General features: G+C 69.7%; 204 protein-coding genes, 1 pseudogene and 3 riboswitches (1 of these 208 only partly in view). Of the genes and pseudogenes, 91 read left to right on the top strand and 114 right to left on the bottom strand.

Going from position 1 to position 226,479, the window contains the following annotated elements; all coding sequences use genetic code 11:
- Positions 1-190: 190 nt before the first annotated feature.
- The 6 genes from groL to J3S89_RS21515 all read right to left on the bottom strand — a co-directional run bounded on the left by groL (position 191) and on the right by J3S89_RS21515 (position 5,884).
- Positions 191-1,834: a chaperonin GroEL gene (gene groL, locus J3S89_RS21490; protein WP_217931373.1), complete on the bottom strand. Its 1,644-nt coding sequence runs from the start codon at positions 1,832-1,834 to the stop codon at positions 191-193.
- Between the two features lie 84 nt (positions 1,835-1,918).
- A complete protein-coding gene (groES, locus tag J3S89_RS21495) occupies positions 1,919-2,212 on the bottom strand; it encodes a co-chaperone GroES (RefSeq protein WP_217931375.1) in 294 nt (97 codons plus the stop codon).
- 363 nt (positions 2,213-2,575) lie between these two features.
- Positions 2,576-3,076, bottom strand: coding sequence for a cupin domain-containing protein (locus J3S89_RS21500; protein WP_217931376.1), 501 nt, complete (start codon positions 3,074-3,076; stop codon positions 2,576-2,578).
- A gap of 166 nt (positions 3,077-3,242) precedes the next feature.
- A complete protein-coding gene (locus tag J3S89_RS21505; protein ID WP_217931378.1) occupies positions 3,243-3,488 on the bottom strand; it encodes a hypothetical protein in 246 nt (81 codons plus the stop codon).
- A gap of 343 nt (positions 3,489-3,831) precedes the next feature.
- Positions 3,832-5,586 (bottom strand): glucan ABC transporter ATP-binding protein/ permease, encoded by a 1,755-nt coding sequence (locus tag J3S89_RS21510; protein ID WP_217931380.1) that lies wholly within the window; start codon positions 5,584-5,586, stop codon positions 3,832-3,834.
- Between the two features lie 103 nt (positions 5,587-5,689).
- Positions 5,690-5,884 carry a heavy-metal-associated domain-containing protein gene (locus J3S89_RS21515; RefSeq protein WP_230488908.1) on the bottom strand — a complete coding sequence of 65 codons (195 nt, stop codon included), beginning with the start codon at positions 5,882-5,884 and terminating at the stop codon, positions 5,690-5,692.
- Positions 5,885-6,130: 246 nt separating this feature from the next.
- Between J3S89_RS21515 and J3S89_RS21520 the strand changes: the two genes are divergently transcribed.
- Positions 6,131-7,741 carry an EAL domain-containing protein gene (locus J3S89_RS21520; RefSeq protein WP_217931383.1) on the top strand — a complete coding sequence of 537 codons (1,611 nt, stop codon included), beginning with the start codon at positions 6,131-6,133 and terminating at the stop codon, positions 7,739-7,741.
- A 24-nt stretch (positions 7,742-7,765) separates the two neighbouring features.
- Here J3S89_RS21520 and J3S89_RS21525 read toward each other — a convergent pair whose 3' ends face one another.
- Positions 7,766-8,218 (bottom strand): MarR family winged helix-turn-helix transcriptional regulator, encoded by a 453-nt coding sequence (locus tag J3S89_RS21525; protein ID WP_217931385.1) that lies wholly within the window; start codon positions 8,216-8,218, stop codon positions 7,766-7,768.
- 114 nt (positions 8,219-8,332) lie between these two features.
- Between J3S89_RS21525 and J3S89_RS21530 the strand changes: the two genes are divergently transcribed.
- Complete coding sequence (locus J3S89_RS21530) at positions 8,333-9,094, top strand: VOC family protein (RefSeq protein ID WP_217931387.1); 762 nt, start codon at positions 8,333-8,335, stop codon at positions 9,092-9,094.
- A 74-nt stretch (positions 9,095-9,168) separates the two neighbouring features.
- Here J3S89_RS21530 and J3S89_RS21535 read toward each other — a convergent pair whose 3' ends face one another.
- Positions 9,169-9,837, bottom strand: a complete 669-nt coding sequence (locus tag J3S89_RS21535) for a protein phosphatase CheZ (protein WP_217931389.1) — start codon at positions 9,835-9,837, stop codon at positions 9,169-9,171.
- Positions 9,838-9,905: 68 nt separating this feature from the next.
- Complete coding sequence (locus J3S89_RS21540; protein WP_217931391.1) at positions 9,906-10,289, bottom strand: response regulator; 384 nt, start codon at positions 10,287-10,289, stop codon at positions 9,906-9,908.
- A gap of 438 nt (positions 10,290-10,727) precedes the next feature.
- Here J3S89_RS21540 and J3S89_RS21545 point away from each other — a divergent pair, with 438 nt between their 5' ends.
- Positions 10,728-11,756 carry a bifunctional riboflavin kinase/FAD synthetase gene (locus J3S89_RS21545; protein WP_217931392.1) on the top strand — a complete coding sequence of 343 codons (1,029 nt, stop codon included), beginning with the start codon at positions 10,728-10,730 and terminating at the stop codon, positions 11,754-11,756.
- Entirely contained in the window at positions 11,753-12,685 is a 933-nt protein-coding gene (locus J3S89_RS21550) for a DMT family transporter (protein ID WP_230489021.1), read from the top strand. The genes J3S89_RS21545 and J3S89_RS21550 overlap by 4 nt, the downstream gene beginning before the upstream one ends.
- A 40-nt stretch (positions 12,686-12,725) precedes the next feature.
- On the opposite strand, the gene mgrA is transcribed toward J3S89_RS21550, so the two are convergent.
- Positions 12,726-13,769, bottom strand: a complete 1,044-nt coding sequence (gene mgrA / locus J3S89_RS21555) for an L-glyceraldehyde 3-phosphate reductase (protein WP_217931394.1) — start codon at positions 13,767-13,769, stop codon at positions 12,726-12,728.
- A gap of 124 nt (positions 13,770-13,893) precedes the next feature.
- Positions 13,894-14,178: a hypothetical protein gene (locus J3S89_RS21560; RefSeq protein WP_217931395.1), complete on the bottom strand. Its 285-nt coding sequence runs from the start codon at positions 14,176-14,178 to the stop codon at positions 13,894-13,896.
- Positions 14,179-14,621: 443 nt separating this feature from the next.
- On the opposite strand from J3S89_RS21560, the gene ileS reads away from it, so the two are divergent.
- The 5 genes and pseudogenes from ileS (at position 14,622) to J3S89_RS21585 (ending at position 21,857) form a co-directional block, all read left to right on the top strand.
- Positions 14,622-17,570: an isoleucine--tRNA ligase gene (ileS, locus tag J3S89_RS21565; RefSeq protein WP_217931397.1), complete on the top strand. Its 2,949-nt coding sequence runs from the start codon at positions 14,622-14,624 to the stop codon at positions 17,568-17,570.
- Positions 17,567-18,083, top strand: a pseudogene (gene lspA / locus J3S89_RS21570) (signal peptidase II); the annotation flags it as partial. The gene ileS and the pseudogene lspA, both read left to right, overlap by 4 nt.
- Positions 18,084-18,208: 125 nt before the next feature.
- Positions 18,209-18,835 carry a hypothetical protein gene (locus J3S89_RS21575; protein WP_217931399.1) on the top strand — a complete coding sequence of 209 codons (627 nt, stop codon included), beginning with the start codon at positions 18,209-18,211 and terminating at the stop codon, positions 18,833-18,835.
- Positions 18,836-18,927: 92 nt separating this feature from the next.
- Positions 18,928-20,469: a M16 family metallopeptidase gene (locus J3S89_RS21580; RefSeq protein ID WP_217931402.1), complete on the top strand. Its 1,542-nt coding sequence runs from the start codon at positions 18,928-18,930 to the stop codon at positions 20,467-20,469.
- Between the two features lie 20 nt (positions 20,470-20,489).
- Positions 20,490-21,857, top strand: coding sequence for a M16 family metallopeptidase (locus tag J3S89_RS21585; protein ID WP_217931403.1), 1,368 nt, complete (start codon positions 20,490-20,492; stop codon positions 21,855-21,857).
- A gap of 54 nt (positions 21,858-21,911) precedes the next feature.
- Here the strand turns inward: J3S89_RS21585 and J3S89_RS21590 are convergent, their stop codons facing one another.
- On the bottom strand, positions 21,912-22,781 hold the full coding sequence (locus J3S89_RS21590) for a TIGR01459 family HAD-type hydrolase (protein WP_217931406.1): 870 nt from the start codon (positions 22,779-22,781) through the stop codon (positions 21,912-21,914).
- Positions 22,782-22,941: 160 nt separating this feature from the next.
- Here J3S89_RS21590 and mutL point away from each other — a divergent pair, with 160 nt between their 5' ends.
- Entirely contained in the window at positions 22,942-24,825 is a 1,884-nt protein-coding gene (gene mutL, locus J3S89_RS21595) for a DNA mismatch repair endonuclease MutL (protein WP_217931408.1), read from the top strand.
- A 67-nt stretch (positions 24,826-24,892) separates the two neighbouring features.
- Here the strand turns inward: mutL and J3S89_RS21600 are convergent, their stop codons facing one another.
- The 3 genes from J3S89_RS21600 to J3S89_RS21610 all read right to left on the bottom strand — a co-directional run bounded on the left by J3S89_RS21600 (position 24,893) and on the right by J3S89_RS21610 (position 29,174).
- Positions 24,893-26,569 carry a methyl-accepting chemotaxis protein gene (locus J3S89_RS21600; protein ID WP_217931410.1) on the bottom strand — a complete coding sequence of 559 codons (1,677 nt, stop codon included), beginning with the start codon at positions 26,567-26,569 and terminating at the stop codon, positions 24,893-24,895.
- A 218-nt stretch (positions 26,570-26,787) separates the two neighbouring features.
- Positions 26,788-27,351: a 16S rRNA (guanine(966)-N(2))-methyltransferase RsmD gene (gene rsmD / locus J3S89_RS21605; RefSeq protein ID WP_217931412.1), complete on the bottom strand. Its 564-nt coding sequence runs from the start codon at positions 27,349-27,351 to the stop codon at positions 26,788-26,790.
- On the bottom strand, positions 27,348-29,174 hold the full coding sequence (locus J3S89_RS21610; RefSeq protein WP_217931413.1) for a pseudouridine synthase: 1,827 nt from the start codon (positions 29,172-29,174) through the stop codon (positions 27,348-27,350). The genes rsmD and J3S89_RS21610 overlap by 4 nt, the downstream gene beginning before the upstream one ends.
- A gap of 128 nt (positions 29,175-29,302) precedes the next feature.
- Between J3S89_RS21610 and J3S89_RS21615 the strand changes: the two genes are divergently transcribed.
- Entirely contained in the window at positions 29,303-29,731 is a 429-nt protein-coding gene (locus J3S89_RS21615) for a nucleoside deaminase (protein WP_217931902.1), read from the top strand.
- 170 nt (positions 29,732-29,901) lie between these two features.
- Positions 29,902-31,227, top strand: coding sequence for a pilus assembly protein TadG-related protein (locus J3S89_RS21620; RefSeq protein ID WP_217931415.1), 1,326 nt, complete (start codon positions 29,902-29,904; stop codon positions 31,225-31,227).
- A 43-nt stretch (positions 31,228-31,270) separates the two neighbouring features.
- Here J3S89_RS21620 and J3S89_RS21625 read toward each other — a convergent pair whose 3' ends face one another.
- From J3S89_RS21625 to purD, 3 genes are all read right to left on the bottom strand, one after another.
- Positions 31,271-32,116 (bottom strand): patatin-like phospholipase family protein, encoded by an 846-nt coding sequence (locus J3S89_RS21625; RefSeq protein ID WP_217931417.1) that lies wholly within the window; start codon positions 32,114-32,116, stop codon positions 31,271-31,273.
- A gap of 53 nt (positions 32,117-32,169) precedes the next feature.
- Positions 32,170-33,087: an alpha/beta fold hydrolase gene (locus J3S89_RS21630; RefSeq protein WP_217931419.1), complete on the bottom strand. Its 918-nt coding sequence runs from the start codon at positions 33,085-33,087 to the stop codon at positions 32,170-32,172.
- Between the two features lie 93 nt (positions 33,088-33,180).
- The gene (gene purD, locus J3S89_RS21635) at positions 33,181-34,461 is read right to left on the bottom strand and encodes a phosphoribosylamine--glycine ligase (protein WP_217931421.1); all 1,281 of its coding nucleotides are present in this window, start codon (positions 34,459-34,461) and stop codon (positions 33,181-33,183) included.
- A gap of 172 nt (positions 34,462-34,633) precedes the next feature.
- On the opposite strand from purD, the gene ubiA reads away from it, so the two are divergent.
- Positions 34,634-35,587: a 4-hydroxybenzoate octaprenyltransferase gene (ubiA, locus tag J3S89_RS21640; protein WP_217931423.1), complete on the top strand. Its 954-nt coding sequence runs from the start codon at positions 34,634-34,636 to the stop codon at positions 35,585-35,587.
- A gap of 84 nt (positions 35,588-35,671) precedes the next feature.
- Here the strand turns inward: ubiA and J3S89_RS21645 are convergent, their stop codons facing one another.
- Positions 35,672-36,271, bottom strand: coding sequence for a DUF6101 family protein (locus J3S89_RS21645; protein WP_217931425.1), 600 nt, complete (start codon positions 36,269-36,271; stop codon positions 35,672-35,674).
- A gap of 278 nt (positions 36,272-36,549) precedes the next feature.
- On the opposite strand from J3S89_RS21645, the gene J3S89_RS21650 reads away from it, so the two are divergent.
- The 6 genes from J3S89_RS21650 to lpxK all read left to right on the top strand — a co-directional run bounded on the left by J3S89_RS21650 (position 36,550) and on the right by lpxK (position 42,303).
- Complete coding sequence (locus tag J3S89_RS21650; protein ID WP_217931433.1) at positions 36,550-37,893, top strand: TldD/PmbA family protein; 1,344 nt, start codon at positions 36,550-36,552, stop codon at positions 37,891-37,893.
- Positions 37,880-38,677, top strand: a complete 798-nt coding sequence (locus J3S89_RS21655; RefSeq protein WP_230489019.1) for a 3'(2'),5'-bisphosphate nucleotidase CysQ — start codon at positions 37,880-37,882, stop codon at positions 38,675-38,677. The genes J3S89_RS21650 and J3S89_RS21655 overlap by 14 nt, the downstream gene beginning before the upstream one ends.
- Before the next feature lie 61 nt (positions 38,678-38,738).
- Positions 38,739-38,981 carry a DUF4170 domain-containing protein gene (locus tag J3S89_RS21660; protein WP_217931435.1) on the top strand — a complete coding sequence of 81 codons (243 nt, stop codon included), beginning with the start codon at positions 38,739-38,741 and terminating at the stop codon, positions 38,979-38,981.
- A gap of 298 nt (positions 38,982-39,279) precedes the next feature.
- Positions 39,280-39,981: a lysophospholipid acyltransferase family protein gene (locus J3S89_RS21665; RefSeq protein WP_217931437.1), complete on the top strand. Its 702-nt coding sequence runs from the start codon at positions 39,280-39,282 to the stop codon at positions 39,979-39,981.
- Positions 39,974-41,275, top strand: coding sequence for a 3-deoxy-D-manno-octulosonic acid transferase (locus J3S89_RS21670; protein ID WP_217931439.1), 1,302 nt, complete (start codon positions 39,974-39,976; stop codon positions 41,273-41,275). The genes J3S89_RS21665 and J3S89_RS21670 overlap by 8 nt, the downstream gene beginning before the upstream one ends.
- On the top strand, positions 41,272-42,303 hold the full coding sequence (gene lpxK, locus J3S89_RS21675) for a tetraacyldisaccharide 4'-kinase (protein WP_217931441.1): 1,032 nt from the start codon (positions 41,272-41,274) through the stop codon (positions 42,301-42,303). Before J3S89_RS21670 ends, lpxK begins: the two co-directional genes overlap by 4 nt.
- 36 nt (positions 42,304-42,339) lie before the next feature.
- Here the strand turns inward: lpxK and J3S89_RS21680 are convergent, their stop codons facing one another.
- The 6 genes from J3S89_RS21680 to J3S89_RS21705 form a co-directional block, all read right to left on the bottom strand.
- Positions 42,340-42,561 (bottom strand): DUF2093 domain-containing protein, encoded by a 222-nt coding sequence (locus J3S89_RS21680; RefSeq protein WP_217931442.1) that lies wholly within the window; start codon positions 42,559-42,561, stop codon positions 42,340-42,342.
- 432 nt (positions 42,562-42,993) lie between these two features.
- Complete coding sequence (locus J3S89_RS21685; RefSeq protein WP_217931444.1) at positions 42,994-44,856, bottom strand: monovalent cation:proton antiporter-2 (CPA2) family protein; 1,863 nt, start codon at positions 44,854-44,856, stop codon at positions 42,994-42,996.
- A 167-nt stretch (positions 44,857-45,023) separates the two neighbouring features.
- Positions 45,024-46,451 carry a metalloprotease TldD gene (gene tldD / locus J3S89_RS21690; RefSeq protein WP_217931446.1) on the bottom strand — a complete coding sequence of 476 codons (1,428 nt, stop codon included), beginning with the start codon at positions 46,449-46,451 and terminating at the stop codon, positions 45,024-45,026.
- A gap of 111 nt (positions 46,452-46,562) precedes the next feature.
- The gene (locus J3S89_RS21695; protein ID WP_217931447.1) at positions 46,563-46,862 is read right to left on the bottom strand and encodes a hypothetical protein; all 300 of its coding nucleotides are present in this window, start codon (positions 46,860-46,862) and stop codon (positions 46,563-46,565) included.
- Positions 46,859-47,632 carry a hypothetical protein gene (locus J3S89_RS21700; protein WP_217931448.1) on the bottom strand — a complete coding sequence of 258 codons (774 nt, stop codon included), beginning with the start codon at positions 47,630-47,632 and terminating at the stop codon, positions 46,859-46,861. Before J3S89_RS21700 ends, J3S89_RS21695 begins: the two co-directional genes overlap by 4 nt.
- A 164-nt stretch (positions 47,633-47,796) precedes the next feature.
- Positions 47,797-48,339, bottom strand: a complete 543-nt coding sequence (locus J3S89_RS21705) for an invasion associated locus B family protein (protein WP_217931450.1) — start codon at positions 48,337-48,339, stop codon at positions 47,797-47,799.
- A 409-nt stretch (positions 48,340-48,748) separates the two neighbouring features.
- Between J3S89_RS21705 and coxB the strand changes: the two genes are divergently transcribed.
- The 8 genes from coxB (at position 48,749) to J3S89_RS21745 (ending at position 55,282) form a co-directional block, all read left to right on the top strand.
- Entirely contained in the window at positions 48,749-49,648 is a 900-nt protein-coding gene (gene coxB, locus J3S89_RS21710; RefSeq protein WP_217931452.1) for a cytochrome c oxidase subunit II, read from the top strand.
- A gap of 33 nt (positions 49,649-49,681) precedes the next feature.
- Positions 49,682-51,343 carry a cytochrome c oxidase subunit I gene (gene ctaD / locus J3S89_RS21715; protein WP_217931454.1) on the top strand — a complete coding sequence of 554 codons (1,662 nt, stop codon included), beginning with the start codon at positions 49,682-49,684 and terminating at the stop codon, positions 51,341-51,343.
- A gap of 74 nt (positions 51,344-51,417) precedes the next feature.
- On the top strand, positions 51,418-52,326 hold the full coding sequence (locus tag J3S89_RS21720; protein ID WP_217931455.1) for a heme o synthase: 909 nt from the start codon (positions 51,418-51,420) through the stop codon (positions 52,324-52,326).
- 12 nt (positions 52,327-52,338) lie between these two features.
- Complete coding sequence (locus J3S89_RS21725) at positions 52,339-52,503, top strand: hypothetical protein (protein ID WP_217931457.1); 165 nt, start codon at positions 52,339-52,341, stop codon at positions 52,501-52,503.
- Complete coding sequence (locus J3S89_RS21730; protein WP_217931459.1) at positions 52,500-53,114, top strand: cytochrome c oxidase assembly protein; 615 nt, start codon at positions 52,500-52,502, stop codon at positions 53,112-53,114. Before J3S89_RS21725 ends, J3S89_RS21730 begins: the two co-directional genes overlap by 4 nt.
- Positions 53,115-53,134: 20 nt before the next feature.
- Entirely contained in the window at positions 53,135-54,007 is an 873-nt protein-coding gene (locus J3S89_RS21735; RefSeq protein WP_217931461.1) for a cytochrome c oxidase subunit 3, read from the top strand.
- A gap of 172 nt (positions 54,008-54,179) precedes the next feature.
- Positions 54,180-54,485: a DUF983 domain-containing protein gene (locus J3S89_RS21740; protein ID WP_420801583.1), complete on the top strand. Its 306-nt coding sequence runs from the start codon at positions 54,180-54,182 to the stop codon at positions 54,483-54,485.
- Entirely contained in the window at positions 54,482-55,282 is an 801-nt protein-coding gene (locus J3S89_RS21745; RefSeq protein WP_217931463.1) for an SURF1 family protein, read from the top strand. Before J3S89_RS21740 ends, J3S89_RS21745 begins: the two co-directional genes overlap by 4 nt.
- Positions 55,283-55,474: 192 nt before the next feature.
- On the opposite strand, the gene J3S89_RS21750 is transcribed toward J3S89_RS21745, so the two are convergent.
- From J3S89_RS21750 to J3S89_RS21770, 5 genes are all read right to left on the bottom strand, one after another.
- The gene (locus tag J3S89_RS21750; RefSeq protein ID WP_217931908.1) at positions 55,475-58,315 is read right to left on the bottom strand and encodes an EAL domain-containing protein; all 2,841 of its coding nucleotides are present in this window, start codon (positions 58,313-58,315) and stop codon (positions 55,475-55,477) included.
- A gap of 95 nt (positions 58,316-58,410) precedes the next feature.
- Positions 58,411-59,085, bottom strand: a complete 675-nt coding sequence (locus J3S89_RS21755) for a GNAT family N-acetyltransferase (protein WP_217931464.1) — start codon at positions 59,083-59,085, stop codon at positions 58,411-58,413.
- Positions 59,086-59,103: 18 nt separating this feature from the next.
- Positions 59,104-60,372, bottom strand: coding sequence for a M16 family metallopeptidase (locus tag J3S89_RS21760; protein ID WP_217931466.1), 1,269 nt, complete (start codon positions 60,370-60,372; stop codon positions 59,104-59,106).
- A 61-nt stretch (positions 60,373-60,433) separates the two neighbouring features.
- Positions 60,434-61,834, bottom strand: a complete 1,401-nt coding sequence (thrC, locus tag J3S89_RS21765) for a threonine synthase (protein WP_217931468.1) — start codon at positions 61,832-61,834, stop codon at positions 60,434-60,436.
- Positions 61,835-62,009: 175 nt separating this feature from the next.
- Positions 62,010-62,603, bottom strand: coding sequence for a YqgE/AlgH family protein (locus J3S89_RS21770; protein ID WP_217931470.1), 594 nt, complete (start codon positions 62,601-62,603; stop codon positions 62,010-62,012).
- A 260-nt stretch (positions 62,604-62,863) separates the two neighbouring features.
- On the opposite strand from J3S89_RS21770, the gene J3S89_RS21775 reads away from it, so the two are divergent.
- Both J3S89_RS21775 and J3S89_RS21780 read left to right on the top strand, forming a co-directional pair.
- On the top strand, positions 62,864-63,703 hold the full coding sequence (locus J3S89_RS21775; protein WP_217931472.1) for a protein-disulfide reductase DsbD domain-containing protein: 840 nt from the start codon (positions 62,864-62,866) through the stop codon (positions 63,701-63,703).
- Between the two features lie 50 nt (positions 63,704-63,753).
- Positions 63,754-64,239: a peroxiredoxin gene (locus J3S89_RS21780; protein ID WP_217931474.1), complete on the top strand. Its 486-nt coding sequence runs from the start codon at positions 63,754-63,756 to the stop codon at positions 64,237-64,239.
- Between the two features lie 130 nt (positions 64,240-64,369).
- On the opposite strand, the gene J3S89_RS21785 is transcribed toward J3S89_RS21780, so the two are convergent.
- From J3S89_RS21785 to ispH, 4 genes are read right to left on the bottom strand one after another with little or no spacing between them, the layout of a single operon-like run.
- Positions 64,370-65,287, bottom strand: a complete 918-nt coding sequence (locus J3S89_RS21785; protein WP_217931476.1) for a diacylglycerol/lipid kinase family protein — start codon at positions 65,285-65,287, stop codon at positions 64,370-64,372.
- Positions 65,284-65,775: a ribonuclease HI gene (rnhA, locus tag J3S89_RS21790; protein WP_217931478.1), complete on the bottom strand. Its 492-nt coding sequence runs from the start codon at positions 65,773-65,775 to the stop codon at positions 65,284-65,286. The genes J3S89_RS21785 and rnhA overlap by 4 nt, the downstream gene beginning before the upstream one ends.
- Positions 65,772-66,746 carry a homoserine kinase gene (locus J3S89_RS21795; RefSeq protein ID WP_217931480.1) on the bottom strand — a complete coding sequence of 325 codons (975 nt, stop codon included), beginning with the start codon at positions 66,744-66,746 and terminating at the stop codon, positions 65,772-65,774. Before J3S89_RS21795 ends, rnhA begins: the two co-directional genes overlap by 4 nt.
- Before the next feature lie 4 nt (positions 66,747-66,750).
- A complete protein-coding gene (gene ispH / locus J3S89_RS21800; RefSeq protein ID WP_217931482.1) occupies positions 66,751-67,719 on the bottom strand; it encodes a 4-hydroxy-3-methylbut-2-enyl diphosphate reductase in 969 nt (322 codons plus the stop codon).
- A gap of 173 nt (positions 67,720-67,892) precedes the next feature.
- Between ispH and J3S89_RS21805 the strand changes: the two genes are divergently transcribed.
- The 6 genes from J3S89_RS21805 to J3S89_RS23550 all read left to right on the top strand — a co-directional run bounded on the left by J3S89_RS21805 (position 67,893) and on the right by J3S89_RS23550 (position 75,236).
- On the top strand, positions 67,893-68,528 hold the full coding sequence (locus J3S89_RS21805; RefSeq protein WP_217931484.1) for a hypothetical protein: 636 nt from the start codon (positions 67,893-67,895) through the stop codon (positions 68,526-68,528).
- Between the two features lie 139 nt (positions 68,529-68,667).
- Positions 68,668-68,768: riboswitch (glycine riboswitch) on the top strand.
- A riboswitch (glycine riboswitch) is annotated at positions 68,769-68,884 on the top strand. It begins immediately after the preceding riboswitch.
- Between the two features lie 55 nt (positions 68,885-68,939).
- The gene (gene gcvT / locus J3S89_RS21810) at positions 68,940-70,067 is read left to right on the top strand and encodes a glycine cleavage system aminomethyltransferase GcvT (RefSeq protein WP_217931486.1); all 1,128 of its coding nucleotides are present in this window, start codon (positions 68,940-68,942) and stop codon (positions 70,065-70,067) included.
- 32 nt (positions 70,068-70,099) lie between these two features.
- Positions 70,100-70,468, top strand: a complete 369-nt coding sequence (gene gcvH / locus J3S89_RS21815; RefSeq protein ID WP_217931488.1) for a glycine cleavage system protein GcvH — start codon at positions 70,100-70,102, stop codon at positions 70,466-70,468.
- A 274-nt stretch (positions 70,469-70,742) separates the two neighbouring features.
- Entirely contained in the window at positions 70,743-72,086 is a 1,344-nt protein-coding gene (gcvPA, locus tag J3S89_RS21820; protein ID WP_217931490.1) for an aminomethyl-transferring glycine dehydrogenase subunit GcvPA, read from the top strand.
- Positions 72,087-72,100: 14 nt separating this feature from the next.
- The gene (gcvPB, locus tag J3S89_RS21825; protein WP_217931492.1) at positions 72,101-73,663 is read left to right on the top strand and encodes an aminomethyl-transferring glycine dehydrogenase subunit GcvPB; all 1,563 of its coding nucleotides are present in this window, start codon (positions 72,101-72,103) and stop codon (positions 73,661-73,663) included.
- Between the two features lie 187 nt (positions 73,664-73,850).
- Entirely contained in the window at positions 73,851-75,236 is a 1,386-nt protein-coding gene (locus J3S89_RS23550) for a bacteriohemerythrin (RefSeq protein WP_217931494.1), read from the top strand.
- 46 nt (positions 75,237-75,282) lie between these two features.
- On the opposite strand, the gene hisG is transcribed toward J3S89_RS23550, so the two are convergent.
- From hisG to hisS, 3 genes are read right to left on the bottom strand one after another with little or no spacing between them, the layout of a single operon-like run.
- The gene (gene hisG, locus J3S89_RS21835) at positions 75,283-76,254 is read right to left on the bottom strand and encodes an ATP phosphoribosyltransferase (protein ID WP_217931496.1); all 972 of its coding nucleotides are present in this window, start codon (positions 76,252-76,254) and stop codon (positions 75,283-75,285) included.
- Positions 76,251-77,564: an ATP phosphoribosyltransferase regulatory subunit gene (locus J3S89_RS21840; RefSeq protein ID WP_230489018.1), complete on the bottom strand. Its 1,314-nt coding sequence runs from the start codon at positions 77,562-77,564 to the stop codon at positions 76,251-76,253. The genes hisG and J3S89_RS21840 overlap by 4 nt, the downstream gene beginning before the upstream one ends.
- A gap of 18 nt (positions 77,565-77,582) precedes the next feature.
- Complete coding sequence (hisS, locus tag J3S89_RS21845) at positions 77,583-79,064, bottom strand: histidine--tRNA ligase (protein ID WP_217931499.1); 1,482 nt, start codon at positions 79,062-79,064, stop codon at positions 77,583-77,585.
- A 305-nt stretch (positions 79,065-79,369) separates the two neighbouring features.
- Here hisS and J3S89_RS21850 point away from each other — a divergent pair, with 305 nt between their 5' ends.
- The gene (locus J3S89_RS21850) at positions 79,370-80,494 is read left to right on the top strand and encodes a glycosyltransferase (RefSeq protein WP_217931501.1); all 1,125 of its coding nucleotides are present in this window, start codon (positions 79,370-79,372) and stop codon (positions 80,492-80,494) included.
- Positions 80,495-80,498: 4 nt separating this feature from the next.
- Positions 80,499-81,989 (top strand): glycosyltransferase family 39 protein, encoded by a 1,491-nt coding sequence (locus J3S89_RS21855; RefSeq protein ID WP_217931503.1) that lies wholly within the window; start codon positions 80,499-80,501, stop codon positions 81,987-81,989.
- Here J3S89_RS21855 and J3S89_RS21860 read toward each other — a convergent pair whose 3' ends face one another.
- From J3S89_RS21860 to J3S89_RS21870, 3 genes are all read right to left on the bottom strand, one after another.
- Positions 81,990-82,793, bottom strand: a complete 804-nt coding sequence (locus tag J3S89_RS21860; RefSeq protein ID WP_217931505.1) for a dienelactone hydrolase family protein — start codon at positions 82,791-82,793, stop codon at positions 81,990-81,992. It lies immediately after the preceding gene.
- Between the two features lie 232 nt (positions 82,794-83,025).
- Positions 83,026-83,676 carry a DNA-3-methyladenine glycosylase I gene (locus tag J3S89_RS21865; RefSeq protein ID WP_217931507.1) on the bottom strand — a complete coding sequence of 217 codons (651 nt, stop codon included), beginning with the start codon at positions 83,674-83,676 and terminating at the stop codon, positions 83,026-83,028.
- A 104-nt stretch (positions 83,677-83,780) separates the two neighbouring features.
- Positions 83,781-84,488 carry a protein phosphatase CheZ gene (locus J3S89_RS21870; protein WP_217931509.1) on the bottom strand — a complete coding sequence of 236 codons (708 nt, stop codon included), beginning with the start codon at positions 84,486-84,488 and terminating at the stop codon, positions 83,781-83,783.
- 290 nt (positions 84,489-84,778) lie between these two features.
- On the opposite strand from J3S89_RS21870, the gene J3S89_RS21875 reads away from it, so the two are divergent.
- The gene (locus tag J3S89_RS21875; RefSeq protein ID WP_217931511.1) at positions 84,779-85,522 is read left to right on the top strand and encodes a L,D-transpeptidase; all 744 of its coding nucleotides are present in this window, start codon (positions 84,779-84,781) and stop codon (positions 85,520-85,522) included.
- Between the two features lie 90 nt (positions 85,523-85,612).
- Here the strand turns inward: J3S89_RS21875 and J3S89_RS21880 are convergent, their stop codons facing one another.
- Positions 85,613-86,380: a DUF2189 domain-containing protein gene (locus J3S89_RS21880; protein ID WP_217931513.1), complete on the bottom strand. Its 768-nt coding sequence runs from the start codon at positions 86,378-86,380 to the stop codon at positions 85,613-85,615.
- Between the two features lie 392 nt (positions 86,381-86,772).
- On the opposite strand from J3S89_RS21880, the gene J3S89_RS21885 reads away from it, so the two are divergent.
- Positions 86,773-87,171 (top strand): c-type cytochrome, encoded by a 399-nt coding sequence (locus J3S89_RS21885; RefSeq protein WP_217931515.1) that lies wholly within the window; start codon positions 86,773-86,775, stop codon positions 87,169-87,171.
- Positions 87,172-87,282: 111 nt separating this feature from the next.
- On the opposite strand, the gene J3S89_RS21890 is transcribed toward J3S89_RS21885, so the two are convergent.
- Positions 87,283-88,593, bottom strand: coding sequence for a DUF3422 family protein (locus J3S89_RS21890; protein ID WP_217931518.1), 1,311 nt, complete (start codon positions 88,591-88,593; stop codon positions 87,283-87,285).
- Between the two features lie 277 nt (positions 88,594-88,870).
- Between J3S89_RS21890 and J3S89_RS21895 the strand changes: the two genes are divergently transcribed.
- From J3S89_RS21895 to J3S89_RS21925, 7 genes are all read left to right on the top strand, one after another.
- On the top strand, positions 88,871-89,710 hold the full coding sequence (locus J3S89_RS21895) for a FadR/GntR family transcriptional regulator (protein ID WP_217931520.1): 840 nt from the start codon (positions 88,871-88,873) through the stop codon (positions 89,708-89,710).
- On the top strand, positions 89,707-90,492 hold the full coding sequence (locus J3S89_RS21900; protein WP_217931522.1) for a (Fe-S)-binding protein: 786 nt from the start codon (positions 89,707-89,709) through the stop codon (positions 90,490-90,492). Before J3S89_RS21895 ends, J3S89_RS21900 begins: the two co-directional genes overlap by 4 nt.
- A gap of 4 nt (positions 90,493-90,496) precedes the next feature.
- Positions 90,497-91,915: a LutB/LldF family L-lactate oxidation iron-sulfur protein gene (locus tag J3S89_RS21905; protein WP_217931524.1), complete on the top strand. Its 1,419-nt coding sequence runs from the start codon at positions 90,497-90,499 to the stop codon at positions 91,913-91,915.
- A gap of 40 nt (positions 91,916-91,955) precedes the next feature.
- Positions 91,956-92,630: a LutC/YkgG family protein gene (locus J3S89_RS21910; protein ID WP_217931526.1), complete on the top strand. Its 675-nt coding sequence runs from the start codon at positions 91,956-91,958 to the stop codon at positions 92,628-92,630.
- A gap of 40 nt (positions 92,631-92,670) precedes the next feature.
- Positions 92,671-93,105: a hypothetical protein gene (locus J3S89_RS21915; RefSeq protein ID WP_217931528.1), complete on the top strand. Its 435-nt coding sequence runs from the start codon at positions 92,671-92,673 to the stop codon at positions 93,103-93,105.
- A gap of 132 nt (positions 93,106-93,237) precedes the next feature.
- On the top strand, positions 93,238-94,182 hold the full coding sequence (locus J3S89_RS21920; RefSeq protein WP_217931530.1) for a DMT family transporter: 945 nt from the start codon (positions 93,238-93,240) through the stop codon (positions 94,180-94,182).
- 119 nt (positions 94,183-94,301) lie between these two features.
- On the top strand, positions 94,302-94,793 hold the full coding sequence (locus J3S89_RS21925) for a hypothetical protein (RefSeq protein ID WP_217931532.1): 492 nt from the start codon (positions 94,302-94,304) through the stop codon (positions 94,791-94,793).
- A gap of 24 nt (positions 94,794-94,817) precedes the next feature.
- Here J3S89_RS21925 and J3S89_RS21930 read toward each other — a convergent pair whose 3' ends face one another.
- Positions 94,818-95,702, bottom strand: a complete 885-nt coding sequence (locus J3S89_RS21930) for a LysR substrate-binding domain-containing protein (RefSeq protein WP_217931534.1) — start codon at positions 95,700-95,702, stop codon at positions 94,818-94,820.
- A gap of 187 nt (positions 95,703-95,889) precedes the next feature.
- Between J3S89_RS21930 and J3S89_RS21935 the strand changes: the two genes are divergently transcribed.
- A complete protein-coding gene (locus tag J3S89_RS21935) occupies positions 95,890-96,246 on the top strand; it encodes a DUF1127 domain-containing protein (protein ID WP_217931536.1) in 357 nt (118 codons plus the stop codon).
- 37 nt (positions 96,247-96,283) lie between these two features.
- Here J3S89_RS21935 and J3S89_RS21940 read toward each other — a convergent pair whose 3' ends face one another.
- Positions 96,284-97,063 (bottom strand): DUF937 domain-containing protein, encoded by a 780-nt coding sequence (locus J3S89_RS21940; RefSeq protein ID WP_217931539.1) that lies wholly within the window; start codon positions 97,061-97,063, stop codon positions 96,284-96,286.
- A 181-nt stretch (positions 97,064-97,244) separates the two neighbouring features.
- Here J3S89_RS21940 and J3S89_RS21945 point away from each other — a divergent pair, with 181 nt between their 5' ends.
- On the top strand, positions 97,245-98,615 hold the full coding sequence (locus J3S89_RS21945) for a glutamate--cysteine ligase (protein ID WP_217931541.1): 1,371 nt from the start codon (positions 97,245-97,247) through the stop codon (positions 98,613-98,615).
- Here J3S89_RS21945 and J3S89_RS21950 read toward each other — a convergent pair whose 3' ends face one another.
- A complete protein-coding gene (locus tag J3S89_RS21950; protein WP_217931912.1) occupies positions 98,616-99,362 on the bottom strand; it encodes a 16S rRNA (uracil(1498)-N(3))-methyltransferase in 747 nt (248 codons plus the stop codon).
- A gap of 174 nt (positions 99,363-99,536) precedes the next feature.
- Positions 99,537-100,022 carry a hypothetical protein gene (locus J3S89_RS23280; RefSeq protein ID WP_230489015.1) on the bottom strand — a complete coding sequence of 162 codons (486 nt, stop codon included), beginning with the start codon at positions 100,020-100,022 and terminating at the stop codon, positions 99,537-99,539.
- 426 nt (positions 100,023-100,448) lie between these two features.
- Between J3S89_RS23280 and xseA the strand changes: the two genes are divergently transcribed.
- The 3 genes from xseA (at position 100,449) to J3S89_RS21970 (ending at position 106,036) form a co-directional block, all read left to right on the top strand.
- Positions 100,449-101,903, top strand: coding sequence for an exodeoxyribonuclease VII large subunit (gene xseA / locus J3S89_RS21960; RefSeq protein ID WP_230489014.1), 1,455 nt, complete (start codon positions 100,449-100,451; stop codon positions 101,901-101,903).
- Positions 101,904-102,254: 351 nt separating this feature from the next.
- Positions 102,255-103,121 (top strand): universal stress protein, encoded by an 867-nt coding sequence (locus tag J3S89_RS21965; RefSeq protein ID WP_217931547.1) that lies wholly within the window; start codon positions 102,255-102,257, stop codon positions 103,119-103,121.
- A gap of 188 nt (positions 103,122-103,309) precedes the next feature.
- The gene (locus J3S89_RS21970) at positions 103,310-106,036 is read left to right on the top strand and encodes a bifunctional acetate--CoA ligase family protein/GNAT family N-acetyltransferase (protein ID WP_217931549.1); all 2,727 of its coding nucleotides are present in this window, start codon (positions 103,310-103,312) and stop codon (positions 106,034-106,036) included.
- A gap of 181 nt (positions 106,037-106,217) precedes the next feature.
- Here J3S89_RS21970 and J3S89_RS21975 read toward each other — a convergent pair whose 3' ends face one another.
- A complete protein-coding gene (locus J3S89_RS21975) occupies positions 106,218-107,861 on the bottom strand; it encodes a bifunctional aminoglycoside phosphotransferase/ATP-binding protein (RefSeq protein WP_217931551.1) in 1,644 nt (547 codons plus the stop codon).
- A gap of 132 nt (positions 107,862-107,993) precedes the next feature.
- Between J3S89_RS21975 and J3S89_RS21980 the strand changes: the two genes are divergently transcribed.
- The 3 genes from J3S89_RS21980 to J3S89_RS21990 all read left to right on the top strand — a co-directional run bounded on the left by J3S89_RS21980 (position 107,994) and on the right by J3S89_RS21990 (position 111,744).
- A complete protein-coding gene (locus J3S89_RS21980) occupies positions 107,994-108,371 on the top strand; it encodes a hypothetical protein (protein WP_217931553.1) in 378 nt (125 codons plus the stop codon).
- Positions 108,372-108,448: 77 nt separating this feature from the next.
- Entirely contained in the window at positions 108,449-110,044 is a 1,596-nt protein-coding gene (locus tag J3S89_RS21985) for a thiamine pyrophosphate-binding protein (protein WP_217931555.1), read from the top strand.
- 152 nt (positions 110,045-110,196) lie between these two features.
- Positions 110,197-111,744, top strand: a complete 1,548-nt coding sequence (locus J3S89_RS21990; protein ID WP_217931557.1) for an MDR family MFS transporter — start codon at positions 110,197-110,199, stop codon at positions 111,742-111,744.
- Between the two features lie 199 nt (positions 111,745-111,943).
- On the opposite strand, the gene J3S89_RS21995 is transcribed toward J3S89_RS21990, so the two are convergent.
- From J3S89_RS21995 to J3S89_RS22070, 16 genes are all read right to left on the bottom strand, one after another.
- Positions 111,944-113,176, bottom strand: a complete 1,233-nt coding sequence (locus J3S89_RS21995) for a M20/M25/M40 family metallo-hydrolase (RefSeq protein ID WP_217931559.1) — start codon at positions 113,174-113,176, stop codon at positions 111,944-111,946.
- Entirely contained in the window at positions 113,173-114,495 is a 1,323-nt protein-coding gene (gene guaD, locus J3S89_RS22000; RefSeq protein WP_217931561.1) for a guanine deaminase, read from the bottom strand. The genes J3S89_RS21995 and guaD overlap by 4 nt, the downstream gene beginning before the upstream one ends.
- The gene (locus J3S89_RS22005; RefSeq protein WP_217931563.1) at positions 114,492-115,757 is read right to left on the bottom strand and encodes an allantoate amidohydrolase; all 1,266 of its coding nucleotides are present in this window, start codon (positions 115,755-115,757) and stop codon (positions 114,492-114,494) included. The genes guaD and J3S89_RS22005 overlap by 4 nt, the downstream gene beginning before the upstream one ends.
- Positions 115,754-116,266, bottom strand: coding sequence for a 2-oxo-4-hydroxy-4-carboxy-5-ureidoimidazoline decarboxylase (uraD, locus tag J3S89_RS22010; protein ID WP_217931565.1), 513 nt, complete (start codon positions 116,264-116,266; stop codon positions 115,754-115,756). The genes J3S89_RS22005 and uraD overlap by 4 nt, the downstream gene beginning before the upstream one ends.
- 11 nt (positions 116,267-116,277) lie before the next feature.
- On the bottom strand, positions 116,278-117,456 hold the full coding sequence (locus J3S89_RS22015; protein WP_217931567.1) for a urate hydroxylase PuuD: 1,179 nt from the start codon (positions 117,454-117,456) through the stop codon (positions 116,278-116,280).
- A gap of 185 nt (positions 117,457-117,641) precedes the next feature.
- Positions 117,642-118,694 (bottom strand): BMP family ABC transporter substrate-binding protein, encoded by a 1,053-nt coding sequence (locus tag J3S89_RS22020; RefSeq protein WP_217931914.1) that lies wholly within the window; start codon positions 118,692-118,694, stop codon positions 117,642-117,644.
- Positions 118,695-118,813: 119 nt separating this feature from the next.
- The gene (locus J3S89_RS22025; RefSeq protein WP_217931569.1) at positions 118,814-119,740 is read right to left on the bottom strand and encodes an ABC transporter permease; all 927 of its coding nucleotides are present in this window, start codon (positions 119,738-119,740) and stop codon (positions 118,814-118,816) included.
- Positions 119,737-120,816 (bottom strand): ABC transporter permease, encoded by a 1,080-nt coding sequence (locus J3S89_RS22030; RefSeq protein ID WP_217931571.1) that lies wholly within the window; start codon positions 120,814-120,816, stop codon positions 119,737-119,739. The genes J3S89_RS22025 and J3S89_RS22030 overlap by 4 nt, the downstream gene beginning before the upstream one ends.
- On the bottom strand, positions 120,806-122,422 hold the full coding sequence (locus tag J3S89_RS22035; RefSeq protein ID WP_217931573.1) for an ABC transporter ATP-binding protein: 1,617 nt from the start codon (positions 122,420-122,422) through the stop codon (positions 120,806-120,808). Before J3S89_RS22035 ends, J3S89_RS22030 begins: the two co-directional genes overlap by 11 nt.
- Positions 122,419-123,420 (bottom strand): xanthine dehydrogenase accessory protein XdhC, encoded by a 1,002-nt coding sequence (gene xdhC, locus J3S89_RS22040; RefSeq protein WP_217931575.1) that lies wholly within the window; start codon positions 123,418-123,420, stop codon positions 122,419-122,421. The genes J3S89_RS22035 and xdhC overlap by 4 nt, the downstream gene beginning before the upstream one ends.
- Positions 123,417-125,735, bottom strand: a complete 2,319-nt coding sequence (gene xdhB / locus J3S89_RS22045) for a xanthine dehydrogenase molybdopterin binding subunit (protein WP_217931577.1) — start codon at positions 125,733-125,735, stop codon at positions 123,417-123,419. Before xdhB ends, xdhC begins: the two co-directional genes overlap by 4 nt.
- On the bottom strand, positions 125,728-127,239 hold the full coding sequence (gene xdhA / locus J3S89_RS22050; RefSeq protein ID WP_338020057.1) for a xanthine dehydrogenase small subunit: 1,512 nt from the start codon (positions 127,237-127,239) through the stop codon (positions 125,728-125,730). Before xdhA ends, xdhB begins: the two co-directional genes overlap by 8 nt.
- Positions 127,217-127,573, bottom strand: a complete 357-nt coding sequence (gene uraH / locus J3S89_RS22055) for a hydroxyisourate hydrolase (protein WP_217931582.1) — start codon at positions 127,571-127,573, stop codon at positions 127,217-127,219. Before uraH ends, xdhA begins: the two co-directional genes overlap by 23 nt.
- Before the next feature lie 177 nt (positions 127,574-127,750).
- Entirely contained in the window at positions 127,751-128,674 is a 924-nt protein-coding gene (locus J3S89_RS22060) for a LysR family transcriptional regulator (protein ID WP_217931584.1), read from the bottom strand.
- 145 nt (positions 128,675-128,819) lie between these two features.
- Positions 128,820-130,178: a murein biosynthesis integral membrane protein MurJ gene (gene murJ / locus J3S89_RS22065; RefSeq protein ID WP_217931586.1), complete on the bottom strand. Its 1,359-nt coding sequence runs from the start codon at positions 130,176-130,178 to the stop codon at positions 128,820-128,822.
- Positions 130,179-130,283: 105 nt separating this feature from the next.
- Positions 130,284-130,784 (bottom strand): response regulator, encoded by a 501-nt coding sequence (locus J3S89_RS22070; RefSeq protein WP_217931589.1) that lies wholly within the window; start codon positions 130,782-130,784, stop codon positions 130,284-130,286.
- 340 nt (positions 130,785-131,124) lie between these two features.
- Here J3S89_RS22070 and hemA point away from each other — a divergent pair, with 340 nt between their 5' ends.
- Positions 131,125-132,405, top strand: coding sequence for a 5-aminolevulinate synthase (hemA, locus tag J3S89_RS22075; RefSeq protein ID WP_217931591.1), 1,281 nt, complete (start codon positions 131,125-131,127; stop codon positions 132,403-132,405).
- Between the two features lie 217 nt (positions 132,406-132,622).
- On the opposite strand, the gene ccoS is transcribed toward hemA, so the two are convergent.
- From ccoS to ccoN, 8 genes are all read right to left on the bottom strand, one after another.
- On the bottom strand, positions 132,623-132,811 hold the full coding sequence (gene ccoS, locus J3S89_RS22080) for a cbb3-type cytochrome oxidase assembly protein CcoS (RefSeq protein ID WP_217931593.1): 189 nt from the start codon (positions 132,809-132,811) through the stop codon (positions 132,623-132,625).
- A gap of 24 nt (positions 132,812-132,835) precedes the next feature.
- A complete protein-coding gene (locus J3S89_RS22085; protein WP_217931595.1) occupies positions 132,836-135,064 on the bottom strand; it encodes a heavy metal translocating P-type ATPase in 2,229 nt (742 codons plus the stop codon).
- Positions 135,065-135,142: 78 nt separating this feature from the next.
- Entirely contained in the window at positions 135,143-135,670 is a 528-nt protein-coding gene (locus J3S89_RS22090; protein WP_217931597.1) for a FixH family protein, read from the bottom strand.
- A 96-nt stretch (positions 135,671-135,766) separates the two neighbouring features.
- Positions 135,767-137,212: a cytochrome c oxidase accessory protein CcoG gene (ccoG, locus tag J3S89_RS22095; RefSeq protein WP_217931599.1), complete on the bottom strand. Its 1,446-nt coding sequence runs from the start codon at positions 137,210-137,212 to the stop codon at positions 135,767-135,769.
- A gap of 277 nt (positions 137,213-137,489) precedes the next feature.
- Positions 137,490-138,350 (bottom strand): cytochrome-c oxidase, cbb3-type subunit III, encoded by an 861-nt coding sequence (ccoP, locus tag J3S89_RS22100; RefSeq protein ID WP_217931601.1) that lies wholly within the window; start codon positions 138,348-138,350, stop codon positions 137,490-137,492.
- A gap of 3 nt (positions 138,351-138,353) precedes the next feature.
- Entirely contained in the window at positions 138,354-138,506 is a 153-nt protein-coding gene (locus J3S89_RS22105) for a cbb3-type cytochrome c oxidase subunit 3 (protein ID WP_217931602.1), read from the bottom strand.
- A gap of 14 nt (positions 138,507-138,520) precedes the next feature.
- On the bottom strand, positions 138,521-139,246 hold the full coding sequence (gene ccoO, locus J3S89_RS22110; protein ID WP_217931604.1) for a cytochrome-c oxidase, cbb3-type subunit II: 726 nt from the start codon (positions 139,244-139,246) through the stop codon (positions 138,521-138,523).
- A gap of 13 nt (positions 139,247-139,259) precedes the next feature.
- Positions 139,260-140,915 (bottom strand): cytochrome-c oxidase, cbb3-type subunit I, encoded by a 1,656-nt coding sequence (ccoN, locus tag J3S89_RS22115; protein ID WP_217931606.1) that lies wholly within the window; start codon positions 140,913-140,915, stop codon positions 139,260-139,262.
- A gap of 886 nt (positions 140,916-141,801) precedes the next feature.
- Here ccoN and hemN point away from each other — a divergent pair.
- Positions 141,802-143,154: an oxygen-independent coproporphyrinogen III oxidase gene (gene hemN / locus J3S89_RS22120; RefSeq protein WP_217931608.1), complete on the top strand. Its 1,353-nt coding sequence runs from the start codon at positions 141,802-141,804 to the stop codon at positions 143,152-143,154.
- A 77-nt stretch (positions 143,155-143,231) separates the two neighbouring features.
- Positions 143,232-144,131: a hypothetical protein gene (locus J3S89_RS22125; protein ID WP_217931610.1), complete on the top strand. Its 900-nt coding sequence runs from the start codon at positions 143,232-143,234 to the stop codon at positions 144,129-144,131.
- A 7-nt stretch (positions 144,132-144,138) separates the two neighbouring features.
- Here J3S89_RS22125 and J3S89_RS22130 read toward each other — a convergent pair whose 3' ends face one another.
- The gene (locus J3S89_RS22130) at positions 144,139-144,615 is read right to left on the bottom strand and encodes an aminoacyl-tRNA deacylase (protein ID WP_217931612.1); all 477 of its coding nucleotides are present in this window, start codon (positions 144,613-144,615) and stop codon (positions 144,139-144,141) included.
- 170 nt (positions 144,616-144,785) lie between these two features.
- Here J3S89_RS22130 and J3S89_RS22135 point away from each other — a divergent pair, with 170 nt between their 5' ends.
- Positions 144,786-145,229 (top strand): hypothetical protein, encoded by a 444-nt coding sequence (locus J3S89_RS22135; protein ID WP_217931614.1) that lies wholly within the window; start codon positions 144,786-144,788, stop codon positions 145,227-145,229.
- A 21-nt stretch (positions 145,230-145,250) separates the two neighbouring features.
- Here J3S89_RS22135 and J3S89_RS22140 read toward each other — a convergent pair whose 3' ends face one another.
- The 6 genes from J3S89_RS22140 to mscL form a co-directional block, all read right to left on the bottom strand.
- Entirely contained in the window at positions 145,251-145,955 is a 705-nt protein-coding gene (locus J3S89_RS22140; protein ID WP_217931616.1) for a helix-turn-helix domain-containing protein, read from the bottom strand.
- Between the two features lie 287 nt (positions 145,956-146,242).
- Positions 146,243-146,620, bottom strand: a complete 378-nt coding sequence (locus tag J3S89_RS22145; protein ID WP_230489013.1) for a response regulator — start codon at positions 146,618-146,620, stop codon at positions 146,243-146,245.
- 118 nt (positions 146,621-146,738) lie between these two features.
- Positions 146,739-147,374, bottom strand: a complete 636-nt coding sequence (locus J3S89_RS22150) for a response regulator transcription factor (protein WP_230489012.1) — start codon at positions 147,372-147,374, stop codon at positions 146,739-146,741.
- Between the two features lie 63 nt (positions 147,375-147,437).
- Positions 147,438-148,580 (bottom strand): two-component system sensor histidine kinase NtrB, encoded by a 1,143-nt coding sequence (locus J3S89_RS23555; protein ID WP_217931618.1) that lies wholly within the window; start codon positions 148,578-148,580, stop codon positions 147,438-147,440.
- A 103-nt stretch (positions 148,581-148,683) separates the two neighbouring features.
- Positions 148,684-149,868 carry a pyridoxal phosphate-dependent aminotransferase gene (locus tag J3S89_RS22160; protein WP_217931620.1) on the bottom strand — a complete coding sequence of 395 codons (1,185 nt, stop codon included), beginning with the start codon at positions 149,866-149,868 and terminating at the stop codon, positions 148,684-148,686.
- Between the two features lie 170 nt (positions 149,869-150,038).
- Positions 150,039-150,464, bottom strand: coding sequence for a large conductance mechanosensitive channel protein MscL (gene mscL / locus J3S89_RS22165; protein ID WP_217931622.1), 426 nt, complete (start codon positions 150,462-150,464; stop codon positions 150,039-150,041).
- Between the two features lie 271 nt (positions 150,465-150,735).
- Between mscL and J3S89_RS22170 the strand changes: the two genes are divergently transcribed.
- Positions 150,736-154,260: a hybrid sensor histidine kinase/response regulator gene (locus J3S89_RS22170; RefSeq protein ID WP_217931624.1), complete on the top strand. Its 3,525-nt coding sequence runs from the start codon at positions 150,736-150,738 to the stop codon at positions 154,258-154,260.
- Positions 154,261-154,273: 13 nt separating this feature from the next.
- Here J3S89_RS22170 and J3S89_RS22175 read toward each other — a convergent pair whose 3' ends face one another.
- Both J3S89_RS22175 and J3S89_RS22180 read right to left on the bottom strand, forming a co-directional pair.
- Positions 154,274-154,801 (bottom strand): GNAT family N-acetyltransferase, encoded by a 528-nt coding sequence (locus J3S89_RS22175; RefSeq protein ID WP_217931626.1) that lies wholly within the window; start codon positions 154,799-154,801, stop codon positions 154,274-154,276.
- Between the two features lie 94 nt (positions 154,802-154,895).
- Complete coding sequence (locus J3S89_RS22180; RefSeq protein ID WP_230489011.1) at positions 154,896-155,537, bottom strand: response regulator transcription factor; 642 nt, start codon at positions 155,535-155,537, stop codon at positions 154,896-154,898.
- Positions 155,538-155,954: 417 nt separating this feature from the next.
- Here J3S89_RS22180 and pip point away from each other — a divergent pair, with 417 nt between their 5' ends.
- Positions 155,955-156,920, top strand: a complete 966-nt coding sequence (pip, locus tag J3S89_RS22185) for a prolyl aminopeptidase (protein WP_217931629.1) — start codon at positions 155,955-155,957, stop codon at positions 156,918-156,920.
- Between the two features lie 25 nt (positions 156,921-156,945).
- On the opposite strand, the gene J3S89_RS22190 is transcribed toward pip, so the two are convergent.
- Positions 156,946-157,404, bottom strand: a complete 459-nt coding sequence (locus tag J3S89_RS22190; protein WP_217931631.1) for a secondary thiamine-phosphate synthase enzyme YjbQ — start codon at positions 157,402-157,404, stop codon at positions 156,946-156,948.
- A gap of 305 nt (positions 157,405-157,709) precedes the next feature.
- Here J3S89_RS22190 and J3S89_RS22195 point away from each other — a divergent pair, with 305 nt between their 5' ends.
- A complete protein-coding gene (locus J3S89_RS22195; protein ID WP_217931633.1) occupies positions 157,710-158,354 on the top strand; it encodes an invasion associated locus B family protein in 645 nt (214 codons plus the stop codon).
- A 78-nt stretch (positions 158,355-158,432) separates the two neighbouring features.
- On the opposite strand, the gene J3S89_RS22200 is transcribed toward J3S89_RS22195, so the two are convergent.
- Positions 158,433-158,849, bottom strand: a complete 417-nt coding sequence (locus J3S89_RS22200) for a MerR family transcriptional regulator (protein WP_230489010.1) — start codon at positions 158,847-158,849, stop codon at positions 158,433-158,435.
- Positions 158,850-159,361: 512 nt separating this feature from the next.
- Between J3S89_RS22200 and J3S89_RS22205 the strand changes: the two genes are divergently transcribed.
- Positions 159,362-163,351 (top strand): peptidoglycan-binding protein, encoded by a 3,990-nt coding sequence (locus tag J3S89_RS22205; protein WP_217931637.1) that lies wholly within the window; start codon positions 159,362-159,364, stop codon positions 163,349-163,351.
- Between the two features lie 28 nt (positions 163,352-163,379).
- Here the strand turns inward: J3S89_RS22205 and J3S89_RS22210 are convergent, their stop codons facing one another.
- Together J3S89_RS22210 and J3S89_RS22215 are read right to left on the bottom strand one after the other, a co-directional pair.
- Positions 163,380-164,708 (bottom strand): MATE family efflux transporter, encoded by a 1,329-nt coding sequence (locus J3S89_RS22210; protein ID WP_230489009.1) that lies wholly within the window; start codon positions 164,706-164,708, stop codon positions 163,380-163,382.
- Positions 164,705-164,986 carry a DUF6460 domain-containing protein gene (locus tag J3S89_RS22215; RefSeq protein WP_217931639.1) on the bottom strand — a complete coding sequence of 94 codons (282 nt, stop codon included), beginning with the start codon at positions 164,984-164,986 and terminating at the stop codon, positions 164,705-164,707. Before J3S89_RS22215 ends, J3S89_RS22210 begins: the two co-directional genes overlap by 4 nt.
- A 172-nt stretch (positions 164,987-165,158) precedes the next feature.
- On the opposite strand from J3S89_RS22215, the gene J3S89_RS22220 reads away from it, so the two are divergent.
- The 5 genes from J3S89_RS22220 (at position 165,159) to pdeM (ending at position 170,527) form a co-directional block, all read left to right on the top strand.
- Positions 165,159-166,094, top strand: a complete 936-nt coding sequence (locus tag J3S89_RS22220) for a class I SAM-dependent DNA methyltransferase (protein WP_217931641.1) — start codon at positions 165,159-165,161, stop codon at positions 166,092-166,094.
- Between the two features lie 138 nt (positions 166,095-166,232).
- On the top strand, positions 166,233-166,619 hold the full coding sequence (locus J3S89_RS22225; RefSeq protein WP_217931643.1) for a hypothetical protein: 387 nt from the start codon (positions 166,233-166,235) through the stop codon (positions 166,617-166,619).
- Between the two features lie 105 nt (positions 166,620-166,724).
- The gene (locus J3S89_RS22230; protein WP_217931645.1) at positions 166,725-167,114 is read left to right on the top strand and encodes a hypothetical protein; all 390 of its coding nucleotides are present in this window, start codon (positions 166,725-166,727) and stop codon (positions 167,112-167,114) included.
- A 123-nt stretch (positions 167,115-167,237) separates the two neighbouring features.
- Positions 167,238-169,775, top strand: coding sequence for a ligase-associated DNA damage response DEXH box helicase (locus J3S89_RS22235; protein ID WP_217931647.1), 2,538 nt, complete (start codon positions 167,238-167,240; stop codon positions 169,773-169,775).
- Positions 169,772-170,527, top strand: coding sequence for a ligase-associated DNA damage response endonuclease PdeM (gene pdeM, locus J3S89_RS22240; protein ID WP_230489008.1), 756 nt, complete (start codon positions 169,772-169,774; stop codon positions 170,525-170,527). Before J3S89_RS22235 ends, pdeM begins: the two co-directional genes overlap by 4 nt.
- Here the strand turns inward: pdeM and J3S89_RS22245 are convergent.
- The 4 genes from J3S89_RS22245 to J3S89_RS22260 form a co-directional block, all read right to left on the bottom strand.
- Positions 170,487-171,281: a TIGR02186 family protein gene (locus J3S89_RS22245; protein ID WP_217931649.1), complete on the bottom strand. Its 795-nt coding sequence runs from the start codon at positions 171,279-171,281 to the stop codon at positions 170,487-170,489. The two genes, pdeM and J3S89_RS22245, sit on opposite strands and share 41 nt — an antisense overlap.
- Positions 171,281-172,213, bottom strand: a complete 933-nt coding sequence (locus J3S89_RS22250; protein WP_217931651.1) for a sulfite exporter TauE/SafE family protein — start codon at positions 172,211-172,213, stop codon at positions 171,281-171,283. The genes J3S89_RS22245 and J3S89_RS22250 overlap by 1 nt, the downstream gene beginning before the upstream one ends.
- A 107-nt stretch (positions 172,214-172,320) precedes the next feature.
- Entirely contained in the window at positions 172,321-173,421 is a 1,101-nt protein-coding gene (locus J3S89_RS22255; protein WP_217931653.1) for a quinone-dependent dihydroorotate dehydrogenase, read from the bottom strand.
- Entirely contained in the window at positions 173,418-173,762 is a 345-nt protein-coding gene (locus J3S89_RS22260) for a DUF952 domain-containing protein (RefSeq protein ID WP_217931654.1), read from the bottom strand. Before J3S89_RS22260 ends, J3S89_RS22255 begins: the two co-directional genes overlap by 4 nt.
- 397 nt (positions 173,763-174,159) lie before the next feature.
- On the opposite strand from J3S89_RS22260, the gene J3S89_RS22265 reads away from it, so the two are divergent.
- The gene (locus tag J3S89_RS22265; protein WP_217931656.1) at positions 174,160-174,777 is read left to right on the top strand and encodes a S24 family peptidase; all 618 of its coding nucleotides are present in this window, start codon (positions 174,160-174,162) and stop codon (positions 174,775-174,777) included.
- A complete protein-coding gene (locus J3S89_RS22270; protein WP_217931661.1) occupies positions 174,774-175,484 on the top strand; it encodes a hypothetical protein in 711 nt (236 codons plus the stop codon). Before J3S89_RS22265 ends, J3S89_RS22270 begins: the two co-directional genes overlap by 4 nt.
- Positions 175,485-175,511: 27 nt before the next feature.
- Here J3S89_RS22270 and J3S89_RS22275 read toward each other — a convergent pair whose 3' ends face one another.
- Entirely contained in the window at positions 175,512-177,164 is a 1,653-nt protein-coding gene (locus tag J3S89_RS22275; protein ID WP_217931662.1) for a lysine--tRNA ligase, read from the bottom strand.
- Between the two features lie 167 nt (positions 177,165-177,331).
- Here J3S89_RS22275 and J3S89_RS22280 point away from each other — a divergent pair, with 167 nt between their 5' ends.
- A complete protein-coding gene (locus J3S89_RS22280) occupies positions 177,332-177,745 on the top strand; it encodes a tellurite resistance TerB family protein (RefSeq protein WP_217931663.1) in 414 nt (137 codons plus the stop codon).
- A gap of 132 nt (positions 177,746-177,877) precedes the next feature.
- Here the strand turns inward: J3S89_RS22280 and apaG are convergent, their stop codons facing one another.
- Both apaG and J3S89_RS22290 read right to left on the bottom strand, forming a co-directional pair.
- Complete coding sequence (gene apaG, locus J3S89_RS22285) at positions 177,878-178,270, bottom strand: Co2+/Mg2+ efflux protein ApaG (protein WP_217931667.1); 393 nt, start codon at positions 178,268-178,270, stop codon at positions 177,878-177,880.
- Between the two features lie 182 nt (positions 178,271-178,452).
- Positions 178,453-179,652 (bottom strand): O-succinylhomoserine sulfhydrylase, encoded by a 1,200-nt coding sequence (locus J3S89_RS22290; RefSeq protein WP_217931669.1) that lies wholly within the window; start codon positions 179,650-179,652, stop codon positions 178,453-178,455.
- 81 nt (positions 179,653-179,733) lie between these two features.
- Positions 179,734-179,814: riboswitch (SAM riboswitch) on the bottom strand.
- Positions 179,815-179,973: 159 nt separating this feature from the next.
- Between J3S89_RS22290 and J3S89_RS22295 the strand changes: the two genes are divergently transcribed.
- Together J3S89_RS22295 and J3S89_RS22300 are read left to right on the top strand one after the other, a co-directional pair.
- Positions 179,974-181,083 (top strand): 2'-deoxycytidine 5'-triphosphate deaminase, encoded by a 1,110-nt coding sequence (locus J3S89_RS22295; protein ID WP_217931672.1) that lies wholly within the window; start codon positions 179,974-179,976, stop codon positions 181,081-181,083.
- 137 nt (positions 181,084-181,220) lie between these two features.
- Positions 181,221-181,919, top strand: a complete 699-nt coding sequence (locus J3S89_RS22300) for a DUF2076 domain-containing protein (RefSeq protein ID WP_217931674.1) — start codon at positions 181,221-181,223, stop codon at positions 181,917-181,919.
- 248 nt (positions 181,920-182,167) lie between these two features.
- On the opposite strand, the gene J3S89_RS22305 is transcribed toward J3S89_RS22300, so the two are convergent.
- The 4 genes from J3S89_RS22305 to J3S89_RS22320 form a co-directional block, all read right to left on the bottom strand.
- Positions 182,168-182,665: a GNAT family acetyltransferase gene (locus J3S89_RS22305; protein ID WP_217931676.1), complete on the bottom strand. Its 498-nt coding sequence runs from the start codon at positions 182,663-182,665 to the stop codon at positions 182,168-182,170.
- Between the two features lie 143 nt (positions 182,666-182,808).
- Positions 182,809-184,134 (bottom strand): TRAP transporter large permease, encoded by a 1,326-nt coding sequence (locus J3S89_RS22310; RefSeq protein ID WP_217931678.1) that lies wholly within the window; start codon positions 184,132-184,134, stop codon positions 182,809-182,811.
- Positions 184,131-184,742 (bottom strand): TRAP transporter small permease, encoded by a 612-nt coding sequence (locus J3S89_RS22315; RefSeq protein WP_217931680.1) that lies wholly within the window; start codon positions 184,740-184,742, stop codon positions 184,131-184,133. Before J3S89_RS22315 ends, J3S89_RS22310 begins: the two co-directional genes overlap by 4 nt.
- A 112-nt stretch (positions 184,743-184,854) precedes the next feature.
- On the bottom strand, positions 184,855-185,841 hold the full coding sequence (locus J3S89_RS22320) for a TRAP transporter substrate-binding protein (RefSeq protein WP_217931682.1): 987 nt from the start codon (positions 185,839-185,841) through the stop codon (positions 184,855-184,857).
- Between the two features lie 146 nt (positions 185,842-185,987).
- Between J3S89_RS22320 and J3S89_RS23560 the strand changes: the two genes are divergently transcribed.
- Positions 185,988-187,982 (top strand): sensor histidine kinase, encoded by a 1,995-nt coding sequence (locus J3S89_RS23560; RefSeq protein ID WP_217931684.1) that lies wholly within the window; start codon positions 185,988-185,990, stop codon positions 187,980-187,982.
- Entirely contained in the window at positions 187,979-188,626 is a 648-nt protein-coding gene (locus tag J3S89_RS22330) for a response regulator transcription factor (protein ID WP_217931686.1), read from the top strand. Before J3S89_RS23560 ends, J3S89_RS22330 begins: the two co-directional genes overlap by 4 nt.
- Before the next feature lie 323 nt (positions 188,627-188,949).
- Here J3S89_RS22330 and J3S89_RS22335 read toward each other — a convergent pair whose 3' ends face one another.
- From J3S89_RS22335 to J3S89_RS22345, 3 genes are all read right to left on the bottom strand, one after another.
- Positions 188,950-189,777 carry an ABC transporter permease gene (locus tag J3S89_RS22335; RefSeq protein ID WP_230489007.1) on the bottom strand — a complete coding sequence of 276 codons (828 nt, stop codon included), beginning with the start codon at positions 189,775-189,777 and terminating at the stop codon, positions 188,950-188,952.
- On the bottom strand, positions 189,774-190,607 hold the full coding sequence (locus J3S89_RS22340) for an ABC transporter ATP-binding protein (RefSeq protein ID WP_217931687.1): 834 nt from the start codon (positions 190,605-190,607) through the stop codon (positions 189,774-189,776). The genes J3S89_RS22335 and J3S89_RS22340 overlap by 4 nt, the downstream gene beginning before the upstream one ends.
- 87 nt (positions 190,608-190,694) lie before the next feature.
- The gene (locus tag J3S89_RS22345) at positions 190,695-191,768 is read right to left on the bottom strand and encodes a glucokinase (RefSeq protein ID WP_217931689.1); all 1,074 of its coding nucleotides are present in this window, start codon (positions 191,766-191,768) and stop codon (positions 190,695-190,697) included.
- A 255-nt stretch (positions 191,769-192,023) separates the two neighbouring features.
- Here J3S89_RS22345 and J3S89_RS22350 point away from each other — a divergent pair, with 255 nt between their 5' ends.
- The 9 genes from J3S89_RS22350 to J3S89_RS22390 all read left to right on the top strand — a co-directional run bounded on the left by J3S89_RS22350 (position 192,024) and on the right by J3S89_RS22390 (position 201,363).
- Entirely contained in the window at positions 192,024-193,019 is a 996-nt protein-coding gene (locus J3S89_RS22350) for a BMP family lipoprotein (RefSeq protein ID WP_217931691.1), read from the top strand.
- 92 nt (positions 193,020-193,111) lie between these two features.
- The gene (locus tag J3S89_RS22355; RefSeq protein ID WP_217931692.1) at positions 193,112-194,647 is read left to right on the top strand and encodes an ABC transporter ATP-binding protein; all 1,536 of its coding nucleotides are present in this window, start codon (positions 193,112-193,114) and stop codon (positions 194,645-194,647) included.
- A complete protein-coding gene (locus J3S89_RS22360; RefSeq protein WP_217931694.1) occupies positions 194,644-195,765 on the top strand; it encodes an ABC transporter permease in 1,122 nt (373 codons plus the stop codon). Before J3S89_RS22355 ends, J3S89_RS22360 begins: the two co-directional genes overlap by 4 nt.
- Entirely contained in the window at positions 195,765-196,751 is a 987-nt protein-coding gene (locus tag J3S89_RS22365; RefSeq protein ID WP_217931696.1) for an ABC transporter permease, read from the top strand. The genes J3S89_RS22360 and J3S89_RS22365 overlap by 1 nt, the downstream gene beginning before the upstream one ends.
- A 17-nt stretch (positions 196,752-196,768) precedes the next feature.
- Positions 196,769-197,188: a cytidine deaminase gene (locus tag J3S89_RS22370; protein WP_217931698.1), complete on the top strand. Its 420-nt coding sequence runs from the start codon at positions 196,769-196,771 to the stop codon at positions 197,186-197,188.
- Positions 197,189-197,206: 18 nt separating this feature from the next.
- A complete protein-coding gene (locus J3S89_RS22375) occupies positions 197,207-198,019 on the top strand; it encodes a purine-nucleoside phosphorylase (RefSeq protein ID WP_217931700.1) in 813 nt (270 codons plus the stop codon).
- On the top strand, positions 198,016-198,783 hold the full coding sequence (deoC, locus tag J3S89_RS22380) for a deoxyribose-phosphate aldolase (protein ID WP_217931702.1): 768 nt from the start codon (positions 198,016-198,018) through the stop codon (positions 198,781-198,783). The genes J3S89_RS22375 and deoC overlap by 4 nt, the downstream gene beginning before the upstream one ends.
- Positions 198,784-198,805: 22 nt before the next feature.
- The gene (deoA, locus tag J3S89_RS22385; RefSeq protein ID WP_217931704.1) at positions 198,806-200,116 is read left to right on the top strand and encodes a thymidine phosphorylase; all 1,311 of its coding nucleotides are present in this window, start codon (positions 198,806-198,808) and stop codon (positions 200,114-200,116) included.
- Positions 200,117-200,145: 29 nt separating this feature from the next.
- Positions 200,146-201,363: a phosphopentomutase gene (locus tag J3S89_RS22390; RefSeq protein ID WP_217931706.1), complete on the top strand. Its 1,218-nt coding sequence runs from the start codon at positions 200,146-200,148 to the stop codon at positions 201,361-201,363.
- Between the two features lie 22 nt (positions 201,364-201,385).
- On the opposite strand, the gene J3S89_RS22395 is transcribed toward J3S89_RS22390, so the two are convergent.
- On the bottom strand, positions 201,386-202,777 hold the full coding sequence (locus J3S89_RS22395; protein ID WP_238481881.1) for a leucyl aminopeptidase family protein: 1,392 nt from the start codon (positions 202,775-202,777) through the stop codon (positions 201,386-201,388).
- 240 nt (positions 202,778-203,017) lie between these two features.
- On the opposite strand from J3S89_RS22395, the gene J3S89_RS22400 reads away from it, so the two are divergent.
- On the top strand, positions 203,018-203,812 hold the full coding sequence (locus tag J3S89_RS22400; RefSeq protein ID WP_217931710.1) for a tetratricopeptide repeat protein: 795 nt from the start codon (positions 203,018-203,020) through the stop codon (positions 203,810-203,812).
- An 86-nt stretch (positions 203,813-203,898) separates the two neighbouring features.
- On the opposite strand, the gene J3S89_RS22405 is transcribed toward J3S89_RS22400, so the two are convergent.
- The 10 genes from J3S89_RS22405 to J3S89_RS22450 form a co-directional block, all read right to left on the bottom strand.
- Positions 203,899-204,255, bottom strand: a complete 357-nt coding sequence (locus tag J3S89_RS22405) for a carboxymuconolactone decarboxylase family protein (protein WP_217931712.1) — start codon at positions 204,253-204,255, stop codon at positions 203,899-203,901.
- Positions 204,256-204,393: 138 nt separating this feature from the next.
- Positions 204,394-205,365: a type II secretion system F family protein gene (locus J3S89_RS22410; protein WP_217931714.1), complete on the bottom strand. Its 972-nt coding sequence runs from the start codon at positions 205,363-205,365 to the stop codon at positions 204,394-204,396.
- 10 nt (positions 205,366-205,375) lie between these two features.
- Complete coding sequence (locus J3S89_RS22415; RefSeq protein ID WP_338019786.1) at positions 205,376-206,380, bottom strand: type II secretion system F family protein; 1,005 nt, start codon at positions 206,378-206,380, stop codon at positions 205,376-205,378.
- A 29-nt stretch (positions 206,381-206,409) separates the two neighbouring features.
- The gene (locus tag J3S89_RS22420) at positions 206,410-207,882 is read right to left on the bottom strand and encodes a TadA family conjugal transfer-associated ATPase (RefSeq protein WP_217931715.1); all 1,473 of its coding nucleotides are present in this window, start codon (positions 207,880-207,882) and stop codon (positions 206,410-206,412) included.
- A gap of 26 nt (positions 207,883-207,908) precedes the next feature.
- Positions 207,909-209,171 carry a CpaE/TadZ family protein gene (locus J3S89_RS22425; RefSeq protein WP_217931716.1) on the bottom strand — a complete coding sequence of 421 codons (1,263 nt, stop codon included), beginning with the start codon at positions 209,169-209,171 and terminating at the stop codon, positions 207,909-207,911.
- Positions 209,168-209,905: a CpaD family pilus assembly protein gene (locus J3S89_RS22430; protein WP_217931718.1), complete on the bottom strand. Its 738-nt coding sequence runs from the start codon at positions 209,903-209,905 to the stop codon at positions 209,168-209,170. Before J3S89_RS22430 ends, J3S89_RS22425 begins: the two co-directional genes overlap by 4 nt.
- Positions 209,906-209,918: 13 nt before the next feature.
- A complete protein-coding gene (locus J3S89_RS22435; RefSeq protein ID WP_217931721.1) occupies positions 209,919-211,445 on the bottom strand; it encodes a type II and III secretion system protein family protein in 1,527 nt (508 codons plus the stop codon).
- 31 nt (positions 211,446-211,476) lie between these two features.
- Complete coding sequence (cpaB, locus tag J3S89_RS22440; protein WP_217931723.1) at positions 211,477-212,283, bottom strand: Flp pilus assembly protein CpaB; 807 nt, start codon at positions 212,281-212,283, stop codon at positions 211,477-211,479.
- 146 nt (positions 212,284-212,429) lie between these two features.
- Positions 212,430-212,939 carry an A24 family peptidase gene (locus J3S89_RS22445; RefSeq protein ID WP_217931724.1) on the bottom strand — a complete coding sequence of 170 codons (510 nt, stop codon included), beginning with the start codon at positions 212,937-212,939 and terminating at the stop codon, positions 212,430-212,432.
- Positions 212,940-213,121: 182 nt separating this feature from the next.
- Positions 213,122-213,292 carry a Flp family type IVb pilin gene (locus tag J3S89_RS22450; protein ID WP_217931726.1) on the bottom strand — a complete coding sequence of 57 codons (171 nt, stop codon included), beginning with the start codon at positions 213,290-213,292 and terminating at the stop codon, positions 213,122-213,124.
- A gap of 340 nt (positions 213,293-213,632) precedes the next feature.
- Between J3S89_RS22450 and J3S89_RS23455 the strand changes: the two genes are divergently transcribed.
- From J3S89_RS23455 to J3S89_RS22475, 5 genes are all read left to right on the top strand, one after another.
- On the top strand, positions 213,633-214,100 hold the full coding sequence (locus J3S89_RS23455) for a pilus assembly protein N-terminal domain-containing protein (RefSeq protein ID WP_217931728.1): 468 nt from the start codon (positions 213,633-213,635) through the stop codon (positions 214,098-214,100).
- Between the two features lie 229 nt (positions 214,101-214,329).
- Entirely contained in the window at positions 214,330-214,869 is a 540-nt protein-coding gene (locus J3S89_RS22460; protein WP_217931730.1) for a TadE/TadG family type IV pilus assembly protein, read from the top strand.
- Positions 214,866-215,462 carry a TadE/TadG family type IV pilus assembly protein gene (locus J3S89_RS22465; RefSeq protein WP_217931732.1) on the top strand — a complete coding sequence of 199 codons (597 nt, stop codon included), beginning with the start codon at positions 214,866-214,868 and terminating at the stop codon, positions 215,460-215,462. The genes J3S89_RS22460 and J3S89_RS22465 overlap by 4 nt, the downstream gene beginning before the upstream one ends.
- Positions 215,463-215,672: 210 nt before the next feature.
- A complete protein-coding gene (locus J3S89_RS22470) occupies positions 215,673-217,091 on the top strand; it encodes a bifunctional enoyl-CoA hydratase/phosphate acetyltransferase (protein WP_217931734.1) in 1,419 nt (472 codons plus the stop codon).
- On the top strand, positions 217,088-218,272 hold the full coding sequence (locus J3S89_RS22475; RefSeq protein ID WP_217931736.1) for an acetate/propionate family kinase: 1,185 nt from the start codon (positions 217,088-217,090) through the stop codon (positions 218,270-218,272). Before J3S89_RS22470 ends, J3S89_RS22475 begins: the two co-directional genes overlap by 4 nt.
- 33 nt (positions 218,273-218,305) lie before the next feature.
- Here J3S89_RS22475 and J3S89_RS22480 read toward each other — a convergent pair whose 3' ends face one another.
- The 4 genes from J3S89_RS22480 to upp form a co-directional block, all read right to left on the bottom strand.
- Positions 218,306-219,304, bottom strand: a complete 999-nt coding sequence (locus tag J3S89_RS22480) for a phosphate/phosphite/phosphonate ABC transporter substrate-binding protein (RefSeq protein ID WP_217931738.1) — start codon at positions 219,302-219,304, stop codon at positions 218,306-218,308.
- A gap of 98 nt (positions 219,305-219,402) precedes the next feature.
- Positions 219,403-219,993: a retropepsin-like aspartic protease family protein gene (locus J3S89_RS22485; protein ID WP_217931740.1), complete on the bottom strand. Its 591-nt coding sequence runs from the start codon at positions 219,991-219,993 to the stop codon at positions 219,403-219,405.
- Positions 219,994-220,145: 152 nt separating this feature from the next.
- Positions 220,146-221,075, bottom strand: coding sequence for a PfkB family carbohydrate kinase (locus J3S89_RS22490; protein WP_217931742.1), 930 nt, complete (start codon positions 221,073-221,075; stop codon positions 220,146-220,148).
- A gap of 61 nt (positions 221,076-221,136) precedes the next feature.
- The gene (gene upp / locus J3S89_RS22495; RefSeq protein ID WP_217931743.1) at positions 221,137-221,772 is read right to left on the bottom strand and encodes a uracil phosphoribosyltransferase; all 636 of its coding nucleotides are present in this window, start codon (positions 221,770-221,772) and stop codon (positions 221,137-221,139) included.
- A 201-nt stretch (positions 221,773-221,973) separates the two neighbouring features.
- Between upp and J3S89_RS22500 the strand changes: the two genes are divergently transcribed.
- On the top strand, positions 221,974-223,233 hold the full coding sequence (locus J3S89_RS22500) for a GTP cyclohydrolase II (RefSeq protein WP_217931746.1): 1,260 nt from the start codon (positions 221,974-221,976) through the stop codon (positions 223,231-223,233).
- 84 nt (positions 223,234-223,317) lie between these two features.
- Positions 223,318-224,577 (top strand): URC4/urg3 family protein, encoded by a 1,260-nt coding sequence (locus tag J3S89_RS22505; protein WP_217931747.1) that lies wholly within the window; start codon positions 223,318-223,320, stop codon positions 224,575-224,577.
- Positions 224,578-224,644: 67 nt separating this feature from the next.
- Here the strand turns inward: J3S89_RS22505 and putA are convergent, their stop codons facing one another.
- Positions 224,645-226,479: the 3' portion of a bifunctional proline dehydrogenase/L-glutamate gamma-semialdehyde dehydrogenase PutA gene (gene putA / locus J3S89_RS22510; protein WP_217931749.1), read on the bottom strand. It continues 1,279 nt past the right edge of the window; the window shows 1,835 of its 3,114 coding nt (coding positions 1,280-3,114); its start codon lies off the right edge, out of view; it ends in the stop codon at positions 224,645-224,647.

Here is a 226,479-nt window from a genome sequence, read left to right on the forward strand (position 1 = left end):
AGGGAGTCTTGAACGACTTGCCGATCGCCCATCATCGACTTCACTCCTGCCGCCGTGACACGAGTGAATCAGTGATCGACGCTCGGCGCAACGCCTGAGTTTTTCAACAGAATCCGCCGAAAGCGGACGCGAAACGAAAGAGGCGGCCTTTCGGCCGCCTCTCGTCGCAACTGTCCGTCGTCGGACTTCCTCAGAAGTCCATGCCGCCCATGCCGCCCATGCCGCCGCCGGGCATCGCCGGAGCGGCGTCCTTGCGGGGCTTCTCGGCGATCATCGCCTCGGTGGTGATCAGCAGGCCGGCGACCGAGGCCGCGTCCTGCAGCGCCGTGCGCACGACCTTGGTCGGGTCGATGATGCCGGCGGTCACCATGTTGACGAACTGCTCGGTCTGGGCGTCGAAGCCCATGTCGTCGTCGTTGGACTCGAGCAGCTTGCCGACCACGATCGACCCCTCGACGCCGGCGTTCTCGGCGATCTGACGGATCGGGGCCTCGAGCGCCTTGACGACGATGTTGATGCCGGCCTGGACGTCGGCGACGTCGGAGGAGAGCGCCGACACGGCCTTCTTGGCGCGCAGCAGGGCGACGCCGCCGCCCGGGACGATGCCTTCCTCGACCGCGGCGCGGGTGGCGTTGAGCGCGTCGTCGACGCGATCCTTGCGCTCCTTGACCTCGGTCTCGGTGGCGCCACCGACGCGGATCACCGCGACGCCGCCGGCCAGCTTGGCGAGACGCTCCTGGAGCTTCTCACGGTCGTAGTCGGAGGTGGTCTCCTCGACCTGGGCCTTGATCTGGGCGACGCGCGCCTCGATCTCGGACTTGGCGCCGGCACCGTCGACGATGGTGGTGTTCTCCTTGGAGATCGCCACCTTCTTGGCGCGGCCGAGCATGTCGAGGGTCACGGTCTCGAGCTTGATGCCGAGATCTTCCGAGATCACCTGGCCGTTGGTCAGGATCGCGATGTCCTCGAGCATGGCCTTGCGGCGATCACCGAAGCCCGGCGCCTTGACGGCGGCGATCTTCAGGCCGCCACGCAGCTTGTTGACCACCAGGGTCGCGAGCGCCTCGCCCTCGACGTCCTCGGCGATGATGAGGAGCGGCTTGGAGGTCTGGACGACGGCTTCCAGGATCGGCAGCATCGCCTGGAGGTTCGACAGCTTCTTCTCGTGGATGAGGATGTAGGGGTCCTCGAGATCCGCGATCATCTTGTCGGGGTTGGTGATGAAGTAGGGCGAGAGGTAGCCGCGGTCGAACTGCATGCCCTCGACGACGTCGAGTTCGGTCTCGGCGGTCTTGGCCTCCTCGACGGTGATGACACCCTCGTTGCCGACCTTCTGCATCGCCTCGGCGATCATCTCGCCGATCGCCTTCTCGCCGTTCGCGGAGATGGTGCCGACCTGGGCGACCTCGGCCGAGGTCTTGATCTTCTTGGAGCGACCCTCGAGATCCTTGACGGCGGCGGCGGCGGCCAACTCGATGCCGCGCTTCAGATCCATCGGGTTCATGCCGGCGGCGACCGACTTGGCGCCTTCACGGACGATCGCCTGGGCGAGCACAGTGGCGGTGGTGGTGCCGTCACCGGCGAGGTCGGCGGTCTTGGAGGCCACCTCGCGCAGGAGCTGGGCGCCCATGTTCTCGAACTTGTCCTCGAGCTCGATCTCCTTGGCGACGGACACGCCGTCCTTGGTGATGCGGGGCGAGCCGAACGACTTGTCGATGACGACGTTGCGGCCCTTGGGGCCGAGGGTCACCTTGACGGCATTGGCGAGGATGTCGACGCCGCGCAGCATGCGGTCGCGCGCGTCGGCGGAAAACTTCACGTCCTTGGCAGCCATTGGGGCCTACTCCGGAATGAGAAAGGGAAGAGAGTGGAGCGTGGGACCGCCGGCCGAAGCCGCCGCCCCCCCGGGCGGGTGGCGTCAGCCGACGATGCCCAGAATGTCGCTCTCCTTCATGATCAGGAGATCCTGACCGTCGATCTTGACCTCGGTGCCGGACCACTTGCCGAACAGCACCTTGTCGCCGGCCTTGACGTCGAGGGGAACCAGCTTGCCGCTCTCGTCGCGGGCGCCGGGGCCGACGGCCACGACTTCGCCCTCCTGGGGCTTCTCCTTGGCGGTGTCGGGGATGATGATTCCGCCGGCGGTCTTCTGCTCGGCTTCGATGCGCTTGACGACGACGCGGTCGGCGAGCGGACGGAAGGTGGTGGCCATGGGATCTGATCCTTCGAGGGGCGAATAGAGTCGTACGGCTCCGGCCCCTCGGGTCGGTGCCGGTGTCGACACCCCTCGGGACCCGGAGCGATCCGGAGAAATCGTGGCGGGTAGCACTCCCCATGGGAGAGTGCCAACCCGGCCGGAACGGAGATAGGAAGCGCCGAGGCGCAAGTCAAGGCGCGGCGCAGCATCGAAGCGCGATGCGCCGCCGCGCGGACGCGGCCGGGAGGCTCGCGGCGGCGGCACGGCACGTCCGCCGGTTCGAAGCGTCGCGCGCGAAGGCGCGCCCGAACGGGCGTCGGCCGGTCGGGCCGCACCCCCCGTGAATTCCCGCCGTGCCGGGCTATCACGAGAGGGATGTCAGACGAAACCGAGCAGGCGCCGGATGCGGCCGAGGCGGCTCCGGAGACGGCCGAAGCGGCTCAGCGTGCGCGCGAAGACGGGAGAGAAGGCCCGGCGGCAGATCGCCAGCTTGCGGATCCGGCCGACCACGCGCCACTCGGCCTCGGATCCGGCCGGGAAGAAGGCGATCGACCCCACCTCGAGCATGTGGAGGCGGCCGCTCTCGTCGGTCACCTCGACCCGCCCCTCGAGAATGTGGACGGTCTCGTCCCAATCGAAGCGCCAGCGGAAGGTGCCCTCGGTGCAGTCCCACAGCGTGGTCACCGCGAAGTCGTCGCGACCGCGCGCCAGCACGATCGAGCGGGCGCGCGGGTCGCCGTCGAGAATCCAGGAGGGTTCGATCGGTGTGTCGGCCCAATCGTTGCGATGCTCGTGCGTGAAGACCGTGCGGCCGAGCGGCACATGGGTCGGCACCGAGAAGGGACGAGAGGCGGACGGAAGGGCGATCGACAGGGCCATCTGGACAAGTACTCCGAAAGAGGTGCCGGCAAACCGGCGAAGGAACGCCCCCTCTCTAACGAGGGGGGTGGGAAGGGCCGGTTGTCGCGATCGTTCGAATTGGATCGATCGTGGACCGGCCCGAGGATGTGGTTTCTTCTTCCTCTACGCCGCGCGGCCCCTCGCCTCAGAAGAAGACCGCGCGGATCACCACCACCCAGAAGCCGAGCGAAAAGGCGAGGAGGCCGAGGCGCGCCCAGCGTTCCCACCCCTGCCGGGGTTCGGCATCGATCGCGGCCTCGACCTCCTCGAGTTCAGGAGGCGCCTCGGCGACGACGAAGCGTTCGATGAAGGAAATTCCATCGAGACAGCATCGCGGGTCCCCGTAGGTCGTAATCGGATTTGGCTCGCATGTATCTTTCCCGTCGCCCATCGCATCCCACCTCGATGAATCGTGAACAAAAAGAAATACAAAAACGTCAGCCGCCGTTCGTATTTCTTAAATGAAGGTACGACGGGAGCACATGGTCAAACAAATCGCTTTGTTTCGATTTATACGTTAAATGTTTAAGTAACGTGGCGTAATTATCAATTCATCAATCATGAATCGGACGTAACCGCCGACACATACGGCGTATGTCGAAGTGACCCATTCCAGATACGCAATGCTGGTATGAACATAACGCATCACGGAACGCTGTGGACGGAATCCAGCGGTCCGATCGACCCGGCGACGGCGTGACGGCCGCCGGCGGGAGACGGCGCGAGCGTGCCGCTCAGCCGGGCGACTGGGCGGCGTCCGCCTCCTCGTCCTGCAACTCGCCCGCCTCGACCAGGGCGGCGAAACGGCCCTTCGCGGCGACGAGATCGTCGAAACGGCCGCGCTCCAGGATACGCCCGGCCTCCATGTAGAGGATCTGGTCGGCGGAGCGGACGGTCGAGAGGCGGTGGGCGATGACGAAGGTGGTGCGGTTCTTCGAGAGCGTCTCGAGCGCGCGTTTGATCTTCAGCTCGGTCTCGTTGTCGAGGGCCGAGGTCGCCTCGTCGAGGATCAGGACGGGGGCGTTCTTCAGGACCGCGCGGGCGATGGCGAGGCGCTGACGCTCGCCGCCGGACAGGCCCCGGCCGCGCTCGCCGGCGCGGGTGTCGTAGCCGCCCTGCTTGCCCTCGATGAAACCGGAGGCCTCGGCGAGACGGGCGGCGGCGCGGATTTCGTCGTCGGTGGCGTCGGGCTTGCCGATGCGGAGGTTCTCGGCGATCGAGCGATCGAAGAGGCCCGGGTCCTGGAAGACGACGCCGATGGCGCGGCGGATGCTGTCGAGGGTGACGTCGCGCAAATCCTGACCGTCGATGGTGATCCTCCCCTCGTCGGGATCGCGGACGCGCTGGAGGAGGGCGAGCGCGGTCGACTTGCCGGAGCCGGTCGGGCCGACGATCGCCAGCGTCTCGCCCGGTTCGGCGACGAAGGAGACGTCGAAGATGCCCGAAGTCGAGCGCGGGTAGCGGAAGGTGACGCGGTCGAAGACGACGCGGCCGCCGGTGACGACGAGGGCCGGAGCGTTCGGCTCTTCCGCCAGGGTCGAGGTCCGGTCGAGCACCTCGAAGAACTGGCGCATGCCCGCCGCCTCGAACACCAGGGTCGAGAGAAACTGGGTCAACTGATCGAGCCGGCCGATCAGCATGGTCGCGAAGCCGACGAAGGAGACGATCTCACCGACCGTGATCTCGCCCTTCGCGTGGAGCGCGGTGCCGAGCGCGAAGAGGGAGACGATGGTGATGGTCGCCGCCGCCCGGGTCAGGACCGAGGCGAGCGCCCACCAGTTCAGCACCGGAAACTGGGCGGCGATCAGGTTGCCCATGATCGACTGGAGCGCCCTCGCCTCGTCCTGCAGGCGGGTGAAGCTCTGCACCACCGAGACGTTGCCGATGACGTCGACGACGCGGCCGGAGAGCTGGGCGTGATAGGATTCGGCGCGTTCCTGGCCGAAGCGGGTCTTGCGGACGACGATCACCGAGAGGGTGCCGTAGACGACCATCAGCGCGACCAGGAGCAGGCCCATGCGCCAGTTCATCCAGATCGACACCGGGATCAGCGCCACCAGCATCACCACCGCCGTCAGATGTTCGCGGAAGACCGAGAGCAACAGCGAGAAGAGGTGATCGGTGCCGCGCAGCATCACCGCGATCAGACGACCCGACTGCTCGTCGGAATGGAACGAGGCCGGGAGTTGGATGACGTGCTCGAAGAAGGACTTCATCACCTCGAGCCGGCGGCGGTGGGCGAGCCTGTCGGCGTGGAGCGAGACGAAGATGCCGGCGGCGATGCCGAGAAAGCCGAGCCCGGCCCACAGCGCCACCAGGGTCATCGCCGGCCGATCGTGGGTCAGCGCGTCGACGACGCGGCCGAACAGGATCGGCTCGGCGAAGCCGAGGAAGGCGAGCACGATACCGGCGACGGCGAGGCCGGCGGCGAGCCCCTTGTCGGGACCGACCAGGGCGACGGCGCGGAAATAGAGACGGAAGAAGCTCATCGGCGCGAGGGTCCGAGGTACGAGGCGGGACCTCGTCATGCACCGGCGAAGGGCCGGTTGCAATGGGCTCGCGCCGGTCGGGACCGGCGATGCGGACCTAGCGTCAGTTCTTGACGTCGAAGCCGGTCGCCTCGATCGCCGCCTTGGCGGCGTCGGGGGTCAGCGCGCCCTTCAGCTCGACGCGGCCGCTGGCGAGGTCGACGGCAACCTCGGCGGTCGGATCGGCCTTCTTCAGCGCCCGTTCGACCGACTGGACGCAGCCCTGGCAGGTCATGCCTTCGACTTCGAGAGTGATCATGGCCATCCCTTTCGTCACGCGCCCGAGGGGCGCGGCACACGGATTTGTCACTCTCATTTGGCGACCGTGCCCCCGGCGGGTCAAGCCGGCCGCGATCACGGTCGCGAGACCGCGCCGCGACCGTGGAAAACCACCGGCGCCGGGCCGTCCAGGCGGGTCGGCGATTGGCCACGCCATGGTGAATCAGGCATGGTGGCGCGAACAGTCTCACGTGGCCCCCTTCGGCGCCGCGCCGGATCCCCTCGCATGCGCCGTTTCGCCGATCTCTTCGTCGCGATCTGCATCCCGATCGTCTCGGTCTCGGCCGGCGCGGTCGCGCATTGGCAGTTCGCGACCTCGGCGACGACGACGGTGGCGATCGCGGCCGGCGTGCTGCTGGTTCTCGCCGCCCTGCAATGGGGGCTGAGACGGCGGGCGCGGCGTGACGCCGATCGGGAGAGCCTCGAGTTCCTCAGCCGGCGTCTGGCGCAACTCGCCGGCGACAACGAGGCGATGGAGCGGCGCCTGCGCGCCCTCGAGGACGGCGGCGGACGCCGCCATCGCGAGGAGCTCGATCAGGTCGTGGCCGAGATCGAGGTGATCGGCACGCTCACCCGGCAGGTGATCGAGGCCGTCGCCGATCTCGAGGTGCAGTTCACCGAGGCCCGCAGCGCGGTCATTCGCGGCGGCGGGGCGACGACGGCGATCGAGGCCACGGCGGCCGAGCCGGCCCGGGCGGCGCCGCGCGCGGGTCCGCGTTCGCCCTTGGTGCCGGAGCGCTTCGCCCATCTCGACGAGGACGGGTTCCTGGCGCTGGTCAGGCGGGCGGTCGACGCCGAGCGCATCGACGTCCATCTCCAGCCGATCGTCAGCCTGCCGCAGCGCAAGGTGCGCTTCTACGAGGCGCTGACCCGGCTGCGCGGCGAGGACGGCGAGCCGATCCATCCGTCCGACTACATCCCGATCGCCGAATCGCGCGGCTACATGGCGGCGATCGACGAGCAGATCCTCCTGAAGTCGGTGGCGATCCTGCGGCGTCTGGCCGAACGCTCGCGCGAGGTCGGGGTGTTCCTCAACCTCTCCGCCGCGAGCCTCGGTCATCCCGGCTTCTTCCGCGAGTTCCTCCAGTTCATGGAGACCAACCGCGATCTCGCGGACATGCTGGTGCTCGAATTCCCGCAAGGGGCGGTCCGGGCGATGGGGCCGATCGAGAACGAGGGCATGCGGGCGCTGAAGGAGCTCGGTTTCCGCTTCTCGATCGATCAGATGAGCGATCTGAAGATCAGCTTCCAGAACCTCGCCGATCGCGGCTTCCGCTGGGCCAAGATCTCGGCCGACCGTCTCCTCAATCGTTCCGAGGAGCTCGGGACCGACATTCACCCGGTCGATCTCACCGACTACTTCCGCCGCTTCGGCATGGAACTGATCGCCGATCACATCGAGCGCGAGACGGAAGTGGTCGACGTGCTCGACTACGGGGTGCGGCTCGGTCAGGGCTTCCTGTTCGCGCCGCCGCGCCCGGTCCGGATCGATTCCTCCAACATCGAGCGCCCGTCCGGCGCGCTGGCACAGGCCGCCGCCGCAGCCCGGACGGCGGCGGCCGCACGTCCCGCCGCCGAGGCCCGCACCGTCACAGAGACCCGGCCCGCCGCCGAAGCACGGCCCGCGCCCGAGCCGCGCCCGGCCGTGGAGCCCGCCGCCGCGCCGATGCCGCGCCCGCAGCCGGCGGTGCCCGCCCGTCCGGCGACGGCGGCTCGTCCCGCGCCGGCGCCGGCGCCGGCGCCGCGTAAGCCGGCCCCGCGCGCCGAGGCCGACGAGGCGCCGCGCCCGGGCATCCGCATCATCCCCGCCACCGGAACCGGCCCCACCCGGAGCTGAGAGCGGCGACGCCCCCTCCCCCTTTCAGTCCGCGCGCGTCGACAGGGCGCGGAACATCGCGCGTGCCTCGTCCGCGCGGAGGCCCGGCGTCGCCGCCTCGAGGTCGCGATGCGCGACACGCCACAGCGGTACCGCCTCGGCGAGGCGGCGGCGGCCCGCCTCGGTCAGGATCAGGCGGCGGGCGCGACGATCCCGTTCGGCGACGGCGGTCGCGACCAGTCCCTGCCGCTGGAGCGGCTTCAACGCCGCGATCAGGGTGGTGCGGTCCATGGCGAGAAGCTCGGCGACCGATCCCGGCGACGGCGGCTCCGGCCGGTTCAGCGCCATCAGCAGCGAGAACTGACCGTTGGTGAGGCCGACCGGCCGCAACACCTCGTCGAAGCGGCGCGCCAGCGCCCTTGCCGCCCGCTGGGCATGGAGACAGAGGCAGGTGTCGCGAACCTCGATCGTGGTCTCGTAGGGGAGAAGATTCGACATGCCCTAGATATGTTGATATCAACAGTCGACGTCAAGCCGCCCGCGCGGCGCTTCGACCGTCCCGGCGCGACCGCGCGGCGGTGCGGGCGATCGTCGGATGGAGGAAAACGACCGATGACGGTGATCCGCGACTTCGTCTGGTACGAACTCACCACGCCCGACAAGGCGGCGGCCGAGGCCTTCTATGCCGCCGTGTGCGGTTGGACTCTGGTCGATTCCGGAATGCCCGGCGGCAGCTATGCCCTGGCGCGGATCGGCGAGCGGCCGATCGCCGGCCTGATGGGCCCGATGCCGGGATGCGACATGAGCGGCCGCTTCGGCTGGATGGGCTACGTCGGCGTCGACGACCTGCCGGCCACCGTCGCGCGGGTCGAGAGTCTGGGCGGGCGCCTGCTGTTCGGGCCGATGGAGGTCCCGGAGGTCGGCCCCTTCGCGGTCGTCGCCGATCCGCAAGGGGCGGTGCTCGGCCTCTTCGCTCCGGTCATGGCGATGGCCCCGCTCGCGCCGATGACGCCGGGCGCGTTCGCCTGGCACGAACTCATGACCGGCGACCCCGGCGCCGCCATGGCCTTCCACGCGGAGATGTTCGGCTGGAGGGCCGATCAGGTCTTTCCCATGGGCGCGATGGGCGACTACCGGCTCTTCGCCGGCGAGGCCGGCGCGATCGGCGGCATGGCGCCGGCGCCCCAGGGGGTGGCGCCGGGCTGGCTCTATTACGTCGCGGTCGACGACATCGACACGGCGATCGAGCGGATCGGCACGGCCGGCGGGCGGCTCGTGCTCGGCCCGATGGAGGTGCCGGGCGGCGCCTTCGTGGTGCAGGCGAGCGACCCGCAGGGGATCCGTTTCGCCCTGGTCGGCCCGAGGCATAGATAGGCCCCGAGACGGCTGAAGCCGCGAGGGCGGCCTCGAGACCCGCCTCGCGGCTTTCGAAACGCCGGGTCGGCGCCTCAGCGGAACAGGGCGTCGATGTCGGCCTGATCGTTGGTGGAGAAGACGTCGTCGACGAAATCCTGGCTGACGCCTTCGCCGACGTGCTGCGGCCCGTGCAGGATCTGCTCGCGCATGCGCCGCTCCTCCTCCGTCTCCTCGTGCGCCTCTCCGTCGTCCTCGACGATCTTGAGCGATTTGACGAGCGAGGCGAGACGGACGTCGATCCAATCGAGCGTGCGCACGACCTTGCGGATGCGTTGGCCGGTGATGTCCTGAAACGAGCAGGCCTCGAAGATCACCATGACCTTGTCGTCGACCAGCGCCTTGTAGGCGTCGGGGTCGGTCGCGTCGGCGGCCATGATGCTCTCGGACGCTTCCATGATGGCGTTGGTCGCGACCTCCGTCGCCTCGACGACGGCGTCGAGCTCCCGCCCGGCCTCCGGAATCTTCTCGAAGCGCATGTGACCGGGCCGCACGGCCCCGATCTCGCGGCGCAGAGCGGCGATCTCACCGACGATCGCCTTGAATTCGTCATGGAGCAGCCCATCGACCCGCGCGACGGTCTCGTCGAGGGTCTCGGCCATGCGTTCGGCGAGCACCATGACGTCGTCGAGCGACAGATCCCGGCGTTCCCTCGTGAGAAAGTCGACGATCTTGGCCAGCTGCTCCGGATGTGCCGGAGCCATGTCCCAATCCCCTTTGTCCCAGGTCGTTGCCGGCGTCGCGTCCCCTGCGGCACCGGACGTTCGAACGGTCAGTCGGAGAAGACCGCCTCGATCTTGCCCTTCAGCGTCTGCGCGTTGAACGGCTTGACGATGTAGTTGTTCACGCCGGCCTTCTTGGCGGCGATGACGTTCTCGGTCTTGGACTCGGCGGTGACCATGATGAACGGGGTCTTGGTCAGACCGGAGTCGGCGCGCACGTGCTTCAACAGCTCGTAGCCGGTCATCGGCTCCATGTTCCAGTCGGAGATGACCAGACCATAGCGACGCTCCTTCATCTTGCCGAGCGCCTCGGTGCCGTCGGACGCCTCGTCGACGTCGTCGAAGCCGAGCTGCTTGAGGAGATTGCGAATGATCCGGATCATGGTCTTGTAGTCGTCGACCACGAGAACCGGCATCGAAAGGTCCAGCGCCATGTTGGTACTCCGAAACAGGCTGCGACGTCCCTGGCCGAGACGTTCCGTTCTTCTGACACCGGGGGCCCCCACGTCGCCTTCTCGGCGGCGCCGTTCCCCGGCCTTCGATGCAATCTAATCGGCAGCTTCAAACATTCGGTTAATGAGGAAAACCCACCATCTCCCCGAAATACCGCTCTTCTCGGGAGCGGTCGGCGACTGACCTGCACACCGTGCATCTTTTCTGCGCTCTTCTCCGGAATTACGCTCGCCCGACGCCATTTCGGCGGAAAGATACGATTAACCCTGTTCCTCATCGCGTGCAGAGCCGGCTCGCGTACGCGCGCTCTTGACCCGATCGGCGCCCCACGGCAGGTTCGTCCGCCGGCGAGCGCGCGCTCCCCGACCCCATCGCGGTCCGACCCCGGGCCGGGTTTCAGCGAATCGAGCGTATTTCCGATGTCCGATCTGCCGCGACACCGCCCCGATCCGGCGTCCTCCACGTTCGACCTCTCCCGCCCGCTGCCGGCACGGCTTCTCGGCGCCCATGTGGCGATCGGCAATTTCGACGGGGTCCACCGCGGCCATCAGAGCGTGCTCGCCGCCACTCTGGACCGTGCGCGCGCGGAAGGCCGGCCGGCACTGGCGCTGACCTTCGAGCCGCATCCGCGCACCCTCTTCACCCCCGACCGGCCGGTGTTCCGCCTGACGCCGCCGGAGGCCAAGGCGCGCCTCGTCGCGGCGCTCGGCCTCGACGGTCTGGTGGTGGCGACCTTCGATCAGGCCCTCGCCTCGCTCTCGGCCGACGCCTTCGTCGAGGAGGTTCTCGTCGGCCGGCTCGGCCTCGTCGGGGCGACGATCGGCTGGGACTTCCATTTCGGGCGCGGGCGCCAGGGTTCGCCCGCGTTCCTCGACGCGGCCGGGCGGCGGCACGGGTTCACCGTCGACGTGGTCGATCCCTTCGGCTGCGAGGGCGGCGCGCCGGTCTCGTCGAGCCGGATCCGCTCGGCGCTCGAGGCGGGCGATCTCGCCGAGGCGGCCGGGCTCCTCGGCTATCGCTGGTTCGTCGAGGGCACGATCGTCGGCGGCGACCGGCGTGGCCGCGACCTCGGCTTCCCCACCGCCAACATGCATCTCGCCCCCGACTGCCGGCTGCGGCACGGGGTCTACGCGGTGACGATCACCATCGACGGGGAGCGGCGGCTCGGGGTCGCCAACTGGGGCCGGCGGCCGCAGTTCGACGACGGCGCGCCGGTGCTCGAGACCCATCTGTTCGACTTCTCCGGCGACCTCTACGGCCGCCACGCCGAGGTGACCTTCGTCTCCTATCTCCGGCCGGAGGCGAAATTCGCCAGTGTCGCCGCGCTGATCGAGCAGATGCATCTCGACGGCGCCGAGGCGCGCGCGGTGCTCTCGACGATCGGCTCGGGCAGCGCGCTCGACCGGGCGCTGGCCGCCACCGAGGGCGTCGGCGAGGCCTCGTCGTGACCCCTCCCGCCGCGCCGGGTGCCGCCTCGATCCTGCGCGGCATCGTCATCATGACCGCCGCCATGCTGATCGTGCCGTCGATGGACGTCATGGCGAAGGTGCTGACGCAGTCGATGCCGGCGATGGAGGTCGCCTTCGTCCGCTTCGTCGGTCAGTTGCTGGTGGCGGGCGTGGTCGGCTTGGTGATCGGCGAGGGACGCCGGTTGATCCCCCCGCGTCCACTCGGCCACGTGCTGCGCGGCCTCTTCCTGGCGGCGACGTCGCTGCTCTTCTTCTCGGCGCTGGCGGCGATGCCGCTCACCGACGCGCTCGCCATCGCCTTCGCCGAGCCGATGATCCTCACCGCGCTGTCGCCGATCTTCCTCGGCGAAACGATCGGCTGGCGGCGTTGGGCGGCCTGCGGCGTCGGCTTTCTCGGCACGCTGATCATCATTCGGCCGAGCTTCGAGCAGTTCGGCCACGTGGCGCTGCTGCCGCTCGGCTCGGCGCTCACCTTCGCCGGCTATCACATCATGACGCGCAAGCTGTCGGGCCAGGGCAGCCTGACGGCGGTGCAGTTCACCACGGGTCTCGTCGGCACGGTGGCGCTCGGGATCGTCCTGGCGGCGTCGGCCGGGGCCGGCGTCCTGTCGGCGCCGGTGGTGTGGCCGCAGGGGATGGGCTGGGTGATCTTCCTGTCGATCGGCGTGCTGAGCTTCGTCACGCACGGGATGATCGTCACGGCCTTCGGCCATGCGCCGGCGGCGGTGCTGGCGCCGTTCGGCTATCTCGAGATCGTCTCGGCGACCGGCCTCAGCCTGCTCGTCTTCGGCGACTTCCCCGATCCGCCGACCTGGGCCGGCATCGGGCTGATCGTCGCCTCCGGCCTCTACATCGTGCATCGCGAACGGGTGCGCGGGCGCTCGCGGGCGCTGCCGCCGAGCGCGTGAGGCGCACGGGCGGCGTGGCGGGATCGCTCCGGTCGGCCGATCACACCGGCTGATCGTGCTCCGGCTTCGACCACAGACTGACGCCGGATTCGACCGCATGGAGATCGATCTCGGCCAGTTCCTCGGGCGAGAAGTCGAGGCGATCGAGCGCCTCCAGGTTCTCCTCGAGCTGGCGCACCGAGGAGACGCCGACCAGCGCGGAGGTGACGCGCGGGTCCCGCAGAACCCAGGCCAGCGCCATCTGGGTCAGGCTCTGACCGCGCCGGGCGGCGATTTCGGCGAGGGCGCGGACGCGGGCGAGATTGGTCTCGGACAGGTGCTCGGGCCTCAGCGTGCCACCACCCGGACGATTGACGCGGGCATCCTCGGGGATCCCGCCGAGATATTTGCCGGTCAAGAGGCCCTGCGCCAACGGCGTGAAGGCGATGATGCCGGCGCCGAGACGGCCGGCGGTCTCCATCAGACCGCCTTCGATCCAACGGCTCAGCATGTTGTAGGAGGGCTGGTGGATGGCGAGCGGCACGCCGCGCTCGGCGAGGCAGGCGGCCATCGCCTCGGTCTTGCCGGCCGAATAGGAGGAGATGCCCACATAGAGCGCCTTGCCGGCGCGCACGATGTCGGCGAGCGCGGAGGCGGTCTCCTCGAGCGGCGTGGTGGCGTCGAAGCGGTGCGAATAGAAGATGTCGACATAGTCGACGCCGAGGCGCCTCAGGCTCTGATCACAGCTGGCGATCACGTATTTCCGGCCGCCGCCGCCCTTGCCGTAGGGCCCCGGCCACATGTCCCATCCGGCCTTCGAGGAGATCACCAGCTCGTCGCGATGGGCGGCGAAGTCCTCGCGCAGGATGCGGCCGAAGTTCACCTCCGCCGAGCCGTACGGGGGGCCGTAGTTGTTGGCGAGGTCGAAATGGGTGATGCCGAGATCGAAGGCGCGGCGCAGCATGGCGCGCTGGGTCGCGATCGGCATCGTGTCGCCGAAATTGTGCCAGAGGCCGAGCGACAGCATCGGCAGATCGAGGCCGGTTCGGCCGCAGCGACGGAACCGCGCCGTCTCGTAACGATCGGCGGCAGGGGACCAGGTCATCGTCTTCTCCGTTGCCCACGTCTCGGGGAGGCGAGCATGACGGAGGGCGGCACGCCCGTCCATGCGCACGCGCCGCCGCCGACGCATGGGTGACCTGCGGCGGCGGGACGGGTCGCAGACGTCGTCAGCCGCGACGCGCCTGGGCGTCGATGCCGAAGAGTGCCGCCTCGAACCCGTCGACGAGGGCGTCGACGTCGCGGCGCAGCTCGAGCGCGGCGGCGCCGGCGAGATTGCCGGTGGCGACGAGGCTCTCCATGCGCGCCTCGAGGTTGGTGCGCCGCGCCTCGACGTCGGCGAAGGCGGCGGCGTGGACGTCGCGGAATTCACCGCTCTGCTTCATGTCGGCGATGCGGGCTTCGATCCGCGCGCCGAGATCGGCCAGTTCCTTGGAGAGTTCACGATCGGCCATGGTGTTTCCTCCGGTTCGGACGAACGCCCCGACGGGGGCCGCCGTCTTCATGTCGGACCGTTCGGCCGCTTCGGCAATCCGTCGCGCTACCGATTTCGCTCAGACCTTCGTCCCGACCGGCGTTCCCGCCTCCGATGGAGGTCACGGACGACGATCGATGCGAGGGGAACGCCCGTCGGCCTCTTTCGGTTCCCGCCGTCACCTGTTAGAACCGGCGCCATGACCCAGCGGCGATCCGATCCGGCGGTTTCTTCCGCCCGCCGCGCCTCCACGGCGCGAATTATCGGCCCGGCTCCGCGCGAGCGCGCCTGACGGCGCCGCCTTCGCGGATCCGGGGACTTTCGTCGTGGGCGCTCTCCCCCGCGATGCGCACTTCTTCCTGCGGCCCCCTCGCGACGAGGCGCGTGGCCGCTCACCCGACAGATCGTTCCCTCGAGGACACCATGACCGAGAAGACCGCCGACACGAGCGTCGATTATTCCAAGACGCTCTATCTGCCCCAGACCGATTTCCCGATGCGCGCCGGCCTGCCCGACAAGGAGCCGAAGATCCTGGAGCGCTGGACTTCGGAGAACCTCTACGGCGCGCTGCGCGAGAAGGCGAAGGGGCGGCCGAAGTTCGTCCTCCACGACGGCCCTCCCTATGCCAACGGCCATCTCCACATCGGCCACGCGCTCAACAAGATCCTCAAGGACGTGATCACCCGCCAGAAGCAGATGGAAGGGTTCGATTCGAACTACGTTCCGGGTTGGGACTGCCACGGCCTGCCGATCGAGTGGAAGATCGAGGAGAAGTATCGCGCCGCCGGCAAGAACAAGGACGAGGTGCCGAAGGTCGAGTTCCGCGCCGAATGCCGCGCCTTCGCCGAACATTGGGTCGGCGTGCAGTCGGCCGAGTTCCAGCGCCTCGGCGTGATCGGCGACTTCGAGCGGCCCTATCTGACGATGGACTACGAGGCGGAAGCCGTCATCGCCGGCGAGATCCAGAAATTCGCGCTCAACGGCCAGCTCTATCGCGGCTCCAAGCCGGTGATGTGGTCGGTCGTCGAGAAGACCGCGCTCGCCGAGGCCGAGGTCGAGTATCAGGACTACACGTCCGACACGATCTTCGTGAAGTTCCCGGTCGTCGACGGTGATCTCGTCGGCGCCTCCGTCGTCATCTGGACGACGACGCCCTGGACCATCCCGGGCAACCGCGCGGTCTCGTTCTCGAACCGCATCGCCTATGGCCTCTACGAGGTGACCGCCTCGCCGGAGGGCAATTGGGCCTCGGTCGGCGACAAGCTCGTCCTCGCCGACAAGCTCGCCGAGGAGGTGATGAAGGCCGCCAAGGTCGAAGACTTCACGAGGCTCCGCGACGTGACGGCGGCCGAACTCCTCGCGCTCACCCTCGCCCATCCGCTCGCCGATCTCGGCTACGGCTTCCAGGTGCCGCTCCTCGACGGTGACCACGTCACCGACGACTCCGGCACCGGCTTCGTCCACACCGCGCCCGGGCACGGCCGCGAGGACTTCGAGATCTGGATGGCGAACGCCCGCGCGCTCGATCTGCGCGGCATCGACACCGCCATCCCCTTCACCGTCGACGACGGCGGCTTCCTCACCGAGGACGCGCCGGGCTTCGTCGGCCGCACCGTCATCACGTCGGACGGCGACAAGGGCGACGCCAACAAGGCGGTCATCGACGCGCTGGTGGCGGCGGGCGCGCTGCTGGCCCGTGGCCGGCTCAAGCACCAGTATCCGCATTCCTGGCGCTCCAAGAAGCCGGTGATCTTCCGCAACACGCCGCAGTGGTTCATCCACATGGACCGCGACTTCGTCGGCGCGGGGAAGAACGAGCCGGACACGCTGCGCACCCGCGCGCTGAAGGCGATCGCCGAGACCACCTTCTATCCGCCGGCCGGGCAGAACCGGCTCAACGGCATGATCGCCAACCGGCCCGACTGGGTGGTGTCGCGTCAGCGCGCCTGGGGCGTGCCGATCGCGGTGTTCCGCAACGCCGAGACCGGCCAGCTGGCGCCGGGGCCGACCTTCGCCAAGAGTGAGGAGCTGCGTGCCCGCATCTTCACCGCCTTCGTCAGCGAAGGGGCGGACGCCTGGTACGAAGAGGGCGCCAAGGAGCGCTTCCTCGGCGGTCTCGTCGAGGATCTCGACCAGTGGGATCAGGTGCAGGACATTCTCGACGTGTGGTTCGACTCGGGGTCGACGCATGCCTTCTGCCTGCGCCGCCGTCCGGATCTGAAGTGGCCGGCCGACATGTATCTCGAGGGCTCGGACCAGCATCGCGGCTGGTTCCATTCCTCGCTCCTCGAAAGCTGCGGCACCAACGGCCGCGCGCCCTACGACAGCGTCCTCACCCATGGCTTCGTCATGGCCGAGGACGGGCGCAAGATGTCGAAGTCGCTCGGCAATCAGGTGTTCCCGCAGGACGTGATCAAGCAGTCCGGCGCCGACATCCTGCGCCTCTGGGTGATGACCTCCGACTATGCCGACGACCTGCGCATCGGCAAGGAGATCCTGCAGACCAACGTCGAGAGCTATCGCAAGCTGCGCAACACCCTGCGCTGGATGCTCGGCACGCTCACGCATCACGAACCGGAGCTCGATCCGGAGTTCGCCGAGCTGCCGGAGCTGGAGCGGCTGATGCTGCACCGGCTGCGCGAGGTCGGCGACGTGGTCGAGGCGGGTTACGCAGCGTACGACTTCAAGAAGGTCGTGGGCGCGATCCTGAACTTCATGGTGATCGATCTCTCCGCCTTCTATTTCGACGTCCGCAAGGACGCGCTCTATTGCGAGGCGCGGTCTTCGGTGAAGCGCCGCGCGGCGCTGGCGGTGGTCGATCAGCTCTTCGGCACCATCGTCAAGTGGCTGGCGCCGATGCTGCCCTTCACCACGGAAGAGGCCTGGGGCCATCGCTTCCCCGGCGCGGGATCGATCCACCTGGAACTCTTCCCGGTCCTGCCGGATCTGTGGCGTGACGAGGCGCTCGCGGCCAAGTGGGCCAAGGTGCGCGAGGTGCGCCGGGTCGTCACCGGGGCGCTCGAGATCGAACGCGCCGCCAAGCGAATCGGCTCGAGCCTCGAGGCGGCGCCGATCGTCCACGTGAGCGACGCCGATCTCGCCGCCGCCCTCGACGGCGTCGATCTCGCCGAGGTGGCGATCACCTCGTCGATCTCGGTCGTCGCCACGCCGGCACCGGAGGGGGCGTTCACGCTTCCCGACGTCGCCGGTGTCGCGGTGGTTCCGGTCAAGCTCACCGGCAAGCGTTGCGCCCGGTCGTGGCGGATCGTCGCCGACGTCGGCTCGGACCCGGAACTCCCCGACCTCTCGGCCCGCGACGCCGCCGCCTATCGCGAGTGGCTGGCGGGGCAGGCGGAGAAGGCGCCCGCATGAGCGTCTCCTCCCCGCGCGCGCTCGGCCTCACGGTGGCGGGGGTCTCCCTCGCCGCCGATCAGGCCTCCAAACTCGGCCTGTTGTTCGGGGCGCGGCTCGCCGAAACCGGCCCGATCCCGGTCGCGCCCTTCGCCGAATTCCGGCTGATCTGGAACTACGGCATCTCCTACGGTCTGTTCCAACAGGACAATCCGTGGGGGCGGTGGCTCCTGGTGGCGCTGGCGCTCGGCGCGGCGATCCTGATGACGCGGTGGCTGTGGAAGACCGGCTCGGTCTGGCTCGCCGTCTCGCTCGGGCTCATCGTCGGCGGGGCGATCGGCAACGCGATCGACCGGGCCTGGGCCGGCGCGGTGATCGATTTCGTGCATCTCTTCCTGCCCGATCGATCGCGGTCGTGGTACGTATTCAATCTGGCGGATCTCTGGATCGTCGTCGGCGTCGTCGGCCTGTTGGTTGACTCGCTGCGGTCCGGCCCCGAGGATGCCACAAAGTCCGGTTCTTCCTGACGCCGGACGAGACGACGGGTCGTATCGATCGACCCACGAAGAATTCGGACCGCGACGGACGGGGTCGCGCGGAGCGAGAGCGTGACGAACGAGACGGGCGTCGGGCGCCGACGGCCGGGGAGATGGACCTCAGTGGCGACGAAGATGCAGACCGGGACGCGTTTGGCGGCCCTTTTCGTGATCCTGGGGCCGCTGCTCGCCGGATGCGCCAGTTCCTCCGACGGTTTCGTCGAGGAAGGCAACAAGGACGACACGCTCGAGCAGAACGCCGTCAAGGCGGTGATGCAGGGGCTCGGCGCGATCGATCCGAACGAACGGCCGATCGAATACAAGCCCCGCGCGCCGCTGGTGGTGCCGCCGTCGCGCACGCTTCCCGCGCCGCAGGACGGAAAGGTCGCCGACCCGCGCTTCCCGCGCAACCCGGAGGACGTCGCCGACGAGCAGCGCCGCGCGGCGCTCAAGGGTGGCGATCGCGGCGCCGACGGACGCATCATGACCCCGGACGAACTCGCCAAATATTCGATCCCCGGCGCCGGCAAGATCGATCGCTACGACCCCAATCCGGGCCGCCGCCTCACCCCCGACGAATTGAAGGGCCAGGGCGCGACCCAGGCGGAAGCGGTCAAGCGGGCCGCCAACCCGACCGGGCGCAAGTCGCTGATCGAGCCGCCGGACCAGTATCGCCAACCCTCGCCCAACGCGCCGGTCGCGGCGCCGGAGGAGAAGTCCACCTGGAAGCCCGGCTGGTGGCCGCTGTGACCGTCGCCGCCTGACCCCTCGTTCCGCCACGCGCGGTCGGCGCCGTCCCGAGCTCGATCCGCGCGGCCCACCGACAACCGGAGGCCCCGCCCGTGTCGCGCCCGATCCCTCGTCTCGCCGCCGCCCTGCTGCTCGCCGCCGCCCTGGCGAGCCCGGCCCTCGCCGAAGGGCCGGCCGCCAAGCCGGTCGCCAAGCCGCCGGTGGCGGCGCCGGTCCCCGAGGCGGCGGCCGCGGTCCTCGGCGCCCCGGTGATCGGGGCCGGCGTGACCTCGTTCCAGCTGCCCAACGGATTGCAGGTGGTGGTGGTCCCGGACCATCGCGCGGCGGTCGTCACCCACATGGTCTGGTACAAGGCCGGTTCCGCCGACGAGGCGCCGGGCAAGTCGGGCGTCGCCCACTATCTCGAACACCTGATGTTCAAGGGCACCAAGACCAATCCGGACGGCGCCTTCTCCAAGAAGGTGGCGGCGATCGGCGGCCAGGAGAACGCCTTCACCTCGTGGGACTACACCGCCTATTACCAGCGCGTCGCCAAGGAACACCTCGGCATGGTGATGGGCCTCGAGGCCGATCGGATGCAGAACCTGCAGTTCGATCCGGCGGCGGCGGCGCCCGAGCTCAAGGTGGTGCTCGAGGAGCGCTCGATGCGCACCGACAACGACCCCGGCGCGCGTCTCGGCGAGGCGGTCGACGCGGCGCTCCATCCCAATCATCCCTATCGGATCCCCGTGATCGGCTGGCGCGGCGAGGTCGAGAAGCTGACCGTCGAGGACGCCAAGGCCTTCTACGATCGCTGGTACACGCCCAACAACGCGGTGCTGGTGGTGGCCGGCGACGTCGACGAGGTGACCGTGCGCGATCTGGCGCTCAGCCATTACGGCCGGGTGCAGAAGCGCGCCGATCCGGGCAAGCGGATGCGGCCGCAGGATCCGACCAGCGACGTCGTCCAGACCGTGGCGCTCGCCGACGAGCGGGTCAATCAGCCGTCGTGGCGGCGGGTGTGGCGGGTTCCGTCGAGCCACACCGCCGAGGCGGGCGTCAGCGAGGCGCTGGAACTGCTCGCCGACACGCTCGGTGGCGGCGCGACCAGCCGGCTCTATCGGACGCTGGTGGTGGAGAAGGGGCTGGCGGCGCAGGTCGGCACCTACTACCAGTCCGACGCGCTCGACGACGGCCGTTTCGTGATCTACGCGGTGCCGCGCGACGGCGTCTCCTTCGAGACGCTCGCCAAGGTGGTCGACGCGGTGGTCGCCGACGTCGCCAAGACCGGCATTCCGGCCGCCGAGATCGATCGGTCGAAGACCAAGGTCTATGCCGAGGCGATCAAGGTCCAGGACAATCAGGCCTCGCTCGCGCGTCTCTTCGGCGCCGAGCTGGCGGTCGGCGGCAGCATCGACCGGGTCCGCTCCTGGCCGTCGCGGATCCGCGCGGTGACCGCCGACGAGGTCGAGAAGGCGGCCGCGAAATGGCTGACGCCGCAAGGATCGGTGACTGGCGAGCTGAAGAGCGCGCCGCCGTCGGGCAAGGCCCCGATCGCCGGCGCCGGCGCGATGGGGGCCGGCGCGATGACCGGACCGATCCGCATGATCGAAGCGCCGGCGAGCCTCGCCGGGCGTGACCGCTCCCGCCCGTGAACCGGCAGAGGATCGTTTCCATGACGTCTCATCCGTTCCGAAGCCGCCCCCGCCTCGGGCGCGCGCTCGCCGTCGCCGCCGTGCTGGTGGCGGGACTCCTCGCCGCCGCCCCGGCTTCGGCCGGCCGCATCCAGCGCGTCGTCAGTCCCTCGGGCATCGAGGCGTGGCTGGTGGAGGAACACGCGGTTCCGCTGATCGCGCTCGAGTTCTCCTTCGCCGGCGGCTCGACCCAGGATCCGGCCGGCAAGGAGGGTCTCGCCAATCTGATGTCGACCCTGCTCGACGAAGGCGCGGGCGACATGACCTCGCAGGCGTTCCAGACCCGGCTCGAGGATCTCGCCGTCGACCTCTCCTTCTCCGAGGATCCCGACCGCTTCTCCGGCGAGATGAAGACCCTCTCCGAAAATCGCGACGCGGCCTTCGATCTGCTCGCCCTGGCGCTCGCCAAGCCGCGCTTCGACAAGGAGGCGGTGGAGCGGATGCGCGTGCAGGCGATCGCCGCCTTGCGCCGGTCCGAGCGCAATCCGGAAGTGGTGGCGTCGCGGGCCTGGGCCAAGGCGGTCTTCGGCACCCACCCCTACGCCCGTCCCGGCCGGGGCACCGAGGCCTCGGTCTCGGCGATCGAGCCGGCCGATCTCAAGGCGCTGCACGCCCGTCTCTTCGCCCGCAAGGATCTGAAGATCGCCGTGGTCGGCGACATCGACGCGGCGACGCTCGGTCCGGCGCTCGACCGCATCTTCGGCGCGCTGCCGGCGGAGGGCAAGCTCGTGCCGGTGGCCGAGGTCCAGCCACTCGGCGGGGTTCGCGCCCGCGAGGTTCTGGCGGTGCCGCAGGCGACGATCCGCTTCGGCGGACCGGGGCTGAAGCGCGCCGATCCCGACTTCATCGCCGCCTATGTGATGAACCATATTCTCGGCGGCGGCAGCTTCTCGTCCTGGCTCTACACGGAGGTGCGCGAGAAGCGCGGCCTCGCCTATTCGATCGCCACGGGCCTCGCCCCGCTCGTCCATTCCGGCCAGTTCCTCGGCGCGGTCGGCACCTCGGCCGATCGGGTCGACGAGACCATCGGGCTCGTGCGCACGCAGATCGAGCGGATGCGCGATCAGGGGCCGACGGCGGCCGAGCTCGCCGCCGCCAAGGCCTATCTGACCGGCTCCTATCCGCTGCGTTTCGATACGTCGGACAAGATCGCCGCCTCGCTCCTGGGGATCCAGATCGAGAATCTCGGTATCGACTACATCGACAAGCGCAACGCGATGATCGAGGCGGTGACCCTCGACGACGTCAAGCGGGTCGCGAAGCGGCTGTTCGTCGGCGATCTCAGTCTGGTGGTGGTCGGCCCGGACGTGCCGCAGGCGGCGCCGACGCCCGAACCGGCCAAGAAGTGACCGAGATCGGCCGCGAGCCCGCCCCGTCTCGGGAGCGGATCGCGACCGCGGCCGTCACCAGACGAGGCGCGGCACCAAGGCGGTGACGGCGAGATCCTCGTCCATCAGGCGGATCTCGACGCGCTTCAGATCGGGCGCGTCGAGCGGGCCGAATTCGGCGCCGTGGATGCCGGCGGTGACGAGCAGAACATCCAGCTTCTGACTGCAGGCGCCGCGAATGTCGGTGGCGAGGCCGTCGCCGATCGCCAGGACGCGCAGATGGTCGAAGGGGCGCCCGGTCACCGCCGAGAGGCGCAGACGCGCCTCCTCGTAGACCGGCGGATAGGGCTTGCCGATCAGGGCGATCTCGCCGCCGAATTCCTCGTAGACCCGCGCCAGGGCACCGGCGCACCAGACCCGCTGGACGCCGCGCTGGACGACGATGTCCGGGTTGGCGCAGATCAGCGGCAGACGGCGCTCGGCGAGCGCGGCGAGGCGCTCGCGATAGTCCTCGGGCGTCTCGTGGGTATCGTCGGCGAGGCCGGTGACGACGATCGCCTCGGCATGGGCGTCGTCGACCAGCTCGATCGGCAGATCCTCGTAGAGGGAGAGGTCGCGATCGGGGCCGAGATGGAGGATCGCCCGTTCGGGCCGCGCCATCAGCATCTCGCGGGTGACGTCGCCGGAGGTCAGGAGGTCGTCATAGGCCTCGCGCGGCACGCCGAGGCGGGCGAGCTGCTCGTGGATCGGGCCGGCCGGGCGCGGCGCGTTCGTCAGGAGCACGACCCTGCCGCCGCCCTCGCGCCATTTCACCAGCGCCTCGCAGGCCTTGGGAAAGGCGGCGACGCCGTTGTGGAGCACACCCCAGACGTCGCAGAGAACCGCATCGTAATCGGCGGCGAGGGCCGACAGACCGGAGATACGCGACGGCGACAGAGTGAGCATCGAAGAAACCTCTCGTGACGGAAGTGGGAGCCATTCTTAACGTTCCGTCTTTTGCACTGCAACAAGTCGTTGAGGACGAGACGAAGGGATCGGCTTCGATCGTGACGCGCGTCCGCGAATCCACGACAATGGCGGTTCGCGTCCACGAGGGTCTCGGCTCATGATCGTTCGTCAGTTGTCGGAGACCACCGTCAATCGCATCGCCGCCGGCGAAGTGATCGAGCGGCCGGCGAGCGTCGTCAAGGAGCTCGTCGAGAACGCGCTCGACGCCGGCGCGACCCGGATCGAGGTGGTGACGGCGGGCGGCGGCAAGACGCTGCTCAGGGTCAGCGACGACGGTTTCGGCATGGGGCCGGACGATCTGACGCTGGCGGTGCAGCGCCACTGCACCTCCAAGCTCGCCGAGGACGATCTCTTCCGCATCGAGCATCTCGGCTTTCGCGGCGAGGCGCTGCCGTCGATCGGCGCGGTGGCGCGGATGGTGATCGCCACCCGGCGCGCCGAGGACGCACACGGCTGGGAGATCGGGCTCGACGGCGGCCTCGTCTCCGACGTCCGGCCGAGCGCGATCTCGCGCGGCACCCGGGTCGAGGTGCGCGACCTCTTCTTCGCGACCCCGGCGCGGCTGAAGTTCCTGAAGTCCGATCGCGCCGAGACGGCGGCGATCACCGAGGTGGTGAAGCGGCTGGCGCTGGCGCGGCCGGACGTGCGCTTCTCGCTCTCCGGGGCGGACCGCTCGTCGCACGACTGGCCGGTGGCGCGCGGCGACGACGCGCTGACGGCGCGGGTGGCGGCGATCGTCGGCGACGACTTCGCGGAGAACTCTCTTCTCGTCGAGGCCGAGCGCGAGGGGATCCGGCTCACCGGGCGGATCGGTCTGCCGACCTATCACCGCGCCGCCTCGACGCAGCAATATCTGACGGTCAACGGCCGGCCGGTGCGCGACAAGATGCTGTTCGGGGCGATCCGGGGCGCCTATGCCGACGTCATGTCGTCGGACCGCCACGCGGTCGTCGTGCTCGACGTGGCGCTCGATCCGCGCGAGGTCGACGTCAACGTCCATCCGACCAAGGCCGACGTGCGCTTCCGCGACGCCGGGCTGGTGCGCGGGCTCCTGGTCGGCGCGCTCCGGCAGGCGCTGGCGGCGGCGGGCCATCGCGCCACCTCGACCGGCGGCGCGGCGACGCTCGCCGCGCTCAGGACCGGCGCCGCGGCCTCGGCCTGGGCCGCCCCGGCGCGCGCGGCCGGGTGGACGCCTCCGTCGGGGCCGCTGTGGCGCGCGGCGGAACGGCCGAGCGCTCCGTTCGACTGGCGGGCGGACGCCGCTTCGCCCGACCTCTCCTCGCCCTCGGCGATCGCCGGGTCGGTGCTCGGCGAGCGCGAGGTCTCGCCCTTCGACGCGGTGCTGGCGCCGTCCGCCGACGCGCGCGCCCACGAGGCGCCGCTCGACGAGGCGAGCGAGGCGCGACCGCTCGGGGCGGCGCGGGCCCAGGTCCACGCCAACTACATCGTCGCCCAGACCCGCGACGGGCTCGTCATCGTCGACGCCCATGCCGCTCACGAGCGCCTCACCTACGAGAAGCTCAAGGCGCAGATGGCCGAGACCGGCATCGCACGCCAGGGCCTGCTGATCCCGGAGATCGTCGAACTGCCGGAGGAGGACGTGGCGCGGCTGCTGGCGCGGGCGGAGGATCTCGCCGCGGTCGGGCTCGTCATCGAGAGTTTCGGCGGGGCTGCGGTGGCGGTGCGCGAGGTGCCGGCGATCCTCAGGAACGGAGACGTCGCCGGGCTCGTCCGCGACGTCGCCGACGATCTCGCCGAATGGGACTCGTCGGACCGGGTCAAGGCGCGGATCGACGAGATCCTGGCGACCATGGCCTGTCACGGTTCGGTCCGGACCGGGCGGCGGCTCCGGCCGCAGGAGATGGACGCGCTCCTGCGCGAGATGGAGGCGACGCCCAATTCCGGCCAGTGCAACCACGGCCGCCCGACCTGGGTGGAGTTGAAGCTCGCCGACATCGAGCGGCTGTTCGGCCGGAAATGAACGACGGCCCGAGACCGGGATCGCCGGTGCTCGGGCCGTTCGGAGGATCTGCGATCCGGGCCTGGGATCAGGCGCTGCGCAGGGTGCGGACGAAGTCGTCGACCTCGTGGGTCAGCTTGTCGGCCTGGGACGACAGGCTGCCGGAGAGGCCCATCAGCTGGGTCGCGGCGGCGCCGGTCATCTCGGCGGCCTGACCGACCCCGGCGATGTTGCTGGTGACCTGACTGGCGCCCTGCGAAGCACGATGGGTGTTGCCGGAGATCTCGTCGGTGGCGGCGCCCTGCTGGGTGACGGCGCCGGCGATCGACGAGGTCACCTCGCGGATCGAGCCGATGGTGCCGACGATGCGGCTGATCGACTGGACGGTGTCGCCGGTGGCCGACTGGATCTCGCCGATCTTCTGGGCGATCTCGTCGGTCGCCTTGGCGGTCTGGGCCGCCAACTGCTTGACCTCGGAGGCGACCACCGCGAAGCCCTTGCCGGCCTCCCCGGCGCGCGCCGCCTCGATCGTCGCGTTGAGCGCGAGCAGATTGGTCTGGCCGGCGATGTCGCGGATCAGGTTGACGACGTCGCCGATCTTCTCGGCGGCTTCCGAGAGCGAGCGGATGTTGGCTTCGGTCGAGGCGGCCTCGTCCGCCGCCGTCCCGGCGATCGAGGCGGAGTGCACCACCTGGCCCTTGATCTCGCGCACCGAGGCGGCGAGTTCCTCGGTCGAGGCGGCGACGGTCTGGACGTTGGTGGAAGCTTCTTCCGCCGCATGGGCGACGGAGGCGGCCTGACGCGAAGTCTCTTCCGCGGTGGCGGAGAGGTTGCGCGCCGCCTCGGCGACTTCGCCCGAGGACTTCACGAAGCTCTGGGCGAGGCCGCCCATGGTGGCCATGAAGCGATCGGCGATCTTGTGACGCTCGGCGGCCATGCGCTCGGCCTGTTCGGCCTCCTTCGCGGCCTGTTGGGCGCGCAGGCGTTCGGTCTCGGCGAGACCGTCGCGGAAGACGAGGAGGGTGCGGGCCATGTCGCCGATCTCGTCGCCGCGCGCCTGGGAGGGGATCTCGGTGGTGAGCTTGCCGGAGGCGATCGCTCCCATCGCCTCGGTCAGGTTCTGCAGGGGCTTCGTGACCCGCAGCACGACGAAGCCGATCGCGGCGAGGCCGGAGACCACCGCGACCACGACGAAGGCGAGCACCACGAGACGGGCGCGCGCGAAGACGTCCTCGGCGGCGAGCGCGGCGGCGTGCGCGGACTTCTCGTTGAGCGCCAGATCACGATCGAGGGCGCCGAGTGCCCTGTCGAAGAGCTCGGTCGTCGCGGCGAAGGCGGCGGCGGCGGCCTCGTTTTCGTTCTTGCGGCTGGCGACGAGCGCCTTCTCCTGCGCGGCGGCGTAGACCTTCCAGTCGGCGAGGAAGCCGTTCCAGATCCCGCGTTCCTCTTCGCTCGAGATCAGCTTCTCATAGATCGCGAAATCGTCGGCGATCGACTTGGACATGACCACCAGACGCTCGTCGAGCGCCTTCATCTCTGCGTCCGACGTGGTCAAGACGTGACGGGTTCCGCCGAGGCGATAGCGCGTGATCGCATATTTCACGTCGGCGAGGGCCTTCACCGAAGGCATCCAATTCTCGGCGATGTCCTGTTCCGAGGCGAACATCGCCTCGAGACGAGAAAGAGCCGTCCACCCCTGGACCGCCAACATGACGACCAGGATCGAGACCATTGCGATCAGTGAAGCCTTGACGGATATGCGCATCTTCGCCCCCGACACGGGGCTCGATCGCGCGCGACCCCGCATCGATGCGTCGCCCCCAATTCTGGAATGTATCCAATCTGTCGGTGAAGACTTAAAATGAACTTAATGGCGTAGAGGAAAGCGAGACTCACAGGACGAAATTCGAGTGAACCTCACCAGAATACCTCGAATTTCAGTTCATCGCGACCTAAGCACTTCTGCATATCGCGTTTTCGACTTCAGGTCGAAGGCAGCAACTTCAAGAAGAGAAGTCGCGTCTCTGCCTGTCGCCTCTCGTCGAGGAGGGTCATGGCGGCGGGGACGGCGACGTCGACGGCGGCCGTCTCCTCCACCACCACCAGGGCGCCCGGCTTCAGCCAGCCGCCGGCGACCATCGAGGCGAGGGCACGATCGGCGAGGCCCTTGCCGTAGGGCGGGTCGAGGAAGGCGAGGTCGAAGGGCTCCTGCGGCGCGGCGCGGCCGAGCGTCGTCGCGTCGCGGCGCCAGATCTTGGTGGCGCCGGTCAGGCCGAGATGCTCGACGTTGGTGCGGATCAGGCCGCGCGCCTCGGCGGCCTCTTCGACGAAGAGGCAGAAGCGGGCGCCGCGCGACAGGGCCTCGAGGCCGAGCGCGCCGGTGCCGGAGAAGAGATCGAGGACACGGGTGTCCTCGAGGCATTCACGATGGCCGTGGGCGAGAATGTTGAAGAGGCTCTCGCGCAGGCGATCGGAGGTCGGCCGGATCGCCTGGGTCTTGGGCGTGGCGAGCGCCGCGCCGCGAAAGCGTCCGCCGACGATCCTCACCCGCGATCTCCGCGCGAGGCGCCACCACGGCCTGGACCACCGCGACCGGGACCACCGCGACCGGGGCCGCCCTTGAACCCGCCACCCTTGAACCCGCCACCCTTGGGGCCGGCGCCCTTGGGGCCGCCACCTTTGGGGCCGCCACGTCCGGGGCCCTCGCCCCGGGGGCCGAAGCCGCGCGGGCCGCCGTCCGGCCCGGCGGAGCCGCCGCCCTTGGGGCCGGTGCGGCCACCGGGGTTCATGCCGCGCGGACCACGCGGACCGAAGCCCTCGACCCGCGCCGGCGCCTTCTTGGCACCACCTTCGGGACGATCGCGGAAGCCTTCGGCGCGCGAACGGGCGCGGCCCTCGCCGCCGTCGGGACGATCCCGGAAGCCCTCGGAACGCGGGCGCTCCGCGTCGGGACGGCCCCGGAAGCCGGCCGACTTGTAGCCGTCGCGGCCGATGTATCCCTCCGAGCGGGGACGATCGCCGGCAAAGCCGCGCCCCTCCTCGCCGCGCTCACGCGGCTTGCGGGTCTGGAAGCTCTCGCCGCCACGCGGACGATCGCGGAAGCCCTCGCCACGCGGACGATCGGTCTCCGGACGCCCCCGGCCCCCTTCCGAGCGCGGTCGATCGCCCTCGGGACGGCCGCGGAAACCCTCGGAGCGCGGACGCTCGCCGTCGGGCCGACCACGGAATCCCTCCGAACGCGGCTTGTTCGGGCGGCCCTCGCCCCCGTCGGCGCGGCCCCGGAAGCCTTCCGAGCGCCACTTCTGCGGACGCCCCTCGCCGCCCTCGGGACGGCCACGGAACCCTTCGGAGCGATGGGGCCGTTCGCCGCGTCCCTCGCGGGCGCCGCGTTCGTCGCGGGCGGGACCGCGCTTCTCGCCGGTGCCGATGAACTCCATCGCGGTGCGCGGCGGGCGGGTGCGGCCGCGCGGCGCCTCCTCGGCGCCGAAGGCGCGGATCTTGCGCTTGCGGCCCTCGTCCTCGTCGGTGTCGCCCTGCATGTGGTGGATCAGCGGGGCGTCGAAATCGGCGCCGGATTCGGCGACCAGACGCTTGCCCAACTGATCGCGCAGCACGCGGCCGCGAATCTCGCGGATCTCGCCCTCCTCGAGGTCGGCGAGCTGGAACGGGCCGAAGGAGATGCGGATGAGGCGATTGACCTCGAGGCCGAGGCTCGCCAGCACGCGCTTCACCTCGCGGTTCTTGCCCTCGCGCAGGCCGAGGACGAGCCAGATGTTGTGACCCTGGACGCGCTCGATGGCGGCCTCGATCGGGCCGTAGTCGACGCCGTCGAGCGACACGCCGTGCTCGAGCTCCTTCAGGGTGGCCTCTTCGACCGTCCCGTAGGCGCGGACGCGGTAGCGGCGGAGCCAGCCGGTCGCCGGCAGTTCCAGCACGCGCGCGACGCCGCCGTCGTTGGTCAGGAGCAGCAGGCCCTCGGTGTTGATGTCGAGCCGGCCGACGGTGACGACGCGCGGCATGTCCTCGGGCAGGACCGAGAAGACGGTCGGACGGCCTTCGGGATCCTGATTGGTGGTGACGAGACCGCGCGGCTTGTGGAACAGCCACAGGCGCGTGCGCTCCTTCACCGGCAGCGGCTTGCCGTCGACGGTGACGCGATTGTTCGGGCCGACGGTGAAGGCCGGGGTCTCCAGCACCTTGCCGTCGACGGCGACGCGGCCGGCGGCGATCCACTCCTCCGCCTCGCGGCGCGAGCACAGGCCGGCGCGGGCCAGCACCTTGGCGACGCGCTCGCCGTTGTCCCTGGTGTCGGCGTCGCCGCCTTTCGCGCTCGTCTCCGGCGCGCCGTCGGTATCGTGTGTCTTGGTCATGGCGCCTTACTAGACGAAAGCGCTCGGACATGTAAGCGGTGGAGGGGCGATAATCGCGCGAATCCGCGCGGATCCGTCACGCATCCACGAGGCCCGTCGTCGTGTCCGATCGCCCCTATCTCTCCTTCATGCCGGAGGCGCTCGCCGAGGCGCGCGCGGCGGCCGACGCCGACGAGGTTCCGGTGGGCGCGGTGGTGGTGCGGGACGGCGTGGTGATCGCGCGCGGCCACAATCGCACGGTGGAGACGAGCGACCCGACCGCGCATGCGGAAATCGAGGCGATCCGCGCCGCCGGGCGGGTCCTCGGTTCGGACCGACTGATCGACTGCGACCTGTGGGTGACGCTCGAACCCTGCCCGATGTGCGCCGGCGCCATCTCCTTTGCGCGAATCCGCCGTCTCTACTACGGCGCGAGCGACCCCAAGGGCGGCGCGGTCGAGAACGGCGTTCGACTCTATTCGTCGCCGACGTGTCATCATGTTCCCGACGTCTATTCGGGACTGAGCGCAGTCGCCGCCGGCGATCTGCTCAAGACCTTCTTCCGCAAGAAGAGGTGACCCTCGAATACGGTGCGGCAACACGCCTGTCGCCGGGTTCGACTGCCCTTTCGCCGCGCGAGAATCGCTCGATCGGGCCGGGTTTCATTGCACCGCGAAACGGAATCTCAACGTCGGCGCGCGAGACTGCGGGCGAGCCGACCGATCGGCGCGCGCACCGGAACCCACTCATGTCTCAGCGTCGTTCCTCCCTCCCCGCCCGCCTGCGTCACGCCCTCATGGGCGCGGGCGCGCGTCTCTCGCGGTCCGAAGGCGGCAACGTGGCGATGATCCTGGCGCTCGCCCTGGTCCCGCTGGTTCTGGCGGTCGGCACCGGCATCGACTACGCGCGTCTCGTCAAGGCCCGCTCGGAGGTTCAGAACGTGGTCGACGGCGCCACGCTGATGGGCGCCAACGCGCTCTCCACCAAGACCGACGCCCAGGTCACCCAGGCGGTGAAGGACTGGAGCGCCCAGACCTACGGCGTCGGCTTCGGCACGCTGGCGATCGACACGGTGGCGATCGATCGATCGGCCCTCAAGGTCTCGACGACCGCGACCCTCTCGGTGCCGACCTCGTTCGGGGCGCTCGCGGGGATCGACACGTTCAACGCCACCATCGTCTCGGCGGCGGTGGCGCCGAACCGGCCCTACATGAACGTCTATCTGCTGCTCGACAATTCCGCCTCGATGGGGCTCGCGGCGACGACCTCCGGCCAGACCACGATGAAGATCGCGGCCAATTGCGTCTTCGCCTGCCACGTCGCCGAAGGCGGGCCCTACGTGATCGCCGGCAAATCCTACAACAACACCTTCGACGTCTCCCAGGTTCTCGGCGTGACGCTGCGCCGCGACGTCATGAACTCCGCCGCCAAGAAGGTCATCGCGATGATCGACGACGTCGATCCCAATCACGAGCGGATCAAGGTCGGCGTCTATTACTTCAACAAGGACACGACCAAGGCGCAGGACCTGACCTTCGACACGAGCAAGGCGACCGCGGCGCTCTCGGGGGCGACCTCGCAGCTCGGCGTCGACGGCACTTATTTCGACACGTCGCTGAAGACGATGAAGTCGATCATGGGCACGGCCGGCGACGGCTCCAGCGCCTCCTCGCCGCTGAAGCTGGTGCTGATGGTCACCGACGGCGTGCAGTCCTATCGCTCGTGGGTGCTGGGGGGCTCCTCGACCTGGCCCAAGGTGGCGCCGAACAAGCCGAACAACTGCACGCCGATCAAGGCGAACGGCGTGACCTTCGGCGTGCTCTACACCGAATATCTCGCCATCGCCGGCGACTGGGGTTACGAGGCGACCGTCGGGTCCACCATGCCGTCGAGCTGGGGATCGCTCGACGCGGGCGTGTCGTCGTCGATCAAGCGGCGCGACTACCTGCCCTATGCGCTCGCCGACTGCGCCTCCACCGGCTACTTCATGTCGGCCAACTCGACCGGCGAGATCGAGAGCGGCCTGACCTCCCTCTTCGACAAGTGGATCGAGCATCTGCGGCTGTCGCGGTGAGGCGCCGGCCGCGCATCCCTCGAAGCGGCCGCGCCGCCCGGGATCACCACGCCTCGAGCAGACGTCCCAGGCGCCGCTTGACCTCGTCCTTGGTCGGCTCGGCCGCCGCCAGGACCTTCTCGGCGGCGAGAAAGTCGAGCATCCGCACGTCGTTGACCGGGGGGCGGATCAGGAGATCCGGGCGGCGGGCCTCGAATTTGAAGGCCGCGATCTGCTGCTGCATCAGTTGCGAGGCGCCGAAGACCGCCTGGAGCGCGCCGGGCGCGAGCTTGCCGTCGGCCGGTTCCGGGAAGGACACCACGTCGACGGCGACGACGACGTCGACCTCGACCGGCAGCGCGTCGACCGGCACCGGGTTCATGATGCCGCCGTCGAGCAGGACTCGGCCGTCGATCACCACCGGCTTGAAGATCGTCGGCAGGGCGATCGAGGCGGCGACCGCGCGGCGCAGCGGCCCTCTGGTCAAGACCGCTTCACAGCCGCCGTAATAGTCGGTGGCGACCACTGCGAGGGGAATGGCGCAGTCGTCGAACGTGGTTGGGAAGGCATCGGCGGCGAAGATCTCGAGGATGCGATCCGGGGCGATCTGGCCGAGGCCGAACCCGCCGCCGAGGAGATCGCCGAGCTTCTTCGGACGCAGCGTCCACAATTTGGCGAGAGCGGCGGTGCCATTGGCGAAACTGTCGAGCGTGCGGGCGCGCAGCTCGGCGCCGGAGAGGCCGCCGGCCCGCGCGGCGCCGTAGATCGCGCCGATCGAGGTGCCGGCGATCGCCGAGGGCACCACCCCCATCTCGTCGAGCGCCTCGAGCACGGCGACATGGGCGATACCGCGCGCGCCGCCGCCGCCGAGCACCAGACCGATCCGAGGGAGCGTCTTCACATCCTGCATGACGTCGTCCTTTCCCCGTCGACAGATGGGGGCATCGTCGGCGAGAGAGAAGGTCACCCGGCGAGAAGAAACGGCAGAACCGCCGCCAGCGTCTCCTCTGGCGCCTCCTCCGGCAGGAAATGTCCGCCCGAGACGGCCGCGCCGGAGAGCAGCGCGCGATCGGCCATGAACGGTGCCCAGGCATCGAGCGGCGAGATCCCGGTCTTGGCCGGGAAACCGCCCTCGCCCCACACCACCCGGGTCGGCACGCCGATGCGGCGGCCGGCGGCGAGATCGGCCTCGTCGGCGGCGCGGTCGAGGGTGGCGCCGGCGCGGTAGTCCTCGCAGGTCGCGGCGAGCCGTTCCGGCACCGTGAAGAAGGCATGGTAATGGGCGAGCGCCTTCGCCCCGAAGACGTGCGAATCCTTCGCCCGGGTCCAGTTCACCAGCGTCTCGTGCAGCCAGGCGGAGGCGTCGCGGCCGATCTCGATCTCCGGTCCCGGCGCCGGGGCGGCGAGGCTCTTCCAGTGGGGGGCGAGGTCGATGCCCGCCTCGATCGCCCGCCACATGGCGAGCGTCGGCACGATGTCGAGGAGCGCGAGGCGGGTGAGGACGCCCGGGTGGTCGAGGGCGAGGCGATAGCCGACGCGGGCGCCGCGATCGTGGCCCATCAGGGCGAAGCGGGCGTGGCCGAGTTCGTCCATCAGGGCGACCACGTCCTTCGCCATGACGCGTTTCGACATCTGGGCATGATCGGGCTCGATCGGCGCGACCGACGACCAGCCGTAACCGCGCAGATCCGGCAGGACGACACGGAAGCTCTCGGCGAGTTCCGGCGCGATCTTCGCCCACATCACATGGGTCTCTGGAAAGCCGTGCAGGCAGAGGAGCGGCGGGGCATCCTCGCGGCCACCGACGCGGGCGAAGAGCTTCACTTCGCCGACGTCGATCGTGTGCGCCTCGAAACCGGGGAAGAGGTCGGCGAGTTCCATGGCATGTCCTCCATCGTCCCCCAGCCTATGCCGTTCACGCGCCATGGACGAGAGGTGATGGAAGGACGCCGTTCGGCCCGCTTCGGTTCCCGCTCACGCGTCCTTTTCGCGCGCCACCGCCCGCCAACCGATGTCGCGGCGGCAGAAGCCCTGCGGCCAGTCGATCGCCGCGACGCCGGCATAGGCGCGGGCCTGGGCCTCGGACACCGAGGCGCCGCGCGCCGTGACGTTCAGAACGCGGCCGCCGTTCGCCAGGATCCGGCCGCCGTCGGCCCTGGTGCCGGCGTGGAAGACGGTGACGCCGGGGAGCGCCTCGGCCTTCTCGATGCCCCGGATCTCGGATCCCTTCTCGACACTGCCGGGATAGCCGTTCGCCGCCATCACCACGGTCAGCGCGGTGTCGGGGGAGAGCCTCACGGTCTTTTCCGCGAGGGTCCCCCGAGCGGTGGCGAGAAGCAGGTCGAGCAGGTCGCCGTCGAGGCGCTCGAGCATCACCTGGGTCTCGGGATCGCCGAAGCGGGTGTTGTATTCGATGAGCTGCGGCCCGTCGGCGCCGATCATCAGCCCGGCGAAGAAGACGCCGGTGAAGGGGCAGCCCTCGGCGATCATCGCCTGGACGGTCGGGCGGACGATCTCGGCCATGACGCGCTCGGACATCTCCGGCGTCATCACGGGCGCGGGCGAATAGGCGCCCATGCCGCCGGTGTTGGGGCCGGTGTCGCCGTCGCCGACGCGTTTGTGGTCCTGTGCCGAGGCGAAGGCGAGCGCGGTCTCGCCGTCGCACAGCGCGAAGAAGCTCGCCTCCTCGCCGTCGAGGAAGGCCTCGATCACCACCTCGGCCCCGGCCGTGCCGAAGGCGCCGCCGAAGCAATCGGCGAGGGCGGCTTCCGCCTCTTCCAGGGTCATGGCCACGGTGACGCCCTTGCCGGCGGCGAGGCCGTCGGCCTTGACGACGATCGGCGCGCCGACGCGGCCCAGATAGGCGCGCGCGCTCGCGAGATCGCCGAAGCGGCCGTAGGCGGCGGTCGGGATGTCGTATTTGGCGCAGATGTCCTTGGTGAAGCCCTTGGAGCCCTCGAGCCGGGCGGCGAGCTTCGACGGGCCGAAGGCGGCGATGCCGGCCGCCGCGAGATCGTCGACGATGCCGGCGACGAGCGGTCCTTCCGGACCGACCACCACGAATTCGACGCCCATCAGCCGACAGAAGGCGACGACGGCGGCGTGATCGGCGACGTCGAGGGCGACGCAGGTCGCGACCTTCGCGATGCCGGGATTGCCGGGGGCGGCGAAGAGCTGCGTCAGGCGCGGCGAACGGGCGAGCGCATGGGCGAGCGCATCCTCGCGACCACCCGAACCGATCAACAGAACCTTCATGGGTCTCTCCCTTCGCGCGTCCGTCGTCCGCGCGGGATCTAGCAGCCGGGCGGGGGCCGAGTCGAGAGGGATGGGTCGCATCCCCCTCCCGCCGACTTGACCTCGCCGGCGTTCGGGTTCACCTCGGGGGATCCCCTCCGCCGAGGGGCGCCCGACCGCCGGAACCGACAGCATGACCGACCCCCTCTCCTCCCCTTCCGCCTCCGGCATCGTCGCCGACGCCGTGCGCGGGCATTGGGCCGACACGATCCTGCCGGTGTGGATGCGCCCCTATGCGCGGCTCGCCCGCTGGGAGCGGCCGATCGGCTGGTGGCTGCTCTTGTGGCCGTGCTGGTGGTCGGCTGCGCTCGCGGCCGACGGCGCCGGGCGGGCGTGGCCGAACCCGTGGCATCTGGTGCTGTTCCTGATCGGCGCGGTGGCGATGCGCGGCGCGGGCTGCACCTGGAACGATCTGGTGGACCGCGAGATCGACGACAAGGTGGCGCGGACGCGGTCGCGGCCGATCCCCTCCGGTCAGGTGAGCGTGCGGCAGGCGCAGGCGTTCCTGGCGCTCCAGGCCTTCGTCGGCCTCATGGTGCTGCTGCAGCTCGGCGGTTTCGCGATTGTGCTCGGGTTCCTCTCGCTCGGCGTGGTGGCGATCTACCCCTTCATGAAGCGCTACACCGACTGGCCGCAGGCCTTCTTGGGGCTGGCCTTCTCGTGGGGGGCGCTGATGGGCTGGGGCGCGGCGCGCGGCGAATTGGCGCTCGCCCCGGTCCTGCTCTATCTGGGCGCCATCGCCTGGACGATCGGCTACGACACGATCTACGCCCATCAGGACAAGGAAGACGATGCCATCGTCGGCGTGCGCTCCACCGCCCGGCTCTTCGGCGAGCGGACGCGAGGCTGGCTGATCGGGCTCTACGGGCTGACGGTGGCGCTCTTCGGCGCGGCGCTCGTCGCCACGGGGGTCGGGCCGCTCGCCTTCCTCGGTCTCGCCGGCTTCGCCGGCCATCTCGGTTGGCAGGTGTGGCGGGTCGACATCGACGATCCCGATCTCTGCCTGAGGCTCTTCCGGTCCAACCGCGACGCCGGTTGGATCCTCTTCGCCGGCCTCGTCGCCGACGGGCTCCGGCATCTCTTCTGAAGCGGCCGCCGCTCAGAAGAAGGCCCCGCACGCCGGGTCGAGCGTCGGGGCCAGATCAGGGGGGAACGTCGTTTCACCCTTCGATCATTCGCGACCGAAGATCTCGCATTTTTCGATGACGACCGGATCACGGCCGCGCACGCCCACCTTGCGGCGGGTGAGGAAGCGGGGACGGCGGCCGGCGAGGATCGAACGCCGCCGGCGCGGCTTGACCGGGGCGACCTCGACGGCGCCGAGACGGGTCTCGAGCGAACGCCAGGAACCGTCGGTCTCCACCAGGAGCTTCGGCAGCATCAACACGCGCGCCCAGGCCTTCCAATCGGCGACGACGTCGTCGAGATCGCGGGCGACGGAGAGCGGCAGCGACAGATGCGGGTCGCGATGAAGCAGCTCGAGGATCACCAGACCCTCGCCGCCGGGATCGGACGGATCGTCGGACATGCGCACCGCCACGCCCTCGAAGGCCGCCATCGGCAGACGCATCGCCATCGGAATGCCCGAGGGCAGGCGACGGCAGACCTGCACCATCGTGCCGTCGAGGATCACGGCGGCCTCGCCCATCGGGCGGCCGGTGCGGGGATCGACGCCGGTGTCGTAACGGAACCGATGCGGCAGCCCCGCCGGGTCCAGACGCACGGGTTCGAACGCTCGAACGGCGGCATCCATGCCGGCGCTCGAGGTCATCGTTGCTCGATGCCTCACTATAGCCTCCTGCGGGTCTTTCGTTCTTCTGATGAAGACCTCGCTGTCGACTGGGAGAATGACTCGCCACCGCCCAGGACCGGCTTAAGAAACCTGGTTGAAAATGGGTTGATCCGCATAGGGTTATCGAGGCATGACCACGATCGCGACGATTCGATCGATCGAAGTCTCGCCCGTCCCGCGCCGGTCTTGTCGGGGGCGGCCGGGCGGCCTAAACCGGAACACGATGGCGCCGATCGCCCCAACGCAAGGACCGCTTCATGACCGACGTGCTCGATCAGTCCACCCTGGAGGCCGCCGCCCATCGTCTCGTCGAAGCGGCCCGCAAGACCGGCGCCGACAAGGCGGACGCGGTGGCGGTGCGCGGCGTCTCGCTCTCGGTGGGCGTGCGGCTCGGCGAGGTCGAGGACAGCGAGCGCGCCGAGGGCGACGACTTCGGCCTGCGCGTCTTCGTCGGCCGGCGCCACGCCACGGTCTCGGCCAACGCCCTCGGCGATCCGACCGCGCTCGCCGAACGGGCCGTCGCCATGGCCAAGGCGGCGCCGGAAGACCCTTGGGCCGATCTGATCGAGGAGGCGTTGCTCGCCCGCTCCTTCGCCGATCTCGATCTGGTCGACCCCTCGACCCCGGACGCGGCCGAGCTGACGGCGCGGGCGCTCGCCTGCGAGGACGCTGCGCGGGCGGTCGCGGGCGTCAGCAATTCCGGGGGCGCCTCCGCCTCGTGGTCGCTGGGCGGGCTGGTGCTGGTCACCTCGCACGGCTTTTCCGGCGCGTGGCTCAGGACCGGGCATTCGCTCTCGGTCTCGGCGCTGGCCGGCAGCGGCACCGGCATGCAGCGCGACTGGGACGCTTCCTCCAAGATCTTCGGCGGCGACCTCGATCCGGCCGAGGCGATCGGCCGGCGCGCCGGCGAACGGGCGGTGGCGCGGCTGAACCCGCGTCAGGTCGACACCGGGACCGCGACGGTGATCTGGGAGCCGCGCGCGGCGACCGGCCTCGTCGGCCATCTGGTCGGGGCGATCAACGGCGCGGCGATCGCCCGCAAGACCTCGTTCCTCAAGGACAGCCTCGGCAAACCCGTGTTCGCGCCGGGCATCACCATCGTCGACGATCCGCGCCGGCCGCGCGGCCTCTCCTCGCGTCCCTTCGACGGCGAGGGTGTGGCCGGTCCGGTGCTGAACCTCGTCGAGGACGGTGTACTCACCACCTGGCTCCTCGACGGGGCGACGGGGCGCGAACTGGGCATGACCTCCAACGGACGCGCCTCGCGCGGCACCGGGTCGCCGTCGCCGGGCTCCACCAACGTGACGCTCCTCGCCGGAACCGCGCGCCGCGAGGATCTGATCGCCTCGATCGATCGCGGCCTGCTCGTCACCGACATGATCGGCTCGGGCGTCAACGGCATCACCGGCGATTACTCGCGCGGCGCCTCGGGCTTCTGGATCGAGAAGGGGCAGATCCTCTACCCCGTCAGCGAGATCACCGTCGCCGGTAATCTGAAGGACATGTACGCCCGCCTCGTCGCCGCCGACGATCTGGAATATCGTTTCTCCATCGCCTCGCCGAGCCTGATGATCGAGGGTCTGACCATTGCCGGGCGTTGAGCCGGAACTCGCCGAAGACCTCGCCCTGATCGCCGCCGCCGCCCTCGCCGCCGGCGAGGAGGCGATGCGTTGGTTCCGCCACGATCCCTCGGTCTGGCAGAAGAGCGGCGGCTCGCCGGTCAGCGAGGCCGACCTCGCCGTCGACCGGCTGCTCTCGGAACGCCTGACGGCGGCGCGGCCCGGCTACGGCTGGCTCTCCGAGGAGACCGCCGACGGGCCGGAGCGGCTCGGCCGCGAGCGCGTCTTCGTGGTCGATCCGATCGACGGCACCCGCGCCTTCCTGCGCGGCGAGATCGAATGGACGGTGTCGATCGCCGTCGTCGAGGCCGGCCGCCCGATCGTCGCGGCGCTCCATCAACCGGCGACGGGCAAGTTGATGACCGCCTCATCCGGGGGTGGTGCTCATTGCGCGGGCAATCGGCTGATGGTCTCGGACCGCACCCGCCTCGCCGGCGCGCGCCTCGGCGCGCCCTACAAGTATCTGGAACGACGAGAGATCGCCGAACAGAATTTCGCCCAGAAGCGGGCGGTGCCGTCGCTCGCGCTCAGGATCGCGCTGGTCGCGGACGACCGGCTCGACGTCGCCTATGGAACGGGCAATGCCCACGATTGGGATCTTGCCGCCGCCGATCTCTTGGTGCATGAAGCCGGCGGCCGGTTCACCAACCCGAGCGGTGAGCCGTTGCTGTACAACAAGGTCGAGCCGCGCCACGAGGCTCTGGTCGCCGCCACACCCGGTGTCTACGACGCGGCGAGATCGCTCCTCGCCCGTCTGATCGGATGAGGCGACCGAGCGCCTCGTCGCGACCGACATCGGTTTCACCCCCTCGGTTCGGTAGATCGACATGACCGCGACATCCAAGAAGCCGCAGCTGCCCCACCTCGTCCTCGGCGGCGAACTCGAGGATCTGAGCGGAACCGAGTTCCGCGATCTCTCCAAGGTCGATCTGGTCGGCCTCTACCCCGACTACGAGAGCGCCAAGGCGGCGTGGAAGTCGAAGGCGCAGTCGACCGTCGACAACGCGCACATGCGGTATTTCATCGTGCACCTGCATCGGCTGCTCGATCCGGCGCACGGCCACGACTGACCCCCTCGCGGGGCGTGTCCTCGCGGGATGCGCGCGAAGGGCGAGACGCGGGCGGACGCCGCCCGAGGCATCTCGCCGCCCTCTCGTTCCGTCGGCCCGCGCGAGGGTGACGGCGCCTCGTTTCGGCGCTAAGAAGCGTCCTCGACAGCAATCGAGGACGACCTTCCACGATGATTTCCGCCGCAGACACGGTGACGGTCGCCGCCGCCGCGAGGCTCCATCGTTTCCTCCCCCATCGCTCGTCCCAGCCGCGCCCGGCGCCGGCGGGATCGCGCGCGGTCGTGTTCGGAGCCGGCGCATGCTGAAGAAACTGGTGGCGACATCCGGATTTCGAAAGGTCGCGGCCAGCCTGCTCGCGGCCTATTTCCGGTTGGTCCACACGACCTGCCGCAAGATCGTCGAGCCGGCCGACTTCATCGAGCGACTGAACGGCCCGCGCCCACTGATCGTCACCACCTGGCACGGCGAGCATTTCATGGTGCCCTTCGTGGTGCCCTCCCCGGCTTGGCGGCCGACGGCGATGATCTCGCGCTCGCGCGACGGCGAACTCAACGCGCTGGTCGCGGAAAAGCTCGGGGCGGAGACGATCCGCGCCTCGGGCGGGCGCAGCGGCGAGGAAGTGTCGCGGCGCGGCGGCGTGCGCGGTTTCGTCGAGGTGCTGAAGGCACTCCAGGCCGGCAAGGCGGTGATGATCACCGCCGACGTGCCCAAGACCGCCAAGATCGCGGGCGAGGGCATCATCCAGATGGCGCGGCGCTCCGGCGTTCCGATCCTGCCCTTCGCCGCCGTGACCTCGCGGCGGCGGCGGATGGCGCGTTCGTGGGACCGGGCGGCGTTCAATCTGCCGTTCGGCCGCTTCGTCACCGTCTTCGCCGATCCGATCGCGGTGCCGGCCGATGCCGACGAGGCGATGATCGAGGCCAAGCGGCTGGAGCTCGAAACCACTTTGAACCGTCTGCTCACCCGGGCCTACGAACGCGCCGGGGGCCACGATGGCTGACGTCCTCGGTGAACTCGCCCTGGTCGTCTGGCGCGGCGTCGGCCGCCTGCTGACGCCGGCTCTGACGATCGTGCTCGACCGGCGGACCCGGCGCGGCAAGGAGGATCCGGCGCGACGGCACGAGCGGCTCGGCCGACCGCGCCTGCCCCGTCCCGACGGCCCGCTGGTGTGGGTCCACGCGGCGAGCGTCGGCGAGACCAACTCGGTGTTGGCGCTGATCGAGCGGCTGACCGCGGCGGGCTTCGCCGTTCTCCTGACCACCGGCACGGTGACCTCGGCACGGATCGCCGTCGAGCGACTGCCGGCGGGTGCCTTTCACCAATATGTGCCGCTCGACGTGGCGCCGTTCCTCGATCGGTTCCTCGATCATTGGCGGCCGGGGCTGGCGCTCTTCGTGGAATCGGAGATCTGGCCGACCACGATCGAGCGGGTGAGCCGGCGCGCCGTCCCCCTCGTGCTGATCAACGCGCGCATGTCGGAAGGCTCCTTCGCCCGGTGGCGGCGGCTCGACGGGCTGCCGCGCGCCCTCTTCGGCCGCTTCACCGCCGCCCTGGCGCAGGCGCCGGCCGACGGCGAACGGCTCGCCGCGCTCGGCGTCGGCGCGGTCGCGGTCACCGGCAATCTCAAGTTCGACGGGGCGCCGCTCCGCCACGATCCGCATGCCCTCGCCGCGCTCCGGCGCGCGATCGGCGAGCGCCGCACCTGGCTCGCCGCCTCCACCCATCCGGGCGAGGAGGCGGTGGCGATCGAGGCCCATCGCGCCGCGCGGGCGCAGATGCCGGATCTCCTCACGGTGATCGCGCCGCGCCATCCCGAGCGCGGCGACGCGTTGCGCGCCGATTTCGCCGAGCAGGGGCTCCAGGTCGCCTCGCGCTCGCTCGGCGAGATGCCGGGGCCGCGCACCGACGTCTATCTCGCCGATACGATCGGCGAAATGGGGCTGGTCTACCGGCTGGCGCCGATCGCCTTCGTCGGCGGATCGATCAGTCCGCGCGGCGGGCAGAACCCGATCGAGCCGGCGCGTCTCGACGTCGTCGTCCTGCATGGGCCGTCCACCCACAATTTCGCCGAGATCTACCGCGATCTCGATGCGCGCGGCGGCGCCACGGCGATCGCCGACGCCGAGAGCCTCGCCCGCGAGGTGGTGGCGCTCTCCGACGACGCGCCGCGCCGCGAGGCATCGATCCGAGCGGCACGCGACGTGGTCGAGGCCTCGGTCGGAGCGCTCGACCGCACCATCGCCGCGCTCGCGCCTCATCTCGAGCGCGCCCGAGACACAGGACGACACGGATGAACCGCTGGGTGGCACGGATCTGGGCCGAGGATTGCGGCGCGACACGGATCCTGTCGCCCTTCGGCTGCCTCTACGGTCTGGTGACCGGCGCGCGGATGCGGCGCGCGCCGATCGGGCGGGTGGCGATCCCGGTGATCGCGGTCGGCAACTTCACCGTCGGCGGCGCCGGCAAGACCCCGACGGTCGGAGCGCTGGTCCGCATGGCTCGGGCGGGCGGGCTCACGCCGATGGTGGTCACGCGCGGCTACGGCGGCCGGCTCGAGGGGCCGGTGGTGGTCGATCTCGCCCACCACGGCGCCCGCGACGTCGGCGACGAGGCGCTGCTGCACGCCCGGCTCGCCACCACCATCGTCTCCCGCGACCGGCTCGCCGGCGCGCGTCTCGCCGAGCGGCTCGGCGCCCATCTGGTGCTGCTCGACGACGGGTTCCAGAACCCGCGCCTCGCCAAGGATCTGTCGTTGGTGGTGGTCGATCGGGCCTCGGGCCTCGGCAACGGGCGGGTCATGCCGGCCGGGCCGTTGCGGGCGCCGCTGGCGATCCAGATCGAGCGCGCCGACGCGCTGGTGATCGTCGACAGCGGCGAGGGCACGCATCCCTCGACCCTCGCGCTGATCGAGACCGCGACCGCGCGCGGGCTGCCGGTGTTCGACGCGCACCTCGCGCCGCTCGATCCGGAGCTGGTGGCCGGGCGGCGAGTGGTCGCCTTCGCCGGGATCGGACGTCCGGGGAAATTCGCCGCGACGCTCGCGGCCTGCGGCGCGCAGGTGGTCGACTTCGTCGCCTTCGCCGATCACCACCCCTATACGGCCGGAGAGGCCGCCGATCTTCTGAAGCGGGCGGCGGCGGCCGACGCCGATCTCGTCACCACCGCCAAGGACGCGGCCCGGCTCGACGCTCCCGACGGACCGATCGCGCGGCTGGCGCGCGGCGCCCGAGTGCTCGACGTCGCCCTCGTCTTCGACGACGGCGAGGGGCTGGTGCGTCTGATCGGCGCGACCATGGCCGGCCTCGACCGACGTCCGGCGTGAGCGGGACGATCCTGCCGGGGCGCGGCGAGGGACGGGTCAGCCGCGTCCGTTGACCTGGAGATGGCGGCGCAGCGACGCCTCGGCGTCGACATAGGCCTCCTGACGATCGACGCTCCAGTAGCGCAACTCGTCGAGCGGGATCACGGCGCCGGTCACGGCGCAGGTGACGTGGCTGCCGTTGGCCAGGATCTGGAAGTCGCCGTCGAGATAGCGAATCTGGGCTTCGCCGCCACGGCGCGGATTTTCGAAACGGTTCATGAGCGTGTGTGGATCCTCGAAGGAGACGGCTCCGGCCGCCTCCCGACATGTCTTACACGATCGAGGGCATGGGCGAAAACGCAAAAAACGGCGCCGACGTCACCGCCGGCACCGTTTCGGGAAGATGAAATCTTCCATGAGGCGACGTCGTCGCGAAAGGCGTGCCGGGCGGACCCGGAACACGCCTCGCCGCGAACGATCAGCCCTTGACGACGGCCGGGGCCGGAGCCGGGGCCTTGGCGCAGCCGGCGACGGAGAGGCCGGCGGCGGCGACGAGGGCGAGAACGACGATACGAACGGTCTTCATTGGGTAGTCCCCCTGGAAAGAGTTGCGAATCGGAGACTAGCACGTCGGATCCGAGAAAGAATCCCCTTCGAATCCAAGACGATTCGCTCGACGTTCCCCCTGTCGCATAATTCTCGACCTGTTGCTCAAATGCCACTCGCGGTGGCCGGCTCCGGATCCTCGTGGGCGACCTCCTCGGTCGCGTCGGAGAGCGGGCGCGCGGTGCGGCGGGGCGGATTGAGGGGCTCGGGGCGCGGCGGCGGGCGCTGATGCATCAGCGCCGCGCCGGCGGTGGGGCCGTCGGTCTGCTCGAGGGCGAGGCGGGCGAGATCGCGACGGCGGACGTCCTCCTCGATGGTGCGGGCGCGTTCGGCGTCGAGACCGAGGGCGAGCAGGGTCTCGCGGCCGGCGAGGATCGCCGATTCGTAGGTCTCGCGGACCTGGAAGTCGACGTTGCGGTCGAGCAGCGTCAGGGCATGGGCGCGGTCGAAGGCCCGCGCGAAGACCTTGGCGAGCGGGAACTCGGCCTTGACCAGTTCGACGATGCGATTGGTGACCGCCGTCTGTTCGGTCGCCACCACCACGACCTTGGCGCGGTCGGCGCCGACCGAGCGCAACACGTCGAGGCGGGTGCCGTCGCCGTAGAAGATGCGGAAGCCGAAGCGGCCGGCGGAGCGGATCATCGACGGATCCTTGTCGATGATGGTCAGATCGATCCCCTCGGCGAGCAGGAGCTGGCTGAGGATCTGGCCGAAGCGGCCGAAGCCGATCAGGACCACCGAGCCGGTGGCGTCGGAATAGTCCTCCTCGATCTTCTTCTCCGGCTTCTTGGGCAGGAACAGCGGCACGGCGGCGACCACCAGCGGGGTCAGCGCCATCGACAGCGTCACCACGGTGATCAACACCGAGCCGAGCACCGCCGGCATGGCGCCGGACCCGACCGCGGCCGAATAGAGCACGAAGCCGAATTCACCGCCCTGGGCGAGGAAGAAGGCGACGCGAACGGCATCGGCATGGGGGACGCGCGCGAGGCGGGCGACCAGCCAGAGCGCCAGGACCTTGACGATCACCAGCGCGATCAGGCCTTCCAGCATCTGGTCCCAATATTCGGCGACCACCTTCAGGTCGATGGTCATGCCGACCGACATGAAGAAGAGGCCGAGAAGGAGCCCACGGAAGGGCTCGATGTCGACCTGGAGCTGATTGCGGAAGTTCGATTCCGCCAGCATCACCCCGGCGAGAAAGGCGCCCGTCGCCATCGAGAGGCCGACCAGCGAGACGAGGCTCGCCGCGCCGATCACCACGAAGAGCGCGGCGGCGGTCATGATCTCGCGGGCGCCGGAGGCGGCGAGGAGGCGGAAGAGCGGATTGAGCAGCCAGCGCCCGACGCCGACCACCACCGCGACCGCCCCGACCACCTCGGCGACGGCGACGCCGAGGCTCGGTCCGCCATGGACCGGCTGCGGCGACAGGAGCGGCAACAAGGCCAGCAGGGGGACGATGGCGAGGTCCTGCATCAGAAGGATGGCGAAGGCCTTGCGCCCGAACAGGCTCTGGGTCTCGCCCTTCTCCTCGAGCATCTGCATCACCAGCGCGGTCGAGGAGAGCGCGAGGCCGACGCCGGCGACCAGCGCGCCCTTCCACGGCAGATCGAACAGCTGAATGCCGAAGAAGGAGATGGCGGCGGCGGTGACGACGATCTGAGCGAGGCCGAGGCCGAAGATGTCGCGGCGCATCGCCCACAGGCGCGACGGCTTCAACGACAGGCCGATCAGGAACAGGAACAGCACGATGCCGAGTTCGGCGAAATGCATGATCTCGGCCGGATCGGAGAAGAAGCCGAGCGCGGCCGGGCCGATCAGGACGCCCGCGGTCAGATAACCGAGCACCGAGCCGAGGCCGAGCCGCTTGAAGACCGGCACCATCACCATCGCCGCGCCGATCAGAAGCAGCGGCGCCGCGAAGGGTACGGTTGTGGCGAGGGTCGTGACGCCGACGTCCACGGCCATGCGGTTTCTCCAGATCGGCCGCCGTGGCGGAGGCCGGGCGCGAGGCGCGCCGTCTCGATGTTGCGATGCACCGAGACTGGCGAGGCGATGTGGCAGGGAAAAGGCGAGGCACGCGGCGGCGCGCGACGAACGCCACGGTAGCGTTTCACCGTGGCGCGAATGTCACGTCAGCGTCGCGCCTCGGTGCCGCCGACGGTGAGCCCGTCGAGGCGCAGCGTCGGCTGTCCCACGCCGACCGGCACGCCCTGACCGCCCTTGCCGCAGGTGCCGACGCCGGGATCGAGCCTCAGATCGTCGCCGATCATCTTCACCCGCGTCAGTGCGTCGGCGCCGTTGCCGATCAGCATGGCGCCCTTGACCGCCGGGCCGATCCGGCCGTTCTCGATTCTGTAGGCCTCGGTGCATTCGAAGACGAATTTGCCGGAGGTGATGTCGACCTGACCGCCGCCGAAATTGACCGCATAGATGCCGTCCTTCACCGAGGCCAGAATCTCGGCCGGGTCCATCGTCCCGGCCTTCATATATGTATTCGTCATGCGAACTTGCGGTGCATGGGCGTAGGATTGGCGGCGACCGTTGCCGGTCGGCGCGACGCCCATCAGGCGGGCGTTCTGGCGATCCTGCATGTAGCCGACGAGGATGCCGTCCTCGATCAGGGTGGTGCACTGGGTGGGCGTGCCCTCGTCGTCGAAGGAGAGCGAGCCGCGCAGGTCGGGGAGCGTGCCGTCGTCGACGATGGTGACGCCGGGGGCTGCGACGCGGCTGCCCATCAGCCCGGCGAAGGCGGAGGTCTTCTTGCGGTTGAAGTCACCTTCGAGGCCGTGGCCGATCGCCTCGTGCAGCAGCACCGCCGGCCAGCCGGGGCCGAGCACCACGTCGAAGGTGCCGGCCGGCGCCGCGACGGCGTCGAGATTGACCAGCGACTGACGCAGCGCCTCGTCGACGGCGGAACGCCAGCGGTCGGGCGAGACGAAACGGGCGAAGCCCTCGCGGCCGCCGAAGCCGTGCGAGCCGGCCTCCTGGCGATCGCCCTCCCCGGTCACCACGGAGACGTTGAGGCGGACGAGCGGGCGGACGTCGCGGACGCGGTAGCCGTCCGGGCGCAGAATCTCGACGACGCTCCACGAGGCGGCGAGCGAGGCGGAGACCTGACGCACGCGCGGGTCGCTCGCGCGGGCATAGGCGTCGATCTCGGCGAGGAGCCTCACCTTCTCGTCGAAGCTCGGCTCGCCGATCGGATTGGCGTCGGAGTAGAGGCGCGTGTTGGTCTTGGCCGGGGGCGCCGCCCAGGTGCCGGAGCGGCCGCCGCGCACCGCGCCGACGGCGTCGGCGGCGCGCTTCAGCGCGGCCTCGGAGATCTCGCCGGAATGGGCGAAGCCGGAGAGCTCGCCGGTGACGGCGCGCAGGCCGAAGCCTTGGGAGGTGTTGAAGCTTGCGCCCTTGAGGCGGCCATTGTCGAAGGAGAGCGATTCCGACTGGACGTATTCGAGATAGAGCTCGCCGTCGTCGGCCCCGTCGAGCGCCCCGGCCGTGATGCGGCGGGCGACTTCGGGATCGAGGCCGTACTGGCCAAGCAGGTCGGTCGGATCGGACATCGGGGCGCCTCGGTGGTTCTGTGTCGAACCGTCAATCTAGGGCGCCGAGGGGGAGATGGCGAGAGCGCCCTGCGAGGGGGGCGCATAACCCGCGCCGATCGTCCAGCCGCTTCAGACGTCGCTCACCCCCTTCACGGGGTCGGTGGCCAAGGTGGGGTTGTCGGTGCCGCGATAGGCGATGATCGTCTTGCCGTCGAGGCTGGTGCCGGTTCCCGCCACGGTATAGGCGACGGCGGCGAATCCATCGGTGGCGAGATTGCCGATGTTCTTCTTGTTCGAATCCGTTAGGACGGTCAGCGGTCCGATCGACTCCGTCGGCATCGTGACGCTCGGCGCAGCAGCTCGATTGTAGGCGTCCATCGAAGCCAGCGAGAGGATGAGCTTCTCATAAGCTGTATATTCGGCGCTCATTGCGGACTCCTGATGTAACTGTCCTTGGTTATGTCTCTTCCATACTTGTAATTTTTGGTCATAGGCTCCAGATCGCTTCCCTTGACCATCTCGGCGATCTTCTCTCTCGACAGCCTGATCCAAGGGATCACCGCCTGAAGGCGGGCGATCGAGGCGGTGATCTCCGGCACCTCGATCTCGTCGGTCAGCTTTGCGCCGGGCTTCATCGGCGGCTTGCCCAGGATCTCGTAGTCCACCCGCGCGATCGCCACGCCGGGCCCGAAGGCCGCGTCGAGATGGGCGGGGTCGATCCATTCCGCCGTCGACGGTTGGCTCGGATCGCGGAAACGCACCAGGGCCGGCAGGCTCGCCAGCGGGATCGACACCTTCGGTCGCGCTTCGACGACGGCGTCGATCGCCTGCGGCATCTTCATGTTTCGATCCCGATAGGGTCGGGCGGTGAAGGGAACCAGGAGCCCCTCCTGATCGGGGCTGCCTCTCCGGCGTTCATCTCGCCAGAGCAGGCAGAGGAGATAGCCCCGCGGGCCGAGGTCGACGACGGTGGCCGCACCCTTCAGGTTGAAGAAGATCGGCGCCCCCATGCCGCCGAGCGGCCCATCGCCGAAACCGACCCAGAGCCGAGCGACGCTCGACCCGACCTTCTGCCCTTCCGGCGTGTCGACCGTGATCGTCAGCCGATAGAGCAGAGCTCGCGGCGGGCTCTCCTTCGCGCAGCCGGCGAGGGCCAGCCCGACGCTCGGGAGCCCGAGGAGAAAGCCGCGTCTCAGCATGGGATCGCTCCGATCGTTCGTCGGCCGGCGCCGAGGATCGCGCGCCGAATGCGAACATGGCGCCCGAGTCGTATCCTTTCGGTTGCAGAAGACGAAAAAGGCGGCGCCTTTCGGCACCGCCTTCGAAATCGCTCGGCATCGCGGCGCCGGACGCGCCGGCGGCCTCACGGCAGTTTGTCGAAGCCTTCGGAGAAGCCCTTGAGCGCGATCGGGATGCCGATGCCCTCTTCCGGGGTCTGGAAGACGATGAAGGTGGCGTTGGTGCCGGTCTTCATCTGGTCCATCAGCTTGTCGTCCATCACCACCTCGGCGATGCAGCCGTTGGGCAGGCAGCGCACGAAGGGGGTGCGGCCGACGTCGGTCTGGTCGATCTTGAGGCCGAGACCCGACGGCAGCAGCACGCCGAGGGGCGCCAGCACGCGCAGGATCTTCTGCTTCTTGTCGGCCGTCTTCAGCACGATCACCGAGAGGCCGACGTTGGGCCGGTCCTCGGCGGTGACGTTCTGGATGAGGGCGCACTGCTCGGCCTTGGCGCCCGGCGGGGTGTCGCAGCGGACCTGCCAATCGCCATGCGACGATTTGACCGCCCCTTGCGCGAAGGCCGGTCCGGCGCAGGCCAGCGCCAGCGTCAGGGCGGCGACGGCCGAAGCGGTGGCGCTCACGGCGGCGCGCCGACGGAAGGATCCCACACGCGACATCGCGGTCATCTCGTTCGTCTCCTCGCGACGGCGAGGAAATTCCTCGCGCGAATCGCTCGTTCGATCATGCGTTCACGTTGCCCGACGTCGGCGAACGACGCCATAGGCCGATTTCCGCTTTCTCGCCCGCGATCGTGGCGCTTCCGTGAGCGGGCCCGACGGGGCGACGCCATGCGATTTCGCATAAGGAGAAGTCCTGATGGAACGGTTGCCAGATGCGACGATCCGTGCTCATCCTAACGAACCGATTAGAGACGGACATCGAACCGTTTCGATCGAAGACCATGCCGTCGAACGAGCGTGGTCGATCGCGCTCGGGGGAAAACGGCGCGATCCATCGGAGGATACGACGTCGCGCGCCGACCACCCGCCGAGGGGGCGGGATCGGCCCGGCGACGAGACGAGGGGGTGTCGCGTGATGCAGTCGACGTCGGTTTCGCCGTCTCCGCGCCGGTCGTTCGCGGCCGGCCTCGCCACCGCAGCCGCCGTCGTGGCGACGCCCGCCTGGGCGCTCGACGGGCGCGCCGAGCCGTGGCAGATCGGCATGCAGCCGGCCAATACGCTGGTGCACGAACACATCCATTCCTTCGCCGCCTTCACCTTCTGGATCGTGATCCCGATCACGCTGTTCGTGCTGGCGCTGCTGATCGCGGTGATGGTGAAGTTCAACGCCAAGGCCAATCCGGTGCCCTCGCGCACCACCCATCACACCGGCCTCGAGGTCGCCTGGACGGTCGTACCGATCCTGATCCTGGTGGCGCTGGCGATCCCGTCGTTCCGCCTGCTCTACGAGGAGGTGGTGATCCCGCCCTCGGACATGACGATCAAGGTGACGGGCTACCAGTGGTACTGGGGCTACGAGTACACCGACCTCAAGTCCGACAAGGGCAAGCCGGTCAGCTTCGATTCGGTCATCCTCGACGAGGCCAAGCGCAAGGATCCGGTGCGTCAGCCGCGCCTCCTGTCGGTCGACAACGAGGTGGTGGTGCCGGTCGGCAAGATCGTGCGCCTGCAGATCACCGCCGCCGACGTGATCCATTCCTGGGCGATGCCCTCCTTCGGCGTGAAGATGGACGCCGAGCCCGGCCGCCTCAACGAGACCTGGTTCAAGGCCGAGAAGCCCGGCCTCTACTACGGCCAGTGCTCGGAACTGTGCGGCCGCGACCACGCCTTCATGCCGATCGCGCTGCACGTCGTCACCGAGGCGCAATACGCCGCCTGGGCCGACACCGCCAAGAGCGATCTCGACGCCGCCTATGCCCGTCTCGCCGCGATGGTCGACACGGACGCCGAACACACTCGCCTCGCCGCTCGCTGAGCCGGCCGCGCCCGCCTCGCCAGGAGACCGCTCATGGCCCATGTCGACGTTTCCACGCATCTCAAATCGATTGAAGGCGCAACCGCGCACGGGGCTCACGATCACGAGCATCACGGCGCGCCGTCCGGCATCCGGCGTTGGTTGTTCTCGACCAACCACAAGGACATCGGCACGCTCTATCTGATCTTCGCGATGTTCGCCGGCGTGGTCGGCGGGGTGCTGTCGATCGGCATCCGCATGGAGCTGCAGAACCCGGGCCTACAGATCTTCACCGATCCGCACCAGTTCAACGTGTTCACCACCGCCCACGGCCTCGTCATGATCTTCTTCATGGTGATGCCGGCGCTGATCGGCGGCTTCGCCAACTGGTTCGTGCCGATCATGATCGGCGCGCCGGACATGGCGTTCCCGCGCATGAACAACATCTCGTTCTGGCTGCTGCCGCCCGCGCTGACGCTGCTGGTCCTGTCGATGTTCGTCGAGGGCCCGCCGGGCGGCAACGGCGTCGGCGGTGGCTGGACGATCTATCCGCCGCTGTCCTCGACCGGCCAGCCGGGCCCGGCGATGGACTTCGCGATCCTGTCGCTGCACATCGCCGGCGCCTCGTCGATCCTCGGCGCGATCAACTTCATCACCACCATCTTCAACATGCGCGCGCCGGGCATGACGCTGCACAAGATGCCGCTGTTCGCGTGGTCGGTGCTGGTGACGGCGTTCCTGCTGCTGCTGTCGCTCCCGGTTCTGGCCGGCGGCATCACCATGCTGCTCACCGACCGCAACTTCGGCACCACCTTCTTCAAGCCGGAGGGCGGCGGCGATCCGATCCTGTTCCAGCATCTCTTCTGGTTCTTCGGACACCCGGAAGTCTACATCCTGATCCTGCCGGGCTTCGGCATCGTCTCGCACATCGTCTCGACCTTCTCGCGCAAGCCCATCTTCGGCTATCTCGGCATGGCCTATGCGATGGTGGCGATCGGCGTGGTCGGCTTCGTGGTGTGGGCGCACCACATGTACACGGTCGGTCTCGACGTCGACACGCAGGCCTATTTCGTCGCGGCGACCATGGTGATCGCGGTGCCGACGGGCGTGAAGATCTTCTCCTGGATCGCGACGATGTGGGGCGGGTCGATCACCTTCAAGACGCCGATGGTGTTCGCGATCGGCTTCATCTTCCTCTTCACCATCGGCGGCGTCACCGGCGTGCAGCTCTCCAACGCCGGCTTCGACCGCGTGTTGCACGACACCTATTTCGTGGTCGCCCACTTCCACTACGTGCTGTCGCTCGGCGCCGTCTTCGCGATCTTCGCGGCCTGGTACTACTGGTTCCCGAAGATGAGCGGCTACATGTATTCGGAGTTCGTCGGCAAGCTGCACTTCTGGGTCGCCTTCGTCGGCGTCAACATGATCTTCTTCCCGCAGCACTTCCTCGGTCTCGCCGGGATGCCGCGCCGCTACGCCGACTATCCCGACGCCTATGCCGGTTGGAATTTCGTCTCCTCGATCGGCTCCTACATCTCGGGCCTGTCGGTTCTGATCTTCTTCTTCGGCGTGGCGCAGGCGTTCATGCGCAAGATCCCGGCCGGCGACAATCCGTGGGGCGAGGGCGCCACCACGCTCGAATGGACGCTCTCCTCGCCGCCGCCCTACCACCAGTTCGACACGCTGCCGGTGATCGCCGCCGACGACGGGCACTGAGGGAACGGTAGGGAGCGGGCGCCCTCGGGCCCCCGCTCTCCTTCGCCGATCGAAACGGAAGACGGGACGACCGCATGACCGACATCGGACTCCAGACGCGATCCAGGCTCTCGCTCGCCGCGCCCGCCGACTATTGGGCGCTTCTGAAGCCGCGTGTCATGTCGCTGGTGATCTTCACCGCGCTGGTCGGCATGATCCTGGCGCCGCACCGGATCCACCCGATCCTCGACGCGGTCGCCCTGCTCGCCATCGCGCTCGGGGCCGGGGCTTCCGGCGCGCTCAATCAATGGTGGGACGCCGACATCGACGCGGTCATGTCGCGGACCCGCAACCGGCCGATCCCGGGCGGACGCGTCACCCGCGACGAGGCCTTCGCCTTCGGCACGGGGCTCTCGGTGTTCTCGGTTCTGCTGCTCGGGCTCGCCGCCAACTGGTTCGCGGCCGGCCTGCTCGCCTTCACCATCCTCTTCTACGTGGTCGTCTATTCGATGATCCTGAAGCGGCGGACGGTGGAGAACATCGTCATCGGCGGCGCCGCCGGCGCGCTGCCGCCGGTGGTCGGCTGGACGGCGGCGACGGGCTCGCTCGACGTGGCGCCGCTGGTGCTCTTCACCATCATCTTCGTGTGGACGCCGCCGCACTTCTGGGCGCTGGCGCTCCTGAAGTCCGACGACTATGCCCGCGCCGGCGTGCCGATGCTGCCGGTGGTGATGGGTCCGGACGTCACCCGGCGGCGGATCCTCGCCTATTCGCTGGCGCTGGCGCCGACCGGCCTGCTGCCGTGGTTCCTCGGCTTCGCCGGGCCGATCTACGGCGCCACCGCGGCCGTCGGCGGGATCGTCTTCGTCGCGTTGGCGGCGATGGTCTTCGTCCGGCGCGAGGGGCCGGCCGCGCGCCTCGCCTGCGGGCGCCTCTTCGGCTTCTCGATCCTGTGGCTCGCCACGCTGTTCGCGGTGATCGCCGCCGAACGTCTCTTCGCCTGAGGGAGGCCGCCGATGATCCACGTTCCCCCGCCCCAGGGCCATGTTCCGAGCGAAGCCGAGCTCTCCGCTCGGCGCGCCCGCAATCGGGCGATCGGCTTCGTGCTCGCGGCGCTGGTCGTGCTGTTCTACCTGACCACCATGGCCAAGCTCGGCCTCAAGCTGCCGGGGTTGTCATGACCGAGCCCCGCGCCACGCCCTCGAGCCGACCGGCGCGGGCGACCGCGCGCGGCAACGGGCGCGTGGCCGTGGTGCTGGCGGGGCTGACCTTCGGCATGCTCGGCGCGGCCTTCGCGGCGGTGCCGTTCTATCGCTGGTTCTGCGCGACCACCGGCTACGGCGGCACCCCGACGGTGGCGACCAAAGCCCCGGAGGAGGCGCTCGGACGGTCGATCGAGGTGCGGTTCGACACCAACGTGAACGGCGGTCTGCCCTGGACCTTCACGCCCGACGTGCCGTCGGTCGACGTGCGGCTCGGCGAGACGGTGACCGTCGCCTTCCGCATCGAGAACCGCTCGGACAAGCGCACGCGCGGCGTCGCCACCTTCAACGTGACGCCGCCGCTGGCGGCCTACTACTTCACCAAACTCGCCTGTTTCTGCTTCACCGAACAGGTGTTGGAGCCGGGCCAGGTGATCGAGGCGCCGGTGACCTTCTGGGTCGATCGCGATCTCGACCACGACAAGAACGTCAAGGGCCTCGCCGGCCTGACGCTCTCCTACACGTTCTTCACCGCCCCCGACGCGCCCGAGACGGCGGGCCGGGCGGTGACGAGCGCACCGAAGACCTGACGACCGCGAGGGATCGACCCATGGCAGAGGCACACGGCCGCAATCACGCCTACCACATCGTGGATCCGAGCCCGTGGCCGTTGACGGCTTCGGTCGGGGCCTTCGTCACGGCGATCGGGGCGATCGGCCTGTTCCGCTGGCGGATGGGGGAGCACCTCGAGCTGGGCGGCGTCGATCTCGCCAATCCGTGGCTGTTCCTCGCCGGGCTCGCGCTGGTGCTCTACACCATGTACGGCTGGTGGGCCGACGTGGTGAAGGAGGCCAACGGCGGTCACCACACGCCGGTCGTGTCGCTCCATCTGCGCTACGGCATGATCCTGTTCATCGCCTCGGAGGTGATGTTCTTCGTGGCGTGGTTCTGGGCGTGGTTCGACGCGGCCTTCTACCCCGACGACGTCAAGCAGGTGATGCGCACCGCCTTCACCGGCGGGGTGTGGCCGCCGCACGGGGTGGAGACCTTCGACCCGTGGCATCTGCCGCTCCTCAACACGCTGATCCTGCTCCTCTCCGGAACCACCGTGACCTGGGCCCATCACGCGCTGCTCGAGGGTGATCGCCAGGGCCTGCGCCAGGGCCTGAGCGTGACCGTGGTGCTCGGCTTCCTCTTCACCTGCCTCCAGGCCTATGAATACAGCCACGCCCATTTCGGCTTCTCCGGCTCGATCTACGGCGCCGCCTTCTTCATGGCGACCGGGTTCCACGGCTTCCACGTGATCGTCGGCACGATCTTTCTCGCGATCTGCCTGATCCGCGCCAACAAGGGCCACTTCACGCCGAAGCAGCATTTCGGCTTCGAGGCGGCGACCTGGTACTGGCACTTCGTCGACGTGGTGTGGCTGTTCCTGTTCGTCTGCATCTACGTGTTCGGGCGCGGCGTCGCCGGCGCTCACTAGTCGCGAACCAACGAGAGAGCCGGCGTGGGGAACCTCCCCGCCGGCGGAGGACGTCATCATCGCAGTCGAGACGCACACGACGCCCCCTGAACGCCCCGCCGCCGGCCTCGCCCGCGTCGCGCTCCTGTCGCGATGCCCGCGCTGCGGCGAGGGGCCGCTCTTCGACGGGTTCCTGACGCCGACGGCGCGCTGCCGAGCCTGCGGGCTCGACACGCGCTTCGTCGATTCCGGCGACGGGCCGGCGGTCTTCATCATCCTGATCGTCGGCTTCGTGGTCGTGGTGGCGGCGCTCGTCACCGAGGTGAAGGTCTCGCCGCCCTATTGGGTGCACGCGGTCCTGTGGCTGCCGCTGACCCTGATCCTGTCGCTCGGCCTGTTGCGGCCGGCCAAGGCGCTGATGATCGCCCTGCAATATCGCCATCGCGCCCGCGAGGGCCGGCTCGCAACGCCGCCGCCGCCGTCGGAGGACGCGCCGTGACGGCGAGCCGGGCGAGCGGCCGGGTCGCGCTGCCGGCGCCCTCCACCGCGACCCCGCGGAGCGGGCTCGTGCTCGCCGGGGCCGCGACCGCGGTCGCGACCCTCTGCCTGATCGGCCTCGGCACCTGGCAGGTGCAGCGTCTCGCCTGGAAACATGCGTTGATCGCCACCGTGACCGCGCGGGCGAGCGCGCCCGCGATCCCCGCCCCCGGTCTCGACGCCGCGCTCGCGCACGATCCGGCGGCGCTCGACTATACGGTGGTGCGGGTCACGGGCCGCTGGCTCGCCGGCGCAGAGGCCCATGTCCAGGCGCTGCTCGGCGAGCCGCGTGGCGCCTTCGGCGGGCCGGGGCAATGGGTGATGACCCCGTTGAGGCGCGCCGACGGGACGATCGTCTGGATCAATCGCGGCTTCGTGCCGCTCGATCGGCTCGGCCGGGAAACCCCGGCCGATCCGACCCGCGACGTGACCATCGAGGGTCTGGCGCGCCCGCCCGAGCCGCGCGGGGCCTTCACCCCCGACGACGTTCCGGCCAAGAACGAATGGTTCGTGCGCGATCCGCTCCGGTTGTCGGCGGCGTTCGGATTGCCGGTCGACCGGACCCTGCCCTATACGATCGACGCCGGCGTCGGTGCCACCCCGCCCTCGGGTCTGCCGCAGGCGGGCGAGACGCGGCTCTCCTTTTCCGACAACCATCTCGGCTACGCGCTGACGTGGTATGGACTGGCGATCGCCGCGGTCGGGGTGTTCACCGCGCGGGTCCGGGCGGAGCGGCGGCGGACAGGGCCGACACGGTGAACGCGGCAAACGGATGACCGTAGGGTGCAATAGCGAAGCGTATTGCACCGTCCGAGCCGATGCCCATCGTCGAGCGGCGCCCCCGGTGGGCCGTGCCCCTCTCGCAACGAGCTCGGGCGCGATCGGCGATCCGGTGGGAGCGCCGAATGGTGCAATACGGCTTCGCCTATTGCACCCTACGTCACCTGTACCTCACTGGGCGGCGGTGCGCATCGAGCGGCCGAGGAGGCGGCGGGCCTCCTCGCCGGACATCGCCTCGCCATAGGCGAACCCTTGAGCGCATTCGCAGCCGAGCGCCATCAGCATCTCGACGTCGGCGCGGGTCTCGGCTCCTTCCGCGATCACGTCCATGCCGAGGTCGTGGGCGAGCGAGACGATCGAGCGCAACAGCACCGGCTGCTCCTTGGAGGCACCGCGCACGAAGGACTGGTCGATCTTGATGCTGTCGAAGGGGAAGCGCTGGAGATAGGCGAGGGAGGAATAGCCGGTGCCGAAGTCGTCGAGAGCGAGGCTGGCGCCGAGCTCCTTGATCCGCTCCAGCACCTTGGCGGCGTATTCCGGGTTCTCCATGACGAGGCTCTCGGTGACCTCGATCTTGAGCGTGCCGCGCGTCACGTCGACCCGGCTGAGCACCGCCTTGACGTCGTTGATGAGGTCGTGGCGTAGGAGCTGACGGCTCGACACGTTGACCGAGGTGAAGATGCCGAGATCGGCGCCGAATTCCTCCTGCCACGCCGCCAGCTGGCGCGCCGCCTTCTCGAGCACCAGGAGGCCGAGCGGGATGATCAGGCCGGAGCGCTCGGCGATCGAGATGAACTCGCCGGCGCCGAGGCGGCCGCGCTTCGGGTGATCCCAGCGCACCAGCGCCTCGAAGCCGGCGATGCTCTCGTCGGCGAGGCGGATGATCGGCTGGAACAGGACCTTGATCTCCTCGCGCTCGAGGGCGCGGCGCAGATCGCTCTCGATCGCCAGCGTGTCGACCGCGTGCTGGCGCAAGGAGGGGCGGAACACCTCGATGCGGTCGCCGCCGAGGCGCTTGGCGTGATACATGGCGATCTCGGCGTCCTTGACGAGATCGTCCTCCTTCTTCGACGCCACGTCCCAGATCGCCACGCCGATCGAGGTGGTGAGGAAGACCTCGCGGTCTCCGAGCGTGATCGGCGTCTTCAGGGCGCGGCGGATGCCGTCGGCGAAGGCGGCGATGCGCTCCGGCTCATTCTCCGAGATCACCACGACGCCGAACTGATCGCCGTCGATGCGGGCGAGCGTGTCCTGCGGCTTCATCTGGCGGGCGAGACGGCGGGCGACCGTCAACAGCATCGAATCGCCGATCGAAAGCCCCAGGCTGTCGTTGACGTTCTTGAAGCGGTCGATGTCGACGATGATGATCGACGGGCGGCCGATGCCCTCGGCGCGGGCGCGGACGATCGCCGAGGAGATGCGGTCGAAGAACAGTTCGCGATTGGGCAGGCCGGTCAGATTGTCGTGGACGGCATCGTGCAGCAGCCGTTCCTCGGCGTTGTGGATGTCGGTCTCGTCGAGCAGCGTGCCGACGCAGCGCACCACCTCGCCGTCGGAGCCGATCACCGGCCGGGCGCGCAGCTTGAACCAGCGGAAATGGCCGTCGCGGGCGCGCAGACGGAAGGTCACCGAGACCCGGCCGCGGCGCTGCTCGACCACCGCGTCGAGGGTCGAGCGGAACGGGTCGCGGTCCTTGGGGTGGAGGATCTCCAGCCAGTCGCGCGCGGCGCTCTCGAGCGTGCCGGGCTCGACGCCGAGGAGATCCTCGACCTCGGGGCTCGCCCAGATGTGATCACGCAGCACGTCCCAATCCCAGACCATGTCGCCGGAGCCGACCAGGGCGAGCGCCCGGCGCTCGGTCTCGCCGGTCGCGCCCTGGGCGACGACACCGCCGGCGAAGGCATGCTGCATCACCGTGAAGCCGATCAGCATGACGATCAGCACCAGACCGGCGGCGAGCGCCGGCTGGACCGCGTCGTTGTCGATGCCGCCGGAAACGGTGAGACCCGCCGCCATCAGCCAGGCGATCAAGAGGATCCAGGTCGGGATCAGCATGATGGCGCGGTCGTAGCGATGAGCGGCGAGCCAGGCGATGAGCCCGGCGCCGATCACCGCGAGGACGCCGAGGGCGACGCGCGCCACGCCGGCGGCGATGCCGGGATCGACCACCGCCACGCCGAGCAGGCCGAGCAGCACCAGAACCGCCGCCGCCACCATGTGCGAGTAGCTGACGTGCCATCGGTTGAGGTTGAGATAGGCGTAGAGGAACACCACCAGCGTCGTCGCCAGCATCACCTCGGCGCCGGCCCGATAAACCTGATCGGCGCCCGACTGGAGGCGGAACAACTTGTCCCAGAAGCCGAAGTCGATGCACAGATAGGCCAGCACCGCCCAGGCCATCGCCGCCGTCGCCGGGAACATGGCCGAGCCCTTGACCACGAAGAGGATGGTCAGGAACAGCGCCAAGAGGCCGGAAATGCCGAGGATGATGCCGCGGAAGAGCGTGTAGGCGTTGACGCTGTCCTTGTAGGCGTCGGGTTCCCACAGGACGAGCTTCGGGAGACGCGGCGAGCGCAGCTCCATCACCACGGTGACGACGGTGCGCGGATCGAGCGTCACCAGGAAGACGTCGGCCTCGGCATTGGCCTGCCGCTCCGGCGCGAGGCCTTGAGAGGTCGAGATCGAGGCGATGCGCGAGGAGCCGAGATCGGGGGCGAGGACGCCGGAGCCGGCGAGGCGGAAGAAGGGCGCGACGATGAGCCGGTCGATCTGCTCGTCGGAATTGTTCTTCAGCGCGAAGACGACCCAATCGGTGTCGCCGGACTGGGTCGAGCGCACCTCGATGCGGCGGACGATGCCGTCCGGGCCTGGCGCGGTCGAGACTTGGAGACGATCGCCGGCGTTGGCCCGCAGCTCGACCGCATGGGTGAGGTCGAGCGCCGGCACGTCGAACGGCACCGTGATGGCCTCCACGGCGAAGGCGCGATCGTGCGCGAACACCATCGACAGCATCGCCACGAGCACGAGGAGAGCCGCGCGCAGTCCCTTCAAGGAATCGTCCTTCCCACCTCCCGCGCGCTTCCGACGCACGGGTTCGCTCCGGAGTGTTACCGACCGGGGCTGTCCTCGACAAGCGCCCGGGGCGCGAAACCCACCGACGCGGCCTCGAACGCCGCTTCGCCGGACGCGGGACGCGCGGGAAACAGCGGGTCGTCGGCGAGGAGACCCCACAAGATGTGGTCGCGCCATCGTCCGGCGATGCAGAGATAGGCGCGGGCGAGACCCTCGCGAGCGAATCCGACCTTTTCGAGGAGACGAATCGAGGGACCGTTCTGCGGCAGGCAGGCGGCCTCGAGCCGATGCAGGCCGAGCGTGCCGAAGGCATGGACGGCGAGCACGCCGACCGCCTCGCTCATGTAGCCGCGCCCGGCATGGGGTTCCCCCATCCAATAGCCGATGGTGCCGGTCTGGGTGACGCCACGGCGCACCTGCGCCAGGGTGACGCCGCCGAGGAGCGCGCCGGTCTCCCGAGCACAGACGAAATAGGGGAAGGTCACGCCGTCGCGGATCTCCCGGGTCCAGCGCGACAGGCGGCGCCGGAAGGCGGGCTTCTCGAGATCGTCGACCGGCCACAGCGGTTCCCACGGCTCGAGGAAGGCGCGCGAGGCGCCGCGCAGCGCCTTCCACGCGTCGAGATCGTCGGAATCGGGGCCGCGCAGCACCACGCGCTGGCCGTGCAGGGTCGGCAGAAGTTCGGACGGATCGGTTCTGAGAAACCTCATGGCCCGCCCCTCCCCGCCTCAGACACGGCCCGCCAGACGCGCCGCGAAGGCATCCGCCGACATGGCCTTCTCGACCGGACCGACCAGCGCCAGCGTGGCCGGCGAGCCGTGGAAGATCTCGCCGGCGAGGCGCAGCAGCTGGGCGCGATCGACCGCCTCGACGCCCTCGAGGATCTCGCGGGTGGTGAGCGGACGCCCCCAGATCAGCATCTGACGGGCGATCTGGCCGGCGCGCGACACCGGGCTCTCGAGGCTCATCAGGAGGCCCGCGCGCAACTGCGCCTTGGCGCGGCGGAGCTCCGCCTCGTCGAGCGTCTCGACGCTGCGGGCGATCTCGTCGGCGAGGCCGGCCATCAGACGGTCGAGGTCGCCCTCGCCGGTGGCGGCGTGGATGCCGAAGAGGCCGGTTTCGCGATAGCCCCAGTGGAAGGCGGAGATCGAATAGCAGAGGCCCTGCTTCTCGCGGATCTCCTGGAAGAGACGGCTCGACATGCCGCCGCCGAGCACGGTGGCGAGGATCTGGGCGGCGTGGTGATCGGGCGAGGCATAGGGCCGGCCCTCGAAGGCGAGCGTCACCTGCGCCTCGGAGAGGTCGCGCACCTCGCGCACGTCGCCGCCGAGATAGGTCGCCGGCTCCTCGGCGGGCGCGGTCCCGGTCGGCAGTTCGGCGAAATGGCGCTCGACCAGGGCGACGATCTCGTCGTGATCGACCCGGCCGGCGGCGGAGATCACCGCGCGCGAGCTCAGATAATGGCGATCGAGATAGGTGGTCAGATGCTCGCGGCCGAAGGAGGCGACGGTCTGGGGCGTGCCGAGGATCGGCCGGCCGATCGGCTGGCCGTGGAAGGCGCGCTCCTGGAGCAGGTCGAAGACGAGATCCTCGGGCGCGTCGTCGGCGGCGCCGATCTCCTGGAGGACGACGTGGCACTCGCGCTCGAGCTCCTCCGGATCGAAGACCGAGCGGGTCAGGATGTCGGAGAGGATGTCGACCGAGAGCGGCAGATCGTCGGCGAGGATCCGGGCGTAGTAGCAGGTGTTCTCCACCGAGGTGGCGGCGTTGATCTCGCCGCCGACCGCCTCGATCTCCTCGGCGATGCGGCGCGCCGAGCGCGTCGTCGTGCCCTTGAAGGCCATGTGCTCGAGGAGATGGGAGATGCCGTGTTCCTCGGCGCGCTCCGAACGCGATCCGGCGCCGACCCAGACGCCGAGCGTCGCCGTCTCCAGATGGGGCATGCGCTCGGTGGCGACGGTCAGTCCACTCGCCAGCTTGGTCACCTCGACGTTCATGCTCTGGTGGGCCCTTCCCTCTGGTTCGATGCGATCGGCTGGGGGCGGCGCGCGCCTCCGTTCAGATGTGGACGGCGCGCGAGCGCTCCTCGACGAAGCGTTCCACCGCGACGAGATCGTTCGCGACCACCTCGAAACGCTCCTCGCGCTCCATCAGATCGCCGAGCCACACCGGCAGGCCGGGGCGCACGCCGGTGGCGGCCTCGACGGCGTCGGGGAACTTGGCGGGGTGGGCGGTCGAGAGCGTGATCATCGGCACCTCGTCGCCGAGGAAGCGCTCGGCGACCGAGACCGCCACCGCCGTGTGCGGGTCGATCGTCTCGCCGGTCTCGGCGCGGACGCGGGCGATGGTCGCCGCGGTCTCCGCCTCGTCGGCGCGGCCGGAGGCGAAGTCGGCGCGGATCGCGGCGAGCGCCTCCTCCGGCACGGTGAAGGAACGTCCCTGCGACAGGCTCGACATCAGCCCGGCGACGGCCTCGCCGTCGCGGCCCATCGCCTCGAACAGCAGGCGCTCGAAATTCGAGGAGACCTGAATGTCCATCGACGGCGACTGCGAGGGCACGACGTCGCGCAACTCGTAGGCGCCGGTCTCGAGGGTGCGGTGGAGGATGTCGTTGACGTTGGTGGCGATCACCAGCTTCTCGATCGGCAGGCCGAGCTTCTTGGCGACGAAGCCGGCGAAGATGTCGCCGAAATTGCCGGTCGGCACGCAGAACGACACCTTGCGATGGGGGGCGCCCAGCGCGCAGGCGGCGTAGAAATAATAGACCACCTGCGCCACCACGCGGGCCCAGTTGATCGAGTTGACCCCGGTCAGGCGGATGCGGTCGCGGAAGGAGAAGTGGTTGAACATCCCCTTCAAGATGCCCTGGGCGTCGTCGAAGGTGCCTTGAAGCGCGATCGCGTGGACGTTGGGGTCGTTCACGGTCGTCATCTGGCGGCGCTGGACGTCGGAGACGCGGCCGTGCGGATACATGATGAAGACGTCGACCCGCTCGCGGCCCTTGAAGGCCTCGATCGCGGCGCCGCCGGTATCGCCCGACGTGGCGCCGACGATGGTGGCGCGCTCGCCGCGCTGCGCCAGAACGTGGTCCATGACGCGGCCGAGGAACTGCATCGCCACGTCCTTGAAGGCGAGCGTCGGTCCGTGGGAGAGCTCGAGCAGGAAATGGTTGGCGGCGAGCTGGGTCAGCGGCGTCACCGCCGGATGACGGAAGCTCGCATAGGCGCCGTCGATCATCGCGCGCAGCACGTCGGGGGCGAGGTCGTCGCCGGTGAAGCGCGAGATCACGCGGAAGGCGACTTCCGGATAGGGTTTCCCGGCGAGATCGGCGATCTCGTCCGCGGTCATCGTCGGCCAGGATTCCGGCACGTAGAGACCACCGTCGCGGGCGAGGCCGGCGAGCAGGACATCGGAGAAGCCGAGGCCGGGAGCCTCGCCGCGTGTGGAGACGTAACGCACTGGTCGACACCCTCGTCGATGATCTCGGGCCCGTCGCGCGCTTCGTCGCGGGCGGGCGGCGAGCCGGGACACTAGGCCGCGACCCGCCGTCGAGCAAGCGCGGGGTGGAGGCGGACGACCGATCGCGCCGAGAAAAGAGCGGCGCGGCGCCTGCCGAGATCGGCGCGGGCGCGGCTCAGCCGTGGCCGGCGTCGCGCGACAGGAGGCCGATGTCGATGCCGAGGGTCTTCAGGGCGCGTTCGTATTTCTGATCGAGATCGGGATCGAAGACGAGCCCCTCCTCGGCCGGGCAGTGGAGCCAGCCGTTCCATTGGATCTCGTTCTCGAGCTGGCCGGCCGACCAACCGGCGTAACCGAGCGCCAACATCGCCTTCTTCGGCCCCTTGCCCTCGGCGATCGCCTTCAGCACCTCGAGGGTGGTGGTGAGCGAGACGTGCTCGTCGATGGTGAGCGTGGCGTCCTCGACGTGCCAGTCGGAGGAGTGGAGCACGAAGCCGCGCGTCGTCTCGACCGGGCCGCCGGTCTGGACCTTCATGGCGCGGGCGAGATCGGGCAGGCGGATGCGATCCTCCTCGGGGATGATCTCGAGCTGGACGAGGAGATCGGCGAAGGAGGGGTGGGACGAGGGGCGATTGATGATCACCCCCATCGCGCCCTCCTCGGAATGGGCGCAGAGATAGACCAGCGTCCGGGCGAAGCGCTCGTCCTCCATGCCGGGCATGGCGATGAGAATCTTGCCACCGAGATACTGTGTCTCTTCGACCGTCATGGGCCACGTCTCCCCGGCGCGTCGCGCCTCCTCGCCCGGCGGGCTCGCCCTCGAGGGTAGCGCCCGAGGATGAGCCCCACAAGGGCACCGATTCGAGCGGAGACCGGCCTCGAAGCCCCCACCGCCCGCGCGAGCCGGGCGGCGATCCCGTCTCGATCACGGATCCGATCACGGCGGTCTGACGAAACGATGGCGTGGTCGTGACGAGACGACGCGGGTTCGAGCCGTTAGGGTGACGGCCAGTCAACGATCGGATCATCATGCACCGCCTTTCGCTCCGCCTCTCTCTCCTCCTCACCCTCTCCACCCTGATCGCGTCGCCGGCCCTCGCCGAGGACAATGACAAGGCGGCCGTCCATCTGGTTCTCGCCGGGGTCGTCGACGGACGGGTCGACGCGGGGCTGGCGATCGACCTGCCGGAGGGTTGGAAGACCTATTGGCGGGCGCCGGGCGACGCCGGCATCCCGCCCTCGATCGAGACCGAGGCCTCGTCCGGCCTGACCCGTCCGATGGTGCGGTTCCCGACCCCGGAGCGGTTCCTCGAGGCCGATCTGACGGCGATCGGCTACACGCGCTCGGTGGTGCTGCCCATCGACACCGCCCTCACCGATCCGAAGCGGCCGGGCGAACTCGACGTCCACGTGATGATCGGGCTCTGCCACGACATCTGCGTGCCGTTCGAGGCCCATGTCCGCGCCACGATCGATCCCACCGCGCCTCGCGACGCCGAGGCCGCCGCCCGCCTCGCCGCCGCCCGCGCGCGCCTGCCGGTCGCCCATCGGGCCGGGTCGCCGCCGGCGGTGGAGAGCGTCGCCGTCGAGGCCGGCGCCGAGGGGCCGAAGGCGGTCGTCACGGTGGCGATGCCGGAAGGCGACGCGACGGCGCACGATCTCTTCGTCGAGGGGCCGACGCCCGACTGGGCGCTGCCGCAACCGACCCGGCGCGGTGCCGGCGGCACACGCGAGACCTGGGTCTTTCCGGTCGACGGCCTGCCGAAGGGGGTCGCCTTCGCCGGCAGCACGCTCGCCTTCACGATCAAGGCCGGCGATCGTGCGGTCGAACAGTCGGTGAGGGTGGACGCCGGGCCGGTCGCGCCCTAGATCGGGAGCGACGTCGACGCCGTCCCGGCTTCGACCAACGGAGTGAGCCCATGACCATCGCCGTCGGCGACCGCCTCCCCACCGTCACCTTCAAGACCATGATCGACGGCGCCCCCGCCGCGCTCACCACGGACGACGTCTTCAAGGGCAAGACGATCGCGCTCTTCGCGGTTCCCGGCGCCTTCACGCCGGGCTGCTCGAAGACCCATCTGCCGGGCTATCTCGCCAACCACGACGCGATCCTCGCCAAGGGCGTCGACCAGATCGTCTGCGTCGCCGTCAACGACGTCTTCGTGATGGACGCGTGGTCCAAGGCCAACGACGCGGACGGCAAGATCCTGTTCCTCGCCGACGGCTCGGCCGACTTCACCAAGGCGGTCGGCCTCACCCTCGACCTCTCCGCCGGCGGCCTCGGCCTGCGCTCGCAGCGCTATTCGATGATCGTCAAGGACGGCGTGGTGGCGGACCTCACCCTCGAGGAGAAGCCCGGCACGATCGACCTCACCGGCGCCGCCTGCATGATCGGTAAGCTCTGAGACCGAGCCTACGAAGTTTCGACCTGTTCGAAACGTCGTAGGCGAAGGCAAGCCCGAACGGGCGTCGGCCGGTCAGGCCGCAACCACAGGACATTCCGACGAGTCGGGATGTCCTGTGATCGGTATGAGGTCAGGCGACCACGAGGTCGAGGGCGACGTCGATCGCCTCGACCTCGATCGGGGTCGTGCCATGGGGGTCGCCGTCGACCTGGACGGCGATCGCCCGTGCCCCCGTCGAGGCGATCTTCAGGCGTCGCGCCGGGATCGACAGGACGTTCGACGAGCCCTCGAGACGGCCGAGGCCGATGCGCAGCGCCGCCGCGAGGAGGTGGCCGACGCCGACCCGCCGCAGCGCGATCAGGCGCAGGCCGGGCCGGTCCATCGCGGTCTCGTACGTGAGCCGGAACGGGCCGCCGTAGCGGCTCGACTTGGCGACGATCGCCAGCGCCACCACGAGGCGCTTCTCCTCGCCCTCGGGCGTGACCAGCTCGACCGCGAGCGGCGGCCGTCGGCGCAGGCCGAGGCCGAACGCCGTCACCATGAAGGCCAGTTTCTTGAAGCGGCGCTTCACCCGCCGTTCGACCCGGTGCACCACCTCGGCGTCGAAGCCGGCCGAGGTCGCCAGGAAGAACGGGCGGTCCGCCGCGCCCTCGCGCCGCGTCAGGCCGAGATGGAGGGGGCGGGTGCGGCCGGCGAGGATCGCGGCGGCGATCGCCTCGACGGCGGTCGGAAGCCCGTATTCGGCGACCATGACGTTGGCGGTGCCCTGCGCCACCACCGCGAGGCGGGGGCGCGGCGCCGGCCGCGCCGCGAGCGCGCCCACCACCGAATTGAGGGTTCCGTCGCCCCCGGCGACCGCGACCACGTCGACGTCGAGATCGCTCGCGGCATGGGCGAGGTCGCCCGGCCGATGGCCGACGATCCGGGTCACCACCGCACCACCCGCCTCGAGCGCGGCGGCGAGGCGATCGAGCTCGCCGGGATGATGGCGCCCGGCCGAGGGATTGGCGAGGACGGCCACGCGCGGCGGCGTGGGGCCGCCAGTCACGCGGCGCTCTCCGGCGGAGGGGCGCGGCGTGGCTTGAACGGCTCCATGCCCTCGCGGGCGAGCTCGTCGGCGCGCTCGTTCTCGGCGTGGCCGGCGTGGCCCTTGACCCAATGCCAAGAGACCTGGTGGCGCTCGATCGCCGCCTCCAGGCGCTGCCACAGATCGACGTTCTTGACCGGCTTCTTGTCGGCGGTCTTCCAGCCGTTCTTCTTCCAACCGTGGATCCAGCCGGTGATGCCGCCCTTCAAGTAGTTGGAATCGGTGGTCAGCTCGACCGTGCAGGGTCGCGTCAGGGCCTCGAGCGCGGCGATGGCGGCCATCATCTCCATGCGGTTGTTGGTGGTGTCGGCCTCGCCACCCTTCAACTCCTTGACGTGGCCGCGCCATTCCACCAGCGCGCCCCAGCCGCCGGGGCCGGGGTTGCCGGAACAGGCGCCGTCGGTGTGGATGCGGACGATCTCGGGATCGCGCTCGTCGGCGGTGCTCATCGGGCCTCCCAGCCGTAGCCGGCGGCGTCGCGGATGCTGCGATGGAAGCGCAGCTTGCGATGGTATTCGAGGGGATCCTTGGGCCGGACCAGCGCCCCGGGCGGCACGTTCAGCCAGTCGTAGAGGCGGGTCAGAAGGAAGCGCAGCGCGGAGCCGCGCGCCATCAGCGGCAGCGCCGCGACCTCCGCCGGCTCCAACGGCCGCACCGCCTGATAGGCGGCGAGGAAGGCGCGGCCCTTGGTGAGGTTGAACGAGAGATCCTGTTCGAAGCACCAGGAGTTCAGGCAGATCGCCACGTCGTAGGCGAGCGCGTCGTCGCAGGCGAAATAGAAGTCGATCAGGCCCGACAGGCGATCGCCGAGGAAGAAGACGTTGTCGGGGAAGAGATCGGCGTGGATGACGCCCTCGGGCAGCGCGCCCGGCGCCGGCCAGTTCGCCTCGAGCAGCGCCAGCTCGGCCTCGATGTCGGCGGCGAGGCCGGGCGAGACCTCGTCGGCGCGCGCGGCCGAGCGCTCCCACAAGGGCCGCCACGACGGCATCGACAGGGCGTTCGGCCGAGGGATCTCGAAATCGCGGCCGGCGAGATGCATCTTCGCCAGCGCCTCGCCGAGCAGGGCGCAGTGACGGGCGGTCGGGCGGCGCACCCATTGACCGTCGAGGAAGGTGACGATCGCGGCGGGGCGGCCGGCGAGCTCGCCGAGCGCGCGGCCGGCGCGATCGTGGACGGGCAGCGGACAGCCGAGCCCGGCGCGGGAGAGATGCTCCATCAGGCCGAGGAAGAAGGGCAGATCGTTCGCCTCGACCCGCTTCTCGTAGAGGGTCAGGATGAACCGGCCGGCCTCGGTCTGGAGCAGGTAGTTGGTGTTCTCCACCCCCTCGGCGATGCCCTTGCAGGAGAGCACCCGGCCGATGTCGTAGAGGGCGACGAAGCGATCGAGATCCTCGTCGGAGACGTCCGTGTAGACCGCCATTTCGTCACTCCTCCCGGGCCGCGTCGGGCGCGGGATCACGCAGGCCCTTGGGCAGATTGAAGACCACCGTCTCCTCCGCCGTCACCACCGTCTCGACGCGAACCTCGCGGCGGGCGGCGAAGGCCTCGATCATCTCTTCCACCAGGATTTCCGGAGCGGAGGCGCCGGCGGTGATGCCGAGCCGGTCGACCCCCTCGAAGTCGGCCCAATCGATGTCGGCGGCGCGCTGGAGCAGCACCGCGCGGCAACCCTCGCGCTCGGCGACCTCGCGCAGGCGCTGGGAATTGGAGGAATTGGGCGCGCCGACGACGATCATCGCCTGGACGCGCGGCGCCACCGCCTTGACCGCCTCCTGGCGGTTGGTGGTGGCGTAACAGATGTCCTGGCGATGGGGTCCGGCGATGTCGGGGAAACGCGCCTCGAGGGCGGCGACGATGGCGGCGGTGTCGTCGACCGAGAGCGTCGTCTGGGTCGTGTAGGCGAGCGGCCCGTCCGGCGGGGTGATCCTCGCGACGTCCTCGACCGAGGTCACCAGCGTCACCGCGCCCTCGGGCAACTGGCCCATGGTGCCGATCACCTCCGGATGGCCGGTGTGGCCGATCAGGAGCACGTGACGGCCGCGTTCGTGGTGGCTCTCGGCGGCGCGGTGGACCTTGGTCACCAGCGGACAGGTGGCGTCGAGCGAGAAGAGGCCGAGGCGCTCGGCCGTCTCCGGCACCGACTTCGGCACGCCGTGGGCGGAGAAGACCACGGGACGGGTGCGATCGGGGATCTCGTCCAGTTCCTCGACGAAGACGGCGCCGCGCCGGCGCAGTCCCTCGACCACGAAGCGGTTGTGGACGATCTCGTGGCGGACGTAGACCGGCGCGCCGAAGCGGGCGAGCGCGCGCTCGACGATCTGGACGGCCCGGTCGACGCCGGCGCAGAAACCGCGCGGAGCCGCGAGCAGGATGTCGAGAGGGGGCGGCGCCATGGGATCCTCCGGGCCGATCGCAATGCTTCGCGCGGAATAGAGGGACGGGCCGCCGCCCTGTCAAGGACGAGGGGGCCACTTCCCCGGTTCGACAAGCCCATGGCGGGGGCCGGCCCTCGATGCTATTGAGGGGCGGACGAGAAACACCGCGACGAGAGGGAGTCACGCGTTCCATGTCACTCCGGGTTTCGACCAAGGCCACCCCGGCCATGCCCCTGATTCTGCGTGCCGCCGCCCTGGCGACGCCGCTCCTCCTCGCCGGTTGTGGCGCCAGCGAAGGCATCGGCGCCAATTTCATGCCCTCCAAGCTGATCTCCGGCACGATGAGCGGACCGAAGGAGATGGACCCGGCGGTCTATGCCTCGACCCCGGTCTGCCCGGAGGCGGTGGTGCGCGACGGCACCGAATTCATGCCGGTCTACGAGCCGGGCAAGACCGGCAACCCGGACGCGGTGCGGTTCCAGGCGAGCGTGCAGCGGGTGGCGCGCGACTGCGAGAACGCCGTCGGCGGCGGCATCACGGTGCGCGTCGGCGTCGCCGGTCGGGTGCTCGCCGGCAAGACAGGGGCGACCGGCACCATGACCGTGCCGGTCCGCGTCGCCGTGACGGCCGGCGACAAGGTGCTCTATTCCAAGCTCACCACCACCCAGGTGACGGTCCAGGCGCCCGACTATTCGGCGCTGTTCTCGATCGTCGACGACGGCATCAACCTCTCCGTCGCCGAGAGCCAGGTGGCGACGATCTACGTCGGCCTCGACGGCAAGGGCGACGTCGGCGCGCCCCGGCGCAAGAAGCTCGTCACCAAGTGAGGCGGCGATGCCGAGGTCCGGGAAAACCCGAGCCTCGGTGCGTCTCTGCGGTTGACGACGCGCCTGCGCTCTTCTATCGCTCGACGATCGGGTGTGCAGTCGCGCCCCGAGGTGGATCTCGCCCCCGGGCGGGCGCCACGCAGCCCCGGCGGGAGAGCCCGGTCGCCTCGGAAGAGGAGATCCGGCGCCGAAGGAGAAACCGCCCCGGAAACTCTCAGGTCCCAGGACCGCGGGGGCGAGCGACACTCTGGAAAGCAGTCGTGTGGTCGCCACACGACTCACCGAAGGCGTAACCGGAAGCATTCGTTCGCGGATCCTTTCGGGAAACTCTCAGGTCTTCCGACAGAGGGGGCGCGAACGGATCCGAAAGGAGCCGGACGCCGCCCCACGAGTCCGACCCGGAGAGCGCCGATGACCGCCGCCGACACCCCCGTTCTGGAAACCCCGCTCGCCGCGAGCCACGTCGGCCTCGGCGCCCGCATGGTGCCCTTCGCCGGCTATCTCATGCCGGTGCAGTATCCGACCGGCATTCTCGCCGAGCATCAGTGGACCCGCGCCCACGCCGGCCTCTTCGACGTCTCGCACATGGGTCAGGCGGCGCTGATCGGCCCCGACCACGCCACCACGGCGAAGGCGCTCGAGGCCCTGATCCCGGCCGCCGTCGTCGAACTCGGCGAGGGACGGCAGCGCTATTCGCAGCTTCTCGCCGACGACGGCGGCATCCTCGACGACCTGATGTTCGCTCGCGAGGCCGGCGCCGACGGGCGCATCCTGCTGGTGGTCAACGCCGCCTGCAAGACGGCCGACTACGCCCACATCGCCGCGCGGCTTCCCGAAGATGTCCGGCTCGAGATCTTCGAGGACCGCTCGCTGCTGGCGCTTCAGGGTCCCGAGGCGGAAGCGGTGATCGAGAGCCTCGGCGGCGAGGTCTCGGGCCTGCGCTTCATGGACGTCGCCTCGGTGGTGATCGCCGGCGTTCCGGTCCACCTCTCGCGCTCCGGCTACACCGGCGAGGACGGGTTCGAGATCTCGGTCGCGAACGACGACGTCACTCGGCTGTGGGATCTCCTGCTCGAGGACGCCCGAGTGAAGCCGATCGGCCTCGGCGCCCGCGACAGCCTGCGCCTCGAGGGCGGCCTCTGCCTCTACGGCCACGACATCGACACCACAACCTCGCCGATCGAGGGCGCGCTCTCCTGGTCGATCCAGAAGCGGCGGCGCAAGGAGGGCGGCTTCCCCGGCTGGGCGCGCATCGCCCGCGAACTCGAGGAGGGGCCTGCCCGCATCCGCGTCGGGCTTCTGATCGGCGGACGCCAGCCGGCGCGCGAGGGCGCCGAGATCGCCACCAAGGACGGCACGATCGTCGGCCGCGTCACCTCCGGCGGCTACGGGCCGACCGTCGAGGGGCCGATCGCCATGGGCTACGTGCCGCTGACGCTGTCGATGCCCGGCACCGACCTCGACCTGATCGTGCGCGGCAGGGCGCTTCCCGCCCGCGTCGTCGCGCTTCCCTTCGTGCCGGCGGGTTTCCGTCGCTGATCCCTCCCCTCTTCCCATCGGAGAGACATCCCATGAAGCTCTACACCAAGGACCACGAGTGGATCGCGATCGACGGCGACGTCGCGACGGTCGGCATCACCACCTACGCCCAGGGCCAGCTCGGCGACGTGGTCTTCGTCGAACTGCCGGACGTCGGCAAGGCGCTCACCAAGGGCGGCGAGGCGGCCGTGGTGGAATCGGTCAAGGCGGCGAGCGAGGTCTACGCGCCGCTCGACGGCACCGTGGTCGAGGCGAACGACAAGCTCGCCGACGATCCGGGGCTGGTGAACCTCGAGCCGGAGGCCGGCGGCTGGTTCCTCAAGATGAAGCTCGCCGAGGGCGTCGACACCTCGGACCTGATGGACGAGGCGGCCTACGAGGCCTTCGTCCAGACGCTGTGAGGCACGACCCGATCGGGCTTCGCGGAGGTCCTTCATCCCGAGGTGCGAGCGAATGCGAGCCTCGAAGGACGAAGGACCGAGTGGGGAGGCCCGTCGAGGCTTCGTCCTTCGAGGCCCGACCCCGCGGCCGGGCACCTCGGGATGAAGCCGAACGAGACGGCCGATCGCCGCCATCGAAGACGGACATGCACACCATCCGTCGACGGGTCCATCCATCCCGCAGTCTCGGCTCGCCGAACATGGCGTTCAAATTCGATCTGGAGACGTCTCTTCCATGCGCTACCTGCCCCTGACCGCTTCCGACCGCGCCGAGATGCTGGCGCGCATCGGCGTCGCCGAGATCGACGCGCTCTATGCCGACGTGCCCGCCGACGAGCTTCTCGTCGAGTTGCCGGACCTGCCGCGCGCTCGAGGCGAGATGGAGGTCGAGCGGATCATGAGCCGCATGGCCGCCAAGAACCTGACCGCCTCCGCCGCGCCGTTCTTCTGCGGCGCCGGCGCCTACAAGCACCATGTGCCGGCGACCGTCGACCACCTGATCCAGCGTTCGGAGTTCCTCACCTCCTACACGCCCTATCAGCCGGAGATCACGCAGGGCACGCTTCAGGTCCTGTTCGAGTTCCAGACCCAGGTCGCCAATCTTCTCGGCATGGAGGTCGCCAACGCCTCGATGTACGACGGCTCGACCGGCACCGGCGAAGCCGTCCTGATGGCGCATCGCATCACCAAGCGGCGCAAGGCGGTGCTGTCGGGCGGTCTCCATCCCCATTACGCGGAGGTGGTGGCGACGCTGTCGAAGATGGCCTCGGACGCGGTCGTGCGGATGGCGCCCGACGTCGGCGGCGGCGAGGACCTTCTCGAGCAGATCGACAAGGAGACCTCCTGCGTCGTGGTCCAGTCGCCGGACGTCTTCGGGCGGATCGTCGACCTCGCGCCGATCGCCGAGAAGGCCCATGCGGTGGGGGCGCTGCTGGTCGCCGTCGTCACCGAGGTGGTGGCGCTCGGAGCGATCGAGCCGCCGGGTCCGCAGGGCGCCGACATCGTCGTCGCCGAGGGGCAGAGTCTCGGCAATCCGCTCGGCTTCGGTGGGCCCTACGTCGGCCTCTTCGCGACGCGGTCGAAATACGTCCGCCAGATGCCGGGCCGGCTCTGCGGCGAGACGGTCGACGCGGAAGGCAAGCGCGGCTTCGTCCTGACGCTCTCGACCCGCGAGCAGCACATCCGCCGCGAGAAGGCGACCTCCAACATCTGCACCAACGCCGGGCTCTGCGCGACGGCCTTCTCGATGCATCTCACCCTCCTCGGCGAGGCCGGGCTCTCCCGCATGGCCGCGCTCAACCACGAGGCGGCGATCGAGGTGGCCGAGGCGCTCGCCCAGGTGCCGGGCGTCGAGGTGCTGAACGACACGTTCTTCAACGAGTTCACCGTGAAGCTGCCGGGGGACGCCACCGCGCTGGTCGAAAAGCTCGCCAGGGACGAGGGCATTCTCGCCGGCGTGCCGGTGTCGCGGCTCCTGCCGGGGGCCGGGCTCGACGACCTGCTGCTCGTCGCCGTCACCGAATGTTCGACCGCCGACGATCGCGCCGCGCTCGTCGCCGCGATCTCCGAAGCGCTGTGAGAGGGGACCGACCGATGCTCAACGACAAGGGCCGTTCCACCCGCTCCGAAACCACCGACGAGGCCGACATGACCGCTTCGACCTTCACCGGCGCCAAGGCGCTCGACGTGGAAGAGGCGCTGATCTTCGAGATCGGCCGCGCCGAGGTGACCGGCGTCGACCTGCCGGCGCCGAAGGGGGCGAAGTCGCGTCTCGGGGCCCATGCCCGCAAGGCGCCGCTCGATCTGCCCGGCCTCGCCGAGCCGGAGGCGGTGCGCCACTACGTGCGTCTCTCCCGCAAGAACTACTCGATCGACGCCGGGCTCTATCCGCTCGGCTCCTGCACGATGAAGCACAATCCGCGTCTCAACGAGAAGATGGCGCGGCTGCCGGGCTTTTCCGACGTGCATCCGTTGCAGCCGGTCGGCACGGTGGAGGGCGCGCTCGACGTCGTCGCCGAGGTCGGGCGGTGGCTCGTCGAACTCACCGGCATGGCCGCCGTCGCCATGAGCCCCAAGGCGGGCGCCCACGGCGAACTCGCCGGCATGATGGCGATCAAGGCGGCGCTGCAGGCGCGCGGGCTCGACAAGCCCGTCGTTCTCGTGCCGGAGAGCGCCCACGGCACCAACCCGGCCAGCGCCGCGCTGATCGGCTTCGAGGTGCGTCCGATCCCGGCCCGGGCCGACGGCACGGTCCGGGTCGAGGACGTGAGGGCGGCGATCGACGACCGGGTCGGTGCGCTCATGCTCACCAACCCCAACACCTGCGGCATCTTCGAGCCGGAAGTGGCCGAGATCGCCGCGGCGATCCATGAGGCCGGCGGCTATTTCTACGCCGACGGCGCCAATTTCAACGCCATCGTCGGCAAGGTGCGCCCCGGCGACTTCGGCGTCGACGCCATGCACATCAATCTGCACAAGACCTTCTCCACCCCGCACGGCGGCGGTGGACCGGGCGCGGGTCCGGTGGTGCTCTCCGAGCGGCTCGCCGCCTTCGCGCCGCTCCCCTTCGTGCGCATGGAGAAGGGCCGGCCGGTGCTGGTCGAGGACGCCTCGCAGACCCGGGCCGGCGAGACGCCCTATGGGCGGCTGACCGCCTTCCATGGCCAGATGGGCATGTTCACCCGGGCGCTGGCCTACATGCTCAGCCACGGTTCGGACGGGCTCCGGCAGGCGTCGGAGGACGCGGTGCTCTCGGCCAACTACGTGCGCGCCTGCCTCGAGGATCTGATGACCCTGCCCTTCCCGGATCATCCCTCGATGCACGAAGTGCTGTTCGACGATCGCTTCCTCGAAGGGACCGGCGTCACCACGCTCGACTTCGCCAAGGCGATGATCGACGAGGGCTATCACCCGATGACCATGTATTTCCCGCTGGTCGTGCACGGGGCGATGCTGATCGAGCCGACCGAGAGCGAGAGCAAGGCCTCGCTCGATCTCTTCGTCGCGACGCTGCGCGATCTGACGCTGGCGGCCAAGGCCGGCGACACCGATCGCTTCACCCGGGCGCCCCGCTTCGCGCCCCGCCGCCGTCTCGACGAGACACGGGCCGCGCGCGCGCCGAAGCTCAAATGGGAGAAGCCGGTCGCGGCCGAGTGACCGCCGACCATGCATCCCTGACAAAAAGGGCGGCCCTCGGCCGCCCTTTCGTATTTCGACGTAGGCGGAACGAGGAAATTCCACACGACCCGTAAAAGGAAAAGAAAGGCCGGCATGCGAGACTCCGCAGCGTAATCCGGGTTTTTACGCAGGTAATTTCCCGTCATTCCGCGCAACGGAGCCCGCCGTGCAGTTCTTCTACTGGAACGCCAGCTTCGAAATCGGGATTCCTCTGATCGATGCACAGCATCGACGGCTGGTCGATCTCATCAACGATCTGGCGACGGCGATCACCGAGGGCGGCCGGTTGCCGGAGGTGGGCGCGCTCCTCCAGGAGCTCAGGGACTATTCGGCCAAGCACTTCGCCGACGAGGAAGGGATCATGGACACCACTCTCCTCTCGGAGGGTGAGAAGGCGCGCCATCGCCGGGCCCATACCGGATTCGTCAAGAAGGTCGAGGAGATCGCGCGCCGCGACGACCTCCTGAGCACCGACGTCTCGGAACAGGTCCTCGAATTCCTCATCACCTGGCTCGTCTCCCACATCCTGGGATCGGACCGCAAGATCAGCCGCGCGCTCGCCTCGCCGGCCGCGCCGGAGGAGGCCGGCGGCGCGGTGCCCTCGGTGGAACAGGTCCTCATCAACGCCCTCGGCGAGACCGAGCGGCGCTTCCGCCTGATCTCCGACTATACGCCGGCGATGATCTGGGTCTGCGACCCCGCCGGCAGCCGCAGCTACGTCAACCGATCCTGGAGCTCCTTCGTCGGGGCCGACGCCCCGCACGACGACGGCAGCGGCCACGTTCATCCGGAGGACCGCACCGCCTATCGCGCGCGGATCCGGCGGCTGCTCGAGCAGCCGACCAGCGACGAGATCGAGTATCGGCTGCGCAAGGCCGACGGCAGCCACGGCTGGGTGCTCGAACGCATCCTGCCGCGCTGGGATTCCGGCCAGGTGTTCATGGGTCTGATCGCCTCGGCCATCGACATCACCGCGATCAAGAAATCGGAGGAGATCCTCAGCCGCGCCAATCGCGAGTTGGAGGAGGAGGTCGCCCGGCGCACCGCCGAACTGGAGCGGCTGATGCTCACCGACCCGCTGACCGGCATCGGCAACCGACGACGACTGATCGAGCACATCGCGGGAGCGGTCGAGCGGGCGTGCCGGAGCGGGCGGCCGCTCACCGCCGTGTTCCTCGACCTCGATCACTTCAAACGCGTCAACGACGCCTATGGCCACCCGATCGGCGACCGGCTGCTGGCGCGGGTCGCCGGAACGCTCCGCGCCAATCTCAGATCCTGCGACGTCGTCTGCCGCTACGGCGGCGAGGAATTCGTGGTGGTGCTCGAGGAGACGTCGCTGCTCGACGCGCTGCGCACCGCCGAACGTCTGCGCACCGCCATCGCCCGCATCCGCCTGCGCGAGATGGACGCCGCCGTCTCGGTCAGCGCCGGCATCGCCCAATGGGAGCCGGGTCAGTCGATCGACGGGTTCCTGGCGCAGGCCGACAAGGCGCTCTACCGCGCCAAGGCCGACGGCCGCGATCGCTGCGTGGCGACCACGGCCCTCTGACGCCGCCACGGCGCCGCCGCGCGCTCGGCCGCCGGCCGCGCGAGCGTCAACCGAGCGCGGCGTCGAGCGCGTCGGCCATCTCGTTCTCGGGCGCGAAGATCCAATCGACCTCGGCGACGGTGACGACCGTCGCGCCCTTCCCACGCAGCGCGTCCGCGAGGGCCGCGACCTGTTTGGCCGGCACGTGGAAGGTCAGCGCGCCGCCCTTCTCGGGCAGGCCGAAGGGCACCGTCGCGCCGAACTGGGCGGCGAGCGCCGCCGCGCCGGCGACGTCGGGCAGCGCGCATTTCACCTCCCGCGTCCGCCGGGCGCGCGCCTCGGAGGCGACGCGGTCGAGGATGGTACGGGCCTGGGCACGGGTGCGGCCGGACCAGGCGGCCGACTTCGAGGCGACCAGATGGGCCTGGCTCTTCAGGATCACGCCGTCGGCGAGGATCTTCAGCGCATTGGCCTTCAACGTCGAGCCGGTGGTGGTGATGTCGACGATCGCCTCGGCCGCGCCGGAGGCGGGCGCCCCCTCGGTGGCGCCGAGGCTCTCGACGTTGCGATAGTCGGTGATGCCGTGCTCGGCGAAGAAGCGGCGGGTGGTGTTCAGATATTTGGTGGCGATGCGCAGTTGATGGCCGTGGCGGGCGCGGAACTCGGCGGCGACATCGCCGAGGTCGGCCATGGTCGAGACGTCGATCCAGGCCTGGGGCACGGCGACGACGACGTCGGCGAAGCCGAAGCCGAGTTCCGTCACCAGATGCACCTTCGAGGCCCAGTCGGCGATGTTCTCATGGACCAGATCGAGGCCGGTGACGCCCATGTGGACGTTGCCGGCGGCCAGTTCCCGGGTGATCTCGGAGGCCGAGAGGAAGGCGATCTCGACGTCGTCGATGCCGCCGAGACGGCCGCGATAGTTGCGCTCGCCGCCGGGCTGGAGCACCGGCAGACCGGCGCGCTGGAAGAAGGCGGCGGCGTTTTCCTGGAGCCGGCCCTTGGAGGGGACGGCGATGATCAGGCGATCGGCGGTCATGCGCCCTCTCCCAGTTCCTGGCCGTAGCCGGCGATGCCGAGCCGGTCGAGCCACATCGAGAAGCCGCAGGCGGCGACCGGCGCCGGGCTGCCGAGCCGCTCGAGCAGGCCGTCGTAGCGTCCGCCGCCGATCACCGGCTTGCCGTCGGCGTGGTCGGGGTCGCGCATCTCGAAGACGAAGCCGGTGTAATAGTCGAGGTTGCGGCCGAAATCGGCGTGGAAGATCTGCCGATCCAGCTCGATGCCACAATCGCGGAAGGCGTCGTTGCGCCGCGCGAAGAGGTCGATCGCCCGGGTCATGTCGACGCCGACCTCGGCCTGGAAGGCGTCGAGCGCGTCGACGGCGCGTTCCGGCGAGGTGGAGAGCGCGAGATAGCGGGTCAGGATGCGCGCCGCCTCGGGGGCGAGGCCGCCCTGGCTGGCGATCGCCGCCTGTTCGAGGAAGCGTTCGGCGATCTCGTGGGCGGAGCGGCCCCCGACCGAGGCGATGCCGGCGAGACCCAGGAGATCCTCGACCAGGCTCTGCGCCTCCTCCGGCTTGGAGCCGGCGAGCGCGCCGAGAATGCCGGCGTGGCGGATCGCCTCCGAGCCGGCCTCGCCGGCGGCGAGACGGCGAATGGTGGCGCCGAGCCGGTCGGGCGTGCCGAAGAGGCCGCGCAGGCGCCGGCGCAAGGGGGCGGCGAGGCCGAGCCCGTCGAGCAGCGCCAGGAACAGGCCCTCGTCGCCGATCTTGACGATCGGTTCGTCGACCGCGAACAACGTCGCCGACTGATAGGCGAGCGCCAGCACGTCGGCGTCCGCCGCGGCGCGATCGTCGTTGCCGAAGATCTCGATGCCGGCCTGGAGAAACTCGCTCGGCTCGTCGACCCGCTGGCGGAAGACCGGGCCGAAATAGCCGAGCGCCGCCTCGCGGCCGGGCGCGCCGGTCTCGAGATAATGCCGGCAGATCGGAATGGTGAAGTCGGGACGCAGACACATCTCGCGGCCGTCGGCGTCCATGGTCAGGAACAGGCGGCGGCGAATGTCCTCGCCGGCGGTGTCGAGGAAGAGATCGGCCGGCAGCAGAATCGGCGGCTCGACCATCTCGGCCTCGGCCTCGCGCTGGAACAGCGCGACCAGCTCGGCGGTCGGGTCGAAGGCGGAGAGCTCGTCGCCGCCGTCGAGGACGGCGAGCGCCTCGCCGAGTTGTTCGGGCGTCTCGATGCCCGCCTCGGCCAGCATCGCCGCCATCTTCTCCGCATGCGGGAACTTGCCGCCGGGCTGATAGGGGCGGCCGGACGGCGTGAAGCCGGAGGGGGGGCGCGTCGCCATGGGGGGTCTCCCGAGGTCTCAGGCTTGGCTGGCGAGAATGCCGCGAACGGTCTCGACGAGGTCCTCGACCTTCACCTCGACCTGGGCCGGACGGGCGGCCTTCCACTCGGCGTTCGATTCGATCGACTTGGCGGCCTCGGCGCCGGCGACCAGATCCTTGATCTGGACGACGCCGGCCTCGCGCTCGTTGGAGCCCTGGATGATCACGCAAGGCGCCTTGCGGCGGTCGGCGTATTTCATCTGCGCCTTCATGCCGGACGAGCCGAGATACATCTCGGCGCGGATGCCGGCGTCACGCAACCGCTTGGTCAGCGCGAGGTAGTCACCGGCGCGGTCCTTGTCCATGACGAGGACCACGACCGGGCCGAGCGCCTCGGTGCCCGAGAGGATCGGGCTCGAGATCGCCTTCAGCGCCGACATCAGCCGCGACACGCCGATCGAGAAGCCGGTCGCCGGCGCCGGTTCGGAGAGGAAGCGCGAGACGAGACCGTCGTAGCGGCCGCCGCCGCCGACCGAGCCGAAGCGGACGATCTGGCCGTCCTCGTTGGGCACCTCGAAGGTCAGTTCGGCCTCGTAGACCGGGCCGGTGTAGTATTCGAGGCCGCGCACGACCGAGGGGTCGATCAGGACGCGATCGCCGTAGCCGGAGGCCTCGACGAGGGTCGCGATCTCGGCGAGTTCGGCGACGCCCTCGGCCCCCTTCACGGTCGCGCCGACGAGCGCGCCGAGATTGGCGATGGTCGCGGCCCCGGTCTCACCGCGCGCGGCGGTGAAGGCGAGGACCGTGTCGATCGCGGCCGCCTCGAGACCGGCGCCCTTGGTGAAGTCGCCGCTCTGATCGAGGCGCCCGGCGCCGAGCAGGTCACGCACACCCTCGGGGCCGATCTTGTCGAGCTTGTCGATGGCGCGCAGCACCGTCAGGCGCTTGGCGGCGTGCTCGTCGCCCGAAAGCCCGATCGCCTCCATGACGCCGTCGAGGACCTTACGGTTGTTGACCTTGACGACGTATTGGCCGCGCTTCAGGCCGACCGCCTCCATGGCGTCGGCCATCATCATGCAGATCTCGGCATCGGCCGCGACACTCGCCGCACCCACGGTATCGGCGTCGAACTGCATGAACTGGCGGAAACGGCCGGGGCCGGGCTTCTCGTTGCGGAAGACCCAGCCGACGCGGTAGCTGCGATAGGGCTTGGGGATCCTGGTCCAGTTCTCGGCGGCGAAGCGGGCGAGCGGCGCGGTCAGATCGTAGCGCAGGCTCATCCACTGCTCGTCGTCGTCCTGGAGCGAGAAGACGCCCTCGTTGGGACGATCCTGATCGGGCAGGAACTTGCCGAGCGCGTCGGTATATTCCATCAAGGGCGTCTCGACCGCCTCGAAGCCGTAGAGCTCGTAGACCGCGCGGATCTTCGCCAGCATGGTCTCGGTAGCGGCCACATCGGCGGGACCGCGATCGGCGAGGCCGCGCGGCAGGCGCGCCTTCAGTTTCTGATCCGTCGCCATGGCGATCCGTCCTTCCGATGCATTCGACCCTGGTGCTCGCGCGCGAGAAACGCGCGGCAAACACGAAAACCCGCGAAACGTCGCGCGGGCGAGTGGTTCCTAGACCGGATCGGGCAGGCGGACAAGCCGCGAGACCGGCCGCGACGGCGCGTCGCCCGCCACGGGAGTGGATTTCGACCGTCACGCGGTTGCGCCGGCCCCACAATTCCGCCACGGTGCGCCGTCATTCGCACTTGCGGGACGAGATCTTTCGCTCCCGCGCGCACCGATTGGTTTCGTGCCGAGCATCGAGAGGCTCCGCCTTCATGGATCCCGTCCGTCCGGACGCCGTCGCGCGTCCCGCACAGTCCCCCGAATTGTCCGTCGTCGTCCCCACGTTCAAGGAAGCCGCCAATGTGCCGCGGCTGGTCGAATTGCTCGACGCCGCGCTCGCCGGGATCGCCTGGGAGGTGATCTTCGTCGACGACGACAGCCCCGACGGCACCGCCCGCGTCGCCAAGGCGATCTCCGCCCGCGATCCGCGCGTGCGCTGTCTGCGCCGGGTCGGCCGGCGCGGGCTGGCGGGCGCCTGTATCGAGGGGATGCTGTCCTCGGCGGCGCCGGTGGTCGCGGTCATGGACGCCGATCTCCAGCACGACGAGACGATCCTGCCGCAGATGTTCGCGGCGATCCGCGACGGCGCCGAACTGGTGGTCGGCAGCCGCTACGTCGACGGCGGCTCGTCCGGCCAGGGCCTCTCGTCGGTGCGCCAGTGGGGCAGCGAGACGGCGACCTCGCTCGCCCGTCGCTTCCTCAAGATCGAGCTCTCCGATCCGATGAGCGGCTTCTTCATGATCCGCCGCGACAAGGTCGAGGCGATCGCGTCGAAACTGTCGCGCGAGGGGTTCAAGATCCTGCTCGACATCGTCGCCTCCTCGCCGGAGCGGCTGAAGACGGTGGAGATCCCGTTCACCTTCCGCGAGCGGCAGGCGGGCGAGTCCAAGCTCGACAGTCTGGTGACCGCCGAATATCTCGGCCTCCTCTTCTCCAAGCTCTCCGGCGGTCTGGTGCCGGTGCGCTTCCTGATGTTCCTCTCGGTCGGCGCCTCCGGCATCATCGTCCATCTGGCGGCCTTGAAGGTGGCGCTGCACGTCTTCGCCACCACCTTCTTCTGGGGCGAACTCGCCGCCACGGTCGTGGCGATGACCTGGAACTTCATCCTCAACAACCAGCTGACCTATCGCGATCGCCGGCTCACCGGCCTGCGCTTCGTCTGGGGCCTCCTCACCTTCTATCTGGTGTGCTCGCTCGGCACGATCGCCAACATGGGCGTCGCCACGGGCCTCTTCGAGACGGTGGAGACCGGCCCCTGGGTCGCGGGCTTCGCCGGCGCGGTGCTGAGCGCGGTGTTCAACTACACCGTCTCCGCCGCCCTCACTTGGCGCAAGTGAGCCGATGACGGACCGCCCGGCCTTCGTGCCCACGCGGCCCGCCAGCGGCTCGCCGCCGGGCGGGCTGGTGGCGCTGATCGTCGGGCTCACCGTGCTCCGGCTCTCGGTCGCGGCCGCGACCGGCCTCGTCGACGACGAGACCTATTACCGGCTGTGGTCGCTCCATCTCGCCTTCGGCTATCTCGACCACGCGCCGATGGTCGCCTGGCTGATCGCGGCGGGGCGGGCGATCGCCGGCGAGGGCTCGCTCGGGGTTCGCCTCTTCGCGCCGATCATGACAGCGCTCGGGTCGCTCCTCTTGTGGCGGACGGTGGCGCTGTTCGAGGGGCGCGCGGTGGCGACCAGCGCCGTCGTCTGGCTCAACGCGATGGTGCTGATCGGTGCCGGCTCGATCCTGATGACGCCGGACGGGCCTTCGGTGTTCTTCTGGGGGGCGAGCATCTGGGCGCTCGCCGAGCTGACGGCGCGGCGCGATCCGCGCTGGTGGCTGGTGGTCGGCGCCGCCGCCGGGCTCGGGCTCTTCTCCAAATATTCGGTGCTGTTCCTCGGTCTCGGCATCGGCCTGTGGCTCCTCTCCACCCGCGAGACGCGGCGCTGGTTCGGCGCGTGGCAGCTGTGGGTGGGCGCGGTGATCGCCGCCGGTCTGTTCGCGCCGGTGATCCTCTGGAACGCCCAGCACGACTGGGTCTCCTTCCTCAAGCAGTTCGGCCGCACGGTGCCGCACGAGTGGCGGCCGGAGAAACTGGCCGAGCTGATCGGCGTGCAGATCCTCTTGATCGGCGTGCCGATGGTGCCCTTCGTCTTGCTCGGCCTACGCCGGGCGCTCGGCCGCGCCGACGCTGCCGCGTTGTTGCCGATCCTGACCGGCGTGCCCTTCCTCGCCTATCTCCTCTTCCATTCGCTGCACGGCGGGGTCGAGGGCAATTGGCCGGCGCCGCTCTATCCGAGCCTCGCCTGGCTCGCCGCCGCCGGGGCGACGGTCGTCGAGGGGCGGGCGGATCGCTTCGCCGGGTTCGCGCGGCGGCTGCGCGGCTGGGTCGCGCCGGTCGGCTTCGCGCTGACGGGGCTCGTCTATCTCCACGTTCTGGTGCCACTGGTGGTGCTGCCGGCGAACCGCGATCCGACCGCGCAGATGAAGGGCTGGCCGGCGTTCGGCCGCGATCTCGAGGCGCTCGCCGCGAAGGTCGGGGCGACGCGCTTCGGCGGGCCCAACTACACGCTCGCCTCGCAACTGGCGGCGCAGCTCGGCGCCGAGCGGGTCGCGCCCTTCGACGAGCGCGAGCGCTACATCGGCCTGCCGGTGCTCGACCCCGCGAAGGTCTGCGCGCCGCTCCTCTTCGTCGATCGGGCCGGGCGGGATTCGCTCCTCGCCGTCCGCGAGGCCTATGCGACCGTGACGCCACTCGGCACGCTCGCCCGCTCGGCCGGCGGGCACGTGATCGAGGACCACCCGGTGACACTCCTCGCCGGGCGGCGCGGCTGTCCGGGGACCTGATCAGGCCCCGCCGACCAGAAGGCGCCGCAGGAAGAAGGCGGTGCGCTCATAGGCGCGATCGGCCGCCTTGGCGTCGTAGCGCCGGCCTTCGGGCTCGGAGGCGAAGCCGCTGCGCGTGTCGGGATAGACATAGGCCTCGAAGGTCTTGCCGGCACCGATCAGGCGCTTCTCCATGACGTCGACCACCGGCGCGGTATGGGGGTCGTCCTCCGACCAGTGGAACAGCACCGGCACCTTGATCTCGACGATGCGCTCGGGCGACGGCGGCAGGGCGTAATAGGCGACCGCCGCCTTGACCCGGTTGCCCGCCATGGCGAACTGGAGCGCGAAGGTTCCGCCCCAGGAAAAGCCCAGCGCCGCGATCGATCCGGAACATTCGCCGTGCTTCAACAGGAGATCGGCCGCCGCCTCCAGCGCCAGCAGCGCCTCGGCGGGCGACAGATGGGAGAGCACGCTCTGCGCCTCCTCGCGGTTTTCGGGCGAGACGCCCCGCGGCGAGAGGAGGTCCGGCAGCATGACGATGAAGCCGTCGAGGGCGAGACGGCGGGCGAAGCCGCGATAGAAGGCGTCGGGGCCGCGCTGGTCGTGGATCAGCAGGACGCCGGGGCGACGGCCGCCGGCGCGCAGGCGGATCATCCGGCCCTTGTAGACCTGTTTGCGCACCTGGAACGTCACCGTCTCGACGATCAGACGCGGATCGGCGGCGTCGGTCTCCTGGGCGAGCGCGGGGGCCGCGAGGGCCGAGGCGGCACCGCCGGCGAGGAGAAGGAGACGGCGGCGGTCGAGGCGAGGGCTGTCGGTCATCGGCGGGTCCGGGCGGGGCGGCGGGCACGAGATTGCTGGCGAAGGGCACGGCCGATTCGTCCGGTCGCGTGCCTCGACCGGCACTATGGCGCGCGATTGCGGCGATGACAAAGACGGACGGCGCGGCACCAGGGCGAGCGTTCGCACCACGACGGGCGCGTGAGACGACGAGGCGTGGCGCCGGGCCACTCCCCTTCTCCCCTCGCGGGAGAAGGAAGAGGGCGCGGGGGGCTCAGCGGGGCCGCACGAAGGCGGCGCGCTCGGCCTCGACCTCGGCGCGGACGGCACACCCCTCGAGGTGGTCGTTCACGACCCCCATCGACTGCATGAAGGCGTAGCAGGTGGTGGGGCCGACGAAGGCCCAGCCGAGCCGGCGCAGGGTCTTGGAGAGGGCGATCGATTCGCTCGTCTTGCTCATCGCGCAGGCCGCCGCCTTGGTGAGGCGCGCGGGCCGCGTCGCCGGGTCGGGCTCGTGGCGCCAGACGAAGGCGGCGAGGGAGCTCTCGCGCTCGAGCAGATCGAGACAGCGGCGGGCGTTGTTCAAGACCGCCTCGATCTTGCCGCGGTGGCGCACGATCCCGGCATCGGCGAGGAGACGGGCGACGTCGGCCTCGCCGAAACGGACGATCGCCTCCGGATCGAAACCGGCGAAGGCACGGCGGAAATTCTCGCGCTTCCTCAGAATGGTGATCCACGACAGGCCGGACTGGAAGCCCTCGAGGCAGATCTTCTCGAAGAGGCGGCGGTCGTCGGCGACCGGGCGGCCCCATTCCTCGTCGTGGTAGCGGCGATAGAGATCGTCGTCGCCCGACCACCAGCAGCGATCGCGCCCGTCGGGGCCGGTGCGCAGGCCTTCGTAAGAGGGATCCGTCTCGTCGTTCATGTCGTCGCCTCCGAACAGTCGGGGCAGACTAGTCGAACCGGAACAAAATGAAAACGGGCGTCGATGCGCCCGTCGTTCGGAAGGCCCGTCGGCGCCGGCCGGCGTCACGCGAAGAGCGCGTCGATGTCGTCCTGAGAGGCGATGCCGGTGTCGTTTTCCAGGGCCGGGCCGTTGAGGAGGGCCTGATCGCCGAGCCGGTGCTCGAGTTCGATCTCGATCTCCTTGAACTTGTCGACGCCGCCCCAGATCTCCATCATCTTGATGATGCGTTCCTCGACGAAGCGCAGGGTGGAGACCACCTTGGTGACGCGCTGACCCGTCAGGTCCTGGAAATTGCAGGCCTCGAAGATCTGGACGGTGTGTTCCTGGATGTCGTTGGCGAGACCCTGGTCGCTGCCCTTCAGCTTGGCGGAGAGGGTGGCGGCGCGCTCGTCGATGGCCTCGGCGGCGGAGAGGATGGTCTCGGTCGCGTTCTCGGTGCCGAGCACCACCGCGTCGAGTTCGTTGGAGACGCGCGAGAGTTCCTGCCCGTTGCAGCCGGAGACGTGGAGCGTGGCGATCTCGCGCTTGGTGCGGTTGATCGCCTCGTAGATCAGATCCATCTCGGCCTTGATCTGCTGCGCCTCGGCCTGATCGCGCCGCAGTTGCTCGAAGGCCTTCTCGCTCAGTTCCTGGGTCGGCTGGACGAGGGAACGCAGGGCGCGGATCTCGGCGAGAAGCTCGCGATGACGATCCTCCTCGCGCCCATCGGCTGCCGACGAACCCGTCGTGGCATTGAGCGCCTCGATGCGGAAGACCTTTCTCGCAACCATGGATGAACGCCCCGTCCTCTCGCCACTCGATTCGGTGCGCCCATGATCGCCCCGCGCCGTTAAGGAAAGGTTTGCCGAGAAACGTATCCCGCGGACACACTCGGCACGGGACCGCCGACGCGCGGCGGCGGGAAACCCTTCGGTAACCATGACGAAATCTTTCCCGGAAAGATCGAAGCGCGCGGATTTCCGTTCACCATTCGGTGGCGTGCCTGCCGCAGGATGAACCGAGTGTCGCGCCGGCCTCGTGTCCGGCGCCTCCTCGTTCCGTCTTCGACCGAGTGTGCCCCATGATCCGCACGACCGTCCTCGCCGCCGTCGCGGCTTCGTTCGCCACCGCGTGGGCCGGCTCCGCCACCGCCCGCGACCGTTACGTCGACCGCCCGCCGGTGCTCCTGTCGCCCAATCTGGCCGAGCCCTGGCTCAACCAGCTGAGAAGCCGCCCGGTCGCCTATCGCGACGTGACCGGCCCGGTCGTGATGGCGCCGGGACGGGCCGATCTCGCGGCGCGGCCGAGCCGCTACGGACCGCAGGCGGTGCGCTCGGCCGCCGTCGCGCCGGAGGAGGCGCGCCGCCCGGCGCACGACATCGACCCCCGTTTCCTGCCGACCGAGGTCGACTACGCCGGCCGCTACGCGCCGGGGACGATCGTCGTCGACACCACTCAGCGTCATCTCTATCTGGTCGAGCCGGGCGGCAAGGCGCGGCGTTACGGCGTCGGCGTCGGCCGTCCGGGTTTCCAGTGGGCCGGCACCCACACCGTCACCCGAAAGGCGGAATGGCCGGGCTGGACGCCGCCGGCGGCGATGCTGAAGCGCAAGCCGGACCTGCCGCGCCACATGGACGGCGGCCCCGACAATCCGCTCGGCGCCCGCGCGCTCTATCTCGGCTCCACCGAATATCGCATCCACGGCTCCAACGAGCCTTGGACCATCGGTCAGGCGGTCTCTTCGGGCTGCATCCGCATGCGCAACGAGGACGTGACCGATCTCTACGGCCGGGTGCCGGTGGGCACCAAGGTCGTGGTGATGTGAGCCCGCGTCCCCCTCCCCGATCCCGACGCGAAAAGCCCTCGGAAGGAGCGCCTTCCGAGGGCTTCTTTCCGCGTCGCGTCGTCCGGCGGGTCAGGCGGGAACGACGGCGCGGCGATAGAGATGCCAGGTGGCGTGGCCGAGCCAGGGCAGGATCACGACGAGACCGAGGAACATCGGGATCAGCGCGATCAGCAGCATGGTGGCGATGAAGATGCCCCAGCCGATCATCACCAGCGGGTTCGCCAGAACCGCGCGGATCGAGGCGATCATCGCGGTGACGAAGTCGACGTCGCGGTCGAGCAACATCGGATAGGCGACGACGCTGACCGAGAAGATCGAGGTCGCCAGGACGGCGCCGAGCAGATTGCCGGTCACCAGGAAGAACACGCCGCGCGGGGTCGAGACGATCATCGAGACGATGTCGTCGGCCGGCAGCGGGCGAATGCCGAAGAAGAGCGCATAGGTGAAGCCGGCGGCATAGATCCAGACGATCATGCCGAAGAGTGTCACCAGCGCCATGTAGGAGAGTTCGCGGCGGGCATGGGGCGGCACCGCGCCGACCAGCTCGACCAGCGACAGGCTCTCGCCCTTCTCGATGCGGCGGCTGACCTCGTAGATCCCGACGGCGGCGAAGGGCGCGATCAGCGCGAAGCCGGCCGCCAGGGGATAGGCGAGGAAGACCAGATCGAAGGAGGCGGCGACCCAGAACAGGAGGTTGCCGCCGAGCGCGTAGACGAGGCCGACCAGGAGGCCGAAGGTCGGCGCGGCCTTGAAGTCGCGCAGGCCGTCGGTGAGGGCGGCGGAGATGTCGTCGACGGTGATCGCGCGGACCTCGGGGTCGGCGACGGATTGTCTCATCGATGCGGATGCGGCCACGACGTCCATTCCTCACCTCCCGATCCGGGCCGCGCCGAGCGTGGGCGCAGGCTCTCGTGTCTTCTGCGACAGAGTGCCACAGAATTGCGGAAATTCAACCGATTCAATTTTTGCGCCTGCGTATTTTCCTACATGCACCCCCCGAGAAGTCGCGATTTCCGGCGGTGGAGAGCGGGAAACATCGACTTCCGATCGAAATTTCGTGAGATTTCGACCGGGATCGCGATGCCCCGGCGGGGGTGGTCGACCAAAGTCGGTCACCTAGCGACAGGGCCGGTCTGGATTTGGTCCAATTTCCGGGTAGGACTGTGCGGCGCGGTCGTTTAGACACGGTCTCGGTTCACTCGATGCTCACGCCCAGCGGAGAATTCAACATGAAGAAAGTCGTCCTCCTCGCCGCCCTCGGTCTCGTCGCCGCGACCGGCTCTTCCTTCGCCGCCGACGCCGCCGCCGGCGAGAAGGTCTTCGCCAAGTGCAAGGCCTGCCACATGATCGGCGAAGGCGCCAAGAACCGCGTCGGCCCCGAGCTGAACGGCATCGACGGCCGCAAGCAGGGTTCGATCGAGGACTTCAAGGGCTACGGCACCGACCTGAAGGCGATGGGCGAGAAGGGCGGCACCTGGAACGCGGCCGAGCTCGACAAGTATCTGACCAACCCGAAGGCCTACAACCCCGGCACCAAGATGGCCTTCGCCGGCCTCCCGGAGGCCACCGACCGCGAGAACGTGATCGCCTACATCACCTCGTTCAAGGCGGACGGCTCCAAGAAGTGATCGTCTCTGGTCCGGCCGGCGCGGGCGACCGCGACGCGCCGATCGCGCGACCCGAGAAAGCCCCGGAAAACCGGGGCTTTCTTCGTTTCGGGAGGTCTCGCGCCTCGCGGCTCAATGCTCCCCGTCGGGAGCGTGGGCCTTGCGGATCGAGCGGACCAGCCAGAAGACGCAGGCGAGCACCACCGGCACGGCGAGGCCGGTGGCGAGGCCGGGGTCGAGCGGCAGGAGGCGCGCCTCCTTCAGCGCCTTGAAGACGTAGCCGAGGAGGCCGACGACGTAGTAGCTGACCGCCGCCACCGACAGGCCCTCGACGGTCTGTTGCAGGAGGAGCTGGCGGCGGGCGCGGGTGTTCATGCTCTCGAGCAGGTCGCGGTTCTGCTGTTCGAGATCGACGTCGACCCGGGTCCGCAGCAGTTGCGCGGCACGGGTCAGTTTGCGCGACAGGTCGTTCATCCGGTCCTGAATCGAGACGACGGTGCGCATCGCCGGATCGGAGCGGCGGGAGAGGAAGTTGGTCCAGGTGCCGTAGCCGGGGACGTGATGCTCGTGCAGCGCGGCGAGCAGGTCCTTGACGATCTGATCGTAGGCGCGGGTGGCGCCGAAGCGATAGGAGCGGTCGGCGGCATGGGCCTCGAGATCGGCGGTGAGCCCCGACAGGCGCTCGAGCAGGCCGCGATTGGCGGCGAGGCCGGTCGTCGAGCGGATCTCGGCGGTGATCTCGGCGAGGGCGCGCTCGACGCGGCGGACCTCCGGCGCCACCCCTTGCGCCACCGGCAGGCCGAGCATGGCGAGGGTGCGATAGGTCTCGATCTCGATCAGGCGCTGGATCAGCGCGCCGGCCTGTTGCGGATTGAGACTGCGATCGCGCACCAGGATGCGGGTGCGGCCGTCGCCGTCCTGACGGAAATCGGTGAGCGCGAGGCCGGCGCCGCCATAGGCCTCGGCGACGCAGAGGCTCGCCGGATCGAAGCGCTCGACGTCGCTCTGCAGGGCGCCGCGGTCGGGCAGGAGATCGAGGCGGATCGCCACCAGCATCGGGCCGGGCTGGACGAATTCGGTGCCGAAGGGATGGTTCGACGGCAGGAGGGCGAAGGGGTGGTCGGGATCCTCGGCCAAGCCGTCCCAGGTGTAGCCGACGAATTCGGAATGGCGCTCCCATTTGAGCGAGCCGCCGCCACAGGGCACGACGTGGTGGCGCGTCTCCGGCCCCGGCCCCGGCTCGCCGCGCGCCCGGCAGAAGCGCTCCAGAAAGGCGCGGTCGGCCTCGACGCCGTCGCGGTCGACGGCGAAGGCATAGGCGAGAAAGACACGCGGGGTCGTCGCGGAGCGGAACGGGCGGGCATGGACCTCGCCGAGGCTCTCGGCGCGCAGGGGATGGGGTGTGAAACCGCGCGTGCCGGTTCCGCCTTCGTCCGTCGTCATGTCCGCGCTCTCCTCCCTCGCGTCGCCCGGCCGACCTTGCGGTCTCGGCGCCTCGCGCGCAACCGCCCTCGGCCGATCGCCGGCCCCGGTCCCTCGCCCGACCCATAGCCGAGGGCGCCCTCGCTCGCCACGGCCGATGCCGCGACGCGACAGCGCGGTCGCCGGTCTTCCATCGCCGGCCGAGAGCGTGGTCAATTTATTTGACCACCCCCATTGACCCGTGCCCTTCGCCCCGCCACAGTCCGCTCTCCCGCAGCCCCGGCCGAGGACCGCCCGTTTGCCCTTTCGCCCGATCGAACACGACCGCGCCTCCGACATGGTGATGCGGCGCCTCGAGGTGCTGATCGTCGACGGGGTGCTTCGGTCCGGCGACCGGCTGCCGAGCGAGCGGGATCTGGCGCAGCGTCTCGACGTGTCGCGGCCGGTGTTGCGCGAGGCGCTGAAGCAGATGGAGGACGAGGGGCTCCTGGTCGGCCGGCAGGGCGAGGGAACCTTCGTCGCCGATCTGATCCGCCCGGCCTTCGCGGCCCCGCTCGCCGCCCTCCTCGCCCGCGACGACCGCGCCGGGCGCGACACGCTGGAGTTCCGCCGCGCCTTCGAGGGCTGGACGGCGGAGATGGCGGCGCGGCGCGCCACCGCCGACGACAGGGCGATGATCGGCCGGATCGTCACCGCGATGCGCGCGGCGCACGAGGCCCGCGACGAGGCGCGCGAGGCGGAACTCGACGTCGATCTCCACATGACGATCGCCGAGGCCGCCCACAATCTGGTGGCGCTGCACGTCGCCCATGCGATCAACCGCCTCCAGGTCGACGGTGTCACCACGGCGCGGCCGAAACTCTATCTCCTGCCGAGCGCGCGCGAGCGCCTGCTCGCCGAGCATCTGGCGATCGCCGAGGCGGTCGTCGCGGGCGATGCCCCCGCCGCGCGGGCGCGTGCCGAAATCCATGTCGACGGGGTCGCCGCCGATCTCGCCGAACTGGCGGCCGCGGACGCGCGCGAGCGCGCCTCGCGCGACCGGCTCGAGCTCTTCGACCTCCATGTCGCCGGCGGCCGTCGCGACGCGACCGCCGCCCCCTCCTCCCGCCCGCCCCGCAACGACGAAAGCGCCGCATGACCACGCCCTCTCCCGCCCGCCGCCCTCGCGTGGCCCTCTTCGTCACCTGTCTGGTCGATCTGATGCGGCCGACGATCGGCTTCGCGGCGGTGAAGCTGCTCGAGGACGCCGGCTGCGAGGTGGTGGTGCCGCCGTCGCAGACCTGTTGCGGCCAGCCGGCGTTCAATTCCGGCGACCGCAAGGACGCGGTCGCGCTGGCGAAGCGGGTGATCGCCGAATTCGAGGGTTTCGATTTCCTGGTGGCGCCGTCGGGGTCCTGCGCCGGGATGATCGCCACCCATTATCCCGAGCTCTTCGCCGACGACGATCCGTGGAAGGCGCGCGCGCTGGCGCTCGCGGCCAAGTCGCGCGAGCTGATCTCGTTCCTGGTCGACGACCTCGGCGTCACCTCGACCGGGGCTCGGTTCGACGGCACGGTGACCTATCACGACAGTTGCTCGGGCCTGCGCGAGCTGGGCATCCAGGCGCAGCCGCGCAAGCTGCTGGCGGCCGTCGAGGGGCTGACGCTCACCGAGATGAAGGATCCGGACGTCTGCTGCGGCTTCGGCGGCACCTTCGCGGTCAAGTACCCGGACCTCTCCGGCGCGATCGTCACCAAGAAATGCGTGGCGATCGAGGAGAGCGGCGCGACGACGATCCTCGCCGGCGATCTCGGCTGTCTCATGAACATGGCCGGGCGGATGACGCGCACCGGCTCGAAGGTCGAGGCCCGTCACGTGGCCGAGGTTCTGGCGAACATGGCCGACGGCCCGGCGATCGGCGCCGCGAAGACGGGAGAGTGAGACGATGAAGGTCACATCCCCCGCGTTCAAGGAGAACGCCACCGCCGCGATCCACGACACCCAGCTCCAGAAGGCGCTCGGCAACGTGGAGACCGGCTTCGTCGCCAAGCGCAAGAAGGGCGCCGCGAGCCTCCCTGAGTTCGAGGCCCTTCGCGATTCCGCCCGCGATCTCAAGATCCACGTGCTGAAGCATCTCGACCTCTATCTCGAGGCCTACGAGCGCAAGGTGATCGCCTCCGGCGGTCACGTCCATTGGGCGGAGACGGCGGAGGACGCGCGCCGCATCGTCACCGACATCTGCCGGCGCCTGGGGGCGAAGACCGTCACCAAGGGCAAGAGCATGATCACCGAGGAGATCGCGCTCAACGATCATCTGGAGGCGCAGGGCATCCGGCCGGTCGAGACCGATCTCGGCGAATACATCATCCAGTTGCGCGGCGAGCATCCGAGCCACATCATCGCGCCCGCCGTCCATCTCACCAAGGAGCAGGTCGCCGGCGACTTCCGCCGGGTGCACGAGCATCTCGCCGTCGACCGCGACCTCAGCGAGCCGGTCACGCTGCTCTCGGAGGCCCGCGCGGTGCTGCGCGAGCAGTTCCTCGCCGCCGACGTCGGCATCACCGGCGCCAACTTCCTGGTGGCGGAGACCGGCACCTCGATCATCGTCACCAACGAGGGCAACGGCGACCTCACCCAGACGCTGCCCAAGGCCCATGTGGTGCTCGCCTCGATCGAGAAGATCGTGCCGACGCTCGAGGACGTCGACACGCTGATGCGCGTGCTGGCGCGGTCGGCCACCGGCCAGGAGATGAGCGTCTACACGACCTTTTCGACCGGCCCGCGCCGGGCCGACGACCCCGACGGGCCGGGCGAATATCACGTCGTGCTGCTCGACAACGGCCGCTCGGCGATGCTCGGCACCGAGTTCGAGGACATGCTGCGCTGCATCCGCTGCGGCGCCTGCATGAACCATTGCCCGGTCTATCAGCAGATCGGCGGCCATGCCTACGGCTGGGTCTATCCCGGGCCGATGGGCGCGGTGCTGACGCCCACTCTCGTCGGTATCGAGCAGACCGGGCATCTGCCCAACGCCTCGACCTTCTGCGGGCGCTGCGAGAGCGTGTGTCCCATGCGGATCCCGCTGCCGCGCATGATGCGGGCGTGGCGCGCGCGCGAGTGGGAGAAGGCGCTCAATCCCGGCACGCAGCGCTTCGGGCTCGGGCTCTGGGCCTTCCTCGCCCGGCGGCCGGGGCTCTACCGGCTCGCGGCGCGGATCGGACGCTGGGGTCTGGCGACGCTCTCGGGCGGACGGGGCCGCGTCGCGCGCCTGCCGCTCGGCGACGGCTGGACGAAACATCGCGACATGCCGGCCCCGGAGGGCGGCACCTTCATGGATCGCTGGAAGGCGGGCGAGCGGCCGTGACGGCCCCCTCCGACCATCCCCACAGGCAGACGGGTCACACATGAACGCACGCGACAGCATCCTTTCCAAGATCCGCCGATCGAGGCTCTCCTCCCCCGACGATTCGGCGCGGCGCGCCACCGTCACCGAGCGGCTGCGCAGCCATCCCGCCGGGATCGTGCCGGCGCGCGGCGCCGTCGAGGGCGAGGCGCGGATCGCTCTCTTCGTGGAGAAGGCCGAGGCGGTCTTCGCCTCGGTGGCGCGGGTCGCGTCGAGCGCCGAGGTGCCCGGCGCGGTCGCCGCCTATCTGCGCTCGAAGAACCTGCCGCAGGCGATTCGCCGGGGCGAGGATCCGCGTCTCGCGGCGCTGCCCTTCGACACCGAACCGCAGCTCGCGGTGAGCGTCGGCCCCTCCGACGGGCACGATCTCGCCGGCCTCAGTCAGGCCCTGGCCGGGGTCGCGGAGACCGGCACGGTGGTGCTGACCTCGGGTCGCGACAATCCGACCACGCTCAATTTCCTGCCGGAACATCATCTCGTCGTGGTTTCGGCCGAGGATCTGGTCGGCGACTACGAGACGGTGTGGGCGAAAGTCCGCTCGATCTGGGGGGCGGGCTCGATGCCGCGCGCGCTCAACATGATCACCGGCCCGTCGCGCTCCGGCGACATCGAGCAGACGATGCTGCTCGGCGCGCATGGTCCGCGTTCGTTGCACCTGATCGTCGTCGGCGGCTGATCGAGCGATCCGCCGCGCGCGGCGGAGAGCGGAGGCATCCATGACTGGTCTGTGGACCCGGCTGTTCCGGCCGAAACGACGGCCCCCCGCGACGACCGCGCCCGCTCCGGCGGAGCGGCCGGCCGAGCCGGTGATCGTCGGCGATGTCGGCGACCCGGGCGGTGCCGGCGCGAGCCCCTCTCCGTCGGCGGCGACGCTGGCGCCGGGCGCGGCCGCGGCCGCGGCGGTGGGCGGCGCATTCGTGGTCGGGCTCGAGGCGCGCGCGATGCAGCGCGAGGAGGCCCAGGGACGCGACCCCGACGACGCCGCCGCCGCGCCGGACGAGGCGGCCGGGGACGGCGGCGAGGCGCAAGGCGCGCCCGAGCCCGCCACCGACCTCTCCGGCTCCGCCGACGGAACCGCCGCCGAGAGCGACGGGGACGGCGGAGACGGCGACGGGGGTGGCGACGGCGGGGGTGGCGACGGCGGCGACTGAGCCGTTCATCAGCCGCACCGATCGGACCGATCAGAAAGTTTGTCTGGACCCGCGCCGATCGTCGGACGATCGTGCAGGCTCGTTCCGGTGCCGTCGGCTCGATCTTTCGGCCCACGCGCCTCTCGAGGTTTCATGACGACGTCCCCATCGATCTCCTCGCGCCCGAGCGCCGCCGCGACCCGGTCGGCAGCGGGCACCGGCCGTTTCGGCGCCTATGACGCGCTGCTCTACGCGATCACCGTCTTCGCCTGGTCGACCAGTTGGATCGCCATGAAGGCGCAGATCGTCTCGGTGGCGCCCGAGGTCTCGCTGGTGTGGCGCTTCGTGATCTCGGCGGCGGCGATGTGGATCTGGGTGGTGATCCGGCGCGAACGGGTGACCTTTCCCTGGCGCGAGCATCTCGGCTTCGCCGCGCTCGGCTTCTTCATCTTCTCGATGAATTTCAATCTCTTCTACCACGGCGCCCAGGGCCTGCCGTCGGGGCTCCTGTCGGTCGTGTTCTCGCTCGCCTCGGTGATCAACCTGCTGATGGGCTTCGTGATCTTTCGCCAGTCGATCTCGACGCGGGTGCTGATCGGCGGATTGCTCGGGTTCTCCGGGGTGGCGGCGATGTTCTGGCCGCGCATCGCCGGGGCGGACTTCGATCTCGCGGCGGCGGGCGGGCTCGCTCTGTGCGTCGCCGGCACCACTTTCTTCTGCGCCGGCAACATGGTGTCGAGCGCGGTGCAGAGGCGCGGCATTCCGGTTCTCGCCGCCACCGCCTGGGGCATGACCTGGGCGGTCGTCTTCCTGATGTTCGCGGCGGTGATCCAGGGCGAAGCCTTCGTCTTCGACACCTCGGTCTCCTATGTCGTGTCGCTGCTCTGGCTGTCGATCGTCTCCTCGGTCGCCGCCTTCTGGGCCTATCTGACGCTGCTCGGGCGGATCGGCGCGGCGCGGGCGGGTTATGCGACCGTGATGTTCCCGGTTTTCGCGCTGGCGATCTCCACCGTCTTCGAAGGTTACGTCTGGACGGGGCCGGCGATCGTCGGGCTCGCGGCCGTTCTCCTCGGCAATCTCTTCGTGCTGCGACACTGAGACCCACCGAGACGACGCTCGAATTCCCTCTTTCCGCTGCGGGACGGGCGAAAGAACGTCACGCGCTTTACCTGTCCTGAACCTTCGGCGTGTCACAGTGGGACGAACCGAGGTGTCCCATGGCCGTCGCCGCCCGCCCCCTGCCCCGTTCGCGCCCCCCCGCCCGCGCTCCGGCGCGCCCGCAGGCGGCCGCGTCCCGGTCGGCGCGGGACAAGGCGGCCCATCCGGGCGCCTCCACCCGCGACAAGATCGGCATCGTCATGATCGCCGCCGCCATTCTGGTGCTCGCGGCGGTCGGGATCGCGGTGATCTGGGAATTCGGCGCGGCGCGTACGCTCTCGGTGCCGCAGACCGGCGTGATCGGCGCCGAGGACGGCACCGGCCCCTCGGTCCAGCGGCCGCGCGACGCGCCGACGATGCTCTATCGCGACATGCGCAACGGCCGCATCATGGTGATGGAGATCGGTCCGGACGGAACCCGGCTCAAGGGCACCGTCGACAAGAGCACGGTGCCGCTCGCCAACGACACCGGCCGCGAGCCGACGTCGAGCCGGTCGGCCGAACCCTCCGCGACCGACCGCGTCAACGCCCTCGGCAGCGCCTTCCGCTGACGCGATGTCTCCGCCGGAACGACCTCATTCCATCGTGCTCCACGGCGCCGACGAGAGATTGTCGAGCGAGGAGACGATGTGGCCGGTGAGCGCCTCGACGACGACGGAGGGCTTCTCGCGTCCACGCAACAGGCCGATGTCGACCATCGGCAGGGGCGGCAGGCCCTCGCGCTCCCCGAGCACGCGCATGCCCGGACGCAACGCCGATTCCGGCAGGACCGAAACCGCGAGCCCGGCCAGAACGGCGGCGCCGACGGCGGTCGAATTCCAACTGACGTAGAGCAGGCGATGGCGCCGGCCGGCCGCCTCGAGCCCGTCGAGCGCGGCGCGGCGCCAGTCGCAGGTCGGGCGCCCGAGCGCCACCGGCAAGGGATCGACCTCATGGGCGGCGTGGCGCTGGGAGCCGACCCACAGCAACGGCTCGCGGCGAATGATCTCGGACGGACCCTTCTCGCGGACATGGGTGATGATCGCCACGTCGAGCTCACCGAGCCGCATCGCCTCGACCAGGGTCGGGGTCGGCGCGCAGACCACCGTCACCTCGGCGCGCGAATTGGAGGCGGCGAAGCGGGCGAGGATCTCCGGCAGGAAGCGATCGGCATAGTCGTCGGGGGTGCCGAGACGAACGCGGCCGACCAGTTCCGCGTCGGCGAAGGCGGTGAGGGTTTCGTCGTTGAGGCGCAGCAGGCGGCGGGCGTAGGACAGCAGCCGCTCGCCGTCCTCCGACAGGCGCGATCCGCGGCCCTCGCGCGAGAAGATCGGCTTGCCGATCCTCTCCTCGAGCCGACGCATCTGCATCGACACCGCCGACTGCGTCTTGGCGACCCGATCGGCGGCGCGGGTGAAGGACCCGGTCTCGGCGATGGCGACGAAGGTCTTCAACTGGTCGAGATCCAAGGCCGCCGGCATGAGGTACTCCATCAAAATTCTTGAAGTCGCAGATTAAGAACATTCGCTGGATCGATCAATCGTCCCGAGGCATGGTGTCGCCGTTCTGGTCGCAACCCCTTCACGCCGCCGCCGAATCGCTCGATTCGGCGGCCGTTTCTTTACGCGACCGAAATCGCAACGATCGGAGAGATCAGAGGAGAGTCCCATGTCCCATTCGAAGCTCACCCCCCTCGCCCTGTTCGACACCCTGGCGGGTGCCTTCGCGAACGGCGTCGCGGTCTTCGTGCGGGGCTGGACGGCGCATCGTCATCGCCGTGTCGTGCGCGAGCTCCTCGCCTTCGACGATCACATGCTCGCCGACATCGGCCTCCGTCGCGGCGACGTGACGGCGGCGCTGGCGATGCCGACACTGAGCGATCCGTCGACGCGGCTGCGCATTCTGGCGGTGGAGCGGCGGGCGGGATCGCGGGCGCTGCGGCGCGCGGCGATCGACGGCTTCCGGGCCGAGGCCGGGGAAGGTTCCAATCGCGCGACGGTGGCGGAGGCGCGTTCGCCGGCCTGAGACCCGGCCCGGGATGAGACGCGAGGCCCCTTCGACCTCAGGCCGAGGGGGCCGACGGCAGTTTCCCCGTCATCTCGGCCGCGTCGCTCCAGAAGCGATCGAAGATCGCCTCGAGGGCGCGGTGCTGTTCGTCCTGGGCGGCGCGGCCGGCCTCGAACAGCTGCCCGACCGCGCGGCCGGGCGGCGGCACCTCGTCCTCGGGTGCCAGGTCCTCGTCGATCGGCGGACCGCCGTTGTTGAAGCCGCGGATGAACTCGCCGAGGATCTCGCCGAAGACGTTCTGCGGGCCGATCGGGTTCGGGGTCTCGCGCAGAGCCTTGCCGACGAGGCGCGAGGTCGCCGGGCCGATCGAGTCGGTCAGGATCTCCTCGAGGGTCGGGGCGGACCGCGGCTTGGGCTCGACCAGAGACGCGAAGGTCTCGGTCAGGGGATGGCTCTTCAACGTGTCGGCGAAGGCGGCCATGGTCTGCTCGGTGGCGAGCGGCAGGGCGATCTCCAGCACCTTGCGATCGACGCCCGACGTCTTCGACACCGTGTCGATCACGGCTTCCGTCAGTTGCCGCGACCCGAACAGGCGCCCGAGCGCCTCGCCGCCCGGCATGGAGGCGGCGAAGTCGGGCTTCGGCTTCACCAGCCCCATCATCTCGGCGAGACCGCGCGGATCGGCCGCGCGGCGGCGCATCGCCTGACCGAGCGCCGGAACCAGCGCGTCGAAGGCGGCGCGGCTCTGCTCGACCGACATGCCGCGCGTCGACAGGACGTCGGAAATCTTTGCCGGATCCATCAGTTTGAACAGAGAATTCAATGTCTCTTGCATGACGATGGCCCACCCTCTCCCCGACGGGCGCGATCATCCTCCGGGATCGGGGGCGCGTCAAACTGACGTTGGGTGAGGTCGATCGGTCAAATCGACTTCCTCGCAGCGTCAGGATTTCGCATTTGTCGCGTCATCACACCCTCTGTATGTTGCCCGGCCCGACACCCCAGGATCCCGCCACATGGCCCGCGACACTTCAGACGAACGCCCCATCGAAGCCCACGACGACCTCGTCGCCTGGATCGCGGAGGGTGAAAAGCCGAGCCCGTCCTGGAAGCTCGGCACCGAGCACGAGAAGTTCCCGTTCCGCCGGGCCGACGGCTCGGCCGTCGCCTACGAGGGCACGGACGGCATCCGCGCGCTGCTCGAGGGCCTGCGCGACCGCAACGGCTGGGAGCCGATCTTCGACGGCGAGGCGATCATCGGCCTCGCCGACGATCACGGCGGCGGCGCCATCAGCCTGGAACCGGGCGGACAGTTCGAGCTGTCGGGGGCACCACTCGCCGACGTCCACGCGACCGCCGCCGAACTCGCCGGCCATCTCGCCGACGTCGCGGCGATCGGCGATCCGCTCGGGCTCGGCTTCTCCGGCCTCGGCACCTCGCCGAAATGGTCGCTCGCCGAGACGCCGGTGATGCCGAAGTCGCGCTACAAGATCATGATGGGCTACATGCCCAAGGTCGGCACGCGCGGCCTCGACATGATGTTCCGCACCTCGACCGTGCAGGTGAACCTCGACTTCGCCTCCGAGGCCGACATGGCCGCGAAGATGCGGGTGGGTCTCGCCCTGCAACCGATCGCGACCGCTCTCTTCGCCGCCTCCCCGTTCCTCGACGGCCGGCCCACGCGGTTCTTGTCGACCCGTTCGGAGATCTGGCGCGACACCGACCGCAACCGCACCGGCATGCTGCCGCAGGCCTTCGAGCCCGGCTTCGGCTATGCCTCCTACGTCGACTGGGCGCTCGACGTGCCGATGTATTTCGTCAAGCGCGGCGCCACCTATCACGACGTGACCGGGGTCACCTTCCGGCAGTTCATGGACGGGGCGCTGGCGGAGCGCCTGCCCGGCGTCGTGCCGGAGATGGGCGACTGGACCAACCACATGGGGACGCTCTTCCCCGAGGTTCGGCTCAAGCGCTACATCGAGATGCGCGGCGCCGACGCCGGCCCGCGCAGCCACATCGCGGCGCTGCCTGCGTTGTGGGTCGGGCTCCTCTACGACGCCGAGGCGCTCGACGCGGCGAACCGGCTCGTCGCCGACTGGACGGCGGCGGAGCGGCAGGCCTTGCGCGACGCGGTGCCGCGTTCGGCGCTGGCGACGCCGTTCCGCTCGGGCACGGCGCGCGACGTGGCGCGCGAGGTTCTGGCGATCGCGCGCGGCGGCCTGAAGCGGCGCGGGCGTCTCGACGCGCAGGGCCGCGACGAGGGCATCCATCTCGACGTGCTCGACGAGATCGTCGCCTCGGGCAAGACCCTCGCCGAACGGATGCTCGCCGATTTCGAGGCGAACGGCCGCGACATCGGCCGTATCCTCGCGACGACGGAGATGTGATCACCAATCGCCGAGCGCGGCCTGGACCACGGCCAGGGCCGCGACGGCGGCGGTGTCGGCGCGCAGGATGCGGGGTCCCAGCGGGATCGGCGTGACATAGGCCTTGGAGCGCAGGATCGCCCGCTCCTCTTTGGCGAAACCACCTTCCGGGCCGATCAGGACGGCGAGCGGGCCGCGCTCGAGAGCGCCGAGGATCCCGAGCGGATTGGTGGTCTCCTCGTGCTCGTCGCAGAAGAGAATGCGGCGGCCGGCGTCGTGGACGTGCCAGGTGTCGAGGAGGTGATCGAGGGAGACCGGCTCGGCGACGCTCGGCAGGGCGATGACGCCGCATTGCTCGGCCGCCTCGACGACGTTCGCCTCCATCCGCTCGACGTTGACCCGCGTCACCTGGGTGTGGCGGGTGATGACGGGGCGCAGACGCCCGGCGCCCATCTCCACCGCCTTCTGCACCATGTAGTCGAGGCGGGCGTGTTTCAGTGGGGCGAAGAGCCAGTCGAGATCGGGCAGCGGCGTCTGCGGGCGCACCTGCTCGACGATGGTCAGGCGACAGGCGCGGCGGCCGGCCGGAGCGACGTGCGCCAGCCATTCGCCGTCGGCCCCGTTGAAGACCAGGAGACGATCGCCCTCGCCCATTCGCAGCACGGACAGGAGATAGTTCGCCTGCTCACGATCGAGTTCGACGTCGGCGGCCTCGTGGAGCGAGGCGCGCAGGAACAGGCGCTGAAGGCGAAAATCGTAACGGGCCATGGTCGGCTTCACGGACGGTGTCTTCGCACCGTCATAGCACGACCACGCCGAAACGGCAGGCCGGCGGATGCGACGGCTGTGGACGGCGCCGGTCGAGGGCGGACGGGCGTCCGCCGTGTCGCCGGGGGCGGCCGCTCCGCTCGGGCGGTGATCGGCGAGCGAAGCGGCGCGCGATCACTCGCGATTGCAGGAGAGCAACTGACACGAGCGGCTCTTCTTGCCGCATTCCTGCATGACGGCCTGCCGGGATCGCTCCATCGTGCCGCTGCGCGCCCAACTGACCGAATTGCCGTCGCCCTTCGCCCGGCAATACCAGCTCTCGCGCTTGATCGGCGGCGGAGCACTTCGCCGGACGGCGGGGCCGGTGCATTGCGCCACGAGCCGGCGGATGTTGTCCGCTGCCCCTTCGACCTCGGTGCGCGGCGTGCGCATGCACCAATCGAAATGCATGCCGTAATTGGAATGCACGCCCCTGCGGTAGTCCAGACACGACGGGTTTCGCCGGAGCGCGTCGGCCACGACGCCGGCGGTGGTCGAGGCGTATTGTTTGCAGAAACGCTGACCGCCCGGAGTGGTGTCGGGGTCGTTGGGCATGGCCTGGACGATGGTCGATCCGGCCATCACCACCAGGGCACACGCGAACAGCGAAGCTCTGATCATGTCTCTCCCAATCCTCCTCTCGTCGCATCCGGCCGAGCCGCCGCGATCCGCGATCCGCCGCGCGAGATCACCCGCGACGGACGATCGGCAGCATACCGAGTTACCGCATCGCCGATCAACCCGAAATTCCGGCGTCTCAACCCGACGTCACGAAGAACCGGGCCCCTTCGAAGAACAGACGGAGACTATCGCGAACGTGCGATCCCCTCTTTCCGAAGATCGTCTCGGACGGCTCCTCGAAAGACTGGATTTCGGAGACTGACCTCGGAGGAGGGTGCGAGGCTCTTCCTCCCGCCCCCGCGTCGAGAGCCCGCCCGCGCCCGGCGACCGCTCATCGAACGAAGGCGTCGTCCCGCGCGAGGCGCCTTGACGGCGCGGCGGCACCCCGCCACGCTCCCCGCCGACCACCGCCCAGGGGACTCACACGTGTCCGAACCCACGCCCAACGTCGTCGAATTCTCCGTCTCGGAACTCTCCCAGGCGGTCAAACGCGCGATCGAGGACGGGTTCGGCTGGGTGCGTGTGCGCGGCGAGGTATCGGGCTTTCGCGGGGTCCATTCCTCCGGTCACGCCTATTTCTCGCTCAAGGACGCCGCCGCCAAGATCGACGCGGTGATCTGGCGCGGTTCGTTTTCCAAGCTCAAGTTCAAGCCGCAGGAGGGGCTCGAGGTGGTCGCCACCGGGCGGCTCACCACCTTCCCCGGCTCGTCCAAATATCAGATCGTGATCGAGGCGCTGGAGCCGGCGGGCATCGGCGCGCTGATGGCGCTGCTCGAGGAACGCAAGAAGCAGCTGACCGCCGAGGGCCTGTTCGACGCCGCCCGCAAGGTGGGCCTGCCACGTCTACCCAAGGTGGTCGGCGTCGTCACCTCGCCGACCGGCGCGGTGATCCGCGACATTCTCCACCGCCTCGCCGACCGTTTCCCGGTCCGGGTGATCGTGTGGCCGGTCCGGGTCCAGGGCGAGACCTCGGCGCGCGAGGTGGCCGAGGCCATCGCCGGGTTCGACGCGATCCCGGCGCAGGGCCGCGCCGGGGTGCCACGCCCCGACGTGCTGATCGTGGCGCGCGGCGGCGGCAGCCTCGAGGATCTCTGGAGCTTCAACGAGGAGATCGTGGTGCGCGCGGCGGCGGCCTGCTCGATCCCTCTGGTCTCGGCGATCGGTCACGAGACCGATTGGACGCTGCTCGATCTCGTCGCCGACCTGCGCGCGCCGACCCCGACCGGAGCGGCGGAAATGGTGGTTCCGGTCCGCGCCGATCTCCTCGATCAGGTCGAGGGCCTCGGGCTCCGGCTCTCCGGCGCGGTGCGGCGCGGGCTCGAGGCGCGGCGCGGCGATCTGCGCTCGGCGGCGCGCGCGCTCCCCTCGGCGCGATCGATGATCGAGACCGCGCGGCAGAGGCTCGACATCGCCGGCGGACGGCTGGCGCGGGCGCTCGACGCGGCGACGCGGGTGCACGCGACCCGTTTCGCGCGGATCTCCGGGCGGCTCTCGCCGACCCTGGTGACGGCGCGGACGGCGCGCGAGCGCGAGCGCCTCGGCCAGCTCGGCGATCGGCTCGACCGCTCGACGCGGACCGGCCTCGCCCGGCGCGGCGACCGGCTCGCGGGCCTGTCGCAGGTCCTCGCCGCGCTCTCCTATCGCAGCGTTCTGGCGCGCGGTTTCGCGTTGGTGCGCGACGGCGACGGGCGCCCGGTGGCGAGCGCGCGGGCGGTCGCGTCGGGCCAGGCGCTGGCGATCGAATTCGCCGACGGTCGGGTCGACGCCGTCGCCGGCGACCGGCCGGCGGAGCCGTCGCCGGCACCGAAATCGCCACCGGCGCGCGGCGTGAAGACGAAACGCAGGGCCGAACCGCCGGCGTCGCAGGGCTCGCTCTTCTGAGACGTGCTAGCCGTCGACCGAGAGGGGGACGCGACGGGACTCCGAGGACTTCGGACCCGGTCGCGTTCGTCTCCACGAGGCGCCGAGAGATCGAGGCCGGCCTGGGAAATCGGGGGAGATCGGCGCCTTTCGGTGCTCCGTCCGGGCGGGGGGGCCCCGCGCGGTCGGAGCATTTGTGTGGAGAGGGGAAAGTAAGCTGGAACTTTCTGACGTATACGGCTAGTTTCGCGCCCGAACGGGCAATCTTGCGTTCGATCAAAGCGGGGGCCCGGTCGGGCATGCGAAGGTTCTCATGAACCACGGATCGCGACCCGCGCGACCTCGGGGAGACCTCTTCAGGAGGGGACCGCCATGACGATCAAGGACATGCTGGTGCTGCTCGACAATGGACCGCGCGTCGACGCGCGGTCTTCGGCCGAAGGCGCTTCCCTCGGACCCGCCACGACGGCGGCGCTCGAACTGGCGGCGCGAATCGGCGCCCACGTCACCGCGGTGGCGTTGGCGGTCGATCCGATCGTCCCCGGCTTCGTGGTGGCGCCGCTGCCGGTCGAGGTCATCGAACAGGCGCGCACTCAGGCGATCGCCGTCGCCGATGCCGCCGCCGCCGCCTTCACGGCGGAGGCGACCCGTCTCGGCGTCCCGCACGAGACGCGCGTCTCGGAGATCCTGATGGGCGGGGTACCGGAAGGCTTCGCCGCCGCCGCCCGCACCACCGATCTCGTCGTGATCGGCCAGGACGATCCCGACCATCCCGAGCCGATGCGCGAGGCGATGATCGAGACCGCGCTGTTCGAGGGCGCGGCGCCGACGCTGCTCGTACCCTACATCTCGCGCGGCGCGCTCGCCTTCGATCGCATCATGATCGGCTGGGACGGCGGCCGCACGGCGGCGCGCGCGGTCCACGCGGCGATGCCGGTGCTGCACATGGCCTCGAAGCTCGCGGTCGTGATGGTCGAGCGGGCCGGTTCGGATCCGGGCCAGCCCGGCGCCGACCTCGCTACTTGGCTCGCCCGGCACGGGCTCGACGTCGAGGTCGAACAGATCGAGGCGCCCGACATCGCGGTCGCCGACGCGCTGCTCGATCAGGCCGCCGACAAGTCGTTCGACCTCCTGGTGATGGGCGGCTACGGCCACAGCCGGGTTCGCGAATTTCTGCTCGGCGGGGCGACCCGAGGCATTCTCGCCTCGATGACCCTGCCGATCCTGATGGCGCATTGAGATCGATCGCCCACCCGTCCGCGTGAGGAGACGCGGACGGGCGGGCGAAGGCGCGCGCGGCGGCGGCAAGACCGCCCGACGGCGCCGAAGGAAGGGAGGAACCGCTCGGGAGAGGCTGCTCGTCCACGAGTGAGGACGCGCGGGCCGAGGCTTCGCGCGGTCGCCACGCCATCGACGCCGGGGGGCACATGGCCATACGCAATCTCGACGGCATCTTCCAGCCGCGGTCCGTCGTCGTGATCGGACCGGACCACATCGGTTCGGCCGCGCTCGATCTCTTCTTTCGCAATTTCGCGCGCGGCGGCTTTCGCGGCCGGGTGACGCTCGCCGGGGTGGCCGCGCCGGAGGGGTGGAGCGGCGCGGTGGTGCCGTCGTTCGAGGCCTTCGAGGGAACGGCCGATCTGGCGGTGGTGCTGTCGGGGGCGGAGAGCGCGCTCGAGGTGATCGAGGCGCTCGGCGCGCGCGGCATGAAGGCGGCGCTGTTCCTCTCGCGCGGCTACGACGAATGGCCGTTCTTCACCACCCGTCAGGTGCTGGAGGCGGCGCGCCGTCACGGCATCCGGCTGATCGGGCCGGGCAGCCTCGGCGTGGTCAGCCCGCATGCCGGGCTCGATCTGTCGCTGGCCGCGCGGCCGGTGAAGAAGGGCGATCTGGCGCTGGTGTCGCGCTCGTCGGCGGTGATCAATTCGACCCTGTCGTGGGCCGAGGCCAACGGGATCGGCTTCTCGGCGGTCGTGTCGCTCGGCCAGAAGGTCGATGTCGACATCGGCGACCTGCTCGATCACTTCTGCGCCGACTATCGCACCCGCGCGGTGCTCGTCCATCTCGAGAGCATCTGGTCGCCGTCGAAGTTCCTGTCGGCGGCGCGCGCCTGCGCCCGCACCAAGCCGGTGATCGTCATCCGCTCGGGCGTCAGCCGCGACAATCGCATGGTCGGCAACACCCATTCCTCGCGTCTGGCCACCACCGACTGGGTCTATGACGCCGCCTTCCGCCGGGCCGGCCTCGTCCGCGTCGACAGTATCGACGAGCTCTTCGATGCCTCCGAGACGATCACCCGGGTCAAGCCGACGCCCTGCCGCAAGGTGGCGGTGATCGCCAACGGGCGCAGCCTCGCCACCATCGCCATCGACCATCTCGCCACCAACGGCGGGGAACTCGCGGCCTTCTCCGCCCAGACGCTGGAGGCGCTGGCGCCGCTGGTGCGGCTCGGGCGCGAGGCGGGCAACCCGCTGACCCTGCCCGACGACGCCGACGCGGCCGCCTTCGGAGCCGCGATCGAGGCGGTGACGATCGATCCGTCGGTCGAATCGGTCATGGTGCTGCACGCGCCCTCCGCCTTCGTCGACGCGACCGAGGTCGCCAAGAAGATCGCCGCGCTCGCCCAGATCCAGGCCAAGAAGATCGGGCGCCGGCGGCCGATCATGACCTCGTTCCTCGATCTCACCGACGACACCGACGCCATTCTCCATGCCGCCGGCGTGCCCTGCCATCCGACGCCGGAAGAGGCGGTGCGGTCCTTCGGCCATCTGGTGCGCCACATCGCCGCGCAGGAGCGGCTGATGACCATCCCCGAGCCGCTGCCGGCGGAGTTCCAGCCGCGCCCAGTGGAGGCACGGGCGATCGTCCAGAGCGCGCTCGACGAGGGCCGGGAGTGGCTGTCGCCGGTCGCCGTGCGCGACCTCCTCGCCGCCTACGACATCCCGGTGTTGCCGACCAGTCTCGCCGCCGACGGGCGCGCGGCGGCGGAGGCGGCGCGGCCCTATCTGCGCGACAATCGGCGCGTGGTGCTGAAGATCGCCTCGCGCGAGATCGCCTTCAAGTCGGACGTCGACGGCGTCCGGCTCGGCCTCGAGAGCGAGGAGGAGGTGGCCGACGCGACCTGCGAGATGCTGGCGCGGATCCGCGCCCGCTTCCCCGACAAGGTGATCGACGGCGTCATCGTCATGCCGATGGTGGAGAAGCGGTTCGGCATCGAGCTGCTCGCCGGCATCGCCGACGACTTCGTGTTCGGGCCGGTGGTGGTGTTCGGCCTGGGCGGGACCTCGGTCGAGGTGGTCGGCGACCGGGCGCTCGATCTGGTGCCGATCGACATGAACCTCGCCCATTCGCTGATCTCGGAGACGCGCGTCGCCAAGCTGATGGCGGGCTATCGCAACCGGCCGCCGGTCGACGAATACGCGGTGGCGCTGACGCTGTGCAAACTGAGCCGTCTCGCCTGCGACATCCCGGAGATCCGCGAGCTCGATCTCAATCCGATCGTCGCCGACCACGAGGGCGTCATCGTCCTCGACGCGCGCGTCCGGATCGAGGCGATCACCCGGCGCGCCGGCAAGATCGGCCATCCGCGGCTGGCGATCCGGCCCTATCCGAAGGAGTGGGAGCGCGAGACCGCGCTGAAGGACGGCCGCGCCGTGCTGATGCGGCCGATCCGGCCCGAGGACGAGGCGCTCTATCCCGACTTCTTCAAGGAGGTCACGCCGGAGGATCTCAGGCTGCGCTTCTTCGCGCCGATCAAGGACTTCACCCACGCCTTCCTCGCCAAGCTGACCCAGCTCGACTACGAGCGCGCGATCGCCTTCGCGGCGATCGAAAAGGACACGGGCAAACTGCTCGGCGCGGTCCGCCTCCATGCCGATCCCGATCACGTCTCCGGCGAATACGCCATCCTGCTGCGTTCCAACCTCAAGGGTCAGGGCCTCGGCTGGAAGCTGATGAAGCTGATGATCGAATGGGCCAAGGCGGACGGGCTGTCGGCGGTCAAGGGCGAGATCCTGCGCGAGAACCGGGTGATGATCTCGATGTGCGAGGCGCTCGGCTTCTCGGTCAAATCCTCGCCCGACGACGAATCGATCGCGGTCGTGACCCTGCCGGTCGAGACGATGGACGCGCCCGAGGATCTGCCGGGCGAGTGAGGCGGCGGACTCCGGAGGAGCTCCTTCACCCCGAGGAGCGCCGCAGGCGCGTTTCGAAGGGCGAAGGGCCGCCGGGCATCGCCCCTCGTGGTTCACGACTCTCTCGAGACCGATCCACGATCGGGCTCTCCGCGATGGGGCTCGACGCCGGAAGAGGCGCGAACACGCCTCCGCGTCGACCTCAACCCTCGTGGAGCACTGCGCGGGCGGCGGCGAGCGTCGCCTCGGGCGTCCCGCCGGCATCGATCCGCCGCCAGTCGACGGCGCCGGGGCCGCGCGCGCTCTGAAAGGCGACCACGGTGGCATCGGCGTCGGAGGCATCGCCGCGGCGATCGTCGACCCGGGCGGCGGCGACGGCGGCGTCGACGTCGAGCCACAGGCCGGTGAATTCGGCCTCGGTCGCCCGCGCGATGGCGGCGAAGCGGGCGCGCTCCTCCGGGTGGAGCGACACGGCGTCGGTGATCACCGATCGGCCGGCGGCGAGCGCGGCGGCGGCGGCGGCGAGCAGCAGCCGATAGACCCGATCGGAGGCGGCGCGGGTGTAGTGTTCGGGGCCGAGGCGCACGGTGGCACCGACACCGGCGACGAGTTTGCGGATCTCGTCGGAGCGCAGGACCATCGCGCCGGGGGCGGGCATCAGATCGCAGGCGAGGCCGCGGGCGAGCGTCGACTTGCCGGCGCCCGACAGGCCGCCGATGGCGACGAGGCGCGGCGTCACCGGCTCGACGAAGCCGCAGGCGGCGGCGAAGAAGCGGCGGGCGAGCGCCTCCTGCGCCTCCCGCGCGGCGCCCTCGAGGTGACGGGAGGTGGCGGCGGCGATCTTGGCACGCAGCGCCGCGCGGATCGACAGCCACAGCGGCAGGGCGGCGAGCGCGTCGATCTCGGCGAGGAGCACCTCCTCGAGATCGCGCAGATGGGGCCCGCGCGCCTCGAGACGGGCGCTCTCCAGCAGCCAGCGCCCGAGCAGGCGGCGGGCGGCGGGGCGATCGCCGTGGACGTCGAGATCCATCACCAGGAAGGCGACGTCGTAGAGGACGTCGCCGGTGGCGATCGCGTCGTCGAACTCGATCGCGTCGAAGAGCTGCGGTCGGCCGTCGACCACCGCGATGTTGGCGCAGTGGAGATCGCCGTGGCCGACGCGGATGCGGCCGAGCCGGCCGCGATCCTCGATCAGATCGGCGCAATCGGTGAGGCGCTCGAGCGAGAGCCGGTGGAGCCGCTCGGCGGCATCGGCGGGAAAGAGATCGGGACGATCGGCGAAGGCGGCGCGGTTCTGCGCGAGATAGGCGGCGACGTCGGCGAGCCAGGGGCCGGCCTCGCGGATACGGGCGCGCGACTGGGCCTGGGCGATCTCCCCCGCGAGCGCCTCGACGAAGCTCATCTCGAGGGGTTTCGCGCCGACGGTGCGGTCGAGGGTGGCGGTCTCGTCGAAGCGGTTCATCTCCACCGCCCATTCGACGGCGTCGCCATGGCCGCCGATCGCCAGCCGGCCGTCGGCCTCGCGGGTGATCGCCACGACGCGGCGATAGACCGTGGGGGCGATCGGTCGATCCACGTCGATCTCGCGGCGGCAGGCGCCGGCGCGGCGCTCGAGAGTGGAGAAATCGAGGAAGGGGAAGCGCACCGGGCGCTTGATCTTGTAGGCGAGCGGCCCGGCGAGGAACACCACGGCGGCATGGGTGTCGATGCGGGTCACGGGCTCGGTGAGGCCGTGAGTGGCGGGGTCGCCGAGGAAGGCGGCAACCTCCTCCCACACCCCCATCTGAGCGGCGATCGGGTCGTTCGCCGGGTCGGGCCGGGGGGTGTCGTCGTCGATGTCGGGCATCGGTTCGTTCCCCTTCGGACGATCGGCTCCAATAAGATATTAGATCGATGTCACGGGCTGTTACGTTGACCGAGGTCAATGTGGCCGGGTATGGCCGGCGCGATAGAATGACACGGTCGACGGGAGGAAACGATGGCCGCATCCGGACTGAAGAAGATCCGCCTCAATCTGGCGCGCACCAAGGACCATCCGACGGGATCCGCTCGTCATGGCTACGAATTCCTGGCGCCGCTCGACGCCGAGGGGCGCATCGACGCCGAGGCCTGGAAGAAGGTCCGCGAGAAGTGTCGCGTGCGCCGGTTCTGGGGCGGCGAGGAGGAGGACATCGGCCATCTCGTCCATCGTCCCGGCGGCAGTTGGGCGTTTCGCTACGACATCACCGGCGACGAGGACGACGAGGCCGGTTATCGTTTCGGCGCGCATCCCTTCGTGGTCGGCGAATACGTCTCGATCAAGGACGAGGACGGCGATCTCAACACCTTCACCGTGGTCACCGTGGTCGAAGTGTGAGTTCCGACCAGCAAGCCCCTTTCCCGGCGCGCCCCGCTCGTGAGATGACCGTCGTCTTGCGAACGAGGAGAGGCAGGATGATGGGCGAGACCAAGGCGGCGCGACTGGTGGCCGAGACCCTGGCGGCCAATGGCGTCGCGCGGGTGTTCACGGTGGCGAGCGCGGGGTCCGGCGCGGCGATCGACGCCTTGCATGCCCACGCGATCGAAGTCGTTGCCGCCGCTCTCGAGACCAGCGCCGTCGTCATGGCGGAGGCCACGGCGCGGCTTACGGGCCGGCCCGGCGTGGTGGTGGTTTCGGGCGACTGCGGCGCGGCCCTCGCCGTCGCCGGTCTCCGTCTCGCCGCTCACGAGGCGACGCCGCTGATCCTCCTCGTCGACGGGATCGAAGGCGGCGCGACCGGCCCTCTTCGCGACCTCTTCGCCTCCTCGGCCAAATGGGTCGCCGAGATCGACGGCCCCGACGGCTCGGTCGCGATGGTGACGCGGGCCTTCACGATCGCGGCCTCGGGGCGCCCCGGTCCGGTGGTGGTGCTCCTTCCGACCGCGCTCGCGGAAGGGCTCGCGTCGGCACCGCGCGCGATCCGGCCGGCGCCGATCGTCGAGACCCATCCCGGCGCCGCCTCGATGTGGGACTTGCAGAAGCGGCTCTGGGCGGCGAAGCGGCCGCTCGCGCTTCTCGGCGGCTCGCGATGGAGCGAGAAGGCCTATCGGCAATTCGCGCGTTTCGCCGACAAGTTCGATCTGCCGGTCGCCTGCGCCTTCGGCCGGCAGGCGTTGTTCGATCAGCTCGATCCGCATTACGTCGGCGACGTCGGGCCGGCCGGTGACCCCGCCCTCGCGGCGCGGATCGACGCGGCCGACCTCCTCCTGATCGTCGGCGCCGATGTCGCCTCCGGGACGGACCGAGCGACGGCGCCGGAGGACGGGTCGAGCCGGACCCTGGTCCATGTCCATGCGAGCGCCGAGGATCTCGGCGGGGCCATGCCGCCCGATCTCGCGATCCACGCCTCGCCCTCCGCCTTCGCCGCCGCCGCCGAGGGGCTCGAGCCGCCGCCGGCCGGGGTCGCCTGGGCGGCTTGGCGCGAGGCGGCGCGGGCCGAGCACGTCGCCTGGTCGGAGTCCCAGCCGGCCGACGCCGGAGCCGTGCGGATGGCCGGGGTGATCGACCACCTGCGGGCCGCCTTGCCGCCGGAGACGATCCTCGTCGGCGATGCGAGCCCCGCCTCGCTGCGGCTCCAGCGCCACTGGCGGTTCCGCCGCTTCGCGACCCAGCTCACGACGACCTTCGGCGCGATCGGCCGGGGCCTTCCCGCCGGGATCGCCGCAGGGCTCGCCCTCCCCGGCCGGCCGGTGGTGGTCGCGACCGGCGCCGGCGACGTGCTGCGGACGCTGTCGGAGCTCGCCACCGCGTGCGAAAACGGCGTCGCGCCGATCGTGCTGCTGTTCGACGACGGCGAGAGGCCCCCGTCGCCGACCGACGTCGCGGCGATCGCGCGGATCTACGGCGCCTTCGCGGCGGCGGTCGAGACGGCGGAGGCCTTCGCCCCGGCCTTCGAGGCGGCGCGCGTCTGCGGCGGCCCGTCGCTTCTCCACATCCGGCTCGACGGAACCGCGAGTCCCCCGCGCACGGCGCCGACGAGGATCCCCGAGGCGGCGGCGCGACCGGGCTGAACCGTCGGCGCAGCCGCCGGTCTCGATCACTCGAGAGTGAACCGAGTGAGATCGGTCTCGACATCGGCGACGGCATCCCTAGGGTCGCCGCCGGGGTGTCGGATCGGGCCGTGGGCGCCCGCGATCGCGCCCGAGAGGCAGGAGATGCAGGGTTGAACGACGCGACGACGAGCCGCGAGACGGCAATGATGGACGGCGGGGCCACGAAGCCGACCGGCCCGGTTTCGCCGCGACTGGCGCTGGTGCTGACCGGCGCGCTCCTGACGATGATCCTGGCGGCTCTCGACCAGAACATCGTCAACACCGCGCTCCCCCGGATCGTCGGCGATCTCGGTGGCATGCAGCATCTGTCGTGGGTCGTCACCGCCTTCATGCTGACCTCGACCGCGACGACGACGCTCTACGGCAAGCTCTCCGATCTGTTCGGCCGGCGCCTGCTGATCTTCGTCGCGGTCGGGCTCTTCCTCGCCGGGTCGCTCGCCTGCGGCTCGGCGCGCTCGATGGGCGCATTGATCGCCTTTCGCGGGCTGCAGGGGCTCGGCGCCGGTGGTCTGCTGGTGCTCGCCCAATCGGTGATCGGCGACGTCATCTCGCCCCGCGAGCGGCCGCGCTATCAGGGGCTCTTCACCGGCACGTTCGCCCTCGCGTCGGTCGCCGGCCCCGTGCTCGGCGGCGCCATCACGCAGATGATCTCTTGGCGCTGGGTGTTCTACATCAACCTACCGATCGGGCTCCTGGCGCTGACCATGATCGCCGTCGCCCTGCCCGGCTCGGCGAAGCGCGAGACGGCGCCGATCGACTGGATCGGCGCGGCCCTCCTGACGGGTGCCACCGCGAGCTTCCTGTTGCTGCTCGCCTGGGGCGGCAGCGAATTTCCCTGGGTGTCGCCGTCGGCGGCGGGGCTTCTGACGCTGACGGTGCTCCTGGTGGCCGGCTTCCTGGCGCAGGAACGCCGCGCCGCCGATCCGCTGATCCGCCTGCCGCTGTTCCACAACGTGGTCTTCCGTCGCGGCGTGGTGGTCGGCGGCATGATGGTCTTCGCGATGATGGGATCGACCGTCTTCCTGCCGCTCTATTTCCAGCTGGTGCTCGGCATGGCGCCGGCGACCGCCGGGGCCATGCTCCTGCCGCAGGTGGTCGGGATGGTGCTCACCTCCTTCATCGGCGGCGCGCTGGTGTCGCGCAGCGGGCGCAATCGACCGTTCCTGCTCGCCGGGATCGGGCTCGAGGCGGTGGCGCTCGCCAGCCTCGCGGTCTTCGCCTGGGTGGGCGCCGCGCCGATGGTGTTCCTGGTGTCGATGGCCCTTCTCGGCCTCGGGATGGGCATGGGCATGCCCAACATCACGGTGGCGGTGCAGAACGCGGTGGCGCATCGCGAGTTGGGGGCGGCGACCGGGGCCATGACCTTCGCCCGCTCGCTCGGCGGGGCGCTCGGGGTCGCGACCTCGGGCACGATCATGGCGCAGCGCCTTTCCGGCGCCTTCGGCCACATCGGCGGCATCGACGTCGCCGATCTGACGGCGCACGGCGTCGAGGCGCTGGCCCGGTTCACGCCGGCGCAGCAAGCGATGGTCTCGGACGTCTATCGCGGCGCGCTGACCGGCTGTTTCGTGCTCTCCGGCGTGGTGATGACCATCGCCTTCGTGCTGGTGCTCGGCCTGCCCGACACGCTGCTGCGCGACGCGATCTCCGAGGAGTGAGCGCAGAGCGGGGCTCCGGCTCGGGTCGGGAGCGGAGGCCCTTCATGCCGAGGTGCGCGAGCGAGCGAGCCCCGAAGCGCGAAGGGCCGATCGGCGCGGCCCGTCGACGACCTCGTGTTTCGAGGCCCGGCCGTCGGCCGGGCACCTCGACAGGAAGTCGAACAGGGAGGGCATGGAGCCCGCCCTCCCCACGTCCCGATCACCCCAACAGGTCGGCCAGCGCCAGCGCCACCACCTGCGTCGCCTTGCGCAGGTCCTCGAGCGGCAGGCGCTCGTCGGCGCGGTGGGCGTTGGCCTCGATGATGGTGCGCGGCCCCGCGCCGTAGAGGACGATCGGCACGCCGGCGTCGGCATAGTGGCGGGCGTCGGTATAGAGCGGCACGCCCTTGATGCCGATCTCCTCGCCGAAGACGGCGGAGGCGTGCTTCGTCAGCGCCGCCGAGAGCGACTCCGAGCCCGGCAGCGGGGTCAGCGGGCGGGCGAGCAGGATGCGGTTGATGCTCACCCGGGCGGCCGGATAGGCCTTCATCGCGCCCTCGATGACGCCGCGCAGGTCCGCCTCGACCGTCTCCGGGCTCTCTTCCGGGATCATGCGGCGGTCGAGCCGGATCTTGACCTTGTCGGGCACGACGTTGGTGTTGATGCCGCCTTCGATCAGGCCGACGGTGAGCTGCGGGCTGCCGATGCCCGGGGTCGCCGAGACGGTCGCTGCGAGCGACTTTCGGAAGGCATAGAGCCCGTTCAGCACGCCGGTCGCCGCCTCCAGCGCATCGATGCCGGTGAAGGGCATGGCGGCATGGGCGGACTTGCCCTCGACCACGATCTCCAGGTGGAGACAGCCGTTGTGGGCATCGACGACGGCATAGGAGAAGCCGGCGGCGATGGCGTGGGTCGGCTTGGTCAGCCCCTCTTCGAGGAGCCATTTCGGGCCGATCTCGCCGCCGGCCTCCTCGTCCCAGGTGCCGTGGATCTCGACCGTGCCGTTCAGGGGAACGCCGGCCTTCTCGAGGGCGAGGATCGCGAAGGCGTAGGTGGCGAAGTCGCACTTCGACACCGCGACGCCACGTCCGTACATCCAGCCGTCGCGGATCTCGGCGCCGTAGGGGTCGGCGGTCCAGCCCTCGCCGGGGGGGACGACGTCGCCATGGGCGTTGAGCGCGATCACCGGGCCGCCGGTGCCGAAGCTGCGGCGGGCGATGAGGTTGGTGGCGGAGATCATGCCGTTGGCCTCGACCACGGCCTTCGGCACCGGGTGACGCTCGACCGTGAAGCCGCGCGCCTCCAGTTCCTTCGCCGTCACCTCGGCATGGGCGGCGCAATCGCCGGGCGGATTGTCGGAGGGGCATTTCACCAGGGCGGCGACCATCGCCACCTCGTCTTCGAACGAGGCGTCGACGAGGGCGGCGATGCGGGCGGCGGTGTCGGTGGTCATCGGGGGGTTCCGTCAGCGGTGTCACGGGAATGGAGGCGGCGGCCGGCGACGCGGGTCTCGGTGACGATGCGATCGTCGCCGAGCACGGCGAGGGCGAAGAGGCGATCCTCGAGCGTCTCGGAGAGATCGTCGCGGGCGGCGAGGACGGGGGTGGCGCGCGGGTCGAGCACCACGAAGTCGGCGAAACGGCCGGGTTCGAGCGAGCCGATCTCGCCCTCGAGGCCGAGGGCGCGGGCATTGCCGAGGGTGGCGAGATAGAAGGCGCGGGTGGCGGTGAGGTCGCCGCCCTTGAGCCGCGCGATCTCGATGGCACGGCCGCAGGTCGCCGGCATCGACCAGGAGGTGCCGCCGCCGACGTCGGTTGCGAGCGCGACGCGGACCGGACGCTCCTGATCCTCGAGGCCGGCGAGATCGAAGAGGCCGGAGCCGAGGAAGAGGTTCGAAGTCGGGCAATGGACGGCGATCGAGCCGGTCTCGGCGAGACGGCGGCGCTCGACCTCGTCGAGGTGGATGGCATGACCGAAGAGCGAGCGCGGCCCGAGCAGGCCGAAGCGATCGTAGACGTCGGTGTAGCTCGCCGCCTTGGGGAAGAGCGCGCGCACGGTCTCGATCTCGCGCGGGCTCTCGGAGAGATGGGTCTGCATCAGGCAGCGCGGATGCGCGGCGAGAAGCTCGCCCGCGAGCCGGAGCTGGGTCTCGGTCGAGGTGATGGCGAAGCGCGGGGTGATCACGTAGCGGGCGCGGCCACGGCCGTGCCACCGCGCGATCAGCGCCTCGCTCTCCAGGATGCCCTTCTCGGGGTCGTCACGCACGCTCTCGGGGCAGGCGCGATCCATCAGCGTCTTGCCGGTGGCGATCGCCATGCCGCGCCGCTGCGCCGCCGAGAAGAGTGCCTCGGCCGCCACCGCGTGGGACGAGGAATAGGCGGCGGCGCAAGTGGTTCCGTTCTCGAGCAGGCGGTCGAGAAAGGCCTCGGCGGCCGCTTCGGCATGCATGCGGTCCGCATAACGTGCCTCCTCGCGGAAGGTGAAGCGCTCCAGCCACTCGAGGAGATCACGGCCGGGGGCGGCGAGCATGCGCCATTGCGGGAAATGGACGTGGGTGTCGATGAAGCCGGCCGAGAGCAGGCGGTCGCCGTGATCGACGCGGGGCGCGGCGCTGTGGCGGGCGGGGAGATCGGCCGCCGCGCCCGACCACAGGATCCGGCCGTCGTCGTCGACCACGACCGCGCCGCGCTCGTGAAAGCGCACGGCGGCGGCACCCGCGTGGGCGGGATCGTCGAGATAGGAGAGGGTCCGGGCGAAGTGAATCTCGCTCAACGGTCTCGCTCCTTCTCGGCCAGATCCAGGATGGTGCGCACCAGCGCCTCGATGCCGAGACCGAGATCGAGCGGATCCGACCATTCCAGGGGATTGTGGCTGATGCCGGCCTTGGACCGGATGAACAGCATGGCGGAGGGGAAGGACCGCGCCATCGCCATGGCGTCGTGGCCGGCGCCCGAGGGCAGGCGGCGCAGATCGAGCCCGAGCGAAACGACGGCGCGGGCGAAGGCCTCCTGCAGGCCTTCGTCCATCGGGCAGGTCGGCACGTCGACGTTGCGTTCGAGGGCGACGCTCAGGCCGCGCCGTTCGGCGATGCGCCCGGCCTCCCAGGCGATGCGCTCGAGCGCGACGAGGCGCGGCGTGTCGGCGGCGGCGCGCACGTCGAGGCTCGCCTCGACCCGGCCGGGAACGGTGTTGCCGGCGCCGGGAAAGACCTGGACCCGGCCGACGGTGGCGACCAGTTCGCCGGTGCCCTGGCGGCCGATCCGCTCGACGCCGAGGATGATCTCGGCGAGACCGGCGAGCGCGTCGCGGCGCAGATCCATCGGCACGGTGCCGGCGTGGCCGGCCATGCCGGTCAGGGTCATCGACATGCGGGTCTGGCCGGCAATCGAAGTGACGACGCCGAGCGGCAGCCCCCAATGTTCCAGACGCGGACCCTGCTCGATGTGGATCTCGAGATAGCCGAGGACGCCGGCGGGGTCGATCGTCGCCGTCTCGATCCGGGCAGGATCGCAGCCGAAGGCGATCAACGCCTCCGCCAGTTTGACGCCGTCGCGGTCGCGCGCCTCCAGCCACTCGCGGCGATAGGTTCCGGTCGCGGCCGACGAGGATGAGAGCGCCGAGGGGAAGCGAACGCCTTCTTCGTCGCCGAAGGCCAATATTTCGACGGCAAAGGGAAGCCGAAGGCCGCGTCGTTCGATCTCCTCCAGCGCGAGGATGCCGCCGATCACGCCGAGCGTGCCGTCGAGCTTGCCGGCATCGACGACGGTGTCGATGTGCGAGCCGATCAGGAGGGTGCGCGGGGCGGCGCCCTCGTCGGCGGCACGGCGGCCGCGCAAGGTGGCGACGGGATCGAGTTCGGTGGTCAGGCCGCGCTCGCGCATCCAGCCGCCGACCAGATCGATCGAGCGAGCGTGGGCCGGCGACAGATAGGTACGGGTGATCCGGCCCGGCTCGTCGGTGACGCGAGCGAGTTCGTCGAGCAGGCTCTGGGCGAGGCGGCCGAGATCTTCGGGCGAGCGGGCGGCGTCGGTCACTGGGCGATGCGATCCTCGAGGCGGAAGCGGACGATGCGGACGATCTGCCCGATCGCCTGATCGAATTCGGCCTCGGGCGGGTTCGGCAGACGCGCCTCGAAGGCCTCGAGGATCGTCGTCTTGGTCGCTCCCTTGACCGCGAGGATGAAGGGAAAGCCGAACTTCGCCCGATAGGCGTCGTTCAGACGAGTAAATCGAGCGAATTCCTCGTCGGTCAAGGTGTCGAGGCCGGCGCCGGCCTGTTCCTTGCGCGACGCCTCGGCGACCGTGCCGGCGCGGGCGGCGCGGCCGGCGAGATCGGGGTGGGCGCGGATCAGGGCGAGGCGGGTCTCGGCCGAGGCGGTGGCGATCGCGTCCGCGAAGGCGACGATCATCGCCTCGCGCGAGGCATAGGGGCGCGACGCGACGGCGCCTTCGGCCACCCAGGGCGAATGTTCGGCGACGTCGGCGAAGGTCGCGACGAAGTCGTCGGGCGGAAGCGCGTTCACCGCGTCGAGGCTCAGCGACATGCCCCCTCCCCTCAATGCGCGGCGAGCCAGCCGGCGAGTTTGGCGCGATCTTCGTCGGTGAAGCCGGTCTCGTTGCCGAGCGGCATGGCGTCGGTGTCGACCGCCTGCGCCTTGATCAGCGGCGCGAAGCGAACGAGGTCGTCGACAGCACCGAGGGTGACCCCCTTCGGCGCCTCGGTGAAGCCCTCGTGGGTCGGTTTGACGGCGTGACACATGATGCAGTGTTTCGCGGTCAATGCCAGCACTTCCGTGTCGGAAACGGCGGCGCCCGACAGGGTCGCGGTCTTGGGCGCGGTCAGGATCAGCGCGGCGATCAGGCCGACGGCGGCGATCGCCGGGGCCCACAGGATCTTCGCCAGGCCGTCGCCGGCCTCGTGGCGGACGATGAAGTGGCGGATCGGGCCGCCGACCACCAGGATCAGCGCGGCGAGCAGCCACGACTGCGGATGGTTCGACAGGATCGGATAATGGTTCGACACCATCATCAGGAGGACCGGCAGGGTCAGATAGGTGTTGTGGACCGAGCGCTGCTTGGCCATGGCGCCGAGGCGGCCGTCCGGGGTCTCGCCGGCGATCAGCTGATCGACCATCTTGCGCTGGTTCGGGATGATGACCCGGAAGACGTTGGCCGCCATGATCGTGCCGACGAAGGCGCCGACGTGGAGGAAGGCACCGCGACCGGAGAACACATGGGTGAAGCCGAAGGCGGCGCCGACGATCAGCACGAAGACCACCGCCGCCAAGGGCAAGGTGGTGCGGCCGAGCGGCGACCGGCAGATCGCGTCATAGGTGAACCAGCCGGCGGTGAGCGCGCCGATCGAAATGGCGATCGCCTGCCACGGCTCGAGCGGCATCACCTTGGGGTCGATCATATAGGCGCGGGCGTTCAGCCAATACTGGACCGCCATCAGGACGATGCCGCTGACGAAGGTCAGGTAGGCGTCCCATTTGTACCACTTCAGATGCTCCGGCAGCGTCGGCGGCGCGACCGTGAACTTGTCGACATGATAGAAGCCGCCGCCATGGACCAGCCATGCGGTGCCGTAGACGTCCGACGGGGTCTTCGGATCCTTGCGGAAGGAGACGTCGAGGGCGATGAAGAAGAACGAGGTGCCGATCCAGCCGATGCCGACGATCAGATGGAACCAGCGCGTCAGGATGTTCAGCCAATCGGCGGCATAAGCGAGCATCGCGCGGCCCTTCTCGATCTCGATGGCGCAAGGCGGATCACGCGGGGGCCGCCGATCACAATTTATCGCAGGGCAATATCGTATACAACATTGGCGCACGGCGACCGCCGCACAAATGTTGGCCATGAACAGGACAAAGGCAGGGCGTCCGCGACGATCTCCGTCGCGGACGCCCCGATCGTGGATCAGCCCGGAAGCTTGTCGTCGATGCCCTTGACGTACCAGTTCATCGACAGGATGGCGCCGTCGTCGAGGTTCTCGACCACGGTCCCGTCCTGCTTGGTGATCTTGCCGCCGAAGGGCTTGATCGAACCATCCTTGATGCCGGCCATGGTCTTCTCGGCCATCGCCTTGACGTCGTCGGGGACGTTTACGATCGGCGGCAGGACGACCATGCCCTTGGCCATGCCGTCCCAGGTGTCGGTCGACTTCCAGGTGCCGGCGAGGACCTGCTTGACCTGGTCGACGTAGTAGCCGTCCCAATCGTCGGTGATGGCGGTGATCTGGGCCTTGGGCGCGAACTTCGCCATGTCCGAGGACTGGCCGAAGCCGAGGATGCCCTTCTCCTGCGCCACCTGGAGGGGGGCGGTGGAGTCGGTGTGCTGGGTCAGGATGTCGGCGCCCTGGCCGATCAGCACCTTCGCCGCGTCGGCTTCCTTGCCCGGATCGTACCAGGAGTTCACCCACACGATCTTGACCTTGACGTTCGGGTTCACCGACTGGGCGCCGAGCATGAAGGCGTTGATGCCGGAGACCACTTCGGGGATCGGGAAGGAGACGATGTAGCCGATGACGTTCGACTTGGTCATCTTGCCGGCGATCTGGCCGATGACGTAGCGGCCTTCATAGAAGCGGGCGGAGAAGGTCGAGACGTTCTCGGCGCGCTTGTAGCCGGTGGCGTGGGCGAATTTCACCTTGGGGTACTTCTTGGCGACCTTGATGGTCGGGTCCATGAAGCCGAAGGAAGTGGTGAAGATGATCTGGTTGCCGTCGCGGGCGAGGCGCTCGATGGCGCGCTCCGCGTCGGGGCCTTCCGGCACGTTCTCGACATAGGAGGTGACGACCTTGTCGCCGAGTTCCTTCTCGACCGCCTTGCGGCCCTGATCGTGCTGGTAGGAATAGCCGAAGTCGCCGACCGGGCCGACGTAGACCCAGGCGGCCTTGAGCTTGTCGGCGGCGGCGGCCGGCCCGGCGGCGCCGGCGGCGAGCGCCACCGAGCCGAGCAGGGCGGTCTTCATCGCGTCACGACGGGTGAGCGCGGACCAGTTCTTCATGAGGACTTCCTCCATCCGAGGGGCGGTTGAATGCATTCTCGCGGGCGGGCCCGACCGCGTGCGGGCTCCGGCGCGAAAGGGAATCACCGATCCGGCACGAAGGATCGGCCGAGACAGGCGGGCGCGTCGCCGCCACCGCCGCGCTTGCGCGAGATGGCGACGAGAGCGGCGATGGTGACGAGATAGGGCAGCGACGACAAGAGCTGCGAGGGAACGCCGACGCCGAGGCCCTGGACGAAGAAGCCGAGGATCGTCACCGCGCCGAAGAGATAGGCGCCGATCACCAGCCGTCCCGGAAGCCACGACGAGAACACCACCAGCGCCAGCGCGATCCAGCCGCGCCCGGCGGTCATGTTCTCGATCCATTGCGGCGTGTAGGCGAGCGAGAGATAGCCGCCGCCGAGGCCCGACAGGGCGCCCCCGAAGAGGACCGCGAGCCAGCGCACCCGGATCACCGAATAGCCGAGCGCGTGCGCCGAGGCGTGATTGTCGCCGACGGCGCGCAGCACCAGGCCGGCGCGGGTGCGGAAGACACCCCAGGAGACGAACACGGCGAGCGCGAGCGCCAGATAGACCAGCACGTCCTGGCCGAACAGCAGCGGCCCGACGAAGGGCAGATCGCTGAGGCCGGGAATGTGGATCTTGGCGAGGCGGACGCCGGGCTGACCGACGAAGGATTCGCCGATCAGGCCGGAGAGACCGAGGCCGAGAAGCGTCAGCGCCAATCCGGTCGCGACCTGATTGGCGACGAGATTGAGGGTCAGGAAGCCGAAGGGAACCGCCAGCGCCGCGCCGGCGAGCGCCGAGGCGACGATGCCGAGATAGGGCGAGCCGGTGGTCAGCGCCACCGCGAAGCCGGCGACGGCGCCCATCACCATCATGCCCTCGACGCCGAGATTGAGGACGCCGGCGCGTTCGGTGACGAGTTCGCCCAGCGCCGCCAGCAAGAGCGGGGTCGAGGCGGTGACGATGGTGAGGAGAACCGCGAGAAGGGCGGAATCGGTGCTCATCGGGCGGCCTCCGGGGTGGTCCCGAACACGAGGCGGGGGCGATAGAGGATCAGAGTGTCGCAGGCGAGGACCCAGAACAACAGCACGCCCTGGAACACCCGCGCCGCCTTGTCGGAGAGGCCGAGGGCGATCTGCGCCGCCTCGCCGCCGAGATAGCTCACGGCGAGCATCAGGGCCGCCACCACCACGCCGATCGGATCGAGCCGGCCGAGGAAGGCGACGATGATCGCGGTGAAGCCGTAGCCGGGCGAGATGTTGGGCTGGAGCTGGCCGACCGTGGAGGCGACCTCGATCACCCCGGCGAGGCCGGCGAGACCGCCGGAGAGCAGGAACACGAAGATCACCATGCGATCGGCGGAGAAGCCGGCGAAGCGGCCGGCGCGCGGCGCCTCGCCCATCACCCGCACCTCGTAACCCTTGATGGTGCGCCGCATCAGCACGGCGAGCGCGATCGCCACCACCACGGCGATGACGATACCGATGTTGAGGCGGCCGTCGCCGATGGTCGGCATGGTCTGCCAATCCTCGAAGGAGACGGACTTCGGGAAATTGTAGCCGTGGGGATCGCGCCAGGGGCCGCGCACCAGCCAATCGAGCAACAGCTGGGCGACATAGACCATCATCAGCGAGACCAGGATCTCGTTGGCGCCGGTCTTCACCTTGAGGAGCGCCGGGACCAGCGCCCAGATCATGCCGCCGAGAATGCCGAGCACCAGCATCGCCACCAGGGTCAGCGGCGACTGCCAGGAATTGAACAGGATCGGCACCATCGAGCCGGCGAGCGCGCCCGCCGTCAGCTGTCCCTCGGCCCCGATGTTCCAGACGTTGGCGCGATAGGCGACGGAGAGGCCGACGCCGATCAGGATCAGCGGGGTCGCCTTGACCACCAGTTCCTGGAGGCTCCACAGCGAGGAGAAGGGCTCGACGAAGAATACCCACAGCGCGGTCAGCGGCGGCTTGCCGAGGATCGCGAAGATCAGGCCGCCGGTGATCATGGTGGCGACGACGGCGATCACCGGCGAGGCCCAGGCCATGACGAGAGAGCGCTCGCTCCGCTTTTCCAACTCAAAGCGCATGGCCGTCGGCCTCCCTCAGCTGACGAGCCTCGTCGACCCGGTCCGATCCCCCATGGGCACCGCCCATCAGGAGACCGATCTTCTCGAGCGTCATCACATGGGCGTCGTAGGCGGGCGAAAGGTGCCCGCGCGAGAGAACCGCGATGCGATCGGCGATCTCGAAGATCTCGTCGAGATCCTGACTGATCATCAACACCGCCGAACCGTCGGCGGCGAGGTCGATCAGGGCCTGACGGATCAGCGCGGCGGCGCCGGCGTCGACGCCCCAGGTCGGTTGATTGACCAGGAGCAGCAGCGGCTTGCGGTCGAGTTCGCGCCCCACCACGAATTTCTGCAGGTTGCCGCCGGAGAGCGAGCGCGCCTCCGGATCGGGCTTGCCCTTGCGCACGTCATAGGCCTCCGACACGCGGGCGGCGGTGGAGCGGGCGCGGGCGAAGTCGAGGAAGCCGATCAGGTTGCGGCCGGAATCCTCGTAGGCCGCGTGGCGGGTCAGGACGACGTTCTCGGAGAGCGGGAAGGCCGGCACGGCGCCGTGGCCGAGGCGTTCCTCGGGCACGAAGGCGGCGCCGAGCCTGCGCCGCTCGGTGACGCCGAGGCTGCCGCAGGCGGTGCCGTCGATCACCACCGCGCTGTTGCGCTCGACCGGACGTTCGCCGGAGATCGCGTCGAAGAATTCCGACTGGCCGTTGCCGGCGACCCCGGCGATGCCGAGGATCTCGCCGGCCCTGAGTTCCAGCGAGATGCCCTCGAGGGCGACCGAGAAGGGGCCGGAGGCCGGCAGGTCGAGCTTGTCGAGGAAGAGGCGCGGCGGGCCGCCGATGCGGGCGTGTTTGGGCCGGATCGCATGGACGTCGGCGCCGACCATCAGGCGGGCGAGGCTCGCCGCGGTCTCGGCGCGCGGGTCGACGCGGGCGACCACCTTGCCGTGACGCAGGATGGTGGCGGCGTGGCAGAGGCGCTTCACCTCCTCCAGCCGGTGCGAGATGTAGAGGACGGCACAGCCCTCGCTCGCCAGCCGCTCCAGCGTCAGGAAGAGCTGGTCGGCCTCCTGCGGGGTCAGGACCGCCGTCGGCTCGTCCATGATCAGAAGTTTGGGTTCCTGGATCAGACAGCGGACGATCTCGATGCGCTGGCGCTCGCCGACCGAGAGATCGGCGACCACCGCGCGCGGCTCGAGCGGCAGGCCGTAGTCGCGGGAGAGATCGGTGATCCGGGTCGACAGCGCCTTCATGTCGAAGGCGCCGGGGAGCGCCAGGGCGATGTTCTCGGCCACCGTCAGCGCCTCGAACAGCGAGAAGTGCTGGAACACCATGCCGATGCCGAGACGGCGGGCGGTGTTGGGATCGGAGATCGAGACCGCCTCGCCCTTCCAGAAGAAGCGCCCCTCGGTCGGCTGGAGCGAGCCGTAGATCATCTTGACCAGCGTCGACTTGCCGGCGCCGTTCTCGCCGAGCAGGGCGTGGATCTCGCCGGGGCGAATCCCCAGATCGACGTGATCGTTGGCGGTGAAGGCGCCGAATCGTTTGACGATCCCCCGCGCCTCGACGAGGAACTCGTCGCCGGCGCCGCCCTCCTCGTTCGGAACCGTCGTCTCGCTCGCCGTCATGCCCCCACTCCACTCATCCGCGCGGACGCGCGCGATGCCGCGCGATCCGTCTCTCGATCCGTCTCCCGGGCGGCCTCGTCGAGAACGAGAAGCTCCAGGGCGACCGCGGCGGCGATCACCGCCGGTGATTTCGATCGCGGCCCCCCGGCCCCGACGGGCATGACCATACGACGGATCGCCGCCTCCGTATGCCCCATTTCCAGAAGTCTGCTCACGAATCGAGCACGCTTGGTTTTCGAGCCGATGACCCCGACATGGGGCAGATCGGAGCGCCGCAGGGCGGCGTCGACGATCGCCAGATCGAGCGCGTGATCATGGGTCATGGCGAGAACGAAGGCGCCCGCCGGCATCGCGGCGAGGGCCGCGACCGGGTCGGGCACGACCCGGCAGGTGGCGTTCGCGGGATGGGCGGCGGGAAAGGCGTCGTCGCGGCCGTCGATCCATTCGACCCGGAACGGCAGCGGCGCCAGGGCGAGCGTCAGGGCGCGGCCGACGTGGCCGGCGCCGAACAGGAACAGGGGACGGCGGTCGTCGCCGAATCGTTCGACCCAGGTGCCGTCGGCCCGCAGGCCGGGCGCGCCGGGATCGGCGGCGACGTCGCGGACGAGGCGGCGGCCCTCGATTCGCGCCTCGGTGAAGAACGGCCCTTCGGCCTCGCGCGCGGCGAGCCGGCGCACGGTGGCGAGATCGCTCTCGTCGAGCACCTCGATGCCCAGCGTCACCCGGCCGCCGCAGCACTGGCCGAGATCCGGGCCGAGCACGACGTCGTGGAGCGTCACGGCGGCGTCGCCTTCGCCGAGCGCATTCCAGGCGAGCCGCAGCGCCCGCCATTCGAGCGCGCCACCGCCGATGGTGCCGCGAAAGCCGAGGTCGCGGCGCACCAGCAGCGAGGCGCCGATCTCGCGCGGGGTCGACCCGCGCGTCGCCACCACCACGACACGGGCGACGCGCCCCTGGTCCTCCAGGATCTCCAGAACGCGGCTCCACTCGGCGATCACGAACGCCCTCCGCTCGCGGGGTGTCTCATGGCGCGGGCGGCGACGACGATCGCTTCCGGCGTCGCCGGCAGGTCGAGCGGCGGCACCCGCCCCGGCGCCAGCGAGGCGAGCGCCCTCAGGATCGCCGAATGGACCGAGACCGCCAGCATCAGGGGCGGCTCGCCGACCGCCTTGGAGCGATGGACCGTGTCGACGGCCGATTCGCCCTCCCAGAGACGAACCCGGAAATCGGCGGGGACGTCGAAGGCGGTCGGGATCTTGTAGGTCGAGGGCGCGTGGGTGCGCAGGCGCCCCTTGTCGTCGAACACCAGCTCCTCGGTGGTGAGCCAGCCCATGCCCTGGACGAAGGCGCCTTCGATCTGACCGAGATCGAGCGCCGGATTGAGCGACCGGCCGACGTCGTGCAGCACGTCGACCCGGGTCACCCGCATCTCGCCGGTGAGCGTGTCGACGACCACCTCGGCGCAGGCCGCGCCTTGCGCGAAGTAGAAGAACGGCCTGCCGTGGCCGTTCTCGCGATCCCAGACGAGATCGGGCGTGGCGTAGAAGCCGGTCGACGACAGCGACAGCCGGCCGAGGTGGGCCTGACGGGCGACGTCGGCGAAGGAGTGGCTGCGGTCGGGACCGTGGACGCGGCCGCCCTCGAAACGCACCGCCTCGACCGGACAGCCGAGCAGGTCCGCCGCCTTCACCGCCAGACGATCGCGGATGATCATGGCGGCGCGCAGCGCCGCCATGCCGTTGAGATCGGAGCCGGAGGAGGCCGCCGTCGGCGCGGTGTTGGGCACCTTGGCGGTCGAGGTGGCGGCGATGCGGACCCGCGCCAGCGGCAGGCCGAAGACGTCGGCGACGATCTGCAGGATCTTGGTGTGGAGCCCCTGCCCCATCTCGGTGCCGCCGTGGTTCACCGCGACCGAGCCGTCGGCATAGACGTGGACCAGGGCGCCGGCCTGATTGAGATGGGTCAGCGTGAAAGAGATGCCGAACTTGACCGGGGTCAGCGCGATGCCGCGCCGCAGGAACGGGCTCGCGCCGTTGAAGGCCTCGATCTCGGCGACGCGGGCGCGATAGTCCGAGGTGCGTTCGAGTTCGCCGATCAGCGCCTGGAGAATGCCGCCGTCGACCACCTGCCCATAGGGGGTGACGCCGTGATGGGGCGAGCGCGCGTCCGGATAGAGATTGGCGAGGCGGACGTCGAGCGGATCGCGGCCGAGGCGGATGGCGACCGCGTCCATCATCCGCTCGGCGAAGGCGACGCCCTGGGGGCCGCCGAAGCCGCGGAAGGCGGTGTTGGAGACGGTGTCGGTCAGGAGCCGGCGCGAGCGGATGGTCGCGGCCGGGTAGTCGTAGGCGTTGTCGGCGTGGAACAGGGTGCGATCGACGACGCCCTGCGACAGGTCGGCGGAATGGCCGCAGCGCGCCAGGAACGTCACGTCGACCGCGCGGATCCGCCCGGCGTCATCGAAACCGGCGTGCCAATCGACGCGCATGTCGTGGCGCTTGCCGGTCATGATCATGTCGTCGTCGCGGTCGAGCCGGATCTTGGCGGGACGGCCGGTCGCGCGCGCGGCGAGCGCGGCGATCACCGCCCATTGCGTCGCCTGGCTCTCCTTGCCGCCGAAGCCGCCCCCCATGCGCCGGCACTCGCAGGTGATCATCGCCTCGGGCAGGCCGAGGACGCGCGCGGCGACGTGGGAAACCTCGGTCGGATGCTGGGTCGAGGAGAGGAGGCGGATCTCGCCGCCCTCGAGCGGTTCGGCGAAGGCGACCTGGGTCTCCAGATAGAAATGTTCCTGGCCGCCGACGAAGACCGTCTCCGCCAGACGATGCGGCGCGGCGACGAGGGCCGCCTCGGCGTCGCCCTTGCGGAAGGCATAGGGCGGCAGGACGTCGCTGTCGCGATCGACGGCGTCGGCGACGGTGACGGCGGGGCGTTCGGCCTCGACCTCGAAACGGGCGAGACGGGCGGCGGCGCGGGCGCTCGCGCGGGTGGTGGCGACCACCGCGAAGACGACCTGACCATGGAAGCGGATCACGCCCTCGGCGAAGACCGGGTCGCCGCCGATCGAGGGCGAGCAGTCGTTGACCGCCGGCACGTCCTCGGCGGTCAGCACCGCGACCACGCCGGGATGGGCGCGGACGGCGTCGAGATCGACGCCGATCAGGCGGCCGCGCGCGGCGTCGCGGCACCAGCCCGGAGCGATGTGGAGGGTGCCGGCCGGCTCGGGCAGATCGTCGATGTAGGGGGCGGCGCCGGTGACGTGGCGGACCGCCGATTCGTGCGGCAGGGCGCGGCCGACGAGGGGCTCAGTCATGGCCGCCTCCCTCTCTGCGGGCGAAGACGCGGGTCTTGCTCGTCGGCGTTCCCGCGATCTCGGCGAGGGCCTTGCCGAGGAGGGACACCGCCACTTCGAGACGATAGTCCGAGGTGCCGCGCAGGTCGGTGAGCGGCGTGAAGTCGAGACGCAGCGCCTCGAGCGCGGCGCGCCAGCTGGCGGCCTCGACGAGCGAGGCGCCGATCAGGGCGGCCTCGGCGCCGGAGGCCCGGCGCGGCGTGCCGGCCATGCCGCCGAAGGCGATGCGGGCCTCCACCACGGTCGGGCCGGCGAGCGTCAGGCGGACCGCGCCGAGCAGGGTCGAGATGTCCTGATCGTGGCGCTTGGCGATCTTCCAGGCGCGGAAGGCCTGGGCGGCGGTCGGCCGGGGCACCCGGATCGCGGTCACGATCTCGCCGGGGGAACGATCCTGACGGCCGTAGTCGAGGAAGAAGTCCTCGAGATCGAGGGTGCGGACGCGGTCGGCGGAGCACAGTTCGAGGGTGGCGCCGAGGGCGATCAGGAGCGGCGGCGTGTCGCCGATCGGCGAGCCGTTGGCGATGTTGCCGCCGAGGGTGCCGGAGGCGCGCACCTGGGCGCCGCCGATCCGGCGGAAGATCGCGGCGACGTCGGGGTCGAGGCGCCCCAGCGCCCGCCCGGCCCGCTCGAGGCTGACGCCGGCGCCGAGCGTGATCGCCTCTTCGTCCTCGACGATCGTGTCGAGCCCCTCGACATGGCCGAGATGGATCACCCGGGGCAGGTCGCGGCCGCCCTTGGTGATCCACAGGCCGACGTCGGTGGCGCCGCCGAGGAGAGTCGCGTCGGGGAAGGCGCGGGTGAGCTCGAGCAGCGTGTCGAGACGGCGCGGCGCGGCGAAGAAGCGGGTCTCGTCGCCGAGGAAGACGTCGACGCCGTCGGCCATTTCGGCGAGGCGGGCGGCGGCCTCGGCGGCGCGGACGAGGAAGGTGATCGGCGGACGGGCGTCCCGGCGCGCGTCGCAGGCCTCGAGCGCGGCGTCGACGATCGGGCGATAGCCGGTGCAGCGGCAGAGATTGCCGGCGAGACGGTCGATCACCGCCTCGCGGTCGACCTCGCCCTCGCGTGCCCACAGCGTGAACAAGCTCATGACGATGCCGGGGGTGCAGAAGCCGCATTGGGCGCCGTGATGGCGCACCATCGCCTCCTGGATCGGGTGCAGCGTGCCGTCGGCGTCGAGATCCTCGATCGTCACGAGTTCGCAGCCGTCGATCGAGGCGGTCGGGCGGATGCAGGCGGTGACCGGCTCATAGACCAGACGATCGCCGTCGAGCCGGCCGAGCGCCACGGTGCAGGCGCCGCAGTCGCCCTCGCCGCAGCCCTCGCGGGTGCCGGTGAGGCCTCGGACGAGACGCAGGTGATCGATCAGCATCTCGGTGGGCGCGACGTCGCTCCGCTCGATCACGCGACCCCGCGAGAGATACCGTATCGATCCCCGCATGGCGTCAGCTCCCTCGATAGGTGGCATATCCGTAGGGCGAGACGAGCAGCGGCACGTGCAGGTGACCGCTCGCGTCCGCCACGCCGAATCGCAGCGGGATCTCGTCCAGGAAGGCAGGATCGGGCAGGTTCGCGCCGTTCGTCCAGAAGTAGGCGCCGACCCGGAAGATCAATTCGTAGACGCCCGGCACGAAGGTGGCGTCCTCGAGCAGCGGCCGGTCGACGCGTCCGTCGGCATTGGTGCGCGTCTCGACCAGCAGCCGGCGCGCGCCGTCCGGATCGAGTGCCCACAGCGCGAGCGAGAGATTGGCCGCCGGCAAGCCGGTCGACGTGTCGAGTACGTGTGTCGTCAGTCTGCCCATCGGTCCTCTCCGATCGGCGGAACCGTTCCGCTACCGCGTTCCGCCTTCGGCCTCGATCCGAGACAATGCGCGAAGTAGACCGTTCGAAACAGCGGAGAAATTCGATCAATCGGATCTCATCACGGCAGCGATCGCGATGCCAGAGCGTGTTTGCGGCACGCCGCCGCCCCGATATGCCTATTCTCTGGGCAGCGACACACCCCAGATCTCCTCGATGAGGTCGGTGAAGGCGGCGACGGCGAGACCCGGAATGGTTCCGATTCGCGAGATCACCATCAGCCGATCGGCGACGAGCTCCTCGTCGGTGAGCGGCTTCCACACCAGTTCGCCGGATCGCAGTTCGCGCTCGAAGCCGACGTTGGTGAGGAAGCCGACCGAGCGCGAGCGGCGCACCAGCGCCGACATCAGCCGCAGCGAGTTGAGTTCGGCGCGCACCTTGAGATCGCGGCGGCGCGCGGCGAGGAGCGGCTCGACGGCGGTGCGCAGCGACATGCCGCGTGCCGGCAGCACCAGGGGCTCCTCGATCAGATCGTGGAAGGAGAGCGTGACGCGGTCGGCGAGCGGGTGACCGGCCGCCATCAGCGCGCCGACCGGGTGGGTCTCCTCATGGACCAGCCGCAAGCCCTCCAGCGGGTGGGTGGAGAAGGTGAAGCCGACGTCGGCCTGTCCCTCGTCGACCCGTCGTGTCACCTCGTCGGCGCCGGCGACGGTCAACACCACCTCGATGCCGGGGTGGCGGTGCCAATATTCGGCGAGGAGATCGGGCAGACGCTCGACCGAGATGCTCTCGACCGTGGCGATGCGGATACGGCCGCGCCGGAGCCCGCGCAGCGTGTCGAGCTCGGAGACGACGTCGTCGTAGCGGTCGAGCGTCTCGCGGACCTGACGAGCGAGGAGCGTGCCGGCCTCCGACAGGCGCAGGCCGCGACCGACCCGGTCGAACAGGCGGATGCCGAGATTCTCCTCGAGCAGCAGGATCTGCCGATTGACCGCGGAGGAGACGATGTTGAGTTCGCGCGCGGCGGCGCGGATCGAACCGGCGTCGGCGACGGCGAGGAAATACCGGAAGGCGGTGGACAGGATGGTGGTATCGATCCGCACGCGCCGGCCCTCGCCTGGAGGCTCGCCCCAGCTCGGGCGAGCCGGCGAGATGGTCGCGCGTCGGCGGATCGCTCGCAAGTGCGTAGGTAGTCTGACCAGGGGTGCGCGAGCATGATCGGGCGCCGCCTGCGGCGGCATGCTCAGGTCAGGCGCCGCCTGCGGCGGCGCGGCGGCGATCGATGATCACCAGCGCGATCAGATTGACCCAGGCGCCGGCCGAGGTGGCGAGCGCCAGGCCCGAGACGTCGTACTGGTCGGAGAGCCAGAACTTCAGCGCGACGTTGACGCCGATGCCGACGAAGGCGACCCACATCGGCGTGCGGGTGTCGCCGCGCGCGTGGAAGCCGGGCACCACCGAGCGCAGCAGGACGATCGCCAAGAGGCCGACGCCATAGGCCCTGAGGGTCGCGGCGGCGCGCATCGCGGCGGCCTCGTCGAAGGCGCCGCGCGCGAAGGCGAGTTTCACCAGGAGATCGGGGACCGCCAGGAAGACGACGACGAAGGGCGCGGTCAGCACCACCGACCAGAACACCGCCCGCTTCTGGGCGCGGCGGGCGCCGACGTCGTCGCCGGCGGCGAAGCGGCGCGAGAGCTCGGGCAGAAGCACGGTGCCGATGGCGATGGCGATGACGCCGATCGGCAGCTGATAGAGGCGGTCGGCGTAGTACATCGCCGAGACCGCGCCGTGCGGCAGGGCGGCGGCGAGGATCGTGTCGACGAACATGGCGATCTGGGCCGCGCCGGAACCGACCGTCGCCGGGCCGAGCCGCTTCAGGAAGGTCTTGACGCCGTCGTCGAGGACGGGCCGCGCCGGGACGAGCGAGAGGCCGGCCGGGCGCAGGGCCCATACCAGCAGGATCAGTTCGGCGACGCCGGCGATCGCGACGCCGATCGCGGCGCCGTGGACCGGGGCGTTGCTCCAGGTCGCCGCCAGCGGCGCGGCGGCGAGGACACCGCCGACGATCGCCACGTTGAAGAGGATCGGCGCGCCGGCGGCGGCGGCATAGCGATGATGCGCGTTGAGCACCGCGCCGTAGACCGTCACCAGCGTGACGCAGAGGAGATAGGGGAAGGTGATGCGGGTCAGCGTCACCGTGAGGTCGCCGAGGACGGGATCCTTCTCGAAACCGGGCGTGATCAGGACGAGGAGACCGCGCGCCCACAGCTCGGCGGAGATCAGGATCACCACCTGGACCGCCAGCAGCGCCCCCAGCACCCGCGCGGCGAATTCGAGCGCCTTTTCGGCGCCGTCGCGCTCGAGCGTGCCGGCATAGGTCGGCACGAAGGCGGCGTTGAAGGCGCCCTCGGCGAAGAGCGCGCGGAAATGGTTGGGGATGCGGAGCGCGATGAAGAAGGCGTCGGCGATCGGCCCGGCGCCGATCAGCCAGGCGAGCACCACGTCGCGGACGAAGCCGGTGGCGCGCGAGAGCATGGTGAAGCCGGAGACCGTGCCGACGCGAGCGAGAAACTTGGCGGCGGAGCCGGTCGGACGAAAGCTCGGCATCGATACCTCGAGAGGGCGTGAGGCGCGCGGCGCCGACGGCACTTGCCATAGGCAGGTTCGTCGCCGCGAACAAGCCCGACGGCCGACCGCCTCGCCGATCGGTCCTCAGGCCGCCCGGCCGGGAGGGGCGCCGGGCTTGGCCTGCCAGATCTTCTGACGATTGCGGATGGCGCGGGGCGCCGGGCCGAAATAGGTGGGCGTCTTCACGAATTCGCGCGGGTGGAGGATCACCGAGGCGATGCGCTGATAGAGCGCCTTGGCGGAGATCGGCTTGCACAACAATTCGTGAATGCCGAGCTTGCGCGCCTCCATGATGCGCGAGCGCTCGGTATGCGCCGTCACCATGATCACCGGCACGTAGGCGAAGGGGTTCTGCGGGTTGCGGATCATCCGCACCATGTCGGCGCCGTCGAGGATCGGCATCACCCAATCGAGGATGAGAATGTCGGGATTGGAGCGATCCATCGCCTCGAGGCCCGAAGCGCCGTCTTCCGCCTCGACGATGCGGCGCGCGCCGAAGCTCTGCAGCATCGTGCGCAAGATCGTCCGCATATAGGCGCTGTCCTCGACCACGAGGAAGGTCAGAGACGAAAGATCGAGATTCACCGGGCTCTCCCTTGTCCACTCAGATTCGCGCAGAAAGGTGAACGAGGCGTTTCCTCAGCCCCCTGCGACGACGAACCACGCCCGCGGGCGCGCCCGGGCGGCGAAAAGGGGCAACCTTGATCATGGTCAAAGTGCTTCGAGATCCTGTAAGTCTAATAAGGGGAGCGACGTGACCCGGGCGGCCGGCAGGCGGCCGTCGTGGGGCGCTCGTCAGACGAGAGGTGACGAAGAGGACCATCGCCGCAGAGGGGCCTTCCCACATCCGCCGATCGACGGGATCGGCCAGGGGAGACCGGCGAGGGGTCTTCATCGATCGAACGAGAAGAGCTCGAGGACGGACATGAACTATCAGACGATTTTCGAGGGCGCGATCGACCAGCTGAAGGCCGAGAAGCGCTACCGGGTGTTTGCCGACCTCGAGCGCATCGTCGGTCGCTTCCCGCATGCGATCTGGCGCAAGGACGACGTCGCGCGCGAAGTCGTGATCTGGTGCTCCAACGATTATCTCGGCATGGGCCAGCACCAGAGCGTGCTCGGCGCGATGATCGAGACCGCCTCGGGCATGGGCGCGGGCGCCGGCGGCACCCGCAACATCTCCGGCACCAACCATCCGCTGGTCGAGCTCGAGGCCGAACTCGCCGATCTCCACGGCAAGGAGGCGGGTCTCGTCTTCACCTCGGGCTTCGTCTCCAACGAGGCGGCGATCTCCACCATCGCCCGGCTGCTGCCCGACTGCCTGATCCTCTCCGACGAGCTCAACCATGCCTCGATGATCGAGGGCATCCGCCGCTCGGGCTGCGAGAAGAAGCTGTGGCGGCACAACGACACCGCCCATCTCGAGGAATTGCTCCAGGCGGCCGAGCCGGGCCGGGCCAAGCTGATCGTCTTCGAGAGCGTCTACTCGATGGACGGCGACGTCTCGCCGATCAAGGAGATCTGCGATCTCGCCGAGAAATACGGCGCGCTCACCTACATCGACGAGGTCCATGCGGTCGGCATGTACGGCCCGCGCGGCGGCGGCATCGCCGATCGCGAGGGGCTGATGGACCGGATCGACGTGATCGAGGGCACGCTCGCCAAGGCCTTCGGCACGCTCGGCGGCTACATCACCGCCACCAAGGCGATCTGCGACGCGGTGCGGTCCTATGCGCCGGGCTTCATCTTCACCACCGCGCTGCCGCCGGCGATCGCCGCCGCCGCCGCCGCCTCGATCCGCCATCTGAAGCGCTCCTCGACCGAGCGCGAGATGCAGCAGCGTCAGGCGCAGCAGGTCAAGGACGTGCTGGGCGAAGCCGGTCTGCCGGTGATGCCGTCGTCGACGCACATCGTGCCGATCTTCGTGGGCAATCCCGACCTCTGCAAGCAGGCCTCGGACATGCTGCTCGAGGAGCACGGCATCTACATCCAGCCGATCAACTATCCGACCGTGCCGCGCGGCACCGAGCGGCTGCGCGTGACGCCGACGCCGTTCCACGACGACGGTCTCGTCGAGAAGCTGCGCGCGGCGCTGGTCGAGGTGTGGGAGCGCCTGGGGCTTCCGCTCAGCGGGCCGATCGAGCCGGCGGCCGAGACCGTCGATCAGCCGGTCGCCCGCGTCGCGGTGCCGCGCTCCGGCGGCTGAACGCGTCTCCCGAGAGCGACGGAGGCGTCCGACGACGCCCCCTTCGCGGCTCCCTGGCCTCGGACGGCGCCAGCCGGTTCCGGGGCCTTTCTTTTTCGCGGACCCGCCTGTCCACAGGGGACACGGGGGCCGCGGGAGGATCGATCATCCCGCCCATGAGCCGGCGGGCGGCTCGGAATTCTCACTTCCGCGAGCCGCCGGGCGGCCCCCCCTCGTCTCACTTCTGCGAGCCGCCGGGCGGTTCGCAGGGCGCCTTGCCGGACGGCAGATCGTCGTCCTCGAGGATGCGCCATTTGGCGCCCTCGAGATCGTCGTATTGGCCCGACTTCAGCGTCCACATGAAGGCGAAGAGGCCGAGCAGGCCGAGACCGATGGCGATCGGAATGAGGAAGATCAGGACATCCATCGGGTTCTTCCCTTCGCGAGAGGTTCAGTGGTCGCCGCCGAGGCGCAGCCTCAGCGCGTTGAGCGTCACCAGGATCGAGGAGCCGGACATGGCGAGCGCGGCGATCAGCGGCGTCACCAGTCCCGCCACGGCGATCGGCACCGCCACGGCATTGTAGACGACCGACAGGCCGAGGTTCTGCACCATCGCGGTCTTGGCCCGACGCGCCACCCGCAGCGCCACCGCGACCGGGGTGAGACGATCGCCGAGGAAGACGGCGTCGGCGGCGGCCTGCGACAGATGCACGGCGGTCACCGGCGACAGCGACACGGTCGCCGCCGCCAGGGCGGGGGCGTCGTTGAGGCCGTCGCCGACCATCAGCACCTTCCGCCCCTCCGCCTTCAGCGCCTCGATACGCGCGATCTTGTCGGCCGGCTTCACGCCGGAGGTCCAGCGGTCGACGCCGAGATCGCCGGCGATCGCCGCGACCGCCGCCTCCCGGTCGCCGGAGAGGATCTCGACCGCATAGCCGGTCGCCTTCAGAGCCGCGATCACGGCGGCGGCGTCCTCGCGCACGCCCTGGCGGAGCGCGCAGACGATCACGCCGCCCGAGGCGTCGCGATGGGCGACCAGCGAGGCGTCGGGGAAGCGCTCGTGCAGCGCCGCGACCGTCGCCTCGTCGGCACCGCAGAAGTCGGGGGCGCCGAGACGCTCGACCGCGCCCTCGCCGGCCGTCTCGATGCCGCGACCGGGCACCTCGCGGACCTCGGCCGGCGGCGCGACCGCGCGGGTCGCCTCGGCCAGCGCGACGCCGAGCGGGTGGCGGCTGGCGCGGGCGAGCCGGCCCGCGGCGAGCAGGCGCTCGACGGTGAAGTCGCTCATGTTGAGGAGCCGCGCCTCGGGGAGCGTCAGCGTGCCGGTCTTGTCGAAGACGATGGTGTCGACGCTCGCCAGCCGCTCGATCGCATCGCCGGAATGGATCAGCACGCCGGCGCGGAAGAGAATGCCGGAGGTCACCACCTGCACCGCCGGGATCGCCAACGCCAGCGCGCAGGGGCAGGTGATGATCAGCACCGACACCGCGATGATGCCCGCCGGGGCGACGTCGAGGCCGCCGAAGAGCCACCAGCCGAGGAAGGTCAGCGCCGCCGCCGAATGGACGATCGGCGCATAGGCCGACGCCGCGCGATCGGCGAGGCGCATGTATTTCGACTTCGCCTGAGCCGCCGCCTCGAGCAGGCGGTTGACCTCGTCGAGGAGGGTTCCGGCCGTCGCCGCCGTGACGCGGACCTTCAGGACGCCGCCGACGTCGAGAGTGCCGGCATAGACGCGGTCGCCGGGGCCGACGGCGACGAGATCGGTCTCGCCGGTGATCAGGCTCTGGTCGATGTCGGAAGCGCCCTCCTCGACCACGCCGTCGACCGAGACCCGCTCGCCCGGGCGCACCAGGACGAGGGCGCCGGGCTCGACCTTGGAGAGCGGCACGTCGCGGACGGTGCCGTCGGGGCCGATCAGCGCGGCGGATTCGACCCGGAGCGCGGCGATGTTCTCGGCGACCGAGCGGGTGCGGCGGCGCATGTTCTGATCGAGAAAACGCCCGACCAGCAGGAAGAACAGCAGCATCACCACCGAATCGAAGAAGGCGTGTTCGGCCGAGCGCATCGTCTCGAAGATCGAGAGGCCGAGCGTCAGCACCACGCCGATGGTGATCGGCACGTCCATGTTGGTGCGGAAGGCGGCGAGCGCCCGGATCGCCGAACGGAAGAAGGGACGGCCGGAATAGGCGACGATCGGGATGGCGATGAGCGCCGAGACCCAATGGAAGAGGTCGCGGGTGGGCGCGTCGATGTCGGTGACGTTACCGGCCCAGACCGAGACCGACAGCAGCATGATGTTCATGGCGCCGAAGCCGGCGGCGCCCATGCAGCGCAGCAGCTCCTTGCTCTCGGCGTCCTCCTCGGCGGTGAGGCGGCCGGGATCGAAGGGATGGGCGCGGTAGCCGAGTCGCTCCAGCCGGCGGACGATCGCCCCGGCGTCGACCGCCTGCGGCTCCCAATCGACGGCGAGGCGGCGGGTGGTCAGATTGACCCGGGCATGAGCGACGCCGTCGAGGCCCTTGAGGCCGCGTTCGATCGTCGACATGCAGGCGGCGCAGGTGATGCCCTCGACCGCCAGATCCATATGGAGGCGGCCTTCGTCACCGGGGGTGGCGAAGGCGCTCCAGTCGCGGTCGCCCGAGAGAGGGGCGGAAGGGGACACGTCGGCCGTCGTCATGAGAGCGTTCCTCTGAGCGGTCGCTCGCCTCGGGCGCGGTCGTCGCCGGTCATCCCTTCGCCGTCGCCCCCGAAGCGTTCATTTGAAGAAGACGGTGTTCTGGGAGAGGAACAGGCGGCCGGCGGCGCCGTCGCCCTCGATCACCAGACCCCATTTGCCCGCCGCCGTCTCGCCGACGCTGCCCTCCCAACGGTCGGACGTGCCGGCGACCGGCACCAGGGCGATCTGCTTGTCGTGGGCGCGGTCGGCCGGGTGTTCCAGGCGGGCGTGGAAGGTGACGCCGGAGAGCGGCTTGCCGTCGCGATCGTGCCCGACCAACGTGACCCGGGCGACGCCGTCGTCGCCGCGCGCCGCCGCGGCCTCGACCTGCCAGGCGCGCTCGGCCTGCGCCCTGGCGGCGGCGATCTCGGCGTTGAACCGCTGGCCGTCGCGGAAGGAGGATTCCGTGACCACGCCCGGATAGGAGCCGATGGCGCGCCAGACCATGTAGCCGTTGACCACGAAGACCAAGCCGAAGGTGGCGAGGAGTATGAAGAGGACACGGCGGCCGTTCAGGCGAAAGCCACCGTCCTGCGGGTCCTGGGGAGCATTGAGCGTCGTCGGCACGAGAGCCTCCAGAGAAACGTCGGTGAGACGGGCGCTCCACGGCGGGCGCTCCGGCGAGAAGGGGGCGGGCGCGGCCCGCTCCCTCCGTCGATGTCGTCAGGGTGCCTTGAAGAAGTCGGAGGTGGTGACCGTCTGCCCCGTCGCGTCGCGCAGCACGAAGGTCACGCCCCGCGACTTCACGTCGTCGGCGCCGGCCGGCGAGGTGACGATCACGCGGATCTCGCGGGTCTGATCGGGCTCCACCGTCAGCAGGAGAGCATGATCGTCGCGACCCGCCGGGCTCGAGGTCTCGAGCCGGCTTCCGTGCGCCACTCCCTTGATCGAGAGACGGAACTGCTGGGTGGTCGCGATCTTGTTGAGCAGGCGGACGGTGTAGCCGTTGCGGATCGAGCCGTCGGAGTTCAGCACGTATTGCGGATTGCGATCGTGCAGGACGTTGAGGCCGATGGTGGCGCGGGTGCCGAGCTTCCATGCCATCAGGCCGCAGATCGCGGCGATCAGGACCGCATAGAGAACCGTGCGCGGACGGATGAACTTGTGGACTTCCGCCTCGCCCCGCTCGCGGCGATCGATGTTGATGTCGTTGTCGTAGGCGATCAGCCGCGTCGGCTGGCCGGTCTTGGCCATGACCGTGTCGCAGGCATCGATGCAGAGGCCGCACTGGATGCAGGAGAGCTGCGGGCCGAGGCGGATGTCGGTGCCGGTCGGGCAGACCGCGACGCACTGGCCGCAATCGACGCAATCGCCGGCCGGCTCACCGGCGGCGCGCAGCTTCCTGTTCTGCTTCAGCGAGCCGCGCGGCTCGCCGCGATCGGCGCGGTAGGAGACGTTGTAGGCCCATTCGTCGGTCAGCGCCGCCTGGATGCGCGGCCAGGGGCACATGTAGATGCAGACCTGCTCGCGCGCGAAACCGGCCATCAGATAGGTCGAGAAGGTCAGCGCGGCGATCCACATGTAGGCGACGAGCGGCGCCTGGAGCGTCGCCAGGTCCTTCACCAGGGTCGGGGCGTCGGCGAAATAGAGAACCCAGGCGCCGCCGGTCCACCACGCGATGAGGATCCAGAGCGCATGTTTGGTGACCTTGCGCCCCACCTTGCGCAGGGTCCACGGGCCGTCGTCGAGCAATTGGCGCTTGCGGCGATCGGCGCCCTCGACGAGGCGCTCGACCGCGAAATAGAGATCGGTCCACACCGTCTGCGGGCAGAGGTAGCCGCACCAGACGCGGCCGGCGAGCGCGTTCATCAGGAACAGCACGAAGGCGGCGACGATCAGGAGGCCGGTGACGTAATAGACTTCCTGCGGCCAGATCTCGATGAAGAAGAAATAGAACCGGCGGCCGGGCAGATCGATCAGCACCGCCTGATCGGGCTGGCCGACGCCACGATCCCAGCGCACGAAGGGCAGGAAATAGTAGATCGCCATGCCGAGGCCGAGAATGGCCCATTTCAGGCGCCGGAAGGTGCCGGCGACCGCGGCGGGATAGATCTTCTTGTGATCGGCGTAGAGCTTGGAACCCTCGTCGCCTGCCGTCTCGACACTCATCGCGATGTCCGTCCTTCCATCGTCGGCCCGCCCCGCCGGCCGAAGCCGCGGGCGAGCATGCGCCCTCGCCGCTCGTCCTAGGGCGGTCCGCCGGCCGGAGCAAGTGGGTTCGCCCCCATCGACGATCACGACGAGGAGACCTGTGGTCCCATCTCACCTTTTCGCGGTCGCGAGCGGCGACATGTCGCGGTGCCGAAACCGTGACCCGGGACATGCCGCGCCCCAAAAAAGAAAGGGAGGCGGTCACCCGCCTCCCTTTCGAGAGACCCTCATCGGATCACTTGCCGCCACCCAGCGAGTGGATGTAGACGGCGAGCGACTTGATGGTGATCGGATCGAGGCGACCTTCCCAGGCCGGCATGACACCGTGCTTGGGCTGGTTGACCTGGACCTCGACCGCGGCGACGCCGGAGCCGTAGAGCCAGATCTTGTCGGTGAGGTTCGGGGCACCCATCTCGATGTTGCCCTTCGCGTCTTCACCATGGCAGGAGGCGCAGTTGTCCGCGAACAGCTGCTTGCCCGAGTCCGTGCCCTTCACCGCGGTGTCGGACAGAGACATGACGTAGGTGGCGACGTCGGCGACCTGCTCCTTGGTGAGGATGCCGTCCTTGCCGAAGTTCGGCATGGTCATGTCGCGCATCTTGTCGTTGCCGGAGCGGATGCCGAAGCGGATGGTCTGGTAGATGTCCTCCAGCTTGCCGCCCCACATCCAGTCGTCGTCCTGCAGGTTCGGGAAGCCCGGACCGCCGGTCGCGCCCGAGCCGTGGCACGGAGCGCAGTTGTCGCCGAAGGCCGCCTTGCCGTTGGCCATCGCGAACTCGAGGAAGGCCGGGGTCGACTTGATCTTGTCGAGCGGCGCATCCGCGAGGCCGGAGGCGTTGGCGAGACGAGCGGCGTTGCCGCCTTCGTAGTCGGCGATCGCGGCCGAGCGCATGCTCGGACCGAAGAAGCCCTTTGTGTAGTCGCTGACCAGCGGCCAGGACGGATACACGAACCAGTATCCGATCGCCCAGACGATGCAGACGTAGAACACGTAGAGCCACCACTTCGGCAGCGGCGTGTTCAACTCCTTGAGGCCGTCCCATTCGTGGCCGGTCGTAGTCTGACCCGACAGATGGTCGAGTTCCTGTTGTGCCATGGATCAATCCTCCCGCAGGGGGATACGCGAAGCCTCGTCGAAGGGCCGTTTGTTGGACGGCCACAGGGCATAGACGAGAACACCCGCGAAGATGACGAAGAAGTAGACCAGTCCCCACGTCTGGGCGAACTGAGCGAGCGAGGAATAGGTAGTCATGACCTATGCCCTCCTCAGCGCACGTTCGCCTTGTCGTCGTAGCGGGTGAAGTCCACCATGGTACCGAGCACCTGAAGATAGGCGATCACGGCGTCGAGTTCGGTGACCTTGGCGGGGTTGCCGTCGAAGTCACGCGACACGGCCTTGCCGTAACGCTTCGCAACAGTCGCATCGTCGGGAGTCGCCTGCGCGACGGCATCGGCCGCGGCGTTGGCGATCATGTCGTCCGTGTAGGGGACGCCGACCAGAGCGTTGGTCCGCACCACCGCATCGATATGCTTGGTGTCGAGCTCGGCCTTCGCCAGGAAGGGATATCCCGGCATGACGCTGTCCGGCACGACCGAACGCGGGTTGATCAGATGCTCGACGTGCCACTTGTCGGAATACTTGTTTCCGACGCGGGCGAGATCCGGACCCGTGCGCTTGGAACCCCACTGGAAGGGGTGGTCGTACATGGATTCAGCCGCGAGGGAGAAGTGGCCGTAGCGTTCGATCTCGTCGCGCATCGGACGGATCATCTGGCTGTGGCACAGGTAGCAGCCTTCGCGGATGTAGATGTTGCGTCCGGCCAGTTCGAGCGGGGTGAAGGGACGCATGCCCTCCACCTTCTCGATCGTGCTCTTCAGATAGAAGAGGGGCACGATTTCGACCAGACCACCGATCGCCACGGCGATCAGGATGCCGACGAGCAGAACGATCGAGTTCTTCTCGAAAACAGCGTGCTTTTCGATCAGCGACATGGATCGTTTCTCCTCACTCGGCCGGGGCCAGAGCCGGGGAGCCGGCGGTGACGCCTTCGGCGTCCTCACCATGAACCACGGTCATGTACAGGTTGTAGACCATGATCAGCGAACCCAGGAGGAACAGGGCGCCGCCGAGAGCACGGATCGCATAGTAGGGGTGCATGGCCGCGACGGTCTCGATGAACGAGTACTCGAGGAAGCCGAGCTTGTCGTAGGCACGCCACATCAGGCCCTGCATGATGCCCGACACCCACATGGCGCAGATGTAGAACACGATGCCGATGGTGGCCAACCAGAAGTGCCAGGAGACCAGCTTGAGCGAATACACCGCCTTCTTGTTCCACAGCCACGGGAAGAGGCAGTAGAGCGCGCCGAAGGAGACGAAGCCGACCCAGCCGAGAGCGCCGGAGTGCACGTGACCGACGGTCCAGTCGGTGTAGTGCGACAGGCCGTTGACGGCCTTGATCGACATGAGCGGGCCTTCGAAGGTCGACATGCCGTAGAAGGCGACCGACACGACGAGCATGCGCAGGACGGGGTCGGTGCGCAGCTTGTCCCAGGCGCCCGAGAGCGTCATCAGGCCGTTGATCATGCCACCCCAGGACGGCATCCACAGGATGATCGAGAAGGTCATGCCGAGCGTCGACGCCCATTCCGGCAGAGCCGTGTAATGGAGGTGATGCGGGCCGGCCCAGATGTAGATGAAGATCAGCGCCCAGAAGTGCACGATCGACAGACGGTAGGAGTAGACCGGACGATCGGCCCGCTTCGGCACGAAGTAGTACATGATGCCGAGGAAGGCGGCGGTCAGGAAGAAGCCGACCGCGTTGTGGCCGTACCACCACTGGACCATCGCGTCCTGCACGCCGGAGAAGACCTGCACGGACTTGAGCGAATAGGGCGAGATCGGCACCGACACGTTGTTGCCGAGATGCAGCATCGCGACGGTGACGATGAAGGCGAGATAGAACCAGTTCGCCACGTAGATGTGGGCCTCGCGGCGACGCCACAGAGTGCCCAGGAAGGCGAGCAGGTAGACGACCCAGACGATGGTCAGCCACAGGTCGGCGTACCATTCCGGCTCGGCGTATTCCTTGCCCTGCGTGACGCCGAGCAGGTAGCCCGTACCGGCGATGACGATGAAGGCATTGTAGCCGAGCACGATGAACCACGGCGTCACGATGCCGGGCATGCGCGCCTGGCTGGTGCGCTGGACGACGTAGAACGACGTCGCGAGCAGCACGTTGCCGCCGAAGGCGAAGATGACCGCCGAGGTGTGCAGCGGACGCAGGCGCCCGAAGTTCAGGAACGGCAGATCGAAGTTGATCAGCGGGAAGGCCAACTCGGAGGCGATGTAGACGCCCACCAGGAAGCCGGCCACGCCCCAGAACATCGACGCGATCGCCGCGAACTTGACCGGGCCCATGTTGTAGTTCGGCTTGCCGTCGATCTCCATCGCCGGATTGGCGAGGCGAGTCTGGTAGCCCTTGATGATCAGGAAGATGCCCCCCGCCGCGAAGATCGCGCCGACGGTGGCGTGGACCGCCAACTGCCAATCCCATGCCTTGCCGGCAAGGATCACGCAGACGACGGCGAGAAGCGCGAGGAAGAGGGAATAGCCCATCTCCTCGAGCGTGAATGCCTTTGTCTCGACTGGTCGAGCCATCGTTCGCCCCGTTTCTTTATAGTCGATACGCCCCCGAACGGCTCGCCCCGCCGCCCCGCTCGCGAATTGCTTCGTTCACGGGGACACACGCGACGGCCGTCCGCCTTGTTTCTTCGTCGTCCCGACGACGTTCACCGAGTTCCCCCCCGGTGAGCGGCGTCGGAGCGCCGATCGGGTATCGGTCCGACCCTAGATCCGACCCTCCCCCGCAACTTTGATTCAAGTCAACGTGACCGGAACCGGAAACGGCGGCAGGTGTGATCGCGATCGACGGAGCGGACGCGTGCGGGAGAATAGCTGCGCGACGCTTCCATCAGCAGACGGTCGAAATACCTACAGCCGAACGATCCATCCCTTAGCCCCGGTGCCGTCCGCTCGCAATCGGCAATGACGAAGGGGAAACGCGACACGACGCCACCGAACCCGAGAAGCCCACGGTTTTCAAAGCGATCGCGGCGGCGTAGAATGACGATCGTCGATCGTGCGACGACGATCCGTGACGGCACCGGCGGGTGCGGGGCGATGGCCTCGGACCCGACGGTATGGATTGCGCCGCGAAAATCGACTGAATCGGAGGGCCCGAGGGCTCCCTTCCACACGGGGAGGGCGCCATGTCGCACCCCACCACCCGACCGGCGCGACGTGCCCGAGGGGTGGCTCGGGACGGGGCGGCGGTCTCGGTCGAATCGGCCCCGACGGCGGCGGTCCCGGCAGGACCGGCGTCGGGTCCGTTCGCGATCGCGCCCACGGCGGCGATCCTCGGCTCCCCTCCTTCGGATCGCCGGCCCGGGTTCCTGCCGGACGCGGCGGCGATCGACGCCTCAATCGATCCCGGAGTTGATCCGGGTCAAGGCCGCCCGGAGATCGAGACGCCATGGTGCCTTCCATGACGAACACCATCGAACTGAAATACGCGACCCGCAGCGTGCCGCGTTACACCAGCTATCCGACCGCGCCGCATTTCGGCGACGGCGTCGACGGCGCGCTCTATGCGTCCTGGCTCGCGGGGCTCGGCGACGAAGCGCCGGTGTCGCTCTATCTCCACGTCCCCTATTGCCGGGCGATCTGCCACTACTGCGGCTGCCACACCAAGGCGGCGCTGAAGGACGATCCGGTCATCGACTATGCCCGGGGGCTGGTCGCCGAGATCGCCCTGGTGCGCGCCGCGATTGGGCGGCGGCTCCGGGTCGGCCACATCCATTGGGGCGGCGGCACACCGAGCCTGTTGCCGATCCCGTCGTTCCGAGCCGTGGTGGCGGCGCTGCGCGAGGCCTTCGAGATCCTGCCGACGGCCGAGCACGCGATGGAGCTCGATCCGCGCACGGTCACCCCGGAGCTGGCGCAGGCGCTGGCGGAGGCGGGCATCACCCGCGCCAGTCTCGGCGTGCAGGACTTCGACGAGGCGGTTCAGGTCGCGATCGGCCGCATCCAGCCGATCGACACCGTGACCTCAGCGGTCGAGGCGCTGCGCGGCGCCGGCATCGCGGCGATCAACTTCGACCTGATGTACGGCCTGCCGCATCAGACGGCGGCGACGATCCGGCGGACGATCGAATTGGCGCACGGCTTCTCGCCCTCGCGCATCGCCCTCTTCGGCTATGCCCACGTGCCGTGGTTCAAGAAGCACCAGCGGCTGATCGACGAGGCGGCGCTGCCGGGCGCGACCGAGCGCATCGCGCTCGAGCGTACCGCGCGAGCGGCGCTCGCCGACTACGGTTACGAGCCGATCGGGCTCGATCACTTCGCCCTTCCGCACGACGACATGGCGATCGCCGCCAAGGCGGGCGACCTCCATCGCAATTTCCAGGGCTACACCACCGACACCTGCGACACGCTGATCGGCTTCGGTGCCTCCTCGATCGGCCAGACCGCCTTCGGCTTCGTCCAGAACGATCCCGACATCGGCCGTTGGCGCCGGGCGATCGAGAAGGGCAACCTGCCGATCGCCAAGGGCAAGGCGGTCGACGACGACGACCGGCTCCGGGCGGCGATCATCGAGCGCATCATGTGCGACTACGCGGTCGATCTCGACGCGGTCTGCGCCGCCCACGGCGTGACCACGGACGCGGTCGCCGACGCCTTCGAGCGGCTCGAGGAGCCGGCGCGCGACGGGTTGGTCGCGATCGACGGCCATCGGCTGACGGTGTCGGAGGCCGGCAAGCCGCTGGTGCGCATCGTCGCGGCCGCCTTCGACGTCTATCTGGCGCGGGCGGCGGCGCGGCACTCGGTGGCGGTGTGAGACCCGCGCCCGCGCCGATCCGAGGCTCGGAGCGGCGGGGACGCGGACGAACCCGAACCAGGGAGGGGACGAGGCCGATGACACACGGCGGCGCATGGTGGGGCGCGATCGTCTGCGCGCTCGCCCTCGTCTTCGTCCGCGCGGCGGCGGCATCCGACTATTCCGACCGCTGCGAATCGACCGACGGCACCTACGTCGTCGAGGACGGCTCGCTCTACGAGGCCGAGGCCCGCGCCCGCGGCGCCGCGACGGCCATCCCCTTCACGGTTCTGAGCCGAACCGTCGAGGCGGAGGAGGCCGGCTACTGCCTCTCCTGGGAGAAGGACGCGGGCGAGCGGCACTTCGACTTCCAATACCGCCGTTCGATCGACCGCATCGGCTTCGAGATCGGCGGCGCGTCCCGCGAGGCGGAGATGCGCTGCGTCCTCGAGGCCGACGGTCTGCCGGCCGCCTACGAATGCGACCGCAAGGTCGTGACGCGGCGGTCCGGGGTGGTGTCGCCGCTTCCCGACCTCGCGCCGGCGTCGTCCGGCGCGGCCGGGACCTCCGCCCCGGAGGCCGGGTCGGGGAAGGCGGTCGAGGCGCTCGACGCGGCGCTCGAGGGCAAATCCCCGACCGCTCCCCCTGCCCCGAAAGCAAGCGACGCGGGAACCTGGGAGCACAACGGCTCGACCCTGGTGATGATCGCCGACGGCGACGACCGCCGCCTCCTCTATACGGAGCCACGCGCCGGTCTCACCGCCAACGGGGTCGAGCCCGGCACGCTCCTCTTCGGCGGACGCATGGAGGGGACCTCGCTCGTGGGGCGGGCGCGGATCTTCACCAAGCGCTGCGGCGAGCTCGCCTACGCGGTGCGCGGGGCCTTCGAGAACGGCGGCGCGCGGCTGGTCTTGACCGGCAAGGTGCCGCGCGTCGACGAGGCGTGCCGGCCGGGCCGTCGGGCCGACGACCGTCTGGTGTTCATCCGGACGAAATAGCGGCGCCTCAATCCACCGCGATCGGCGCCACCGTCGCGGAGAGCACCGCGACGAGATCCTTCGGCGCGATGCGGATCTCCAGGCCGCGACGGCCGCCGGAGACATGGACGAGATCGGGCAGGAGCAGGGCCTCGTCGGCGACGATCGCCAGCGGCCGCTTGGTGCCGAAGGGCGAGATGCCGCCGAGGACGTAGCCGGTGAGGCGCTGGGCATCGGCCTTGTCGCCCATCTCGGCGCGTTTCCAGCCGAGCGCCTTGGCGGCGAGCGGCAGGCCGAGCTTGCGGGCGACCGGCACCAGCGCCAGGGCATGCGCCTTGGCGCCGTCGCTCACCACCAACGTCTTGAAGACCGAATCGGGGTCGAGCCCGAGCTTCTCCGAAGCCTCGAGCCCGTAGGCCTCGGCGCGCGGATCGTGGACGTATTCGAGGAGATCGAAGGCGATCTTCCGCGATTTGAGGAAGGTGGTGGCGGGGGTGGCGGCCAAGGGGAAGGCTCCGTCGCAAGAAGGCGGCGAGGCTAGCGCGAACCGCACCGGGAGGGAACACGCGCACGACCTGACGAGCAGACCCGACACGCCACGCGCAGCAGGATACGAACCGGACGTCTGCCGAGTGCCTCTACATTTTCGCCGCGCGAGATGCGATACGATCGTTCATGATCGCCTCGCCCAAGCTCGACACGGTGCTGCCCCACATTGCCGCCATGGCAGCGGCCCTGCTCGTGGACTTGGCGGTGCGGCACCCGCTGCGATTGCCGCCGGGACCGTTCGACACGAGAGACGTCATCGTCGTCGTAGCTGCGTCGATATACTGCGCCACACCGCTGGTCTTCATCCTCGCCTTCGTTCCATCCAATCGCGGCTTCACCTTCGTGAAAATTCATGCGGCGATCATGATTTCGGCAGGCCTGGTGGCACAGAGCAGCGTCGATCTGGCGGGAGGAGCAGGATTCGTGCTGCTCACCGTCATGGCCGCTCATGTCCCCGCCGGAATCTCCTGGATCATGACGGACCGCGACCATTCCGGTCCGCCATGGCTCTTCACCCGCCTCACGCTCGCCTTCACCGTCGGAGGAGGCATCGGCAGCGCGTTGCCTTGAGCGCGTTTGCGCGGGCTCCGCTCAGTGCGTGCCGGTCAGCCGGCAGATGCCGCAGACGTCGGTGAGACGGATGCGATCCTGCTTCTCGATGGCGACGAGGCCGCGACGCTTCAGGTCCGAGATCACCCGGCTCACCGTCTCGATGGTCAGGCCGAGATAGTCGGCGATCTCCTGACGGGTCATGGTCAGTTCGATGACCTGCTCGTCCTTCTCGCCCGTCGGGCCGTGGCAGCCGGGCTGGCCGCGCGACGGCACGAAGCGCATCAGGAAGCTCGCCACGCGCTCGAAGGCCGACTTGCGGCCGAGCAGGACCGCGTGGTCGTGGAGGCGCTCGATCTGCTCGCGCAGGCAGGCGGCGACGTGACCCTGGAACTGGGCGGAGCCCTCCAGCTCACGGCGATCGAGGATCCGCACCACGCTCGGCGTGAGGGTCTCGGCGTTGCAGTCGTAGAGCTTGCCGGCGACGATGCCGAACAGCGCGTTGGGCGCCACCACCTCGACCACCTGACGGCGGCCGTCCGGCAGCAGCTTGAACAGCATCACCGCGCCCTCGATCAGCTCGTAGACGCGGTCGGCCGGATCGCCTTCGTAGAAGACGGCGTCGTGTTCGGCGAGACGCTGGGTCTTGACCCGTTGCGAGCGGGCGAAGTCGGACCAGCCGGCATCGCCGGCCGAGTCGCGAGGCAGTGCGCCGGCATTGCCGAAGGCGCGATCCGAATAGGCCATGTCCGTTTCCTCCTCGTCGGTCGTTTCCCACCCGTCACACTCGGTGTGACGGCCGTCCGTGGGTACGCGATCCGGGTGCACCCTAGAGTGCACCATCCGTTCGACATCCGCCATCTTCTGCCTCACGTTTCGGCGCCGGCCCGTCTCCGAGCGACCGAAATAGCGCGAGGAGCGCGGTCCTCGACGTCGAAAAGGCTAGAAAGAAGGCAGAGGCTTCACAATCCCGTGGGCCTACTTACGTCGAAGGACCTAACCGGCGGCGCGCCGCCTCCCTCGCCGTCGGCGTTTCAGAGCACCCCGACGAGGGTCGCTCCGGACAGCGGCTTGCGCAAGAGTTGCACGACGGACAACCCGCGCAATTCGTCCTCGATCACCTTCTGCGGCTGGCCGGAGATGGCGATGATGCGCGGGCGCAGGGTCAATTGCTGGAGCCAACGGATGACGTGGGCGCCGCCGATGCCGGGCAGACCGAGATCGACGATCACCACGTCGTCCGCCGTCGGTGGAGAGCACTCGAAGAAGCTCTCGGCGTCGGGATGAGACACGACGTCGTGTCCGAGCGCCTGGAGGAGGAACCTCAGGCTGTCGGATACGCCGGGGTCGTCTTCGACGATGTGAACGGTGCCCGTGAACGCGCGAGGCGCCGGCGGATCTTGATCGGTCATGGATGTCACTCGGCCGTGTGCATTCGATACTGTGGATCGAAACGGCCGCGCGCGGCATCCGTAGTCTTCCGAGGGCACGGTCGCAATCGCGTCATCGCGCCCTCGGGGGTCCCTCGCCTCAGCCGTGCTCGCCGGTCAGGACGATGCGGACGAGGTCGGCGGCGTTGCGGGCGCCGAGCTTTTCCATGATGCGGGCGCGGTGCACCTCGATGGTGCGCGGCGAGATGCCGAGGTGGCGGCCGGCCTCCTTGTTGGAGGCACCGGCGGTGATCTGGCCGAGAACCTCGATCTCGCGCGGGGTCAGGAGCTCGCGGCCGGGGAAGTCGGCGGCGACGCCGTTGGGGTGGGCCTCGCCGGCGGCGCGGCGGGCCTGAGCGGCGAGCGCCTCGCGGACGCGATCGACGATCTGGCCGGCGTCGAAGGGCTTCTCGATGAAGTCGAAGGCGCCGTATTTGATCGCCGTCACCGCCATCGGGATGTCACCCTGGCCGGAGATGATGAAGATCGGCGCGGGATAATGGTCGGCGTTGAGCGCCTTGAGGATGTCGAGGCCGGAGCGGCCGGGCATGTGGACGTCGAGGAAGACGCAGGCCGGCTGATGGTTCTTGGCGGCCTCGAGGAAGGCGTCGCCGGTCTCGAAGCCGACGACGGTGAAGCCTTCCATCTCGAAGACCACCGCGAGCGCATCGCGGACCGCGGGCTCGTCGTCGACGATGTAGATCGTCTGGTCGGTCTTCTGCGTGCGACCCATCATGTGCTCACCTCGACTTCCTCGGTTCCCGTTCGTCCGGCGAGCGGACGGGCGACTTCAATCCTGTCATTCGGCGCGCGTGGCCGGCGCCGTCTCCAGCGGCAGCGACAACACGAAGGTGGCGCCGCGTCCCGAGCCGCCGGGCTCGACGAGCAGATCGCCTCCGTGGTTCTGAGCGATCGAGCGCGAAATCGCAAGCCCGAGGCCCAGCCCGGTCTTCTTCGACGTGGCGAAAGCCTTGAACAGCTCCCGCACCTTGTCCTTCGGGATCCCCGGGCCGCTGTCCTCGATCTCGATCAGGAGACGTCCGTCGTCGCGGCGGGCGGCGATACGGATCCAGCGCTCGTCGCGCGAGCGCACCGCCTCGATGCCGTTGCGGATCAGGTTGATCAGGATCTGCTGGATCTGGACCGGATCGACGTCGAGCAGAGGGAGATCGGCGTCGAGATCGCGCACCACCTCGATGCCGGCGCCGTCGTGGCCGAGAAGGGTCAGTTCGAGCGCCTCGTCGATGAGATGGGAGACGTCGACCGGCTGGCGATCGGGTTCGCGCTTCTCGACGAAGTGCCGCATCTTCTGGATGATCGATCCGGCGCGCTCGGCCTCGCGCACGGTCTTCGACACGACCTCGACCAGCGAGGCGTCGAGCGCGCCCTCGTGGACGCCCGACTCGAGCTTGCGCCGCAGTGCCTGGAGATAGAGCATCACGGCGGTCAGCGGTTGGTTCAGCTCATGGGCGATCGCCGCGCCCATTTCGTCCATCGCGTTGACGCGGGCCATCTGGACGAGCTGGGCCTGGAGCTGGTTGAGCCGCTGCTCGACCGCCTTGCGCGAGCGCAGGTCGCGGATGATCCCGATGAACTGGCGCCCGTCCGGGGTACGGCATTCGCCGACCGACAGTTCGATCGGGAAGACGGTGCCGTCGGCGTGGAGGCCGCGCACCTCGCGGCCGATGCCGATGATCCGCTTCTCGCCGGTGTGCAGATAGTTCGACACCCAGGCGCCGTGGTGCTCGGCATATTCCGGCGGCATCAGAATGGAGATGCCGTGGCCGACCACATCCGCCGAGGCATGGCCGAACAGGTCCTCGCAGGCCTTGTTGAACAGCAGAATACGCCCACGCTCGTCGATGACGACGATGCCGTCCACGGCGGTGTCGAGCACGCTGAAGAGGCGCGCCTCCGAGACGGTCGGCGACTGAACTGACACGAGCGACGGCTCCCCACGCGAGACCCAGACCGGGACGTCCCGAACCACCCCGTCTCCGGCCGATCCGGAGATCTACCCATATCAGACAGAAATCACACGATTCTCAAGCCCGTTGCGGTCGGCCATTCAGCCAATCGGCCAATCGACGGCTGGCCTCGCGCATACTTTCGGGCCCGCGGGCGAAGCACAGACGCAGGAATCCGTTGCCGGCGGCGCCGAATGCGGTGCCCGGCGCCAATCCGATTCCGGCCTCGTCGACGAGGCGCAGGCCGAGTCTGGAGGTGTCGTCCTCGCCCTCGACGCCGAAGAAGAGATAGAAGGCGCCGACGGGAGCGACGAAGCGCGCCCGGCCGGTCGCGGCCAGGGTTGCGGTCAGAATCTCGCGGCTCTCGGCGATGCGGGCGACCTGATGGGCGAGGAAGCCCTCGCCGTGGTCGAGGGCGGCGACCGCCGCGCGCTGGACGAAGACGGCGACGCCCGAGGTCGAATACTGGATCAGGTTCTCGAGCACGTCGCCGATCTCCGGCGGCGCCTCGATCCAGCCGACGCGCCAGCCGGTCATCGCCCAATTCTTGGAGAAGGTGTTGACGAAGATCACCCGGTCCTCGGGACCGGCGACGTCGTGGAACGAGGGCGCGCGCGCCGAGCCGTCCCAGACGAAGCGGCCGTAGACCTCGTCGGCGACGATCCAGATCCCGCGCTCCCGGGCGAGCGCCAGGACGGAGGCCAGTTCCTCGCGGGTCGCGGTCCAGCCGGTCGGATTGCACGGGCTGTTGAGGAAGATCGCCTTGGTGGCCGGGGTCACCACGTCGGCGAGGCGCTCGACGTCGAGGATCCAACCGCGATTGCCGAAGGTCATGGGCACGTCGACCACGCGGGCGCCGCGCACGCCGACGGCGGCGGCGAAATTGGGCCAGGCCGGGGACGGCACCAGAACCTCGTCGCCGGGACCGGCGAGCGCGGTCAAGGCGATCTGGATCGCCTGCATGCCCGAGGCGGTGACGAAGAAGCGCTCCGGCGCGAAGGTGCCGCCGTAGAGGCGCTCGTGATAGCGGGCGAGAGCGGCACGCAACTCGGGGATGCCGCGCTGCCACGTATAGAAGGTCTCACCGGCGGCGAGCGAGCGGGTGGCGGCCTCGCAGACGAAGGCCGGGGTCGGCAGATCGCCCTCCCCCGCCCAGAGCGGGATCAATCCCTCGCGTCGGCGCCCGTAGTTCATCACTTCGACGATGCCGGACGGGGGCGCGCCGAGGGCTTCGGGGCGCAGCGTGGCGAGGAAATCGGTCATCGGAGGTCTCTTCGAGCGGACGCGCGGAAATGGGATTCGGGAGGCGATCTTAACCGAGCGCGCGCCGGTTCGGCATCAATCCTCTCGATCTCGTCGATCGACGGCGATGATCGATCGGCCGCGTCCGGCGCCGGCGAAGACGCGGGCGCGGACACGGCCGGCGCGGACGGTCACTTCTTGAGGAGATCGCGGATCTCTTCGAGCAGCACCTCGCTCTTGGTCGGCTCGGGCGCCGGGGCGGGCGCGGCCGCTTCCTGCTTCTTCAGCCGGTTCATGGCCTTGACCACGAGGAAGAGCACGAAGGCGATGATCAGGAAGTTGAGCGTCACGGTCAGGAACTGGCCGTAGCCCAGCGTCGCGCCCATCTCCTTGGCCTTGGCATAGGTCGCCGGCGCCTCGGCGCCGCCGAGCAGGCTCTTCAGCAGAACGAACTTGTTGGTGAAGTCGAGGCCGCCGGTGAGGGCGCCGATCAGCGGCATGATCACGTCGGCGACCATGCTGTCGACGATCTTGCCGAAGGCGGCGCCGATGATCACGCCGATGGCCAAATCCACGACGTTGCCCTTGAGGGCGAATTCCCTGAATTCCTTGAGCATGTCCGTCACTCCTCGGGGGGCGGCGGGGCGCCCTCGATGATCGCCATCCGGGGGGTCTCGCGGAGGTCGTCGCGCGCCCCCGTCGATTTTGACGTGAGGGATCCCACAGCGCGAGCCGGATCACAATGTCGCAGACGAAAGTCGAAAAAAATCGCGACGCGCGTGGCCCGGAAACACCACTCGCGATGGACAGTCGCCTTTCGTCGTGGTCTATGTCGGAGGCGTCGTTCGCGCCGGCACGCATGTTCCGTTTCGAGAGGCCCGCCGAACCATGATTCACGGATGGCTCGTTCTTCTCGTCGCCATCGTCTACATCGGTGCACTGTTCGGCATCGCCCATTATGGAGATCGCCGAACGGAGAGGGTTTCGCCGATCTTCGGCCGCCCGACCATCTATGCCTTGTCTCTCGGCGTCTACTGCACGTCCTGGACGTTCTTCGGCTCTGTCGGGCAGGCGGCCAACAAGGGCCTCGACTTTCTGACCATCTACATCGGGCCGATCCTGCTCTACCTGTTCGGCCAGCGCATCCTCGAGCGCATGATCCGGCTCGCCAAGGCCGAGCGGATCACCTCGATCGCCGACTTCATCGCCGCGCGCTACGGCAAGAGCCAGCGCCTCGCGGCGGTGGTCACGATCATCGCGCTGGTCGGCATCGTCCCCTACATCGCGCTCCAGCTGAAGGCGGTCAGCGCCTCGGTGACGACGCTCGTCGATCATCTCGACTTCGGCCTCGGGCCGGCGCCGTTCCATCCCGACGTGCCGCTGACGGTGGCGCTCAGCATGGCCGCCTTCGCCTGTCTCTTCGGCACCCGCCACATCGACGCGACCGAGCATCAGCAGGGCCTGATGCTGGCGGTGGCGGCGGAATCGCTGGTCAAGCTCTTCGCCTTTTCGGTGGTCGGGATCTACGTGACCTTCGTCCTGTTCGACGGGCCGGGCGACCTGATGACGGTGATCTCCGACAATCCGATCGGCAACCACGTCTTCGCGGGCGGGCTCTCCGGCGGCAACTGGATCGTCATGACGACCCTGTCGTTCTTCGCGATCCTGATGTTGCCGCGCATGTTCCACGTCGGCGTGGTGGAGAACCACACGCCGGCCGAGCTGAAGCGCGCGCGCTGGCTGTTTCCGCTCTATCTCGTCGCGATCAACCTGTTCGTGATCCCGATCGCGCTCGGTGGCCTGGTGCGCTACGGCACCGCCATCGACGCCGACACCTTCGTGCTGCGGCTGCCGCTCGACGCGGGCGCCTCGCTCGTCACGGTGGTGGCCTTCGTCGGCGGGCTGTCGGCGGCGACCGCCATGGTGATCGTCGCCTCGGTGGCGCTCGCGGTGATGGTCTGCAACGAATTGGTGGCGCCGATCCTGGTGCGGCGCGCCGGGCGCGACGGCGGCGACGAACCGGACATGGTGCGCACGCTGCTCCTGGTGCGGCGGGTGGCGATCTTCGCGATCCTGATCCTCGCCTATGTCTACCATCGGTTGGTGGCGGACGCCTCGGCGCTGGCGGACATCGGGCTCCTCGCCTTCTCGGCGATCGCGCAATTCGCGCCGGCCTTCTTCGGCGCGCTGTTCTGGCGGCGCGGCACGGCGCGCGGCGCCATCGCCGGCATCCTCGTCGGCTTCGCGCTGTGGGTCTACACGCTGGCGCTGCCGACCTTCGTGGAAGCCGGCTACGGATCGTCGTCGCTCCTGCTGCACGGGCCGTTCGGAATGTGGCTGCTCCGGCCGCAGGCGCTGTTCTCGCTCGGCTTCGATCCGCTCGCGCACGGCGTCTTCTGGAGTCTCGCCTTCAACGTCGCCGCCTTCATCTCGGTGTCGCTGACGCGGCCGCCGGAGCCGATCGAGCGGCTCCAGGCCAACGTCTTCGTGCCGAGCGAATTCGTGCCGACGCCCTCGCTCCGGCGTTGGCGCACGGCCGTGACGGTCGACGATCTCGTCTCCACCGTGGCGCGCTATCTCGGCGAGGAGCGGACGCGGCGCGCCTTCGGCGACTTCGGGCGGTCCCATTCGCTGGCGATGGGCGGCGACCGGCCGGCGGATCTCCACCTGCTGCGCTTCGCCGAGCAACTGCTCGCCTCGGCGATCGGCGCGGCCTCGTCGCGGCTGGTGCTGTCGCTTCTGGTCAAGCGGCGCGATCCCTCGACCAAGGCGGCGATGAAGCTGCTCGACGACGCCTCGGCGGCGATCCAATACAACCGCGACCTCCTGCAGATCGCGCTCGATCAGGTCGGCCAGGGCATTTCGGTGTTCGACCGCGAATTGGGCCTGATCTGTTGGAACCGCCAGTTCCGGCAGATCCTCGACCTCACCCCGGACTTCGCCCAGGTCGGCGTCTCGCTGCACGCGATCGTGCGCGACCGGGCCGAGCACGGCGAATTCGGCCCCGGCAATCCCGAGCGCATCATCAAGGACCGGATGGACCGGCTGGTGCGGCGGATGGAGACCTATCACGAGCGCCTCGCCTCGACCGACGCGGTGATCGAGGTTCGAACCTCACCGATGCCCGACGGCGGCATCGTCACCACCTGGACCGACATCACCGAGCGCGTGTCGAGCGCGGAAGCCTTGGCGCGGGTCAACGAGACACTGGAGCGGCGGGTGCGCGAGCGCACCGAGGAACTGACCCGGCTCAACGGCGAGCTGTCGCGCGCCAAGGCCGAGGCCGACGAGGCCAACATCGGCAAGACGCGGTTCCTCGCCGCCGCCGGCCACGACATTCTCCAGCCGCTGAACGCGGCCCGGCTCTACGCCACCTCGCTGGTGGAGAAGACCGAGAACTCGCCGTTGGCGACGCATGCGGTCCACATCGACCAGTCGCTCGACGCGGTCGAGGAGATCCTCGGGGCGCTGCTCGACATCTCCCGTCTCGACACCGGCGCGCTCAGGCCGGAATTCACGGTGTTCCGCATCGACGAGATCCTCAAGGCGCTGAAGGTCGAGTTCGAGCCGATCGCGCGCGACCGCGGGCTCGTCTTCAAGGTGCTGCCTTGCGATCTGTGGGTGCGCTCCGATCGCCGCCTGTTGCGCCGGCTGGTGCAGAACCTGATCTCCAACGCCATCAAATACACGCCGGCCGGAAAGGTCCTGGTCGGGGTGCGGCGGCGGCGCGGGCGGCTCACGGTGGAGGTGCTCGACACCGGGATCGGCATCTCGGCCGATCAGCAGAAGGTCATCTATCAGGAGTTCCAGCGGCTCGATCAGGGCGCCAAGATCGCGCGTGGGCTCGGGCTCGGGCTCTCCATCGTCGAGCGCATCGGGCGGGTGCTGGTCCATCCGACCGGGCTCACCTCGGTGCCGGGCAAGGGCTCGCGCTTCTATGTCGAGGTGCCGACGGCGGCGGCGATGCCGAACGTCGCGGCCGCCGACGGGGCGCCGCGTCCGTCGAGCGCCCGTTTCGACGGCATGACCGTGCTCTGTCTCGACAACGAGGAGACGATCCTCGACGGCATGGAGGCGCTGCTGGTCGGCTGGGGCGTCAAGGTGGTCAAGGCACGCGACCAGAAGGACGCGTCCGAACAGCTCGCCCACCTGGTCAAGGAGAGCGGGCACGGGCCGGACATCCTGCTCGTCGACTACCATCTCGACGACGGCAACGGCATCGACGCGGTGGTGCAGTTGCGCTGGCGCTTCGGCACGGATCTGCCGGCGGCGCTGATCACCGCCGATCGCGGACCGCAGGTGCGCGAGGAGGCGACCGAAAAGTCGATCTCGATCCTCAACAAGCCGGTCAAACCGGCGGCGCTGCGCGCGGTGCTGGCGCAGTGGCGGGCGCTGAAGTCGGCGGCGGAGTGAGAGACGGCGCCGGTCAGACCCGGGCGCGGTCCAGGATCACCACCGGCGCGCCGTGATAGGTCGAGCGCGCCGCCTCGGCGAAGCCGAGCTTCGCCGCGACCCGCAGAGATGCGGCGTGGTCGGGGTGGATGATGCAGGTGAGACGGTCGCGCGGGCCGTGGTCGTGTCCCCAGGCGAGCACGGCGCGCATCGCCTCCTCGGCCAGACCTCGGCCCTGAAAGGCCGTGGCGAGGGCCCATCCCGCTTCCATGGAACCGTCGAGCGAGGGCACGAGATCGCGATGGAGGTCGTGAAATCCGGCCTCGCCGACGAAGGCGCCGGTCGCCTTGTCCTCGAGGGCGAAGAAGCCGAAGCCGAGGTGATGCCACAGGCCGCTCTGGCGCAGGAAACGGATCCAGGCCGCCTCGCGGGTCAGCGGTGAGCCGCCGATGAAGCGCACGACCGAGAGCTCGCGCCACAGCGCCGCATAAGCCTCGAAATCGTCGAGACGATGGGCGCGCAGACGCAGGCGGTCGGTTTCCAGCGTCGGGATGTCGATCATGTCCAAACGTCACCGAGCGGGAGGGCGAGAGGCGCGCGACGGGGGCCGGGCAAGAGCGCGATCGGAGCGGCGCTCGCGCGCCGCTCTTCGTCTCTCACACGCCGACCGACTGCCAGTGACCGACCTCGATCTTCGAGGCGGCGATGACGGCCTGGGTGCGGCTCTCGACGCCGAGCTTCTGCAGGATCGCCGAGACGTGGGCCTTGACGGTCGCCTCGGAGACGCCGAGCTCGTAGGCGATCTGCTTGTTGAGCAGACCTTCCGACAGCATCATCAACACGCGCACCTGCTGCGGCGTCAGCGTCGACAGGCGCTGGACCAGCTTGGCGGTCTCGTCGGCGGGCATCGAGGCGAGGTCGACGTCGGCGGGGGTCCAGAGATCACCCGCCATGACGGTGGAGAGCGCCTCGCGGATGGTGTCGGTGCCGAGCGACTTCGGCACGAAGCCGGCGGCGCCGAATTCCATGCAGCGGCGGATGGTGCCGGGATCCTCGTTGGCGGAGACCACGACCACCGGAACCGTCGGAAACTGCGCGCGCAGATACATCAGGCCGGAGTAACCGCGAACCCCGGGCATATTGAGATCGAGAAGAACCAAGTCGATCTCGTCCCCCTCCTCCAGTATCTTCGATACCGCCTCCAGAGACCCGGCTTCGGCGATCACCACACCGTCGAAGAGCCCTTCCAGCGTCTGACGCAGCGCACCGCGAAACAGCGGATGATCATCCGCGATCACGAACCGATATCCCGGATTGGTCGCCAATCCCTTCTCCCCTCTTGGTTCGTCACGCGCACGAGAAACCGCCGGCGGACCTCGTCGGTCCGACGTCGCGGTCACCGCGCCTCTGGGCCGCGGCCGACGAACGCCACTCGTCGGCACCGCGACGCTGGGCCGCACGCTGATATGTGAATTATCGATCTCGCAACGCCTCTACGCAAGCCTCCTCCTTTCGGAGGAGGGCCAATAAGCTTCACGACTTACGTAAAATATCGCGGTCTGGCGTGATTTCTTGCGCACCGGACGGTTCTTGCTCTGCACAGACCGCCGATCGGCCGCGCAATCCGGACCTTTGCGGATCCGCCGCAGGCGTTATCTTCGCGCGGCGAGCGATCGTTCTCCTTCGACCGCTCTCGACAGCCATGGAGTCCCGCCTTGAGCGCCCAGCGTCACGTCCTCTTCCCCGAGATCGAACCCCACACCAGCGGCCGCCTGAAGGTGTCCGACCTGCACGAGATCCACTGGGAGGAGAGCGGCAATCCACGCGGCAAGCCGGTCGTCTGTCTCCATGGCGGGCCGGGCGGAGGAATCACGCCGACGATGCGACGGCTGCACGACCCCGCCGTCTACCGAATCGTGACCTTCGATCAGCGCGGCTGCGGCAAGTCGACCCCGCACGCGGAACTGGCCGAGAACACCACCTGGGATCTCGTCGCCGACATCGAGCGGCTGCGCGTCCATCTCGGCATCGAGCGTTGGCAGGTCTACGGCGGATCGTGGGGCTCGACGCTGGCGCTCGCCTATGCCGAGACCCATCCCGAACGGGTCTCGGAGATGATCCTGCGCGGTATCTTCATGCTGCGTCGGATGGAACTGGCGTGGTTCTATCAGGAGGGCGCCAGCCTGATCTTCCCTGATCTCTTCGATCCGTTCCGCGAGCTGATCCCGGTCGAGGAGCGGGGCGATCTGATCGCCGCCTATCACCGCCGGCTCACCGGGCCGGACGAGGCGTTGCGGCTCGAGGCGGCCAAGCGCTGGGCGACCTGGGAGGGCTCGACCCTGTCGCTCCTGCCCGACGCCGAGCGCGCGGCGGCCTTCGGCGGCGACACCTTCGCCCTCGCCTTCGCGCGGATCGAGTGCCACTTCTTCATGAACGGCGGCTTCTTCGAGGTCGAGGACCAGTTGCTGCGCGACGTGCGGCGCCTCAAGGACATCCCGGCGGTGATCGTGCACGGGCGTTACGACATGTGCACCCCGATGGTGAACGCCTGGGATCTGAAGAAGGCCTGGCCGGAGGCCGAACTCCGGATCGTCGACGACGGCGGTCACGCGGTGACGGAGCCGGGACTGGTCGCGGAGATGGTCGCGGCGAGCGAGCGCTTCAAGCATCGCCCGGCGTGAGCCGTCGACGGTCCCGCCGCCGGGTTCACGCTCCGAGCCAATGCAGCGACAGTTCGCGGCGATGGCCGCGGTCGCGGTGCTCGACGACATAGACCGCCTGCCACGTGCCGAGGTCCATGCGCCCGGCACGGACAGGGATCGCCAGGGACACGCCGGTCAACGTCGTCTTGACGTGGGCCGGCATGTCGTCGGCGCCCTCGAGGTCGTGGCGCCAGGGCGCGTCGCGCGGGGCGAGGCGGTCGAGCGCGTCGACGAGATCGGGCAACACCTCGGGCGAGGCGTTCTCCTGGACGGTGAGCGAGGCGGAGGTGTGGCGCAGGAAGACGGTCAGGAGACCGTCGCCGGCGCCGACCTCGCCGAGCCAGGCGTCGAGCTCGGCGGTGACGTCGCGCAGGGTCCGGCCACGCGTCTCCACGACGAGACGGCCGAGGGCCTGCCACAGCGGGGCGGCGGCGGGCCGGGAGGGATCGTCGAACCGAGCCATGGATCTCGCTCTCGCCCGTGAACATCTCGCGGAAGGGGCGGCGCGGCCCCGACCGGCCGGCGTCGATCGGCGGGCGTCGATCGGCGCGTGGCGAGCATACACCGGCCGGACGGCGGCGCCACGACGGCGCGCGCCGCACCCGCCCCGGCCACCGTGTCGCCGCAATGCACGGGCAGATCGCGGCGGCGCCCGATGAGAATCGGCCGGCCCTCGCGTCCCCCTGCCCATTGAACCGAACCGATGGGAAGGTTATGAGGGGACCACGTTCGACACATTCGAGATCCTCTGAAGGAACGGGAAGGACGATGACCGTCACTGTCGCGAAATTCGCCGCGTACGCCGCTCGGACCCCGCTTTCCGCCGCCGCGCTCCTCGTCTGCGCTCTCGGCGCGACTTCGGCCGCCGCGCAGTCGCCCGCCGTCGCCACCGATTCCTGGATCAAGGTGTGTCGCAGCGACGAGAAGCAGAAGAAGGAACTCTGCAAGACCGCCTATGATCTGCGCACCTCCGGTGGCCAGTTCCTGGCCTCGATCGCCGTCGTCGAGGCGACCGGCGAAGCGCGCAAGATCGTCGAGATGATCATGCCGACCGGCCTGCTGCTGCAGCCGGGCCTCAAGGTCCAGATCGATCAGGGCAAGTCGGAAGACGCCAAGTTCGGCATGTGCGCGCCGGACGGCTGCGTCGCGCAATTGGTCAGCAACGAGGCCTTCGTCGGCGCGATGAAGAAGGGCGCCCAGCTCTCCATCACCGCCTATGGCCAAGCCTCCAACCCGGTCACCTTCACCTTCTCGCTGGCGAGCTTCAAGAGCGCCAACGAAGGCAAGGCGCTCGACGAGGCCGCGCTCAAGAAGCGCGAGGAGGCGATCGCCGCCGAGATCCAGCAGAAGCAGAAGAGCATCGAGGATCAGCTGCGCGACGAACAGCGCAAGGCGAGCCAGGCCAAGCCCTGATCGGCGCCTCGATCCGCTCCGAAACGACGAAACGGGCTCCTCGCGGAGCCCGTTTCCGTATCGATCCCTTCGATCGGATCAGTCGAGCGCGGGGCCGGCCAGCGAGCGGTCGAGCGCGCCGATCTCGTCGCCGATGGCGGTGAGCGCCTCCTCGGCCTCGCGACGCAGGTGCTCGAGCTGCTCGGTCTGGCGGATCAGATGATCGCGCAGACTGGTGAGGCGGTGCTCGAGCGGCTCGCGCGAGGTGGTCAGTCCGAGCAGATCGCGGATCTGGACCAGGCTGAAGCCGATCTTCTTGGCTCGCAGGATGATCTGGAGCCGCCGTCTGTTCTCGGCGTCGTAGAGCCGGGCCATTCCGTCACGCGCCGGCTTGAGAAGGCCCTTGGCCTCGTAGAACCGCATCGCTCGCAGGGTCACGTCGCATTCGCGAGCCAGCTCCCCGATCGTCCACATGCGCTCGCGGTCGGCGATCTCGCCTCGCACGAGCGACGCCATGTCTTCTGCGCCATCCATCACTTCGTTCGTCCATCCGTTTTTTCGACTCCACGTCGTTCGGGTCCGGCGTACGGCTCGTGATGGCCGCTTCGATCGCAAGACTCGCAAGCGTGGCTTTTGGTGCGAAGGCGAAAGGTGACACCCCCGGTCGTCGGTAAGTCCATTATTTTTTTCGAGCCGTTTCGGCATGGCTGCCATGCGCGAGTCCTGCCGTAACGTTCTTCCTCTTCCGATTGTACTTCCTCGGGAAACCTCCTTCGCGGAACCTCCCGGAGCCGCGCTTCGGTCCGCCCCGGCATGGGGCGGCGCATGCACCGATCGTCCACGAAGATTACGAAAGCATCACGCTCGGGCGGCTTTCTTAACCTGTTGTTTACCGTGTTCGAAAAATCTGTCGGCGAAGCTCCGGCCGGTTTCCATCCGAGTCGCGGAACGGGATCGGGCGGCGGCGCCGTCCCCGGCGACCGGCCCGAGCGAACGACCGGATCAGCCGGCGCCGGTGGAGGTAGGACATGTCGCGGAGCGGACGAGGGTTCGAGGACGAAGCCCGACAGCGCGTGATCGACGCGGCGCGGCGATCCGGCATGTCGGTCGGCGATCTCGTGCGCGCCCTCGCCGAGCCGATCGCCCCGGCCGAGCGGCCGGCCGTCGCCGACACCTCGCTCGCCGGCGACTTCGGCCGCCGCCTCGACGAACTCTCCGAACGGATGCGCCGGCTCGGCACCGGCGAACGCCCCGCCCCGACCGCGACGCGGGCTCCGGCCCGCGCGTCCCGTGTCGACGCGGTCGACGAGACCGCGCTCGACGAGATCGCCGCCACCGTCGACCGCCTCAGCGGCGCGCCCCGCTCGCGGACCCGACCGGCGCCGGTGCGCAGCGACGAGACCAGCCGCATTCTCGAGACCCTCGAGGCGCTCGATCTCAAGGTCCGCTCCCTCACCGAGGACAAGGCACCACGCCGGCCGGCGCGGTCGGCCGCCGAGACGCCCACCCCGGCCCGCACGCGCTCCAAGGCGGTCGTCACCGAGGAACGCCGGCCGACCCGTGCCGAGACCGAACGGACGCGTCCGATCGAGGCCCCGGCGCCCTACGTCGCCGACACGCTCGACCGCCAGTTTCGCGAGTTGGGCGAGAAGATCGAACAACTGCGCGGCCGCGACGACCGCGACGGCTCGGCCCCGCTGATCGCCGAGATCCGGGCGCTGCGCGCCTTCATCGAGAACCGCTCCGGTGGCGGCGCCGAGGTCTCCGAACAGATCCGCCGGCTCGCGGGCAAGATCGATCGGCTCGCCGAATCTCGACCCGAGCGCGACGTGATCGAACCGTTGGTGACCGAGATCGGCCGGCTGCGCGACGTGGTGCTGCAGTCGAACTTCGAGGGCTCGCTGAAGAGCATCGAGGCGGGTTACGGCCACATCGTCGACCGTCTGGACGACCTCAAGCGCGGCCTCGCCGGCCCGCGTCCGGAAGGCCGGATCGACGCCGAGATTTCGGAGATCCGCAACCTCCTGCGCACCGTGCCGCAGGTCGGTCATCTCTCCTCGCTGGAGCGCAACCTCACCGCGCTGACCGACAAGTTCGAGCGGCTCGCCACCCGCGACGAGACCCCGGCCGCACAGCAGATCGAGCGCCGGCTCGCCGATCTGCGCACGCAGATCGACGCCTTCGATCCGGCCGCCGTCACCCGCTCGCTCGACCAGCGCCTGAAGGCGGTCACCGACAAGCTCGACGCGCTCGAGCGCGCCTCGCGCGGGCCGGTCGCCTCCGATCGGGTGATCACCCTGCTCGAGGAACTGCGCACCATCGCCGGGGGCAATCGCGCCGCCGACGAGATTCGGGCCCTCGACGCGCGGATCGCCGAACTCGGCGAGCGCATCGCCGACTTCGAGACGCGGCGGCCGACCTTCGACGACACCGATCGTCTGCATCAGCGCATCGCCGAGATCGCCGGCAAGCTCGACGCGATCGTCGAGGGCGACGACGGGCGGCGGACCACCGACGCCCTGGAATCGGCGGTCGCGCGGCTCGACGCGGCGATCGCCAAGGCCTCCGGCCCGCAGGCCGATGCCCAGCTCGACGCCCGGTTCGATCGTCTGCTCGACCGGCTCGACCAGCGCCTGCCCCCCGACCCCACCGCCGAGGTGGAGAGCCTGACCCGTGAGATCGCCGCCATGCGGCGCGACCTCGCCGCCTCGCGCGGCAACGAGGACCTCGAGGAGCAGATGCGGCTTCTCGCCGAGCGGATCGACCGCTCGGTCGCCCAGGACGGCGACGACGAGGCGCTCGCCCAGATCGAGGAACAGCTCTCCCGCATCTCCGGCCAGATCGAAGCGACCCAGGATCGCTTCCAGGACATCGGCGCGCTGGAGGGCCACATCCTCAAGCTCGCCGAGCGGATGGAGGATCAGCATCTCGACGCCGTCACCGCCGCCCGCGAGGCGGCGCGCGAGATGGTGCGTGAGCTGGCCGAGAGCCGCGAGGACGGCTTGGCGGAAGAGGCACTGCGCGCCCTCCAGGGCGATCTGCGTTCGCTTCAATCGGCGGCGCGCGACACCGAGACCCGCACCAACGACACGCTGATCTCGCTGCACGACGCGCTGACCGGCATCGTCGGGCGCCTGACCGCGATCGAGAAGATCGCGCAGGGCTCGGCCCGTTCGGCCGCCGCCGCGCGCAATGCCGCCCAGGCGGCGGAGACCGCGGCCCAGGCGGCCGTCCATCCGGCGCCCCCGGCCGTGGCGAGCCCGTTCTCGGCCGCGTCGCCGGCCGTGACCCCGACGGTCCGCGCCGTGGCGAGCGAGCCGCTGGCGGCGCCTGCCGCCGAACCGGCCCCGTCCGAGCCGACCGAGGCGCGACCCACCATCGCCGGCCGGCCCGTCGCCACCAATCCGATCGCGCGGGCCCGCGAGCTCCTGACCGGCTCGACCGCGCCGGAAGACAATCGTCCACTCGAGCCGGGGTCCGGCAAGCCGACCGCGCGGCCGCTGCCGCGGATCGAGCCGATGGCGATGCCGATCGCCGATTCGGCCGCCCCGAGCGCGCGCAAGGCCGACTTCATCGCCGCCGCGCGCCGCGCCGCGCAGGCCGCCGCCGCCACCACCGCGCCGACCGCTCCCGTCGAGGCCGCGTCCGCGACGGTGCAGCCCGGCGATCGCCCGGCGCCCGACGCCACCGCCGAGCCGCGCGACTCCGGCGCGCTGGCGCGGATCGGTCAGGTTCTGAAGACCCGGCGCCGGCCGCTGGTGCTGGCCACCGCCGCCGTGGTGCTGGCGATCCTCACGCTTCAGATGTTGCCGGGGTCCAAGGCGCCGACGACCAAGACCGCCGACGCCGAGGTGAAGGTCGAGCAGACCGCTCCGAAGACCACCGCCGCCGTGCCGGCGACGGCCCCGACGCCCGCTCCGGCCGAATCGATCCTCACCAAGACCCCGACCGGCGAACCCGCCGTCGGCTTCTCGATGCCGCTCGCCACCGACGGATCGGGTGGCGCCGCCTCCGCCGTGCCGACGACGACGCCGGCCCCGAGCGAGGTGCCTCCGCAGCGCACCAGCGCGCTCGGCGGCGTGCCGCTCGCCGGCGAGGAGAGCGCACCGACCGTCACCGGCTCGATCCCGACCACCGCCGCCACACGCCCGGCGACGCCGCCCGCCGCCGAGGCGACGACCGCGCTGCCGGAGACGATCGGCCCCGAGGCGCTGCGCAGCGCCGCCGTCGCCGGCGACGCCAAGGCCGCCTTCGAAATCGGTCTGCGCTATGCCGAGGGACGCACGGTTCCGGCCGATCTGACCAAGGCGGTGGCGTGGTACGGCCGCGCCGCCGACAAGGGGCTCGCCACCGCGCAGTATCGGCTCGCCGTCGCCTACGAGAAGGGCCTCGGCGTCGCCCGCGACCCGGAGAAGTCGAAGGCGCTCTACAAGGCCGCGGCCGAGCAGGGCAACGTGCGCGCCATGCACAATCTCGGCGTCATCTACGCCAATGCCCGCGACATGGCCTCGGCGGTGCCGTGGTTCCAGAAGGCGGCCGATCTCGGGCTCAAGGACAGCCAGTTCAATCTCGGCATCATCCACGCCCTCGGCTCGGGCGTGAAGCAGGACCTCGCGGTCTCCTACAAGTGGTTCGCGCTGGCCGCGCGCCAGGGCGACGCCGAGGCGGAGAAGAAGCAGACCGAGGTCGCCGGTCATCTCGACAAGGTCAATCTGGCCGCCGCGCGCATGGCGGTTCAGACCTGGGTGCAGCGTCCGCTGGTGCGGGCGGCCAACGACGAGGTGCGCGGATGGGGCGAACCGGCGAGCGCCGCCGCCCAGCCGAGCGCCGAGGACATCGTCCGTCAGGCCCAGTCGCTCCTGAAGGCCAAGGGCTTCTACGTCGGCACGATCGACGGCGACGCCGGCCCCTCGACCAAGTCGGCGATCCGCTCCTTCCAGAAGAAGGCCGGTCTGCCGCAGACCGGCGAGATCGACCCCGCCCTGATGCGGGCGCTGGCCGGCGGCCGCGCGCTCTGAGGCGGGCCGGTCCCCGCCCGGGCGGGGATCACGGCCGGGCGAAGGTCGCCTTCGCCCGGCGCGGCACCAGCATCGACAGCGACAGGCCGCGCATGCCGAGGAAGGCGAGGAACGCGGCCCACAGGCCGTGATTGCCGAAGAGCGGGAACAGCACCGCCCACAGCGCCAGATAGACGACCAACGAGGCGACCATCATCCGCGCCATGTCGCGGGTCCAGGTGGCGCCGATGAAGACGCCGTCCATCTCGAAGGCGAGCACTCCGGCGAGCGGCGTCGCCACCGCCCAGGGCAAGAAGCGCAGCGCCTCTTCGCGCACCTCGACGCTGGTGGTCATCCAATCGATCGCCGTGCCGCCGGCGAGCGCCAGCACGACCGAGGCGAAGGCCGCCAGCGCGAAGCCGCCGCGTGTCGTCAGCGACACCGCTCGGTCGAAGGCGGCACGGTCGCGGGCGCCGACGGCGCGACCGACGAAGGTCTCGGCGGCGGCGGCGAAACCGTCGAGGAAATAGCTGACGAAGAGGAAGAGCTTCTCGAGCACCGCATTGGCGGCGAGGATCGCCGCCCCTTGGCCGGCGCCCTGGCGGGCGAAGAAGGCGAAGGCGGCGATCAGCACGGCGGTGCGGATCATGATGTCGCGATTGATCGCCGCGAGTCCGGAGAGCGCGGCGAGATCGAGGATGCGACGGCGTTCGGGCCAGGGGCCGCTCGCCCGCGCCACCGAGAGCGCGACCGCGGCGGCGAGCGCGATCGCCTCGGCGGCGAGCGAGGCCTTCGCGACCCCGGCGACGCCCTCGCCCCAACTCGAGACGAACAGGATCGCGAGGACGATGTTGGCGGTGTTGAGCACGAGCTGGAGCAGCAGGCCGACCACCGCGCGGCCCTGGCCGAGATACCAACCGAAGATCGCCTGATTGGCGAGGATCAGCGGCGCGGCGAGAAGCCGGATCTCGGCATAATCGCGGGTGGCGGCTCGCACCGCCTCGTCGCCACCGACGACCGTCACGCCGAGGCCGACGATCGGGCCGCGCAGCAGCACGATCGCGAGGCCGGCGACGAGGGCGAGGAGGCCGGCGCGCGCCAACACCGCGTGCCGCTCGATCGCATCGCCGCGCCCATGGGCCTGGGCCGTCAGCGCGGTCGTGCCGGCGCGCAGGAAATAGAAGATCGAGAAGACGAGATCGCAGACGATCGCGCCGAGGGCGACGCCGCCGATCGCCACGGGATCGCCGAGCCGGCCCACCACCGCCGTCGCGACCAGCCCGACCAGCGGCGTCGTCAGATAGCCGAGCGTCATCGGCACGGCGACGGCGAGCACGTCGGCGAGGCGGAGCGGCGCGGACGCGGGCGTCTCGCTCACCGAGCGCGGCCGGTCAGGCGCAGAACGAACCAGACCGGCACCACCAGCACCGCGCCCCAAAGGAGATAGCGCAGGATGCGCATCACCGCGTCGGTGCCGAGATGCAGCACCCAGTCGACGAAACGGTCGATGTTGCCGATCAGCCGGCCGACGAAGGTGACGGGGTCGAGGCCGATGGTCTCCAGCACGAAGCCGACGACGATCGACAGGAACACGAGCCACAGGACGGTGCGCAGGGGCGAGCCTCCGGTGAAGCGCGTCAGGGCATTGCGATCCATCGATCTCACTCCGTCCGGTCCGATCCCTGCGGCGATAGCATGGGCGCGACGGCCGGTCGAGAGCGACCTCCCCCTGAGCCCGGCCGATCGCCCGCAGCGCGTGAGGGCGGCCTCTTGCGGGCCGATCGGAACGAGCGCATCACTCCGCGCCCTCGTTCTCCGGATGCCCCCCATGACCCCTGCCTCGGACCCCGCCTCCTCACGTCTCACCTCGGGTGATCCCATCGCCGATCGGCGGTTCCAAAGGGCCCGCGACTATGCGGCCGGGGGAGATCCGGCGGCGGCGGCCGAACTGATGGAACAGGCGCTCGAAATCGCGCCGGATTGGGCGGCGGGCTGGTTCGCGCTCGGCGAGTTCCGCCTCGCCGCCGCCCTCGAGACCGAGGCGGTCGCCGCCTTCGAACGGGCGATCGCGCTCGATCCGAGCGACCGTTGCGGGGCGACGCTGCGCCTCGCCCGGCTCGGCGCCCGGCCGGTGCCGGACGTGCCGCCCGCTGCCCATGTGCGGGATCTCTTCGACGGCTACGCGGCCCGGTTCGAGGACAGTCTGATCAACCGACTCGGCTATCGCGCGCCGGCTACCCTGGCGGAGGCGATCACGGCCTTCACGGGCGCGCGCCGCTTCGCTTCCGGGCTCGATCTGGGCTGCGGCACCGGCCTGATGGCGCGAGCGCTGGCCAGGCGCGTCGATCGACTCGACGGGGTCGATCTCTCCGCGGCGATGATCGACGTGGCGCGGGCGAGCCGGCTCTATCACGGGCTCGAGGTCGGCGATCTCCTCGCCGCGTTGGACCGGCGCGCCGACGGGACGCTCGATCTCGTCACCGCCGCCGACGTCTTCTGCTATCTCGGCGACCTCGGCGCGATCTTCGCGGCGGTGGCCCGGGTCACCACCGCCGAAGGGCTCTTCGCCTTCACTGTGGAGAAGGCCGGCGACGACGAGGGCATTCGCCTCGGCGAAGGTCTGCGCTATGCTCACGGGCGCCGCCATCTCGAGACGGCGGGCCGGGCCGCCGGATGGTCGAGGATCAGTCTCGAGGAGACGGTGTTGCGCCGGGATCGCGGACAGGACGTCGTCGGATTCGTCGCCGTGTTCACGAAATCGTGAATTGAGAACGCGCAACCTGAACGGCGGCTGAACGGTTCACTCACGTGCCGTGCATCCGTCATGCGGCATAGTGACGACCATGAACGAGCCGCCCGGTCGTCCCGGCCTCCGGCGGCCCGGTTCGACGGGAATGAAACCATGAAGACGCTTCCGATCGCGCTGGTTCTCTGTGGCCTCTCGGGCGTCGGCCTCGCCGGTTGTCAGACCGTGGAGGACGACGGCTACTACGGCCGCTCCTATTCCACGGTCGAGTATCGCACCGGCTATGGCCGGGGCTACGACTACGACTATGGCTATCGGGAGCCGGTGCGCCGCGCGCCGCCGCCGCGCTACGTCGTCCGGCCGGTCCCGCCCCCGCCGCCGGTGTGGCAGGGCGGCCAGCGTCCGCCGGTGTGGCAGGGCGGCCAGCGTCCGCCGGCGTGGCAGGGCGGCCAGCGCCCGCCGCAGGTCGTGCCGAGCCACCGCCCGCCGCCGCAGGGGCAGATCTTCCAGCCCGTGCCGCAGACCTCCGACATCGGCCGTTGATGCCCGGGGGGTGATCCGTCGCCCCTCCCGCTCCTCGCCGTCCCTCGCCATGATCCAACGTGCCGTTTCGGGGTTCGACCTCGACGGCGCACGCGGAGTTGCGCCATGAAGCAGTTCGTCACCGGCCTGATGATCGCCGCCACCCTGACCGGCGGCCTCCTCACCTCGGTCGCCCCCGCCGACGCCCAGTATCGGCATCGCCCGGGCCCCTATTACTATCACCATGATCGTGGCGGCTATTATCACCGCGATCGTGGCGGCGATGCCGCCGCCGCGGCCGCTCTCGGGCTGGTCGGCGGCATGATCCTCGGCGGCGCGCTCGCCCAGTCGTCGCGGCCGGACTACGTCTACGAGGACGACTACGCCTATCGGCCGGCGCCGCGCCGAGTCTACGAGGAAGACTATCCGCGTCCGCGCCGGGGCGTGCGCTGCCGGACCTTCATCAAATACGACATGTACGGCAAGCCCTACGAGTTCAAGGACTGCGACCCCTGAGTGAGACGGCGGCTCCCCCGCCGCCCTCCTCGGCATCTCGCGCGAGGCCGATCTTCCCCCGGATCGGCCTCGTCTTTTCGTTCCCCCTCGACGGCGCGCGACGGCGCGATTACCTCTCGACGGGTGACCACATCGCCGAACGCCTCGCCCCCGCCGATCCTGCCCGACCGTTTCGCGACCTGGTTCGCGGCGCGGGGCTGGTCGCCGCGTCCCCATCAGGCGGCGCTTCTCGCGGCCGGGCGTGAGGGACGATCGGTTCTGCTGGTCGCGCCCACGGGCGCCGGCAAGACGCTCGCCGGCTTTCTGCCCTCCCTGGTCGATCTCGCCGCGCGCCCCCTGATGGTGGCGAGCGGGCGCGGCGTCGCGCGGCGCGGCATCCACACGCTCTACGTCTCGCCCTTGAAGGCACTCGCCGTCGACGTCGCCCGCAACGTCGAGCGCCCGATCGCCGAGATGGGGCTCGAGATCTCGCTCGAGACGCGCACCGGCGACACGCCCGCCCACAAGCGTCAGCGCCAGAAGATCGCCCCGCCCGACATCCTGATGACGACGCCGGAACAGGTGGCGCTGCTGCTCGGCTCGCGCGAGGCGCCGGATCTGTTCGGTTCGCTCGACACGGTGATCTTCGACGAGCTGCATGCCCTCGTCACCTCCAAGCGCGGCGACCTCCTGGCGCTCGATCTCGCCCGGCTCAGACGCCTGTCGCCGTCGCTGCGCGCCGTCGGCCTCTCGGCCACGGTCGCCGATCCGCACGAACTCGCCGCCTGGCTGGTGACGCAGACGCCCGGCGCGGCGCGGGCCGAGGCCGATCTGGTGACGGCGCCGGCGGGCGTGCCGGCGATCGTCGAGATCCTGGAACCGGAGGCGCGGATCCCGTGGTCGGGCCATCTCGCCCGCCATGCCATTCCGGCCGTGCTCGAGGCGATCGCCCGGGCGCGGACCTCGATCGTCTTCGTCAACACCCGCGCCCAGGCCGAACTCGTGTTCCAGGACCTGTGGGCCGCCAACGACCAGGGGCTCCGCATCGCGCTCCATCACGGCTCGCTCGACGTGGCGCAGCGGCGCAAGGTCGAGGCGGCGATGGCGGCGGGCGGCGGGCCGGCCGGGCTCGACGCGGTCGTGGCGACGTCGACGCTCGATCTCGGCATCGACTGGGGCGACGTCGATCTCGTCATCCACGTCGGCGCGCCCAAGGGGGCGAGCCGGCTCGCCCAACGGATCGGCCGCTCCAACCACCGCCTCGACGAGCCGAGCCGGGCGCTGCTGGTGCCGGCCAACCGTTTCGAGGTGCTCGAATGTCTCGCCGCGCGCGAGGCCAATGCCGAGGGCACCCAGGACACGCCGCCGATCCGTGCCGGCGCGCTCGACGTGCTCGCCCAGCACGTGCTCGGCTGCGCCGTCGCCGCGCCCTTCGCCGCCGACGAGCTCTTCGCCGAGGTCACCTCGGCGCTGCCCTATCGCGCGCTCGCCCGCGAGACCTTCGACCGCGTCGTCGACTTCGTCGCGACCGGGGGCTATGCGCTGCGCGTCTACGAGCGCTGGGCCAAGATCCGGCTCACCAAGGACGGGCTCTGGCGGGTCTCCAATCCGCAGATCGCCCAGCAGTGGCGGCTCAACGTCGGCACGATCGTCGAGATGCCGATGGTCAAGGTGCGGCTGATCTCCGACGCCAAGGGGCGGATCCCGCGCTGGGGCGGCAAGCTGCTCGGCGAGATGGAGGCCTATTTCTTCGAGACGCTGACCTCGGGCGACACGTTCCTGTTCGGCGGCGAGGTGTTGCGCTTCGTGGCCTTACGCGAGACGGAGGCGCTGGTGGCGCGGGCGCCGGGGCGCGATCCGCGCATCCCCTCCTATTGGGGCGGCAAGTTTCCCCTCTCCACCCATCTCGCCGAGCGGGTGCGCGGCCTCCTCGCCGATCCCGATCACTGGCGGGTCCTGCCGGCGCAGGTGCGCGAATGGCTGGAGCTGCAGCGCGCCCATTCCCGCCTGCCGGGGCGGACCGAGCTGATGGTCGAGACCTTTCCGCGCGGCGACCGTCACTACATGGTGGTCTATGCCTTCGAGGGGCGGCTGGCGCACCAGACCCTCGGCATGCTCCTGACCCGGCGGATGGAACGGGCGGGGCTCCGGCCGCTCGGTTTCGTCGCCAACGACTATTGCCTCGGCGTGTGGGCGGCGACCGACCTCGGCGCGGCGCTCGCCCGGCGGCGGCCGGCGCTCGACGCGCTCTTCGACGAGGACATGCTCGGCGACGATCTCGAGGCCTGGCTCGACGAGAGCGCGCTCCTGAAACGCACCTTCCGCAACTGCGCGATCATCGCCGGGCTGATCGAGCGGCGCCATCCCGGCCAGGAGAAGAGCGGACGGCAGATGACCGCCTCGACCGATCTCGTCTTCGACGTGTTGCGCTCGCACGAGCCCGACCACATCCTGTTGCAGGCGACTCGCGCCGACGCGGCCCATGGTCTCCTCGACGTGCGTCGTCTCGCCGACATGCTGGCGCGGGTGAAGGGGCGGATCCGCCACGTCGCGCTCGATCGGATCTCGCCCTTGGCGGTGCCGATCCTGACCGAGATCGGACGCGAGCCGGTGCCGGGGACGGCGGGGGAAGAGATGTTGGCGGAAGCGGCGGAAGCGCTGATGGCGGAGGCGACGGCGTGACGAGCGAGACGATCCCCCTCGGCGGCAGCCGCTTCGAGGTGAACGGCGAGGTCCTGGTCGGCCTGCCCTCGGGCGCAGCCTGGTGGCCGGCGACGCGGACGCTGATCGTCGCCGACATGCATTTCGAGAAGGGGTCGTCCTTCGCCCGGCGCGGATCGCTGCTGCCGCCCTTCGACACCAGCGCGACGCTCTCCCGGCTCGAGGCCGACGTCGCGGCGCTGGCGCCGGCCCGAGTGATCTCGCTCGGCGACGCCTTCCACGATCCCTTCGGTCCGGAGCGGCTGGAGCCGGGCGCGCGGGCGCGGCTCGCCGCCCTCCAGAGCGGGCGCGAATGGCTCTGGATCGACGGCAACCACGACGCGGCGACGGTCGCCGAGATCGGCGGCGAGCGGGCGAGCGAGGCGGCGATCGGGGCTCTGGTGTTCCGCCACGAGCCGGCGCCGGGCGACACGCTCGCGGCGATCGGCGAACTCGCCGGCCATCTCCATCCGGCGGCGCGGGTCAGGGTGGCGAGCGGCAGTGTGCGGCGGCATTGTTTCGCGACCGACGGGCGGCGGGCGATCCTGCCGGCCTACGGCAGTCTCGCCGGCGGGCTCGACCTCGCCGCGCCGGCCTTCGCCGGGCTGTTCGCGGCCGAGCGGTTGGTCGCTCATCTCCTCGGCGACGCGCGCGTCCATGCCATGCCGGCGCGGGCGATCGTCGGGTTCGGGATCAGTCGCGACGGAACAGGACGCCGCCGAGCCAGCCGGTGAAGAGCGCGATGAAGACCGAGAGCAGGCCGTAGGTCGCCGACCAATGGGCGGCGAGATCGGCGACCTGCTGCTCGAAGCCGGTCTTGACCACCTCGATCTCGGAGACCTGCTCGGCGAGCGCGCTGCCGTCGCCGAAGAGGACGGTGCGCACCTTGTAACGGCCGACCGGCACCTCCGCCGGGATCGGCAGGGTCGCCGCCCACAGGTTCTGACCCAGTCTGCGGACGCCGCCGGGATATTCCCTGTAGAGGCCGTCGCGCCGCTGAAGGCGCAGATAGGCGTCGCGGAAGGCGACCGTGCCGGCCAGCACCTCGACGCCGCCGGGCACCGTCTCCGGCAGGATCAGCGCGTCGAGGCCGACCTGCGCGGCCTTGAGCGTCGACACCGGGGCCATCTCGGCGATCGGCTTGGTGGTGGCGACGGCATAGAAGCTCGGCGCCACATAAGTGCGCGAGTCGCGGTTCACCCAGATGCCGACCAGACGATCCTTGCGCCGTGTGACGACCGAACGGCTCGGGCCGACCAACATCACCGCGACGTCGTAGCCGCCGCCGCGCCCGACCGTGGTCGCGTCGCGCTCGACGGTGCCGTAGACGGTCAGCGTCGTGCCGGAGAAGTTGGAGGTGATCTCGACCCTCTTGGTCGAGGGCTCGAAGACCAGCGTCTCCGCCCCCGCCGAACCGGCGCCGAGGAGGAGCGGGAGGACGAGGCCGGCGCGGGCCGGGAGCGAGCCGAGGAGGCGGAGCGCGCGCATCACTTCGCCCCTCCCCCGACCGGCACGGAGAGGGAAAAGCGATCGGCCGGCGTCACCACCAGTTCGACCGCGAAACGGATGCCGACCGCCAGGATCAGGAGGCCGAGCAGCGCCCGGAGCTGTTCGCCCTTGAGACGCTGGCCGATCTGGGCGCCGAACTGGGCACCGATGACGCCGCCGACCATCAGGAGGAAGGCGAGGACGATGTCCACGGTGTGGTTGGAGGCCGCCTGGAGGAAGGTGGCGAAGGACATGGTCGCCACCATCTGCACCAGCGAGGTGCCGACGACGATCGCGGCGGGCACCTTGAGCAGATAGATCATCGCCGGGACGATCAGGAAGCCGCCGCCGATGCCGAGCAGGGTGCCGAGGAAGCCGATGCCGAGACCGAGCGCCAGCACCGGGATCGCCGAGATCACCAGATGAGAGCGGGGAAAGCGCACCTGGAACGGCAGGCCGTGCAGAACGCCGTGCTGGCGCAGCTTCTTCGGCGGCGGCACGTTCTGGGAGCGGTTCGCCAGGATGGTGCCGATGCTCTCCCAGGTCATGAAGCCGCCGACGAAGCCGAGAAAGACGACGTAGCAGAGGCCGATCACCAGATCGAGTTGGCCGACCTTGCGCAGGAGCGCGAAGACCTCGACGCCGATCCCCGAGCCGAGCATGCCGCCGACCAGGAGATAGGCGGCGAGCTTCCAGTCGATCAGTTTGCGCCGCCAGTAGCTGAGCGCGCCGGAGGCCGAGGAGGCGACCACCTGGGCGGAGACGCTGGCGACCGCCACCGCCGGCGAAATGCCGGAGAACACCAGGAGCGGCGTCAGGAGAAAGCCGCCGCCGACCCCGAACATCCCCGAGATGAAGCCGACCGCCCCACCCACGCCGAAGATCATGAACATGTTCACGGGCCATTCGGCGATGGGCAGGTAGAGTTGCATCGATCACACCGGGCGGGTTGGAGGCGGCGGGAGACTCATGAGAATTTTCTAATCGATGCGATCCGCACATTCGAGCCCTTATTGCGGGGCTCGCTGGTATTTCGCCATCACAGCGGCGTGTCGGGATCCCGCGCCGCCCACAGATCGGTCCGCGATCCCACCAGTGCGGCGAGCGAGGAGAGGCCGTCGCGGGTGAGCCGCGCGGAGAGATGGCGCAGGATCTTCTCCACCAGCACCGGCCCCTCGTAGACGAGGCCGGAATAGACCTGAACGAGGTTGGCGCCGGCGGCGATCTTCTCCCAGGCCGCCTCGCCGCAATCGATGCCGCCGACGCCGACGATCGGCAGATCCGGGCCGACCAGACGGCGCATGCGGGCGAGCACCACGGTCGAGCGATGGAACAGCGGGCGGCCGGAGAGGCCGCCAGCCTCCTTCGCGCCGGCGGTGTCGACGAGGCCCTTGCGGTCGAGTGTGGTGTTGGAGACGACGAGACCGTCGACGCCGCTCGCCAGCGCCACCTCGGCGACGTCGGCGAGGCCGGCGTCGCCCATGTCCGGGGCGATCTTCAGGAGCACCGGCACCCGGCGCGCGCCGGTCGCGGCGATGGCGTCGCGGGCCGCCAGAACCCGACCGAGCAGATCGGTCAATTGGTCGCGCGCCTGAAGGTCGCGCAAGCCGGGCGTGTTGGGCGAGGAGACGTTGACGGTGAACCAGGAGGCGAGATCGGCGAAGGCGCGGATGCCGGCGACGTAGTCGGCGATCCGGTCGGCGCTGTCCTTGTTGGCACCGATGTTGACGCCGACGAGACCGCCACGGGCACGGCGGGCCTCGAGCCGGGCGCGCATCGCCGCGTGGCCCTGGTTGTTGAAGCCGAGGCGATTGATCACGCCGCGATCGGCCGGCAGGCGGAACATGCGCGGCTTCGGATTGCCGGGCTGGGCGAGCGGGGTCACCGTGCCGACCTCGACCGCGCCGAAGCCGAGGGCGAGCAGCGCGTCGGGCACCTCGGCGTTCTTGTCGAGGCCGGCGGCGATGCCGACGGGGTTCGGAAATTCGAGATCGAACAGGCGCACCACGAGGCGCGGGTCGTGCGGCGGGGCGCAGCGCGGCGCCAGCCCGGTCGCCAGGGCCTTGATGGTCAGGCCGTGGGCGACCTCGGGATCGAAGCGGAAGACCAGGGGACGGGCGAGGCCGTAGAGATCGATCACGTGTCCAGCTCCGGAAAGACATGAGCCCCGTCGGGGCCGAGCGGCAGATCCTTCACCCAGGAGACCGCGTCGGGCGCGAAGGTGCCGTAGAGATGGGGAAAGAGCGCGCCGCCGCGCGACGGCTCCCAGCGCAGCCGGTCGCCGAGGCTCTCGGCGGAGAGCGCCACCAGGAGGAGATCGCTCCGCCCGGCGAAATGCTTCGCCGCGGTCTCCGCCACCTGGGTCGCGGTCGAGAAATGGATGAAGCCGTCGGCGAGGTCGACCGGCGCGCCGGCGAACACGCCCGCAGCCCGCGCCGCCGCCCATTGGGCGCGGTCGGTGATCTTGTAGAGCAGGGTCATCGCGAACCTTCGTTCGGCCGCCGACACGCGGGGCCGGCGGCATTCGAGCGGACCCTAGACGGCACCGGATGGCATCGCAAGTCGGCTCTCCACGGACGCGCGTCACGACCTCAACCGCTGATTGATTTGCCTCTATCGGACGAACATGCGAATCGGTCAATGATGGGCGCGGACGGGTTCGCCCCCCACAACCACGGCGCCCTCTGGACCTCGGCGCCCGCGCGGCGCCACGGGGAGGTGAGGCTCGTGCGTGACGTCCTTCCGCGACGGGAGCTACTCTACGGGGCGCCGCCCGGGATCGGGTCGGGCGACCGGCGTCGCGAGACGGGAGTGAAGACGAACATCCGAGCAGACGACGATCCGCGAGACAGACCCCGCGAACGAGGCTGAGAGGCCGATGGAACGGTCCAAGACGAACCATGATCGATTGTGGGCTGCGATCGACGCGATCGCGGCCCGCCATGGCCTCAGCCCCTCCGGTCTCGCGCGCAGGGCCGGGCTCGACGCCACCGCCTTCAACAAATCGAAGCGCTTCACCGCCGACGGCCGGCCGCGCTGGCCCTCCACCGAGTCGATCGCCAAGATCCTCACCGCGACCGGGTCGGATCTGACCGAGCTGGTCGGGCTGATCGACGCGCGGATGCTGCGCCGCCGTGGCGCGGCGATGGCGACGACCGGCGACGGCGACCCGGGATTTCCCGGCTTTCGCGACGACGCCCACGGCGCGCCGCCGCCCACCGACGGCGGCGGCGGCCATCTCTCCTTCGAGGTCGCCGATCACGGCATGCTGCCGATCTATCGCAAGGGCGACCTGCTGGTGGTCGCGCCCGATGCGGCGGTCGCGCCGGGAGATCGGGTGGTGCTTCGGATCGACGACGGCGCGCTCGAGGCACGGGTCTATCTCGGCCGCGACGACGGGGGACGGGTCTTCGCGCCGCTCGCCGGCGGCGCGCGCGACGTGATCGCCGACGGCCGGGTCTCCTGTCTCGCGCGCATCGTCTGGGTCCGCCAATGAGATCGCTCGCCCGCCCCCTGGTGCCGGCGCTGGCCGCCGTGGCGGTGCTCGTGGCGGCCGCCCCCGGCGGGGCCGAGGTGCGGATCATCACAGGGCCGGGGATCAGCCCGCCGCCGTCGCTCGAGGGCGCGCCCGAACGGATCGCTCCGCCGAGGCCGCCGGCAGAGCCGCCGGCGCCGATCGTCGAACGCCGGCTCGGGCCGGTCGTGGTCGAGAGCGCGGCCGAGATCCGGGCCGGGCGACTGCGGATCCGTCTCGCCGGCGTCGAGGCGGTCGCGCGCGACGAGGTGTGCCGCGACGCGAACGGCGAGGACTGGGCCTGCGGCCGGCGCGCGCTCGCGGCGGCGCGGCGTCTGGTGCGGTTGCGGCCGGTCGTCTGCCTGCTGCCGAGCGACGCCCGGCGCGGCACCTACGATGCGGCCTGCACGCTCGCGGGCGAGGATCTCGGCCGGCAGTTCGTCGCGGCCGGGTGGGCGCGGGCGACGGCCGGCGGTCCGCTGGTCGCGGCGGAGGCGGACGCAAAGGCGGCCGGGCGCGGATTGTGGGGGGCGGCGCCGGTGGTCGCGGCCCTGCCGGATCTGCCGACCCCGAGCGACACGTTGCCGCCCGATCTCACCACCGCGCCGCTCGCCGACGGCGCCGCGACGCGGCTCGACGAGACGCCGGCGAGCCCGCCGACGGCCGTCACTCCCGCGCCCGGCCGGTGAGAGGGTCGGGCGCGAGAGGCGGTCGGCTCACGCCGTGGCGAGGGTTCCCGCGAGGGCCTTCTCGATCAACGCCCGGGTCTCGGCGACGCCGTAGAGCGCCACGAAGGAGCCGAAGCGCGGCCCCTTCTCCTGACCGAGCAGGATCTGGTAGAGGCCGGCGAAGAAGTTCAGCGACACGCCGGGCCCGCCGTCCGGGCCCTTCTTGGCCGGGTCGGGGAAGTGGGTGCGGCCGACGTCGAAGACCGCCGTCTGAATGACGTCGGCATCGACCCCGGCCGGCAGCGCGGCGAGCGTCGCGTCGAGCGCCTCGAGGGCGGCGCGCTCGGCCGGTTCCGGCGCGCGGAACACTTTGGTGGGCTTCACGAAGTCGTGGAAGTAGCGGATCGCGTAGCCGACCAGACGGTCGAGTTCCGGCGCGTTCTCCGGCGTCACGTCGGGAGCGACGCGCTTGAGGAAGCCCCACAGCACCTCGCGATCCTCCGCGTTCGACGCCGAGACGAGGTTCATCAGCATCGAGAAGGTCGCCGGCATGTGCTTCCTCGGCGGCTCGCCGCCGTGGATGTGCCAGACCGGGTTCGAGAGCTTCTGATCGATCGTCTGGCGATCATAGGCGTCGAGGAACTGGTAATATTCGTCGACGTTGCGCGGGATCACGTCGAAATAGAGCTTCTTGGCCGCCTTCGGTTCGCGGAACATGAACAGCGACAGGCTCTCCGGCGAGGCATAGGTCAGCCACTCGTCGATGGTCAGGCCGTTGCCCTTCGACTTGGAGATCTTCTGACCCTGATCATCGAGGAAGAGTTCGTAGTTGAACCCTTCGGGCGGACGGCCGCCGAGGACGCGACAGATCTTGCCCGACGTCTTGACGTTGTCGATGTGGTCCTTGCCCGACATCTCGTAATCGACGCCGAGCGCGGCCCAGCGCAGCGCCCAGTCGGGCTTCCACTGCGCCTTGCAGCCGCCCGACAGGATCGAGGTCTCGTATTTCCTGCCGGTGTCGGGATCGGTCCACACGATCGTGCCCTTCGAGGCGTCGCGCGCGTCGATCGGCACCTGCATGACGACGCCGGTCTCCGGATGGACCGGCAGAAAGGGCGCATAGGTCTTGCGCCGCTCCTCGCGCAGCGTCGGAAGCATGATCTCCATCACCTGATCGTAGCGGGCGAGCATGATCAGGAGCGTCTCGTCGAGCACGCCGCGGGCGTAATAGTCGGAGGCGGAGGCGAATTCGTAGTCGAAGCCGAAGGCGTCGAGGAAGCGGCGGAGCATGGCGTTGTTGTGATGGCCGAAGCTCTCGAACTGCTCGAAGGGATCGGGCACCACGGTCAGCGGCTTGCCGAGATTGGCCTTCAGGAGCTCCTGATTGGGGACGTTGTCGGGCACCTTGCGCATGCCGTCCATGTCGTCGGAGAAGCACAGGAGCTTCGAGGGGACCTCGTTCTTCGTCAGCACGTGGAAGGCGTGGCGCACCATGGTGGTGCGCGCCACTTCGCCGAAGGTGCCGATGTGGGGCAGGCCCGACGGGCCGTAGCCGGTCTCGAAGAGGACCTCTTTCTTCGGATGTTTCTCCAGACGAGCGACGATCTTCTTCGCCTCCTCGAACGGCCAGGCCTTGGTCTTGGCGGCCGCCGCGAGAAGTTCGGGCGAAAGATCGAGCGCGCGCGGGATCCGAGCGGTCATGAGTGAAGTCCTCTGGAAATGGAGAGAGAGTAAGACGCTCCGCAGAGCGGGCGTGGACACTAGGCCCGGGGGGAGAGGGCGTCAACATGGCCGATCCGGCCCGCCTTGCCAGGGACGAGCCACCCGCTTAGGGTCCGCCGCGATCCAAGCCAACTCGGGGAGCCGACATGTCGAAGACCTTTTCCGCCCACGAGGCGCTCATCCATCTCATGGTCACCGTGTCGATGGCGGACCGCACCATGACGGAGAAGGAGATCGGCGAGATCGGTCTGATCGTCGAGACGCTGCCGGTGTTCGCGGGTTTCGATCGCACCCGCCTCGGCGCGATCGCCACCGAGACGGCGGAAATGCTCGAGAGCAGCGACGGGCTCGACGTCATCCTGCGGCGCGCCAAGGAGGCGCTGCCGACCAAGCTCTGGGAGACGGCCTACGCGCTCACCGTCGAGGTGGCGGCGGTCGACATGACGGCCGGCCAGGAGGAACTGCGCTTCCTCGAGATGATCCGCGACGCCTTCGATCTCGATCCGCTCGTCACCGCCGCGATCGAACGCTCGGCGCGGGTTCGCTACCGGAAGATGTGAGGGGGACGGTCCGTCGGTTCCCGAGGAACGGCCTTCCCGAGCTCTGCTGCCGTCATCCCCTTCCGCTCCGCTTCGCTCCGGCCGGGGATGACGACCTCGAGGCTCAGAGAAAACCGGCGGCGACGGCCCGACTCAGTTCAGCACCCGCGCGGCCTGGGGCAGGTCGAGCGAGAAGGCCGGGATCTCCGCGTCGAACCAGTCGCCGGTCCCGGTCTCCATGCGGTAGTGGCCGACCATGAAGCCGGACGAGGTCGCGAGCGGGCAGCCGGAGGTGTACTCGAAGCTCTCGCCGGGCTGGAGGATCGGCTGCTCGCCGACGACGCCCGGTCCCGAGACCTCCTGGATCTGGCCGCGCGCATCGACGATGCGCCAATGGCGCGCGCGCAGGCGCACCACCTCCGTGCCGAGATTGGTGATCTCGACCGTATAGGCCCAGAACCAGCGATTGTCGGCGGGATCCGACTTGTCGGCCTGATATTCAGGCGTCACCGTCACACGCACGCCTCGCGTCTCGGCCTCGTACATCGCCCTCACCTTTCGCTCGTCGCTCGTCATCCGACCGGCGGTTCGCCGGCATCATGCCGAAATGCGCGCGACGTGCAAAGGCACGGATGCGCGAGGCGCGACACCGCGTCCCCCACGCGCCCGTGGCCGAGGGGGTCGCGACCCGCGAGCCCCCCGAAGGCCGGTCCGTGGACGGCGCGGCGTCAGACCGCCGCGCGCGCCGCCTTCGCCGCCTCGGTCACGTCCTCGATCAGATCCTCGATGTCCTCGAGGCCGACCGAAAGCCGCAGGAGCCCGTCGGAGATGCCGAGCTCGGCCCGCACCTCGGCCTTCAGGCGCTGGTGCGTCGTGGTCGCCGGATGGGTGATCAGGCTCTTGGCATCGCCGAGATTGTTGGAGATCTTCACCACCTCGAGCGCGTCGGAGAAGGCGAAGGCGCCGGCCTTGCCTCCCTCGACGTCGAAGGCGATCAGGTTGGAGCCGCCCCGCATCTGCTTGGCGATGATCGCCGCGTTCGGGTGATCGGCGCGGCCGGGATAGATGACGCGGCCGATGCCGTCGAGCCCGGCGAGCGTGTCGGCGAGGCGGGCGGCGTTGGCGGTCTGCTTCTCGACCCGGAGCGCCAGGGTCTCGAGGCCTTTCAGCATGACCCAGGCGTTGAAGGGCGAGATCGACGGGCCGGTCTGGCGGATGAAGACCTGGAGGTGGTCTTCGACGAACTTCTGCGAGGACAGCACGATGCCGCCGAGGCAGCGGCCCTGGCCGTCGATGTGCTTGGTCGCGGAATAGACCACCACGTCGGCGCCGATCGCCAGCGGCGACTGCCACAGCGCGGTGGCGAAGACGTTGTCGACCACCAGACGGGCGCCGGCGGCATGGGCGATCTCGGCGATGGCGGCGATGTCGTAGACCTCGAGGGTCGGGTTGGTCGGGCTCTCGAGGAAGAGCACCTTGGTGTTCGGGCGGATCGCCGCCTTCCACTGGTCGAGGTCGGAACCGTCGACCAGCGTCGAGGCGATGCCGAAGCGCGGACAGAGATCCTCGACCACGTAGCGACACGAGCCGAACAGCGCCTTGGCGGCGACGACGTGATCGCCGGCGGAGACCTGACAGAGGATCGCGGAGGTCACCGCCGCCATGCCGGTCGCGGTGGCGCGGGCGGCCTCCGCGCCCTCGAAGGCGGCCATGCGGTCCTCGAACATGGTCACGGTCGGATTGCCGAAGCGCGAATACTGATAGCCCGGCGAGGTCCCGAGGAAGCGGGCTTCGGCTTCTTCCGCGGTGGCGTAGACGAAGCCTTGCGTCAGGAACAGAGCCTCGGAGGTTTCGGCCCACTGCGAGCGGAGCGTGCCGCCGTGGACGAGTTCGGTCGAGGGACGGCGGCGGCGGGGAGTTTCGGTCATGGTCTTGCAGCTCCGATCGGTCCCTCGGGCGCGGCGCCCGAGAAACGAAAAACCCGGCCGACGGGCGCCGGACCGGGTTCACTGTCCCAGATCCCGGCCCTTTTAGCAGCTTTCTTTAACGTGGCGGCAAGCCGGCCGGCTCAAATGACCACGGAAGCCTCGTTCCTATTCCCAACGCGCGGCCCCGTCAAATCAGCGTCTTCTGATGAACCGGCGAGCCGGTTCGAACACGGCGCCCCCAACGCGAGACGGTGGCGCGACGGGCACCGATCGGCTAGGAAACGAAACGAAATTCGAAACATCGGGCGAATGAGCGGTGACATGAGTGGGCTCGACGGCGCGGGCATCCTGGCGGTTCAGGACATCACGGCGATGGCGGCCGGCGGCGGTATCGTGACGACACGCCCCTTCGACGCCGATCAGATCCAGCCGGCGAGCCTCGATCTGAGGCTCGGCACCCTCGCCTATCGGGTCCGCGCCTCGTTCCTGCCGGGGCCCGATCTCTCGGTCGAGGCGAAGATCCGGGCGCTGACGCTGCATGTGGTCGATCTCTCCCAAGGGGCGGTGCTCGAGACCGGCTGCGTCTACGTCGTGCCGCTGATGGAGAGCCTGGCGCTCCCCCCCGACGTCGCGGCCTCGGCCAATCCGAAGTCCTCGACCGGCCGGCTCGACGTCTTCACCCGCGTCATCTGCGACCGCACCCGCGCCTTCGACACGATCCCGGCCGGCTATCACGGCCCGCTCTACATCGAGATCAGCCCGCGCACCTTCCCGGTCCTGGTCCGGGCCGGGTCGCGGCTCTCGCAGATCCGGTTCCGGCGCGGCGACACACGGCTCGGCGACGCCGACCTCGCCGAGCTCCACGCCCGCGAGACGATCGTCTCCGGCGGCGACGCGGTCTTCCAGGGCGGCCTCACGCTCTCGATCGATCTCCAGGGCACGGCGACGGCGCCGTCCGGCCACGGCAATCGGGTGGGCTGGCGGGCCAAGCGCCACACCGGCGTCGTCGACGTCGACCGGAAGGCCGGGCTCGACGCGCTCGACTTCTGGGAGCCGATCGACAATCGCGGCCGCACCTCGCTGATCCTCGATCCGGACGAATTCTACATCCTGGTCAGCCGCGAGGCGGTGCACGTGCCGCCCGACTACGCCGCCGAAATGGTGCCGTTCGATCCGCTGGTCGGCGAATTCCGGGTTCACTACGCCGGCTTCTTCGACCCCGGTTTCGGCCATGCCGAGGCCGGCGGAGCGGGGGCGCGGGCGGTGCTCGAGGTGCGCAGCCACGAGGTGCCCTTCATCCTCGATCACGGCCAGTCGATCGGCCGCCTCGTCTACGAGCGGATGCGGGTCCGGCCCGAGCGGCTCTACGGCGAGACCGGATCGAACTATCAGGCGCAGGGCCTGAAGCTCTCCAAGCATTTCCGGGTCTGAGGCCGCGGGCCGAAGGTGCCCGCGCCCCCGGCCATGCTCGCGCCATTCTCGTCGCGGATCGTCTTGCATCGATGCCGGGCGTCCCCATCTCAGGGGCGACCCCGCCCGCCGGGAGCAATGCTGTCGAGGACGAGCCCATGACACCGCAGGACGCCCAGATCATCCGTTCCGTGTTCGATCGTCTGAAGACGATGGAGGCGGGTCCGCGCGACCTCGAGGCCGAGGGACTGGTCGAGGCGCTGACCAAGGCCGATCCGCAGGCCGGACTCGCCCTGGTGCGCGCGCTGGTTCTGACCGAACGGGCGCGTGAAGCGGCGGCCTCCGAAGCCGAAACTCTGCGCCGGGACCTCGAAGCGCTGAAGGCGCAGGGAGCCGCACCCGCGCCGGCCTCCGGCGGCGGTCTCTTCGACGGTCCGTGGGGGCGTCCGGCAGCGCAGGCCCCGGTCGCGCCGAGCGCCGATCGCGGCGGCCCCTGGGGCGGTCCGCCCGCGCAGGGCGGGCCTTGGGATACTCGCCCGCCGGCGCAGAGCGGCGGAAGCGGCTTCTGGGGCAGCGCGCTCCGGACCGGCGCCGGCGTCGCCGGTGGTCTCTTCGCCTTCGAGGCTCTGAAGGGTCTCTTCGGCGGCGGCTCGCATGCCGGCGGGCTCGGCCAGAGCGCCGGCCTCTTCGATCAGCCCTCCACGGTGGTCAACGAGACCGTCAACATCTTCCAGAACGACCCGGCCGGCGGCGCCGGTGAGGCCCGACCGCGCGACGCCGCCTGGGACGCGGGCGGCTACGACGACGCCTCCTTCGACGGCGGCGGGTTCGGCGGCGACGACGACAGCTGGGCGTGATCGAACGATGGCCGAGGACCGGCGTCTCTCCACGACGGGCGTAGGCGAGGCCGTGCCGCGACGGGCGGGCCTCCCGGCGCTTCGCCCTTCGAGGCTCGCTCGCGCTCGCACCTCAGGGTGAAGCACCTCCGCGAGGCCGTGCGTACGGACGAGCGACGAAGGACGCCGCGCGTCTCCGGTTCAACGGGCGGCGAGGCTCGCCGCGCGTCTCTGTTCAGCGGGCGGCGATGCTCACTGTGCGTCTCTGTTCAGCGGGCGGCGATGCTCGCCGCCCAGGCGGCCTTCTGCTCCGCCTCCTCCCGCGCCTTGACCGGATCGAGCGCCTTGTAGAGCGAGACCGAGCGGGTGTCGGCGAAACCGAGCGCCTCGTAGAAGGCGAGCACGCCGGCATTCTCCTTGCGCACCAGGAGATTGATCTTCGGGAGCCCGCGCGTCCGGCACCAGTCCTCGGCGCTCGCGACCAGACGGCGACCGAGGCCGCAGCGGCGGGCGTCGGGAGCGACGGCGAGGTAATAGACCGCGCCGCGATGGCCGTCGTGGCCGATCATCACCGCGCCGACGATCGCCGCGCCGAGCCGCGCCACCAGCACCGCGCCATGGCCGCTCTCCCGCGCCAGACGAATGTCCTCGATCGGGTCGTTCCACGGACGGATCAGGCCGCAGCGGCCCCACAGATCGACCACCGCCGAAACGTCGGCGTCGGCGATCGGTTCGATGACGGGATCGAGGGAGGTATCGGCGGTCATGGGTGGCCCTCCGGCGGGAAAGCGGGCGATCTACGCCCGATCGCATGACGATTTCAAGACGCCGACGTCGCACGACGCTCCGCGAAAGACGAGCGGGCGGGGATCGCTCCCCGCCCGCATCGTTCGTCGCCCTCGCGTGGCCGTCACATCATGCCGAGCCAGCGCGGCAGGGCGAGCGACAGCGGCGGCCAATAGGTCACCACGCCGAGGAAGGCGAGCATGGTGAGGAGCCACGGCCACACCGCCACCGTCAGCTCGGTGATGCCCATCTTGGTGATGCCGCTCGCCACGTAGAGATTGAGGCCGACCGGCGGATGGCACATGCCGACCTCCATGTTGACGACGATCAGGATGCCGAAATGGACCGGATCGATGCCGAGCTTCACCGCCACGGGGAAGAGGATCGGCGCCATGATGAGCACGATCGAGGACGGTTCCATCACGTTGCCGGCGAGCAGCAGCAGGATGTTGACCAGGAGCAGGAAGCCGATCCAGCCGAGCCCCTGACCGACCATCCAGCTCGCCATCGCCTGGGGGATGTTCTCGCTGGTCATCAGGAAGGAGAACAGCACCGCGTTGGTGATGATGTAGAGCAGCATCGCCGACATCGAGGCCGAGTCGAGCAGCACCTTGGGCACGTCGCGCAGCCGCATGTCCTTGTAGACGAAGACGGCGACGACGAAGGCATAGACCGCGCTCACGGCGGCGGCCTCGGTCGGCGTGAAGGCGCCGGTGTAGATGCCGCCGATGACGATGACGATCAGGAACAGACCCCAGAAGCTCTCGGCGAGCGCCGTGCCGCGTTCACGCCAGGTGGCGCGCGGCAGACGCGGATAGTCGTTCTTCCAGGCGCGATACCAGGTGGTGATGCCGAGGAGGCTCGCCAACACCAGGCCGGGGATGACGCCGGCGATGAAGAGCTGGCCGACCGAGGCGGAGGTCACGGTCTCGCCGTTCGGCCCGGTGGCGAGCTGGCCGGAGGTCGCCACCGCGTACATGACCATGACGATCGAGGGCGGGATCAGGATGCCGAGCGCGCCGGAGGTGGTGATTACACCGGCGCCGAAGCGCTTGGGGAAGCCCTGCTTGACCATCGCCGGCAGCAGGATCGAGCCGATCGCCACCACGGTCGCCGGCGAGGAGCCGGAGACGGCGGCGAAGAGCGCGCAGGCCATGACGCCCGCCAACCCCAGGCCGCCGTGCCAGTGGCCGACCATGGAGGAGGCGAAGCGGATCATTCGTCGGGCGACGCCGCCGTGGGTGAGGAAGTTGCCGGCCAGGATGAAGAACGGGATCGCCATGATCTCGAACTTCTCGATGCCGGTGAAGAGCTTCAGCGCGACGCTCTCGATCGGCACGTCGGTCATGGTGAAGAGGAAGGTCAGCACCGTCAGGCCGAGCGCGATCGAGATCGGCATGCCGGTCAGGAACAGCGCGATCAGCAGGGCGAAGATGATGAGGGCGCTCATGCCGCGGCTCCTTCGTCCTCGAGGCCGGCGACATGGCCGTGGTCGTGCTTCGGCAAGGCGCCCGTCCGCCAGAAGGAGACGGCGACCTGGAGGAAGCGGAAGCTCATCAGCCACGAGCCGAGCGGCACGCAGAGATAGACGATCCACATCGGCACCTCGAGATCGGCCGAGGTCTGGCCGGTGGAATACATCTCCACGACGAAGCGCGCGCCGAGAGCCCCGACGATGCCGGTGAAGAGCGCGCCGCAGAAGAGGCCGAACAGGATGAAGACGGTGCGGGTCTTGGCCTCGAGGCCGTTGATCAGCACGTCGACGCCGACGTGGATGCCGGTGCGCACGCCATAGGCGGCGCCGAACTTCGCCATCCACACGAACATGTAGATGGTCAGTTCCTGGGCCCAGGTCAGATTGAAGCCGGCCATCCACTTGTAGATCGAGCGGATCACGCCGGCCATGGCCGGCCAATCCATGGAGTTGGCGACGCCGAGCAGCTTGGCGGCGCCCGACAGGCCGTAGCGATGCACCACGGCGACGAAGATGATGCTGGTGGCGGCGGCGATGAGGAAGGCGATGATCGCCTCCTCCAGCCGATCGAGCAGACGGAGCATGGCGGGCCTCGCGGCGAGGAGAGCCGGGCGACCGTCGGCCCGGGGGCACGACGATCGGGCATGGAAGGGCCGATCGCCGGCCGCCCGAAATCGGACGGCCGGCGGACCTCGATCATTCGCTGCCGGCGGCCTTGGCCATCTCGGCGATGCGCTCCTTGCCGATGCGGCTCGCCATCTCCGACCAGACCGGCTTCAGCGCGGCGCGCCAGGCCTTCGCCTGATCGGCGGTGAGGGTGATGAACTCGGTCTTGCCGGCCGCCTTCATCGCCTCGATCGCGTCGTCGTTCTCCTTCTCGGCGATGTCGTTGGCGTAGACGGTCGCCTCGACCATCGCCTTCTGGAGCTCGGGCTTCACCTCGGCGGGCAGGCCGTCCCAGAACTTCTTGTTCACGATCACCGCGTAGCCGAGGTAGCCGTGACGCGACAGCGTCGCGTATTTCTGCACCTCGTTCATCTTCTGGGTGTACATGTTCGAGGGCGGGTTCTCGGTGCCGTCGACGACGCCGGTCTGCAGCGCCTGATAGACTTCCGAGAAGGCCATGACCTGCGGCAGGGCGCCGAGCGCCTTCATCTGAGCTTCCAGAACCTTGGAGGACTGGATCCGCATCTTCAGGCCGAGGAAGTCGTCGGGCGTGCGCAACGGCTTGTTGGCGCTCATGATCTTGAAGCCGTTGTCCCAGAAGGCGAGGCCGGTGATGCCCTTCGATTCGAGAAGGCCGAGCATCTGCTTGCCGATCGGACCCTCGGTGACCTTCCGGAGCGCCGTGCGGTCGGCGAACATGTAGGGCAGGTCGAAGGCCTCGAAGTCCTTGATGCCGAGCGGGCCGAACTTGGCGAGCGAGGGGGCGAGCATCTGCACGGCGCCGAGTTGGAGCGCCTCGAGCTCTTCCTTGTCCTTGTAGAGCTGCGAGTTCGGGTAGACCTCGACCTTGACCTTGCCGGCCGTATATTTCTCGGCCAGTTCCTTGAAGCGTTCCGCGCCCTTGCCCTTGGGGGTGTTGGGGGCGACGACGTGGCTGAACTTGATGACGATCTCTTCGGCCCGCGCCGGAGTGAGCATCAGGGCGCCGAGAGCCAGCGCGACGGCGAACAGCTTCATGTAGAAAACCTCCCTTGGATCGATTTGCGCTCCGACTGCGCGAAGCTTCGGCAGAGGGTAACGCCAGCGAACCAATTCACGCTATCGTGGATATCCGATGCCCGCGCTCGGGCGTCTCGCCGCACGACTTTCGATCGAGCCCAGCCGTGACCCGTTCCGACGCCCCCGTCTCGACCATTCCGCCGACCCCGCCGCCCGCCCCGCGCGGGCGCGCCGCCCTGATCATCGAGACGATGCCGCTGGTGGTGGTCGGGCTGATCGTGGCGCTTCTGGCGAGCCTCGTCTGGCTCGCCGACCGGCGCGAGCGCGAGGAGGCGGGCGACGGTCTGATCCGCGACGCGCTGTGGGTCGAACAGGCGTTGCGCTTCCAGGTCGACGCGGCGCGCGATTCGCTCGAACGGCTCGCCTTCGACATGACCGCGACCCGGCCGAGCGAGGAGGTGGTGGCGGCGCGTCTTCGGACCATCGTCACCGGCCATCCGGAGATCGCCTCAATCGAATGGCGCGACGATCTCGGCGCGATTCGTCTCTCGGTGCCGCCCGACGGCGACGGGCTGCGGCCGAGCACGGCCCCGACCCATCCGCTGGCGCGCGGCTTCGCCGAGCCCCGCCGGGTCGACGGGCAGGCGGTCGCCGATCTGAGCATTCCGGTGTTCGAGCACGACGTGCGGGTCGGCCGCATCACCGCCCATGTCCATCTCGAGCGCCTGCTCGCGCTCTACGTGCCCTGGTGGATCTCGCAGAACAATCACGTGACCCTGGTCGACCGCGACGGCGAGGAACTGGCGCACAAGTCGGCGCTCGCCCCGGTCGGCGGCGCGCTGCGCCACGAGCTCAGTTTCGACCCGCCGCTGCCCGGGGTGTCGCTGGTTCTGACCGCCCATGCCGGGGTCTCCAACCTGTTGCGCAACGTGCTCGGCGCGGGCGTGGTCGGGCTCGCGGTGGTGGCGGTCGTCTCGCTCTTCGGGCTGATGCTGCACTATCGCCGCAGGCTCGCCGCCGAACTCAGTCTCGGCGAGGCGCAGGCGCTGCGCCGGGCCATGGAGGAGAGCCTCACCGTCGGCATGCGCGCGCGCGATCTCGAGGAGCGGATCATCTACGTCAATTCGGCCTTCTGCCGGATGGTCGGGCGCAGCGCCGAGGAGCTGGTCGGGCATGGTCCGCCGCAGCCCTATTGGGTGCCGGAGCTGGTCGAGGAGACGCTCGCCCGCCACGAGGCGCTGGGGGCGACGGTGTTGGAGCCGATCTCCTTCGAGACGCGGTTCCGCCGCCGCGACGGCGAGATCTTCGACGTGCAGGTCTACGAGGCGCCGCTGATCGACGCCTCCGGCGTCCACCGCGGCTGGATGGGCTCGATCATCGACGTCACCGAGGCCAAGAAGGCGGAGGAGCGCGAGCGGCTCCAGGCGGAGAAACTGACGCGGACCGGCCGTCTGATCTCGCTCGGCGAGATGGCCTCGACGATCTCCCACGAACTCAACCAGCCGCTGGCGGCGATCGCCTCCTATGCCTCGGGCTGCCTCCATCTCCTGCGCGCCGGGCGGCCGGGGGCCGACATCGAGGGCGCCCTGGTCAAACTCGACGCCCAGGCGCAACGGGCCGGTCAGGTGATCCGGCGGGTGCACGACTTCGTGCGCAAGCGCGATCCGGAGTTCGAGCGGGTCGACCTCGCGGCGCTGATCGCCGCGCTCGCCGCCTTCGTGGCGCTCGACGCGCGCAAGCAGAAGGTCGAGATCGCGACCGACCTGCCGGCGACGCTGCCGGCGGTGCAGGGCGACCGCATCCTCCTGGAGCAGGTGCTGCTCAATCTGATCCGCAACGGCATGGAGGCGATGGCGGGGATCGATCCGAAGGCGCGCCGGCTCGACATCGTCGCCGAACGGCGCGGCTCCGGCGAGGGCGACGGCGAGACGGTGGTGATCGAGGTCGCCGATCGCGGCTCGGGCATCGCCGCCGATCTCGCCGAGAAATTGTTCTCGCCCTTCGTCTCGACCAAGCCCGACGGGATGGGGATGGGGCTCGCCATCTGCCGCTCGATCGTCGAGTTGCATCGGGGACGACTCGAATTTGCGCCGCGGCCGGGAGGCGGTACGGTGTTCTCGCTCACGCTGCCCGCCGCGCCGGGCGAGGATCGGTCATGACGTCGTCCCCCTCTCGCCCCGGCCTCGCGGCCTCCGCCCCTTGCGTCCACGTGGTCGACGACGATCCGGCGGTGCGCGATTCGCTGGTCTGGCTGTTCACCGCGCGGGGACGGCCGGTGACCGCCTGGGAGAGCGGCGAGGCCTTCCTCGCCGGTTTCCTCGAGGGTCTGCGCGGGGCGGTGCTGCTCGACGTGCGGATGGGCGGCATGTCCGGGCTCGAGGTGCTCGAGCGGCTGGAGGAGCTGGGCTCGATCCTGCCGGTGATCGTGTTGACCGGCCACGGCGACGTGCCGGTGGCGGTGCAGTCGCTGAAGAAGGGCGCGATCGACTTCGTCGAGAAACCCTTCGACGCCGACGAACTGGTCGATCAGGTGGTGGCGGCGCTGGCGCTCGAGGCGCGGCGCCACGCCGCCGCCGCCTCGGATCGGACGATCGAACGCCAACTCGCCAGCCTCTCGGCGCGCGAGCGCGAGGTGATGGAGCTGATGCTCGAGGGCAAGCTCAACAAGCAGATCGCCGACGATCTCGGCATCGCCATGCGCACCGTCGAGGTCCACCGCGCCCGCATCCTGGAGAAGTTCGGGGTGCGCTCGGCGGTGGAACTGGCGGGCCGGCTGGCGGCATTCCGACGCGGCGAAGGGTGAGGCTCGGCACGACGACGGGTCGCCGTCTTCGGCGAGGTCTCACATCGCCGTTCGGCTCCACTGCGAGCCGTCTCGGTGCGGCTTCACCCTGAGGTGCCCGGCCGAAGGTCGGGCCTCGAAGGGCGAAGCCGGGGCACGGCCGTGTCACTCGGCCCTTCGTCCTTCGAGGCTCGCTCACGCTCGCACTTCAGGATGAAGGACCTCCGCGAGGCCGCCTCGACGAGACGTCGACCATCCGCCGCCGACGCCGTCACCTCGCTCGTTCGACGATGGCCGCTCATCGGCCTCTCGTCCTCGGCGGACCCCACGCATCGACGCCGCTCTCAGCGATGCCCGCGCATCGCCCAGCCGACCACGCGTTTCTCGATCGCCTCGGCGACCAGATAGAGCAGAATGCCCATCACCGCCGTGACCACCAGTCCGGCGAAGACCAGCGGCACCTCGAAACGGGCCGAGGCGGTCATCATCAAGGAGCCGATGCCGACGTTGGAGGCCACCGTCTCCGACATGATCGAACCGACGAAGGCCACGGTGATCGCCACCTTCAGCGAGGCGAAGAAATAGGGCATCGCGCGCGGCAGGCCGACCTTGGCGACGATCTGGCGGTTGGAGGCGCCGAGCGCCCTCAGCACGTCCTTCAGTTCCGGCTCGACGGTGGCGATGCCGGTCGCGACGTTGACCAGGATCGGGAAGAAAGAGATCAGGAAGGCGGTCAGGATCGCCGGCACCGCGCCGATGCCGAACCACACCACCAGGATCGGCACGATCGCCACTTTCGGCACCGCGTTGAAGCCGATCAGGAGCGGGTAGAAGGCGGCGTAGAGCGTCGCCGAGGAGCCGATGGTGACGCCCCCGGCGACCCCGAAGACGATGGCGAGCGCGAAACCGGCGACGGTGGTCGCGAGCGTCGCCAGCGCGTTGTCGCGGATCTGCGGCGCCCATTCGATCAGCGAGGCGGCGACCGCGCTCGGCGCCGGCAGCAGGAAGACGGGGATGTGGAAGAGCCGCACCACCGCCTCCCAGAGGAGCAGGAAGGCGCCCATCACCAGCCACGGCAGCAGCGGACGCAGCCGCTCGCTCATCTTCTCGGTGTGCTCGAAGGGCAGCGGCTCGTCCGGATCGGGCGGCATCACGGAGGGGAGGTCGCTCATGAGGAGACCTCCGGCGCGACGCCGACCCGGGCCTCGGCGATGAGGCGGCGCAATTCGTGGGTGAGTTCGGTGAATTCCGGCAGATAGGTCGTCTCGAGCGTGCGCGGACGCGGGAACGGCACCGTGTATTCGGCGACGATGCGGCCGGGCCGCGCGCTCATCACCAGGACCCGGTCGGCGAGGAACACCGCCTCGCGCAGGTCGTGGGTGACGAGGATCACGGTGGGGCGGCGGGCGATCCACAGATCCTGGAGCACGCCCCACAATTCCTCGCGGGTGAACATGTCGAGCGCGCCGAAGGGCTCGTCGAGCATCAGGAGGCGCGGATCGTGGATCAGCGCCCGGCACAGCGAGGCGCGCTGCTGCATGCCGCCGGAGAGCTGCCAAGGGTGCTGCCGGTCGTAGCCGGCGAGGCCGACCAGCTGGAGCAGATCGCGGGCCTTGGCCTCGTAGCTCCTGCGCTCGCGGCGCAGGCGCGAGGCGTGCGGCTCGACGATCTCGAGCGGCAGCATGACGTTGTCGAGCACCGTGCGCCAGGGCAGCTGCACCGAATTCTGAAAGGCCATGCCGACGATGCCGAGCGGACCCTTCACCGCGGTGCCGTCGACCGTGACGCGGCCGCGCGAGGGCGGCCACAGGCCGGTGACGACCTTCATCAGGCTCGATTTGCCGCAACCGGACGGGCCGACCACGGCGACGAACTCGCCGTCGGCGACGGCGAGGTTCAGCCGTTCCACCGCCAGCGTCGCGGCGGTCGCGCCATAGGCGAGGGCGACGTCGCGCAATTCGACGAAGGGGGGCGTGGCCGGGGACGCGGCGGTCGTCGACATGCGGGCTCTTCTCTGCGGCGATCTCGCGCGAACTCTATGCCGAAATCGACGGCAGGATCAATTCGAGGGCAACCGCCGTCCCCCACTTCATGCGCCGAGGCGTCCGGCCCGGGTCCAGGTGCGTCCCTCGAGGGCGACCGCGTGGAGCGCGGGAGCACGGGCGAAGGCGGCGAGGCCGACGAAGGCGGGCAGCGGATGCGTCACCACCGCCGTGGCGAAGTCCGCCATCATCGCGCGATAGGGCCACTTGTCCTCGAAGGCGGCGCGGAAGCGACCGTCGGAGAGGAGCGAGAGCAGGCGCGGCGGGATGCCGCCGGCGAGAAAGACGCCGCCGTGCGGCAGCGTGGTCAGGGCGAGGTTGCCGGCGACGCGGCCGAGCACGGTGGCGAAGAAGCCCATGGTCTCCACGGCGGCGGGCTCGCCCGCCTCGTAGGCGGCGGTGATGCCGGCGGGATCGAGATCGAGCGGCGGGCGACCGTCGAGCGCGAGGATGGCGCGATGGACGCGGACGATGCCGGGGCCGGCGAGCACGTCCTCGGCGCTGACGCGATCGCTGCCGCGCGCCACGCCGTGCTCGTCGATCTCCTCGCCGATGACCCGGGCGATCTCGGCGACGATCGCCGCCTCGCGCGCGCCCTGCGGGGCGAAGTCGACGTGACCGCCCTCGCCCGGCACCGGGATCCAGGTGCCGCGCGCGTGGACGAGCTGGCCGACGCCGAGGCCGGTGCCGGGGCCGACCACCGCCATGGTGGCGCCGGGCCGGCGGGTGCCGCGACCGAGGACGACGAGGTCGTCGGCCTCGAGATGGGGCAGCGCCAATGCCTGGGCCTCGAAGTCGTTGACCGCGACCACGGTCTCGAGATCGAAGGCGGCGCGCAACCGGCTCGGCTCCAGGATCCAGTCGTTGTTGGTGAAACGGATCGCCTCGCCCTCGATCGGGGCGGCGACGGCGAGGATCGCCGAACGCGGCACGGCGTCGAGGCGCGGCAGGACGAACGCCTCGATCGCGGCGATGGGATCGTCATGATCGGCGGTCGGGGTGCGGCCGAGATCGCGATAGGGCGCGATCGCGCTCTCGACGACGGCGAATCGCGCATTGGTGCCACCGATGTCGGCGATCAGGACCGGATAGGTGAAGGCTTCGACGAGAGAGGACCGCATTGTCACACCCAGATGCATTCGGGATCGCGATCGTCGACCAGCCGGTCCGCCGGCGCAAGGGCGGGAAAGTGCGCGGGCGACGAAGATCGATGCCGGTCGAACGAGAGCCATCGGCTGGTGGACGACCGTCGAAGAGGCATGAAAAGAGGGTGCGGGCGACCTTGCGTCGTGCCAATCTCGCGCCGTGGAGTTTCGAAAATGCGCTCCCGCCGACGACAGGTTCGGACGTGGGCATGAGGCGATGAGGGATATGCGATGCTGAAGACCATCCTCGCAGCGGTGACGTCGACCTGGCTGGTGGTGGGAACCGCCGCGGCCGCCGACATTCAGCCGGCCGTGCTCTACGACCTCGGCGGCAAGTTCGACAAGTCCTTCAACGAGGCCGCCTATGCCGGCGCGGAGCAGTTCAAGAAGGAGAGCGGGGTCGAGTATCGCGACTTCGAGATCCAGAACGACGCCCAGCGCGAACAGGCGCTCCGGAACTTCGCGCGCAAAGGCTATTCGCCGATCGTCGCCATCGGCTTCACCCAGGCGACCGCCGTGGAGAAGGTCGCCAAGGAATTCCCGAACCTGAAGTTCGCGATCGTCGACATGGTGGTCGATCTGCCCAACGTGCGCTCGATCGTCTTCAAGGAGCAGGAGGGCTCGTGGCTGGTCGGCGTGCTCGCGGCCTCGGCCTCGCAGACCCACAAGCTCGGCTTCGTCGGCGGCATGGACATTCCGCTGATCCGCAAGTTCGCCTGCGGCTACGTCGGCGGCGCCAAGTCGGTCGATCCGAAGATCGAGGTGTTCCAGAACATGACCGGCACCACCGGCGCGGCCTGGAACGATCCGGTCAAGGGCGGCGAACTGACCAAGTCGCAGATCGATCGCGGCGCGGACGTGATCTATCACGCCGCCGGCGGCACCGGCCTCGGTGTCCTCCAGGCCGCCGCCGACGCCGGCAAGCTCGGCATCGGCGTCGATTCGAACCAGAACCACCTCCATCCCGGCAAGGTCCTGACCTCGATGACCAAGCGCGTCGACGTCGCCGTCTACGACGCCTTCCGCGACGCCAAGGCCGACAAATGGACCTCCGGTGTCACCGTGCTCGGCCTCAAGGAGAACGGCGTCGGCTGGGCGCTCGACGACTACAACAAGGCGCTGATCACCCCGGCGATGAAGGCGGCGGTCGACAAGGCGGAGAAGGACATTCTGTCGGGCGCGGTCGTGGTCCACGACTACATGGCCGACAAGACCTGCCCCTATTGATCCGTCGCGGAGGGCACGGTGGTGCCCTCCCCTCCCAGACCTCGGGAGGGCGCGACGCGCCCTCCCCTCGCCAGACCGAGAGCCGTTCGCGCATGAGCGTTTCCGCCCTTCCGCCGGCCATCGAATTCATCGGGATCGACAAGCGCTTCGGCGCCGTCCACGCCAATCGCGACATCGATCTCGCGATCGAGGCGGGGACCATCCACGGGCTGGTCGGCGAGAACGGCGCCGGCAAGTCGACGCTGATGTCGATCCTCTACGGCTTCTACGCCGCCGATCGCGGCGAGATCCGCCTCCACGGCCGCAAGACCACGATCCGCTCCTCGGCCGACGCGATCCGTCAGGGCATCGGCATGGTCCATCAGCAGTTCATGCTGGTCGAGACGATGAGCGTGCTCGAGAACGTCCTGCTCGGCGCCGAGGGCTCGCCGCGGTTGGCGCCGGCGGAGGCGCGCGCCCGCGCCGTGCTGAGGCAACTCGCCGACGACTACGAACTGACCATCGACCCCGACGCCCTCGTCGCCGATCTGTCGGTGGGCGAACAGCAGCGGGTCGAGATCCTCAAGACGCTCTTCCGCGGCGCCGAGATCCTGATCCTCGACGAGCCGACGGCGGTGCTGACCCCGGCCGAGGCGGCCCATCTGTTCCGCATCCTCCGGCGGCTCGCCCAGGAGGGCAAGACCATCCTCCTCATCACCCACAAGCTCAAGGAGATCATGGCGATCACCGACCGGGTCTCGGTGATGCGGGCGGGCGAGATCGTCGCCGAATTCGAGACCGCCGAGACCTCGGTCGAGCGCCTCGCCGAGGCGATGGTCGGGCGGCGGGTGCTGCTCGAGGTGGAGAAGGGCCCGTCGGTGCCGGGGGCGGTGCTGCTCGAGGTGGAGGCGGTCGATCTCCGCGACAAGCGCGGCGTGAGCGTGCTCGACCGGGTGAGCCTCGAGGTGCGCGCCGGCGAGATCGTCGGCATCGCCGGGGTCGCCGGCAACGGCCAATCGGAACTGATCGAGGCCATCGCCGGCATCCGCCGGCCGACCAGCGGGCGGATCACGGTGTGTGGGCGCGACGTGGTCGGGCTCGGGCCGGACGAGGTGCGCGAGGCCGGCCTCGCCCACATCCCCGAGGACCGTCACCGGATGGGCCTCGTCCTCGACTTCTCGGCGGAGGAGAACATGCTGCTCGGCCACGAGGACGATCCGGCCTGGGCGCACGGCCTGCTGCTCGATCGGTCGGCGATCCGGCGAGCGGCGATGACCGCCTTCGACGACTTCGACATTCGCCCCGACGATCCGACACTCAGGGCGGCGCTCTTTTCCGGCGGCAACCAACAGAAGATCGTGGTGGCGCGCGAGGTGGCGCGGACGCCGCGCGTGCTGCTCGTCGGCCAGCCGACGCGCGGTGTCGACATCGGGGCGATCGAGGCGATCCATCGCCGGCTGATCGCGTTGCGCGATCAGGGTCACGCCATTCTCCTGGTCTCGGCCGAACTCGACGAGATCCGCTCGCTGTCGGACCGAGTGCTGGCGATGTGCCAGGGCCGGATCACCGGCGAGTGTCGGCCCGACGTCGGCGAGACCGAGATCGGTCTGATGATGGCGGGCGTCGCCCCCGAGGGAGTGCGCGCATGAGCTCCACGTCTCGCCGCGAGCTGCCGCTGGTGGTCGACTACGGCCTGATCCCGATCCTCAATCTCTCGGTCGCCTTCCTGATCTCCGGCCTCGTGGTGCTGGCGATCGGCGAGAACCCGCTCGAGGCGGTGGCGATCATGATCCGGGGGGCGCTGGGCTATTCGGAGGGGATCGGCTTCACGCTCTACTACACCACCGACTTCGTCTTCACCGGGCTCGCGGTGGCCGTCGCCTTCCATGCCGGTCTCTTCAACATCGGCGCGGAGGGGCAGGCGACGCTGGGCGGGCTCGGCGTGGCGCTGGTCTGCCTCACCTTCGACGGGGCGCCGTGGTGGCTGGTCTTTCCCTTCGCGCTCGCCGCCTCGATGGCCTTCGGCGCCGCCTGGGCCTTCGTGCCGGCCTGGGCGCAGGCGCGACGCGGCAGCCACATCGTCATCACCACCATCATGTTCAACTATCTCGCGGCGACGCTGATGGTGTGGGTGCTGGTGGAGCTGATGAGCGAGCCGGGCACGATGAGCCCGGAGAGCCGCACCTTCGCCGAGGCGACACGGCTGCCGTTCCTGCGCGACTTCCTCACCCCCTGGGGCATCGATCTCGGCCAATCGCCGCTCAACCCGATGGTGTTCGTGGCGATCCTGGCGGCGATCTTCGTATGGGTCCTGGTGTGGCGGACGCGGCTCGGCTTCCAGATCCGCACCGTCGGCAAGAACCCGATCGCCGCCGTCTATGCCGGCATCGACCCCGGCCACGTCGTGATCGTGGCGATGCTGATCTCCGGCGCGCTTTCGGGTCTGCTCGCGGTCAACGAGGTGATGGGGACGCAACACCGGCTGCTGCTCGAATTCGTCGCCGGGGCCGGTTTCGTCGGCATCGCCGTCGCCCTGATGGGCCGATCGCACCCGTTCGGCGTGGTGCTGGCCTCGCTCCTCTTCGGCATCCTCTATCAGGGCGGGGCCGAACTCGCCTTCGAGAAGCCGAAGATCAGCCGCGACATGATCGTCGTCATCCAGGCGCTGGTGATCCTCTTCGCGGGCGCGCTCGAGCACATGTTCCGGCCCGGACTGGTGAAGCTCCTCGACCGGCCGAGGGCGGTCGCGGCGCGAGGAGGCGCGTGATGGATCCGACCGGCTTCCTCGATCTCGCCGCGCCGGTGCTGGGCTCGGGCCTCCGGCTCGCCGTGCCGCTCCTCTTCGCCTGTCTCGCCGGCCTGTGGTCGGAGCGCTCGGGCGTGGTCGACATCGGCCTCGAGGGCAAGATGCTGGCGGCGGCCTTCGCTTCCGGAGCGGCGGCGGCCCAGTTCCATTCGCCCTGGGCCGGGCTTCTCGCCGGCATCCTCGTCTCGATCGGCTTCGCGCTGATCCATGGTTTCGCCTCGATCACCCAGCGCGGCAACCAGATCGTCTCCGGCGTCGCGATCAACTTCCTGGCCGCCGGCCTCACCGTGCTGCTGGGGCAGGTCTGGTACGGCCAGGGCGGACGCACGCCGCAGTTGGAGGCCTCCGAGCGGTTCCTCGGGATCGACCTCGATCTCGGCATCGGCCGGGCGCTCGGGGAGAGCCACGGTCTCGGGCGGGTCTGGTCGGAGGTGATCGCGGGGCACAATCTCCTCGTCTATCTCTCGCTCGCCGCGGTGCCGGCGACGTGGTGGATCCTGTGGCGGACCCGGTTCGGGCTCAGGCTGCGCGCGGTCGGCGACAATCCGCACGCGGTCGACACCGCCGGCGTCTCGGTCGCCGGCCTGCGCTACCGGGCGGTGATCGTCTGCGGGGCGTTGTGCGGCTGCGCCGGGACTTATCTCGCGGTGGCGCAATCGGCCGGGTTCGTGCGCGACATGACCGCCGGCAAGGGCTTCATCGCGCTCGCCGCGCTGGTCTTCGCCAAATGGAAGCCGTTCAACGCGCTCGGCGCCTGCCTGCTCTTCGGCCTCCTCGATGCGATGGCGATCCGCCTCCAGGGCACGCCGCTGCCGGGGATCGGCACGGTGCCGGTGCAGGTGTTCCAGGCGCTGCCCTATGCCTTGACGGTGATCCTGCTCGCCGGCTTCATCGGCCGCTCGATCCCACCCAAGGCTTCGGGTATCCCCTACACCAAAGATCGTTGAGCCGGAGGAGATCGTCCATGACCAACGAACGCGAAGCGCTCGCCGCGCTGTTCGAGGCCGCCGCCGACGTGCGGGTGCGGGCGCACGCGCCCTATTCCAACTTCTTCGTCGGCGCCGCCGTGCTCGACGAGGAGGGCCGCATCCACGTCGGCTGCAACGTCGAGAACGCCGCCTATCCGGAAGGGACCTGCGCCGAGGCCGGCGCGATCTCGGCGATGGTGGCGGCGGGCGGACGGCGGATCCTCGCCGTCGCGGTGGTCGGCGGCCCGGCCGACGGCGAGGAGATCCTGTGTCCGCCCTGTGGCGGCTGCCGCCAGAAGATCCGCGAATTCGCCGGCGAGACCGCCTCGATCCATCTGCGCGACGCCGCCGGCGCCGTGTCGAGCCTGCCGCTCGGCGAGATGTTGCCGCTCTCCTTCGGCCCCGGTCACTTGTGAACCCGCGCGAGGATCGCCATGGACGCTCTCCAACTCGCCCGTCTGATCCGTGAATGGGCGCCCGACGCCGCGCCGAAGGTCGCCCTGGTGCTGGGCTCAGGCCTCGGTGACGTCGCCCGCGCCGTCGAGGGCGCGGAGGCGATCCCCTATCTCGACCTGCCGGGCTTCCCGCGCTCGGGCGTCTCCGGACATGCCGGGGAACTGATGCTCGGGCGCATCGCCGGATGCGAGGTCGTGGTGCTCTCGGGCCGCGCCCATATGTATGAGCACGGCAATCCGCGCGAAATGGCGGTGCCGATCGCGACGCTCGCCGCCCTCGGGGTCGAGACGCTGATCCTCACCAACGCGGCCGGTTCCTTACGCGAGAGCGTCGGGCCGGGATCGGCGATGCTGATCACCGACCACATCGCGCTCGGCCCCAATCCGCTGATCGGGGTGGAGGGCGACGAGCGCTTCGTATCGATGGTCGACGCCTATGATCCCGCCCTTCGCGACGTGGCGAGGCAAGCGGCGGCGGCCGTCGGGATCGATCTCGCCGAGGGCGTCTACATGTGGTTCACCGGCCCCTCGTTCGAGACGCCGGCGGAGATCCGCATGGCCCGCGTCCTCGGCGCCGACGCGGTCGGCATGTCGACCGTGCCGGAGGTGATCCTGGCGCGGCACGCCGGGCTCAGGGTGCTCGGCCTGTCGCTGATCACCAATCTCGGCGCCGGCATGACCGGACGCGCGCTGTCGCATGCCGAGACGAAACACGAGGCCGCTCGGGGCGGAGGGCGCATGGGCGCGCTTCTCGTCGAGATCCTCGGCCGCATCACGGAGGCGACGTCATGACCCCATCCGAGGCTTCCGCCGCCGCGCGGCGAGCGTTGCCGCTGGTCGATCTGACCGACCTCTCCGACGACGCCACCGAAGCCGGGGCGCGGGCTCTGTGCGCTCGCGCTGTGACGCGGCACGGCGCGGTCGCGGCGGTGTGCCTGTGGCCGCGCTTCGTCGCCACCGCGAAGGCGGCGCTCGTCGGGACGGGCGTGAAGATCGCGACCGTCGTCAACTTCCCCCGAGGCGGCGATGACACGCGCGCGGTTCTCGCCGAGACCGAACGGGCGATCACCGACGGCGCCGACGAGATCGATCTGGTGATGCCCTATCGGGCCTTTCTCGCGGGGCGGGCCGGCTTCGCCGAGACGCAGATCGTCCGGGTGAAGCGGGTCTGCGACGGGCGCGCCGCCTTGAAGGTCATCCTCGAGACCGGCGAACTCGGTGAGCCCGCGACGATGCGCGCCGCCGCCGATCTGGCGCTCGCGGCCGGGGCCGATTTCGTGAAGACCTCGACCGGCAAGGTCGCGGTCAACGCCACGCTTCCCGCCACCGAGGCGCTTCTCGAGGCGGTCCGCGCCTGCGGCCGGCCGGCAGGGGTCAAGGCGGCGGGCGGGATCCGCACGGTCGCCGACGCGGCCGCCCATCTCGCCGTCGCCGACCGTGTCATGGGACCGGACTGGGCGAGCCCCGCGACCTTCCGCTTCGGCGCCTCCGGCCTTCTCGATGCGCTGATCGCGGCGATCGAGGGCGGCGAGCACGCCGGCAAAGACGGATATTGAGACGGCTCATGAGGGAAGACACATGCTGCCGCAGGAACTGATCCGCCGCAAACGCGACGGCGGTACGCTCACCGGCGCGGAGATCGCGGCGCTGGTCACAGGCCTCACCGACGGCTCGGTGAGCGAGGGCCAGATCGCCGCCTTCGCCATGGCCGTGTTCTTTCGCGGGCTGGCGCTCGACGAGCGGGTCGCGCTGACGAAGGCGATGCGCGATTCCGGAACGGTTCTCGCCTGGGACCTGCCGGGGCCGGTGCTCGACAAGCATTCCTCCGGCGGGGTCGGCGACGACGTCTCCCTGATGCTGGCGCCGATGGTCGCGGCCTGCGGCGGCTTCGTCCCGATGATCTCCGGGCGCGGACTCGGCCACACCGGCGGCACGCTCGACAAGCTCGATTCGATCCCCGGCTATCGCACCCAACCGGACAATGCGCTCTTCGCCCGCGTCGTCCGCGAGGTCGGCTGCGCGATCATCGGCCAGACCGCCGATCTGGCGCCGGCCGACAAGCGCTTCTACGCGATCCGCGACGTGACCGGCACGGTCGAGAGCCTCGACCTCATCACCGCGTCGATCCTCTCGAAAAAGCTCGCCGCCGGGCTCGAGGGGCTGGTGCTCGACGTCAAATGGGGCAACGGCGCCTTCATGGCGACGCTCGCCGAGGCCGAAGCGCTGGCGGCGAGCCTCGTCACGGTGGCGAACGGCGCCGGCCTGCCGACGCGCGCCCTCGTCACCGACATGAACCAGCCGCTGGCGCCCGCCGCCGGCAACGCGCTCGAGATCGCCCATGCGGTCGACTTCCTGACGCGGAAGCGCCGCGATCCGCGCGCCGAGGCGGTGACCGTGGCGCTCGGGGCGGAGATGCTGACCCTCTCCGGGCTTTCGGGATCGCTCGAGGAGGCGAGCGCCCGCCTCACCGCGACGCTCGACGACGGGCGTGCGGCGGAGGTGTTCGGGCGGATGGTCGCGGCGCTCGGAGGGGCGAACGACTTCGTCGAGACGGCGGCGAACCGTCTCGCGGCGGCGCCGGTCGTCCGCGACGTCTTCGCCGAGGGCGAGGGAATCGTCGAGAGCATCGACACCCGCGCGGTCGGCGTGGCGGTGATCGAACTCGGCGGCGGCCGGGTCCAGGCCAGCGACACGATCGATCCGGCCGTCGGCTTCGACCGGCTCGCCGGCGTCGGCGAGCGCATCGACCGCGCGACGCCGATCGGCCGGGTCCATGCCGCCACGGCAGCGGCGGCGGAACGGGCGGCGGACCGCCTCAAATCCGCCTATCGGGTCGGGTCATCTCGCCCGCTCGACCGGCCGCTGGTGGCCGATCGCATCACGGAATGAGCCCGAGGGCTCGGCGCGAAGGGATCATCATGGCGCGTGCCATTCTGCTCGTCCTCGATTCCTTCGGGATCGGCGCGGCGCAAGACGCAGAACGCTTCGGCGATGCCGGTGCCGACACCTACGGCCACATCGCGCGCGCCTGCGCCGAAGGGCGCGGCGACCGCGAGGGTCTGCGCGCCGGGCCGCTGGTTCTGCCCAATCTCACCCGGCTCGGTCTGGCGCGGGCGCATGCCGGCTCGATCGGCGGCATCGACCCGGCGCCGGGCGCGGCGATCGAGGGGGCCTCGGGCCATGCGATCGAGACCTCCAAGGGCAAGGACACGCCGTCCGGCCATTGGGAGCTGATGGGCGTGCCGGTCACCTTCGACTGGGGCTATTTCCCGGCGACGAAGCCGTGTTTTCCCAAAGTGTTGATCGACGCGCTGATCGCCGAGGCGGGGCTTCCCGGCGTCCTCGGCGAGGAACACGCCTCGGGCACCGAGATCATCGCCCGGCTCGGCGAAGAACACGTCCGGACCGGCAAGCCGATCGTCTATACCTCGGCCGACTCGGTCTTCCAGATCGCCGCCCATGAAGAGAGCTTCGGGCTCGAGCGCCTGCTCGAGACCTGCCGGATCGCCCGGCGTCTGGTCGATCCGCTCGGGATCGGCCGGGTGATCGCGCGGCCCTTCCTCGGCTCGTCGGCCGCGACCTTCAAGCGCACGCCGCATCGCCGCGACTTCGCGGTGCCGCCGCCGGAGCCGACCCTGCTCGACCGGGCGAAGGCGGCGGGGCGCGAGGTGGTGGCGATCGGCAAGATCTCCGACATCTTCGCCGGCCTCGGCCCGACCCGAGTGGTGAAGGCGGCCGGCAACATGGCGCTGTTCGACGCCACTCTCGAGGCGCTCGGCGCGACCGCCGACGGCGGGTTGATCCTGACCAATTTCGTCGACTTCGACATGGAATGGGGCCACCGGCGCGACGTTCCCGGCTATGCGGCCGGGCTCGAGGCCTTCGACCGGCGGCTGCCGGAACTCGAGGCGCGGCTGCGGCCGGGCGATCTGGCGATCGCCACCGCCGATCACGGCTGCGATCCGACCTGGCGCGGCACGGATCACACCCGCGAGCACGTCCCGGTCCTCGCCTTCGGGCCGGGTGTCGGCCGGCGCGATCTCGGCGGGGTCGGCTTCGCCGACGTCGGCGCCACTTTCGCGGCGCATCTCGGGTTGGAGCCGGGTCCGCACGGGCGCGCCTTCGCCGTGGCGTGAGCGCGCCCTCCCCGCCTCCCGGTCACGCCTTCGGCCAGCGTGCCGCGATCACCGTGAAGAGCGCGCGGATCGCCTGGGCCTCGCCGCCTTCCGGACGGCCGGGCCGGGCAGCCGGCGCCCAGGCGTAGATGTCGAGATGGACCCAGGCGGAGGTGTGCTCGACGAAGTCCGCGAGGAACAGCGCCGCCGTGATCGAGCCGGCGAAGCCGCCGGAGCCGGCGTTGGCGATGTCGGCGATCTTGCTGTCGATCATCGGCCGATAGACCGGCCACAGCGGCATCCGCCACAGCGGATCGAAGGCCGTCTTCGCCGCGTCGGCGATCTCCGCCGCGAGGGCGTCGTCATGGGTGTAGAAGGGCGGGAGATCCGGGCCGAGCGCCACCCGCGCGGCGCCGGTCAGCGTCGCCAGATCGATCAGGAGGACGGGCGTCTCCTCGTCGGCGAGCGCGAGCGCGTCGGCGAGCACCAGCCGCCCCTCGGCGTCGGTGTTGCCGATCTCGACCGTGAGGCCCTTGCGCGAGGGGAAGACGTCGCCGGGGCGGAAGGCGCGGCCGGAGATCGCGTTCTCCACCGCCGGGACGATCAGGCGCAGACGCACCGGCAACCCCGCGCCGATGATCATCGAGGCGAGCGCGAGGGCGTTGGCGGCGCCGCCCATGTCCTTCTTCATCAGGAGCATGGCGCTGTCCGGCTTGATGTCGAGACCACCGGAATCGAACACCACCCCCTTGCCCACCAGCGTCACCTTGGGGTGACGGGCATCGCCCCAGGTCGCGTCGATCAGGCGCGGCGGCCGGTCCGACCCCTGCCCGACCGCATGGACGAGGGGGAAGTTCGCGGCGAGGAGATCCTCGCCGACGGTCTCGACGACCACGCCGCCGGCCGGTTCGAACACCGCGCGGATCGTCGCCGCGAGCTCGGCGGGACCGAGATCGTTCGCCGGCGTATTGACGAGGTCGCGGGCCAGGAACACCGCCTCGGCCGTGCGGGTCACCGCCGCGAGATCGACGCTCTCGCCGACCATCAGCCTCACCGCGCGATCCACCGCCGTCTTGTAGCGGGTGAAGCGATAGCTCTCGAGCGCGAAGGCGAGCGCCGCCAGGGTCTCGTCCTCGAGCGGGCCCTCGAAGGCCCAGGTGCCGGCCGGCAGCAGGCTCGCGGCCTTGCCCGGCAGGAACGGCGTGCGTGCCGCCTCGCCGCGACGGCCGAGCCCGAACAGAGCCCCGGCGATCGCCCCGTTCGCATCGGGCAGCACCAGACATTGACCGGCCTTGGCCTCGAAACCGGCGGCGCGGGCGAAGGCGGACGCGGCGGCGCCGAGCGCGTCGAGGCGCGCGGCGAGACCGTCGGGCGTCACCACGCGGATCGGCAACACGGCGAGAGCGGGGTCGAAGGCGATCAGGGGAAGAGACAAGGCGAAGCACTCCACGGCGGGGAACCGCGACTGCATCACGCGACGGCCGGCCTGTCCAGGCATCACGGCGCAGGGCGGGACGGCCGCTCGCTCAGGGCTCGGCCGGGGCGCATCGCGGGGTGCCGCGCGACCGGCGCCGGCCGGTTTAACCGACCGTTAGGGTTAACGTGAGATGACTGGATCGGTCGCCCCACCCGGGATCGTCGAGGATCTCGGGGCGGCGCGCCCGGAGATCGGAACATGAAACGGACCCCAGCCCTCGCGCCCGCCAGATTTGCCCTGACGATGGCGGTGGCGATCGGCCTCGGCGTCTCCCTCGCCGGCTGCGCCCAACCGCGCTCGGGCGATCCCGAGACGACCGGCTCGATCCGTCTGGCGCCGGAGACCGGCCCGATCGGTACCGCCGCCGAGTGGACCGACCGCTACAAGGCCGCGCCGGACGATCCCAACACCGCCCTCTCCTTCGCCCGCGCTCTGCGCGCCGAAGGCCGCGCCGCGCAGGCGGTCGACGTGCTGCAGAAGACGATGGTCCAGCGCCCGAACGACCCGGTGATCGCCTCCGCCTATGGCAAGGCGCTGGCCGAGAAGGGCGATTTCGACGCGGCGCTGCGCGTCATTCGCGCCGCCAATTCGCCGCGCACGCCCGATTGGCGCCTGACCTCGGCGGAAGGCGCCATCCTCGATCAGATGGGCCAGCCGCAGGCGGCGCGCGCCCTCTACGAGCAGGCCCTCAAACTGGCGCCGGAGGAGCCGACCGTCCTCAACAACTACGGCCTCTCCTTCACCCTCACCAACGAATTGCCGCAGGCCGAACGGATCCTGCGCCGTGCCGCCCAGGCGCCGACCGCCGACGGCCGCGTGCGCCAGAACCTCGCCCTCGTGGTCGGGCTCCAGGGCCGTTTCGAGGAAGCCCGTGAGATCGCCACCCGCGCTCTGCCGAAGGAGCAGGCCGACGCCAACGTCGCCTATCTCAGGGCGATGCTGAGCCAACCCAACACCTGGAAGCAGCTCGAGAAGAGCGCCAAGACCGGCTGAACCGCAGCGCGTCGCCGAACGAGAAAAGGGGCCCGACGGCCCCTTTTCGCATGTCGAGGCCGGCGCGATCCCGCGCCGACGAGGGCTCATTCCGCGGGCTTCGCCGGGTCGAACTGATCGAAGGCCTCCACCGCCTGGGCGGCATACATGTAGGCCGGGCCGGCCCCCATGTAGATCGCGGTCGCCATGGTCTCGATGATCTCGTCGCGGGTCGCGCCCGCCGCCCGCGCCGCCTTGGCGTGGAAGGCGATGCACGGATCGCAACGCACCGTCACCGAGATCGCCATGGCGATCAGTTCCTTGGTCTTGGTGTCGAGCACGCCCGCCTTGAGCGCGCCGGAGGCGAGCTGCGAGAAGCCCTTCATGGCGTCGGGGGCGCCGGTGCGGACCTCCTTCAGGAGGACCGTCATCTCCGCGGCGATGTTCGGCCAATTCTTGTACATGTGCTGCCTCCGAATGGGTTCGCTTGTGTCGGGCGCCGAAAACCCCGCGCCCTCGGATCCGAGGGTCGGTGGTACCCGGCTCGGAGATATCAGTCAATTCTGATATATTACGGATCGCCGGCGTCGCGCGGCGCGAGGTCAGCGCCAGGCGAAGAGCTGGATCATCGCCGGCCCGATGATGACCACGAAGAGCACCGGCAGGAAGAACAGGATCATCGGCACGGTGAGCTTGGGCGGCAGGGCGGCGGCCTTCTTCTCGGCCTCCTGGAGGCGGGTGCCGCGGCTCTCGGCGGAGAGGACGCGCAACGCCTGTCCGAGCGGGGTGCCGTATTTCTCCGCCTGGATCAGCGCGGTGGTGACGCCGCGCACCGGCTCGAGCCCGGTCCGAGCGGCGAGATTGTCGTAGGCCTTGCGCCGTTCCTGGAGATAGGAGAGCTCGGCCGCGGTCAGCGACATCTCCTCGGCGAGAGGCAGCGACGTCGAGCCGATCTCCTCGGAGACGCGGCGGAAGGCCGGCTCGATCGACATGCCGGATTCGATGCAGATCAGCAGCAGGTCGAGCGCGTCGGGCCAGGCGCGGCGGATCGACTGCTGGCGCTTGGTGATGGCGTTCGAAATGTAGAGATTGGGCAGATAGAGGCCGAGCGCGGCGGCGCCGAGCGCGTAGATGAACTTCATGTTGGCGGGCTGGTCGATCTTGGCGAGCAGGAACAACCACAGCAGGGCCAGCGCGAAACAGGCGAAGGGCAGCACGAAACGCGCGAACAGGAAGACCGTGAGCGGGGCCTGACCTCGGAAGCCGGCCTGACGCAGCTTGTCGGCGGTCTTCTCGTCGGAGAGAGCCTGGCGCAGCTGGAGCTTCTCCACCAGGTTCTTCATGTAGGCCTTGGGCTCGGCGCGCAGCGACTTGCCGCGGTCGTTGGCCAGACGCGCGCGCTCGCGGGCGCGGATCTTCTCGCGCTCGCCGGCGACCGCCTTCATACGCGAGGTCATCTCGTTGCGCTCGAGCAACGGCAGGCCGACCGAGATCACGGTCAGGCCGACGCCGACCGCCACCGCGCCGGCGAGCAGGACCTGAGGGTCGACGAGCGTGTCGATCAGCGATGCCATCGTCTCCCCCTCAGAAGTCGAAATTGATCATCTGGCGCATGACCAGAATGCCGAGCAACATGTAGAGACCACCGCCGACGAGGATCAGGTTTCCGGACGTCGTGACGAAGAGAATCTTGATGTAGTTCGGGCTGGTCAGATAGACGAGGCCGCCCACCACGAAGGGCAGCGAGCCGATGATGGCGGCGGAGGCCTTGGCTTCCATCGACATCGCCTGGATCTTCTCGCGCATCTTGCGCCGCTCGCGCAGCACGTTGGCGAGATTGCCGAGCGCCTCGGAGAGATTGCCGCCGGCCTTCTGCTGAATGGCGATGACGATGCCGAAGAAGTTGGCCTCCTGCAGCGGCATGCGCTCGTAGAGCTTGAGGCAGGCCTCGCCGACCGGCATGCCCATCTGCTGGGCTTCCATGATGGTGCGGAACTCGGAACGGACCGGCTCCTTGGTCTCGGTCGAGATCATGCGCAGGCAGTCGCCGAGCGGCAGGCCGGAGCGAATGCCGCGCACGATCAGATCGATCGCGGTCGGCAGTTCGGCGATGAAGGCCTTCTGGCGGCGCTTGCGCAGGTAGTTGACGAACCACGAGGGCATGCCGAGAGCGCCGATCACCGCCGCGCCGAGACCGACCACCGGCTGACCCGACAGGATCAGGCCGAGGAAGCCGACGCCGAGGCCGAGGCCGACGGAGAAGAGATAATAGGTGCGCCGGCTCCAGCCGAGCCCGGCCTGGATCAGGCGCATCGCCAGGGTCGGGCGGGCGTTGCGGTCGTTCTTGGCCTTCTGACGCTCCTCGAATTCCTTGAGGGCGGCCTGGACCGAACGCTTGGTCTTGTTGAGCGAGGCGGCGGCGGTCTCCGCCGACTTCGTCGTGGGCGAGGACTCGAGGAGCCGCTCCAGACGCTTGGCGGCGACGCCCTCGTCGGAGACCTTGTCGTAGAGCAGCGTGTAGGCGATGCCGCCGGCGCTGAGCGCCACCAGAGCGATGATCGCGATCGTCACCACGTTCAGATCGAACACGAGCAGTCTCCTCGCACCGACGAGCGGCGTCAGCCTTCCCGGACCTCGGCCCGATCCAGGGCCTCGGCCAATCGACGTTCCTCACCGAAATAACGCGCGCGTTCCCACATCCGGGGACGGCCGATGCCGGTCGAACGGTGGCGTCCGACGATGCGGCCGAGTTCGTCCTCGCCGATCATGTCGTAGACGAAGAGGTCCTGGGTCACGACCACGTCGCCTTCCATGCCCAGCACCTCGGTGATGTGGGTGATGCGGCGCGAGCCGTCGCGCAGACGCGCCGCCTGGACGATCACGTCGACCGAGGAGACGATCATCTCGCGAATGGTGCGCGCGGGCAGGCCGTAGCCGCCCATGGTGATCATCGATTCCATGCGGCTCAGGGCTTCGCGCGGCGAGTTGGCGTGCAGCGTGCCCATCGAGCCGTCGTGGCCGGTGTTCATCGCCTGCAACAGATCGAAGGCCTCGGGTCCGCGCACCTCGCCGACGATGATCCGCTCGGGACGCATGCGCAGGCAGTTCTTGATCAGATCGCGCATGGTGATCTGGCCCTCGCCCTCGATGTTGGGCGGGCGGGTTTCCAGGCGCACGACGTGCGGCTGCTGCAACTGGAGTTCGGCGGCGTCCTCGCAGGTGATGATGCGCTCGGTCGATTCGATATAGAGCGTCAGGCAGTTGAGCAGCGTCGTCTTGCCCGAGCCGGTGCCGCCGGAGACGATGACGTTGCAGCGGCTCTTGCCGATGATCTGGAGGACCTGCGCGCCTTCCGGCGTGATCGTGCCGAAGTTCACCAGTTGATCGAGGGTCAGCTTGTCCTTCTTGAACTTACGAATGGTGAGCGCCGGACCGTCGATGGCGAGCGGCGGCGCGATCACGTTGACGCGGGAGCCGTCGGGCAGGCGCGCGTCGCAGATCGGGCTCGATTCGTCGACGCGGCGGCCGACCTGACTGACGATGCGCTGGCAGACGTTCATCAGCTGCTGATTGTCGCGGAAGCGGACGTTGGTCAGCTGCACCTTGCCGGCGACTTCGATGTAGGTCTTCTCGGCCCCGTTGACCATGATGTCGGCGATGTCGTCGCGGGCGAGCAGCGGCTCGAGCGGACCGTAACCGAGCACGTCGTTGACGATGTCGGCGAGCAGTTCCTCCTGCTCGGCGATCGACATCACCAGATTCTTGAGATGGATGATCTCGTTGATGACGTCGGAGATCTCCTCGCGTGCCGATTCCGGATCGAGGCGGGCGAGCTGCGACAGATCGATCGTGTCGATCAGGGCGGAGAAGATCGACGACTTGACGTCGTAATAGTCCTCGGACCGCTGGCGCTCCTGCGGGCGGCTGGGGGGGAGCGGCGCGTTCGGATCGGCGGCCTGGGAGGCGCGGCTCGGCTGCGAACTCGCCGGCGAGGCCGAACGCGCCTGTGCGGGCGCGGCGGCGGGACGCGCGGTCGCGTCCGCCTTGCCGGCTCCCGATGTCGTTCCAGTCGAACCACGACGACCGAACATACCTTCACCCTATGGTTCGAGACGTTTCACGATGCCTTGCGCATCCTGAGCTTGGCGAGGAGCGGCCCCAGATCGAGCGCCGACTTGCGGCCCTTGCGAACCTCGCGGCGCCCGGTCGTCAACGTGGCCAGCGTGCGGAAGACCTCCGCCGAGGCGTGTTTGGCGTCCATCTCGCCGATCATCAGGCCCTTGTTCGCCGCGTTGCCGAAGACGGCGGCGTCGAAGGGGATGATCGCCGCGATCGGCAGCTCCAGCGCCTTGGCGAATTCCTCGGGCTTGATCTCCGGCCGCTTCGGCACACCGACCATGTTGAAGACGAGGTGGGGCGGCGCGTCGTTGGGACGGCCTGCCTTCAACGTGTCGACCAGATTCTTGGCGTTGCGGAGATTGGCGAGGTCGGGCGCGGCGACGATGACGACGTCGTCGGCCTCGCGCAATTGGCGGCGCGTCCACGAGGTCCATTGATGCGGCAGATCGAGCACCACGATCGGCACCGTGGACCGGGCGACCTCGATGATCGTGTCGAAGTCCTGCTCCTCGTGATCGTAGGCGCGATCGAGCATCGCCGGCGCCGCCAGGATCGACAGCTGGTCGGAACATTTGGTCAGCAGGCGATCGAGGAAGGTCTCGTCGAGACGTTCCGGCGAGTTCAGCGCCTCGACCACGCCCTGCGGCGGCTCCTGATTGAAGTCGAGCGCGGCGGTGCCCCAGGCGAGATCGAGATCGGTGATCATCACGTCGGTGCCGAAGGTCTTGCCGATCGACCAGGCGACGTTGTGGGCCACCGTCGACGAGCCGCAACCGCCCTTGGCGCCGATGAAGGCGACGGTGCGACCGAGCGGCGCCGCCGCCGGGCCGTGATAGAGTTCGCCGATCGCCCGCACCACGTCGAACATGGTGAGCGGCATCACGACATATTCGCTGACGCCGCGGCGGATCAGTTCGCGATAGAGCACGACGTCGTTGACGTGGCCGATCACCATCACCTTGGTGCCGGGATCGCAGACGTCGGCGAGACCGTCGAGGTGGCCGAGGATCTCCTCCGCCTTGCCCTTGGATTCGACCACCACCAGATTGGGGGTCGGCGCCGAGCCGTAGAACTCCACGGCGGCGGGAAGCCCGCCCATCTGCACCTTGAGATGAGCGCGCGACATGCGCCGATCGGCCCCGGCCGCCTCGAGCAGCTCGGCGACGTCGCTCGTCTCGCAGAAGGCCTGGATCGCGATGCGGGGAACGGGGCGGAGATCGTTCGGATCGCCCGCGGCGTTTTCGTCTCTGGCGAGCGTCATTCGCTGCTTCCTCCACTCACCTGGCTGGCGCTCGGCGCCGGCAGCGAGAAGTTCGACTTGGTCTTCTCACCCTTGCGATAGGCCTGCAGCACCACCGCGCGGCGGGTCGCGTCGGTCGGGCCGAGCGGCGCCGGGGCGACCAGATCGGCCGGGTTCTCGACCATCGCGGCGATGTTGGCCTGGGTGGCGCAGCCGAAGTTCCAATAATCGCGGTTGACGAAGTCGGACGTCGTCTGGCGCGGCCACTCGCCGCATTCGTGCGGCACCCGCGCGACGATGCGCGGATAGGCGATGCGGATCGGCGCCACGTCCTCGGGGCCGACGGCCTCGTAGACGCGCCGCTCGATCGCATGGGCCGGCACGCCGCCGCGCGTCAGCGCCGCCGCGATCTCGCGCGACTGGCGGTGGGCGGCGACCTCGTTGGCCGATCCGCTCGGCACCATCATGGTGACGCCGCTGGCGCCCTGGCGGCGGGATTCGCGCCCGAAGGCCTCGACCGTCGCGGCGAGCTTGGCGGAGAGATGCGCGCCCTGGACGCCGACGGGGACGTCGAGGGTCTCGTTGCCCTCCTCCACCACGATCGGATGGCGGGTGCGATAGCCGTCGGTGTCGATCGAGCCGGTGAACTGCGGCTCGCGCGGCGCGCAGGCGCCGAGCGTCGCGCCGAGGGCGAGAGACCCCAACAGGATCGCGGCGAGGCGGGGAGAGGGAAGAAGTCGAACGATCGGGCTCATGGTGTCCGGACCCTCAATCGAAGATGTAGCCGAACCGACCGGCATAGGTGCCGTTCGGGGACTGGCCGTTGGCGCGATAGACCCGGTTCAGGCGTCCCATGAACATCGCCGCCGCGTCGCCGCTCGGACGGAAGTTCTGGTCGGGCCGCTGCAACTTGGCGGAGGCGACCGGATGCACCACGACGGGCTGAATGAAGATCACCAGCTCGCTCTGCGAATGCTGGAAGTCGCGGGAGCGGAAGAGGGTACCGAGGATCGGCACGCTCATCAGCCCCGGCGTGCCGGCCAGCGCCTGCTTGACGTCGTCCTTGATCAGGCCGCCGAGCACCATCGCGCCGCCCGAGGGGATCTCGAGCGTGGTCGCGGCGCGGCGGACGCGCAGCGCCGGGATGGTCAGCGAACCGATCGTCACGGCGCCGTCGGAGGTGAGTTCGGACACCTCGGTCTTGACCGTGAGGTTGATCCGGTCCTCGGCGAGCACGATCGGCTGGAAGTTGAGCGCGATGCCGTAGGTCTTGAACTCGATGCCGATGGTGCTGCCACTCGAGCCCGACGACTGGCTGACCGGGATCGGATATTCGCCGCCGACCAGGAACTGCGCCTGTTCGCCCGACAGCGCCGACAGGTTCGGCTCGGCGAGCGTCTTCATCAGGCTGTTCTGCTCGAGCGCCTGGAGCTTGGCGGAGACCGACCACGGCCCGAAGGTGCCGCCGCCGGAGACGGTGGAGGCGGGATCGACCGCGGAGGTGATCGGGAAGGGATTGGAGGAGCTGAAGGCGCCGAACCAATTGCCCTGCCCGCCGCCGGCGGTCACGTCGATGCCGAGCTTCTTGATGACGTCGCGCTGCATCTCGGCGATCGTCACCTTGAGCATCACCTGGTCCTTGCCGGCGATGGTCAGGGCGTTGACCACCTGCGGGCCCGACCCGAGGCTGGCGACGGTGGCGGTGCCGGTCGAGCCGGTCGTCGCCGGGGCCGATCCGGACGAGGACGAAGACGACGAGGACGACGAGGACGAGCCCTCGCTGCCGATGAAGCGCGAGGCGACCTCGTAGGCCTGGACGGCCTCGCTGGCGTTGGCGACCATGCCCGACAGGATCACCGTTCCGGCGACGGCCTCGACGCGGATCGTGCTGCGCGGCAGGACGCGCTTCAGGAGCCCCTCGAGCGAGGACGTGTCGACCTCGACCTGGATCTGCAGATTGGCGATCGGCCGGCCCGAGGCGCCGAACACCACCACGTTGGTGTTGCCGAATTTGTTGCCGATCAGATAGAGGCGCTTCGACGAGCGGACGACCGCGTCGGCGACCTTGGGGTCGGACACCAGCACGTCGCGGATGTCGTCCTCGAAATCGAGGATCTTCGACTTCGACAGCGCGAGGTGGACCACGCGTTCGCTGCGGGAGTCCGATGCCGTCATCCGATCGTAGCGAACGGATTGGGCCGGGGCCTGCGTCGGCGCCGCAGCGATCGCGACGACGGCCGCCGTGAACGCCAGGGCGGCGGAGAAGCGGCGGGAAGGAACCAGTCTGGCGAACATGCGATCACCCTCGAAACACCGACCGAACGCTTCAGCGCCGGATCGAAACCGTGGAGCTCACCCCGTAGCGAACCACCCTCACCGAACCACCGACGTCCGTGCTCTCTTCCTCGCCGACGGGCGTCTCGCGATCACGCAGCGCCCGCAGCGCGAGCGAGATCACGCCGAGCTGCTGCGACTGGGCGACGATCTCGGCCTGACGCTGCGTGAGCTCCAGCGTCACCGTGTCCTTGGCCAGCATCGACGCGGAATCCTTGGTGTCGGCGACCTGCTGGTCGACGGCGAGGATGCGGATGTTGGTGAGGATCGTCTCGCTGACGTAGGGGTCGGCGTTCATGCCCTTGGGCGCGGCGCGGGTCAGGATGATGTCGACGTGGTCGTTGGGCAGGATGAAGCCGCCGGCCGACGACACCGCCTTCACCTCGACCGCGGTCGCCCGCATGCCCGGCGTCAGGATCACCGACATGAAGCCGCGTTCGGCCTTGAGCAGGCGCTGCTCGTTGACCGGCTCGCCCTTGAAGAAGGCGCTGCGCGCGACCCAATCGGCGTAGTCCTCGGCCGCCTTGGGATGGGCGGCGCGGGTGATGTAGGCCTCGACGATGCCGGCCTTGGGGAAGGGCTGCCAGACGAAGTCTCCGGCGGCGATCCGCTTGCCGGTGGAGATGTCGCCTCCGGCGACCAGGACGTCGACGGTCTCGGGAGCCGGCGGCGCGACCGGCGCGGCGGCGACCACCGGCGCCGGCGCCGGCGGCCGGTTGGACATCTTGACGGCGAGCATCGCCGCGATGATGCCGGCGACGAGCGCGACCGCCAGAACGAGGAGACGTGAAGCCTTCATGATCGAACCCGATTCTTGGGATGGTCACCCTCGGCGCCCATCTCCCCAGACTTTCGGGTCCAATTGGTTCAGGTATGGTTAATGGTCGGTCACTTTTCGCGGTGAACGGAAGATGAAGCCGTTCGACCCGGCGCGAGCGGTGCCTCTCAACCCATCAGAACGGCGAACCACGCCGTCGACGGGAAGAGATGGAGTGCCGCCGCGGTGAGCGCGATGCCGTAGGGCACGTGCCGATGCTCGGGGAAGCGCGCGAGGAAACCGACCCGGAGCGCCGGCAGCGGCGCCAGGGCGCGATCGGTGATCAACACCACCACGGTCAGGATGCCGCCGTAGATCGAGAAGCCGAGGGCGAAGTCGAGGAGATGGCCCCAGCCGAGCCACAGGGCGATGGCGGAGGCGAACTTGACGTCGCCGCCGCCCATCCAGCCGAGGGCGAAGAGGGCGAAGCCGCCGACGAAGATCAGAGCGGCCGAGGCGAGATGCCAGCCCACCACCTCCCATCCCGGCGCGGCGAGCGCCAGCGCCGCGAGCCCGGCGGCGAAGAGGCCGAGGGTGATGCGGTTGGGGATGGTCATGGTCAGGAAATCGGTCGCCGCGCCGAGCGCGGTCAGGATCGGAAAGAGCGCGATCACGATCATCGAAAGGGTCTGCGTCATCTCGATGGCGTCCTTCGTCCGTCCTGGCGTCTCGCCTCAGAATGGGCGTGGCGGGTTGAGGCGGAGTAAACGGTCGCGGCCGGGCCGGCGATCGAGCCTCCCCGAAACGAAACGAGGCGGGCTCGGCCCGCCTCGTTTCTGATCCCCTTCGAACGGCGCGTCGTGGCCGTCCGCAGCCGGCATCAGCCGGAGGTCACCATCTTGGAGGCGACATGGTTGAAGGTGTTCGACAGCGTGGTGCCGAGCGAGGTCGCGCCGGCGATGATCGCGAGAGCGATCAGGGAGGCGATCAGGCCATACTCGATCGCGGTGGCGCCGGACTCGTCCTTCAGGAAACGGGCGAACAAGGTCATCTGAGAGCTCCTCATCGTATGCACACGGTTTCAGCGACTTCGTCTTTCGTCGGCCTACACACCTCGGCCGCTCGAAGTCTGGAGCGACATTACGGGTCACGACCTAATTCGGAGTAAATTCGAATGGTTAGCGAAGTGTTCATCGCCGGAATCGCCACCAGGGTTAGCAAATGGTGCAAATCATGCGTGTGGCTGGCCCGATCGACGCGCGATGTCGATGGCGATCTTAAGTGATCGTTCACCAAACCACGTCAGGATGCATCTCGATCCGGTGCGCGATCGCTCTCGTCGGGCGTCGCGCCGACGGGTCGCCGGTTTCCCCGAACGAGGTTTCCCTCCCGTGCGCCCCTTCACCGTTCTTCGCGCTCTCGCCACCGTCGCCGTCCTCGCCGGATCCGTGTCCGGCGTGACCGCCAAGGATCCGATCGCGGTGATGATCGACCGCGCCAAGGTGATGCGCATCTCCGCGCCCGCCGCCACGGTGGTCATCGGCAATCCCGCGATCGCCGACGCGACCATTCAGGACCGCCAGACGCTGGTCATCACCGGCAAGGTCACCGGCGTCACCAATCTCGTCATCCTCGACGCCAAGGGCGAACTGATCGCCGACGAGCTGATCAACGTCGAGAAGGCCGATCGCGGCATGGTCACGGTGCAGCGCGGCGCCCGTCGCTACACCTATGCCTGCACGCCGAGCTGCAACGTGGCCCTCGAGCCCGGCGACGCGTCCGAGTACTTCAGCCAGGCGTCGAGCCAGATGGCCGGTCGCAGCGGCTTCGTCGCGCAGTCGACCGGGCCGACGCAGTGACATCCGTCCGCCGACGGCGCGAGACCGTCGGCACCGATCGAGACGAGAGAGGCCGGGCGGCGGCGGCGAAATTCTCGGAATTTGAACCGTTTGTTCAAACATTCGCGCGATGGATGGTCTTCCAGACGGTGATCCGGGAGGCGCCGTCCGATCGTCACGAGGACGTGCGATGGAGATGCCGGGACGTCGAAGGAGCGAGCGAGCGCGGGGCGCGGGATGGCGGGCGACGATGCGCCGCCTCCTACGCGACACGCGTGCCGCCACCGCCGTCGAATTCGCCATCATCGCCGCGCCGTTCCTGGCCCTGATCGGGGCCATCATGGAAATGGCGGTGGTCTTTCTCGCCTCGCAGGTGCTCGACAGCGCCACGGCCGACGCCGCCCGCCTGATCCGTACCGGACAGGCCCAGCAGCAGAGCATGAACGCCTCGCAGTTCAAGGCGCAGGTCTGCGACCGGCTCTACGTCCTCTTCGACTGCAACAAGGTCTATGTCGAATCGACCGTCTATTCGCAGTTCTCGTCGATCGGAAACTTGAACACCTACAGTGCCTTCAAGGACGCCGACGGCAACTTCGATCCGACGAAGGTCGGCTCCTACCACACCGGCAACGGCTCCGACATCGTGGTGGTCAGGGTGTTCTACGCCTATCCGGTGATCTTCAAGAATCTCGGTCTCGACCTCGCCAACACGGCGGACGGGAAATTGTTGATGACGGGGGTCGCCGTGTTCCGCAACGAGCCCTTCCCATGGAGCTCGCCCTATCCATGACCGATCGTCCCACCTCGACCGTCACGCGCGTGTTCCGTCCCGGCTCGATCCTGCGCGATCGCCGCGCGGTGGCGGCGGTGGAGTTCGCGCTGCTGCTGCCGCTGATGGTGACGCTGTTCATCGGCGGCAACGAGATCTCCCAGGCACTCGGCATCTATCGCAAGGTCGGCCACACCAGCGCCACCCTCGGCGATCTCGTGGCCCAGTCGGGCACCCTCACCATCCAACAGATGAACGACATCATCGCCGCCTCCGTCTCGGTGATGACGCCCTACGACAGCACCGGCGCCAAGATGATCATCTCGGCGGTGAAGTACACGACGTCGGGCGGCTACAAGGTCTGTTGGAGCAAGGCCCAGAACGACACCGGATGGACGATCGGCTCGTCGCCGCCGGTGACCATTCCCACCGGCCTCGTGACCGACGGACAGCAGGTCGTCGTCACCCAGGTGAAATACTCCTATACCTCGGCCTTCTCGACGATCATGAAGGACATCTGGGGAACGGGGGCGATCACGCTCAAGGACGTCTCCTATTTCCGCCCGCGCACCTCCGCCACCGTCATCTACGACAGCAAGGATTGCGCCGCCTGAGTGCCGCGGAATTCTCGCTGCGACGCAGCATACCGGGCACTACCTACGGAACAGCCGGGACGGAATCGTCGTACGAACGTGTTATTTCGCGAAGGCTTCGGCGGTTCCAGGACGGCCCGCGCGAGGCGGCGGAGCGTCGACGGCGGTGCGCGAGGAGCGCCCGCGCCCACCTCCGTGACAGACGATCCCTCGAGGAGGCGAGTGGCCGACATGATCGAAAACAAACTGTGGGACGAGATCCAGACGGGGGCCGGCGCGGCGACGACGCGCCGCGTGCGCCCCGACGATCTCTTCCTCTTCTCTCGTCTCTCCGGCCATCACAATCCGCTGACCCTGCCGCCGAGCGCGCTGCGCGCCGACGGCCGGCCGGCGGTCGAGGCGGTTCCCGCCTTCCTCGTCGCCGCGATCCTGTCGGCGGCGGTCGGCAATCGCATGCCCGGCCCCGGCTCGGTGTGGCGCTCCGCCAACATCACTTTCCTCGCCCCGGTCTCGCCCGGCGACGAATTGACCGCCTCCGTGACCGTCACCGCGAAATACCCCGACGGCACCGCCGCGCTCGCCTTCAAGGTCTCCAAGTCCAACGGCGAGGCGGTCGCGGAGGGCAACGGCGTCGTCGCCGCGCCGGTCACCCGGATCACGCTGCCGCACATCGACATTCCCGAGGTGATGGTCGAGCGCCATCTCGCCTTCGATCGCCTTCTCGCCGCCGCCAAAACCCGCGCCCCGACGCCCACCGCCGTCGTCCAGCCCGACGACGAAGCGTCGCTGGGCGGGGCGATCGAGGCCTGGAAGGCCGGGCTGATCGATCCGATCCTGGTCGGGACGCGTGCCCGCATCGAGAAATGCGCCGCCGCCCTGCACTTCGACATTTCCGCTCTGCCGATCGAGGCGGTCGCCGACGACGACCAGGCGGCGGCGCGCTCGGTCGCCATGGTCCACGAGGGCCGCGTGCGCTCGGTGATGAAGGGCCACCTCCACACCGACGTGCTGCTCCATCACGTCGTCAAGAAGGACGGGGGCCTGCGCACCGGACGTCGTCTCTCGCACGTCTTCGTGCTCGACCTCCCGGGACGCCCGACGCCGCTCCTGATCTCCGACGCGGCGATCAACATCGCTCCCGACCTCGACACCAAGGTCCACATCGTCCAGAACGCCATCGACCTCGCCCGCGCCATCGGCATCACCCTGCCCAAGGTCGGCATCCTCTCGGCGGTGGAGACGGTCAATCCGGCGATCCCCTCGACCATCGACGCGGCGGTTCTCTCCAAGATGGCCGAACGCGGCCAGATCCGGGGCGGCGTCGTCGACGGACCGCTGGCGATGGACAATGCCATCGACGCCGGCGCGGCCGAGAGCAAGGGCATCATCTCGCTGGTGGCGGGTCATGCCGACGTGCTGATCGCGCCGAATCTCGAATCCGGCAACATGCTGGCCAAGGAACTGGTGTTCCTCGCCTCCGCCGAGACCTCCGGCCTCGTCATCGGCGCCAAGGTGCCGGTGATGGTGACGAGCCGCGCCGACGACGAGCGTGCCCGTCTCGTCTCCGCCGCGCTGGCCCAGATCTACGGCCACTACCTCGAATGCGGCGAAAGCCTGCTCGCACCCACCATGACGGGGGATTGCCCGTGACCAGAGCCGTCCTCACCCTCAACGCGGGTTCATCGAGCCTGAAGTTCGCCCTCTATACCGCCGACGCGCTGCGTCGCCGGCTGGCGGTCGGCCAGCTCGAGGGCATCGGCACCCACCCGCATCTGATCATTCGCGACGAAGCCGGTCACACGATGATCGAATGGCGCTGGAAACAGGCCGACGCGCTCGCCGCCCATGCCGAGGTTCTCGCGCAGATCATCGGCTTCCTCCATTCCAACATGTCCGATCTCGACATCGTCGGCGTCGGTCATCGCGTCGTCCACGGCGGTCCGATCTACGAGGCGCCGGTGGTGATCGACGAAGACGTGATGGCCAATCTCGTCCGCTTCACCCCGCTGGCGCCGCTGCATCAGCCGCACAACATCACCGGCATCCGCGCCGCGATCGAGGCCTTCCCCGGCGTGCCGCAGGTCGCTTGTTTCGATACCGCCTTCCATCGCCGCCACCCCTGGGTCGCGGACACCTATGGCCTGCCCTATTCCCTGTGGGAGGAAGGTGTGCGCCGTTACGGCTTCCACGGGCTCTCCTACGAGGCGGTGTGGGGCAAGCTGGTCGACCGGGCGCCGGAGATGGCGACGAGCGGCCGCGCCGTGGTCGCCCATCTCGGTTCGGGCGCCTCGATGTGCGCGGTCAAGGCGGGCCGGTCGGTCGGCTCGACGATGGGCTTCTCGACCGTCGACGGTCTGCCGATGAGCACCCGCTCCGGCTCGATCGACCCGGGCGTGCTGCTGTGGATGATGCAGGAGAAGGGCTGGGACGCGGCGCAGATCACCAAGATCCTCTACAAGGAGAGCGGCCTCAAGGGTCTCTCCGGCATCTCCGGCGACATGCGCGACCTCGAGCGGTCCGATGCGCCCGGCGCCAAGCGGGCGATCGACTTCTTCGTGTTCCGGGTCAAGCGCGAGATCTGCGCCATGACCTCGGTGCTCGGCGGCCTCGACGCGGTGGTCTTCACCGGCGGCATCGGTGAGCATTCGGCGTTGGTGCGCGCCCGCGCGGTCGAGGGGCTCGAGTTCCTCGGCGTCGAAATCGACCACGCCGCCAACGCGGTCGACGCGCCGGTGATCTCGATGCCGCACTCCGGCGTGACGGTGCACGTGATCCCGACCGACGAGGAGGGCGTCATCGCCCACCACACCTCCCGCCTGATCGCGCTCTGATCGGTCGCGGGACGATCCGCGCGCCGTCGGGTCTCACCCCTTCGGCGCGCTTCCGGTCGTCTCCGGCGGGGTCTCCGCCTCGCCCGGCGGCGTGAGGAGATCGACGAAGGGCCGGTAGGCCGGCGCGCCGACCCGCACGAAGCCGCCCGAGGCGGCCGGTTCGATCGCCTCGTAGACGTCCGGGTCGGCATCGAGTTCGATCAGCATCTCGCGCAGGCGCCGCTTGGTCGGCTCGTCGAGCGCGCCGCGCACCGTGTGCGGGCCGAGCGGCAGGATCGGCGACGACCACACCATGCGCACCCGCGCCGCCTCGACCCGGCCGGCGGCGACGAAATCGGCGAGCGTGCCCCGGCTCCAGCCGGTCTGGGGATCGCCGTCGAGGCTCGACCACACCACGGCGGCATCGGCGCGTCCGTCGAGAAGCGCCTGGAGCGCCTCCGCCGGGCCGTCCGTCTCGATCCGCCGCGGACCCCGCGCCCCGGTGAGGCCGGCGCGCTCGAGCAGCATCGAGGGCAGGCGCCCGGTGCCGACCGCCTCATTCGAGGCGATCGCCAGCCGCCGCCCGGCGAGATCGTCGACGGAGGCGATGCCGCCGTCGGCCGCGACCAGCAGGATCGCGAACCAACCGGGCGCCCGATCGGCCGCGCGTGGCGCCGCCAAGGGCTCGACGCAGCCGCACAGGCGCGAGGCGGTGGCATAACCGACCGCCGAGAGCGGCGCATAATCGATGCGCCCGGCGACCAGGGCGCCGATCACCGCGGCCTCGTCCGGAAAGGGCGTCACCGCGACCGCGCCGTCGAGGACCTCGGCGAGGCGCCGCCGGAACGGATCGACCCGCTCGACCGCCGCCTCCGGACGGGCGGTCGCGACGATGCCGAGACGGAAGGGTTTGGCCCGCGTCTTTCCGGCCGGTTCGGCCTCGCGGGGGACGCCGCCGATCGGCGACAATTGCGCGACGGCCGCCGGCACGACGGCGACGATACCGACGAGGCCGGCGAGCAGGATCGAGGCGAGGACGCGGCGCGGGGTCATGCGGCGGGAACCTGAGTGTGGTGGGGACGAGGGGCCGAATCGACGCGAGCATGCGGTGCGTCGCGGCGGGAGGCAACCACCCCTACCGTAACGGCAGGTCACTCCACGAAGGTCAACTTGCCGCCGGTCATCTCGACGTTGGAGAGCCGCCGGATGAAGCTCATGCCGAGCAGGTTGGTGGCGAGCATCTTTTCCGGCATCACCAGCGCCTCGACCTTGCGCACACGGACCCCGCCGATGCGGATCTCGTCGAGGGTGACGCGGGCGGCGCGGGTGGTGCCGTTGGCGGTGGAGATCGGGACCGTGAAGTCGGAGGGCATCGGCGGGCGGAGACCGAGGCGGAACACGTCCTCGGCGCGCAGCGCCACCGAGGTGGCGCCGGTGTCGATGAGGACCGGAACCGTCTTGCCGTTGATCGTGGCCTCGGCCTGATAGTGACCGCGCGCGTCGGCCTGGAGCGTGACGCGGCGCCCACCCGAGGTGCGGATCGCCTCCATCGGCTCCTCGCCCTCCTGGACCGAATAGCCGTTGGCGCGATAGTCGACCGCGACCGGCCGCTCGGTGACGAAGGCGACGACGTGCAGCAGCGCCGGCACGTAGGCCGGCGACATCAGAACCGCCAACGAGATCACCAGCGCCAGTCGAAGCACGTTGCGCAGCATGCGACCCTTCCCTTCGAAGGGGTTCATACTGCGGGGTCTTGTCCTAACAGGGGCTGAACCGACGGCCTCGGATTCGATCGGCGGCGCGACGGCGGCCGATTTGCGTGCCGGCGCGCGGCGGCGAGGTTTCGGTGCCGGCTCGGCGGGTGTCGTGCGACGTTTGCGCGGCGGACGTTCGCTCATGCCGCTCCTCCCGTCGTCCGTCGGATCGCGATCGTCGCGGCGAGGCGCCCGATCGCCGACCGGGACGCGAAACTCGAGCGCGCGCCGGTCTCGCGACAGGCGAGAGAGCCGGCGGCGAGCCCCTCGGCGAACGCGATCTCGAGCGGAGCACCGCGATCGAGCGCCGCCGCGATCGCGCCGATCAGCGCGTCACCGGCTCCGGTCGTGTCGACCACCGCGACCTCGGGCGGCGCGCCGTCGAGGCGATCGCCCTCGGGCGTGGCGGCGACGAGGCCGCGCGGCCCGAGCGTCACCACCACCGTCGCCATGAAGCGACGGGCCGCGGCGACGGCGAAGGCCATGGCCTCGCCGGGAAGGCCGAGCGCCTCGGCGAGGCTCGCGGCCTCGTGGGCGTTGACGATCAGCACGTCGACCGCCGCCAACGTCGCCTCGGCCGGCGGGATCGCCGGCGCGGCGTTGAGCACGACCCGGGCCCCGGCGGTGCGGGCGAGCGCGATCGCCGTCTCGACCGCGCGGAGCCCGATCGAGGTCTGAGTCAACAGCGTGACGCCGGGGCCGAGGAGCGGGGCGAGCGCCTGGGGCGAGGCGTCGGCGTTGGCCGCCGTCGATCCGGTCATCAGGTTCTCGCCGGTGGGATCGACGGCGATCGTCTGCAGCCCCGTCGGCCGATCGGAGCGCGCCACGCCGGAGAGATCGACGCCGGCCTCGGCCAGGCCCGCCAGCGCGGTCGCGGCGAAACCGTCGCCCCCGACCGCTCCGACCAGGGCGACGCGGGCGCCGGCGAGCGCGGCGGCGAGCGCCTGATTGCCGCCCTTGCCGCCGGGAAAGAGCTGATGGTCGCCCCCCTTCACGCCCTCGCCGGGCGCCGGCAGGCGCGGCACGACGATCACCAGATCGACGTTGAGAGTGCCGAAGACGACGATCACGGCGCGGCTCCCGGCGGGGCGCGACGGGATCCGAGCGGGTCCCGCCTCACGCACTCGCGGTTCACTTGGTTCCGTACATCCGATCGCCGGCGTCGCCGAGACCCGGCACGATGTAACCGTGATCGTTGAGGCGTTCGTCGATCGCGGCGGTGAAGATCGGCACGTCCGGATGGTCGCCACGGAGCTTGCCGATGCCCTCGGGCGCCGCCAGCAGACAGACGAAGCGCAGATTCTTGGCGCCGGCCTCCTTCAGCCGTTCGATCGCGGCGGTGGCGGAATTGGCGGTGGCGAGCATCGGGTCGAGCACGATCACCAGACGCTCGCCGATGTCCTCCGGCGCCTTGAAGTAATATTCGACCGCCGTCAGCGTCTTGGGGTCGCGATAGAGCCCGACATGGGCGACGCGCGCGGAGGGGACCAGTTCCAACATGCCCTCGAGCAGGCCCATGCCGGCCCGCAGAATCGGCGCGAACACCAGTTTCTTGCCGGCGATGGTCGGCGCCTGCATGGTCGTCAGCGGCGTCTCGATCTCGGTCGTGGTCAGTTCCAGATCGCGCGTCGCCTCGTAGGCGAGCAGGAGCGAGATCTCCCTGAGGAGCGCCCGGAAGCTCTTGGTCGAGGTCTCGCGCCGCCGCATCAGGGTCAGCTTGTGGGCCACGAGCGGATGGTCGACCACCGTCACTCCTTCGAACGCCATGATCGTCTCCTCGTCCGGGTCACCGTTTCGCCACCGACCTTAGCCCGTCCGACGGCGCCCGCAAGGCCTCCTCGCCGCCGGTCCACCGGGCCGCGTGCAGTGCCGCGAAAACTTCACGTCACGGTCATTTTCACGTCGTCGAATTTCTGTCAGCATGACTCTTTTCCCGGATGCGATCCCCGAGTGATCGCGGAGGTTCTCATGAGCGTCCCCAACAAGACCGGACATATTCGCCTCACCTCTCACCCCGGCACCTCCTCGGCGCCGCGCTTTCCGATCACCTGGGGCGCCGCCGACCCGCGCGAGCGCGGCCCGATCATCGGCACGGTGACGCGGCCGTCGGATCGCAACGCCATCGGCACCCACGGCGGGTCTTACGCGCTCTACCGGGCGCTGGCGGTGGCCGGCGGCGCGCTCGATCCGCTGCAGCGGCCCGACCTCACCAACACCACCCCGCCGATCGCGATCGGCCCGCATCCGCAATGGGCGGACCCGGACCGGATCGTCTCGATCGATCCCTTCGGCCACGAGGTCCAGCGGATCTTCGCGACCGAGATCGCGGAGGGGATCGACATTCGTCCGACCATCGCCGTCACCAAGGCGCGCCTGACGCTGCCGGAACTGGTGCCGGAGATCGGCAAGGGCCGGATCCGCGTCGACGGCGAGATCGTCCGCGCCCAGGGCGACATCGCCGTCACCAAGATCGCGATCGATCCGGTGTGGTGGCTGCCCGGCCTCGCCGCCCGTTTCGACACGTCGGAGGAGAACCTGCGCCGCGTCCTGTTCGAACAGACCGGCGGTATCTTTCCGGAGTTGGTCACGCGGCCCGACCTCGAGGTGTTCCTGCCGCCGATCGGTGGCCAGACCTGCTACGTCTTCGGCGATCCGGCCGGGCTCTCGAACCCGGGCGTGCGCCTCACCTGCCGCGTTCACGACGAATGCAACGGCTCCGACGTCTTCGGTTCCGACATCTGCACCTGCCGGCCCTATCTGATCCACGGCATCGAGGAATGCGCCCGCGAGGCGCAGAACGGCGGCGTCGGCCTGATCGTCTACAACCGCAAGGAAGGCCGGGCGCTCGGCGAGGTGACCAAGTTCCTGGTCTACAACGCCCGCAAGCGGCAGGAGGGCGGCGACCGCGCCGCCACCTATTTCGAGCGCACCGAATGCGTCGCCGGCGTCCAGGATGCGCGGTTCCAACAGCTGATGCCGGACGTGCTGCATTGGCTCGGGATCACCAAGATCGACCGCTTCGTGTCGATGTCGGACATGAAATACGACGCGATCACCGGCTCCGGCATCGAGATCGTCGAACGGGTGCCGATCCCCGACGACCTCATCCCGGCCGACGCGCGAGTCGAGATGGAGGCCAAGAAGGCGGCCGGCTACTACGCCCCCGACGGGGCGCCGAGCGGCGAGGATCTCGAGCGCACGGTCGGGCGCGGTCTCGACCATTACTGAAATTCACGCCACCCTGGCGAGCGAATCGGCCGTTCGCCGAAAAGGTCAGCGCGCCGGACGGCGCCCATGGGGAAGACGGGTTTCATGAGTCTCGACAGCGCCTCCGCCACGCCCGAAGACGTCGCCGCGGCGCGTCGCCTGCTCTCGGCCGAAGCGGTGAGAGAGCGCGCCAACCGGCTGTTCGATCTCGCCCTGATGGAGCGGCTCGATCATTTCCGGGTCGATCTCGCCCGTCTCGATCCGGTCGCCGACTGGGTCCAGCGCCTGATCCGCTCCGAGCATCCGACCCTCGAGGTGCCGCCGCATTCGCGCTGGCGCAATTTCGAGGTGGGCGGCATCGATCGCTGGGGCGGGCTCGCCGCCTCGCGCGAATGGGCGGACGCGCTCGAATTCGGCCGCGCCTCGATCGATCTGGCGATGATCTCGGTCCTGATCGATGCCGGCGCCGGGACGCGCTGGGCCTATGCCGAGGCGGTCACCGGCGAGACCTTCACCCGCACCGAGGGGCTCGCGGTCGCCTCGCTGGCGATGTTCGCCTCCGGCATCTTCTCCTCCGAGCCGTTCGATCCGCTGCGGGCCGACGCGCGCGCGCTGGCGGGGCTGACGGCGGAGGAGCTCGCCGACGGGTTCCAGGTCTCCCAGTCCAATCCGCTGGTCGGGCTCGAGGGGCGCCTCGGCCTCCTCAACCGGCTCGGCCAACAGCTCGCTCATCGTTCCGACGTCTTCGGCACCGAGGACGGGGCGCGGCCGGGCGGTCTCCTCGACCATCTGCTGCGCCGCTTCCCCGACGGCCGCGTGCCGGCGCCGGCGATCCTCGCCACGCTGCTCGACGCGCTCGGGCCGATCTGGCCGGGGCGCTGGTCGCTCGCCGGCGTGCCACTCGGCGACACCTGGATCCACCAGAAGCTCGTCACCGAGGACGCCACCAATCAGCTGATGCCGATCCACAAGCTGTCGCAGTGGCTGACCTATTCGCTGATCGAGCCGCTCTCCTGGGCCGGGCTCGAGATCACCAATCTCGACGGTCTGACCGGGCTCGCGGAATATCGCAACGGCGGTCTCCTGATCGACGGCGGCATCCTGGTGCTGCGCGACCCGGACGCGGCCCTTCGATCCCACTCGGTCGACGAGGAACTGGTGGTGGAGTGGCGAGCGCTCACCATCGCCGTGATCGATCGTCTCGCGGCGATCATCCGTCAGGGCTTGGGGCGCAACGCGCTCAATTTCCCGCTCGCCTGCGTGCTCGAGGGTGGCACCTGGCTCGCCGGCCGGCGGCTCGCGCGCGAACGCCGGCCGGACGGCTCCCCGCCGCTGACCATCGTCTCCGACGGCACGGTGTTCTGAGACGGGCCACGCGCGGCTCCGAGGCGAGAGAGGGGACTGCCTCCCCTCCTCTTCCTCACACCCCGGTTCACACCTCGCCGAGCGAGAGCAGCGCGGCATTGCCGCCGGCCGCGGCGGTGTTGGTGGCGATCACCTGTTCGAGCGCGAAGCGCGGCAGATAGCCGGGACCGCCGGCCTTGGGGCCGGTGCCGGAGAGGCCCGAGCCGCCGAAGGGCTGCACGCCCACCACCGCGCCGATCATGTTGCGATTGACGTAGAGATTGCCGACGGAAAGCCGCTTCTCGACCTTGCGGATCGTCGCGTCGATGCGGGAATGGACGCCCAGCGTCAGGCCGTAGCCGGTCGCGGCGATCGCGGCCAGAACCGCGTCGAGATCCTTGGCCTTCCAGCGCACCACATGGAGGAGCGGGCCGAAATGCTCGCGGTCGAGGGCGGCGGCGTCGGGAAGCTCGATCACGGTCGGGGCGACCCAGGTGCCGCCGGCGAGAGCCCCCTCCGGCGTCGCGCCCTCCCAGACCACGCGGCCGGCGGCGCGTTCGGTCGCGACATGGGCGGCGAGGCGATCACGCGCCTCGGCGTCGATGACCGGGCCGACGTCGGTCGCCGGGTCGATCGGCGCGCCGAGGCGCAATTCCTTGGCCGCGCCGGTGATCATCTCCAGCATGCGCGGCGCGACGTCCTCCTGCAGGAACAGGAGCCGCAGGGCCGAGCAGCGCTGGCCGGCGGAGCGGAAGGCGGAGGTGACGACGTCGTCGGCGACCTGTTCGGGCAGGGCGGTGGCGTCGACGATCATCGCGTTGATGCCGCCGGTCTCGGCGATCAGCGGCACGATCGGGCCGTCCTTGGCGGCCAGCGCCCGGTTGATCAGCCGCGCCACCTCGGTCGAGCCGGTGAAGGCGACGCCGGCGATGCGTGGATCGGCGGTGAGGCTCGCGCCGACCGCCCCGTCGCCGGGCACGAACTGGAGCGCGCCGGCGGGGATCCCGGCCTCATGGGCGAGCTTCACCGCGAAGGCCGCCACCAGCGGGGTCTGTTCGGCCGGTTTGGCGAGAACCGTGTTTCCGGCGGCGAGCGCGGCCGTCACCTGGCCTAAGAAGATCGCCAGCGGGAAGTTCCACGGGCTGATGCAGACGAAGGCGCCGCGACCGCGATGGACCAGCCGGTTCTCCTCGCCGGCCGGGCCGGGAAGGATGCGATCGGCGCCGAAGAGACGACGGGCTTCGCCGGCGTAGTAGCGGCAGAAATCGGCCGCCTCGCGCACTTCCGCGAGCCCATCGGGCAGCGTCTTGCCGGCTTCCGCCGCGAGCAGGGCCATCAGCCGATCGCGATTGTCCTCGAGAGCGTCGGCGAGGCGATCGAGGGCACCCGCGCGGGTCGCGACCGGGGTCGCGTCCCAGGCCGGGAAGGCGGTGACGGCGCGGGTGATCGCCTCGGCCGCCAGGGCGGGATCCGCCTCCGAGACGCGGCCGATCACGGTGCGGCCGTCGGTGGGGGAGACCACGTCGCGGAAGGCGCGCGGGCGGCCCTTGCCGTCGATCACCGGGGCGGCCTCGTAGGTGGTGCCGGCCTCGGCGGCCAGCGCCGCGACGAGGCGGTCGCGTTCGGCGGCGACGCCGAATTCGAGGCCGCGCGAGTTGAGCCGATCGCCGAAGAGATCGCGCGGGCGGGGGATGCGGGCATGGCGCGGCCTGGTGCCGCCGGCCAGTTCCTCCTCCGGCGTGACCAGCAGATCCGCCACCGCCACGTCGGCGTCGCCGACCTTGGCGACGAAGGAGGAATTGGCGCCGTTCTCGAGCAGGCGGCGGACCAGATAGGCGAGGAGATCGCGATGGCCGCCGACCGGGGCGTAGATCCGGCAGGGCCACCCGTCCTTCTCGACCACGGTGCGATGGAGCGCGTCGC

Source organism: Pinisolibacter aquiterrae (assembly GCF_019160155.1).
Lineage (GTDB): Bacteria > Pseudomonadota > Alphaproteobacteria > Rhizobiales > Ancalomicrobiaceae > Pinisolibacter > Pinisolibacter aquiterrae.

Coding starts and splice junctions, on each gene's coding strand:
- groL (WP_217931373.1), bottom strand. CDS start 1,834: ATGGCTGCCAAGGACGTGAAGTTTTCCGCCGACGCGCGCGACCGCATG.
- groES (WP_217931375.1), bottom strand. CDS start 2,212: ATGGCCACCACCTTCCGTCCGCTCGCCGACCGCGTCGTCGTCAAGCGC.
- J3S89_RS21500 (WP_217931376.1), bottom strand. CDS start 3,076: ATGGCCCTGTCGATCGCCCTTCCGTCCGCCTCTCGTCCCTTCTCGGTG.
- J3S89_RS21505 (WP_217931378.1), bottom strand. CDS start 3,488: ATGGGCGACGGGAAAGATACATGCGAGCCAAATCCGATTACGACCTAC.
- J3S89_RS21510 (WP_217931380.1), bottom strand. CDS start 5,586: ATGAGCTTCTTCCGTCTCTATTTCCGCGCCGTCGCCCTGGTCGGTCCC.
- J3S89_RS21515 (WP_230488908.1), bottom strand. CDS start 5,884: ATGATCACTCTCGAAGTCGAAGGCATGACCTGCCAGGGCTGCGTCCAG.
- J3S89_RS21520 (WP_217931383.1), top strand. CDS start 6,131: ATGCGCCGTTTCGCCGATCTCTTCGTCGCGATCTGCATCCCGATCGTC.
- J3S89_RS21525 (WP_217931385.1), bottom strand. CDS start 8,218: ATGTCGAATCTTCTCCCCTACGAGACCACGATCGAGGTTCGCGACACC.
- J3S89_RS21530 (WP_217931387.1), top strand. CDS start 8,333: ATGACGGTGATCCGCGACTTCGTCTGGTACGAACTCACCACGCCCGAC.
- J3S89_RS21535 (WP_217931389.1), bottom strand. CDS start 9,837: ATGGCTCCGGCACATCCGGAGCAGCTGGCCAAGATCGTCGACTTTCTC.
- J3S89_RS21540 (WP_217931391.1), bottom strand. CDS start 10,289: ATGGCGCTGGACCTTTCGATGCCGGTTCTCGTGGTCGACGACTACAAG.
- J3S89_RS21545 (WP_217931392.1), top strand. CDS start 10,728: ATGTCCGATCTGCCGCGACACCGCCCCGATCCGGCGTCCTCCACGTTC.
- mgrA (WP_217931394.1), bottom strand. CDS start 13,769: ATGACCTGGTCCCCTGCCGCCGATCGTTACGAGACGGCGCGGTTCCGT.
- J3S89_RS21560 (WP_217931395.1), bottom strand. CDS start 14,178: ATGGCCGATCGTGAACTCTCCAAGGAACTGGCCGATCTCGGCGCGCGG.
- ileS (WP_217931397.1), top strand. CDS start 14,622: ATGACCGAGAAGACCGCCGACACGAGCGTCGATTATTCCAAGACGCTC.
- J3S89_RS21585 (WP_217931403.1), top strand. CDS start 20,490: ATGACGTCTCATCCGTTCCGAAGCCGCCCCCGCCTCGGGCGCGCGCTC.
- J3S89_RS21590 (WP_217931406.1), bottom strand. CDS start 22,781: ATGCTCACTCTGTCGCCGTCGCGTATCTCCGGTCTGTCGGCCCTCGCC.
- mutL (WP_217931408.1), top strand. CDS start 22,942: ATGATCGTTCGTCAGTTGTCGGAGACCACCGTCAATCGCATCGCCGCC.
- J3S89_RS21600 (WP_217931410.1), bottom strand. CDS start 26,569: ATGCGCATATCCGTCAAGGCTTCACTGATCGCAATGGTCTCGATCCTG.
- J3S89_RS21610 (WP_217931413.1), bottom strand. CDS start 29,174: ATGACCAAGACACACGATACCGACGGCGCGCCGGAGACGAGCGCGAAA.
- J3S89_RS21615 (WP_217931902.1), top strand. CDS start 29,303: ATGCCGGAGGCGCTCGCCGAGGCGCGCGCGGCGGCCGACGCCGACGAG.
- J3S89_RS21620 (WP_217931415.1), top strand. CDS start 29,902: ATGTCTCAGCGTCGTTCCTCCCTCCCCGCCCGCCTGCGTCACGCCCTC.
- J3S89_RS21625 (WP_217931417.1), bottom strand. CDS start 32,116: ATGCAGGATGTGAAGACGCTCCCTCGGATCGGTCTGGTGCTCGGCGGC.
- J3S89_RS21630 (WP_217931419.1), bottom strand. CDS start 33,087: ATGGAACTCGCCGACCTCTTCCCCGGTTTCGAGGCGCACACGATCGAC.
- purD (WP_217931421.1), bottom strand. CDS start 34,461: ATGAAGGTTCTGTTGATCGGTTCGGGTGGTCGCGAGGATGCGCTCGCC.
- ubiA (WP_217931423.1), top strand. CDS start 34,634: ATGACCGACCCCCTCTCCTCCCCTTCCGCCTCCGGCATCGTCGCCGAC.
- J3S89_RS21645 (WP_217931425.1), bottom strand. CDS start 36,271: ATGACCTCGAGCGCCGGCATGGATGCCGCCGTTCGAGCGTTCGAACCC.
- J3S89_RS21650 (WP_217931433.1), top strand. CDS start 36,550: ATGACCGACGTGCTCGATCAGTCCACCCTGGAGGCCGCCGCCCATCGT.
- J3S89_RS21660 (WP_217931435.1), top strand. CDS start 38,739: ATGACCGCGACATCCAAGAAGCCGCAGCTGCCCCACCTCGTCCTCGGC.
- J3S89_RS21665 (WP_217931437.1), top strand. CDS start 39,280: ATGCTGAAGAAACTGGTGGCGACATCCGGATTTCGAAAGGTCGCGGCC.
- J3S89_RS21670 (WP_217931439.1), top strand. CDS start 39,974: ATGGCTGACGTCCTCGGTGAACTCGCCCTGGTCGTCTGGCGCGGCGTC.
- lpxK (WP_217931441.1), top strand. CDS start 41,272: ATGAACCGCTGGGTGGCACGGATCTGGGCCGAGGATTGCGGCGCGACA.
- J3S89_RS21680 (WP_217931442.1), bottom strand. CDS start 42,561: ATGAACCGTTTCGAAAATCCGCGCCGTGGCGGCGAAGCCCAGATTCGC.
- J3S89_RS21685 (WP_217931444.1), bottom strand. CDS start 44,856: ATGGCCGTGGACGTCGGCGTCACGACCCTCGCCACAACCGTACCCTTC.
- tldD (WP_217931446.1), bottom strand. CDS start 46,451: ATGTCCGATCCGACCGACCTGCTTGGCCAGTACGGCCTCGATCCCGAA.
- J3S89_RS21695 (WP_217931447.1), bottom strand. CDS start 46,862: ATGAGCGCCGAATATACAGCTTATGAGAAGCTCATCCTCTCGCTGGCT.
- J3S89_RS21700 (WP_217931448.1), bottom strand. CDS start 47,632: ATGCTGAGACGCGGCTTTCTCCTCGGGCTCCCGAGCGTCGGGCTGGCC.
- J3S89_RS21705 (WP_217931450.1), bottom strand. CDS start 48,339: ATGACCGCGATGTCGCGTGTGGGATCCTTCCGTCGGCGCGCCGCCGTG.
- coxB (WP_217931452.1), top strand. CDS start 48,749: ATGCAGTCGACGTCGGTTTCGCCGTCTCCGCGCCGGTCGTTCGCGGCC.
- ctaD (WP_217931454.1), top strand. CDS start 49,682: ATGGCCCATGTCGACGTTTCCACGCATCTCAAATCGATTGAAGGCGCA.
- J3S89_RS21720 (WP_217931455.1), top strand. CDS start 51,418: ATGACCGACATCGGACTCCAGACGCGATCCAGGCTCTCGCTCGCCGCG.
- J3S89_RS21725 (WP_217931457.1), top strand. CDS start 52,339: ATGATCCACGTTCCCCCGCCCCAGGGCCATGTTCCGAGCGAAGCCGAG.
- J3S89_RS21730 (WP_217931459.1), top strand. CDS start 52,500: ATGACCGAGCCCCGCGCCACGCCCTCGAGCCGACCGGCGCGGGCGACC.
- J3S89_RS21735 (WP_217931461.1), top strand. CDS start 53,135: ATGGCAGAGGCACACGGCCGCAATCACGCCTACCACATCGTGGATCCG.
- J3S89_RS21750 (WP_217931908.1), bottom strand. CDS start 58,315: ATGCTGTCGATGGTGTTCGCGCACGATCGCGCCTTCGCCGTGGAGGCC.
- J3S89_RS21755 (WP_217931464.1), bottom strand. CDS start 59,085: ATGAGGTTTCTCAGAACCGATCCGTCCGAACTTCTGCCGACCCTGCAC.
- J3S89_RS21760 (WP_217931466.1), bottom strand. CDS start 60,372: ATGAACGTCGAGGTGACCAAGCTGGCGAGTGGACTGACCGTCGCCACC.
- J3S89_RS21770 (WP_217931470.1), bottom strand. CDS start 62,603: ATGACGGTCGAAGAGACACAGTATCTCGGTGGCAAGATTCTCATCGCC.
- J3S89_RS21775 (WP_217931472.1), top strand. CDS start 62,864: ATGCACCGCCTTTCGCTCCGCCTCTCTCTCCTCCTCACCCTCTCCACC.
- J3S89_RS21780 (WP_217931474.1), top strand. CDS start 63,754: ATGACCATCGCCGTCGGCGACCGCCTCCCCACCGTCACCTTCAAGACC.
- rnhA (WP_217931478.1), bottom strand. CDS start 65,775: ATGAGCACCGCCGACGAGCGCGATCCCGAGATCGTCCGCATCCACACC.
- J3S89_RS21795 (WP_217931480.1), bottom strand. CDS start 66,746: ATGGCGGTCTACACGGACGTCTCCGACGAGGATCTCGATCGCTTCGTC.
- ispH (WP_217931482.1), bottom strand. CDS start 67,719: ATGGCGCCGCCCCCTCTCGACATCCTGCTCGCGGCTCCGCGCGGTTTC.
- J3S89_RS21805 (WP_217931484.1), top strand. CDS start 67,893: ATGTCACTCCGGGTTTCGACCAAGGCCACCCCGGCCATGCCCCTGATT.
- gcvT (WP_217931486.1), top strand. CDS start 68,940: ATGACCGCCGCCGACACCCCCGTTCTGGAAACCCCGCTCGCCGCGAGC.
- gcvH (WP_217931488.1), top strand. CDS start 70,100: ATGAAGCTCTACACCAAGGACCACGAGTGGATCGCGATCGACGGCGAC.
- gcvPA (WP_217931490.1), top strand. CDS start 70,743: ATGCGCTACCTGCCCCTGACCGCTTCCGACCGCGCCGAGATGCTGGCG.
- gcvPB (WP_217931492.1), top strand. CDS start 72,101: ATGCTCAACGACAAGGGCCGTTCCACCCGCTCCGAAACCACCGACGAG.
- hisG (WP_217931496.1), bottom strand. CDS start 76,254: ATGACCGCCGATCGCCTGATCATCGCCGTCCCCTCCAAGGGCCGGCTC.
- J3S89_RS21840 (WP_230489018.1), bottom strand. CDS start 77,564: ATGGCGACGCGCCCCCCCTCCGGCTTCACGCCGTCCGGCCGCCCCTAT.
- hisS (WP_217931499.1), bottom strand. CDS start 79,064: ATGGCGACGGATCAGAAACTGAAGGCGCGCCTGCCGCGCGGCCTCGCC.
- J3S89_RS21850 (WP_217931501.1), top strand. CDS start 79,370: ATGGATCCCGTCCGTCCGGACGCCGTCGCGCGTCCCGCACAGTCCCCC.
- J3S89_RS21855 (WP_217931503.1), top strand. CDS start 80,499: ATGACGGACCGCCCGGCCTTCGTGCCCACGCGGCCCGCCAGCGGCTCG.
- J3S89_RS21860 (WP_217931505.1), bottom strand. CDS start 82,793: ATGACCGACAGCCCTCGCCTCGACCGCCGCCGTCTCCTTCTCCTCGCC.
- J3S89_RS21865 (WP_217931507.1), bottom strand. CDS start 83,676: ATGAACGACGAGACGGATCCCTCTTACGAAGGCCTGCGCACCGGCCCC.
- J3S89_RS21870 (WP_217931509.1), bottom strand. CDS start 84,488: ATGGTTGCGAGAAAGGTCTTCCGCATCGAGGCGCTCAATGCCACGACG.
- J3S89_RS21875 (WP_217931511.1), top strand. CDS start 84,779: ATGATCCGCACGACCGTCCTCGCCGCCGTCGCGGCTTCGTTCGCCACC.
- J3S89_RS21880 (WP_217931513.1), bottom strand. CDS start 86,380: ATGAGACAATCCGTCGCCGACCCCGAGGTCCGCGCGATCACCGTCGAC.
- J3S89_RS21885 (WP_217931515.1), top strand. CDS start 86,773: ATGAAGAAAGTCGTCCTCCTCGCCGCCCTCGGTCTCGTCGCCGCGACC.
- J3S89_RS21890 (WP_217931518.1), bottom strand. CDS start 88,593: ATGACGACGGACGAAGGCGGAACCGGCACGCGCGGTTTCACACCCCAT.
- J3S89_RS21900 (WP_217931522.1), top strand. CDS start 89,707: ATGACCACGCCCTCTCCCGCCCGCCGCCCTCGCGTGGCCCTCTTCGTC.
- J3S89_RS21905 (WP_217931524.1), top strand. CDS start 90,497: ATGAAGGTCACATCCCCCGCGTTCAAGGAGAACGCCACCGCCGCGATC.
- J3S89_RS21910 (WP_217931526.1), top strand. CDS start 91,956: ATGAACGCACGCGACAGCATCCTTTCCAAGATCCGCCGATCGAGGCTC.
- J3S89_RS21915 (WP_217931528.1), top strand. CDS start 92,671: ATGACTGGTCTGTGGACCCGGCTGTTCCGGCCGAAACGACGGCCCCCC.
- J3S89_RS21920 (WP_217931530.1), top strand. CDS start 93,238: ATGACGACGTCCCCATCGATCTCCTCGCGCCCGAGCGCCGCCGCGACC.
- J3S89_RS21925 (WP_217931532.1), top strand. CDS start 94,302: ATGGCCGTCGCCGCCCGCCCCCTGCCCCGTTCGCGCCCCCCCGCCCGC.
- J3S89_RS21930 (WP_217931534.1), bottom strand. CDS start 95,702: ATGCCGGCGGCCTTGGATCTCGACCAGTTGAAGACCTTCGTCGCCATC.
- J3S89_RS21935 (WP_217931536.1), top strand. CDS start 95,890: ATGTCCCATTCGAAGCTCACCCCCCTCGCCCTGTTCGACACCCTGGCG.
- J3S89_RS21940 (WP_217931539.1), bottom strand. CDS start 97,063: ATGCAAGAGACATTGAATTCTCTGTTCAAACTGATGGATCCGGCAAAG.
- J3S89_RS21945 (WP_217931541.1), top strand. CDS start 97,245: ATGGCCCGCGACACTTCAGACGAACGCCCCATCGAAGCCCACGACGAC.
- J3S89_RS21950 (WP_217931912.1), bottom strand. CDS start 99,362: ATGGCCCGTTACGATTTTCGCCTTCAGCGCCTGTTCCTGCGCGCCTCG.
- J3S89_RS23280 (WP_230489015.1), bottom strand. CDS start 100,022: ATGATCAGAGCTTCGCTGTTCGCGTGTGCCCTGGTGGTGATGGCCGGA.
- J3S89_RS21965 (WP_217931547.1), top strand. CDS start 102,255: ATGACGATCAAGGACATGCTGGTGCTGCTCGACAATGGACCGCGCGTC.
- J3S89_RS21970 (WP_217931549.1), top strand. CDS start 103,310: ATGGCCATACGCAATCTCGACGGCATCTTCCAGCCGCGGTCCGTCGTC.
- J3S89_RS21975 (WP_217931551.1), bottom strand. CDS start 107,861: ATGCCCGACATCGACGACGACACCCCCCGGCCCGACCCGGCGAACGAC.
- J3S89_RS21980 (WP_217931553.1), top strand. CDS start 107,994: ATGGCCGCATCCGGACTGAAGAAGATCCGCCTCAATCTGGCGCGCACC.
- J3S89_RS21985 (WP_217931555.1), top strand. CDS start 108,449: ATGATGGGCGAGACCAAGGCGGCGCGACTGGTGGCCGAGACCCTGGCG.
- J3S89_RS21995 (WP_217931559.1), bottom strand. CDS start 113,176: ATGACCACCGACACCGCCGCCCGCATCGCCGCCCTCGTCGACGCCTCG.
- uraD (WP_217931565.1), bottom strand. CDS start 116,266: ATGTCGCTGAGCCTCGACGCGGTGAACGCGCTTCCGCCCGACGACTTC.
- J3S89_RS22015 (WP_217931567.1), bottom strand. CDS start 117,456: ATGCTCGCTTATGCCGCCGATTGGCTGAACATCCTGACGCGCTGGTTC.
- J3S89_RS22020 (WP_217931914.1), bottom strand. CDS start 118,694: ATGAAGACCGCCCTGCTCGGCTCGGTGGCGCTCGCCGCCGGCGCCGCC.
- J3S89_RS22025 (WP_217931569.1), bottom strand. CDS start 119,740: ATGAGCACCGATTCCGCCCTTCTCGCGGTTCTCCTCACCATCGTCACC.
- J3S89_RS22030 (WP_217931571.1), bottom strand. CDS start 120,816: ATGCGCTTTGAGTTGGAAAAGCGGAGCGAGCGCTCTCTCGTCATGGCC.
- J3S89_RS22035 (WP_217931573.1), bottom strand. CDS start 122,422: ATGACGGCGAGCGAGACGACGGTTCCGAACGAGGAGGGCGGCGCCGGC.
- xdhB (WP_217931577.1), bottom strand. CDS start 125,735: ATGACTGAGCCCCTCGTCGGCCGCGCCCTGCCGCACGAATCGGCGGTC.
- xdhA (WP_338020057.1), bottom strand. CDS start 127,239: ATGCCACCTATCGAGGGAGCTGACGCCATGCGGGGATCGATACGGTAT.
- uraH (WP_217931582.1), bottom strand. CDS start 127,573: ATGGGCAGACTGACGACACACGTACTCGACACGTCGACCGGCTTGCCG.
- murJ (WP_217931586.1), bottom strand. CDS start 130,178: ATGCCGAGCTTTCGTCCGACCGGCTCCGCCGCCAAGTTTCTCGCTCGC.
- hemA (WP_217931591.1), top strand. CDS start 131,125: ATGAACTATCAGACGATTTTCGAGGGCGCGATCGACCAGCTGAAGGCC.
- ccoS (WP_217931593.1), bottom strand. CDS start 132,811: ATGGATGTCCTGATCTTCCTCATTCCGATCGCCATCGGTCTCGGCCTG.
- J3S89_RS22085 (WP_217931595.1), bottom strand. CDS start 135,064: ATGACGACGGCCGACGTGTCCCCTTCCGCCCCTCTCTCGGGCGACCGC.
- ccoG (WP_217931599.1), bottom strand. CDS start 137,212: ATGAGTGTCGAGACGGCAGGCGACGAGGGTTCCAAGCTCTACGCCGAT.
- ccoP (WP_217931601.1), bottom strand. CDS start 138,350: ATGGCACAACAGGAACTCGACCATCTGTCGGGTCAGACTACGACCGGC.
- J3S89_RS22105 (WP_217931602.1), bottom strand. CDS start 138,506: ATGACTACCTATTCCTCGCTCGCTCAGTTCGCCCAGACGTGGGGACTG.
- ccoO (WP_217931604.1), bottom strand. CDS start 139,246: ATGTCGCTGATCGAAAAGCACGCTGTTTTCGAGAAGAACTCGATCGTT.
- ccoN (WP_217931606.1), bottom strand. CDS start 140,915: ATGGCTCGACCAGTCGAGACAAAGGCATTCACGCTCGAGGAGATGGGC.
- hemN (WP_217931608.1), top strand. CDS start 141,802: ATGACGAACACCATCGAACTGAAATACGCGACCCGCAGCGTGCCGCGT.
- J3S89_RS22125 (WP_217931610.1), top strand. CDS start 143,232: ATGACACACGGCGGCGCATGGTGGGGCGCGATCGTCTGCGCGCTCGCC.
- J3S89_RS22135 (WP_217931614.1), top strand. CDS start 144,786: ATGATCGCCTCGCCCAAGCTCGACACGGTGCTGCCCCACATTGCCGCC.
- J3S89_RS22140 (WP_217931616.1), bottom strand. CDS start 145,955: ATGGCCTATTCGGATCGCGCCTTCGGCAATGCCGGCGCACTGCCTCGC.
- J3S89_RS22145 (WP_230489013.1), bottom strand. CDS start 146,620: ATGACCGATCAAGATCCGCCGGCGCCTCGCGCGTTCACGGGCACCGTT.
- J3S89_RS22150 (WP_230489012.1), bottom strand. CDS start 147,374: ATGATGGGTCGCACGCAGAAGACCGACCAGACGATCTACATCGTCGAC.
- J3S89_RS22160 (WP_217931620.1), bottom strand. CDS start 149,868: ATGACCGATTTCCTCGCCACGCTGCGCCCCGAAGCCCTCGGCGCGCCC.
- mscL (WP_217931622.1), bottom strand. CDS start 150,464: ATGCTCAAGGAATTCAGGGAATTCGCCCTCAAGGGCAACGTCGTGGAT.
- J3S89_RS22170 (WP_217931624.1), top strand. CDS start 150,736: ATGATTCACGGATGGCTCGTTCTTCTCGTCGCCATCGTCTACATCGGT.
- J3S89_RS22175 (WP_217931626.1), bottom strand. CDS start 154,801: ATGATCGACATCCCGACGCTGGAAACCGACCGCCTGCGTCTGCGCGCC.
- J3S89_RS22190 (WP_217931631.1), bottom strand. CDS start 157,404: ATGGCTCGGTTCGACGATCCCTCCCGGCCCGCCGCCGCCCCGCTGTGG.
- J3S89_RS22195 (WP_217931633.1), top strand. CDS start 157,710: ATGACCGTCACTGTCGCGAAATTCGCCGCGTACGCCGCTCGGACCCCG.
- J3S89_RS22200 (WP_230489010.1), bottom strand. CDS start 158,849: ATGGCGTCGCTCGTGCGAGGCGAGATCGCCGACCGCGAGCGCATGTGG.
- J3S89_RS22205 (WP_217931637.1), top strand. CDS start 159,362: ATGTCGCGGAGCGGACGAGGGTTCGAGGACGAAGCCCGACAGCGCGTG.
- J3S89_RS22215 (WP_217931639.1), bottom strand. CDS start 164,986: ATGGATCGCAATGCCCTGACGCGCTTCACCGGAGGCTCGCCCCTGCGC.
- J3S89_RS22220 (WP_217931641.1), top strand. CDS start 165,159: ATGACCCCTGCCTCGGACCCCGCCTCCTCACGTCTCACCTCGGGTGAT.
- J3S89_RS22225 (WP_217931643.1), top strand. CDS start 166,233: ATGAAGACGCTTCCGATCGCGCTGGTTCTCTGTGGCCTCTCGGGCGTC.
- J3S89_RS22230 (WP_217931645.1), top strand. CDS start 166,725: ATGAAGCAGTTCGTCACCGGCCTGATGATCGCCGCCACCCTGACCGGC.
- J3S89_RS22245 (WP_217931649.1), bottom strand. CDS start 171,281: ATGCGCGCGCTCCGCCTCCTCGGCTCGCTCCCGGCCCGCGCCGGCCTC.
- J3S89_RS22250 (WP_217931651.1), bottom strand. CDS start 172,213: ATGCAACTCTACCTGCCCATCGCCGAATGGCCCGTGAACATGTTCATG.
- J3S89_RS22260 (WP_217931654.1), bottom strand. CDS start 173,762: ATGACCCTGCTCTACAAGATCACCGACCGCGCCCAATGGGCGGCGGCG.
- J3S89_RS22265 (WP_217931656.1), top strand. CDS start 174,160: ATGGAACGGTCCAAGACGAACCATGATCGATTGTGGGCTGCGATCGAC.
- J3S89_RS22270 (WP_217931661.1), top strand. CDS start 174,774: ATGAGATCGCTCGCCCGCCCCCTGGTGCCGGCGCTGGCCGCCGTGGCG.
- J3S89_RS22275 (WP_217931662.1), bottom strand. CDS start 177,164: ATGACCGCTCGGATCCCGCGCGCGCTCGATCTTTCGCCCGAACTTCTC.
- J3S89_RS22280 (WP_217931663.1), top strand. CDS start 177,332: ATGTCGAAGACCTTTTCCGCCCACGAGGCGCTCATCCATCTCATGGTC.
- apaG (WP_217931667.1), bottom strand. CDS start 178,270: ATGTACGAGGCCGAGACGCGAGGCGTGCGTGTGACGGTGACGCCTGAA.
- J3S89_RS22290 (WP_217931669.1), bottom strand. CDS start 179,652: ATGACCGAAACTCCCCGCCGCCGCCGTCCCTCGACCGAACTCGTCCAC.
- J3S89_RS22295 (WP_217931672.1), top strand. CDS start 179,974: ATGAGTGGGCTCGACGGCGCGGGCATCCTGGCGGTTCAGGACATCACG.
- J3S89_RS22300 (WP_217931674.1), top strand. CDS start 181,221: ATGACACCGCAGGACGCCCAGATCATCCGTTCCGTGTTCGATCGTCTG.
- J3S89_RS22305 (WP_217931676.1), bottom strand. CDS start 182,665: ATGACCGCCGATACCTCCCTCGATCCCGTCATCGAACCGATCGCCGAC.
- J3S89_RS22310 (WP_217931678.1), bottom strand. CDS start 184,134: ATGAGCGCCCTCATCATCTTCGCCCTGCTGATCGCGCTGTTCCTGACC.
- J3S89_RS22315 (WP_217931680.1), bottom strand. CDS start 184,742: ATGCTCCGTCTGCTCGATCGGCTGGAGGAGGCGATCATCGCCTTCCTC.
- J3S89_RS22320 (WP_217931682.1), bottom strand. CDS start 185,841: ATGAAGCTGTTCGCCGTCGCGCTGGCTCTCGGCGCCCTGATGCTCACT.
- J3S89_RS22330 (WP_217931686.1), top strand. CDS start 187,979: ATGACGTCGTCCCCCTCTCGCCCCGGCCTCGCGGCCTCCGCCCCTTGC.
- J3S89_RS22335 (WP_230489007.1), bottom strand. CDS start 189,777: ATGAGCGACCTCCCCTCCGTGATGCCGCCCGATCCGGACGAGCCGCTG.
- J3S89_RS22340 (WP_217931687.1), bottom strand. CDS start 190,607: ATGTCGACGACCGCCGCGTCCCCGGCCACGCCCCCCTTCGTCGAATTG.
- J3S89_RS22345 (WP_217931689.1), bottom strand. CDS start 191,768: ATGCGGTCCTCTCTCGTCGAAGCCTTCACCTATCCGGTCCTGATCGCC.
- J3S89_RS22350 (WP_217931691.1), top strand. CDS start 192,024: ATGCTGAAGACCATCCTCGCAGCGGTGACGTCGACCTGGCTGGTGGTG.
- J3S89_RS22355 (WP_217931692.1), top strand. CDS start 193,112: ATGAGCGTTTCCGCCCTTCCGCCGGCCATCGAATTCATCGGGATCGAC.
- J3S89_RS22360 (WP_217931694.1), top strand. CDS start 194,644: ATGAGCTCCACGTCTCGCCGCGAGCTGCCGCTGGTGGTCGACTACGGC.
- J3S89_RS22365 (WP_217931696.1), top strand. CDS start 195,765: ATGGATCCGACCGGCTTCCTCGATCTCGCCGCGCCGGTGCTGGGCTCG.
- J3S89_RS22370 (WP_217931698.1), top strand. CDS start 196,769: ATGACCAACGAACGCGAAGCGCTCGCCGCGCTGTTCGAGGCCGCCGCC.
- J3S89_RS22375 (WP_217931700.1), top strand. CDS start 197,207: ATGGACGCTCTCCAACTCGCCCGTCTGATCCGTGAATGGGCGCCCGAC.
- deoC (WP_217931702.1), top strand. CDS start 198,016: ATGACCCCATCCGAGGCTTCCGCCGCCGCGCGGCGAGCGTTGCCGCTG.
- deoA (WP_217931704.1), top strand. CDS start 198,806: ATGCTGCCGCAGGAACTGATCCGCCGCAAACGCGACGGCGGTACGCTC.
- J3S89_RS22390 (WP_217931706.1), top strand. CDS start 200,146: ATGGCGCGTGCCATTCTGCTCGTCCTCGATTCCTTCGGGATCGGCGCG.
- J3S89_RS22400 (WP_217931710.1), top strand. CDS start 203,018: ATGAAACGGACCCCAGCCCTCGCGCCCGCCAGATTTGCCCTGACGATG.
- J3S89_RS22405 (WP_217931712.1), bottom strand. CDS start 204,255: ATGTACAAGAATTGGCCGAACATCGCCGCGGAGATGACGGTCCTCCTG.
- J3S89_RS22410 (WP_217931714.1), bottom strand. CDS start 205,365: ATGGCATCGCTGATCGACACGCTCGTCGACCCTCAGGTCCTGCTCGCC.
- J3S89_RS22420 (WP_217931715.1), bottom strand. CDS start 207,882: ATGTTCGGTCGTCGTGGTTCGACTGGAACGACATCGGGAGCCGGCAAG.
- J3S89_RS22425 (WP_217931716.1), bottom strand. CDS start 209,171: ATGACGCTCGCCAGAGACGAAAACGCCGCGGGCGATCCGAACGATCTC.
- J3S89_RS22430 (WP_217931718.1), bottom strand. CDS start 209,905: ATGAGCCCGATCGTTCGACTTCTTCCCTCTCCCCGCCTCGCCGCGATC.
- J3S89_RS22435 (WP_217931721.1), bottom strand. CDS start 211,445: ATGTTCGCCAGACTGGTTCCTTCCCGCCGCTTCTCCGCCGCCCTGGCG.
- cpaB (WP_217931723.1), bottom strand. CDS start 212,283: ATGAAGGCTTCACGTCTCCTCGTTCTGGCGGTCGCGCTCGTCGCCGGC.
- J3S89_RS22445 (WP_217931724.1), bottom strand. CDS start 212,939: ATGACGCAGACCCTTTCGATGATCGTGATCGCGCTCTTTCCGATCCTG.
- J3S89_RS22450 (WP_217931726.1), bottom strand. CDS start 213,292: ATGACCTTGTTCGCCCGTTTCCTGAAGGACGAGTCCGGCGCCACCGCG.
- J3S89_RS22460 (WP_217931730.1), top strand. CDS start 214,330: ATGCGCCGCCTCCTACGCGACACGCGTGCCGCCACCGCCGTCGAATTC.
- J3S89_RS22465 (WP_217931732.1), top strand. CDS start 214,866: ATGACCGATCGTCCCACCTCGACCGTCACGCGCGTGTTCCGTCCCGGC.
- J3S89_RS22470 (WP_217931734.1), top strand. CDS start 215,673: ATGATCGAAAACAAACTGTGGGACGAGATCCAGACGGGGGCCGGCGCG.
- J3S89_RS22480 (WP_217931738.1), bottom strand. CDS start 219,304: ATGACCCCGCGCCGCGTCCTCGCCTCGATCCTGCTCGCCGGCCTCGTC.
- J3S89_RS22485 (WP_217931740.1), bottom strand. CDS start 219,993: ATGAACCCCTTCGAAGGGAAGGGTCGCATGCTGCGCAACGTGCTTCGA.
- upp (WP_217931743.1), bottom strand. CDS start 221,772: ATGGCGTTCGAAGGAGTGACGGTGGTCGACCATCCGCTCGTGGCCCAC.
- J3S89_RS22500 (WP_217931746.1), top strand. CDS start 221,974: ATGAGCGTCCCCAACAAGACCGGACATATTCGCCTCACCTCTCACCCC.
- J3S89_RS22505 (WP_217931747.1), top strand. CDS start 223,318: ATGAGTCTCGACAGCGCCTCCGCCACGCCCGAAGACGTCGCCGCGGCG.